Here is a 225,886-nt window from a genome sequence, read left to right on the forward strand (position 1 = left end):
AGAGCCAAAAACCAGACCGTTGCGCCAATAAATCAGCGCGCCCGCCTAAACCCCAACTCAAGATGCCCCCGGTCTCTCCCAGGCGTCTCAACCGTCTTTCCAGTCCGTCAGGCCGTCCTTCCGACCAACCAACACCGCCTCAGCAGCGCCGGTGAAGGGGTATTTACGGATTAGGTCCGGGACCTGCAACCCCCATTTTGAAAAAACTTCGCAATTCTCGGCGGAATCTTTGCGGTGTTAATAAAAACAATAGGTTAGCTTAATAAATCCCACGGTATTCCCCATTTTTGCGGTATGCGCCGTCCATTTTTCAGGGTCCCTCTACGCGGTGCGGATGGAATCGTCGCCGCGCGTCTTGGCAAGACCAGGACTCGGACACGACAAACGCCGCCACGGTTTCCCCTGGCGGCGCTGATCATGGGAGCTGTTCCGCCCTCAAGTCAGGTCGAAGCGGTCCGCGTTCATCACCTTGGTCCACGCCGATACGAAGTCACCGACAAATTTGGCGTCGGCATCTTTCTGGCCGTAAACCTCGGCCAGAGCCCGGAGTTGTGAGTTGGAACCGAATACCAGGTCCACCCGGGTTCCGGTCCACTTCACTTCACCCGAAGCCCGATCCCGGCCTTCATAGACTCCTTTGGCGTCTGCCGCCGGCTTCCATTCGGTGCCCATGTCCAGCAGATTGAAAAAGAAGTCATTGCTCAGAACCCCGACCCGGTCTGTCAGGACGCCATGCGCCGTACCACTGAAATTCGCACCGAGAACGCGCATACCGCCGACCAGGACGGTCATCTCGGGTGCCGACAGGGTCAACAGTTGCGCCTTGTCCACCAGCAACTCTTCAGGAGACACGCTGTACTCCTTGCGCTGGTAATTCCGGAACCCATCCGCGATTGGTTCAAGCGGGGCGAAGGACTCGGCATCGGTCTGGTCCTGTGTGGCATCCGTACGGCCGGGCACAAAGGGAACATCGATGTCATGCCCGGCAGCCTTGGCGGCTTTTTCGATCGCCGCAACGCCGCCCAGCACGATTACATCCGCAAGTGAGACCTTCTTGTTGCCGGACTGCGCGGCATTGAACTCGGCTTGCACCGCCGCCAGAGCATCCAGCGCCTTGGACAGTTTCTCGGGCTCGTTGACGTCCCAATCTTTCTGGGGCGCTAGCCGGATGCGGGCACCGTTGGCGCCACCGCGCTTGTCCGAGCCGCGGAAGGTCGAAGCTGAGGCCCATGCCGTCGCGACCAATTCCGACACCGACAGGCCACAATCCAGCAGCCGGGCTTTCAGGTCGGCCACGTCCGCGGCATCAATCAGATCATGGTCCACCGCCGGCACGTTGTCCTGCCAGATGAGCTCTTCTGCTGGCGCCTCGGGACCGATGTAGCGCGCCTTTGGCCCCATATCGCGATGGGTCAGCTTGAACCAAGCGCGAGCGAAGGCGTCGGCGAACTCGTCGGGGTTTTCGTGGAACCGCTTCGAGATCGGCCCATAGATCGGATCCATGCGCATCGCCATGTCGGCGGTGGTCATCATCGTCTTGACCTTTTTCGACGGATCATGCGCAGCTGGTGCCATGTCCTCTTCCTTGACGCCGACCGGCTCCCAGATCCACGCTCCGGCAGGGCTTTTGGTCAGGTTCCAGTCATAACCGAACAGAAGGTCGAAATAGCCATTGTCCCACTTGATCGGGTTCGCGGTCCAGGCGCCCTCGATTCCGCTGGTCGTGGTGTCGTCACCCTTGCCTGTGCCGAATTTGTTGATCCAGCCAAAGCCCATCTCTTCGATCGGCGCGGCCTCGGGTTCGGGGCCGACCAGCGCCGGGTCCCCGGCACCATGCGCCTTGCCGAATGTGTGGCCACCGGCAACCAGTGCGACGGTCTCTTCATCGTTCATTGCCATCCGGGCAAAGGTGTCGCGAATGTCACGGCCCGAGGCCAGCACGTCCGGCTCTCCGTCCGGGCCTTCGGGGTTCACATAGATCAGGCCCATCTGCACGGCGGCCAGCGGATCTTCCAGATCGCGCTCGCCCGAGTAGCGGCTGTGCGGGTTTTCGGTCGGGGCCAGCCATTCGGTCTCGGCACCCCAATAGATGTCCTCCTCGGGCGCCCAGATATCTTCCCGGCCGCCGGCAAAGCCGAAGGTCTTGCCGCCCATCGATTCAATGGCGCAGTTGCCGGCCAGAATCATCAGGTCGGCCCACGAAATCTGGTTGCCGTATTTCTGCTTGATCGGCCACAGCAGACGACGGGCCTTGTCGAGGTTGCCGTTGTCCGGCCAGCTGTTGAGCGGCGCGAACCGCTGGTTCCCGGTCGAGGCGCCGCCCCGCCCGTCAGCCGTCCGGTAGGTGCCGGCGCTGTGCCAGGCCATGCGGATGAACAGACCGCCATAATGGCCGTAATCCGCCGGCCACCAATCCTGCGAATCCGTCATCAGGTCATACAAGTCCTGTTTCAACGCGTCATAGTCGATCTTCTTGAACGCGTCGGCATAGTTGAAATCGGCCCCCAGCGGATTCCCGGCCGGCTGGTGCTGGTGCAGGATCGCCAGGTTCAGCTGGTTGGGCCACCAGTCCCGGTTCGATCGGGTTCCGGCGCCGTGCATGATGGGGCATTTGCCCGTGTTGGGGTTGTCGCTTCCGTCCATCTCAATCTCCGATCCTGGCTGGTGTCAGTCTGTTTGCGAGGCAACCGTGCGTATGGCACGTCAAAAAGGGGCGGACCGCAGTCCGCTTGAATACGCCGAGTCATAGCAAATCCCAGCCATGAGAAAAAATTTTGTTTTCGGATTGATTTGATAGCTATTGATTATGGCTCTGTCATGATCTTTCAAACCGATCCCCATTCACATGACGCGGCGTTCCCCGCCGCCCCGATTGCGTTTTGCCGCCGGTGCTTCAAACTGCGGGCCGTGACGCGCGACACCGCGCGGGCCACAGGGGAGGATCGCCATGCAATTCGACTACGTCATCGTCGGCGGAGGGTCCGCGGGATGCGTGCTGGCCAACCGTCTGAGCGCCAATCCGGGCACGCGGGTCTGCCTGCTCGAGGCGGGCGGGGGCGGGAACAGCATTCTGGTGCGGATGCCTGCCGCTGTGGTTGCCATGCTGCCGGGGCGACCCAAGATCAACAACTGGGCCTTTGAAACGGTGCCGCAACCGGGGTTGAACGGGCGCAAGGGCTATCAGCCGCGCGGCCGGGCCTTGGGCGGGTCCAGCGCGATCAACGCAATGCTCTATGTACGCGGGCAGCGGCAGGATTATGACGGCTGGGCCGATCTGGGCTGCGAGGGCTGGGACTGGGACAGCGTTCTGCCCTATTTCAAACGGTCCGAGAACAACGAACGCGGCGCGGATGACCTGCATGGCGCCGACGGCCCGCTTCAGGTGTCAGACCAGAAAGAAGAACGCCCGATCACGCGCGCTTTCGTCGAGGCCGCTGCCCAGTTGCAGCACAAGGTGACCGACGATTTCAATCGCGGCGACAACGAAGGCGCGGGGCTGTACCAGGTCACCCAGTTCCATGACCCTGCCAAAAACGGCGAGCGTTGCTCGGCCGCCGCGGCCTATCTGTTTGACGTTATGGACCGGCCGAACCTGACGGTCATCACCGGGGCGCAGGCGCGCGAGATCGCCTTTGACGGCCACCGCGCCACTGGCGTGATCTATCGCCAAGGTGGCAAGGGCGCCGACCTTACTGTCACCGCCGCGCGCGAGGTTCTGGTCTGCTCCGGCGCGCTGAAATCGCCGCAACTGCTGCAGCTGTCGGGCATCGGCGACCCCGAGGACCTGAGCCCGCATGGAATCGCCGTCCGCCACGCGCTGCCGGGCGTGGGCAAGAACCTGCAGGATCACCTGGATTTCATCCTGGCCTACAAGACAAAGGACACCGACAATTTCGGCATCGGCGCTGCCGTTACGGTGGGGCTGATCAAACACCTCATGCGGTGGCGCAAGACCGGGGTGTCGATGGCGGCCACCCCCTTTGCGGAAGGCGCGGCCTTTCTGAAGACCTCTCCCGATCTGGACCGCCCCGACATCCAGCTGCATTTCACCATCGCGCTTGTGGACGACCACGCGCGCAAACTGCACCTGGGCTACGGGTTCAGCTGCCATATCTGCAAACTGCGCCCCGAAAGCCGCGGCACCGTCTCGCTGCACAGCGCAGACCCCTTTGCCGCCCCGGCGATCGACCCGGCCTTTCTGTCCGACCCGCGCGATCTGGACACGATGATCAAGGGCGCGCGGATGACGCGCGAAATTCTCGAGGCTCCGGCCCTCGCCAAATACCGCCACAAGGAAATGTTCGGCACCGACACCGCCCGGACCGACGCGGATTGGGAAGGCCACATCCGCGCGCGGGCCGATACGATTTACCACCCCGTGGGCACCTGCAAGATGGGGGTGGACGACATGGCGGTGGTCGATCCGCGGCTGCGCGTGCGTGGGTTGCAGGGGCTGCGGGTGGTCGATGCTTCGGTCATGCCGACGCTGGTCTCGGGCAACACCAACGCGCCCACGATCATGATCGCGGAAAAGGCTGCCGACATGATCCTGGCGGATGTGGTCTGATCAACTGCCCTTCAACGCCTGATCCGCGTGCAGCGCCTCAAGGCCCACGCGGTAGTTGGGGTATTTCAACGTCACGCCCAGATCGGTCTTGATCCGGTCGTTCCGAACGCGCTTGTTCTCGTTGTAGAAACTGCGGGCCATCGGCGTCAGGTCGGCCGTGTCGAAATCCACCGCAGGCGGCAGCGGCAGGCCTTGAAGCTGCGCGGCATAGCCGATCACGTCCTGCGGCGGCACCGGTTCGTCGTCGCAGACATTGTAGATCGCGCCCGGATCGGGACGTCGCATCGACGCCTCGAGCACCTGCGCGATGTCCTCGACATGAATGCGCGAAAACACCTGCCCCGGCTTGATGATCCGCCGCAGCCCGCCTTTTTTAAGCTTGGAAAACGGCCCCCGGCCCGGCCCGTAGATGCCCGCAAGGCGAAAGATGTGCAGCGGCAGGCCCGGGATCGCGGCCCAGTCCTGCTCGACCTGCAACCGCCAGCGCCCGCGCTCGGCCGTCGGGGTCGCCGGCGTGGTTTCATCGACCCAGCCCCCCTTGTGGTCGCCATAGACGGCGGTGGTCGACAGGTACCCGACCCAGTCGAACTGGCCGGCGCGGGCGGCAATCTCATCCCGCAGGGCGGCCAGAACCGGATCACCCTTGGCCGTGGGCGCGGTCGAAATCAGCAGATGCGTGACCCCGTCCAGATCGGGGGCCTCGCCCGGCCACACCAGCGGTTCGGCCCCGGCGGCGCGGATGGCGTCCTTCTCGGCGGCATCGCGGGTGGTTCCGACGATGCGCCAACCCTTGGGGGCCAGCCGGCGCGACAGGGCGCGGGCGGTATAGCCGTGCCCGAATGAGAAAAGCGTTCCAGTCATGGCCCCTTGATGATCGCGCCGCGGGCGGGATGCAAGCGCCGGATGGCCGCACTTGATTCGAATCCCCGCCTGCGCCTTCATGGTGGCATGAGTGATGACAAACCCAGCCTGCACGCGGCCTATGCGCTGAAAACTCCGGCAGACAACAAACGGCTCTATGCCGAATGGGCCGGAGATTACGATCGCGGATTCGCCGCGCGCGAGGATTACCAGCTGCATATTCACACCGCCCGCGCTTTTGTCGGCGCAGGGGGACAGGGTCCGGTGCTGGATGTGGGCGCGGGAACCGGCCTGTGCGGCGCGGTTCTGGCCGATCTGGGCGTGGGGCCGATCGATGCCACCGACATCAGCGCCGAGATGCTGGACAAGGCGATGCGCAAGGACATCTACCGCGACGCGATCGAGGCCGACCTGAACGAGGGCATCCCGGTTCCGCGCGAAAGCTATTCGGGCATCGTGTCGTCGGGCACCTTCACCCACGGCCATCTTGGCCCCGAGGTGCTGCCCGCCCTGCTGCGGGTGGCCCGGCCCGGGGCGCAATTCGCCCTGTCGATCAACGCCAAACACTTCGAGGCGCTGGGATTCGCAACCGCCTTCGACAATCTGCAGGCCGAGGGCCGGATCGAACATCTGACCCTGACCCCGGTCCGCATCTATGGCGATCTGGCCGCCGGCCCCAACAAGGACGAAACCGCCTATATCGCGCTGTTTGAAAAGGCCTGACTTCGCGCGACGGAATGCGCAAACATCTGGCACAAGGAGTGAAACTGCACTCTAGCTGTGCTACACTCATTATTTGCAGAACACATTACTAGCCTCTGCTATCGTTCGAATATTTCATTGAAAATGTGAGAGGATTTTATGCCGTTGATCCATTACAAAGATTTGTCCGGTTCACCCGCCGCTTTCAACGCCGACAGTTTCATACGGGCCCGACGGTCTTATGGCGAAAGTGAACCCGATGGTGCGATTACAATCCGAACGGACAAAAGCAAGTTTCATGCCAGCTCGAAACTTGCTGAGATTTGCGAGCAATTCGACACAGCCATCTCGCTGATGAGCTTGACGGCCCCGACCGGCCTTTTGGTTTGGATTGCAAAGGACCGTCTGATTGATGTGACTGAAGCATTGCCGACGTTACACCATCCGAATGCAAAATCGGTTCTGACGCTCCTCGTTAAAGACGGTCCCACCATTATCCAACAGGTTCAGGAAACGGTCGAAGAGGTCGTAGCCAGGTTTGACGGCGCATAGAAGGCGCTACCTGCCCTTCCAAACCGGGTCACGCTTCTCGGCGAAGGCGCGGGCGCCTTCCAGATTGTCCTCGGAGCCATAGAGCACATCGACCGTGCGCAGCTGGCGTTTAGTGATGCGGTTCATGATGTCCTGGAACTTGGAATCTTCGGCCTCGCGCACGATCTCCTTGATCGCGGCATAGACCAACGGCGGGCCGCTCGCCAGCAGGCGCGCCAGCTCCCACGCCCGGTCCATCAACTGGTCCGCCGGGACTATCTCATTCACCAAGCCCCAGCGGTGCGCCTCTTCGGCGTCGAACCAACGGCCGGTCAGCAGCAGTTCCATCGCAATGTGATAGGGGATGCGCTTGGGCAGCTTGACACTGGCCGCATCCGCCACTGTGCCCGAACGGATTTCCGGCAGGGCAAAGGTGGCGTGATCGGCGGCCAGGATCATGTCGGCGCTCAGGGCCAGCTCCAGCCCGCCGCCACAGGCGATGCCGTTCACGGCGGCAATCACCGGCTTGTTCATGTCGCGCAACTCCTGCAAGCCACCGAAACCGCCGACGCCGTAATCGCCGTCCACCGCATCGCCCTCGGCCGCGGCCTTCAGGTCCCAGCCGGGGCAGAAGAATTTTTCGCCGCCCCCCGTCAGGATCGCCACGCGCAGGTCAGGATCATCGCGAAAGTCGCGGAACACTTCGCCCATGACACGGCTGGTCGCCAAGTCGATCGCGTTCGCCTTGGGCCGGTCCAACGTGACCTGAAGGATTGCACCATCGCGGTAGGTTTTGATCGGGTTCATGGTCATGCCTTTCGGATCAGGGCATCAACGGCGACCACACTGTCGGCCGCGCAGATGAGAGGGTTGATTTCAACTTCGTCCACGACCGCCGCGTTGGCAATGACGTAGTTCTGCACCGCCATGGCCACCCGCACGACCGCATCGATATCCACGCCGGGCTTGCCCCGATATCCGCTCAACACGGGCGCACAGGCCAGCTTGCCCAGCGCGTCGCGGACCGCAGACGGCGTGGACGGGATCAGGATCGAGGTCGAGTCGCGCAGGATCTCGGTCAGAACCCCGCCCGCCCCAAGGGTCAGCACATAGCCATGCGCCGGGTCGCGGGTGACGCCGATCAATAGCTCGACAATCCCGGCCGGGGCCATTTCCTCGATCAGAACCTCATCGGTGCCGATTGATCTCGCGACCTCGGGCAGATCTTGTCCAGAAACGCCCAGCCGCACCGCGCCATGTTCGGATTTGTGCGCCAGGCCAACGCCTTTCACCGCAAAGGGTCCGCTCAGACCGTCCACCGCCATTTCCGCCCGATCCGTCCGCGCGACGACCGAGCGGGGAACCGGCACGCCGCAAGCGGCCAGTTCGGCCTTGGCCTGGGCCTCGGTCAGAGCGGTTGTGGCCGCATTGGCGGCGGGCAGCAAAACCGGCTCCTGCGGTTCGGGATGCGGGCGTGCTGCAGCGCGTGTCGCCGCCAGCGCCTCACGCAGCCCGGCAAAAGGCACAACACCGCCCGCCATCAACCGCTCGGCCACGTCCTCGGGCATCAGTTCCGGCAAGGTCGCGGCCACGGCAAAGGGGCGACCGGTTTCGCTTGCGCAGGTCAACGCCGCACGGGTGGCGCAGTCCCAATCGGCGGCATCGGTGTGAGGGTAGTCAACGATCGAGATCGTCATCGCCACATGCGGCCCCGTCATCGCCGACCACGCCCGTGCCATCGCGTCAGCGTCGCGCCAGATATAGGTGTGGTAGTCCAGTGGATTGGCCAGCGCCACCATCGGCCCCAGCGCCGCGCGCAGGCCCGAAACCTGATCTACGGTGAGCGGCGGAAAGTGCAGGCCGGTTCCTTCGGCCATGTCGGCGGCCAAGCTGGCCTCGCCACCGGAACAGCTGATCGTCGCCACTCCTGTCCCGTCCAGCGGCCCGGTGACATGCAACAGTTTCAGTGTTTCCAGAAACTCGGGCACGTCCCCCAGCCGCGCGATTCCCAGCCGGTCCAGAAACGCCTGCGCCCCGGCATCACCCCCCGCCAGCGACGCAGTGTGCGAAATGGTCGCCGCCTGCGCCTGTGCTGACCGCCCCACCTTGAGGGCCACGATCGGTACGCCCCGGTCACGCGCCTTGGCCGCCAGCGCTTCCCATTTGCGTAGGTCGCCGAAGCCCTCGACATGCAGGCCGATGGCGGTGATCCGGTCATCCTCCAGCAGCGCCATGGCGATTTCGGCCTGATGGGTTTGCGCTTGATTCCCGCAGGTCAGCATGAAGGCCAGCGGCAGCGCCCGGCGCTGCATGGTCATGTTGATGGCAATGTTCGAGCTTTGCGTCAGAATCGCGACGCCCCTTTCCACCGGGCGCATCCCGTGCTGGTCGGGCCAGATCGCCACCCGGTCCAACCCGTTGACGAAGCCGTAACAGTTGGGACCGAGGATCGGCATGTCCCCCGCCGCAGCGACCAGTTGCGCCTGCAGATCGGCCCCGTCGGCGTCCTCGGCCAGCGCTTCGGTAAAGCCCGAGGCGAAACACACCGCCCCGCCCGCGCCGATGCGGGACAGAACCTCGACCGCCTCGATGGTGGCGCGGCGATTGATGCCGACAAAGGCCGCGTCGGGCGCTTGGGGCAGGTCTTCGACCCTGGCAAAGACGCGCTCGCCCGCCACCTCGTCGGCCTTGGGATGCACCGGCCAGACAGGGCCGGTGAACCCTAGTTTTCGCACCTGGCGGATGACCTCGGCGCACCATGCGCCCCCGCCAATCACCGCCAGCGAGCGGAACCCCAGCATCCGCCTCAGCGCGGCGAGCTTTCCCTGCGCGAGCGCACCCGCCGCGCCGCTGAGGCCCGGCGTCATGTTCACGCCCCCAACGCGCGCAGCAGGTCGCGGCTGATGATGTGGCGCTGGATCTCGCTGGTGCCGTCCCAGATTCGCTCGACCCGGGCATCGCGCCAGAAGCGTTCCAGCGGATAGTCATCCATCAGACCCATTCCGCCATGCACCTGGATCGCCGCATCGGTCACCCGCGCCAGCATTTCCGAGGCATAGAGCTTGGCCGAGGCGATCTCGCGATTGGCGGGCAGGCCCTTGTCCAGCCGGTCGGCGGCGGCCAGGGTCAGCAGGTCGGCGGCGTCGATCTCGGTGATCATGTCGGCGATCTGAAAGCTGACGCCCTGAAACTTGCCGATCTTCTGGCCAAACTGTTCGCGGGTGGCGGCATAGTCCAGCGCATAGTCGAAGGCCCGGCGGGCGCGGCCCACGCACATGGCCGCCACGGTGATTCGAGTGGCATACAGCCAGGTGTTCATCACCTCGAACCCGCCATCGACCTCGCCCAGCACCTGCGCGTCGGGCAGGCGGCAGTCGTCGAAATCCAGCACCATGTTCTTGTAACCGCGATGACTGACCGATTTGTAGCCGTCGCGGATGGTGAAGCCCGGCGTGCCGCGATCGACCAGAAAGGCGGTGATGCGCTTCTTGGGGCCTTTCGGCGTCTGATCCTCGCCCGTGGCGATGAAGACGATGATGAAATCGGCATGTTCCGCGCCCGAGATGAAATGCTTGGTGCCATTCACCACCCAGTCGCCGCCGTCACGCACGGCCGAGCATTTCATGCCCCGCACGTCCGAACCCGCGCCCGGTTCGGTCATCGCCAACGCATCCATTTTCTCGCCGCGCACGGCAGGCATCAGATAGCGTTCGACCTGATCACCCTGACAGGCCATCAGGATGTTCTGCGGCCGCCCGAAGAAATGGTTCAACGCCATCGACCCGCGCCCCAACTCGCGTTCGACCAGCGCGAATTCCAGATGGTTCAGCCCCGCGCAGCCGACGCTTTCGGGAAAGTTGCAGGCGTAGAAGCCGAGTTCGATCGTCTTGCGCTTGATCTCGTCGGCGATCTCTTTCGGTACATCGCCGGAGCGTTCGACCAGCTCTTCGTGGGGATAGATCTCATTCTCCACAAAGCTGCGGACAGTCGAGACGATCATCTCCTGCTCGTCGGTCAGGCCATATTGCATCGCGGGTCTCCGGTTTCTGGGCGTGCGATAATCCTGACGCGGCTTGAGGTCGCAATAATGCAGAACTAGACTTCAATCATGCAGAAATGGACCAAATCACCCGCCGCACCGCAGCGATTCGGGGTACTTCTGTTCGACGGGTTCTCGAACCATTGCTTGGCCAATGCGGTCGAGCCGCTGCGCGCGGCCAACACGCTGTCGGGGCAGCGACTGTATGACTGGCAATTCCTGTCACTGGATCCGAGGCCGGTCACGTCGTCCTCAGGGTTGCAGGTGGCGCCCCATGCGGCGCTTACGGATGCGAATGGGGATATGCTGCTGGTGATGCCCTCCTACGGGTTTCAAGCACACGGTGGTTGGCGCACCCAGGCGGGGTTGCGTGCGGCGACGCGGCGCTTTCGCACCCTCGCCGGGCTGGACACCGGCAGTTGGCTGCTGGCCCAGGCCGGATTGCTGAACGGCCACCGCGCCACGATCCATTGGGAGGAACTGACCGCGTTCACCGAGCGATTCCCCGAAGTCGAGACCTGCCGCGAGCGCTATGTCATCGACGGTGACCGCATCACCTGCTCGGGCGCCATGGCCGCCTTTGATCTGGTGATGCACCTGATCGGGCAGGATCACGGTCAGGCGCTGGCACTGGAAGTCGCGCAGCTGTTCATGACGCGCGACTCCGCCCGGTCACATTCCGGCGGCGCAGGCTCGGCCAGTTCGCATGTCAACAAGGCGCTGGCACTGATGCAGGAAAATCTCGAGACCCCTCTGCCGATCCCCGAGATCGCCCGGCGCGTGGGACGGTCGCAAAAAGCACTGGAATCCCGGATGCGGGCGGACTTGGGGGCCGGGCCGGCTAAGGTCTATCGTCGGATGCGTCTGAACCTTGCGCGCAAGCTGGCCGCGGAAACCGACCTGAGTATCGCCGAAATCGCTCTGCGCGCGGGCTATGAAGACCCCAGCGCACTGACCCGCGCCTTTCGGGCCGAGTTCGGTCTCAGTCCACGAGCCCTGCGCAGCCGGTCCGGCTAGGTGTACATCTGTTTCTTGTAGGCCCGCGTCCGCGTCGTCGCCTCGGCCGACCCGTCGTGGTAGGTGCCGAACCACTTGTCGAACGGGATCTCGGACGTGCCGTAGTTGCACTCGAAATACCGGTGGTGCAGCTGGTGAAAGAAATCGCCTGCCCGCGCGGCATCCGTGTCCCCTGCTTTCAGCTTTTCGAACCCCGAATGGGACAGGACCGGGCTGATCTGCTGGAAGTAGACATGAAACAGCAGATGCAACGGGTTTGAGGGCACGATCAGGTGGATGAAATAGGTCGTGAAATACAGCAGATTCTCGTACCAGTGGTTCGAGATGCCCGACCACGGCCCAACATTGACGTTGCGGTGATGAACGGCGTGCACATGCTTGTACAGTTTCGGGTGATGCTCCAGCCGGTGCACCCAATAGAAATGCAGACCCGACCACATCGGAATGAACAGCATCCAGACCACGCACCAGACCGGCGCGCTGGCCCAAGTGACCGTTGGCGCATACCCGTTGGCCATCGCCCAGTAGATACCCCATTGATAGACGGTCGCCACCGTCATGGCGCTGCCCAGGGTCCACCAGATGTTGTCCCAGACCTGATTGCGGAAGGTGAAGGTTCCGTTGTCGCGGGTCAGGTCGCGGCGATCGAACTTTTTGTACATACCCTGCCCCTTGCGCATGTAGAGCCACCAGTGCAGCCCACCCGCAACAAGAATCTGAGGCACCATGTTCAGCAGCCAGACGCGGAACATCCAGCCGGGCGCAAAGCTTTGCATCGCCTCGAGCGGCGGCAGGAACAGCACATAAGCAATCACGGCCAGCCCCATGCACAGGGTCAGCGCTGTGATCGGCAGCCACGCCCCGGAATACCATTTCAAAACGGCGATCGGGCGCGGTGGCCAACTGAACAAAGGGTTCAACGCAACAGGGTCAGACGGCCGATAGTGCCAGCGGGCGGCTTCGGGATCATGCGGGGCATCGGTCATGATAAAACCCTCTAGGTGGCGTAGTCCGAGCCTTCCGCATCCAGGACGGCCTTTATTTCACGCAGATGCGCCTCGGCCTGCCCCGGGTAGTCATCCAGCTCCTGCGCGGTCTTTTCGGCGATCTCGTCCGAAAGCACCCGCAACGGCCGGCCCGTCTGAAGGGCGCGTACATAGGTCTCGGCGGCGCGCTCGAAATAATAGAGTCTGTTAAAGGCATCCGCTGCATTGTTGCCAATCACCAGCACACCGTGGTTGCCCATGATCATGACCTTCTTTTTCGGGTCTTGCAGCATTGTCGCGCAACGCTCACCCTCGCTTTCAAAGGCCAAACCGCCGAATTCGTCATCAATGACATAGCGGTTGAAAAAGGTTGCGGTGTTCTGGTCGATCGGCGGCAGGTTGCTGTCGGCCAAGGAGGCCAGGACGGTGGCAAAAATCGAATGCACATGCATCACGCAACGCGCATGCGGGCATCTCCGGTGAATCGATCCATGCAGACCCCATGCGGTCGGGTCCGGTGCTCCGGGCTTGTTCATCGTGTCGGGATCGTTGGCATCCAGCAGCAGAAGGTCCGAGGCGCGGATGCGCGCGAAATGCATCTGGTTCGGGTTCATCAGGAACTGCGTGCCATCCTCGTTCACGGCAAGGCTGAAATGGTTGGCCACCCCTTCATGCATGTTCAACCGCTCGATCCAGCGGAAAGCGGCGGCCATGTCCACGCGCTCCTGCCAGTGGTCGATATTCGGTTTCAGACTGGTAACGCTCATCCGGGGGGCTCCATTCGGCTTGGACAGGTGGCTGGTGAAAACCGTGCCGGGCCGGGGCGCAATTGACCAACGAAAAAATTGGCGTTTTGGCATTAGCTGAACTTATGATTGGATTATGAAACCCCGGACTCCCCTTCCCCCGCTTGGCTGGCTGCGCACCTTCGAGGCCGCCGCCCGCCACCTGTCATTCACCGGCGCGGCGCGCGATTTGAACATGACGCAAAGCGCCGTCAGCCAGCAGATCAAATCGCTCGAGGGCTATCTGGGCCAGCCCCTGTTTCACCGGCGCCCCCGCGCATTGGAACTGACCGAGGCCGGAATCACCTATCTGCCCGTGGTACGCGAAGCGTTCCGGACGCTGGTGCGCGGCACCCAGGCCGTAACCGGGCAGCAGGAAAATACCGTACAGGTGCAGTGCAACATCACCTTTTCGGTGAACTGGCTGGCCCCTCGCCTGCCCGCCTTCCGCGCGCTGCACCCCGATGTCCACCTGAACATCTTCACCGAGTTGTGGGAGCCGCGCGAGATGGCCGAAGGCGCGGCGGTCGAGATCCGCTATTCCCTGCGCCCGGCCGACACGGTCCGCACCGAGCTTTTGCGCAGCGATCACTACTACCCCGTCTGTGCCCCCGACTATCCGGTCACGCTGGAAAACCTTCAGCAGCAACCGCTGTACGACTGTTCGAATCTTCTGTCGAACTGGGCCAGCTGGGCCGAAGATCAGGGCCTAAACTGGGAAAATTCGCCGATTACCTATGCCACGACCTATATGGTCGGCCTGTCCGTTGCGATGGCCGGCGGCGGGCTGTGTCTGGCCCATGACACGATCGCAAAACGCCTGCTGGACGAAGGCCGTCTGATCGCGCCGTTCGAGCATCGCGCGCCGATGCCAGAAGCCTATTACCTGCTGCTGTCGCCCCAAGCCGAGGAGACCCCGGGTGCCGTGGCCTTTGCCGAATGGATCAGGGCGGAAATCGCGGCCGAGCAACACCGCGCCTGACTTCAGCCGTCTTTGGGGCGGCTGGCGACCCAGGCATAGCCGTTCTCGCACAGGATATAGGTCTCGCGCAGGCCATGGGGCTTGTCGGTCGGCTCCTGCAGCACGACCGCGCCTGCGGACCTGGCGCGCTCCGCCGCCTCGTCCGGCTCGGTGTCGTACAGGTGAATCTCGATCCCGCCACCGCGTGGGGGCGTTTCGGGAACCAGCCCCAGCAGCGGGTTGGAATGATAGGTGCCGTCCGAATGCAACTGAAACACCTGATCGCCATAAGTGACGATGGCAAAATCCGCCGTCACCTGATGGGACTTCAAGCCAAAAACAGTCTCTAAGAAAGCGCATTCCGCTGGAACGTCGCGCACCAGCAGGTTCAGCCCGATCCCCCGCAGGCTGCGGCCGAAACTGTCGGCATCGATGGTTTCGTAATCCATGTCCCTACCAGACCCCGCATCGCGGCGCGGATCAAGCATTTGCTGCCCCGCGCCCGGTCGGATGACGGTTTCATGAAGGTGGCAAAGCAGGGGTTGCACCTTCCGATGCATTCGGGAAAGTTGTGCCATGGAATACGCACCCTTCCCCTCTTGGCCCGACGTCGCCCCCCGCCTGATCGCCGTTGCCGCTGGCCGCGAAGCCGCCGACATGGTCATTCGCGGCGGGATCTGGATCAACGTGCACAGCCGCGAGGCGCTGCCCGATCACTCCATCGCCATCGCCGCCGGACGCGTGGCCTATGTCGGCCCCGACGCCAGCCACTGCATCGGGCCCGACACACAGATCATCGAGGCCAAGGGCCGCTACATGATCCCCGGCCTGTGCGACGCGCATATGCACATCGAATCCGGCATGCTGACCCCGGCCGAGTTCGCCCGCGCGGTGATCCCGCATGGCACCACGTCGATGTTCACCGACCCGCATGAAATCGCCAATGTCCTGGGGTTGGACGGCGTGCGGATGATGCATGACGAGGCGCTGATGCAGCCGGTCAACATCTTCACCCAGATGCCGTCCTGCGCGCCCTCGGCGCCCGGGCTGGAAACCACGGGCTACGAGATCACCGCCGAAGACGTGGCCGAGGCGATGACCTGGCCCGGCATCATCGGGCTGGGCGAGATGATGAACTTTCCCGGTGTGATCAACTCCGATCCCAAGATGCTGGCCGAAATCGCCGCCACCCAGCGCGCGGGAAAGACGGTGGGCGGACACTATGCATCCCCTGATTTAGGGCCTGATTTTGCAGCCTATGTCGCCGGCGGCCCGGCGGATGACCACGAAGGCACCTGCGAGGCCGACGCCATTGCCCGCGTGCGGCAAGGGATGCGGTCGATGATGCGGCTGGGCTCGGCCTGGTATGACGTGGAAAGCCAGATCACCGCCGTCACCGAAAAGGGGCTGGACCCGCGCAACTTCATCCTGTGCACCGATGACTGCCACTCGGGCACGCTGGTGAACGAGGGTCACATGAACCGCGTCGTGCGCCATGCCATCGCCTGTGGCTGCGACCCGTTGATCGCGTTGCAGATGGCCACGATCAACACCGCCACCCATTTCGGGCTTGAGCGCGAGATCGGCTCGATCACGCCGGGCCGCCGGGCGGACGTGATCCTCAGTTCGAACCTGACTGAACTGCCGATCGAGATGGCCATCGCCCGCGGACAGGTGGTGGCCGAGAACGGCGCGATCACGGTGGATTGCCCGCATTTCGACTGGCCTGGCCGGGCACGCAACACGGTGCATCTGGGCCATGCCCTGACCGCCGCCGATTTCGAGATCTCCGCGCCCGAAGGCGCCAATCGCGTGCGTGCAAACGTGATCGGCGTGGTCGAGAACCAGGCCCCCACCCAGGCGCTGAAGGCCGAGTTGCCCATTATCGGCGGGCTGGTCGAGGGCGAAGGCGATGTCTGCCAGATCGCGCTGGTCGAACGGCACCGGGCCACGGGCGGCGTCAACAACGCCTTCGTGTCGGGCTTTGGCTATCAGGGCCGGATGGCCATGGCTTCGACCGTGGCGCATGACAGCCACCACATGATCGTGGTCGGCACCGACCGCGATCAGATGGCGCTGGCCGCCAATCGCCTGGCCGAAGTAGGCGGCGGCATCACCATCTTCCGTGATGGCGAAGAGCTGGCGCTGGTCGAACTGCCCATTGCGGGCCTGATGTCCGACAGCCCTGCCGCGGACGTCGCGGCCAAGGCGCAGAAGATGGTCGAGGCGATGCAGGCCTGCGGCTGCCAGTTGAACAACGCCTATATGCAGCACTCGCTGCTGGCCCTTGTCGTCATCCCCGAACTGCGGATATCCGATCTGGGACTGGTGGATGTCCGCACATTCGAAAAAATTGACCTTCTGGAACCCCTCGCATGACAAAAATAACAACGCCCGACCCACGGGACCCCGAGATTTTCACCGATGCCGCCGCGGCCGTTGCCCGGCTGGAAGAGCTGTACAACGAGGCCACCGCCTTTCTGTGCGACAGCTTTGCCGAGGCCATGGAAAGCGGCACGCCCAAGGTCCGTTACAGAGCCTATTACCCGGAAATTCGTATCCGTACGGCGTCCTACGCGCATGTGGACAGCCGCCTGAGCTTTGGTCACGTGTCCGAGCCGGGGGTTCATGCCACCACGGTGACCCGGCCGGATCTGTTCCGGTCCTACCTCACGCAGCAGATCGCGCTGCTGATCAAGAACCACAATCAGCCGGTGACCATCGGCCCCTCGACCACGCCGATGCCGGTGCATTTCGCCGTGGCCGGCAACCCCGATCTGGTGGTGCCGCATCAGGGAGCGGCCGGGTTCACCCTGCGAGACGTGTTCGACGTGCCCGACCTGACCACCACCAATGACGACATCGTCAACGGTGTGCACGAACCGCAGGATGGCGTCGGCCCGCTGGCCTTGTTCACCGCCCAGCGCATCGACTATTCGCTGGCCCGGCTGGCCCATTACACCGCCACCGATCCGGACCATTTCCAGAACCACGTTCTGTTCACCAACTACCAGTTCTACGTCTCGGAATTCGAAAACTACGCCCGCGCGCAACTGGCCGACCCCGACAGCGGCTATACCAGTTTCGTCTCGACCGGGAATGTCGAGATCACCGACCCCGACGCGCCGCTGGAACAGCCGCTGAAACTGCCGCAGATGCCGACCTATCACCTGAAACGCGCCGACGGGTCGGGAATCACGCTGGTCAATATCGGCGTCGGCCCATCCAACGCCAAGACCGCCACCGACCACATCGCGGTCCTGCGCCCGCATGCCTGGCTGATGGTCGGCCACTGTGCGGGGCTGCGCAACACGCAGGCTCTGGGGGACTTCGTGCTGGCCCATGCCTATCTGCGCGAAGACAAGGTGCTGGACGACGATCTGCCCGTCTGGGTGCCGATCCCGCCGCTGGCCGAAGTTCAGGTCGCGCTGGAACGCGCCGTGGCCGAAGTGACCGAGCTGGAAGGCTATGAGCTGAAGCGGATCATGCGCACCGGCACGGTGGCTTCGGTCGACAACCGCAACTGGGAACTGCGCGACCAATCCGGCCCGGTGCAACGGCTGAGCCAGTCGCGCGCCATCGCGCTGGATATGGAAAGCGCCACGATCGCCGCAAACGGCTATCGGTTCCGTGTGCCCTACGGCACCTTGCTGTGCGTATCCGACAAACCGTTGCATGGCGAATTGAAGTTGCCCGGCATGGCGTCCGAGTTCTATACAACTCAGGTCAGCCGCCATCTGGCGATCGGAATCCGGGCGATGGAACACCTGCGAGGCATGCCACTGGAACGTTTGCACAGCCGGAAATTGCGCTCGTTCGACGAAACGGCCTTCCTCTGACGCAAAAAAGCAACGAAATCCCCATATTTTTTGGGGTTTCGGTGCTACTATTCGTTGTGTTCGCCCACAATATCCCGTTACAGTTACGCGGTGAGGCCCAATAGATCGGGCACGTTAAGGAGACCAAGAAATGGCAAAGCCTATGACGAAGACTCAGCTGGTTGCTGCTCTCGCTGAGGAAATGGGAACCGACAAGAAATCCGCGAACGCGGCGCTGGAGGCGATCACTGGCCTGATCACCCGCGAAGTTTCGGCCGGAGGCGCTGTGACCCTGCCGGGCGTCGGCAAGATCTACTGCCGCGAGCGCCCCGAGCGTCAGGTTCGCAACCCGGCCACTGGTGAGACCTTCACCAAAGAAGCCGACAAGGTTGTGAAGATGACCATCGCCAAGGCCCTGAAGGACAGCGTCAACAGCTGATCCGCGCCTTAGGGAAAACGATCAAGGGCCGCGATTTCGCGGCCCTTTTTCTTTGGTATTTGTTTACCGGGTCCGGCGGGCCGAGGTCAGTGAACAGTCTCGACCTTGTGGAAATCCAGATCCCGATCTTCGGGCATCGAGTCGATGCTCATCACCTCTGTGCGCTTGACGATCAGGACATAGACCACGCAGGCGAGGTAGAGGCCAACCACCACGGCGCCGATCCACTGAATCTGCAGCCACTGGCTCTGGAACAGAAGCGTCAGCACAAACAGAAGCACCACATTGCCGGCAACATAGGCCGTCTTACCGAAGCGTTCGACCGTCATGTTCAGGTTGTCGGTATAGAGCCTGATCAGCGAGTCCAGTGAGTTAATCACGAAGGTCACGCCGACGATCACCATCGCGATGTTGGTGATGCCTGCGGTGCTGATGCCGTTCAGGTGATAGTAGTAAAGCACGCTGAACCAGATCGCCAAGGGGATCGACGGAAAGATCAGCAGCGCCGCCAGCAATTGCCAGGTGGTCAGCCCTCCGACAAAGCGCGAGGTGAACTGACCGATCATGATCGACCAGGCAAACCACCAGAACAGGTAGAAGGCGTGATAGTCGGTCAGAGGCAGTATGAACTTGTGGATATTGGCGAAATACGCCCCGATATTGCTGCTGGTTTCCACGAAACCCGCAACGCCCATACCGGCCGCGGCCCACATGCCAAGGATCAGCGCCAGAAACAGAAACGTCGAGCCGACAGAAAGAATCCGCACGTATTTCAGGTCAGTCGAGGAATAGGCCGCGGCCAGAATGACGACAAATACGATGATGTAAAACGTGGTCACCACGGACTCGCCATCACCAACTTCGGGCAGGTATCCGGGCAGGTAGATCAGGAACAGGCTGGCGGTGAAAGCGCAGGTCCCGATGATCACCACATTGTTGATCAGCTTGACCACCGGGATCTCAAAGAACTGCACTCGGGGCTCGATGACGCAGAAATAGAAGGCCGTCAGGAAATAGAAGGCCCAGATCAGGAAACCCCAGAACCCGAACTCGACCGCCAGCGGGTTTGCGAACGCATAGGCCGGATCTTCGGCATAGCCTCCGAATTCGGTGAGCGGGAACATGATCAGCCCGACATCCAGGCCGGATGTGAACAGGATCGCGATGAAAGTGAACAGATGTACAGGTGTCACGCCCACGCACCGCAGGTTCCACCATTTCACGACGAAGAACGCTACCAGCCCAAGAGCAAGCAGGACCCCGAATGACAGGATGTATTCCAATAGCACCGACAAACCTCCCTTTAGATGTCAGATCACCGAGCGGATATCTTTAATTGGCTAGTCAATCAATAAAACCGGCACCCACGGAAAACTTGCGCGCTCCATGTGTCTTTTTTGACGCTCGGGCGCTTGTGGCCCGAGAGAAAATCGGAAACAGTCGCCGCACATTCAAACAGGAGCGGTCATGGATCTGCGCGCCATCGCCATGGGGCTGGCCTTTGCCTTCATCTGGTCGTCGGCCTTTACATCGGCGCGGATCATCGTCGCGGATGCCTCGCCGCTGTTTTCACTGGCGGTTCGCTTCCTGATTTCCGGCATCCTGGGTGTCGCAATCGCCCGGGCCATGGGCCAGAGCTGGCACCTGACGCGGTCGCAATGGCATGCGACCATCCTGTTCGGAATCTGCCAGAATGCCCTTTATTTGGGTCTAAATTTCTATGCGATGCAAACGGTCGAAGCCTCGGTAGCGGCGATCATCGCCTCGACCATGCCACTCTTGGTGGCGCTGGCCGGTTGGCTGCTGTTCGGGGAACGGTTGCGTCCGCTGGGTGTTCTGGGTCTGCTGGCCGGGTTCGCTGGCGTGGCCCTGATCATGAGCAGCCGGATCAGCGCCGGGATCGACCTGTTTGGCGTTGCCCTCTGCGGGCTGGGCGCGCTGGCGCTGACCTTCGCCACGCTGGCCGTGCGCGGGGCGACCTCGGGCGGGAATTTCATGATGGTCGTCGGTTTGCAGATGTTCGTCGGCTCGGCGGTTCTGTTTGTCGCCGCCCCGTTGTTCGAGACGATCCATATCCGCCCGACCTGGCCGCTGGCGCTGGCCTTCACCTACACGACCCTGTTCCCCGGCCTGCTGGCCACGCTGATCTGGTTCCTTCTGCTCAACCGGATCGGACCGACCCGCGCGGCGACCTTCCATTTCCTCAACCCGGTGTTCGGGGTCACGATCGCCGCGATTCTGCTGGGTGAGCGGTTGGGCGCAATGGATGCCGTCGGCGTTGCGGTCACCACGCTGGGCATTCTGGCTGTGCAGTTGTCACGCCAGCCGGTTCAGCGCAGCAGGGCCTCGACCTGACGGCGCAGCTTGCGGGAGTCCGGCCGCGTCGTCGACCCAAAGGTCGCGACGACCTCGCCTTCGGGGCTCAGAAGAATCTTGTTGAAATTCCAGCCCGGCACAAACCCGGTTTCGGCCGCGACCGCCTTGTAGAACGGGTGGGCCTGCGGACCGGTCACGGGGGTGATGTCGGTCATGGGCAGGGTCAGGTCATAGTTCAACTCGCAGAACTCCTTGACCTCGCTGGCGGTTTCCAGTTCCTGGTTGAAGGAATCCGATGGGACCGACAAAACCACCAAACCCTTGGGCCCATAGGTGTCCTGCAGCTTTTGCAGCCCGGCATATTGCCCGGTAAACCCGCATTGCGAGGCCGTGTTGACCACCAGAACCGGCTGGCCGCGCCAGTCCGACAGCGACAGCGTGCCGCCATCGATCGATGGGAACTCTCCGGATACGGGCGCGGCCTGCACCGTTCGACCGATCAACAACAAGGCAGACAACAGCAACATTCTGAACATGGCGTGACCTCCTCTTTGATATTGATACGCTCGAACTACGGCGGCAGATCACCCGCACGATCGCGCGAGCCGGGTGAAACAGGGCTTTGCTTTTGTCGCGGCACACCCCAAATATCTCGGCAACGTATGAAACGCCGGAGGACCCATGCCCGAATATACCAAAGATCCATCGGTTGTAGCGGCCCTGTCGCCCGAGGAATTCCACGTCACCCAGCGCAACGGGACCGAACGCCCCGGCACCGGAAAACACCTGAACAACAAGGAACCCGGCATCTACGTGGATATCGTATCGGGCGAGCCGCTATTCGCCTCGACCCACAAATACGAATCGGGCTGCGGCTGGCCCAGCTTCACCAAACCCATCGTGCATGACCACGTCACCGAGCTGGAGGACCGCTCGCTGGGCATGATCCGGACCGAGGTCCGCTCGAAACACGGCGACAGCCACCTGGGCCATGTGTTTCCCGATGGTCCGCTGGATCAGGGTGGGCTACGCTATTGCATCAACTCCGCCGCGCTGAGGTTCATCCATCGTGACGACATGGAGGCCGAGGGCTATGGCGAATACCTCGATCAAGTGGAGGACCCGAAATGACCGAACACCGCGCCGTTCTGGCCGGAGGCTGCTTCTGGGGCATGCAGGACCTGATCCGCAAGCTGCCCGGCGTTCTGCGCACCCGCGTCGGATATACCGGCGGCGACGTGCCCAACGCGACCTATCGCAACCACGGCACCCATGCCGAAGGAATCGAGATCTGGTTCGACCCCGCGCAGATCACATATCGCGATCTGCTCGAGTTCTTCTTCCAGATCCACGACCCGACCACCGTGAACCGCCAGGGCAATGACATTGGGATGAGCTATCGCTCGGCCATCTACTACTGCGACGAAACGCAGAAACAGATCGCGCTGGACACGATCGCCGATGTGGATGCCAGCGGGTTGTGGCCCGGCAAGGTCGTGACCGAGGTCGAACCCGCGGGCGATTTCTGGGAGGCCGAGCCCGAGCATCAGGACTACCTTCAGCGTATCCCCAACGGCTATACCTGCCACTTCTCGCGCCCGGACTGGGTTCTGCCCAAACGCAGCAGCGCCGCCGAATAAAGGTCAGCCGACGGCCACCCGCGGGCGGCCGCTGGCTTCGACGGTCAGCATCGCCTCGACGAAGACATCCTTGCCTTCGATCCGGGCGGTGCGGATGTCACGGTTGACGATCACGCGGATATCCTCGGCCCCGGCTTCGCGCACGGCGCTTTCGGTCTCGCGCCGCAGTTCGGCCTCCAGCAGGTCCAACGCGGGTTCGGGTTCGGGGAAATCCTGCGGCCCGTCGTTCAGATGCACGCGGTACCGGCCTTCGGACGGGGCGGTCACCGTGCCCGCCCGCCGCATGGTCAGCCGCCCCACGACGGCCCCGATCGCGTTGGCCACCCCGGCATGGTCGGGCAGCACCATGGTGCAGCGCAGCCGCTCGCCGACCGCCGGGTAATAGCTCGGCGCCGAGGCCCCCAGCCCGACCACATCCACGTTCAGCCTCGTGTCCAACGCCAGCAGACCGCGATGCCCGTGCAAGCCCCGCCGGGTCAGCACATGGCGCGCCAGATCCTCGGGCGGCAGGCCGAACGCCTCGGCCTCTTCCGCAAAAGCAGTCTCTAATAGGGTCAAAACGGTCTGTTCGGTCAACTGATCCACGATCATCCCGGCCAGTTCATCGGCCGAGCCCGCCAGCCGGTCGCCCGACCCCACACGCCGGCGCGCAATCAACTCCAGCGCCTTGCGCGCGGCACCCTTATCCCAATCGGACAGGCGCCCCAGAACGTGGCTGGCATCCGACGGCGTCACCCCCGAGACCTGAACGATCCCGCGATCCACCAACCGGGTCAGAGCGCCGTTTTCCATCCGCGTGCGCAGCAGGGCGCTCAGGGGCAGAACCCTGTCCCCCAGCCGCTCCAGCAGCCCCACCTCGCGCGGTCCCAGACCCTCGGCGTGGATGCCGGGCACGCGGCGGGCGAAACGGGTGTCGTGCTCGCCCACCGTGGTCGCGCGCAACTGCTCGTCCAGCGCGGCATGGACCACTTCGGGCGCCTCAGACGCGATCAGCGACACCGGCAGCACCCGGCGCGGACCCAGGAAAACGCCGCCGCGCAGGCCTTCGGTCACCACATGCACCTGGCTGTCACCGCCCAGACCATGCGTGCGCATCGCCACCGCCTCGACCATGGTGCGGAACCCGCCGACCCGTGCGCCCGCCGGGTCGATCGCCGGCTTTCCGTCGCGGATCAGAGCCACATCGGTCGTCGTCCCTCCGATATCCGACACCAGCGCATCATGCACTCCGGTCAGCCAGCGCGCCCCGACTATCGAGGCCGCCGGACCGCTGAGAATCGTTTCGATCGGCCGCTCCCGCGCCTGCTCGGCGCTCATCAAGGCGCCATCGCCACGCACTACCATCATCGGCGCGTCGATGCCCAGCTCGAGCAGAACATCCTGCGCCCGGCCGATCAGACGGTCGATCATTCCGATCAGACGTGCATTCAGCACCGCCGTCACCGCACGTTTCGGCCCATTCAGCTTGGCCGACAACTGATGCGAGCAGGTCACTGGCGCGCCGGTTTTCTCAGTGATGATCCGCGCGACCTCAAGCTCATGCGCGGGATTGCGCGTGGCAAACTGGGCCGCAACCGCGAACCCGGAAATCCCGGACTGCTGGTCCAGAAATTCGGTCAACGCCCCTGTATCCAAAGGCGCGGCCTCAGCCCCGGCATGGCTGTGCCCGCCCGAGATCACCAGCGCCGGGTCACCCTTCAGCGCATCGCGCAGCCCATGCCTGTCCAGATCGCCGTCCCGAAATCCGACATAGATCAGCGCGACGCGCCCGCCTTGCCCCTCGACCAGCGCGTTCGTGGCCAGCGTCGTCGACAGCGACGCCATCGAGATCTGAACGGGCGCGACCTGCGCCTGGTCCAGCACCGCCCGGATCGCCCGCCCGACGCCGATCGCCAGATCCTCGCGTGTGGTCAGGGACTTGGCCGAGGCGATCACCTCTTCCTCGTCCCGGATCAGCACCGCATCGGTGTAGGTTCCACCGGTATCCACGCCCAAAGCCAACGCCATCGGGATCTCCATCCTGTTCGCAGTCACGGGTGTAGCGGTTTGAACCGACGCGTCCAGCCTGTTTGCGGCATTCACGACAGTTGTTCGACCGCCCAGCGCGCCGCGTCGGCCACCGTGGGGTCGGCATCCTCGATCAACGCCTGCGCGACCGGAATCAACTCCGACGACCCGGAATTGCCGATGGCATACAGAACGTTTCGCACGAACCGGTCGCGCCCGATCCGCTTGATCGGAGAACCCGAGAATCTGGCCCGGAACGCCGCATCGTCCAACCCGGCCAGTTCCGCCAACGGCGGCGCCATCAGGTCTTGGCGCGCGGCATATCGGATGTCACTGGCCGCCACCGCGAACTTGTTCCACGGACAGGCGGCCAGGCAATCATCACAGCCATAGATCCGGTTGCCCAGCTTGCCGCGCAACTCCTGATCCACCGGCCCCTTGTGCTCGATGGTCAGATAGGAAATGCAGCGCCGCGCATCCAGTTGATAGGGCGCCGGAAAGGCATCCGTCGGACAGGCATCCAGACAGGCCCGACACGACCCGCAATGATCCACTTCCGGCGGGTCCGTCGGCAGGTCCAGAGTGGTGAAAACAGACCCTAAAAAGGCCCAATTGCCCCACTCCCGGCTGACCAGATTGGTGTGTTTGCCCTGCCAGCCCAACCCGGCCGCATGGCCCAGTGCTTTCTCGGGCACCGGCGCGGTGTCGACGAACACCTTCACCTCGCCCCCGGCTTCGGCAATCAGCCACCGGGCCAGCCGCTTCAGCCGCTTTTTGACCAGATCATGGTAGTCTTTGTTCTGCGCATAGACCGAGATCGCCCCGCGATCGGGTCGGCCCAGAACCTCGGTCGGATCATGATCCGGCGTGTAACTCTCGGCCAGCATGATGACCGAGCGCGCCTCAGGCCACAGCTCCGCCGGATCCCCCCGCCAATGGGCGCGCTCGGCCATCCAGCCCATCTGCCCGTGATAACCGGCCGCCAGAAAGGCGGCCAACCGCGCAGGCACTTCCGGCACGTCCCAGGGTCGGCAGATCCGGCACGACACGAACCCCTCGGCCCGGGCCTGCGACACCAACCTGTCCTTCAATGCCGTCGCGCTGTTCATCTGGCCCAAAATATCCTCGGGGGTGAATTGGCCCAATGGGCCAAGAGGGGGCAGACCGCCCCCTGCCCCAACCTATCAGAAATCCAGGTCGGCGTAATGGGCGGGCGGGCGGAAGCCCGGCACCTGATCCGCCAGAATCGACCGGAAGGCCGGGCGAGACTTGATCTTGGCGTACCAGTCCTTGACCACATGGCTGCGATTCCAGTCCACGTCCGAAATATAGTCCAACGCCGACAGATGCGCGGCAGCCGCAAAATCGGCCAATGTCATCTGATCCCCCGCCAGCCAGCGCCGCTGATCCAGCAGCCAGGCCATGTAATCCAAGTGGAACTTGATTGCCCGCGCGCCTTCCTTGACGTTCTTGCTGTCGGGATAGCCCTGACCGGTCACTTTTTTGTTCACCCGCTCGTACAGCAGCTTGGATGTCACCTCATGGTGGAATTTGTCATCAAACCAACTGACCAGACGGCGCACCTCGAACCGTGCTTCCGGAGTTTTCGGCATCAATGCGGGTTCCGGCCGTGTCTCTTCGATGTATTCGCAGATCGCCGCGCTTTCTGACATCACCCGGCCATCCAGCCGCAGAACCGGGACCTTGGCCGCAGGGTTTCTGCGCAAGAAGTCCGGGGATTTTTCCCAGTACTTTTCCTCGACCAATTCGACTTCGATCTTCTTTTCCGCCAGGGACAGGCGGACTTTTCGACAAAAGGGGGACAGGGGAACGTGAAACAAACGCGCCATGTGGATCCATTCGAACCAATTGAGTACCGCTCAGCAATAGCCGCTGACGGGCAGAAGTTTCAATCCTCGAAGCAATCTGCGCGACCATCTGCGCGGATGGTGGCCGCTCCATCGCGGATCGCGGCGGCTCGTCTGCGGGTGTAAACCGACGGGTCCGTGACCGAACGGTTTCGCGGTGACGGAAGGATTGCCGCCAGCCGCGCCGCCTGCACCGGGCTGAGTTGGGCGGAACTGACTCCAAAATTCTTGCGGGCGGCCGCCTCGATTCCGAACAGGCCCTCACCGGTCTCTGCCACGTTCAGATACACCTCGAGTATGCGCTTCTTGCTCCAGAAGATTTCGACGACAGGGGTCATGGAGGTCTCAAGCGCCTTGCGCACCCAACTGCGCCCCTGCCACAGAAAGACATTCTTGACCACCTGCTGAGAAATGGTCGACGCCCCGCGGTTGCCACCATCTTCAAGCGCATCGCGGATCGCGTTTACGTCAAAGCCCCAATGCAGGCAGAAATTCGCATCCTCGGCCGCAACGACCGACCGGGCCATGACCGAAGACATATCCTCGATCGCGACCCATTCCCGGTCCACCTTGCCCAGGCGGCGCCACTCGGACCAGATCGTATGGGTGATCGGCGGGTTGACCACGGTGTAAAGCAAAACAAGCGCCACGAACGCCGCGGCCAGGGCCCCAATGACACGCAGTACCCACCGCCGAATCCGAACGATGAGCGTTTCCGTTTTCCGAGACCGGGTTGCCTTTTTGGACTTACCGCGGGATTTGCGCGCTGCTTTCTTCGCCATGTTCCTGCTATACGCCGCAGCACTGGTATTTGGAACGGAATTATGACGCGATCAGCCGCCCTTCGCGCGGGCGCACCACCGGACGGGCGGTTTTCGGACCACCATCTTCCACCGCTGCCAACTGCGGGAACAGTCGCAACAGCTCGGCCTGGGTTTCCCGGTCAGACCGCGTAACGGCGTGCCCGGGATAGTAGCTTTCGCTTTTGGCGCCGTTGGCGATGACGATCTCGTGTTGGTCGAACAACAGGTGGAAATACTCGATCTCTCCACCTTCGACCCGCGTCACCGTCGTGCCGTTGACCAGGGAATGTGCGGCAACAAAAACCTCGGGGTGGCCGTAGAAATAAGCCGCGCGCCAATCGTCGATCAGCATCCGGTGCTGGGGCGAGAACAGAGTGTCACGGTCCAGTCCCAAAACCCCTTCGGCAAAGCGGATCGGTGCGGCGTTGCCCTCGGCCGCGACGGTGGTTCTGCCGACCCAGATCAGGGCCCGCGCACCATTGTCGACCGTCGTGACAAGGTCACCGGCCTGCAGATCCTCGACGCGGCGCAATCCATCGGGTGTCTTTATCATTGTTCCGGCAGTAAAACACGGCGGCCCAAGCTCACCCGGAACCACCAAGGGACCTTCGGTATTGACGAAAGTCGTCGAGACTAGCGTCCCCTCTTGCAGCACCTGACCGTCCGTCGGGGTGAACACGCGGCTGCCATCAGCCAGATAGAAGGTGATTCCCGTGTAGGTGACGTTTCCCACACCGGACACGTTGATCGTCACCGTGTCGCCCGGCCAGGATCGGGTGACATCAATGCCGTTGACCGAGTCATTGTCGGAACTGTCGATGTCGCCATCGTCGTTCTGGTCGACCAGATTGTACTTCTCAACCGTCAGAAGGGTCCCCGTTGCCGGCGGGCTGGCCGGATCCATGGCAAAGAACTGGTCAAGATAGGTCGTGGGCATGCGACGACTCCCTGGCGAAATTGGCGGCAAGCGGAAGCATTGGCGAAATTTCCAAACTTTCCGTGTACAGGCCTAGCGACACGCAATGTTTTTTCAAGAAATCCGGAAACGGGAGGGCACAAAACGAAAACCCCGCGTGTCTTTTCAAACACGCGGGGCGGGCTTCACAGGCGGTCTTACTCGGCCGGAACCGCCGCTGCCTCGTGGCTCAGCGGGTAGCTTAGTTTGTTCAGCATTTCTTTCGGACAGACCTGCAGGAAGTTCGCCAGCTCGACATCCCAGTGCTGCAGGATGTCGGCAGCCTTGCGGCTGCCGGTTTCTGCGGCGTGACGCTCGATCAGCGACTTCAGCTGGGTCTCCCAATGCTCGACCGTTACGGGGCAGGTCACCAGGGTTTCCATGTTCATCAGCAGCTGCGCCTTGCCTTCGGGGTCGTACAGATAGGCCATGCCGCCCGTCATCCCCGCGCCAAAGTTCGCGCCGATGTCACCCAGAATCACCGCAACGCCGCCGGTCATGTACTCACACCCGTTCGAGCCGCAGCCCTCGACCACCACGGTGGCACCCGAGTTCCGCACGGCAAAGCGTTCCCCAGCACGGCCAGCCGCGAACAGGTACCCGTCGGTCGCGCCGTAAAGGACCGTGTTGCCGATGATCGTATTCCGGTCGGCCTGCAACGGGCTGACCTGCGGCGGGCGCACGACGATGGTGCCGCCCGACAGGCCCTTGCCGACATAGTCGTTGGCGTCACCCGACACTTCCAGTTTGAGCCCCGGCGCGGCGAAGGCGCCCAACGACTGGCCGGCCGAGCCTTGCAGTTTCACATGCAGGTGGTCCGGCTGGAACGTGTTGCGCATGCCAAAGTTCTGCACGATGTGGCTGGACACGCGGGTGCCCACCGTCCGGTGCGTGTTCTGCACGGCATAAGACAGCTGCATCTTCTCGCCATCCTTCAGGAACCGCGCAGCGTCGCGCACGATTTCAGAGTCCAGCGTATCAGGCACCGCGTTGCGGGGCTTGTCACGGTCATAGACGATGTTTTGCGCGCCATCGACGGTGATCAGCAGCGGATTCAGGTCCAGATCGTCCAGATGCGCCGACCCGCGGCTGACCTGCGCCAGCAGATCGGCCCGGCCGATGATTTCGTCGACCGACCGTGCGCCGAGGCTGGCCAGGATCTCGCGCACTTCCTGTGCGTAGAAGGTGATCAGGTTCACCACCTTGTCGGCATTGCCGGTGAACTTGGCGCGCAGGGATTCATCCTGCGTACATACGCCCACCGGGCAGGTGTTTGACTGGCACTGGCGCACCATGATGCAACCCATCGCGATCAGGGCGGCGGTGCCGATGCCGTACTCCTCGGCCCCCATCATCGCCGCCATGACGATGTCGCGCCCGGTGCGCAAGCCGCCATCGGTCCGCAGGGTTACCCGGTCGCGCAGGTTGTTCATCGCCAGAACCTGATGCGCCTCGGTCAGGCCCATTTCCCACGGCAGGCCGGCATATTTGATGCTGGTCGCGGGGGATGCCCCGGTGCCGCCATTGTGGCCCGAGATCAGGATGATGTCGGCCTTGGCCTTGGCCACCCCGGCGGCGATCGTGCCCACGCCCGAGGACGCCACCAGTTTCACCGTCACCTTGGCGCGCGGGTTGATCTGCTTGAGGTCATAGATCAGCTGCGCCAGATCCTCGATCGAGTAGATGTCGTGGTGCGGAGGCGGCGAGATCAGCGTCACGCCCTTGGTCGAGTGACGCAGGCGCGCGATCAGATCGGTGACCTTCATGCCGGGCAGCTGGCCGCCCTCGCCGGGCTTGGCACCCTGGGCCACCTTGATTTCCAGCTCTTCGCACTGGTTGAGGTATTCGGCGGTCACGCCGAACCGGCCCGAGGCCACCTGCTTGATCTTGGCCGAGGGGTTGTCGCCATTCGGCTCAGGCACGAAGTGAGCGGGATCTTCCCCACCTTCACCCGAGTCGGATTTCGCACCGATCCGGTTCATCGCCACGTTCAGCGTCTTGTGCGCCTCGGGGCTGAGCGCACCCAGCGACATGCCCGGGGTGACAAAGCGCTTGCGGATCGAAGTGATCGACTCGACCTCCTCGATCGGGATCGGCTTGCCCAGCGGTTTGAAATCCATCAGATCGCGCAGATGGATCGGCGGGTTGGCCTGCATCTTGGCCGAGTACTGCTTCCACAGCTCGTACGAGGCGCGGTTGCAGGCCATCTGCATCATGTGCATCGAGGTCGCTTCCCACGCATGGGTCTCACCCGATTTGCGGGCCTTGTAGAAGCCACCGATAGGCAGAACATCCAGGCCACTCTCCCAGCCTTTGGCGTGGATTCCTTCAGCCTTGGACTGAATGCCGGTGACGCCGATGCCGGAAATCCGGCTGGTCATGCCGGGGAAATATTCGGCCACCATGGCGCGGCTCAGGCCCACGGCTTCGAAATTCAGGCCGCCGCGATAGGACGAGATCACCGAGATGCCCATCTTGGCCATGATCTTCAGCAGGCCCTGGTCGATCGCCTCGCGGTAACGCGCGACGTTTTCAGTCAGGCTGCCTTCCAGCAACCCGCGTTCGATCCGGTCGGCCAACGAATCCTCGGCCAGATAGGCGTTCACCACGGTCGCGCCACAGCCGATCAGCACCGCGAAATAATGCGGGTCGATGCATTCCGCCGAGCGCACGTTGAGCGAGCAGAAGGTCCGCAGGCCCTGACGGATCAAGTGCGAATGCACCGCGCTGGTGGCCAGGATCATCGGCATCGCCACTTTGCCGGGGCCGGAATACTGGTCGGTCAGCACCAGGTGACCCGCGCCCGAACGCACGGCCTCCTCCGCCTCGGCGCGGATGCGCGCCAGCGCGGCGCTCAGCGCGCCGTTGCCGGGTTCGAAGGTGCAGTCGATCTCGGCCAGCGGCGCATCGAAATTCGCCACCAGTTCTTCCCACTGGGCGTTGCCGACAAAGGGGCTTTCCAGCACCACGATCTCGGTCTGGCTGCTGTCTTCATCCAGCACGTTCTTGAGGTTGCCGAACCGCGTCTTCAGCGACATCACGCGGTATTCGCGCAGGCTGTCGATCGGCGGGTTGGTCACCTGGCTGAAGTTCTGGCGGAAGAAATGGCTGAGCGGCCGGTACTGTTTGGACAGAACCGCCGAGGGCGTGTCGTCGCCCATCGAGGCGATCGCCTCTTTGCCATCCTCGGCCATCGGTGCGAGGATCTGCTCCAGTTCCTCGACCGTGTAGCCCGCCGCGATCTGGCGCTTGCGCAGTTCCTCACCGGTGAACAGCGGCTTTTCGGCGACCTCCGCCAGCTTTTCGTCCAGATCGTTGATCTTGCTGACCCATTCGCCGAACGGCAGGGCCGCGGCCAGCTTGTCCTTGATCTGCTTGTCGCGGTACAGCTTGCCCTTCTTCATGTCGACGGCCAGCATCTGGCCCGGACCCAGCGCACCTTTTTCCTTAACGCTGGCCTCGTTGATCGGGACCATACCCGCCTCGGACCCGGCGATCACCAGACCGTCGCCGGTGACGACATAGCGCATCGGGCGCAGGCCGTTGCGATCCAGCCCGGCGCAGACCCAGCGGCCATCGGTCATGGCCAGCGCGGCGGGGCCGTCCCACGGCTCCATCACCGAGTTGCAGTAGGAATACATGTCGCGCCAGGACTGCGGCAGTTCCACCGCCTGTTTCGACCAGCTTTCCGGCACCAGCATCGTCTTGGCCATCGGGGCCGAGCGGCCCGCGCGCACCAGAACCTCGAACACCGAATCCAGCGCCGCCGAATCCGACGATCCGCCCGCAATGATCGGCTTGATGTCTTCGGCATAGTCGCCAAAGGTCGCCGAGGCCATGCGGATCTCGTGGCTTTTCATCCAGTTGATGTTGCCCTTCAGCGTGTTGATCTCGCCGTTGTGGGCCAGCATGCGGAACGGCTGCGCCAGCCACCATTGCGGGAAGGTGTTGGTGGAATAGCGCTGGTGATAGATCGCAAAGGCCGACTCGAAACGCTCGTCCATCAGATCGGGGTAGAACACGGCGACCTGCTCGGCCAGCATCATGCCCTTGTAGATGATCGACCGGCAGCTGAGCGAGGCCAGGTACAGACCCGAAATCCCCGCGGCGGCGGCGGCTTTCTCGATCCGGCGGCGGATGACGTACAGCTCGCGCTCGAACGTGTCCTCGTCAACGCCCTTGGAATTCGAGATCAGGATCTGCTCGATCTCGGGCCGGGTCGCGTTGGCCTTTTCACCCAAGCAGGTGACATCCACCGGCACGTGTCGCCAGCCATAGATGTAGTAACCCATCCGCAGAACTTCGGTTTCCACGATGGTCCGGCAGCGCTCTTGCGCGCCGAAATCGGTGCGCGGCAGGAACACCTGCCCCACGGCGATCAGCTCGTCCATCTTGGGCTCGTGCCCGGTGCGGCGGATCTGGTCATAGAAAAAGGGGGCCGGGATCTGCACATGGATGCCCGCGCCGTCGCCGGTCTTGCCGTCGGCATCCACCGCGCCGCGGTGCCAGATCGCCTTGAGCGCATTGATCCCGGCCTCGACCACCTTGCGGCTTTTCTTGCCGTCAACCGAAACCACCAGGCCGACCCCGCACGAGGAATGCTCTTCCTGCTCGGAATACAGGCCATTTTCGGCCATCCACTTGCGCTTGGCTTCCTCGGCCCGGACCCAATCGGCATCATATTTCGTCATTGGTTGTCTCCTTCTTCCGACGGGGCGTACATGGCCATGACCTCGGCTTCGGTCATCTGGCGGCGTTCACCTGCGAACGCGTAACCCTCGGGCTTTTTGTCGATGTAGAGTTCAAGTTTCAGCGTGTTGCCAGCCGCGTTGTCGAACAGGCCGGCCGCGATCTGTGTCTGGCCGTGCATCTCGCCCGGCAGGGTGATCCGGTACCACAGGACCGATCCGCATTCTTCGCAGAAGGCGCGTTCGGCCCAGTCCGAAGAGGTGAAGGTCTTGACCGGCCCCAGCGCCGCATAGCCCGGCTGCGCCGGAAAGGTGACCAGCGCGCTGCTGGTCCAGCGGCGGCACATGTCGCAATGGCAGGCGCCCAGCGCGTCGCGGGCGGGGGTCGCGGTCACGGTGACCGCACCGCACATGCATTGGCCTTGCAATTCGGGCATCCTGTCCCTCCTGTCGCTGGGCTGTAGGTTATTCTGCGGCAAGCGCAGCCTTGCCGTTGAACCGGTCGATGATGGCTTGCGCGCAGTCGCGGCCGTCGCGGATCGCCCAGACCACCAGCGAGGCGCCGCGCACGATGTCACCGATGGCATAGACGCCGTCCATCTCGGTCTCGCCGGTTTCGAACGCGGCCTTGATGGTGCCCCAGCGGGTCACCGGCAGGTCGGGCTGGCCGAACAGGGTGGGCAGGTCCTCGGGCTCGAAGCCCAGCGCCTTGATGACCAGATCGGCTTCTTCGACGTAATCCGCGCCTTCGATCACTTCGGGGGCCTGGCGGCCGGTGGCGTCGGGTTGGCCCAGGCGCATCTTCTGCACCATCACGCCGGTGACCCGCTCGTCGCCAACAAACCCCTTGGGCGCGCTGAGCCATTCGAAGATCACGCCCTCTTCTTCGGCGTTCTGGGTTTCGCGCTGCGAGCCAGGCATGTTCGCCCGGTCGCGGCGATACAGGCATTTGACCGAGGTAGCGCCATGGCGGATCGAGGTTCGGACGCAATCCATCGCAGTATCACCGCCACCGATCACGACCACCTTCTTGTCCTTGGCGTTCAGGCGGCCATCGTCGAACTCGGGAACCGCGTCACCAAAGCTTTTGCGGTTCGAGGCAGTCAGGAAATCGATCGCCTTTTCGATACCGGGCAGGCCACTGCCGGGCATGGACAGATCCCGCGACTTGTAGACGCCCGTCGCAATGATCACGGCGTCATGTTTGGCGCGGATATCGGCGAACTTGGCAGCGTCGACGTCACAGTTCAGTTCAAAAGTGACGCCGCCCTCGGCTAGCAGGTCGTTGCGGCGTTGAACCACGTCCTTTTCCAGCTTGAAGCCCGGAATGCCGTACATCAGCAGGCCGCCCGCGCGGTCATAGCGGTCATAGACCGTGACCTGGATCCCGGCCCGGCGCAGCATGTCCGCCGCCGCCAGACCACCGGGTCCGCCCCCGATGATGCCGACGCTTTCGGGGCGTTCGGCGGTTGGAGCGACAGGTTTGACCCAGCCTTCCTCCCACGCGGTGTCGGTGATGTATTTCTCGACCGCACCGATGGTGACAGTGCCATGGCCCGACTGCTCGATCACGCAGTTGCCTTCGCACAGTCGGTCCTGCGGGCATATACGTCCGCAGATCTCGGGGAAGGTATTGGTGGCCTGGCTGGTCTGATAGGCTTCTTCAAGCCGTCCGGTGGCGGTCAGGCGCAGCCAGTCCGGGATGTTGTTGTGCAGCGGGCAGTGCGACTGACAATACGGCACACCGCATTGGCTGCAACGGCTGGCCTGCTCGGCGGCTTTTTCGGCGGCGTATTCGGCATAGATTTCATGAAAGTCCGCTCTGCGATCGGTTGCGGCGCGCTTTTCAGGCATGTCACGATCGATCTGCACAAATTTCAGCATCGGTTGCTTGGCCACGGTCAGACTCCATGAATTGGCTTGGTCGGATTTCTTTATGCGAAGCCAATTCGGATGAAAAGTCAATTGTGCTGACCTAAATTGGAAAAAATCGGAAAGATCGATCTCTTTGGGCGACTTTCTGTTCATTTTTAGGACCACTTCGGACCTAAATCCTGACTTTCCTTTTGCTGATCGCGCTTATACGCCTTGAATGCAAAGAACACGGGCGCAAACACGGGCGGGCAGATGAGTCTTTTTCAGCTGATTCTGGTGGCGATCATCCAGGGGATCACAGAGTTTCTGCCGATTTCGTCATCAGGCCACCTGATCCTGCTGCCAAGCCTCACCGGAATGGAAGACCAGGGCCTGGCCATCGACGTCGCGGTGCATGTGGGCACATTGGGCGCGGTGGTTCTGTATTTCTGGAGCGACGTGAAACTGGCCCTTGCGGGCCTGCCACGTGCTTTGCGCGGGCGCATCGACACCCCACAGTCCCGACTGGCCCTGGCCTTGATCGTAGCCACCATCCCGACCGTTATCGTTGGTGCCATCCTGCACCTGACCGGCCTCAGCAGTGCGATGCGGTCCGTGGCGGTGATCGGGTGGACGATGTTGGGCTTCGGACTGCTGCTGTATTGGATGGACCAAAAAGGCCCCCAGACCAAAGAGGCCGGCGACTGGGGGCTGCGTGACGCGGTTATTTTGGGTCTGTGGCAGGCCCTGGCGCTGATTCCCGGCACCTCGCGGTCGGGGATCTGCATCACCGGCGCGCGGTACTTGGGGTATACCCGCGAGGACGGCGCGCGCATCGCGATGCTGATGTCGATCCCTACAATCATCGCCTCGGGCGCGCTGCTGTCGCTGGACGTGATCGGGCAGGCCAACGCTCAGCTGGCCAAGGACAGCGCCATTGCAGCCGTGTTCGCCTTTGTTTCGGCCCTGTTGGCGCTGAACCTGATGATGCGTCTGCTGCGTAGCGTCAGCTTCACGCCATATGTGATCTATCGCGTGATCCTGGGTACGATCCTGCTGATTGTCGCCTACAGCTGATCAGATGCGCAGGTTCCGGGCCGAGTTCTGGATGTCGTCGTACTGACCCGACGGGCGGAATTTCCACAGGTATTCCGGCAGAACCGATTCCAGCGAAGCAGGCTCGATCCCCAGATCGGCAAAACCCTTCGCTCCTTCGGACACCACATTGTCACGGCGCAGGTTCTTCAACTGGTCGCGGGTCAGAATGTTGTTCGGAAACAGCTGGAAGCTGATGAATTTCAGCATGTCCAGAACCCCGGCCATGATCCGCCCAACCCAGAACGGCAGACCGATGATGATGCGGCGGCGGTGGATCACCTCGAGCATCTGCTGCATCAGCTCGCGGAAGGTCTTGGCCTCGGGCCCACCCAATTCGTAGACGCCCGGTGCGGCCTGACCCAACACGCCCTTGACTGCGGCCTGCGCCACATCATCCACAAACACCGGCTGGAACCGGGTGTCGGCACCAAAGATCGGAAGGAAGGGCGAGATGCGGGTCATGCCGGCGAAACGGTTGAAGAACTGATCTTCGGTCCCGAAGATCACCGAGGGCCTCAGGATCACGGCACCGGGCATATGGGTCAGCACAGCAGCCTCACCTGCGGCCTTGGTGCAGGCGTATTCGCTGTCGGAATTCGCGTCAGCACCGATGGCCGAAATGTGGACCATACGGGAAATGCCTTGCTCGGCCGCCAGACGGGCGATGCGGCCCGCGCCTTCGGCTTGCACGGCGCCAAATCCATTCTTGCCCAGTTCGTTCAGAACGCCCACGCAGTTGACGACCGCATCGGCGCCATGCATCGCACTGGCCACCGAGGCATCGTCGCGGATATTGCACAGAATGGGCTCGACCTGGCCCACGACGCCATAGGTCTTGACGAAGATTGCCTCGTTCGGACGGCGGACCGCCACCCGTACACGCCACCCTTCGTTCGCCATGCGTCGCGCGATATAGCGGCCGACGAATCCCGATCCACCGTAAATCGTGACCAGTTTGGACATGGTTGGGCTCCTGCTGTGTAGGTCTTGTTCCGATCTACCGCTCCAAAGCCCGGCAAACAAGGCGCAATAACGCCGCGCATAAGGCAAAAAACACTGCCGGAACCGACGGGATCGCGCCGCGAGAAGGTGACCGAAAAAAAACTTTCGATAATCCGTTCGAATCCTGTTGACGCCCTCGGCGAGTAGGCTTAAACGCCCCTCCACGACACCTGCCCAGGTGGCGGAATTGGTAGACGCGCTAGCTTCAGGTGCTAGTGTCCGTATGGACGTGGAGGTTCGAGTCCTCTCCTGGGCACCATATCCCCGAAAAGATTTGACGACCGCGTAAACCACCCTCGAACGGGTGGTTGGCTCTCATTCCGTCTTCTGCAATTCCTCCATCTCGCGGCGACGGATCTTTGCCTGAGACCGCACCCGCTTGATGAATTGCTGGGGAAGGTCCGGTCCGCGCAGCGCCGCGTAGGCCTCGCTGGTCGGGTCGCCGATCAGGTCGGCGTATTTGACCCATGTGCAGAAGGCGAAGACATCGCGCAGGCTCACATGCTCACGGGTATTGCTGTCCCGGGCCTGTGCCGGAAGCTTGATCGACCTAAAATAGGCCTTTTCGATAGCGGGCCATTGCGGATCGGGAACGAACTCGGGCGCGTCATCGGTTTCCGGAAATTTGAATGCTTGATACTTCTGCCCGTATTCCGAACATCCGTGCGAGATCTTGCTGCTGATTCCTTCAATGCCATGCTTGGCCTGAAGATCGCGGAACGCCTGCAGGCAGGCGCGCACGTCATCAACGGTGTCGCAATAGATATAGGCTTTGTACGGAAATTTGATCCCGTCGCGCAGCTCGATCATGCATTTGCGGGCGTTGTCATTGGGTAGATCCAGCTTAAGCAACAGGGCATAGGTCTGGAACATCGCACGCAGGTCATGCGGCAAAATCTGTACCTTGTAGCAGTCATTGCAAAGAGCCGGGATAGCGCCGGTCTCTTTGAAGAAGTCCAGAAAAACGCCGCAATACGCGTTCTGCCCGCGTACCTTGAGGACGCGCCCGGAAAAGACCTGCCCGATCGGCACCGCTTGCGAAACTCCGCGGCTTCGCAATGCAGCCAACCATGCGCGGTACTGTTTGACCATGTGCTCGGGCTCAAATAGATCCGCCTGCCAATCGGCGCCCAGCGAGGTAACGATGTCCGCTTGTGCCGCAGAAAAACGCCCGGCCGAACCCGGAGCCTTGGGCGCATGTTCCAGCCGTGTGACCAGCTGACGAATCGACTTGAGGTCAGCGGGCTTCATCACCAGCCAATTCTCAAGTTCGGCAATTTTCGAGGTGGGGGGCACCACTGTCTCCTGCTGCATCAGCGCCAAACGCTATGCAGGTGCATACCCCCCTCACGCAATTCGTCAACCGGAACGGCGCCGGGCGCCTGCCTCAGGCAGCGGTTTGCGCGGATACGACCTCGCCGAACCGGGTGAAGAACTTGCCCGAGAGCTTCTTGGCCGTTCCGGCAATCAGACGACTGCCCAACTGGGCAATCTTGCCCCCGACATCAACTTTGGCGGTATAGGTCAGAACGGTCTCATCACCATCCTCGGTCAGCGTCACGTCCGCACCACCCTTGGCAAAGCCCGCGGCTCCGCCCTTGCCCTCGCCCACCAGCGAAAACCCGTCGGGGGCGTTGGTCTGGTCCAGCGTCACCTCGCCAGCGAACCGCGCCTTCACCGGACCGATTTTCAGAACCACCTTGGCCTCAAGCTCGTTGGGGGCGGTCTGGGTCAGCTCTTCGCAGCCGGGGATGCATTCACGCAGAACCTTGGGATCGTTCAGCGCGCGATAAACCGCGTCCCGGGGGGCCGCGATGCGAATTTCGTCAGTCAGTTCCATTGGGTATTCCTCTGCTCAGCAACATCTGGGAAAGACGCGCAGCGCCTGTTCCGCGGCATCCTCGGGGGTTTGAGCGGGTCGGGGCGGCCATAGCCGCGCCACCCAGCTACGCAAGTTTTTCATCATGAGTTGTCTCCTCGGCGGTGTCCGCATTTCGCCAGCGCACGATCTCGGCCAGGATCGACAAGGCGATTTCATGCGGATCAATGGCCCCGATATCCAGCCCGGCAGGCGACTTCAGGCGCGCAACCTTCTCGGTGTCCATGCCCTGCGATACCAACCTGTCCGTCAGAACCTTCGCCTTGCGCTGGCTGGCCACCATCGACACCCGCCTTGCCGGCATACCCAGCGCCGAGGCCAACGCGGCCCTGTCGTTCTGGCCTTGCGAGGCGACGACCACAAAATCGCGGGGCTCAACCCCCAACGCATCCACGTCGTCTGGGTCGAAACATGATTGCGCAACCTCGTCGCTGATCTCAAACGAAACGAACACGCGCAACCCGGCCAAGGCCGCATGAGCCGCCAACGCATGGGCAATCGGGGTATCGCCAAAGATCACCAGGCGCGGCGCGTGTTGATAGGGTTCGACAAGCAGGTCGACCGTACCGCCGGATGGGCAGCCACTCTTGAAGGTCTGAACGCCATCCGGATCGGTCATTGCCACCACCTTGTCCGAGGGTTTCACGCGGATCATCCGCGACGCACCGCTGGCCAGCGCTTCCTGTGCCGAGGCGCGCACCGCACGCTGGACACAGGCTCCGCCCAGATGGCCGAGGATGCGCCCGTCCCGGGTGATCGCCGCCTTGGCGCCCGCCTTGGCCGAGGTCGCATCTGCCGTCCGCACCACCGTTGCGACGCAGAACGCCTCACCGCTGCTGCGCAACTGGTCAATCGTGTCGAAAATGTCGAAACCAGGCATGATCGGTTCCTCTCACAACTTTTGAAACTCGGGCTCCAACGCGGCCAGCGCGTCGAGCGTGTTTGCCGGAAGGTGCGCATCAAGATGGGGCAAGGCGGCCTGCATGGCGGCGGCAACGGGCTGATAATTCTCCCAACCTTTCAGGGGGTTCAGCCAGACGATCCGGCGCGCCTTGCGCCGGATCCTCGCCAAAGCCGCGCCCAGCGCCTGCGGGTCAGAACTGCAATAGCCATCCGAAAGGATCAGCACGATGGTGCGCCCATTCAGCGCCCGCGCACCATATCCATCCAGAAACCTTTCGAGACTGCCGGAGATGTCCGTGCCGCCGCCAAAACCTTCGGCCATCAGCGACAACCGCCCAGCGGCGCGCAAGCTGTCGTGGTCCCGCAATGCATCGGTGACCCGCATCAACCGCGTGTGAAACAGATAGGCATCCGCATCCGTTCCGCTGGCCACAAGGCCCTTGAGAAAGGCCAGAAATACACGCGAATAGACGGTCATGGACCCGCTGACATCGCACAGCGCGACGATCCGCATCGGGCGTGGCGGTCGGGCACGGCGAAACAGCTCCAAAGGCTCGCCTCCGCGCGCAAGGCTCGCCCGCTGGATGCGACGCATGTCCAGCGCCGGACCCCGCCGCGCCTGTTTGCGCCTGCGCGAACGTCGATCCCGGATCGCCCGCGCCAGGGCAAGCGCCGCGGCTTCGGCCCGGCGCAGGGATTGCTCATCCATCAACTCGCGCAGATCGCGGCGTGACAGGTTGTCGGTCCGGGTTGCGATCAGCTTCCCGTCCGTTCCTTCGGCCTGTCCATCCCCGGAATCCGGGGTGCTGGCATCCTGCGCATCGGGGGAATCGTCAGCGGAATCTCCGCGATCTTCGGTCTGCCAGATCATCGGCTTGGCCGACTGGACCTTGACATGGGTGTTCTGTGCGACACCGTTCCGCTGCTTGCCCGCGTTGAACCAATAGGCATCGAACAAATCGTCAAAGCGCCGCCAATCCTCGGCATCCCCGGACATCAGGGCACACAAGGCATCCCGCGCCTGTCCGACATCGGTGGCCTCGACCGAGGCCAGTGCGGCCAGCGCATCTCCGGTCTCACGCGGTCCGACCCGCAAACCGTTCCCGCGCAGATGCGCCACGAATCCCGCCATACGGTCGGCCAATCCGTGCGCTCGCGATGGAAACCGTGTTACCTGCATCACGCGACCTTTCCGATCAGGCGATCCATCACCTCGGGTGGAACGGCATCATAGTCCGCAGCGGTCTTCAGCAGACAGACCAGAGTGGCCTGTACGGCCTCGGGTGATTGGGACAGATCGTTGACGCCAAGACCCGAGAGGGCCGCGGCCCAGTCGAGCATTTCGGCAATGCCGGGTGTCTTTTCCAGATCTTCCTTGCGCAGGTTCTGAACCACTCCGATGATCTGGCGCGCCAACAGCCCTTCGACTTCGGGCATCCGTGCCCGCAGGATGGCCATTTCGGTCTCGCCGGACGGATAGTTCAAAAAGCTGTACAGACACCGCCGCCGCAGCGCATCCGAGAGATCGCGCGTACCGTTCGCGGTCAGAATGACGATGGGTCGCGTTTTGGCGGAAATCGTCCCCAGTTCCGGGATCGTGATCTGAAAGTCCGACAGGATTTCAAGCAGGTAGGCCTCAAATTCTTCATCGGCCCGGTCAATCTCATCGATCAGCAGAACGGGCGGATCATCGGCGCTGATCGCCTCCAGCAACGGCCGCTTCAGCAGATAGTCGTCGGAAAACAGCTGGGCCTCGCTGGTTCCGCCGCGCGCCTCGGAGGCACGGATGGCCAGCAGCTGCCGCTGGTAGTTCCACTCATAGATCGCGTGACTGGCGTCCAATCCTTCGTAACACTGCAAGCGGATCAAACGGGTGTCGCGCCACGCCGCCAACGCCTTGGCCACTTCGGTCTTACCGACACCGGCCGGACCCTCCAGCAGCAGCGGTCGTACCAGAGTCTGGGCCAAATGCAAAGCCATCGCCAACCGGTCGTCGGCAACATAGCCCTGCTGGGCCAAACCGTTCTGAACGTCACTCAGTGTCACACCAGGGTCCAATCTTCGTTTGACCAAAATATCCCGAGGGGGTTGGAGGGGGTCAGCGCCCCCTCCGTTCGGTCGGACCGGGCCTCGCCGGTCCGAAACCGACTACCCGTGCATCCCCAAACCGTTGGCGATCTTCCAGATCCGCCAATGGTCATGCGGCATGTGGCTCTGAACCAGGCCAAACGGTCGGAACGCATCATGCACCGCATTCGAGAACGCCGGCACACCACCCACATTCGGGCTTTCGCCGACACCCTTCGCGCCGATCGGATGATGCGGCGAGGGGGTCACCGTGTGATCGGTCGTGTAGTTGGGCGTTTCCCACGCGGTTGGCAGGAAGAAGTCCATCAGCGTGCCGGTCTTGACGTTGCCCATCTCATCATAGGCAATCTCTTGACCCATCGCGATGGCCAGCGCCTCGGTCACACCGCCGTGAACCTGACCTTCGATGATCATGGGGTTGATCCGGGTTCCGCAATCGTCCAGCGCATAGAACTGCCGGACTTCCCATTCGCCGGTATCGACATCGATCTCCATGACACAGATATAGGCGCCGAACGGATAGGTCATGTTGGGCGGGTCATAGTAGCTGACGGCCTCCAGACCCGGCTCCAACCCCGGGATGGCCTGGTTGTAGGCGGCAAAGGCGATCTCTTTCATCGTCTTGAACCGCTCGGGCGCGCCTTTGACCGCGAACCGGTCCACGTCCCATTCGACATCGTCGTCGTGAACCTCAAGCAGGTAGGCCGCGATCATCTGCGCCTTGGCGCGGATCTTGCGTGCAGCCATGGCCGTTGCAGCCCCCGCAACCGGCGTGGACCGAGAACCATACGTGCCCAAACCATAGGGCGCGGTGTCGGTGTCTCCTTCCTCCAGCGTGATGTCGTCGGCTGGAAGACCGATCTCGCTGGCGATGATCTGGGCAAAGGTCGTGGCGTGACCCTGGCCCTGTGAGATCGTCCCCAGCCGCGCGATGGCTGACCCGGTCGGGTGGATGCGGATTTCGCAGCTGTCGAACATCCCCAAGCCCAGAATATCGCAGTTCTTCACAGGCCCTGCCCCGACGATTTCGGTAAAATGCGTCAGACCAATCCCCAGAAGCTTGCGCGTCTTGCCGGCCTTGAAGTCCTCGACCCGCTGTGCCTGTTCGGCACGCAGATCCTCGTATCCAACCGCAGCCAGCGCCTTGTCCCAGGCGGTGTGGTAATCGCCCGAGTCATATTCCCATCCCAGCGCGGACTGATAGGGGAACTGGTCGGCCTTGATGAAATTGATCCGGCGCAGCTCGGCCGCGTCCATGTTCAACTTGATGGCCAGAACCTCGATCATCCGCTCGATGAAATAGGCGGCCTCGGTCACGCGGAAGGAACAGCGATAGGCCACACCCCCCGGAGCCTTATTGGTGTAGACGCCGTCCACGGCCAGATAGGCGGTCGGGATGTCGTAGGACCCGGTGCAGATGTTCATGAACCCGGCCGGGAACTTGGTCGGGTCGGCGCAGGCGTCGAACCCACCGTGGTCCGCGGTTGTATGACACCACAGGCCCGTGATCTTGCCGTCTTTGGTGGCGGCGATCTTGCCCTGCATCCAGTAGTCGCGGGCAAAGGCGGTGGACATCAGGTTTTCCATCCGGTTCTCGACCCATTTCACCGGCTGACCGGTGACGATCGAGGCCACGACCGAACAGACATAACCCGCATAAGCGCCCACCTTGTTGCCGAAACCGCCGCCGATATCGGGGCTGATCACCCGGATATTGTGCTCGGCCAGGCCCGAAATCAGGGACACGACGGTGCGGATCGCATGCGGCGCCTGGAAGGTGCCGTACAGCGTCAGCTTGCCGGTCACCTTGTCCATGCTGGCCACGCAGCCGCAGGTCTCAAGCGGGCAGGGGTGTGTCCGGTGGTAATAGACCATCTCCTCGGCCACCACATCGGCTTCGGCCAGAACGGCTTCGGTCGCGTCCTTGTCGCCCTGTTCCCAGGTGAAGATGTGGTTGTGATGCTTGCGCGGCCCGTGGGCGCCTTCGGTCTGACCTTCCAGATCTTCACGCAGCACCACGTCAGATTTCAGCGCCTCGAACGGGTCAGTCAGAACCGGCAGTTCCTCGTATTCGACTTCGACCAGTTCGACGGCATCTGCGGCGACATAGCGGTCTTCAGCAACCACATAGGCCACCTCCTGGCCCTGAAACAGGACCTTGCCGTCGGCCAGCACCATCTGCTTGTCGCCGGCAAGCGTGGGCATCCAGTGCAGACCCAGCGGCGCCAAGTCCTCGGCCGTCAGAACGGCCACGACACCGGGCACGGCCAGAGCGGCCTCTTTGTTGACGCTGACAACGCGGGCATGGGCATAGGGTGAACGGACAAAGGCGCCGAACAGCATTCCGTCCAGCTTGATGTCATCGACGTAGTTGCCCTTGCCTTGGGTAAAGCGCACGTCCTCGACGCGTTTGCGCGAGCTTCCCATCCCCTTGAGGTTGGCGGCGCGTTCTTCGGGGGTCATGGTCTGGTCGTTCATTCCGCGGCCTCCTTCTGCGCGTTCAGCATGTCAGCCGAGGCCGAGATCGCCTTGACGATGTTCTGGTACCCGGTGCAGCGGCAGAGATTGCCGGCCATGCCAAAGCGGATTTCTTCTTCGGTCGGGTTGGGATTTTCCTGCAGCAGGCGATGCGCGCGGGTGATCATACCCGGCGTGCAGAAACCGCACTGCAGCCCGTGATGCTCGCGGAACATTTCCTGCAACACACCAAGGCTGCCGTCGTCATTGGTCAGCCCTTCGACGGTCGTGATATCGGCCCCGTTCACCTGCGCCACGAAGGTCGTGCAGGATTTGACGGATTTGCCATCAATATCCACGGTGCAGGCTCCGCAGTGGCTGGTTTCGCAACCGATATGCGGGCCGGTGATTTTCAGATCCTCCCGCAGGAAGTGGATCAGCAACGTGCGCGGCTCGGCCAGGCCCTCGACCTGCTTGCCGTTCACGGTGAGTTTGACATGCATCTTCGACATCTGTGTTCCTCCCCTCAGCCCGCGCGGCTCTGCGCACGGTCGATGGCGCGGCGCAGCATCACGGCGGCCACGTGTTTCTTGAATTCGACGGGGCCGCGGTTGTCGGCCACCGGGTCGATCGCCTCGAGCATCGCGGCCACGCAGCCGTCGACATCGCCCGAAGCCAGTGCCGCGCTGGCCGCGTCAGACCAGACGGGCGTGTCGGACAGGTTGGTCATCGCCACCGATGCCTGACCGTTGCCAACCATCACTGCGGCAGCCGCGGTTGCGTAGTCGCCGATCTTGCGTTTCTGCTTTTCATAGGCCTGCCCGACACCGGGGCCGGGAACAGGGATGGAAATCCGTGTCAGGATCTCCTCGTCCTCGCGGGCGGTAAAATAGGCCGCCTCGTAGAAATCGCGGGCCGGGACGTTGCGGGTGCCGTCTGGGCCGGACAGTTCGAACGACGCGTTCAGGCACTGCATCAGACCCGGCATGTCATTGCCCGGATCCCCGTTGGCCACGTTCCCGCCGACCGTACCCATGTATCGCACCTGCGGATCCGCGATCTGCAGCGCCGCTTCGCGGATCAGCGGGATCGCGTCGGCCAGATCGTCGTGAGTGATCAACTCGTGCTGCGTGACCATCGCGCCCAGGGTCACGGTATTTGACCCGACCTCGATGCCTTTGAGTTCCTCGATGGCCTGCAGGTCGACCAGATGGCCCATCTCGGCCATGCGCAGCTTCATCATCGGGATCAGACTGTGCCCGCCTGCGATCACGCGCGCTTCGTCCCCGTGTTCCTGCAGAATGCCGATGGCCGAGGCGACGTCGCCTGGCCGGTGATACTCGAAACCGGCTGGTATCATGTTTTCCTCCCTTGGCCCGTTCACGTCGGGGCCTTGGGAATAAGGAAAGTCCTGAGGGCGTGCGCAGGCTATCGCGCAGGAACGGGGGGCGCGGGTTGTTTCACGAAATGCGAATGGGCTGCACGAGTTGCGATCAGAGGCCCAGCGCCTCGCGGATGTCCGTCAGGCGGGATCGGCTGACCGGCACCTTGCTGAGCGCATCGACCTGGTCGAAATAACAGGTGCCGTTGTCCTTGTGCCGCTCAAACCGGGAAACGTGTCTGGGGTTCACGAGGTAACTTCGGTGGGCCCGCAAAAAGCCGTCGGGTTTCAGACGGGTTTCGGCCTCGGTGATCGACCATGGGCAGAACAGTTTCTCGGCGCCCATGTACAAAACGGTGTAGTGCCCCTCGGCCCGAATGGCGGCGATGCGCGCTGGTTCGGTGAAAAAGGTCTGGCCCTCGCGCTCGAACGGGACGCCGGCGCGCAGAGCCGGTTCTGGCTGCGGCGCTTCGGCCGCCGGCTCGGGCCCGATAAAGGTGATCCCGGTCAGCAGAAATGCCCCGCAAATCAGGAATACCGCAACGGTCACCCCCATCGCAAGAACCTGATTGTTCAAAGCCGGGCCCGCGCCACCTGCGTTGTCACTGGCGGTAAAATCGGTCAGGCCCGTGGCGACGAAGTGCATGGTGAACACGGCCAGGCCGAAACAGACGGTGCCCAGCAGGATATTGCGCTGGGTGCGATTGTCGTAGGCAACCCAGATCGCCAGCACTGACAGCAACACCGAAGCCACGGTCGCGATCGCAACGTCCGATGCGGTGTAGACGGGGCGGCACAGCTCCATCCCGGCCATGCCGATATAGTGCATCACCACGATACCAAGACCCACGATCACACCCGCGCCGACAATCGTGCCCGGGCTACGCGCGCGAAAATGCAACAGCAGCAGCGCCAGCCCGACCATCAGAATGGCAACCAGGGCCGAGATCAGAGTGATCAACGCGTCATAGTAAAACAGGATCGGCAGTTGCAGGCCCAGCATGGCCACGAAATGCATCGACCAAATGCCGCCGCCCAGAATGACCGCAGCCAGTGCGACGACGAACTTCCGCCTCTGGTCATCCAGCTTTGAAGCACCATGCGTCAGATACAGGCCGGTGAAACCGGCCATGAGTGCGACGGCCAACGAGGCCGCTACGAGCCAAGCGTTATGCGAGTAATCCAGCATTTCGGTTTGCACGCCCTCCCCGACGCGAGAGTGACGTTAGCAAAGCGAAGTGTCTGGGACAATCGGCAGGCGGACCCTGCAGGTCACGGGCCGGCAAACGATCCGCCGCCCGACCATTTCGGCGGGCGGCGGACAGGCAGATCAATCGCTGATCGCGCCTTCTTCGTCACGACGCTGGTGCATCTTGGCCTTGACCCGGGCGCCCACGATCAGGGGCAGGACAAAGCCGATGATCGCGATCGCCCACAACCCGATGGACAGCGGGCTGTCGATCAGGGTCCACCAGTTGCCATTGTCGATGGTCACGGCGCGACGCAGGTTGTTCTCCATCGCGTTGCCCAGCAGGGTACCCAAAATGATCGGCACCAGTGGCACGTCCAGCTTGCGCAGGACCCAGCCCATCACGCCGAACCCGATCATCACCAGCAGGTCAAAGCTGGACCCGGAAATGCCGTAGATGCCGACAAAACTGACCATGGCCACGATCGGCATCAGGATGCGCGACGGGATCATCAGCACGCGGGTGAACAGGCCCACCATGGGGATGTTCATGGCCAGCAGCATGAAGTTGGCGATGAACAGCGCCGCGATCAGGCCCCAAACCACATCCGGATTCTGGGTGAACAGCAGCGGGCCGGGCGTGATGTTCAGCGCCAGCAGCACCGCCAGCAGTACCGCCGTGGTACCCGACCCCGGAACGCCCAGCGCCAGCATCGGTACCAATGCGCCTCCGGCGGCGGCGTTGTTGCCAGCCTCGGGCGCGGCCACGCCGCGCGGATCACCGGTGCCAAAGGTATTTTTCTTGTCCACCAGCCGCTTTTCCATCGAGTACGAAATGAACGACCCCAGTGATGCCCCGGCCCCGGGAAGAACCCCGGCGATGAAGCCCAGGAACGAGGTGCGCAGCATCGTCGGCGTGCAGCTCTTGATCATCGACATCGGAGGGTAGAGCTTGCCGATTTTCAGCTTGCTGCCCTCGGCGTCAGACCCGCCATGCCGGTGTTCGAGGAAAATGAACACCTCGGACAGGGCGAACAGGCCGACGATGGCCACCAGGAAATCGATCCCGTCGTACAGATGCACTTCGCCATAGGTAAAGCGCGGCACGCCCGTTTGGGTATCGACGCCGATGGTCGCCAGCCCAAGCCCCAGCGCGGCGGCAAAAGCCGATTTGGCCTGGTTGGTCGACGACACACCGCCCAGCGTCATGAACGCCAGCGCAAAAAGGGCAAAATATTCGGCTGGGCCGAACAGCAATGCCACTTTGACCAGCTGAGGCGCCAGCAGGATCAGGCCCCAGGTCGCCAGGAACGCGCCGACAAACGAGGCGATACCCGACAGCGAAAGAGCCTCACCCGCCAGGCCTTTTTTGGCCATGGGATGCCCATCCAGACAGGTCATCATCGCAGGCTCGTCACCGGGGATATTCAGCAGGATCGACGAGATCCGCCCCCCGTACATCGCCCCGTAATAGACACTGGTCAGCAGGATCAGCGACGGCGTCGCGCCCAGCCCCAGCGTGAAGGCCAGTGGGATTAGGATGGCCACGCCGTTCGACGGGCCCAGGCCCGGCAGCGCGCCCATGACCGTACCCAGAAAGCAGCCCAACAGGGCCAGCATCAGGTTCTGCCAAGTCAGCGCGATGGCGAACCCATCGGCCAAGGATGCAAAAGTTTCCATGATCGCCCCCTAGAAACCCAGCGGCCCTTTGGCCAGCGACAGGCCCAGAACCAGGTGGAAAATGACGTAGATCCCAACCGAGGTGCCCACGCCGACCAGAACGCTTTCGATCGGACCTGACCCCAATCGCCAGGCCAGGTAGGCCGCGGCAAAGGCCGTTGCGATGACGAAGCCCAGCTCGGGCAGCAATTCGGCATACAGGATCATGACCACCACCGCGGCGGCGATCTCGACCAGACGGCCAAGGGCCGGCCACTCCGGCTCGGCGTCCGGGCGCAGGGCGATCACCGCGCTGGACACGCCCAGAATGGCGGCGATGATCAAAGGAAAGGCCTTGGGCCCAACGGCATCGGACAGAAAGCTTTCTTCGATCGCCAGCGCGGATATCGCGAAACCAATGGCAAGAAGAAGTCCGACAACCCCGAAGATGCGGTCACTCATCGGTGTCTCCTGTTGTTCGGGAAAAAAGAGTGCGGGCGCCACGCTGTCGCGGCACCCGCCTGCACGTGAGTGGTGCGGTTACTTGATGATCCCGATCTCTTTCGAGATGGTCTGGATCTGACCGACGGACTCGGCAACGAAGTTCTGGAAGTCCTCGCCCTGCAGGTCCAGCGGAGCCAGACCGTTGGCGGCCATCACTTCTTTCCACTCGTCCGACGCATACAGGTCACCGATTTTTGCGACCCAGTCGTTGTAGGCCTCGTCCGACATGCCGCCCGGAGCGTAGAAACCGCGCCAGTTGGCGCCGATGGCATCCACACCCTGTTCCTTGGCGGTCGGGAAGTCAGCGAATTCACCGGGCAGACGCTCGGGCGCCAGAACCGCGATCACTTTGATGTCGCCGGAATCCACGAAACCCTTGGCTTCGGAAATGTCACCGGTAAAGGCCTGGACCGAGCCGGCCAGCAGCTGGGTCACCGCCTCGCCACCGCCGTCAAAGGCGATGTACTTGACCGAGCGGACATCGTCGATGCCATAGGCGTTGGCCGCGATCAGTACCTTCAGGTGGTCCCAGCCGCCCACGGCCGAACCGCCAGCAACCGAAACCGAAGCCGGGTCGGCTTTGATCTGGTCCAGCAGCTCGGGCAGGGTGTTGACGGGGCTATCGGCAGCCACGGCGATCACGCCATAGTCGGCGCCGATCGCGGCCAGCCAGCGGACCTGATCCATGGTGTTGCCCGGATAGGCGCCCTGGGCCAGACGGGTTGCGGTTGCGGCACTTGCGGCGACAATCAGGTTGTTGTCGTCATTGCGCTTGTTCACCACCTCGGCAAAGGCCACGCCACCGCCGCCACCGGCCAGGTTCACGACCTGCATGGTCTGGTCGATCAGGCCCAGATCCTGCAGCGACTTGCCCACCTGACGGCAGGTGAAATCCCAACCACCACCGGGGTTTGCCGGTGCAATACATTCCTGAGCGCTGGCGGCAAAGCCGGTCAGGGCGAATACGGCAGCGGCTACGACGCCGCCGGTTCCAAACAGTTTCATTTGGTTCTCCTCCTAGGGTCTTCTTGGCCTGCTGTTACGCAGACGAAACCGGTCCCTGCAGGGAGCCGGGCGCGCAGCCCTTCCTTGCAGGTTGATTTTCTTTAACGAATAATGCTGTCACGAACCTGTCATGTTGCGACGGGCGTTCGGGGGGACAATGCGTGTATTGATGATCGAAGATGCCGAGGATCTGGCCGAGGGCGTCGTGGCCCATCTGGGCCGGTCCGGTGTCGTCTGCGATCTGGCGACCTCGGTCGAGGCCGCGCGCGATTTCCGCGCGGTCCAGGGCTATGACGCGATCCTGCTGGACATCAACTTGCCCGACGGGTCGGGCCTGGGCTTTCTGGACGAAATCCGTGGCGGGGGTGACCGCATTCCGGTCTTGATGCTGACCGCGCTGACTGCGGTCGAGGACCGGGTAGCCGCGCTGGACAAAGGAGCCGACGATTATCTGGGCAAACCCTTCGACCAGCGCGAGCTCGAGGCGCGGCTGCGCGCGCTGGTGCGCCGAGATGCCGACCGCAAGAGCGAGCAGATCACGCTGGGCCCGCTGGTCTATGCCCCCAAGGACCGCAGCGCCACGCTGGGCGGCAAACGCCTGAACCTGACCGCGCGCGAGGCTGCCGTGCTGGACGCCCTGATCCGGCACGAAGGGCAGTTCCTGTCCAAGGCGCGGTTGTACGACTCGCTTTACGGGTTCGAGGATGCCGATGTGGGCGTGAACGCAATCGAGCTGTATATCGCCCGGCTGCGCAAGAAATTCTCGGGCAGCGGTGTGACCATCACAACCCAGCGCGGGGTCGGGTACCGGATCGGCCTGCATGGTTAGGCCGCCCCTGCCCCACAGCCTGACCGCCCGGGTGCTGAGCGCGGTGATGCTGATCCTTGTTCTGGGCGGCGTGCTGGTCGGCCTGTCGATCTGGGCCAACGGCCGGTTGGCGGCCCGTCAGGCCTATGACCGGCTGCTGCTGGGCGCGGCCAGCGACATCGCCGAATCCGTGCGCATCCAGGACGGCCAGCCCATCGTCGACCTGCCGGTTTCGGCCTTTGAGCTGCTGGCCCAGGCCCCGGATGACCGGATCTACTACGCGGTGCGCGGGCCCGACGGGCGCTTCATCACCGGGCTGGACCCGGACACGGTGATCGCGCCCCCGCAACCCTTCAGCCAGTCGGCCCAGTATTTCGCGGCAGACCTGAATGGGGAGCCGGCCCGGTTCGTCCGTTTGCCCCGCCTGTTCGCCGAGCGCGACTTTTCCGGCGAAGTCGAAATCGTTGTCGGGCAGACCTTGCTGGCACGACGCGCGATGACCGCCGGGCTGATGCTGGATGCCCTGCTGCCGATGGCGGCTGCCGGCGCGTTGCTGCTGATCATGTCCTGGTTCGTCACCCGTTCCGCGCTGCGCCCGCTCGAGGCGATGTCGGACGACCTGATCCGCCGTGACCCCTATGACCTGACGCCCGTGGCCAGCGACGGGCTGCCACGCGAATTGCAGGTCATGATCGCGGCGATGAACCGGTTCATGGGGCGGCTGGACCGGCAGGTACTGTCGATGCGCAACCTGATCGCCGACACCGCCCATCAGTTGCGCACCCCGGTCGCGGCGATCCGGGTGCAGGCCGAAATCGCGCAGGCGGATCCGGATGCCCCAGCTCGCCACCGCGCGTTGGACCGGCTGCTGAACCGGACGCGGTCGCTCGGGACACTTCTGGATCAGCTTTTGTCGCGCGCGATGGTCATCCACCGCATCGACAGCGCCCCGCGCCGGCCGGTCGATCTGCGCGAAGTGGCGCTCGAGGCGCTGGAGCAGAGCGACCACGAGGTGATCGCCCCCGGCGTCGAGGTGCATCTGAAAATCGGGGAAAACCCGGTCTGGGTGCGGGGCGATGCGTTTTCGCTGGGCGAGGCCACCAAGAACCTGCTGGGCAACGCGCTGCGCCACGGCAAGGCCCCGGTCAGCATCGGCGCCAGCCTGGAGGGTGGCCGCGCCGTTCTGTGGGTGCGCGACAGCGGCCCGGGGCCGGAAACGTCGGTCTCTGCCCGGCTGGGCGACCGGTTCAACCGCAACGCAGGCTCGGGCGAGGACAGCAGCGGGCTGGGGCTGTCGATCGTCAAATCCACCGCCGAAGCCTTTGACGGCACCGTCGAGATGACCCGCACCGATGACGGGTTTCGCGTATCGCTGAACTTTCCGGCCGCCACCGAAGGACCAGGCGCATGATACGGTTTCTGATCCCGCTGGCCCTGTGTCTGCTGATGCCCGCTTCCCGCACTGCTGCGCAGGAAGCAGTTACCGAATTCGGCACCGGGCCCACCCCCCTGCTTGTGCGCTCGACCACGGATATCGGCATTATCCGCCCGGTGATGGAACAGTTCGCGGCGCAGAACCCAGACCTGACCATCACCTATGAACAATGGGGCTCGAACGCGCTGTTCCAGCACAGCAAGACGGCCTGCAAGACCGGCCACAGCCCGGCCGATGCGGTGTTTTCCTCGGCCGTTCAGCAGATGGTCTGGTTGGTCAATGCCGCCTGCGCCCACCGCTACAGCTCGGCCCAGACGCAGGCGCTGCCCCCGGCCCGGCGCTGGCGGGACGAGCTGTGGGGGATCACCACCGAACCCGCGGTCATCGTCTACAACAAGGACCGTCTGGACGATCTGGAGGTTCCGCGCAGCCGCTTTGCCCTTCTGGACGCGATGCGCACCCGCCCCGACCTGCTGCGCGGCCGGGTGGCGACCTATGACATCGCAGCCTCAGGGCTGGGATATCTGTTTGCCTATGGAGACAGTCTCGAGGCGACCACCTTCGGGTCACTGATCGAAGGTTTCGCGCGCATAGATGCCATCGCCACCTGTTGTTCCGCCGAGATCATTCGCGACGTTGCCGAGGGCCGGTTCCTGATCGCCTACAACGTGCTTGGCTCATATGTCGCGAATGCACAGGACCCCGCAGTTGGGGTTATCCTGCCCGAGGATTACACCCTCGTCCTGTCCCGCGCCTTTCTGATCCCGAAGAATGCAGGCAACAGCGCTGCCGCAGCACGTTTGCTGGATTTCCTGCTCTCTGCACAGGCGCAGGACTTGCTCGCAACCTCGGGGCTTGTGTCCCGGATGGACTCGGCCGAGACCGGACTGACGCCCAGCGCACGACGGTTCATCCCTTTGTCGCCCGCCCTTCTGGTGGCCAGCGACCCGAACCGCCGGGCAGAGTTGTTCAAACTGTGGAACGACGCGTTCGACGTCGAAACCGCCCGCTAGGCTGGTTTCGGTCCGGCGTCTTCGGTCTCAGGTTCTTCGGGGGCCTGGTCTGCCATGCTGGCATCGAAAATCTCAGGCTCCGGGATATCCGCGATCTCGGCGTCCTCGGCCATATCCGAGCGGTCTTCCAACGCCCCCACGATCAGAGGCAGCATGTGAACACCCGTCGCCGTGGCGATCTCAGGGGTTTTGGGGGTCTGCCAGCTGAGCGTGTCAAAGCTGTGACAGTTGGGGCAGACCGGCGCCCATTCAGCTTGGATGTCATGGCAGTTGCCGCAAACCCATTGCGGCCCGCGCGGCGCATTCAACGCTTTGGCCAGCCAGCCCTGAACCACCGCGTCCGAGGCCCCTTCGCCGCGCTCGATGGCGGCCATCAGGGTATAGGCTCGGGCATCGGCACCTTTCTCGACCACATCGCCAAGCGCCCGGCGGGCCTCGGGAAAGTCTTCGGCGACGATGTTCAGCTCGGCCAAAATCAGGCGGGTTTCCAGATGCTCGGGATGGATGCGCGTCAATGCCGTAAAGCGCTTGACCCGTTCCTCGGCGGTTTCGTCGGGCACGATCTCGGCAAAGGCATGGGCCAGATCCGGATGCGGCTGCGCCTCCCATGCCTTTTTGAGAATCTTTGTCGCGGCGCGCGGCTTACCCTTGGCGATGTAGGCCCGTGCGGCCATGGCTGCCGCCGGCACCAGGTCGGGTGAGAGGCGGTTCGCCTCGATCGCGCGCTCCTGCTGTTCGACACTGGCGGTTTCGTCCAGAATTCCCTTGGCCTCGGACAGGGCCAGAACAGCGTCGCGTCGCTTGTACACATCACGCGGCAGCGCGCCGGACTTCAACTTGGCGGTCAGGGTCGACCGTGCGCCGGCCCAGTCCTGCGCCTTGGTCTGCAGTTTCAGAAGCACATCCTGCGTTTCCTGATGCCGCGGCTTCAGCGCCAGTGCTTTTTCGGCGAGTTTGCGCGCGGTTTCATCGTCGCCCTCGGCCAACTTCTGCTTCATGATTCCGCGCACGCCGACGAAACGTGTGGCCTGATCCGTCACCAGTTTCTTGTAGGTTTCCGATGCCTTCTTGGTGTCACCGACCATTTCGGCCGCCTGGGCCACCAGCAGGTTGGTCAGTTCCGGCTTGTTCAGCAACCGTTCGGCCTTGTGCGCCATCGTCATGGCCGTCCGCCCTTCTCCTGAGGCCAGCGCCATCAACCCGTCAGCCAGCGCCTGATAGCCCCGTTTCTCGCGGCTGCGGTCGAAATAGCGCGAAAGGGCAGTTTCATCACCGTTGAGGAATTTCAGGGTCGCAATCAGCAGGCTGAGCAGCTTGAAGAACAGCCAAACCGCCAGAACCAGCAGGCCCAGCGCGATCACCGACTGCAGCGGGCTGAGCGTGACCTCGGTTCCCATCGCGGTGATCTGGATGCCACCGCTGGTTTCCATCAGAACGCCTGCCCCCATGGCCAGAAGGCCGACGATCGCGACAAAAACCAGGATCTTCAACAATGACCAGAGCATGGCAGGCCCCTCAGTTCGAGTTCACGCTTGTCACAAGCGCATTGGCGGCTTCGACCGCGGATTGGCGGGTTTTGGCGGCCGCGATCCATTCGGCCATTGCTGGCTGCGCCGCTTCCGGAAGCGCGCCCAACTCGGCCAAGGCCGTGCTGATGTCACCTTTGCCCAACGCGGCCTCCGCTCGTGACAGAATGGCGTCGGGATCATTGCCATCTTTTGGCGAAACGGACCGGGCGCCGGTCTGCCGCTGAAGAAAGGCGACAAGGCCCGTTCCCTTGTCAGCTTCACGCGCATCTGCCAGCGCAGTTCGGGCGGCAGGCGCAAAACTCTCGCGCAGATCCGTCAGTGTCGGCACACCTTCGCCGGCCGGAGCGGACAGGGCTTCCGGCACCTGCACGCCGCCGGTCTGCAACTGGGCCACCAGATCGGCATAGGGTGCGCCGGCATCCAATTGACCCTGAACCTTGGACAGCACGGCCAGGTTCTCTGCCGCCTGTGCCCGGGCTTGGGCCTGCGCGTCCAGGGTTTGCGCTTCGGCGACCATCTTTTCGACTTCGGCACGCTGGGCGGCCAGCGACTCCTGCAGCTTCTTCAGCTCGGCCTCGACGGCCGCAACGGTTTCGGGCGAGGCGGCGTCGGTCAACGGACGTGCCTCAAGCTGTGCGACGCGTTGCGCCAAGGGGTCGAGCTTGCCCGACAGATCGTCGACATTGGATTTGAGCGCGCCAAGATCGCTTTCGATCGGCGTCAGGTTGGCACTCAGCGCCGCGATTTCAGCCGACGGGTCGGGAACTTCAGACAATTGCTTGCTCAGGTCAGCCAGTTGCTGAGCCTGGTCGGTCACCTTGGTCTCAAGCGCTGCAATCGCCTCGGACGGATCGGACCCTGCCGGCCAAAGCAGATCGCTGCGTCCGGCGGCGAACCCCAACGCCGCTGCGATGACGCCACCAATTAGCGCCGGCATGAACCCCCTTCGCTTGGCCTCAGGTTGCTGATCGGTTGCCGTAGCCCGATCGGCTTCGGCTTCGGCTTCGGCTTCGGCTTCGGCTTCGGCTTCGGCTTCGGAAGGGCTTTGTTCAACCCGATCTTCCGGGTCAAGCGAGTAGGCGTCAGTCTTGGCGTCGACCGCTTCGGGCACCTCCTCGACCTTGGGGTCGTCGGCCGGTTTCTGGTCTGTGTCTTTCTTGGCAGCCACCGTCACTTCCCCCTGTCGATTCCCATAAAACCTGACGCGCAGACGCGTCCAAGTTAATCCGCGCCCATCGCACCCTCAAGCCGGATCGCGTATTTAACGAGTTTTTTCACGGCTTTCCGCATTTTCTTGGGGGTCGGGCGTTTGGCAATCCGCAAACGGGCAATCGCCAAGTTTTCAAGGGGCTCGGCGGTCGGTCCGCTCATCGCGGCGACCAAAAGCGGTGCCGGTCCGGGCCAAAGGTCGGCAAATTGTCGCGCGGTCCGCGGCGAGAACAAGGGCGCTATCACCGGGGCCGAACCAGCCGCAGCCGCCTGGGCCTCGGGCGTCAAAGGCAGCAAATGCTGGCGATAGACCGGCTGTTCCCGCACGGTCAGCCCCAGTTCGGTCAGCCGGGCCGCGATATTTCCGCGACTGTGTTCGCCGCGCAGATGCAACAGCGGGCTGTCCGGGCGCTCTTTGAGCAGTTTGGCGACCAGTTCCTCGGCGGTTTCGCCGGCCATTCGGGCCTCCCACCCGGCCTGGCGGGCCGTTTCGGTGGTGGCCGGCCCCACGCAATAGGCGGGTAGATCGCGGCGCACATCCTGCGCCGCGGCGGCCGCCACGCCATTGGCCGAGGTGAAGATCAGGCCCCGAATTCCAGTCGTGTCCACCGCCTGTTCCATCGGTCGGATATCCAGCAGCGGGGAATAGACCACCTGAACCCGCGACCGCAAACGTTCGGGCAGCTGCGCCACGAACCTTTCCGAGGCGGCGCGGGGGCGGGTCATCAACAGGTACACGGGCGGGCGTTCGGGCCTTGAGGATTGTTTGCTGCGGCGCGGGGTGATACCCCGCGACCAGATCATGATGCAATGGTTCAGGCCGATGGTGCAAACACTTACCGTTCTGGGATTGGAAAGCAGCTGCGACGACACGGCGGCGGCCGTGGTGCGGCAGACCGAGGGCGAACCGGTGCAGGTTCTGTCTTCGGTCGTGCATGGCCAGACGGACCTGCACAGTGCCTTTGGCGGCGTAGTGCCCGAGATCGCGGCCCGCGCGCATGCCGAAAAGCTGGATGTCTGCGTGCAGCAGGCTTTGGAGCAGGCGGGCCTGACCCTGCAGGACATGGACGCTGTGGCCGTAACCGCCGGGCCAGGGCTGATCGGCGGGGTCATGTCCGGCGTGATGTGCGCCAAGGGGATCAGCGCGGCCACCGGTCTGCCGCTGATCGGCGTCAACCACCTGGCCGGCCATGCGCTGACCCCCCGCCTGACGGACGGGATCGCCTTTCCCTACCTGATGCTGCTGGTGTCCGGCGGGCACTGCCAATACCTGATCGCCCACGGTCCCGAGCGGTTCACCCGGCTGGGCGGCACCATCGACGACGCCCCGGGTGAAGCATTCGACAAGACCGCGCGCCTGCTGGGCCTGCCCCAGCCCGGTGGCCCCTCGGTCGAGGCCGAGGCGCGCGAGGGCGACCCCAAACGCTTTCGCTTCCCGCGGCCGCTGCTGGACCGGCCCGGATGCGATCTGTCCTTTTCCGGTCTCAAGACCGCCTTGATGCGGATGCGCGACCAGATCGTGGCCGAAAAAGGCGGACTGACGCGTCAGGACCGCGCCGATCTGTGCGCCGGGTTCCAGCAGGCGGTTGTGGATACGCTGGCCGAAAAGACCCGCCGCGCCATCGCCCTGTATCTTGAAACCAACCCGGCCGAGCCGGTCATCACCGTGGCCGGGGGCGTTGCGGCCAACACAGCCATTCGGTCTGCGTTAGAGTCTGTTTCCGCGGATGTCGGCGCGCGGTTTACCGCCCCTCCGCTGCACCTGTGCACCGACAATGCGGCGATGATCGCCTATGCGGGATTGGAACGATTCCGGCTGGGCGCGCGTGACGGGCTGGACCTGACCGCCCGTCCCCGCTGGCCGCTGGACCAGACTAGCCCGGCCATGCTGGGCGGCGGGCGCAAGGGGGCCAAGGCATGAGCGTCTCGGTCCTTGGGTCGGGCGCCTTCGGAACCGCGCTGGCGATCTCACTGGCGGGCAAGGGTCCGGTCACCTTGTGGGCCCGGTCGGACGAACAGGCGCAGACGATGCAGGCGACCCGCCGCAATGACACCCGTCTGCCGGGTGTCACCCTGCCCGACGCCATCACGGTGACCGCTGAAATCACGCTGGCCTGTCAAAGCGACGTGTTGTTGTTGGCGGCGCCCATGCAAAAACTGCGCGATGTCCTGTCGGACCATGCGGCGGACCTGCAGGGTCGCACCCTTGTGGCCTGCTGCAAGGGTATCGAACTGTCCACCGGCCTGGGTCCGATTGCCGTGATCGAACAGGTGCTGCCCAGCGCCTGCACCGCCCTGCTGACCGGGCCCAGCTTTGCCGATGACATTGCCCGCGGGTTGCCGACGGCGCTGACACTGGCCTGCGCCGACGTGGATTTGGGCACCCGGCTGCAACAGGCCCTGACCACCGCCAACCTGCGGCTCTACCGGACCACCGACGTGACCGGGGCCGAGCTGGGCGGGGCCTTGAAGAACGTGATGGCCATCGCCTGCGGTGCCTGCATTGGCGCGGGTCTGGGGGACAGCGCCCGCGCGGCCCTGATGACCCGCGGCTTTGCCGAGATGCAGCGCTTTGCCGCGATGCGCGGCGCCCGGCCCGAGACCCTGATGGGCCTGTCGGGTCTGGGCGATCTGGTCCTGACCTGCTCGTCCGACCTGTCGCGCAACTTCCGGTTCGGCCTGTCGCTGGGCCGCAACGAGACCTTTGACGCCGCGACCACCGTCGAAGGCGTGGCCACGGCAAATGCCATGGCCGCCATCGCCGCGACCGAGGCGCTGGACATGCCCATATGCCAGACGGTGGCGCAGCTCAGCCGTGGCGCCTACAGTGTTGCAGAGGCTTTGCAATCCCTGCTCAATCGCCCACTCAAGGAGGAATGACATGCTTATCGCCCTGATCGCCCGGGACAAGGACGGCGCCCTGCAGACCCGTCTGGACAACCGCGCCGCGCACCTGGCCTATATCGAAGAAACCGGCGTGGTCGCACAGGCCGGGCCGTTGCTGAACGGCGATGCCATGATCGGGTCGCTGGTCATCCTGGATGTCGCGGACCTGGCCGCCGCACAGGCCTGGGCCGACAACGACCCCTATGCCAAGGCCGGTCTGTTCAAATCGGTCGAACTGATCCCGTGGAAAAAGGTCATCGGCTGATGGCGTATTGGCTGTTCAAATCCGAACCCTCTACCTGGAGCTGGGACCAGCAGGTCGCCAAGGGCGACACTGGCGAGGAATGGGACGGGGTGCGCAACTATCAGGCCCGCAATTTCATGCGGCAGATGAAGCTGGGCGACCGGGGGTTTTTCTATCATTCGCAGAAGGACAAGGCGATCGTCGGCATCGTCGAGGTCTGCGCCGAGGCCCACCCCGACAGCACCACCGACGACGACCGGTGGGACTGCGTGGACATCAAGGCGGTGCGCCCCTTCGCAAAACCGGTCACGCTGGACCAGATCAAGGCCGATCCACGGCTGGCCGATATGGTGCTGGTCAAGAACTCGCGCCTGTCTGTGCAGCCCGTCTCGGATGCTGAATGGGCGGTGATCTGCGAACTGGGCGAGACCCAGACGGATTGAGAAAAAGGGAAGGCCCTGACGATGCAGAACCTTCCCTACCCCGCGTGCTCCCTACTCACCACACGCAAAGAAATCTCTGGTTCTGACCGTCCTGGTCACGAGGCGAATGTAGCCTAACGCGCGGCTGTTTTTCAAACGTGAAATCAATAGATTATGATTCAAATGCAAAACGCCCGCCGAACCAGTCGGGCGGGCGTTTCCGAATGTCGCGGCGGAATCAGCCGTAGACCGACTCTTTGCCGAAATGCTTGGTCAGTATGTAATAGACCACTGCGCGGTATTTGTTGCGCTCAGACATGCCATAGGTCTCCATGACCTTGTTGATCGCTGCCATCAGCTCGGGGCCATCCGACAGGCCCAGTTTCTTGATCAGAAAGTTGTTTTTGACGGTCTCCAGCTCACCTTCCTGGCTGGCGGCGACGGTCGCGGCATCCGCGTCATAGATGGCCGGGCCGCATCCAATGGTAACCTTGGTCAGCAGGTCAATGTCCGGCGTCATACCGCATTTGTTCTTCAGATCATCCGCGTATTTGGCGATCAACTCGTCACGTTTTCCCATTGTCCTCTCCTGTGTGGGTTGGGTTCCGGCCTTTGCGGCGCTGGCTGAACGGTAACGGCTGACAGCTTTTCAACAAAGGGAAAAATCCGACGGTTTCCCCCCAAGGCAGGGATACGCGCACCTTCGGGTTGATCATTGTTTCAGTTTTATTTAACATTTTAGTTAATCATTGAGTCGAGGAGACTGCCATGACCATCGCCCTACCGAACGAAAGCGCCGAATACCGAACCGCCCGAAATGCTCTGTTGGCCGCCGAAGCCGATCTGCGTGCGCGGGTCGAGGAAGTGGCCGCGCTGCGCCGGACCTTGCCCAAGGGCGGCCAAATCCCGCAGGATTACGCTTTTCGGGACCTCGGGGGCAAAATTGCCCCGATTTCAAGCCTGTTCGGTGATCATGACACTCTGGTCGTGTATTCGCTGATGTTTGGTCCCAAGGCGCAGGACCCCTGCCCCATGTGCTCGGCCTTTCTGGACGGGCTGACCGGGCAGGTCGCACATCTGACCCGAAAAACCGCCTTTGCGGTCGTGGCGCAGAATACACCGGATGCCCTGGCTGCGCTGAGCCGGCGCATGGGCTGGCAGGATCTGCCGCTCTATTCCGCGTTGGATACATTGTACCAGCAAGACTATCTGGCCGAGACCGAGGACGGAAACCAGTTGCCGATTCTGAACGTATTTCAACGCGATGCGCAGGGAATCCACCATTTCTGGAGCTCCGAGCTGTTCTTTCAGCCCAGCGACTGGCATCCACGCCATGTCGATGCAGCCTGGCCCCTATGGAACATTCTGGACCTGACGCCGCAGGGGCGCGGCGATTTCGTGCCGCCGCTCCGCTGAGCGCAACAAAAAAGGCGGCCCAAATGGCCGCCTTCTCCGCGTATTTCTGACGGATCAATACCGGTAATGCTCGGGCTTGAACGGGCCTTCGGGCGTAACGCCGATGTAATCCGCCTGTTCCTTGTCCAGCTTGGTCAGCTTGACGCCGATCCGGTCCAGATGCAGGCGTGCGACCTTCTCGTCCAGGTGCTTGGGCAGGATATAGACCTTGTTCTCGTACTGGTCGCCTTTGGTGAACAGTTCGATCTGGGCCAGAACCTGATTGGTGAACGAGGCCGACATCACGAAGGACGGGTGTCCGGTGGCATTGCCCAGGTTCAACAGACGGCCTTCGGACAGCAGGATGATGCGGTTGCCCGAGGGCATCTCGATCATGTCCACCTGGTCCTTGATGTTGGTCCATTTGTGGTTTTTCAGGCTGGCCACCTGAATCTCGTTGTCGAAATGGCCGATATTTCCGACGATGGCCATGTCCTTCATCTCGCGCATGTGCTCGATGCGGATCACGTCCTTGTTGCCGGTGGTGGTGATGAAGATGTCGGCGGTCGAAACCACGTCTTCCAGCAGAACCACCTCGAACCCGTCCATGGCGGCCTGCAGGGCGCAGATCGGGTCGACCTCGGTCACCTTCACGCGGGCGCCCGCGCCGCGCAGCGAGGCGGCCGAGCCCTTGCCCACGTCGCCATAACCGCAGACCACGGCAACCTTGCCGGCCATCATCGTGTCGGTGGCGCGGCGGATACCGTCGACCAGCGATTCCTTGCAGCCGTACTTGTTGTCGAACTTCGACTTGGTGACGCTGTCATTCACGTTGATCGCCGGGAACGGCAGTTGGCCGTCCTTGACCAGCTGATACAGGCGGTTGACGCCGGTGGTGGTTTCCTCGGACACGCCCTTGATCTGATCGCGTACCTTGGTGAACCAGCCCGGGCTGGCGGCCATTCGCTTCTTGATCTGCGCCTTGATGACTTCTTCCTCTTCCGAGGACGGGACGGGGATGATGTCCTCGCCCGCTTCGGCGCGCGCGCCCAGCAGGATGTACAGCGTGGCGTCGCCACCATCATCCAGGATCATGTTCGGGCCGTCTTCGAACAGGAACGACTTGTCGAGATAGTCCCAATGCTCTTCCAGAGTCTGGCCCTTGATGGCAAAGACAGGAATGCCCGCCTCGGCGATGGCCGCTGCCGCATGGTCCTGGGTCGAGAAGATGTTGCACGACGCCCAGCGCACATCCGCGCCCAGCGCGACCAGCGTTTCGATCAGCACGGCAGTCTGGATCGTCATGTGCAACGACCCGACGATGCGCGCCCCTTTCAGCGGCTTGTTGTCGCCGTATTCCGCACGCAGAGCCATAAGGCCCGGCATTTCGGTTTCCGCGATATCCAATTCCTTGCGGCCGAACCCGGCCAGTGAAATGTCTTTGACGATGTAGTCGCCAGCCATCAGATGCTCCATTCCGATCAACAACGGTTTGGGCAGCCCCTAACACCGTTGGGGAAAAGTGGCAATGTGGGTGGCAGTGGACCGCGAGCGGCGCTCAGTTCAACTGGGCGTCCCCTCGGCTTGAATCTTTGGGATCGCTTCAAAGAAATCGGTGCCGGCGGCGACAATGCAGCTGATGCCGTTGGCGTGGGTCACCAGAACGGTATAGGTCCCGCTTTCGCGTGAGGCCCATACCTCCATGACCGTTTGTCCGCCTCGCGAGTTCTGCAAGCCGCCAAAGGCAAGCTCCTCTGAATAGGATTGCTGCAGTTTGGCGATCACATCTCCGCGCAAGGCACAGTTCTGTGCCAATGCAGGCGGCGCTGCCGCAGCCATTCCAAAGACAAGTGCCAGTCCGAATACACGCTTGAACATGACAGGCTCCTTTCGGTTGGGTTTCAATCCGAGAGGGGCACACTGGGAGGAGCGTATGCCCCCCTCAGTCTTCATGTCGTGATCACAAGGTGCCGGTTCAAAGCACGATTGCTCAAGAAATTGTTGGCAGCCAGTGATCAGGATGGCTTAAGCATAGCATAAAACCGGGTCTCGGGCACGGTGGACAAGATGGGGCATGGCAGAATGGCAACACAACCCAGGGCATGGCAACGGATGCTGTCGGGCCGCAGGCTGGACCTGCTGGACCCGACACCGGTGGATGTCGAGATCGAGGATATCGCCCATGGTCTGGCTTTCGTGGCGCGCTGGAACGGCCAGACGGCGGGTGATTTCGCCTATTCCGTGGCCGAGCATTCCCTGCTGGTCGAAGAGCTGTTCGGCCGGATCGCCCCCAAGGCGCCAGTGAAATGGCGGCTGGCGGCGCTGCTGCACGATGCGCCGGAATATGTGATCGGCGACATGATCTCGCCGGTGAAGGCCGCGGTTGGCCCGGGCTATGGCGCGCTGGACGACCGGCTGGCGGCTGCAATCCACATCCGCTTTGGCCTGCCCGCCGCGGTGCCGAAAACGGTGAAACGTCAGATCAAGAAAGCCGACCGGATCAGCGCGTGGATGGAGGCCACCCAGATCGCGGGGTTTTCCGAGGCCGAGGCAACCAAGTTCTTCGGCCGACCGGACGCGGCGGTGATGGAGAGGTTGCAGATCACACTCAGGCCACCGGTTGAGGTTCGGCAGGCATATACGGCGCGGCACGCGGAGCTGTTGGCGGAGCTATGAAACTCGAATGGTAACGGAATCTTGCTTGCCCCCAGCCGCATATTTGCCTTTGCGGCGCCCACGCAGTCCGTGTGACTAAACTCCGAAGAACGGCCTCATTTACTCAATATCGTTCCGCAGAGAAGACACTGTTTGAGCCAAAAAGAGCGGCTCCAGCGTTCGCCGGTTGACAGAAGAACGACACCGTCAGTCTAATGAGGCGCAACCGAGCCGAGTGATCGTTGTTGTATGAAACGCCTCAGAATTGGAACTTCGGATCTACCGCGCGCATTCCGGCTTCTGTGTTTATCCACGATGATGTTGCTGGGAGCGGCTTCATGCGGCCGCCCGCCGGAATTGGTAGGGATCGATAATCCAAGACTTCCTGCATCTGAGGTAAAAGAGGCCAAGCGCCAAACAGTCTTCATTGCCACGACGCGTCAAGCGTCCGGTGCAGAAGGGGTCTTCTTTTCCGGTGACCGCGGTGAGGGTTTGGGCTTGGCTTCAGTAGTCGTCACCATCCCGCCAATTCACAAAGCAGGGAAAATTGAAAGAGCCAGCTCTCTGCCACCTATTGCCTCAAAGCACTTCACCATAGTTGAACCAAAAGTCTATGTTTCGGAAGCCGCCTTTGTTTCTGAAATTGACAATCAGTTACTGAACCTCAGCGTTTCCGACAGAAACGTTCTGGTCTTTGTGCACGGCTATAACACGACCCTGAGCGATGCCATCCTTAGATTGGCACAGTTTGTCGAGGATACCGAGTATGACGGGATCCCCGTATTGATGTCATGGGCGTCTGCTGCAGAGACTCTGAAATACGTCTACGATATCAACAGCGCCCTCGCTGCCAGATCAGACTTTTTGAAAGCCGGTGAGATCATTTCGCGATCACAGGCTCAACAATTTGACATACTCGCGTTTTCGATGGGAGCGTTCCTTACGATGGAAGCTATCTCGCAAGCCGAAATTGCTGGCGAGTTCAATCCCAACAAGAAAATCCGAAACATAATTCTGGCAGCACCCGATATCGATTTGGCGGTATTCGAAAGCCAGCTCTCAACTATCACCCACGACAATCAGAAAATCTTTGTTCTCGTATCCTCGGACGACGGAGCCTTGAGTTTTTCGAAGTTCATTTCTGGCGGAGTCGACCGTGTTGGCGCGGCCGATGCCGCCGAACTCGCAAGGTCAGGAGTCACCGTTATTGATCTCAGCCAAGTCCAGGACTCTCAAAGCACAAGTCACTCGAAATTTGCTTCGTCCCCTGAGGTGGTTCGAATTGCTGGTGAAGCAATCCGCACGAGCAGACGGACCGGTAGGCGTTCCACTACAGAACTTCAGGACCTTATTGGCGAAGGTTCAGTGGAAGTTGTAGGCGAACCTTAATTTCTTGATTTCCCAAGCCTGTTGCCAGAACAGTGCCGATCGGCAAAACGCTACCGCGGGCTGCGTTTCGCCAGAATCCGCTGCAAGGTCCGGCGGTGCATGTTCAGGCGCCGCGCGGTTTCCGAGACGTTTCGGTCACACAGCTCGTAAACCCGCTGGATGTGCTCCCACCGCACCCGGTCGGCGCTCATGGGGTTTTCCGGCGGCGGGGGCAGTTCGTCGCCCTTGGCCAGCAGCGCGTTGGTGATGTCGGTGGCGTCGGCAGGTTTCGACAGATAGTCGGTGGCGCCGATTTTCACCGCCGCCACAGCGGTCGCGATCGCACCGTATCCGGTCAGAACCACCACCCGGCTGTCGGGGCGCTTTTCCCGCAGCACCTCAACCACGTCCAGCCCGTTGCCGTCCTCGAGCCGCAGGTCCACCACGGCAAAGGCGGGCGGGCGGGCGGTGGCGATCGCGCGGCCGGCGGCGACGGATCCGGCGGTTTCCACCTCGAACCCGCGCTTTTCCATCGCTCTGGCGAGACGTCTCAGAAACGGCTCGTCATCATCCACCAGAAGCAGGGATTTGTCGGGGCCGATGTCAAGCTGAGCAATGTCTGCCATGGTGTGGTCTTTCTGCTATTTCATGCCGATAGGCTTTGAGATGAGTAATAGCAGCGCCACACCAAAGGTCAAACCGACGGTTACTCTGCCGCCTGGTCCACAAAGCAGGCAACGGTGTCGGCCATCTGCTCGGCCGTCGCGTCGCGTTTGAAAAACTCAAGGAACCCATCCTGCGGCGTGACGAGGTAGGTAAATGTCGAATGGTCGACGAGGTAGTACTCGTCGCTCTTGTCCTGGGCCTTGTAATAGGTCTTGTAGGCCTGGCTCGCGGCCTTGACCTGTTCCGGCGTACCGGTGAGGCCAATCATCTTTTCATGCAGGTTGTAGGCAAAATCCCCCACGACGTCGGGGGTGTCCCGGTCCGGGTCCACCGAGATGAAAATCGGAGTGACCGAATAACCGCGCTCGGTCAGCAGGTCGACGGCCTCGGCATTGCGGGTGGTGTCCAGCGGACAGACATCGGGGCAGAAGGTATAGCCGAAATAGATCAGCGAGGGCTCGGTGATCACGTCCTTGTCGGTCACGGTTTCACCCTTGGAGTTGATCAACTCGAACGGGCCGCCGATGGTTGCGGTGCCGCCTGCAATCTGGCTGGACCGGCACTGCGCAAACTTGTCGTCCGAACCGCCGCCGCGCGTCATCAGCCACATAGCGCCCAGGCCCACGGCCAGCACGACGGTTGCAAGAATGGCATAAAGGCGGGTCATGGCGAAATTCCTGACACATGGGGTTGTTGATCGGTTCGGCCGGGACACCTATCAAGTTGACCAGCGGACGCAACAGGACATAATCGCCCGATGACGGATTCCAACACCAGCCTCTGGCGCGGACAGGAACGCAGCAGCTGGATCCGGCTGCGCACGTTGATCCTGCTGCGGTGGGTGGCAATCATCGGCCAGATCACGGCCATCACCGTTGCCCAGCAGACCTATCACGTCCAGCTGGAGCTTGGGCTGTGCTACCTTGCCATCGGTGTTTCGGTCATGGGCAACCTGACCGCCATCCTGCTGTTCCCGCAGAACAAGCGCCTGTCGGAATTCGAAAACTTCCTCATGGTGATGTTCGACCTGCTGCAGCTGGCTTTCCTGCTGTATCTCACAGGCGGTCTGAACAACCCGTTTGCCCTGCTGTTGCTGGGCCCCGTGACGATTGCGGCCAACGTCATGAGCACCCGGTCGACCCTGATCATCGGGGGCGCCGCAATCGTGCTGGCGACGCTTCTGGCCCAGTTTCACCTGCCGCTGCGCACCGATCTCGGCCTTGTTCTGGACATCCCCGACATCCTGCTGTTCGGCAACTGGGCCGCCATCGTGATCGCGATCGTATTCATCGGCGCCTATTCGCACCGCATCAGCGCCGAAGTTCAGTCGATGTCCGAGGCGCTGGCCGCCACCCATATGGCCCTGGCGCGCGAGCAGAAGCTGACCGACCTCGGCGGCGTTGTCGCCGCCGCCGCGCACGAGTTGGGGACCCCACTGGCCACGATCAAGCTGACCAGCTCGGAACTGATCGAAGAATTGGACGACCGCCCGGACCTGAAAGAAGACGCCGCCCTGATCCGCGAACAGGCCGACCGATGCCGCGACATCCTGCGCGACATGGGTCGGGCCGGCAAAGATGACCTGCACCTGCGCCAGGCACCTTTGTCCGCCGTGATCCACGAGGCGGCCGAGCCCCATATACACAGGGGCAAACAGGTACATTTTGACGAAGGCCCGGGGCCTGACGGGGATGTCCAGCAGCCCTCGATCCTGCGCAAGCCCGAGATCATTCATGGCCTGCGAAACCTGATCCAGAACGCCGTGGACTTTGCCCGCGCACAAGTCTGGGTCGAGGCCGAATGGACGCCGGACCGGATCACCGTCAGCATCATGGATGACGGGCGCGGTTATCCGTCACACATCATCGGCCGTATCGGTGACCCGTTCATGCGCCGCAGACGCGCCGAAAGCGATCTGCGCACACGCCCCGAATACGAGGGTATGGGGTTGGGCCTATTCATCGCAAAGACGCTCTTGGAGCGCAGCGGCGCCGAACTGAAATTTGCAAATGGGTCAGACCCTTACCAGGCGGTGACGGACCAGGCCGAGCGACGCGGCGCAATCGTGCTGGTGACATGGCCGCGCAAGCTGATCGATGCGCAGACGGGCGACAACCCGGTTCCGTCGGGCGTGAACGAACGGTTCCAGGTCTGAGTTAAGACACCGTTAACTATTTAAGCGCAAAATCGGGTCCGGTTTGTTTTTGGGGTAGGCGGCACTGTGGCCGACTGGATCATACTTGCGGCGATCAGCCTGGTTTCGTCGGGCTTTGCCCTGCAGTGGCTCATGCCGCGCCGTCCGCGGCGCGGTGACAATTTTGGTTTGTCTGCGCCGGCTTCGTTGTTGGATGCGGTGTTTTTGTTCAACGGAAGCCGCCTGATCAGCCATTCCGACATCGCCTTGTCCGGGTTCGAAGCGGTGAATGACTGGGATGATCTCAGGCGCCTGCTGCAGCGCGACTTTCCGGCCTTCCCCGAGACTTACGAAACCGTCAGCCAGCAAGGCAATATCGTGGTTTCGGCCATAGATTGTACGGTCGAGCGCGAGGTTCGGTGTGAATGGATCGACGGCATCGTCCGGGTGCAGTTGCGTGATCTGACCGGCATCACCGAACCGACAAGGAGGGATCCGAACGATCCGATCCGCCTCGCCATGGATCGCGCGCCCTACCCCGTGTGGCTTCTGGATCATGCCAACAAGGTTAGATGGTGCAACGCCGCCTATGTCGCGCTGGCCCGCAAGGCGCGCGGGCAGGACACGGATCTGACCCAACCCATGTTCCCTGAACTGACCGAAGACGCGCGGCCCGGCAAGAAGACCCGCGTGTCAATTCCGGTGAAGGACAGCAGCAGCAAGCTGTGGTTTGATCTGACGCGTGTGGCGCTGGACGAAGGTCACCTGCATTACGCGGTCGACGTAAACGCCATTGTCGAGGCCGAGACCGCCCAGCGCAAATTCGTCCAGACGATGACGAAAACCTTTGCGCAGCTGTCGATCGGCCTGGCAATCTTTGATCGAAACCGCCAGTTGGCGCTGTTCAACCCCGCCCTGATCGACCTGACCGCTTTGCCGCCCGACTTCCTGAGTTGCCGGCCGAATATCTCAAGCTTCTTTGACCGCCTTCGGGATCAGCACATGATGCCCGAACCCAAGAACTACCGCAGCTGGCGCCGGCAGATGAACGATCTTCTGGAAGCGGCTGAGGACGGAAATTATCAGGAAACCTGGTCACTGCCGTCGGGCTCAGTCTATTCGGTCAGCGGTCGCCCCCATCCCGACGGCGCCGTCGCCTTTCTGTTCGAGGACATCACGGCCGAGATCACCCTGACCCGCCGGTTCCGGTCCGAGATGGACCTTATGCAGTCAATCCTCGACAAGCTTGCGGACGCCGTCGCAGTTTTTGCCGATGACGGGACACTGGCCTTCACCAACTACGCCTACCAGCTGCTGTGGGGAGACTCGGACGAGGTCGGCTTTGAACCAGTCACGGTTCTGGACGTCACGCGCCAGTGGCAGTCGCAATGCCAGGCCAATCCAATTCTGGGTGACATTCGGGACTTCGTGGAAATGCGCAACAACCGGGCCGAGTGGAGCTCTGATCTGTACAAGCGCGACGGCACCCGGCTCTTGTGTACGGTCAGCCCTATCCAGAATGGCGCAACCATCGTACGGTTCACGATCGAACACGCGCGTGGAGAAACGCCGGATATGTTGCAGATCACCGCCTGAACCGGGTTGCAGAGGGTTCGGCCCCCGTTCATTGTGGCGCCATGAATTCGCCCGCTTCGATCACTCTGACATCACCGGAAGAAACCGCCGATCTGGCCAGCCGCCTGTCCGCCCATTTGGCGCCCGGCGACGTTATTTTGCTGGACGGCCCAATCGGCAGTGGCAAAACCCATTTTGCACGCAATCTGATCCAATCGGCACTGCCTGTGCCCGAAGATGTGCCATCGCCCACATTCACGCTGGTTCAGGTTTACGATGTTGAAGCCGGCGAAATCTGGCACTCCGATCTGTACCGGCTTACCTCGGTGGATGAGATCGAGGAATTGGGCCTGACCGGGGCCTTTGATACGGCGATCTGCCTTGTGGAATGGCCTGACAAGCTGGGTCCGCTACAACCGGCCTCGGCCCTGTTGGTGCAGTTTCATACCGACCCCGCTGCCGAAGAAACCCGACACCTGACACTGACGTGGTCCGACCCCAAGTGGACCGAAAAACTGAAGAGGATCGCATGACCAACCGCGCAGTTCTGGCCGAGGCGCTGGTCGCACGGACCCCTTGGGCCAAAGCCTCTCGCGCGCCGCTGGCTGGAGACGCCTCGAACCGCCGGTATGAACGCCTGACCGACCCGGATACCGGGCGGACCGCCGTTTTGATGGACGCGCCCCCGGACAAGGGGGAAGACGTGGAACCGTTTGTCAGGGTGGCAGAATACCTGCGGTCCGTCGGTCTGAGCGCGCCCGAGATTCTTGCCGAGGACGCCGAGAACGGGTTCCTCCTGCTGGAGGATTTCGGCGACGACCTGTTTGCCCGCCTGATCGAGAAGCAGCCGGAGGTCGAGCGTGAATTGTACGAGGCCGCAACCGACGTGCTGATCCATCTGCACTCTGGGCCCCTGCCCTCATTGGACAGCTATGACCCGTCCCTCATGGCGGAATTGTCGGCTCTTGCCTTCACCAAATATGCCCAAGGGATACAAGGCGCCTATGACCAAGACGCCCATGATCGTTTTCAGCATCGGTTCGCCGACATATTGCTGCAGGAAACCTCGGGCACGCGGGTGGTGACCCTAAGGGACTACCATGCCGAGAACCTGATCTGGCTGCCTGAGCGCGACGGGGTCTGCCGGGTCGGTCTGCTGGATTTTCAAAGCGCAATGCTGTGCCATCCCGCCTATGACCTGATGTCGTTGCTGCAGGATGTCCGCCGCACTGTGCCCGCCGCAATCGAAATGAGCATGGTCAACCGCTACATCACGGCAACAGGTGTGGATGACCACGATTTCCGCACGGCGTACAGTGTCCTCGGCGCCCAACGCAACCTGCGGATACTGGGGGGATTTGCCCGCCTTGCCACCGACTATGGCAAACCGCACTACGTGGATCTTATCCCGGCGGCCTGGGCTCATCTGATGCGCGATCTCGAGCATCCGGCGCTGGTCTCGGTCGCGGATCTGGTTCGGCAGGCGCTGCCATCCCCAACGCCCGAAAACCTTGCAAGGCTGAGGGCCGGATGACCGATACACCCGAGGCCATCATGCTGTTTGCCGCCGGTTTCGGCACCCGCATGGGCGCGTTGACCCGCACCCGACCCAAGCCGCTGATCCCAGTGGCCGGACGGCCGCTGATCGACCATGCGCTGGACCTGACGGATGCGCTAAGGCCGCGCCGGGTGGTCGCGAACCTGCATTACCTGGCTGATCAGCTGACAGATCATTTGGCGCCACGTGGTGTCCTGCTTTCACACGAACAGCCGGACATCCTGGAAACCGGCGGCGGATTGCGCGCGGCCCTGCCGCTGCTGGGTCCGGGGCCGGTTTTCACGATGAACACCGATGCGATCTGGTCCGGGCCCAACCCTTTGGAGTTGCTGAAGGCGGCTTGGGATCCGGCGCGGATGGACGCTCTGTTGATCTGCGTGCCGATCGCACAGACGATCGGACATGCAGGCCTCGGAGATTTCAGGATCGACCCCCAAGGCCGGCTTGAACGCGGGCCGGGTCACGTCTATGGCGGCATTCAGATCCTGAAGACCGACGGTCTGGCGGACATTCCTGAAAAAGCATTCTCGCTCAATGTGTTGTGGGACCGGATGCACCGCGATGGCCGGCTGTACGGTCTGCAGTATCCCGGGCGCTGGTGCGATGTGGGCCGCCCCGAAGGCATAGCCCTGGCCGAGGAGATGCTGGCCGATGTTTGACCCCAGCGCCACCCCCCGGGTCTTTGCGGTGCCGCCCGGCGCGGATTTTCCGCAGGCGCTGGTGCGCGGGCTGCGGGTGCGCTGCGACGGCCACCCGCCCGAGGCGCTGGCCCGCGTGCAACTGGTGCTGAACACCCGCCGCATGGCCCGCCGCGTGCGCGAGCTGTTCGATAAGGGTCCGCCCTGCCTCTTGCCCCGCATTTCGCTGGTCACCGATCTGGGCGAAAGCGTCGATCTTGATCGTGTACCGCCCGCCGTACCGCCCTTGCGTCGCCGGCTGGAACTGACGCAGCTGGTGGCGCGACTGCTGGACCAGCAACCGGACCTGGCCGCGCGGTCGTCGCTGTTTGACCTTTCCGACAGCCTCGCTGCCCTGATCGAAGAGATGCAGGGCGAAGGCGTCCCGCCCGAGGCGATCCGGCAACTGGACGTGACTGACCTGTCGGGCCATTGGGCACGGACGCAGGCCTTCATCGGCATCGCCGACCAGTTCCTGAAGACCGAGAATGGCAGTCTGGACGTGCAGGCCCGCCAACGCCGCGTGGTCGAGAACCTGATCGCCCGCTGGCAGGACGCGCCGCCGCAACACCCCGTGATCCTGGCCGGGTCCACCGGCTCGCGCGGGACCACGCTGATGCTGATGCAGGCGGTGGCGCGGCTGCCGCAGGGGGCGCTGATCCTGCCGGGGTACGATTTCGACCAACCCGCTCATGTCTGGGAACGGTTGGATTCGGCAATGACCTCGGAGGATCACCCGCAATACCGGTTCCGCAAGCTGATGACCGAACTGGGGATAGGGCCGGATCAGATCGCATCCTGGACCCCGGACCAGCCCCCCTCGCCCGCGCGCAACCGTTTGGTTTCATTGGCATTGCGCCCTGCCCCGATCACCGATGCCTGGATGAGCGAAGGCCCGCAGCTGCGCGATCTCGATGCCGCGACTCGCGACATCACCTTGGTCGAGGCGCAATCACCCCGGGCCGAGGCGCTGGCCATCGCCCTGCGCCTGCGGCAGGCGGCCGAGACCGGCCAGACCGCCGCCCTGATCACCCCCGATCGGATGCTGACCCGCCAGGTCAGCGCCGCGCTGGACCGCTGGAACATCCTGCCCGATGACAGCGCCGGCCTACCGCTGCAACTGTCGCCACCGGGCCGGTTCCTGCGCCATGTGGCCGGGCTGTTCGCGCGCCGTCTGGATGCCGAGGCACTGCTGACCCTGCTGAAACACCCTTTGTGTCACAGCGCCGGCGACCGCGGCGCGCATCTGTTGCACAGCCGCGATCTGGAACTGCACCTGCGCCGCAACGGCCCGCCCTTCCCCGACAGCGCCAGCCTGACAGGTTTTGCCGTCGAAAAAGACGTGCCGGATGCGTGGGCCCTGTGGCTGATCCGCAATTTCTGCAACCAGCAGATCAGCGGCACCCTGCCCCTGACCGACTGGGTGCAGCGCCTGCGCGATCTGGCCGAGGCGATTGCTAGCGCCGGAACCGACGGCGCGGGCGAGTTGTGGGACAAGAACGCAGGTCAATCGGCGCTGGCGGTGATCTCGGGACTTGGAGACGAGGCCGAGCACGGCGGCGAGATGACGGCGCTGGATTTCGCCGATCTGCTGGGCGCGCTGCTGGCCGGGCAAGAGGTCCGCGACCGCGACGCCCCCCACCCGCGGATCATGATCTGGGGCACGCTCGAAGCGCGCGTTCAGGGTGCCGACCTGCTGATCCTGGGCGGGTTGAACGAAGGCAGCTGGCCCGAGGCTCCCGCGCCAGACCCCTGGCTGAACCGCCAGATGCGCGACCGTGCCGGCCTGTTGCTGCCGGAACGGCGAATCGGCCTGTCGGCGCATGATTTCCAGCAGGCCATCGGCGCGACCGAGGTCTGGCTGACCCGCGCGGTCCGCTCGGATGATGCCGAAACCGTGCCGTCACGCTGGCTGAACCGGTTGACCAACCTGTTGCAGGGCCTGCCGGATCAGGGCGGCCGCGCGGCGCTGGAACAGATGCGCGACCGGGGCAAGACATGGCTGCGCTGGTCCGAGATGCTGGAACAGGCGCCCCGGATCGCCGCCGCACCGCGTCCTTCACCGCGCCCGCCGGTGGCCGCGCGCCCGCGCCGCCTTTCGGTGACCGAGATCAAGCGGCTGATCCGCGACCCTTATGCGATCTATGCCAAGCACGTCCTGCGCCTGAAACCGCTGGACCCACTGGTACAGGCGCCCGACGCCCTGCTGCGCGGCATCGTGATCCACGAGATCCTGGAACATTTCGTCAAGGACAGCGTGCTGGACGGTGCGCTGCTGACCCGCGACAACTTCCTGAAACGGGCCGAGGCGCTGCTGGATCAGCATGTCGCCTGGCCCACCGCCCGGAAACTGTGGCTGGCGCGGCTCGAGCGGATCGCCGATGACTTTCTGCGCGCCGAGATCAGCCGCCGCAGCGACGGCGGTCCGATCGCCTTCGAGGCCAAGATGCGCCTGACGCTGGAACCGCTTGGGTTCGCCCTGAATGGCCGCGCCGACCGGATCGACCGCAACAGCCGCGGCGCGCTGACCATCATCGACTACAAGACCGGCACGCCACCCTCGGAGTCGCAGCAGGCCAAGTTCGACAAGCAATTGCTGATAGAGGCCGCGATGGCCGAGCAGGGCGGGATCGAAGGATTTGACCCGATGGCCGTGGCCAACGCCGTGTTCATCGGTATGGGCGGCACCTACAAAGAGGTCCCGGCACCCTTGGACAAAGAGCCGCCCGACAGGGTTCTGGCCGAGCTGAAGGAGCTGATTTCCACTTATTTAGAGCCTGATCAGGGGTTTTCGTCGCGCCGGATGATGCACAAGGACAGCGACGTGGGCGACTATGACCACCTGGCGCGGTTCGGCGAATGGGACCGCACCGCCGAAACCAAGCCCGAGGATCTGACATGACCCCGCGCGACGAAGCGACCGAACGGCAGGTTCAGGCGGCGCGGCCCGATGCGTCGACCTGGCTGGCGGCCAATGCGGGCTCGGGCAAGACGCGGGTTCTGACCGACCGCGTGGCGCGGCTGCTGCTGGACGGTGTTCAGCCGCAGCACATCCTGTGCCTGACCTACACCAAGGCCGCCGCCAGCGAGATGCAGAACCGCCTGTTCAAGCGGCTGGGCGAGTGGGCGATGCTGGACGACGCGGCGTTGCTGCGGCAACTGACCGAACTAGGCGTCGAGGGGGTGATCGACCCCGACCGCTTGGCCCGTGCCCGCACCCTGTTCGCGCGCGCCATCGAAACGCCGGGCGGGCTGAAGATCCAGACGATCCACTCGTTCTGCGCCTCGCTGCTGCGGCGGTTCCCGCTCGAGGCCGGGGTCAGCCCGCAGTTTTCCGAGATGGAAGACCGTGCCGCGGCCCTGCTGCGCGAGGAAATCGTCGAGGATTTCGCCGAAGGCCCGCAGGCCCGCCTGATCGAAGACGTGGCCCGCCACATCACCGATACCGGCTTTGACAAGCTGACCGCCGCAATCGCCCAGAAGCGCACCCTGTTCACGCCCGCGCTGCAATGGCCCGAAGTGCTGGCCCGTTTTGGCCTGCCCGAGGGTTTCGACGAGGACGCGCTGCTGGCGCAGGTGTTTCTGGGCGGCGAGGTCGAGCTGATCCGGTCGATCCTTCCGGCGCTGGCGGGCGGCGGCAAGACCGACGCCAAGGCGGCCGAGAAACTGTCGGGCTTCACCGAACCCGCCTTGGGTCAGTTGCCGGTGCTGGAAGACGTGTTTCTGACCGGAAAATCCGCCAAAGAGCCCTTTACCGCCAAGATCGGCAACTTTCCCACCAAGGCGCTGCGCGAGGGGGTTCTGGCGGGGCAGATGGATCCGCTCGAGGCGCTGATGCGGCGGGTCGAGGCCGCGCGGGAAGGACGACTGGCGCTGGCAGCTGCGCGCAAGTCCATGGTTCTGCACCGCTTCGCGGCGGCATTCCTGCCGGAATATGAGCGCCGCAAGCAATTGCACGGCTGGCTGGATTTCGACGACCTGATCCTGCGCGCGCGCCTGCTGCTGAACGATCCGGCGGTGGCCGCTTGGGTTCTGTACCGGCTGGATGGCGGCATCGACCACATCCTGGTGGACGAGGCGCAGGACACCAGCCCCGATCAATGGGATGTGGTCGAGAAACTGGCGCAGGAATTCACCAGCGGCGAGGGCGCCCGGTCCGGGGTCGAGCGGACGATCTTCGTGGTCGGCGACAAGAAACAGTCGATCTATTCCTTCCAGGGGGCCGACCCGCAGGCCTTTGACCGGATGCAGGCCGAATTCGGGCGGAAACTGCAGGAATCAGGCTCTAAACTGTGGGATTGGACGCTGGAATATTCGTTCCGCTCCTCCAGCGCCATCCTGTCGCTGGTCGATATCCTGTTCGAAAACCGCGCCGAGGCGGGGTTTCAGAAAGAATCTCAGCACCGCGCCTTCAAGGCCGATCTGCCGGGCCGGGTCGATCTGTGGCCTGTGGTGGAAAAGGTCGAGGACGCGGACGAGGGCGACTGGACCGATCCGGTCGATCGGCCCGCGGCGCAACATCACACGGTGATCCTGGCCAACCAGATCGCCGCGCGCATCAAGGCCATGATCGACGCCGGCGAAACCATCCCCGAAGACGGCCCCACGCGCGGCACGTTCGTGCGCCGCAAGGTGCGGCCGGGGGATTTCCTGATCCTGGTGCAGCGCCGCTCGGACCTGTTCGCCGAGATCATCCGCGCCTGCAAGGCCCAAGGTTTGCCGATCGCAGGGGCCGACAGGCTGAAGGTGGGCGCGGAACTGGCGGTCAAGGATCTGGCCGCGCTGCTGAGCTTTCTCGCCACGCCCGAGGATGACCTGTCGCTGGCCACGGTGCTGAAATCGCCGCTGTTCGGTTGGTCCGAGCAGATGCTGTTCGACCTCGCTCATCGCCGGCAGGAAAAGTACCTGTGGGCGGCGCTGCGCCAACGAGCCGGGGATTTTCCCGAAACGCTGGCTGTCTTGAACGATCTGCGCGGGCAGGTGGACTTTCTGCGCCCCTACGACCTGATCGAACGGGTGCTGACCCGCCATGACGGCCGTCGCAAATTGTTGGGCCGCCTGGGCGCCGAGGCCGAGGACGGCATCAACGCGTTGCTGTCACAGGCGCTGGCCTATGAGCGGTCGGACATTCCCAGCCTGACCGGTTTCCTGGTCTGGATGCAGACCGACGACCTTGAGATCAAGCGCCAGATGACCGGCGTGGGCAACATGATCCGGGTGATGACGGTGCATGGCTCAAAAGGGCTGGAGGCGCCGATCGTGATCCTGCCGGACACCGGCAAGCGGCAGCCGCCTCGCGATGCCGAGATCATGGTCGCCGACGGAATGCCGCTGTGGAAGGTGCCCACCGACCTGTCGCCCAGCCTTGTCGCCCGCGCCCGCGAAGACGCGCGCCAACGCGAGGAGAACGAGCGGCTGCGTTTGCTGTACGTCGCGCTGACCCGGGCCGAGAAATGGCTGATCGTGGCGGCGGCCGGCGATCTGGGCCGGGACGGGTCCAGCTGGTACCAACTGGTCGAGGAAGCGATGGGCCGGGCAGGGGCCACCGAGACCCCCGGCACCGGCATCCGCCGTCTGGCGCATGGCGATTGGGAGGGTCTGCCGCTGGACCATCGCCCGACCCCGGAACCGGTGCAGGATACCCTGCCGGACCTGTTCCACCGGCCCGCGCCCGAGCCGATGCCCGATGCCGAGACGCTCAGCCCGTCCGATCTGGGCGGGGCCAAGGCCCTGCCGGGCGAGACCGGACTTGAGGAAGAGGCCGCCAAGCTGCGCGGCACCCGCCTGCACCTGCTGCTCGAACATTTGGCCCAGGCGCCGCGCGACCGGTGGGATCAGCTCTGCGCCCGGCTTCTGCCCGATATGCAGGACGGTGACCGCCGCGACCTTCTGGCCGAGGCGGCGGGCGTGCTGACCGCACCGGACCTGACCCCCGTCTTTGCCCCGGACGCGCTGGCCGAGGTGCCGGTCTCGGCCACTCTGGACGGTCGCCGGATCCACGGGGTGATCGACCGGTTGATCGTGACAGATGACGTGGTGCAAGTCATTGATTTCAAATCAAACGCCACGGTTCCCGATCGGGCCGAGACCTGCCCCGAGGGCCTGTTGCGCCAGATGGGCGCCTATGCCGCCGCGCTGTCGCAGATCTATCCCGGCCGCGAGATCCGCACCGCGATTTTGTGGACGCGGACGGCGCGCCTGATGTGGCTGCCACACGATCTTGTGACAGATGCGCTGGTGCGGGCCCAGATATCTTGACCTCCCCAATTGGCGCACCTACGTTCGACTCCCAACCGCATGTCATTCAGGAGACAGAATATGTCGACCGTAGCCGTAACCGACGAAACCTTTGACGCCGAAGTCAAGAACTCGGACGTCCCCGTCGTGGTGGATTTCTGGGCCGAGTGGTGCGGACCCTGCAAGCAGATCGGCCCCGCTCTGGAAGAGCTGGCGGCCGAATATGGCGGCAAGGTCAAGATCGCCAAGGTCGACGTGGACAGCAACCCCAACTCGGCCGCAGCCATGGGCGTACGCGGTATTCCCGCGCTGTTCATCTTCAAGGACGGTCAGGTGGTTTCGAACCGCGCAGGCGCTGCCCCGAAGGCCGCCCTGCAAAGCTGGATCGACGAATCCATCTAATACCGAACGGAACTCAACAAAAAAGGCGCTCCTCATCGGGCGCCTTTTTTTGTGCATGGTCTGCGCAAAAAGAAAAAGCCGCCCGGAAATCCAAGCGGCCATTCGTCTTTAGTCGAATTCGGTCTGAATTCAGATCTTGGCGATATCTTCGCGGACCAGACCGATATCTTCCAGCTGGGCATCGCTCAGTTGCGACAGCAGCTTGCGGGTCTTGCGGGAGGTGTTCCATTCGGCGGCAGCTTCGAAAGCGTGCGAGATGCCGTCCACTACACGCAGGATGGTAGCTGCTCCGAGCGGCGCATGGATGTTTGCGGTGGTTGCCATTTGCGCATTCCTTTTTTGAAACAGCCGACCCTGTGTCGGTTGTAAGCCTCATCTAGTCTTGCGACAGGCGACTCACAATTGCTGGTCCAACAACCCCGTGATGCACGGATTGCATATCTTTTGGGCAGTTTGAGAACGGGTTGCGCGGATCGCGCCTCCGGCCCATATAGGGCATCAACGGATACGGAGGCTTGAATGGCGGAGAACGACTTTCCCGGTTGGCACGGCACCACGATCATCGGCGTCAAGAAAGGCGGCCAGATCGTCATCGCGGGTGACGGGCAGGTCAGCCTGGGCCAGACCGTGATCAAGGGCACCGCCCGCAAGGTGCGGCGCCTGTCGCCCGGCGGGTTCGAGATCGTCGCCGGGTTCGCCGGATCGACCGCCGATGCCTTCACACTGCTGGAACGGCTGGAAGCCAAGCTGGAGGCCACGCCCGGTCAACTGGCTCGCGCCTCGGTCGAACTGGCCAAGGACTGGCGCACCGACAAGTACCTGCAGAAGCTTGAGGCGATGCTGATCGTCACCGACGGCCGTGACCTGTTCGTGATCACCGGGGCCGGGGACGTGCTCGAACCGGAACATGACGTGGCGGCGATCGGGTCGGGTGGCAACTTTGCCCTGGCAGCCGCGCGCGCGATGATGGACAGCGACAAGTCGGCCGAGGAGGTTGCCCGCGAGGCCATGGCAATTGCCGCCGACATCTGCGTCTACACCAACGGCAACCTGACGGTTGAGAGCATTTCGGGCTAGGGGTCAGGCCAGCAGGGCCGAAATCTCCTTGCCCTTCCACCGGCGGTGCATCCCGATCAGCCCCAGAATGGCCGAGGCGATCACGATGTAATAGGGCAGGCGGATATCGATGCTCATCAACCCGCCGCCGATCAGCGACATGATTCCACCCGCCAGGCAGAACACGGCCGTGGTTACGCCCATGACCCAGCCCTGATCCGCCTCGCTGACCGACGAGGAGAACAGGCCCAGAAGGGTCGGGTAGGCCACGCCGAACAGGAAATAGAACAGGAAAACCGGCACGTAGCTGAGCACGCCGCTGGGGCTGAAGGCAAAGGCAAAGCCGCAGATCACCATGACGATCAGCGAAACATATATGATGTTGTGCTTGCTGAACCGTTCCTGCGCGGGTTTCACGAGAAACGTACTGGAGAAGGCCAGCGCCACACCAATGACGACCATGGCCATGCTGCCGCCGATCACGCCGTAACCAAAAGCGCTGGTCAAGAAATTGTCCACAAACACGTAGAAGGTGACGTTCGCGATCATGAAGAACGCGTAGACGGGCAGGATCTTCAGAACCATGGGGTGGCCACGTACGGCGACCAGGCTGTCGGTCACATCGCGGGGGCGAAAGACGAAGGGTTCGCGTTCGGTTCGGGTATCCTTGAAAAAGAACAGCACCAGCAGGATCGCGATAAGCACCAGGACAAACGCGCCGTAGAATGGGGTCTTGAGCGTGGCAACGCTGCCCAACAGCGCCGCATCCGACAGGACCGCTCCGATGATCGGGCCGCCGACCAGGCCAAAGCTGACCCCTGTCACGATATAACCCATGTTCCGGTCACGATCGGCCGCATCCGTGCTGCCGTCGATCATGGCCGCCTGCGCAATGGGTTGGTTTCCTGCCGTGAACCCGGTGATCGACCGGCCCACGATCAACAGGATCAGGCTGTTGAGATACAGCGCCGCAATGGTGATCGCATAGCCGGCCAGCGCGCCGCCCAGGCAGACCAGAAGTGCATTCTTGCGCCCGATGGAGTCCGAAACTTTCGAGACATAGACGACGCCCAGAAACCAGGACAGGAAGAAACACCCGATCACCAGACCGTAGTAGAAGTGACGGCTGCCCATGGACGTGCTTGCCGGCAGAAAGCCCGATTTCGTCTCCATGATCAGCGAGTTGATGATCGGAAAAACCAGCCCTTGGCCGATCAGGTCCACGAACACCACGAACAGCAGGGTAATCTTGGCAATCTTTGTCATTTCACGCTCCGGGTCCCGCGCACATTCCGCCAACCCTATCAGAGGACACCGAAATCTCCCAACACGGAGGTCAGGAAAGAATTGCATTGGCGCCGGGTCATTGTTAACCAACGCGGCCAAATGTGCGGTCTCGGTTGTTTTTGCCGACCCCGTGCTTACCTAAGCCGCAGCTGACTGCCGACCATCGAAAGGACTGCCCTGTGACCGACCTGACCCCGCGCGAGATCGTCTCGGAACTGGATCGTTTCATCATCGGGCAGAAGGATGCCAAGCGCGCTGTCGCCGTGGCCCTGCGCAACCGCTGGCGGCGCAAGCAGTTGCCGGACGACATCCGCGACGAGGTCTATCCCAAGAATATCCTGATGATCGGGCCCACCGGCGTGGGCAAAACCGAGATCAGCCGCCGCTTGGCCAAGCTGGCCCGCGCGCCTTTCATCAAGGTCGAAGCGACCAAATTCACCGAAGTCGGCTATGTCGGCCGCGATGTCGAGCAGATCATCCGCGATCTGGCCGATGCTGCGATCATCCAGACCCGTGAATACATGCGCGAAGAGGTCAAGGCCAAGGCGCATCAGGCTGCCGAGGACCGCGTGATCGAGGCCATCGCCGGCTCGGACGCCCGCGAGAGCACCCGCGAGATGTTCCGCAAGAAGCTGAAATCCGGCGAGCTGGACGACACGGTGATCGAGCTTGAATTGGCCGATACGTCCAACCCGATGCCGATGTTCGACATTCCCGGCCAGCCGGGCGGTCAGATGGGCATGATGAACCTGGGCGACATTTTCGGCAAAGCTTTCGGCGGGCGCACCGTCAAGCGTCGCATGACCGTTGCCGAAAGCTATGACATCCTGATCGGGGAAGAGGCCGACAAGTTGCTGGATGACGAGGCCGTCACCCGCGCGGCGCTGGAATCGGTCGAGCAGAATGGCATCGTATTTCTGGACGAGATCGACAAGGTCTGCGCCCGGACAGAAACCCGCGGCGGGGATGTCAGCCGCGAAGGCGTGCAGCGCGACCTGCTGCCGCTGATCGAAGGCACGACCGTGTCCACCAAACACGGCCCGGTCAAGACCGACCACATTCTGTTCATCGCCAGCGGCGCGTTCCATATCGCCAAGCCTTCGGACCTGTTGCCGGAACTGCAGGGGCGTCTGCCGATCCGGGTCGAGCTGCGTGCGCTGACCGAAGAGGATTTCGTTCGCATCCTGACCGAGACGGACAACGCGCTGACCCGCCAGTATACGGCTTTGATGGGCACCGAAAACGTTACCGTCAGCTTTACCGAGGACGGGATCGCCGCGCTAGCCCGGATCGCCGCCGAAGTGAACCAGAGCGTCGAGAATATCGGCGCCCGGCGCCTGTACACCGTGATGGAGCGCGTTTTCGAAGATCTGTCCTTTGTCGCGCCGGACCGTGCCGGCGCGGAAATCGTGGTCAACGCGGCCTTTGTGGATGAAAACCTTGGTGAGCTGACCAAATCCACGGACCTGAGCCGTTACGTTCTGTAACATGATCAGCCGGTTTTCGCCGGTTGATCCTGCGCAATTATCTGGACGCGTCGGCAGGTTACGCTATGCGTAGCACGTACTGTTGGTCTGGGATCGTTCCGTGCTGCGCTATCTGATCGTTTTCGTCACCGTTTCCGTTTTGGGAGGCTGCGTTGACCGATCCATCTCGGTCACCTTGCCCGAGGCGTTGGACGTCGGCACGGCGCAGACCGTGTTCGCGGCCACCACCCGCGCACGCGAGGCCGACGGCTCGTACGGGTATCGTCGCGCTGACCGCCTGCAATTCCTCGAAACCACCGTCTCGATCCCGCCGAACCACCGCCCCGGGACGCTTGAGTTTTCCTATTCGGACCCTAACCCGAGCCGGCAGTTCGTTTTGGCCGGTGTGCGCGAATTTCCGTCCGAGCAGGATCTGAAAGCACGGCTGAACGGCGCCAAGGAAGTCACGATATTTGTTCATGGCTACAACGCCACCCAGACCGAAACCGTTTTTCGCGCGGCTCAGTTGGCTCACGACATCGGCCTGCCCGGCAAGACGTTGGTCTATTCCTGGCCCAGCCGAGGGGCCGGGTCGGGCTATGCCTATGATCTGGACAGTATGCTGTTTGCCCGCGACGGGCTGCAACAAACCATATCTACGCTGAAATCCCTGGGCGTCCCGCGCGTGCTGATCGTTGCGCACTCGATGGGAGGCGCGCTGACCATGGAGATGATGCGCCAGGCCGAGCTGCGCGAGCCAGGCTGGTCGCGGCGCAATCTGGAAGGTGTATTGCTGATCTCGCCCGATCTCGACGTTGACGTGTTCCGGTCGCAGATGGCGGTGATCAAATCTCCGCCCGAGCCATTCGTGATCATGGTCTCGCGCAAAGACAAGATCTTGAACGTGTCCGGACGCCTGCGCGGAACTGCCAAAGGCGAGCGACTGGGCAACATCAGCTCGACCGAGAAGCTGGCGCAGTACCCGGTCAGCATCATCGACACCACGGCCTTCAACAAGGATGCGGAGTCCTCGCATTTCGTGGCCGCCACATCTCCGGCACTTCTGTCGATTCTCAACGCGGCGGGCCGGGTCAGCAGGACCTTTGGCCGGGACCAGGGTGGCATTGATCTTCTGGTGCCGCCGGCCGTGCGAAACGATGCCGGCGCGACCGAAGTTGTTCTGACCGAAACCGGGCAGGTGCGGGTCAGCACTCCGTGATAGGGCGAGGTGTCCGCCTTTTCCTTGCGGACAATGCTCCGTGGTTGGGCGCGGGGGTCTTGCTGACCTTCATGTCCAGTTTCGGGCAGACCTTTTTCATTTCGATCTTCGCCGGGCAGATCCGGGCCGAGTTCGGCCTCAGCCACGGCGCATGGGGCGGTCTTTATTCCTTGGGCACGACTGTTTCCGCGATCGTCATGATCTGGGCCGGAGGGCTGACCGATATTTATCGTGTCCGCGTGCTGGGTCCGGCCGTCCTGCTTGGGCTTGCGTGTGCTGCGCTCGCGATGGCGGTCAATCATTGGGTGATCCTGTTGCCCGTGGTGATCTTTCTGCTGCGTCTGTTCGGCCAGGGCATGTGCAGCCACATTGCCATGGTTGCGATGGCCCGGTGGTTCACGGCCACGCGGGGCAGGGCACTCTCCATCGCAACGCTGGGATTTGCCGTCGGTGAGGCCCTGCTGCCCGTGCTGTTCGTCGCCGCCATGGCCTTTGTCGACTGGCATTTTCTTTGGGCGCTCTCCGCCGCCATCGCGTTGTTGGGAATACCGGCGTTGATGCGGATGCTGCGTCAGGAACGGACACCACAAAGCCTGGCTCGGGAAGCCAGCGCGACCGGGATGCTTGGGCGGCACTGGACCCGGCGCGAAACGCTATTCAACTCGCTTTTCTGGTTCATGATGCCGGCGCTCATGGGGCCTTCGGCATTCATTACCGCGTTCTTCTTTCACCAGGTCCATCTGGCGCAGACCAAAGGATGGGCCCATATCCAACTGGTCGCGTTGTTTCCGATCTATACCGGGGTGTCGATCCTGGCGATGTTCGCCTCGGGCTGGGCGTTGGACAGATGGGGCACGGCGCGGATGATGCCGTTCTATCAGCTTCCGATGGCCGCCGGGTTTGCGCTGTTTGCGTTTGTCCAGACAATCCCCGGCGCCGTAATCGGTTTGTCCTGTCTTGCCATTTCGGTCGGCGCCAACAGCACGCTGCCCGCCGCGTTCTGGGCCGAGTTCTACGGCACCCGTCACATCGGCGCGATCAAGGCGATGGCTGCCGCCGTCATGGTGCTGGGATCTGCTGTCGGGCCAGGCCTGACTGGCGGGCTGATCGATCTGGGCGTGCCGCTCAGCACGCAGTTCCTGTGGATCGCCTGGTTCTTCGTGGCGACGTGCGGCATAGTCTGGATCGGTATTCACAGGGCCCGGCGGCTGCTTTAGCGGATCCGCCTCAGATACACATAGTAAGCCCCATCACCGCCATGGCTGATATGGGCAGGGCTGACCTGAAGAACCGCTTGGGCGAGGGGCGGCAAATTCAACCACTGAGGCACCTGGTTGCGCAGCACGCCGCGGGGCGTCGGGATCGGGCCGGGTTCGTCCCTGTCCTTGCCTTTGCCGGTGACCACCAGAACCAGTCGTTTTCCCGATGCCTGCGCCGACAGGATGAACCGGATCAAAGCAGGATGGGCTGTGTCGACCCGCATTCCGTGCAGATCCAGCTTGCCTTCGGGTTTCAGCTTGCCGCGTTTCATCCGCGCAAAGGCCTTGCTGTCCATCTGTACGGGTGCGGCGCGCAGGCTGTCGCCGATTGCGGGCTTCAAGCTATGGCCGCGCCCATTTGTCGGTGCATTCTGACCCAGTTCAAAGGTGTCTATCCGCGCTTTGGGGGTTTTTCGCGGCTTGGGCTTCGGCAATGTCGATGGGTGAACGGATTGGGGAATCTCCGGGTGCAGCCGCTCGGTCTGCCGGGTCACCTTGTGCCACAATTCAATCTCGTCTTCAGTCAGTTTGCGGCGGGTCATCAGAACTCATCCGGCAGCATGGCATAGGCGCGTTGGATCGGCAGCAGAACGATCATGCGACCGGGATCCTTGAGCCGGCCTGCTGCCTGTCCTGCGGCGTCCCCGGTTCCGAAAAAGATGTCGGCCCGTTGTGCGCCCTTGATTGCCGAGCCGGTGTCCTGTGCGATCATCAAGCGCCGCAGCGGAGTCTTGCCGTCTTTTTCAACCCAGACCGGCGCACCCAACGGGGTATAGGCCGGGTCCACGGCGATGCTGCGCATTGCGGTGATGGACCGGTTCATTGCGCCCAAAGGCCCGCGGTCTGCAGCTACCCGCGAAACCTCGCGGAAAAAGACGTAGGACGGGTTGTGCATCAACAGCTCGGCCCCAATCTCGGGGTTCTTGCGCACCCAGGACTGGATCATCCGGGCGCTCACGTCATGCGCACCCAGAAGACCGCGCCGGACCAGCTCAACCCCGACCGACCGATAGGGGTGGCCGTTGGCCCCGCCATATCCAACACGCACCGAACTGCCATCCGGCAAACGGATGCGCCCCGAGCCTTGAATCTGCAGAAAAAACAACTCGACCGGGTCATCGACCCAGGCGATTTCCAAGCCGCGGCCCTTCATCACGTCACTGGTCAGCAACTCGCGCCGACTGAGCCATTGCCCAGCCGCCCGCGCCTCGGGCGGCATCTTGTAGACCGGGTATCTGTAGGTTTCAGTCCGCGTCCGCGAGCCGTTCAATTCCGGTTCAAAATATCCGGTGAACAGCGGGGCCTTTTCATCCTCGATCAGGATGGGCCGGAAGAACAGTTCGAAAAAGGCGCGCGCGGCATCGGGCTCGTATGTCCGTGCGGCTGCACACAACGAACGCCAGTCCGGATCGTCCAGATCCCCGCAAGTGTCCAGAAAAACGGACAAAGCCGCGCCGTGGTCATCCTCGGCCCAGCCATCAAGGTCAGCAAATGACAGGATGGATCGCGTCGCCTCAGCTCCGGCGGCATTGGCGGCGGTCAGAACCGCCACCAGCATCAGCGACCGGAGCGTTCCGATCATGCGTCCGTGGCGACAAGCAGCCAGTTCGGATCATCCGCGCCCATGACGCGAGCAAAAGTCCAGCTGTCCTTTTGGCGCTTGATCGTGTTGGGGCTGCCTTCGATGATGTCACCGCCCCGGTCACGCACGACCGACGTCAGCTCGCCGACGAACCGCACAGTGATCTCGGCGCGGTTTGAATCCTTGTCGAATTGTGCATCCACCAGGCCCATCTCACGCACACCGATGAACTCGGCCTCGATCGTCAGGCCCTTGTCCTCGCGATCGGCGACAACCGACACGAAGGTTTCGAAAACTTCCTCGGACAGGAAGGGCTGGATTTCATCCAGATTGCCCCGCTCGAACCCCATGACGATCAGCTCATAGGCGCCACGGGCGCCCTGCAGAAACTCGCTGACCGAAAAGCTGGGCTCGACTCGCTTCATTGCGGCCAGCGTCTGCGCCAATTCGCTGTCTTCGGGCACATGGTCGGTAATGTCACGATCCGGACCGCCGTCGATCACTTCGAAATCACGACGCGACTTCCCGGTGTCGGGTTGCTGCGGCACCGGTGGTTTTTCAAAGCCTTCGCGCGTGCCCAGCACGCTTCTGAGACGCAGGATCAGGAAGATGGCTATGCCAGCCAGCACCAGAAGCTGGATCAGGGGTGAATTCATTTCGTCCTCTTTTCAGCACCGAGACTTTGTACACGCGGCCTCGTGCCACTATGTAGGTGACAGTTGGTGGCAAGTCCACAGCCCGGCCTATGGGAAAGGATAGCGCATATGTATCTGTTCTTGGCATTTTTATTGGTGCCGATCATCGAAATCGCCCTTTTTATCCAGGTCGGCGGTCTGATCGGCCTGTGGCCGACGCTGGCAATCGTGGTTTTGACCGCCGTTCTGGGTACCGCAATGGTGCGGACACAAGGTCGCATGGCGATGGGTCAGCTGCAGCGCGCCTTTTCCGAACTGGACGACCCGACCGAACCGCTGGCCAATGGTGCAATGATCCTGCTGTCGGGCGTTCTGCTGATGACGCCCGGGTTCTTCACCGACGCAATCGGCTTTGCGCTGCTGGTTCCCGGGGTGCGGGCCGCGGTTTTTCGGTATCTCAAATCACGGGTCACGATTACCCAGTTCCAGATGGGCCCCGGCCCGCAATACGGGGCGGCGCGCGATCCGTTCGGTGGGGATGACATCATAGACGGAGAGTATTCGGAAGTGCGCACAAAACCCGCACAACCGTCGAAATGGGTGGAAGGGCCGCACCAGCATTGAGGTGCCCGGCCCAACTTGATAAGCAGTGGCGAATTTAAATTTTGGAGCGGATCCATGACCGAAGAAACCGCCGCCGGCACAACCGAGCCCCAGGCAGCCCCCCAAATCCAGATGCGCATTCTGGGACAGTTCATCCGGGACATGTCCTTTGAAAACGTGATGGCGCAAAAAGGCGTCTCGGGCGACGTGCAGCCCGAGATCTCAGTCCAGGTGAACCTGGATGCGAAAAAGCGCTCGGCCGACCACCAATACGAGGTGTCGATCAAGCTGAACCTCAAGTCCAAGGCCAAGGGTCTGGAGGACATCCTGTTCCTGTGCGAGATCGATTATTGCGGCCTGTTCCACGTGGAAGGCGTGCCAAATGATCAGTTGCACCCGTTCCTGATGATTGAATGCCCGCGGATGCTGTTCCCTTACCTGCGCCGCATCGTCAGCGACATCACCCGCGACGGTGGCTACCCGCCGGTCAACCTGGACAACATCGATTTCGTCGGTCTGTACCGCAACGAGTTGATGCGCCGTCAGGCCGAGGCGTCCGACAAGACCGAGGCGTGATCAGGCAACCCGCATCTGACCCAGATCAGGTGCGGGACCACAGGGCGTTTTCGCCCAGCTTTTCGACAAATGCATCATGCGCAGCGCGCTCATCCTCGGTAATCCGGGGCTGCAGTGGGTTGGGCCGTGGACCGGGGCGCCAAATGTCGCCACCGGTTGAGCTTTCGGCAGACGCCGAAGACAGGCCAAAATCTGGTTGGCGTCCGCCGATCAGCTCCAGATAGACTTCTGCCAGGATTTCCGAGTCGAGCAACGCACCGTGCAGAACCCGGTTCGAATTGTCGATGTTGAACCGCCGGCACAGCGCATCCAGCGAGGCGGGCGAGCCGGGAAACCGCTTGCGCGAGATCGCCAGCGTGTCCAGCGCCTGCTCCATCGGAATCGGGGGCAGGCCCATCCATCCCAACTCGGCATTGAGGAACTTCATGTCGAATGAAGCGTTGTGGATCACCAGCCGTGCATCCCCCACGAAATCGCGGAAGGCCTGCCCGACCTTCGCAAAGACAGGTTTGTCCTTCAGGGTGATCTGGCCCGGTTCGGCAGGTTGCGGCGGCTCCAGCAGGTCAGGGCCGATGCCGTGCACGCCGAAGGCCTCGGCCGGCATCGAGCGTTCGGGGTTGATGTAGACGTGATAGGTCTCGCCCGTGGCGACGTGGTTCCACAGCTCGATAGCCCCGATCTCGACGATCCGGTCGCCGCTTTCGGGATCGAATCCGGTGGTTTCCGTATCCAGTACGATTTCACGCATCTGTCAGTCCTGCCCTGATCTGCCTGACCACATCCTGCACCTGTGCGCGGGCATGGTCCAGAGTGTCGGTGACGATCACGAAATCCGCCCGCGCGCATTTTTCGTCATTCGGCATCTGCTTGGCGCGGATCTGCTCGAACTGCGCCTCGGTCATCGTGCCCCGCGCCATGACGCGGCGTTTCTGCTCGTCCGGGGGGATCGAAACGCAGGCCACCGCATCCATCTGCGCGTCGCCGCCGGTTTCGAAAAGCAATGGGATGTCAAAGACAAGGATGTCCGACTTGGCCGCCTGTCGAAACGCCTCGCGATCCTGGGCCACCAGCGGGTGCACGATGACTTCGATCCGTTTCAACGCGGTCGGATCGGCACCGATGATCCGTTTCAGGACATCACGGCTGACAGCGCCATTCTCGATGGCCTCGGGGAAGGCCGCGCGGATCGGTGCGACCGCCGCGCCGCCTGCCGCATACATCCGATGCACCGCGGCGTCGGCATCCCACACGGCGCAACCTTCCTGCGCGAACAGGTCGGCGGTGGTGCTTTTGCCCATGCCGATCGACCCGGTCAGACCCAGCGCAAAGCTCATCCCAGAACCGCTGCGCGGGTTTCTTCCGTAACCTCGGGGCGCAAGCCGAACCACCGCTCGAACCCGGGCACCGCCTGATGCAGCAACATGCCCAGCCCATCGACGACGGTACAGCCCGCAGCCTCGGCCTGTTCCAGAAGGCGGGTCTTCAACGGCGTGTAGACCAGATCAGTCACCACCGTTCCCGGCTGCAACCCGTCCAGCGGGACGCGCAGCTCGGGCTGACCCTGCATACCCAGCGACGTGGTGTTCACCACCAGTTCGGCGTTTTCGATCACGTTTCCGGCCTGGACCCAATCGACCACGGTGATGCGCTGGCCAAATTCCTCTTTAAGGTGATCGGCGCGCGACCGCGTGCGGTTGGTCAGCAGGATCTCGGGCACGCCGGCCTCGGCCAGCGCCTGCAGCACCGCCCGCGCGGCCCCGCCCGCGCCGAACACCACCGCCGGGCCATCCTGCGGCACCCAATCCGGCGCGCCCGCGCGCAGGTTCTGCATGAACCCGTACCCGTCGGTATTGTCTGCGTGAATCGAGCCATCGGACCGGAACACCAGCGTGTTCGCCGCCCCGACCACCGAGGCGCGGTCCGACACATGATCGGCCAGGCGCAACGCGGCCTCTTTGTGCGGAACAGTAACATTGGCCCCCACGAACCCGGCCTTGGGCAAGCAGCGCAGGACCGTTTCAAGATCGGCAGGCGCAACATCCATCGGCACATAATGGCCCGGCAAACCATAGGTCTTCAGCCAATAGCCATGCAGGGCAGGCGATCGGGAATGGGCAATCGGGTGTCCGATGACTCCGGCCAGTGGAATGCGTTTGTCGGTCATTGTTCGATCACCCCTCGGACCGCTAGAAAATTGAGCAGCTCCAGCAGGGGCATACCCAAGACGTTAAAATAGTCGCCGTCAATGCTGCTGAACAGACGCACACCCTCTTCTTCCAGCTTGTAGGCCCCGACCGCATGGCGAATGCTGTCCCAGTTGCGCGCGACATAGCCCTTCAGATAGGCATCCGAACTGGCGCGCATCCGCAACCGCACCTGACCGACATGGCGCCAGACCGGTTCGCCGTTCTGATAGATCACCGCCGCCGACAGCAGCATGTGACGCTTGCCGCGCATCGCCTTCAACTGCGCCAGCGCCTCTTCGGGCGTTTCGGGCTTGGACAGCAGGCGTCCGTCGAAATCCAGAACCTGGTCACAGCCCAGAACCATCGCGCCGGGCGTCTTGTCACTGATCTTGCGCGCCTTGAGCTCGGCCAGAGCGTCGGCGATGTCGCGGGGCGGCGCGCCCTCAGCCAGAAGCGCGCGTTTGGCGGTATCCTCGTCCACGCGGGCGACCTGGACGGAAAACGGCACTCGGGCGTTCCGCAGTAGCTGCGCGCGGATCTCGGACCCCGAGGCAAGAACGATGGGGACAGTCATGTGGAAAACCCCGTGGGCAAGTTGATCATTGGTTTTGAACGGTTTGTATGGTTTTCCAGTTGACACGCAAGCCCGCGATTTCGGCCTGAAACTTCCCCGAGTCGCTCAAAGACTGTCCGGTCGGGACAAGGATAACTCGGGATCTTGGGATTTCCTGTTCATCAAAAGATGTCCCTTGAGTTATCCCCAAGTCAGATCCGCGGTGTGTAACTTAACTTATTGTTTTTATTACGTAAAAACTGAAATCACCAGAATCACCCAGTTTTGGAATTTATTCATCCACCTGGGGAAAACTGGCGGACAAAACAATAATCCACGGATTTTGCCCACCCTACAAAACCATCATCCTTTCTCTTTTCTATTTTTTTTATTAGGGAGGGTCCGACCAGTGCCGGGAAACCCGATGACCGATCTTCTCTTCACGCTGTACCCTTGGGTGAAATCACTGCACATCATGGCGGTTATCTCGTGGATGGCAGGGCTGTTCTATCTGCCACGCCTGTTCGTCTATCACGTCGAAAAGGCACAAACCGTCGACGGCGCGCCTGAGATCTTCTTTGAAATGGAAGAAAAGCTGCTGCGCGTGATCATGCGACCGGCGATGATCGTGGCCTGGGTCTGTGGCCTCATCATGGTGTTCACTCCCGGCATCGTCGGGTGGGACTGGGCCTGGCCCTGGGTCAAGGGCGCAGCGGTAATCGGCATGACCTGGTTTCATCACTGGCTGATGGCCCGGCGCAAGGATTTCGTCGAAGGCCGCAATACGCTCACAGGGCGCCAGTACCGCATGATGAACGAGGTTCCGACCGTTTTGATGGTCATTATCGTTCTGGCGGTCATTCTGAAGTTCTGAGGGCTATTTCCGCACCGGTTTGACTCGGACGGCGACCCGCCTTATGTAGAGATCAACCCATCCGTCCGGATGGCGCATCTTCCTGTTTGAAATTCAACGCTGTGCCGCACCTCTGCGGCCAAGGTCCGTATCATCATGACAATCGAATCCCTGAACCTGTCCGATCTGAAGGCGAAAAGCCCCAAAGACCTTCTGGCCATGGCCGAAGAGCTCGAGATCGAAAACGCCTCGACCATGCGCAAGGGCGAGATGATGTTCCAGATCCTGCGCGAACGCGCAGACGAGGGCTGGACCGTGGGCGGCGACGGCGTGCTTGAGGTGCTGCAGGACGGCTTCGGCTTTCTGCGCTCGCCCGAGGCGAACTATCTGCCCGGCCCGGACGACATCTATGTCTCGCCCGACATGATCCGCCAGCATTCGCTGCGCACTGGCGACACGGTCGAGGGTGAGATAAAGGCTCCGGACGAGAATGAGCGCTATTTTGCGCTGACGAAGGTGACCAAGATCAACTTCGAAGACCCGGAAAAGGCCAAGCACAAGATCCTGTTCGACAACCTGACGCCGCTCTATCCGGATGAGCGGTTGAAGATGGAGATCGAGGATCCGACCATCAAGGACAAATCCGCCCGTGTGATCGACCTGGTCGCCCCGATCGGCAAGGGCCAGCGGTCGCTGATCGTGGCGCCGCCGCGGACCGGTAAAACGGTGATCCTGCAGAACATCGCGCACTCGATCGAGCGGAACCACCCGGAGTGCTACCTGATCGTCCTGCTGATCGACGAACGCCCTGAAGAGGTGACGGACATGCAGCGTTCGGTGAAGGGCGAGGTGGTATCCTCGACCTTTGATGAACCGGCGACCCGCCATGTGGCCGTGTCGGAGATGGTGATCGAAAAAGCCAAGCGCCTGGTCGAGCACAAACGAGATGTTGTTATTCTTCTCGACTCGATCACAAGACTTGGTAGAGCGTTCAACACCGTGGTGCCGTCGTCGGGCAAGGTTCTGACCGGTGGTGTGGACGCCAACGCGCTGCAGCGGCCCAAGCGGTTCTTCGGTGCGGCGCGCAACATCGAAGAGGGCGGTTCGCTGACCATCATCGCCACCGCGCTGATCGACACTGGCAGCCGGATGGACGAAGTGATCTTTGAAGAATTCAAGGGCACAGGTAACTCGGAGATCGTTCTGGATCGCAAGATCGCAGACAAGCGGGTGTTCCCGGCCATCGACATCCTCAAGTCCGGCACCCGGAAAGAGGACCTGCTGGTCGACAAGGGCGATCTGGCCAAAACCTTCGTTCTGCGCCGTATCCTCAACCCGATGGGCACAACCGACGCGATCGAGTTCCTGTTGTCCAAGTTGAAACAGACCAAGACCAATTCCGAGTTCTTCGACTCGATGAATACCTGATACGGTCTTGTAACCGACGCGAGGCCTTCGAATGGATACGATATTCGCCTTGGCCAGCGCGCAAGGCAAGGCAGGGGTTGCTGTGATCCGCCTGTCAGGACCGCAGTCGCACCACGCGGCCAAGGTTCTGTCGGGTGGAGATTTGCCGTTGCGTGGCATGTGCCTGCGTGAGTTGCGAGCACCTGACGGGTCGCGCCTGGATGACGGGCTGGTTCTGACCTTCCACGGCCCGTCCAGCTTTACCGGCGAAGATGTGGCCGAGCTGCAGATCCATGGCAGCACGGCTTCGGTCAACGCGGTTCTGCGCGTCTTTTCCGAAATGCCGGATCTGCGACTGGCTGAGCCGGGCGAGTTCACCCGGCGTGCTCTTGAAAACGGGAAGATGGACCTTGCCCAGGTCGAAGGCTTGGCCGATCTGATCGACGCAGAGACCGAGGCCCAACGCAAGCAGGCTCAGACCATTTTGGCTGGCGAGTTGGGCGACCTGGCGGAACGGTGGCGGCGGGATTTGATCCGGGCGGCCTCATTGCTGGAGGCTGTCATCGATTTTGCCGATGAAGACGTGCCAACGGATGTGTCACCCGAAGTCCGATCGCTTGTAACTGCTGTCATGGCGGATCTGGAGCGGGAGGCGAAGGGCGTGAGGATTGCCGAGCGGATTCGCACCGGCTTTGAAGTGGCTATCGTCGGCCCACCGAACGCGGGCAAGTCGACCTTGCTGAATGCGCTTGCGGGCCGAGAGGCGGCAATTACTTCGGAATATGCAGGCACCACCCGCGATATTATCGAGGTGCGGATGGACCTGGCAGGCTTGCCGGTCACGTTGCTGGATACGGCCGGGTTGCGCGAAACCGAGGACCACGTAGAGGGTCTTGGGATCGCTCTGGCCAGAAAGCGGGCGGAAAATGCCGACCTTCGCGTATTTCTGACCGAGGACCCGGAAGCGTTGGGAATCGGTATGCAATCCGGCGACATCCAGGTTTTGCCGAAGTCCGACCTTCGTTCAGACGGGACCGAGGGTGTATCGGGGAAGACAGGTCAGGGAATCGACCGCCTGATCCACAACATATCGGTAGTCTTGAGAGAACGAACCGCAAGTTCTGGTATTGCCACCCGAGAACGTCATCGTGTTGCAATGCTGAAATCCTCGGCCGCTCTGTCCGAATCGCTCAGCGTTCTGGATTCCGGCCCGGACCTGTACGATATTGCAGCAGAAGAGCTGCGAACCGCCATCCGCGCGTTGGAGTCTTTGGTCGGTCGAGTAGATGTGGAAAATCTGCTGGACGAAATTTTCGCCAGCTTTTGTTTGGGTAAATGAGGAGTGTTTCACGTGAAACATTCGGAGTTTGACGTCGTCGTTATCGGAGCGGGGCATGCGGGGGCCGAGGCGGCCCATGCCGCGGCCCGGATGGGTGCGCAGACAGCTTTGGTAACACTTTCGGAATCCGACATCGGCGTCATGTCATGCAATCCGGCGATCGGCGGACTTGGAAAAGGCCACCTGGTTCGAGAGATCGACGCGATGGACGGCGTTATGGGGCGGGTTGCAGACCGGGCGGGAATCCAGTTCCGCCTTCTGAATCGCCGTAAAGGGCCTGCCGTTCAAGGGCCCCGCGCGCAGGCCGACCGCGCGCTGTACCGGGCTGCAATGCAACAGGAAACAAAGGCGCGCAAGAACCTCGAAGTCATTACCGGAGAAGTCATAGATTTCCGAATGGACGGTCATCGCGTTGTCGGGGTGGTTCTGTCCGATGGATCTGAAATCCCTGCGAAAACGGTTATTCTGACCTCGGGCACGTTTCTGCGGGGCGTGATCCATATCGGCGATATTCACAGGCCCGGAGGCCGTATGGGCGACAGGCCGTCTGTACGACTGGCTGAGCGGTTGGATAGCTATGACCTGCCGATGGCGCGGCTGAAAACCGGGACACCTCCGCGCCTAGATGGGCGCACGATCGACTGGGACGGATTGGAACGGCAGGACGGTGATGATGACCCGACCATGTTCTCATTCTTGTCCAAAACACCGGTGGCGCCGCAGATATCTTGCGGTATCACTCACACGAACGCGCAAACCCATGAAATTATCGAGAAGAACCTGAGTCGCTCTGCGATGTATGGGGGGCATATCGAGGGAGTGGGGCCGCGATATTGCCCTTCGATCGAAGACAAGATCGTTCGGTTTGCGGATAAGGACTCTCATCAGATTTTCCTGGAGCCTGAGGGGGTCAATGACCACACGGTGTATCCAAACGGGATTTCGACCTCGCTGCCGCAGGATGTCCAAGTCGAGTATGTCCGATCCATCAAAGGCCTTGAGTCTGCAGAGATCTTACAGCCGGGCTACGCCATTGAATACGACTATGTGGACCCGCGTGTGTTGAACGCGTCCTTGGCCTTGCCGGATATCCCAGGACTATATCTTGCGGGGCAGATCAATGGAACCACAGGATATGAGGAGGCGGCCGCTCAGGGCTTAGTCGCAGGCCTGAATGCCGCGCTGGAAGTTCAGGGGCGAGATGCAATTCATTTTACCCGAGCCAATAGCTATATTGGTGTGATGATTGACGATCTGACCACACGGGGTGTAGCGGAACCGTATCGGATGTTCACCTCGCGCGCCGAATTCCGTCTGTCCTTGCGCGCGGACAATGCGGATCAACGCCTTACGCCGCAAGGCTTGGAGATTGGGTGTATATCGGATCATCGTCGCCTGGTTTTTGAAACAAAAATGGAAAAGCTGAGTGCTGTGAAGTCAGTACTGACCGAACGGACCTATACTCCCAAGGAGATTCGCGCAGCTGGGATCGAAGTGAATCAGGATGGTAACCGCAGGGACGGAATGGCAATCTTGGCATTTCCGAACGTGTGCTTCGAGGATCTTGTGCCGCTGATCCAGCAGCTGGAGGATGTCGACCAAGACACCCGCCGACAGATCGAAAGGGACGCGCTGTATGCAAACTACATAGCTCGGCAACAACGAGACGTCGAAGCCATGAAGCGCGACGAAACCCATGCCATACCCGCGGATTTTGACTACTCCTCGCTTACAGGCCTTTCGAATGAGTTGAAGCAAAAGCTGTCAGCCGCGCGACCGGCAAACATTGCCCAGGCGAGCCGCGTGGAGGGTGTTACGCCTGCTGCTTTGACCTTGGTACTGGCAAAACTCAGAAGCAGTCAGAGAGCAAAAAAGGCATGAACGGCGACTCGTGCGCTTCGCCCGATGGCTTGAGTGTTTCACGTGAAACATTCGAAAAGCTGTCAATCTTTGTCGATCTTCTGCGGAAGTGGAATCCAAAGATTAACTTGGTTTCGCGCAGCACTCTGCCTGAAGTTTGGTCGCGGCACGTAAAGGACTCGATCCAGGTCTTTAATTTGGTTGAGCCAAAAAACCACTGGGTCGACCTGGGAAGCGGTGGGGGATTTCCAGGGCTGGTCTGCGCGATACTGGCCGCTGAAGCATCGCCCGAGACGGAATTTTCCCTGGTTGAGAGCGATCAAAGAAAATCGGCGTTTTTGCGGACCGTCATCCGTGAAACCCAGGCCAACTGCTCGGTGATTTCAAAGCGGATCGAGGCAGTTGATCCCTTGGGCGCTGACGTCCTGTCCGCAAGGGCGCTCGCGGACCTGGCGACTTTATTGTCATTCTGTGACAGGCATTTAAAGGAAGATGGAGTGGCCGTGTTTCCCAAAGGCGCCACCTGGAAAAAAGAAATCGACGCGGCCCAACGGGAATGGAATTTTTTCACGGAGACAGCTAATAGTTTAACTGACCCCCAGGCTGTCATCCTGAAGATCAAAGGAGTCTCATGTGGTTGATCTGTCGCGCCCTGCAGGACCTCGTATCATGGCGGTTGCCAATCAGAAGGGTGGGGTTGGCAAGACCACGACAGCGATCAATCTGGCGGCGGGTTTGGCCGAGGCAGGATGCAAGGTTCTGGTCGTGGATCTGGACCCGCAGGGAAATGCGTCCACCGGGCTTGGGGTCGAGGATCGTGATTGGACCACGTATGATTTGATCCTGGACGAGGCGCCCTTGGAGGCCGTCGTGCAGGAAACCGAAATCGAAAACCTCAGTATCGTTCCGGCCACGGTTGACCTCAGCTCGGCAGATATTGAGCTGATCTCGAATGAAAAACGCAGCTACTTGCTGCACGACGCGCTCAGGCAACCGGCGATCGACAAATTCGGTTTTGATTTTGTTCTGATCGACTGCCCGCCGTCCCTCAATCTGCTGACAGTCAACGCGATGGTGGCGGCGCATTCGGTGTTGGTTCCGTTGCAAAGCGAGTTCTTTGCGCTGGAAGGCCTGTCGCAACTGATGCTGACGATTCGAGAGGTTCGACAGTCCGCGAATCCAGACCTCAGAATCGAAGGTATTGTGTTGACCATGTATGACAACCGCAACAACTTGTCCCGGCAGGTCGAAAAGGATGCGCGTGACAATCTGGGAGAGATGGTATTTAAAACCAAGATACCCAGAAATGTCCGGGTCAGCGAAGCGCCGTCATTTGCACTTCCGGTCCTTCAATATGACTCGGGGTCTCTGGGGGCGATGGCGTACCGGCATCTGGCACGCGAAATCATGCAAAAGAACAAAAAAGTGGCTGCCTGAGCGGCTGTCAGGAGGGCGAAGTGAGCGCCAGAAAAGGAAAACCTCGCGGATTGGGGCGCGGCTTGTCCGCCTTGATGGCGGATGTATCACAGGATCCTGAAGGCCGGGTCACGGCTGAACCACGTCGGCCGGACATGAAGGTTCCGATCGAGAAGCTGCGGGCCAACCCGAATCAGCCGCGCCGCACATTCTCGCAGGATCAACTGGACGAGCTTGCTGCCTCGGTCAAAGAGAAAGGGATTATCCAGCCCCTGATCGTTCGCCCGGTCGGCGGCGGCGAATATGAAATCGTCGCGGGTGAGCGCCGCTGGCGCGCCGCGCAGATGGCGCAGTTGCACGACATTCCGGTCATCGTGCGCGAATTTGACGACACCGAAGTACTTGAAGTCGCCATCATCGAAAACATCCAGCGCGCTGATCTGAACGCCGTGGAGGAGGCCGCTGGCTACAAGCAGTTGATGGATCGGTTCGGCCACACCCAGGAAAAGTTGGCCGAAGCCCTGGGTAAAAGCCGCAGCCATATTGCCAACCTTCTGAGGCTGTTGTCACTGCCGGGTGACGTTCAAGCCCTTGTTATTGAAGGTAAAATCTCGGCCGGACACGCGCGCGCCCTTATCACTGCGGATAATCCGTCCGAACTGGCGAAAACTGTCGTGAAAGACGGCTTGTCAGTCCGCGCGACCGAAGCGCTGGTCAAGAAGCAGCAACAGGGCGACAAAGATCGTCCCGCACCGCGGTCGCGTGACCTCAATGCAGGCAAGGACGCAGATACGCGGGCTTTGGAAAAAGACCTTTCCGCGATTCTGGCGATGAAGGTGGTCATCAACCACAAGCCCGGAACCGAGACCGGGCAGGTCGTGCTGACCTATGAAAACCTGGATCAACTGGATGATCTCTGCGCAAAGCTCAGCCGTTAGGGCGTGACCAGATAAAGATCATCACCGCGCCCAAGGTCACGGCCTGAATAATCAGGACATGGCTGGGCACAGAGACCAGAACCGACAAACCAAAGACGGCGGCAACCGACAGGGTCGCCGCCTTTTTTGCGGCTGGCCGGATCGCGCCCGAGGTTTGCCAATCAAGGATTAACGGACCGAAGGTTCGGTGAGACATCAGCCAGTTGTGCAGACGGGAAGAAGAGCGCGCGAAACAGAAGGCGGCCAACAGTAGGAACGGAACGGTGGGCAGCAGGGGCAGGGCAACGCCGATCATGGCCAAGGCGACGCAGAGCAATCCAAATGTGGCCCACAAATAGTGCATGACTAATCCAGCAACTCACGGATCACCGCATTGAGAACCGCGCGGCCGTCAGCAGTGGCGGAAACGCGGGGGCCGTCTTGGGCGATCATTCCGATGTCCTGCAGGTAGCCCAGTTTGCGTTGCGGCAAAGGGTGCCCGGACAGGCAATTGAAACGGTCCATATCTAGACCCCCAGTCAAGCGAAGGCACATCATGAGGTATTCATTCGCTTGTTCTTCGGCGGTCAGCGGGGTCCGCAGCTTTTCGCCATTTCCTTGCGTGGCAGCATTCAGCCACGCGGTCGGAGCCAAATGGGTTTCGGTTGCGATCCGTTGGCCGTTCACCGTGACCCTTCCATGTGCGCCCGGTCCGATGCCGACATAATCGCCATAGCGCCAATAGATCAGGTTGTGCCGAGACTCGGCCCCGGGAACAGCGTGGTTCGACACCTCGTAGGCGGGCATGCCGTGGGCTTCGCAGATCTCTTGCGTGGCCAGATACATATCGGCTGCGTTGTCGTCCTCGGGCAGGCCACGCAGCTTGCCGACAGAGTAGCGGTCGCCGAATGCGGTGCCGGCCTCGATGGTCAGCTGGTACAGCGACAGATGGTCGATCGTCATCGACAGCGCCTCGGTCAGCTCGGCGCGCCAGGCTTCAAGCGTCTGGTACTGGCGGGCATAGATCAGGTCAAAGCTGACCCGGTCGAAACAGGTGCGAGCGATGTCGAAGGCCGCGCGTGCCTCGGCCACGCTGTGGATGCGGCCCAGCCGCCGCAGATCTTCGTCATTCATCGCCTGAATGCCCATCGAGATCCGGTTCACGCCCGCATCGCGATAGGCGGCGAACCGTCCGGCGTCGACCGAGCCGGGATTGGCCTCGAGCGTGATTTCCATGTCATTGGCGGGCCGCCAAAGGCTGCGGGCGGTGTCGATCACGGCGGCGACGGTTTCGGGCGCCATAAGCGATGGGGTGCCGCCTCCAAAGAAGATCGTGTTCAGAACCCGGTCGGGGGTTTCGGCGGCCGCGCGCTTCAGTTCAGATAGATAGGCGTCAAGCCATTGTTTTTGATCAATATTTCTGGAAACATGGCTGTTGAAATCGCAATAGGGGCACTTGGCCTCGCAAAAGGGCCAATGCACGTACAGGCCAAAGCCCCCGTTGCGCCAATCATCCGCCAAAGCAGCCTTTCACGAACAGCTCGACCGCGCGACCACGATGGCTGATCTTGTTCTTTTCCCAGCGATCCATCTCGGCAAAGGTAATGTCGAATCCTTCAGGGACGAACATCGGATCATAGCCGAACCCGTCCTTGCCGCGGATCGGCCAGACCAGATGACCGGGTGCGACGCCCTCGAACACCTCGTCATGGCCGTCGGGCCAAGCCAGTACCAGCGTGCAGCGGAACTGGGCGGTGCGAGGATGCGGGGCGTTGCGCGCCTCAAGCTCGGTGTGGGCGCGGGTCATGGCCATCAGGAAATCGCGGCCATTTCCGGTTTCGGCCCAGTCGGCGGTGTACACGCCCGGCGCGCCGTCCAGCGCATCGATGGTGATGCCGGAATCGTCGGACAGGGCGGGCAGGCCGGTGGCCTGTGCGGCGGCGTGGGCCTTGATGCGCGCGTTGCCGACGAACGTGTCCTCGGTCTCTTCGGGTTCGGGCAGGTTCATCTCGGCCGCGCCCACGACGGTCACGCCAAAGGGCTCGAGCAGATGGGCCATCTCCTCGAGCTTGCCTTTGTTGTGCGTGGCCACCAACAGCCGATCACCTTCGAACCGGCGGGTCATGCGGTGACGGCCTTTTGCGCGGCCACCAGCTCGGACACGCCTTTTTCGGCCAGTTCCATCAGCTGATCCATCTGCGCGCGGCTGAAGACGGAACCTTCGGCGCTCATCTGCACCTCGATCAGCTTGCCCGAGCCGGTCATGATGAAGTTGCCGTCAACGCCGGCCTCGCTGTCTTCGGGATAGTCCAGGTCCAGAACCGGCTGGCCGGCATAGATGCCGCAGGATACGGCGGCGACCGGATCGACCAGCGGGTCCGAGATCACGTCACCGGCCTTCATCAGCTTGTTCACCGCCAGCCGCAGCGCGACCCAGCCGCCGGTGATCGAGGCGCAACGGGTGCCGCCATCGGCCTGCAGCACGTCACAATCCACGGTGATCTGGCGTTCGCCCAAGGCGACGCGGTCGACCCCGGCGCGCAGGGCGCGGCCGATCAGGCGCTGGATCTCGACGGTCCGGCCACCCTGTTTGCCACTGGCGGCCTCACGCCGCATCCGGGTGTTTGTCGCGCGGGGCAGCATGCCGTATTCGGCGGTGACCCAGCCCAGGCCCGACCCCTTGATAAAAGGCGGCACGCGATCCTCGATCGTGGCGGTACACAGAACATGGGTGTCGCCGATCTTGATCAGGCAGGAACCTTCGGCATGTTTGGTAAACCCGGTCTCGATTGAAACCGTGCGCATTTCGCTTAAATCTCGTCCAGAGGGTCGCATGAGATATCCTTTGTCTGCTGGCTTGGGGATAACGCCCGGCATGGCAGCGATGCAACCCCGATTGACCTTTCTGTTGGCAGCTATTTAATGACCACCCAGCAAGGGAACCACCGATGAGTGAAGCGAGCAAAATTCTGGACGAGTTGAACGACCGGTCGCGGGAAGTGTTTCGCCTGATCGTCGAAAGCTATCTGGAAAGCGGCGAGCCTGTCGGCAGCCGCACCCTCAGCCGGTCGCTCAGTGAAAAAGTCAGCGCGGCAACGGTTCGCAATGTCATGCAGGATCTCGAGTTTCTGGGCCTTTTGGGCAGTCCGCATGTCAGCGCCGGCCGGGTGCCCACACAGGTTGGGCTGCGCATGTTCGTCGACGGCCTGCTGGAAGTTGGCGACCTGGGCGAGGACGACCGCAAGAAGCTGGATGAGACGCTGGGCAGCAATTCCGGTGATGTCAGCGGTATGCTGGATCGCGTCGGGGCCGCCTTGTCGAACGTCACGCATGGCGCGTCGCTGGTGCTGACACCCAAGCACGAATCCGAAATCAAGCATATCGAGTTCGTTTCCCTGGGCCATGACCGGGCCCTGGTGGTATTGGTTTTCGCAGATGGCCATGTGGAGAACCGGCTGTTCACGCCACCACCGGGTCAGACGCCCAGTTCGATGCGTGAGGCGGCCAATTTCCTGAACGCCCTGATCGAGGGCCGGAAACTGTCCGATGTGCGCCGGATGATCCAGACCGAGATTGCGGCGCGCAGGCAAGAGATCGACGTGCTGGCCCGCGAGCTTGTGGAAAGCGGCCTTGCGGCCTGGGAGGGCGAGGCGTCGGACTCGGCGCGTCTGATCGTGCGTGGTCGGGCGAATCTGCTGGGCGACACCGGTCAGGAAGAGGAGCTGGAGCGAATCCGGGTCCTGTTTGACGATCTGGAACGCAAGCGTGACATAGCCGAATTCCTCGAATTGACCGAGGAAGGCGAAGGCGTGCGCATTTTTATCGGCTCGGAGAACAAACTTTTCTCACTTTCGGGTTCCTCTTTGGTGGTGTCTCCTTATATGAACGCTGATCGAAAGATAATCGGCGCCGTTGGCGTGATCGGGCCGACCCGTTTGAACTATGGGCGGATCGTGCCGATCGTGGACTATACGGCGCAACTGGTTGGGAAACTGATTTCCGATCGGAGCTAGAGGGTAAAAGATGGCAGAGCCGAAGAACGAAGACTTTCTGGACGACATTGCAACTGCCGAGGCGGAAGAACTGGCCGAGGAGATGGCCGAGATCAGCGAAGAAGCGCTGGAACTGGATGCCCTGAAGGCCGAGCGCGACGAGTTGCGCGACAAGTTCATGCGCGCCCTGGCGGATGCGGAAAACGCACGCAAGCGTGGCGACAGGGCCCGCCGTGAGGCCGAACAGTATGGTGGGTCCAAATTGGCGCGCGACATGCTGCCGGTCTACGACAACATGAAACGAGCGCTCGAGGCGGCTACGGACGAGCAGAAAGAGGTCGCAGCCGGCCTGATCGAAGGTGTCGAGCTGACCATGCGCGTGTTGAAGGACGTATTCCAGAAACACGGGATCGAGGTGATCACACCCGAGGTTGGCGACAAGTTCGACCCGAATCTGCACGAAGCCATGTTCGAAGCCCCTGTGCCGGGCACCAAAGCGGGCGAGATCATCCAGGTCTCGGCCGAAGGGTTCATGCTGCATGACCGCCTGCTGCGTCCGGCGCAGGTGGGGGTCAGCTCGACCCCGGCCAGCTGACGGGCCAGTGCTTCACTGACAATTGAATGGGGCGGTCAGGATTTGGCCGCCTCTTTCAGTTTGTAGATCAGGTCCAGCGCTTCGCGCGGGGTCAACTCGTCCGGCAGGATCTGGTCCAGCATGTCGGTGATTGGCGAGGCCTTCGCAACCGGTGGCGGCGGGGGCGGTGCTGCGGAAAACAGCGGCAGATCATCGATCAGCGCTTTTTGCTTGCCGCCCTCGCGCTCGGTCTTCTCCAACTGGTCCAGAACCACCCGTGCGCGCTCGACGACCGAAGCCGGCAAGCCCGCCAGTTGCGCGACCTGCACGCCATAGGACCGGTCGGCCGCGCCCTTGTGGACCTCGTGCAGGAAGATCACCTCGCCCTCCCATTCCTTGACCGCGACGGTGGCGTTTTCGACGCCCTCCAGCTTGCCGGCCAGCGCGGTCAGTTCGTGGTAATGGGTGGCGAACAGGGCGCGGCAGCGGTTGGCGGCGTGCAGATGTTCCAGCGTGGCCCAGGCGATGGACAGGCCGTCATAGGTGGCGGTGCCGCGCCCGATTTCATCGAGGATCACCAACGCCCGGTCATCGGCCTGGTTGAGGATGGCCGCGGTTTCCACCATCTCGACCATGAAGGTCGACCGGCCCCGCGCCAGATCGTCGGAGGCGCCCACGCGGCTGAACAACTGGCTGACCAGTCCGATATGCGCGCGTTCGGCTGGAACGAAACTGCCCATTTGCGCCAGCAGCGCGATCAGCGCGTTCTGGCGCAGGAAGGTCGATTTACCCGCCATGTTCGGACCGGTCAGCAACCAGATGGCCGCTCCGTCCTCTGCGCTGAGGTCGCAGTCATTGGCGATGAAAGCATCACCGGATTGCTGGCGCAGCGCGTGTTCCACCACCGGGTGGCGGCCCGCGACGATGTCGAAGGCGCGCGAGCCGTCCACCTGAGGGCGGCACCAGTTCTCGCCCCGCGCCAGATCGGCCAGCGCGGTGGTCAGGTCCAACTCGGCCAGCCCTCGCGCGGCCTGATTGACGCGGGCAGCTTGGGCTAGAATCTCGTCAGAAAGCCTTTTATAGAGCCGCTTTTCGATCTCAAGCGCCAGGTTTCCGGCGTTCAGGATGCGGGTTTCGATCTCGCTGAGTTCGACCGTGGTGAACCGCACCTGGTTAGCGGTGGTCTGGCGATGGATATAGGTCTCGCTGAACGGCGGGTTCAGCATCTTTTCGGCATGGGTGGCCGTGGTTTCGATGAAATAGCCCAGCACGTTGTTGTGCTTGATCTTCAACGAGGCGATGCCGGTATGTTCCGCGTATTTCTGCTGAAACCCGGCAATGACCGAGCGCCCCTCGTCGCGCAGGGTGCGGGCCTCGTCCAGTTCGGCGTCGAAACCGGGGGCGATGAAGCCGCCATCGCGCGCCAGCAGCGGCGGGTCGGCGACCAGCGCCTGATCCAGCAGGTCGAGCAGGTCGTCGAAGCCCACAAGGTTCTGCACCGCGGTCGCCAGCAGCACCGGCAGGTCCTGACCGGCGCAGATCTCGGCAATCGCCTGCGCCTGTGCCAGCCCGTTGCGGATGGCGGCCAGATCGCGCGGGCCGCCGCGCTCCAGCGACAGGCGCGACAGGGCGCGGTCTAGATCGGGCGTCTTGCGCAGCGCCTCGCGCAGATCGGCGGCGATCAGGCTGTCCTGCGCGGCAAAATCGACCGCGTCCAGTCGGGCATGGATCACATCTAGATTGCGCGAGGGGCTGGACAGGCGTTGTTCCAACAGGCGCGCGCCGCCCGGGGTCACCGTGCGGTCCACCACCGACAGCAGCGACCCGGCCCGTCCGCCCGACAAGGACCGTGTCAATTCCAGGTTGCGGCGGGTGGCCGCGTCGATCTGCACGACGCGATCCTCGGATTCCTTCATCGGCGTCTGCAGCAGCGGCAGTTTGCCCTTCTGCGTGATCTCCAGATAGTCGATCAGCGCGCCCATGGCCGAGATCTCGGCCCGGCCAAAGCTGCCGAACGCGTCCAGCGTGCCCACGTGAAACAACCCGCAGATGCGTTTTTCCGCCGCAGTGCTGTCGAAACTGGCCCGCCCGATGGGGGTGAGTGCGATGCCAAGGTCACCGACCGTGTCGCGCAGATTGGCCTCGGATCCATCGGCCACGATCAGCTCGGACGGGGCCAGCCGGGCCAGCTCGGGGCTGAGGCGCACCGAGGTCAGCGGCATCACGTGAAACGCCCCGGTCGAAATGTCGGCCCAGGCCAGCGCGGCCTCGTCGCGCACCTCGGCATAGGCGGCCAGAAAGTTGTGGCGACGTGCCTCCAGCAGGGCGTCTTCGGTCAGGGTGCCGGGGGTGACAAGGCGCACGACATCGCGCTTTACCACCGATTTAGAGCCTCTTTTTTTGGCCTCGGCCGGGCTTTCCATCTGTTCGCAGACCGCGACGCGAAAGCCCTTGCGGATCAGCGTCAGCAGATAGCCCTCGGCCGAATGCACCGGCACGCCGCACATGGGGATGTCGTCGCCATTGTGCTTGCCGCGCTTGGTCAGGGCGATGTCCAGCGCCTCGGCGGCGTTCACGGCGTCTTCAAAGAACATCTCGTAGAAATCGCCCATGCGGTAGAACAGCAGGGCGTCTTTGTGGGCCTCTTTGATTTCCAGGTATTGCGCCATCATCGGCGTGACGTTGGACAAGGCTGCTCCCCTCTGGCGTATTCCGGCGCGACCTTACAAATCCCCCAACCGCGACGAAAGGTGAAATCGCATAGTCGTTGAGGCGCGCCCGCGCCTGCGGTATGAGGCGAAAAGCCCCGAAGTCATGGAACCGACCGTCAAAATGCCCAAAGCGAAGATCACCAAAGAAGAGGCGCTGGCCTTTCACCTGGAACCCACCCCCGGCAAGTGGGAGGTGCAGGCCACCGTTCCCATGACCACGCAGCGCGATCTGTCGCTGGCCTACAGCCCCGGCGTGGCGGTTCCGTGTGAAGCCATCGCCGAAAACCCCGAGACCGCCTATGACTATACCAACAAGGGCAACCTTGTGGCCGTGATCTCGAACGGGACGGCGGTTCTGGGGCTGGGCAACCTGGGCGCTCTGGGGTCCAAGCCGGTGATGGAGGGCAAATCGGTCCTGTTCAAGCGCTTCGCCGACGTGAACTCGATCGATATCGAACTGGACACCGAGGACCCGGACGAATTCTGTCGCGCGGTCAAGCTGATGGGGCCGACCTTCGGCGGCATCAACCTGGAAGACATCAAGGCGCCCGAGTGCTTCATCATCGAACAGCGCCTGAAGGAAGAGATGGACATCCCCGTCTTTCACGACGACCAGCACGGCACGGCGGTGATCTGCGCGGCGGGGCTGATCAACGCGCTGCACATCTCGGGCAAAAAGATCGAGGACGTGAAGATCGTCCTCAACGGGGCCGGGGCGGCGGGGATTGCCTGTATCGAACTGCTCAAGTCGATGGGCGCCCGCCATGAAAACTGCATCGTCTGCGACACCAAGGGCGTGATCTACCAGGGCCGGACCGAGGGGATGAATCAGTGGAAATCGGCGCATGCGATTTCGACCGAGCTGCGTACGCTGGAAGAGGCCATGAAGGGCGCTGACGTGTTTCTGGGCGTATCCGTCAAGGGCGCGGTCACGCAGGAGATGGTCGCCAGCATGGCCGACAATCCGGTGATCTTCGCCATGGCCAACCCCGATCCGGAAATCACCCCGGAAGAGGCGCACGAGGTGCGCGTTGACGCGATCGTGGCCACCGGGCGCAGCGACTACCCCAACCAGGTCAACAACGTTCTGGGCTTTCCCTACCTGTTCCGCGGGGCGCTGGACATTCACGCCCGCGCCATCAATGACGAGATGAAGATCGCCTGCGCCCACGCGCTGGCCCGTCTGGCGCGCGAGGATGTGCCCGACGAGGTGGCGCTGGCTTATGGCAAATCGCTGACCTTCGGGCGCGACTACATCATTCCCACGCCATTTGATCCGCGCCTGATCTATCGCATTCCGCCGGCCGTGGCGAAGGCGGGGATGGACACCGGCGCGGCCCGGCGGCCGATCATCGACATGGAGGCCTATGAGTTGAGCCTCAAGTCGCGCATGGACCCGACCGCCAGCATTCTGCGCGGCCTGAACGCCCGGGCCCGCGCGGCGCAAAGCCGGATGATCTTTGCCGAGGGCGACGATCCGCGGGTTTTGCGCGCGGCGGTGACGTATCAGCGGTCGGGCTTCGGCAAGGCGCTGGTCGTGGGCCGGCCCGACGACGTGAAGACCAAGCTGGAAGCCGCCGGTCTGGGCGACGCGGTGCGCGAATTGGAGGTGGTCAACGCCGCCAACACCACGCATCTCGATGCCTACAAGGACTTTCTGTACCAGCGGTTGCAGCGCAAAGGCTTTGACCGCAAGGACATCCACCGCCTGGCCGCGCGCGACCGGCATGTGTTCTCGGCCCTGATGCTGGCGCATGGGCATGGCGACGGTCTGGTGACCGGGGCCACCCGCAAATCGGCGCATGTGCTGGACCGCATCAGCCATGTGTTCGACGCCGACGCCGCCCATGGCGCCGCCGGGATCACCGCGCTGCTGCACAAGGGCCGGATCGTGCTGATCGGCGACACGCTGGTGCATGAATGGCCCGACGAGAACGATCTGGCGACGATTGCCGAACGCGCCGCCACGGTTGCCCGCCACATGGGGCTGGAGCCTCGGGTGGCCTTCGTCAGCTTCTCGACCTTCGGCTATCCGGTCTCCGAGCGGACCGAAAAGCTGTACAAAGCCCCGCAAGTGCTGGAGGCGCGCGGCGTCGATTTCGAATACGAAGGCGAAATGACCGTCGACGTGGCGCTGAACGCCCACCAGCAAGAGGCCTATCCCTTCTGCCGCCTGACCGGGCCGGCCAACATCCTGATCGTGCCCGCGCGGCACTCGGCCTCGATTTCCACCAAGCTGATGCAGGAGATGGCCGGAGCCACGGTGATCGGCCCGATCCTGACCGGCATCGACAAGCCGATCCAGATCTGTTCGACCGGCTCGACCGCGAATGACATCCTGAACATGGCCATCCTGGCCTCGTGCGACATGGCGTGATCCGATGGCAATCTGGAACCTGGGCTCGATCAACGCCGACATGGTCTACGCGCTGCCGCACCTGCCGGCGCCGGGTGAAACCCTTGCGGCCAGCGGTTTGCAGCGGTTTCTGGGCGGCAAGGGCGCGAACATGTCAGTTGCGGCGGCGCGGGCCGGGGCGCATGTGCGCCACATCGGCGCCGTGGGGTCCGACGGGCTGTGGGCACGCGACCGGTTGACGGAATATGGGGTCGACACACGGCACATCGCGCAGGTCGATCAGCCCACGGGCCATGCGATCATCGCGGTGGATGCGCAGGGCGAAAACCTGATCATCCTGTACCCCGGCGCCAACCACGCGATCGGCGCCGATCAGGTTTCCGCTGCGCTGGCAGACTCTGACACGGGCGATCTTCTGGTGTTCCAGAACGAGACCACCGCACAGGTTGAGGCCGCGAAGCTGGGCCGCGAGCGGGGTCTGACCGTGTGCTATGCCGCAGCCCCCTTCAGCGCGGCGGCGGTTCAGGCGGTGCTGCCCTATCTGGAATTCCTGATCCTGAACGAGGTCGAAGCCGCCCAACTGCATCAGGCCACCGGGCTGGCCCCGGCCGATCTGCCGGTCGAACATGTGATCGTCACGCTGGGGTCAAAAGGCGCCCGCTATCATCAACGCGGCGAGGCGGCGGCAGAGTTTCCCGCCCACAAGGTCAAGGCCGTGGACACGACCGGGGCAGGGGACACCTTTACCGGATATGTCCTGGCCGGAATGGACCGCGGGATGCCGATGGCGCAGGCCATCACCCAGGCCAACCGGGCCGCTGCGCTGATGGTGATGCGACCCGGCACGGCAGACGTCATTCCCGATCTGAAAGAGGTGCGCGAGGCCGCACTGGATTAAGATCCGGCAAACGGCGCGGTGCTGCCCCACAGCTGCCGGACCCGCGCATCGCGGCCGCAGGCCTTGCGATAGGCCTTGTAGGCGTTCAGCTGGCGTTTCGGCCCGAACCGGGTGAACACCAGCTTTTTGCCCTTGTAGTAATCCTGATGATAGGCCTCGGCCGGATAGAACGCCCCAAGCGGCATGACCGGAGTCACGATGGCCTGACCCAGCACACGCTGCGCATCGGCCTTGCTGCGTTCGGCCAAAGCTTTTTCGCCCGTGTCAGAGACAAAAATCGCTGTGCGATAGCTCTCACCCCGGTCACAGAACTGCCCGCCCGCATCGGTGGGATCGACCGAGCGGAAAAACAGGTTCAGCAGGGTTTCACGGGAAACGCGGGTCGGGTCGAAGGTGATCTGCACCGCCTCGTAATGGCCGGTGCCGCCGCTCGTGACCTGGCTGTAGGTGGGGTTCGGAGTCGTGCCGCCGGTGTAACCCGAAACCGCCTCGATCACGCCGGGCACGGATTCGAAATCGGCCTCGACGCACCAGAAACAGCCGCCCGCCACGGTCAGCGTCTCGGTTCCGGCCGCCGGGGAAGGCTGAGCGCGCAGGATCAACGCCAGCGCAATCAGCGCAAACAGAAGGGTCAGCTTGATCTGGTCGAGGCAACGGGTCATGGCGGATCTCCTTTCCGCCTAAGGCTGCCGCGCAACGGGGCGGCTGACAATCGGCTGAAACCGTTTGTCACGCGGTGGTGAGTCGAGTTTATCGCCTAGCCCAGCAGCTGCCCCAGCTTCATCGCGACGCCCATGTCGCCCGAGATCTTGAGCTTGCCCATCATCACCCCGGTCATCGGGTTCAGCTTGCCGGTCAGCAGTTTGCCCAGATTGTCGCGCGAGATGCGGATGGTGCAATCGGTCTCGCGGTCCTGGGTGGTGGCCGTGTTGTCGGCCAGAACGATCACGCCATCGGCGCCGCAATCGAATTTCAACGAGCCGTCAAAGCGTTTATCGGCCAGCCCTTTCTGGATTCCCTCGGCGATCTCCTGCAGCATCCCTGCCTCCCTTTTTCGCACTTGCGTTTGGGGTGACAGAGGGCAGGGGCCGGGGCAAGCGTGACCTTACGGGAAACCGCTCAGCCCAGGGCCTGCTGCGTGCGCGGGCAGGGCTGACCGTCGTAGAACGCATCCAGAACCGCCTGGAATTCGGGAGGCGCATCGGGCACGGTGGCGAACAGGGTCATGGACGACCGCAGCTTCTTGGCATCCACCTTGCCCAGAATCTCGGCCGGGTCCTTGCCTGCGTGGGTCAGCATCAGCCGGGCCACCTCGGTCAGGCGGCGGCGCAGTTCGGGGTGGGCCAGATAGGCGGCAGCCTCGTCCAGATCCTCGATCCCGTAGAGCTGCGCCATGTGCGACTGGCCCAGCTCGGCCAGTTGCGGAAAGACGAACCACATCCAATGGCTCGTCTTCTGCCCCTGTTCCAGTTCGCGCAGGACATCGGACCAGACCGTGTCCTGCGCTTCGATGAACATTTCCAGTTCGTCGTCCAGGCCGTCATCCTCGGTCACTTGGACAACCGCTTGTCGCGCGCCGCCAGCAGCTTGAGCCGCAGCGCGTTCAACTGGATGAAGCCCGCAGCGTCTTTCTGGTCATAGGCACCGGCGTCTTCCTCGAAAGTCACATGCGCCTCGGAATACAGCGAATGATCCGACCAGCGGCCGACCGTCGAGGCCAGACCCTTGTACAGCTTCACGCGGACGGTGCCGGTGACATGTTCCTGGCTCTTGTCGATGGCGGCCTGAAGCATCTCGCGCTCGGGGCTGTACCAGAAGCCGTTGTAGATCAGCTCGGCATATTGCGGCATCAGCTGGTCCTTCAGGTGCATCGCGCCGCGGTCCATGGTGATGGATTCGATCCCGCGATGCGCCTCCAGCAGGATGGTGCCGCCCGGTGTTTCGTAGATGCCGCGCGACTTCATGCCCACGAACCGGCCCTCGACCAGATCCAGACGACCGATGCCATGCTTGCCGCCGTATTCGTTCAGCTTGGTCAGCAGGGTGGCGGGGCTCATCGCCTCGCCATTGATGCTGACCGGGTCGCCTTTTTCAAAGCCGATCTCGATATATTCGGGCTCGTTCGGGGCGTCCTCGGGGTGGACGGTACGCTGATAGACATAGTCGGGCGCCTGTACAGCGGGGTCTTCCAGAACCTTGCCCTCGGACGAGGTATGCAGGAGGTTCGCATCCACCGAGAAGGGTGCCTCGCCCCGCTTGTCTTTGGCGATCGGGATCTGGTGCGCCTCGGCAAATTCCAGCAGCTTGGTGCGGCTGCTCAGGTCCCACTCGCGCCAGGGCGCGATCACCTTGATGTCAGGATTCAGCGCATAGGCCGCCAGTTCGAACCGCACCTGGTCATTGCCCTTGCCGGTGGCGCCATGCGCCACTGCGTCAGCGCTGGTTTCCTTGGCGATCTCGATCAGGCGCTTCGAGATCAGCGGACGCGCGATCGAGGTGCCCAGCAAGTACAGCCCTTCGTACTGCGCATTGGCGCGGAACATGGGGAAGACGAAATCGCGGACGAACTCCTCGCGGATGTCCTCGATATAGATGTTCTCGGGCTTGATCCCCAGCAGCTCGGCCTTCTGGCGGGCGGGCTCAAGCTCTTCGCCCTGACCCAGATCGGCGGTGAAGGTCACCACCTCGCAGCCATACTCGGTCTGCAGCCATTTCAGGATGATCGAGGTATCAAGGCCACCGGAATAGGCCAGAACAACTTTCTTGGGCGCGGACATCTGACTTCCCCTTATGCGTAAGACGATTGGCCCCTAGCGGGTTTTCGACGTGGGGGCAAGAAGCTGTGGATTGACCGGGCGGCGGAATTGCAGTCAAACGGTATCAACCATGGATTGATCAAGGAAATTTCGGAATGCTCGGATGGAATATTTTTGCCCACTCGCTTCGGATGGTTTTTGGCAATCTCAAGCAGGTGGCGCAAATCGTTATCGGACCGGCCGTAATCGGAACGGTTGCAATCATCGGCCTGTTCATGGTGTCCGGAATTCCACTTGAGGCATTCGATGACAATCCGAACGGGCTGCCGCCGGGAGTGAACCCGGGGGCCATTGTTCTGTTCGCGTTTCTCCTGTTCGTCGTGATGGTCCTCATCATGGGCTGGATCGCGGTGGCCTGGCACAGATACATTCTTCTGGAAGAGTATCCTTCCGGCGTGCTGCCTACCTTTCGGTTCGATCGCATTCTGGCCTATTTCGGACGCGGACTGATGCTCGGGATCCTGATGGCAATTGCATTCCTGCCGATGGGGATCCTGACAGGCATGCTGGGCGAAGGACTGATCGCCGTTTCGATCATCTTGACCATCGGCTACCTGGTTTTCCTGGCTATTTGCTTCTATCGGCTGTCCATCATCCTGCCGGCTGCGGCAATCGGCCAGCCGATCACGTTGGCCGAGGCTTGGAACAACACTCTGGGTACCGGAGGTACAATCGTCGTTCTTATCGTGGTCTCGTTCCTGTTTCAGTTTCTGGTTCAGCTGGCGATCGGAGTTTTGTCGATCATTCCGGTACTGGGTGTATTGATCGCCCTGTTTTTCGGGATTCTGATCCTGCCGATGATCAACGTCAGCATCCTGACCACGATGTACGGCGTGTTCATCGAAAAGCGCGAACTGGGCTGATCGCCCGTACACCGATGTATTCCTTGCCCTTGTCGGCCTGATGGGGCAGGGAATGCGGCATGAGTGATTTCATGACCCGCGCCCGCGCCGCCGAACAGGCGATGCGCACCGTGTTTCCTGCAACGCCGTTGCAGCGCAATGCCCATCTGTCCGAGAAATACGATGCCGACATCTGGCTGAAACGCGAAGACCTCAGCCCGGTGCGGTCCTACAAGATCCGCGGTGCGTTCAACGCCATGCGCAAGCAGCAGGGACAGGACCTGTTCGTCTGCGCCAGCGCTGGCAACCACGCGCAGGGCGTGGCCTTTATGTGCAAGCACATGGGGGTCAAAGGCGTGATCTTCATGCCGGTGACGACACCTCAGCAAAAGATCCAGAAGACCCGAATCTTTGGTGGCGACAACATCCAGATCCACCTGACCGGCGACTATTTCGACCACACGCTTGCCGCGGCTCAGGACTGGTGCGCGCAGCAGGGCGGGTTTTTCCTGTCGCCCTTCGACGATGACGACGTGATCGAAGGGCAGGCCTCACTGGCCGTGGAGATCGAGGAACAGCTGGGCCGCCTGCCCGATCACGTGGTGCTGCCGGTGGGCGGGGGCGGCATGTCCTCGGGCGTGGCGACGTGGTTCGGCGACCGCACCCATTGCCTGTTCGTCGAACCCGCGGGCGGGGCCTGTCTGCGCGCGGCGCTGGCGGCGGGCCATCCGGTGTCGCTGGACAAGGTGGACAATTTCGTCGACGGCGCGGCGGTGGGCCGGATCGGTGACAAGCCGTTCCAGCTGTTGCGCGACCGGCATCTGTCGGACGTGATCGTCCTGCCCGAAGACCGCATCTGCACCACCATGATCGAGATGTTGAACGTGGAAGGCATCGTGCTGGAACCCGCCGGGGCCCTGGCGATCGAGGCGGTGGGCGACGTCCAGAGCTTTGTGCGCGGCAAGACGGTCGTCTGCGTCACCTCGGGCGGGAATTTCGATTTCGAGCGTCTTCCCGAGGTCAAAGAGCGGGCGCAGCGCTACTCGGGCGTCAAAAAATACTTCATTCTGCGCCTGCCGCAGCGACCCGGTGCGCTGAAGGAATTTCTGAACATCCTCGGCCCCGAAGATGACATCGCCCGGTTTGAATACATGAAGAAATCAGCGCGCAATTTCGGTTCAGTCCTGATCGGGATCGAGACCAGCAAGCCGGACAATTTCCTGCGCCTGTTTGCGCATCTCGACGATGCCGGGTTCGTCTATACCGACATCACCGAGGACGAGACGCTGGCGCAGTTTGTGATCTGACCGATTACAGGTTGTCCTTTAAGCCGGACATGAATTCCGCGCGCGAGCGGTCAAAAGCCGCGATGACCGCGTCCAGATCGACTTCCGCCCCATGGCCCGCAGCAGCGCGCCGTTCGCCATCCTGACAGAGTTTGGACAGGCTCTCAAAACCAAGGCTCAATGCACTGCCCTTGAGGAAATGCAGGTTCTGCTCAAGCGCGGATCGGTCGGTGTCCGACGTCAAGCGGCTCATGACCTCACCGACTTCATCCAGAAAAATCCGGACGACCTCGTCGAACTCCTCGGACCCGACTTCATCACGCAGCTGGCGCACCCTTGGCCAGTGTATCATCACCGTCCTCCACCTTGACCGAAACCGTCTCTGAATACCGGTCCGGGGTAAAATCCGGGTTAAGCCACTGCGGTGAACAGCTTTCATCGGTTGTTAAGCCGAGCGCCGTAGCTTTGCCCCACCCCAGTTGGAAAATACGCAGAGGTTTCGCGTGCGAGTGTCCAGCCAAATTGAGGCCAAGGCTGACCTGGATTTTGGAGCCATCCGGACTGTGCTGGTGGTCGATGACAGCCGCCTGCAACGCCGTATTCTGGTGGCATCGCTGAAGAAATGGGGATTCACGGTTGTCGAGGCCGACAGCGGTGAAGAAGCGATCGAGATCTGCAAAAAGGGCCTGCCCGATCTGGTGCTCAGTGACTGGGTGATGCCGGGCATGGGCGGGCTGGAATTCTGCCGCGCGTTTCGCGCGCTGGAGAACGACCAGTATACTTATTTCATCCTTCTGACCTCAAAAAGTGAAAAGCAGGAAGTCGCGCGCGGCCTGGATGCCGGTGCGGATGATTTCCTGATCAAACCGCTTGAAGCAGACGAGTTGCGGGCCCGCATTTCGGCAGGGGCCCGCATTCTTGATATGCAGCGCGAGCTTTCGGACAAGAACCGGTTGATCGAAACCGCATTGTCCGAACTGCGCCTTGCGCATGACGCCATCGACAAGGATCTGATCCAGGCGCGCAAGATACAGGAATCACTGGTGCCGGAACTCTATCGGGAATTTGGCAGGTCCCGGGTCAGCCTGCTGCTCAAACCCTGCGGCCACATCGGGGGTGACCTGGTGGGGATGTTTTCGCCGGGCGCGAACCGGATCGGGTTCTACAGCATCGATGTCTCCGGCCACGGTATCACGTCAGCAATGATGACGGCGCGGTTGGGCGGGTATCTGACCAGCCAGCATTTCGATCAGAACGTCGCAATGGAGAAGCGGTTCAACAAGTTCTACGCCTTGCTGCCACCCGAGCAGGTAGCCGCTATCCTGAATGCCCGCCTGATGGCCGACACGGGGATCGAGGAATATTTCACCATGGTCTACGCCATCGTGGATCTGCGCAACGGCCACCTTAGAATGGTTCAGGCTGGGCACCCCCATCCACTGCTGTTGCGCCGGACCGGCCGGGCAGAGTTCCTTGGGGATGGCGGCCTTCCCATCGGATTGCTGCCCGATGTGGCGTTCCAGCAGACCGAAACCTATCTGCAGCGCGGTGACAAGCTGCTGTTGTACTCGGACGGCTTCACCGAATGCCGTGTCAAAAACGGTGATCTTCTGGATGAGGATGGGCTGCAACGGATGGCGCTGGAATGCCTAGGGGCGAACAGCGGGCCGGAGTTTCTGGACGACATGTTCTGGCGATTGACTCAGGGCATGCCGCCGGGAACGGGGATGGAGGATGACGTTTCAGCTGTGTTTTTCGAGTACAACGGAAACTAAAGCCCGGATAGTTGCAGCCGCGCGAAGTGCCGGTCGCCTGCATTGCCCAACATGTGAACCGCATCGCCGGTGTTCATCCAAACCGCTTCGTGAAAGGGTTCGGTCGGTGGTCTTTTGCGCTGCACCGGGCGGGCCCGGTAGATCAGACAGACCTTCTCGGCCCACAAATCATATTCGGGCATGTAGGTGAATCGCCGGAACGCACCAACCCGCCGCGGGTCCGCGATCGACCATCCGGTTTCTTCGAACACTTCGCGATGCAGGGCGACTACTGGCGACTCGCCGGGGTCGATCCCGCCACCGGGCAGCTGCAAGTCGGGTCCGGGTTCGGTCTGGCAGGTCAGCAGCAGGCTGGCCCCGCGCGGCAGCAGCGCATAGACGCCGACCCGGCGCGTGTATTTCCGTCCCGGTTCCGGGGTTTCGCCGAACCGTCTGATCATGTAAGGACCCTTTCAACCCCGAATGTACGACCTATATGGTGGCGATATGCCAACTTGCGGCGCTTAAGGAAACCCCATGTCTCTTGGAACGAAAATCGCGTGGGACGATACCGTCCTGCCCTTTCAACTTGATGTATCGGATATGCGTGGCCGCGTGGCCCGGCTGGACGGGGTGCTGGACGGCATCCTGAAGCAGCATAACTACCCCGCGCAGGTCGAGGCGCTGGTGGCCGAGATGGCCTTGCTGACCGCGCTGATCGGCCAGACCGTCGCGCTGCGCTGGAAGCTGTCGCTGCAGGTTCAGTCCAAGGGGCCCGTGCGAATGATCGCCACCGACTATTACGCCCCGCGCGAAGAGGGCCAGCCCGCGCAGATCAGGGCCTATGCCAGCTTTGACCGTGACCGTCTGACCGAAGGTGCGCCCTTTGATCAGGTGGGCGAGGGATATTTTGCGATCCTGATCGACCAGGGCAAGGGAACGCAACCCTATCAGGGGATCACTCCGCTGGCCGGAGGATCGCTCAGTGCCTGCGCCGAGGCGTATTTCGCGCAGTCCGAACAGCTGCCGACCCGCTTCTCGCTCAGCTTTGGCCGGTCGACCGAGCCGGGTGTGGGCGAACGCTGGCGCGCCGGCGGCATCATGCTGCAGCACATGCCAAAGGCGTCTCCGTTTGTCGCCAGCGGCGAGGGTACGGGCGAAGTTCTGACAGCCGCCGATCTGGTCGATGGTCAGGAAGAAGAGAACTGGGGCCGGGTCAACATACTGCTGGACACGGTCGAGGATCTGGAAATGATCGGACCATCCGTGGCGCCGACCGATCTGCTGGTGCGCCTGTTCCACGAGGAACAGCCCCGCGTGTACGAGGCCCAGTCGGTGCAGTTCGGCTGCACCTGCTCCGAGGACCGCGTGCGTCAAAGCCTGTCGATCTACTCGGCCCAGGACATCGAGAAGATGACCACGGATGAAGGTACCGTAACCGCCGACTGCCAGTTCTGCGGCGCGCATTACGTGCTGGATCCGAAATCGGTCGGGTTCGAGGCCGAAGATCCGGATGGCGCCTGACCTGATCCCGCGTCTGAGCGCGGCGTTGGCCCGTCCGGGTGACGGGTCCAGCGACTTCGACCTCAATCCCGGCACGGTTCTGCCCGCGGGGCGCAAGCTGCGCCCCGCGGGTGTTCTGGTTGCCGTGGACCTGGCCCGTGGCGATCCGCGCCTGATCCTGACCAAGCGGTCCTCGGCCCTGAAACACCATCCGGGGCAGATCGCCTTTCCGGGTGGCAAGCAGGATGACACCGATGCGGATGTGACCGCAACCGCCCTGCGCGAGGCGCAGGAGGAGATCGGCCTGCCGCCGGACCTGCCACGCATTCTGGGTACCTTGCCGGTACATGAAACCGTCACGTCATTCGCCGTGACACCGGTGGTGGCGGTTCTGGAGCGCGGCTTTGACCCGGTGGCCGAACCGGGCGAGGTTGACGAAGTATTTTCGGTTCCTCTTGCGCATGTGCTGAACCCTGCGAATTATGTGGTTGAATCGCGCATCTGGCGCGGAACACGGCGGTATTACTTCGCGGTGCCCTTTGGCCCCTACTACATCTGGGGCGCCACGGCCCGCATGTTGCGCGGGTTGGCGGCACGGATGAACGAATGATGCGGATCACCGAAGACTGGATCACGAACCCGGTCACGCAGAACGTGTGTGCGGCGCTGACCGAGGGCGGCGCGCTGGCGCTGTTCGTTGGGGGTTGCGTCCGCAATGCGCTGTTGGGGGCGCCGGTCTCGGATCTCGACATCGCCACCGATGCCCGCCCGCAACAGGTGATGGACCTGGCCGAAAAGGCCGGGCTGAAGGCGGTTCCGACGGGGATTGATCATGGCACCGTGACCGTGGTCAGCGACGGCATACCGCATGAAATCACGACCTTTCGCCGCGACGTCGAAACCGATGGGCGGCGCGCGGTCGTGGCCTTTTCGGACCAGGTGGAAGAGGACGCCGCCCGCCGCGATTTTACGATGAACGCGCTTTACGCCCGCCCCGACGGCACCATTCTTGACCCGCTGGGCGGCCTGCCTGACCTGCAGGCGCGGCGCGTGCGGTTCATCGGCACGGCCCAAGATCGCATCCGCGAGGACTATCTGCGCTCGTTGCGGTATTTCCGGTTCCACGCCTGGTATGGCGATGCGCAGGCCGGGATGGACCCGGATGCTCTGGCGGCGATTGCGGCCGATCTGGATGGGCTCGACCGGCTGTCGCGCGAACGGGTCGGGGCCGAGATGTTGAAACTGCTGGCCGCGCCCGACCCGGCCCCATCGGTCGCCGCCATGCGCAGCATCGGCGTTCTGGCGCATCTGCTGCCCGGCGCCGACGATCGAGCGCTGCCGATCCTGATCCATCTTGAAACGCAGGCCGGGCTTGCCCCCGACGCGCTGCGCCGTCTGGCAGCCATCGCTGCGCCCGAGGTTGCCGGGACCCTGCGCCTCAGCAAGGCGCAGTTGGCTCGCTTGATCCGAATCCGAGACGGGGCGCAGGGCGGTGCCGGGGCGGCCGAATTGGGGTATCGGCTGGGCCAGCCAGACGGACAGGACGCGGCCCTTCTGCGCTGCGCCTTTCTGGAACAGCCCTGGACGGCTGAGACGGGCGCGGCCGTTGAAAAAGGGGCCGCAGAGACATTCCCGGTCAGGGCCGCCGATCTGCTCGGGCGTTACTCCGGCCCTGCGCTGGGCGCAAAACTGGCCGAACTGGAAAGCCGCTGGATCGCCTCGGATTTCACGCTGGACCGGGACGCGCTGCTGCAATATTGACGGGAAGTCTCAAAAGGGGATGACAAGCCCGCAGGTGTTCGGCTAGGTTGCGCCTGTCACATGGATGGAGGACTGCGAATGTATTACGGGATCTGGTTCGGCTAAAGCCAGAACACCTGACCCGTACGGGTGGTGTTTTGGCGCCATCTGCTTTCGCATTTTCAATTTTCCTGCTCAATCGGAGCACCTCCATGTTTCGCTATTTCGAAAACCTCGTAGACCCTTTTGTTGCATATGAAGAGGTGGACACGCCGCCGACGCGGCTGTGGCCTTTCATGCTGGATTATTCCCGCCCTTTTCGGCGCGTCTTCTTCTGGGCCGCGCTGATGTCGATCATCGTGGCCGCGGTCGAGATCGGGCTGATCTATTATATGGGCCGGGTCGTCGACCTGCTGGGCGGATCGCCGTCCGAAGTCTGGCAGGCCCAGGGGACCGAGCTGGTTCTGGTGGCGCTGTTCATCCTGTTCCTGCGCCCGATCCTGCATGTGCTGGACGTGCTGTTGCTGAACAACGCGATCCTGCCCAATTTCGGAACGCTGATCCGCTGGCGGGCGCACAAGCACGTTCTGCGCCAGTCGGTCGGTTGGTTCGAGAATGATTTTGCCGGGCGAATCGCCAACCGCATCATGCAGACCCCGCCCGCCGCGGGCGAGGTGGTGTTCCAGGTGTTCGATGCGATCTCGTTCTCGCTGGCCTATCTGATCGGCGCGGCGATCCTGCTGATGGCTGCCGATCCGCGCCTGCTGCTGCCGCTGCTGATCTGGTTCGCGCTCTATGCGCTGCTGGTGCGCTGGACGGTACAGAGGGTCGGGCCGGCGTCGCAGGCCGCGTCCGATGCGCGGTCCACGGTGACGGGCCGGGTGGTCGACAGCTATACCAACATCCACTCGGTGAAGATGTTCGCCCATGCCCAGCAGGAGCTCGACTATGCGCGCGAAGCAATCGAAGAGACCCGGCGCACCTTCCAGACCGAAATGCGCATCTTCACCATCATGGATGCCGTTCTGGTCGCGCTGAACGGCGTGCTGATCATCGGTGTGGTCGGCTGGGCCATTTACCTGTGGATGCAGGGCAGTGCCTCGGTCGGGGTGGTGGCGGCGGCCACCGCGCTGACGCTGCGGCTGAATGCCATGACCGGCTGGATCATGTGGGCTCTGACCAGCTTCTTCCGCCAGCTGGGCGTTGTGGCCGAGGGGATGGAGACCATCGCCCAGCCCGTCGACCTGCTGGATGCGCCGGGCGCCAAACCATTGCAACTGACCGACGGCCGGATCGAGATCCGCGACCTGTCGCACCATTATGGCCGCGAGACCGGCGGGCTGGATCACGTCAATCTGACCATCCAGCCGGGCGAGAAGGTCGGGCTGATCGGGCGCTCGGGGGCCGGGAAGTCGACCTTGGTCAAGCTGCTTTTGCGGTTCTACGACGTGGAAAGCGGTGCGATCCTGATCGACGGGCAGGACATCCGCACCGTCACCCAGGACAGCCTGCGCCGCAATATCGGCATGGTTCAGCAGGACAGCGCGCTGCTGCACCGCTCGGTGCGCGACAACATCCTGTATGGCCGCCCCGATGCCACCGAAGACCAGATGATCGCCGCCGCCAAACAGGCCGAGGCGCATGACTTCATCCTCGACCTGCAGGACCCGCAGGGCCGCACCGGCTATGATGCCCATGTGGGCGAGCGCGGCGTCAAGCTGAGCGGCGGGCAGCGGCAGCGGGTGACGCTGGCGCGGGTGATCCTGAAGGACGCGCCGATCTTGTTGTTGGACGAGGCCACATCCGCCCTAGATTCCGAGGTCGAAGCCGCTATCCAGGAGACGCTATACGGTATGATGCAGGGCAAGACCGTGATCGCCATCGCGCACCGGCTCAGCACCATCGCCCAGATGGACCGCATCCTGGTGATGGACGGAGGCCGGATCGTCGAGGAAGGCACCCATGCCGATCTTTTGGAGCAGGGCGGTCTTTACGCCCAGTTCTGGGCGCGCCAATCTGGCGGCTTCATGAACCCCGAGGCCGCGGACGAGGCAGCAGAATGACGGTCGCAGACCTGATCAAACCGTTTGAACCCACCCAGACGCCCCCGCCGCAAAGGCTGGGGGCGTTCATTCGCTGGTGCCTGACAGGGGCCTGGCCCATGTTGTTCGCCGCTGCGCTGTTTTCGGCCCTGGCAGGCGCGATGGAGGCCGGAACCGCCTGGATTCTGGGCTGGGTGATCGACATCGCGACCGCCAGCGGCCCCGAGAACTTTCTGACACCGCGAAACCTGTGGATGATCCTGGGCGCCGTGGCGTTCTTCATGCTGATCCGGCCGCTGCTGTTCGGGCTGTCCTCGGTGTCGAACAATTATATCGTCATGCCCAACATCCCGCCGCTGGTCCTGGCCAAGCTGAACCGCTGGACGTTGGGGCAGTCGGTCACCTATTTCGACGACGATTTTGCCGGCCGCATCGCCCAGAAACAGATGCAGACGGCCAATGCCCTGACCTCGGTCGTATCGGAAACCATCAGCGCCATCGTCTTTGCCTTGGCCTCGCTCGTGGGATCTTTGCTTTTGTTAGGGTCTATTCATCCCCTCGTCATGCTGCCCTTCGTGGCTTGGCTGGCTGTGTATTTCCTGCTGGTGCGCTGGTACCTGCCGCGCATCCGTACACGCTCGGCCGCGCGGGCCGGAGCGCGGGCGATGGTGTCGGGACAGGTGGTGGACACGATCACCAACATCAAGACCGTCAAGCTGTTTGCCCATTCCGAGTTCGAGGATCAGGCCGCGCGCGACTCGATGGTTGCGCTGCGCGACAAGTCTCTGGCCTTTGGCAAACTGTCGGCCAGTTTCCGGTTCATTTTGATGACACTGGCGGGGCTTCTGCCGGTTCTGCTGTTGGGCGCGACGCTGTGGCTGTGGCAGGCCGGGTCGGCGACCACCGGGGATATCGTGGCGGCGGGCGCCATTTCGATCCGCATCGCGCAGATGACGGGCTGGGTCAGCTTTACCCTGATGGGTATCTACGCCCATGTGGGCGAGATCGAGAACGGCATGAAAACCCTGGCGCGGCCCGACCGGGTCGAGGATGCGCCGGACGCCACCGAGCTGACGGTGCCCGAGGGCCGGATCGAGTTCCGCGATGTCAGCTTTGCCTATGGTCGCGACGTGGGCGGAGTCTCGGACCTGACGCTGACGGTGCAGCCGGGCGAGAAACTGGGCATCGTCGGTGCCTCGGGGGCGGGGAAGTCCACCCTGGTTTCGCTGCTGCTCAGGCTCTATGACAGGGAAAATGGGCAGATTCTGATCGACGGGCAGGACATCGCCCGCGTCACGCAGGACAGCCTGCGCCGCCAGATCGGCATGGTCACGCAGGAAACCGCGATGTTCAACCGTTCGGCCCGCGACAACATCCTGTACGGTCGGCCCGATGCCAGCGAAGACCAGATGATCGCCGCCGCCAAAAAAGCCGAGGCGCATGATTTCATCCTCGATCTGCAGGACGGGCAGGGGCGCAAGGGCTATGACGCGCATCTGGGCGAGCGCGGCGTCAAGCTGAGCGGCGGCCAGCGTCAGCGCATTGCTTTGGCCCGCGCGATCCTGAAGGACGCGCCGATCCTCGTGCTGGACGAGGCGACCTCGGCGCTGGATTCCGAGGTCGAGGCCGCGATCCAGACCGCGCTGCACCGGGTGATGGAAGGCAAGACCGTTCTGGCCATCGCCCACCGCCTGTCCACCCTCAGCGAGATGGACAGGATCATCGTTCTGGATCACGGGCGCATCGTGGAAAGCGGGCCGCATGACACTCTGCTGGCGCAGGGCGGGTTGTATGCGCGGTTCTGGCACCGCCAGTCGGGCGGGTTCATCCAGACCGAGGCCGCCGAATAAGGGTTTTGTTGGCGCATCAGCCCGGCTATCAGGCAGGCCATGACGCAGGAATACACCATTCTCCGCCTCGGGCATCAGGGCGACGGCATCGCCGAGGGCCCGGTCTATGCCCCCCGAACGCTGCCCGGAGAGCGGGTCAGCGGCGCGTTGGACGGCTCGGTGCTGACCGATATCAAGGTGCTTACGCCGTCGGACGATCGGGTCAAGCCGCCCTGCCGCCACTACAAAAGCTGCGGCGGTTGCCAGTTGCAGCACGCCTCGGACACCTTCGTGGCCGATTGGAAGGTCGAGGTGGTGCGTACCGCCTTGGCCGCTCAGGGGCTGCAGGCCCAGATGCGCCCGATCTTGACGTCGCCACCGCAGTCGCGTCGCCGCGCCACCATCGCGGTGCGCCGCACCAAGAAGGGCGCGCTGGCGGGGTTCCACGGGCGCGCCTCGGACGTGATCACCGAGATTCCCGATTGTCAGCTGCTGGACCCGGCGCTGACCGCTGCCATCCCCGTGGCCAAGGCGCTGGCCGAACTGGGCGGCAGCCGCAAGGGCGTGTTGTCTGTCACCCTGACCCTGTCCGAAGCCGGACTGGACGTGGCGGTGCAGGGCGGCAAGCCGCTGGATGGCCCGCTGGAACTGGCGTTGGCGCAGGCGACCGAGCAGCACAGTCTGGCGCGGCTGGCCTGGGATGGCGAGGTGATCGCCATGCGCAACCCACCCGCACAGCGTTTCGGCACCGCGCAGGTGGTCCCGCCGCCGGGGGCCTTCCTTCAGGCCACGAAAGACGGAGAACAGGCTCTGACACAGGCTGTTTTCGAGATTGTCGGCCCGGTCAAGCGGGTGGTTGATCTGTTCGCGGGCTGCGGCACGTTCTCGTTGCCGCTGGCGCAACGGGCCGAGGTTCATGCCGTAGAAGGCGCGGCCGACATGACCCGTGCGCTGGATCAGGGCTGGCGCAAGTCCACGGGATTGAAACAGGTCACGACCGAGGCGCGCGACCTGTTCCGCCGCCCCTTGATGCCGGACGAGCTGCGCCGCTTCGACGCCGTGGTTCTGGACCCTCCGCGCGCCGGCGCCGAGGCCCAGGTGGCCGAGCTGGCTCAGGCCCGCCGTCCGGTCATCGCCTATGTGTCCTGCAACCCTGTGACCTTCGCGCGTGATGCAAAAATTCTGGTTCAGGCGGGCTATGCCCTTGAATGGGTCCAAGTGGTTGACCAATTTCGATGGTCATCCCACAGCGAACTGGTGGGCAGCTTCAAACTGGCAGAGACCCCATGACCCGACAGGAGACCCTCCGCATGACGATCCGGCAGCGCCTGCAGGCCTTTGTCGAAAACCCGCGGTTTTCGCAATTCATCACCGGCGTCATCTTGGTGAACGCGGTTCTGCTGGGCATGGAAACCTCGGACGGCCTGATGGCGAAATTCGGGCCGGTGATCGTGCTGCTCGACACCATCTGCCTGACCATCTTCGTGGCCGAGATCGCAATGAAACTGGTGGCCAACGGGCGCCGTTTCTTCCTCAATGGCTGGAACATCTTCGATTTCGTGATCGTCGGCATCGCCTTGGTGCCCGGCGGTGCGGGTCTTTCGGTGTTGCGTGCGCTGCGGATCCTGCGGGTGCTGCGGGTGATATCGGTTGCGCCACGTCTGCGCCGGGTGGTCGAGGGCTTCATTTCGGCCTTGCCGGGCATGGCAAGCGTGTTCCTGTTGATGGCGATCCTGTTCTATATCGGTGCTGTGATCTCGACCAAACTGTTCTCGGACAGCTTTCCGGAGTGGTTCGGTGATCTGGGTCTGTCGGCCTACACCCTGTTCCAGATCATGACGTTGGAAAGCTGGTCGATGGGCATCGTCCGCCCGGTGATGGAGGTGTATCCCTACGCCTGGCTGTTCTTCGTGCCCTTCATCATGGTCACCACCTTTGCGGTCGTGAACCTGCTGGTCGGTCTGATCGTGAATTCGATGCAGGATGCCCACCACGCCGAGGATGAAGTCAAGACGGATGCCTATCGGGACGAGGTGCTGGACCGGCTGGAGTCGATCGAACGCCGCCTGACCGAGCATATGAACAGCAAAAAGTGATTTCCGTTTCTGCCGGATTTTGGCATTATGCGAAAAAACGAGCAGGCAGTGAAATCATGGATCGTCGAGCATTTGGATTGGGTGCACTGGCAACACTGAGCCTTTCGGCTTGTGGAAGTGCGGGCCCCCGGTTTTTGACCTACAACGGACCCGAGGTGACATCCATCGTGGTGAACAAGGGCGCGCGCAAGATGTACCTGCTGCATCACGAGCAGATCTTGCGCGAGTATGATGTCGAGCTTGGGTTCGCTCCAAGCGGCACAAAGGTCAAGCGCGGAGACGGTCGCACACCCGAGGGCACCTACCTGATCGACCGCCGCAACCCTCGCAGCCGATATCACCTGTCGCTGGGGATTTCCTATCCCAACAGCCAGGATATCGCCAAGGCAAAGGCGATGGGCTTTGACCCGGGTGGAGACATTTTCATTCACGGCCAACCGAACCTGCGCAAGGAGTTCAAGCGCGCGAAGAAGACGCCGGATTGGACCGCTGGCTGCATCGCCGTCAAGAACGAAGAGATCGAAGAGATCTATGCGATGGTGAACGAAGGTACGTTGATCACCGTGCGTCCCTGATAGGCCGCCATTTCCCGAATCCGAACTGCAGATAATCGCGCTGATAGGTTTCCTCGGCCAGCGCCTCGAGTTTGCCATCGTAGATCTGATCCAACGAATAGGGCTGGTCCGGCGCGGGCACGCCGGGCTTCGGCGGGGCATTGTGCCCCAGGCCGCGGGCCAGATCCGGTAGCGCGGTGGCCATCTCTTCCTCGCGCAGTATGAGGTCGGGCAGGGCAAAGCCCGCAATCCCCTCCAGCATGCGGGCCTGCGTGCACCACAGCCCGTCGACCCGGATCGGGGTCTGGCCAGAGAGATTCAGCTGCAGAAACTCAAGAAACGCCGAAAACGCCTGATAGTGCTGCTCGAGCGAATAGTTTCCATCGCGCACCTGGCCCGGGATCGGCAACTTGAACCCGTTGCGCAGCCGGTTTCGGATTCCGGCATATGCGCCGGGCCCGGTGTCGAGGATCCGTTCGCAAAACACCGAATGCGCCCGCGCCAACGGGTGTCGCAGGACCGTGAATTTCCGGTGACCCGGATGCGCCTTCATCCAGCGGCGCACCTGTTTCTGGTTTCGGTCGGTGATTAGCTCGCCGCCATCAAGTTCGGACATCCATTGAACCACGATCTGTTCCGGTCCACCACGGATCGGCAGATACATCAACGGCGTTTCCGCGGCCGCGATATGACGCGAAACGGCCGGGCCCCGTCGTGGTTCAAAGTTCGGCGTTCGGTGCAGGTTGAACCGGTCCAGCGCCGCAAGGGCCGCATCCATGGCTTCGGGATTGGTCACCTTGGATAAGGCCGGTTCCGGGTTCTGAGGTTTGAGATCCGGAGCCAGTTGATCCAGACGCGCCTCAACCCCCAGCCATGCCGCCAGTCCGTTCAGAACATCCAGTTGGGTCAGATCCTCGTAACCGATGTAAAATGCGGTCTGGCCCGTTTTTTGCAGCTGGTTGACCAAACTCAGTTGAAACGCCTGCTGCTCCTCCACGTAGTCCCGGAACTCGTCCGCATCAAACGCAACCTTGGTGGCGCGCCTGCGTTTGACGTTGGTCAGCATCCACTGCTGGGTCTCCCGCGCAATCTTGAGCGAGATGTAGCTGTCCAACGGGTTGCGGTTGAGAATGATCTTTGCGCAGCGCGGATCGTTCAGCGCCATCGCCAGGGCCCGCGGGTCGTGCGAGTGAAAAAACCGGAACCCGTGCAGACCCTCCGGCGCGGAACGCATTGCTTCGATCAGTCGGTCCGGCGCAGCATCCCTGTCTTCCAGTGAAAGTCCCAGCACTTCGGTTGCTTTCGGGTATCCGATGAAGTGCGGATTGAACGCCTCGCCATGACACTGCACGCCGTCCAACGCATTCAGGTTTGCCTCCAGCAGGTTCGACCCGGTGCGCATTTCGGCAAGAATGATGAAATAGTCAAAGTCGGTCGGCATGCGGGGTCATTGCACCAGGTAGGGCTTGCGATACGGGCGGGTCTGATTGCCGAATACATCGTCGGCAGGAAAGTCGCCCATCAGGTGAGGGTGCATTCCCTGGTTCTTGAGGTTTTGCAGGAACTTTCCAAACCCGGCCAGATCAACCATCGTCGGCGCCTCGATCAGATGGCTGGGCTGCGTCGCGCCCATCCCTTCAAGAACGGTTTGCAGGTGTTCCATCGGGGATTCAACGAACTCGGCCATTGACCAAACATGCACGCGCGCTTTGGTCCACACGGAATCCAGCACCTCAAGCTGTTCGGTCTCAATCTTTTGCAGGCGGGCCGCTTCGGCGCGGATGTCGGCGAAATTCATGTTCGACCGAAACAGGGGAACAGCCCAGGCACCGGTGACCACGCAGACCTGTGCGTTCTTGTCTCTCGCCAGAAACCAATTGATCTTCTGGGTGTCAGCGGGGCCGAATTGAAAACACTGGCGTTCGCCCCGGGTGTTCCAGATCAGGTTCGACAGAAACGCCGTCGGATTGTAGTCGCGCAAAATGGCGTTGTCGCTGAGGGACCCGTTCAGGATAGTCTCTCCTTCGGCGAATTCGGCGCGCTTGGGGTTGAAAAGATGCCCATGGACGCGGGCGCCTGACGCATTGCCCAGCCAGCTTTCAAAGCCCTCAAACAACTCGGAAAAACCCTGAAACACGGAGTAAGGAAACGCGGTCAGGCCGTTTTCGCTGCCATGGCGGGGAAAACGGCTTTGCATGTACAGGCCGTCGCGGCCGCGGGTACGACGCTCGACCGCTTTGGAAAATACGCGGTCAATCTTGCCGGGATTGGGCTCGGCGGGTTTTCCGGCGAGGGACTGATCGTTCAGAAACGCCTGATACAGCCGGTCGGCGCGCGGCCAGATCTTGCGGGCGACGAAACAATCGGATCGGCGCAGCAACTGCAGGTGATCGTCATAGAAGATGTGCGGGCGGCCCTGATAGTCGAATTTCGACAGGGTCAGCGATCGGCTTTCGATCTGGGTGGAATAGAGCCGCGCCAGCGTCTGGAAATAGCTTTCGTCGGGGATCCAGACATGCCGGAAATATCGATCATAGACACCTCGCTTGGGGTCCTGCAGGATCGCGGTCAGGGTCTGCCGCGTCAGGCACCACCACTGGCTGCCCATATGCGGGATCAGCCCGTTGGGGATTGTCCGCCGATATCCGACCGCGCGCTGAAGCTTGACGAAGCGGTCAAACAGCTTGCGGTGTTTGCGCCACGAGAAGGGAAACCTCAGAGTAAAGCGTTCGAGGTCCAGCCCGCCCACGGTCCAGCTGACATCGGCGGTGGTGGCGCTTTCAATGAAATCCACGCGGGGCCGGTCGCTCAGGTAATCGATCAGGTCCTGAACCGGGCGCAATGGCAGGCAAGAGCCGGATGACAGAAAGACATGGCGTATGTCGGGAAAGCGCTCCAGGATCAGTGTCGCGGCCGATTGCGAAGCCGCAACGATGCCCCAGCCGCCCCACTCGCAGACCTGGCGGTCGCAGAACAGGATCAGCGGATCATCCCCGCAGGCTGCGACAAAGTCTTTGAACACGGCCGGGTCGACCTTGCGGTCGACGTGGATGACCACCGGACAACCTGCCGCGGTCCAGTGCCGGGCAACCTGCTCAGCCCGGTCCAGCGCAGTGTGGACCAGCATCACGATGCCCAGGGTCCCGCTCATGCCCAGTTCCCTTTGGACATCAGACCCAGAATCTCAAGTTGGCGCCAGTTGATGTATTTCTCGGACCATTTGCACCAGAAAACCGGTTTGCTCTCCAACTGGTCGACATAGGCCCTGTATTCGCCGGACGCGCGGTAGTGTTCACCGCGCTGCAGTTCTTCGCGGGCTTTGTCACCCAGCGTGTTGATCAGCTTGGCATGCAGCAATGCGCCGCTGGTTTTCTCGCCGCCCCACTCGTCGTAGACCTGGTTCAGGCCGCGCGGCAGCAGCGCATGGGTCGAGCTGACATAGACATAGCGCCGATCCCATTTGACCAGAGGGATCTTGTTCAGCGCGGGCGCTTTCGCGGGCTTGTCCTGAAAGAAAACCCTTGCCCGTGGCCCGCCCTGAATCCACAGGTTTCCATAGGCCGGGTTCTTGGTGATCATGTAGTTGCCCGAGTCGAACCATGCGGCAATCTCGAACGGGTCCTGCCCCTCGTGATAGGTGGCCTCCTGTATCGGCCCCTCGGGATACATGTCCAGCAGCATCGTCCCGAAGCTGCGCACCCCGGTGCCGTCCAGCCAGTCGGTCAGCGCGTCGATGGGACGTGTGTCGCAGAACGGATAAATCAGGAACTCGTCCGGATCTACGGTCAGGACCCAGTGTCCATGGGCGTATTTCCGCAGCAAGTAGTTGGACCAGTCGATCCCGAATGTCGAACGGCGATAGCTGGCATTCGTATACCAGACCGAGACATCGGGCTGCGCCTTGAGATAGTCCAGCGTGCCATCCGTGCTGTCATTGTCGACGAACAGGAAATGCCGGACGCCCAGCTTGCGGTAATAGTCCAGAAAATAGGGCAGGCGGATCTTTTCGTTGCGCACGACGCTCATCAGCAGAACATCACCGGACCGGATCTGCCGGGTGTTGTTGCGGACGGTGCGCAGATCGCGTCTTCGGCGGATGCAGCGCACAAGACGGCGCTTGCGCCGCAGTCTCATCCGGTAAGAATCCAAAAGGCTCACGCGCTGCCCAACCTTCTTGTAATACGCGAGCATGCCCGGGGTCCGCATTTGGTCAGACGGGAGCCGGACACTAACGTTTTATGACATTTTCGCACCTTGCGAAGCAATGTATTTAAAAGCCGTTAGCCAAGCATGGGTTTTTGGGGCACAGGATTCCCCGTTCACGTCCACCCGCCCGCTGACAGCAGTCCAAGGCTCTGCAGATGCGCCCAGCCTGAATACCGTTCTGATTGTGGAGTCCAAAGGTCGGGCCCGGCAATGATGCCATCATAGTATGGCCCGAATTGGTCGGGATCATGAAAATGCTGGCGCCTTTGTTTTTCGATGCGCGACTTCTCGACGACTTGCGGCAGGAATTTCGTGTGCAACAGGACGCCCGAGGGGGTTTGCCCGGAAGGCCCGCCATAGGCAAAATTCAGGTGTCGGGGCAGGGCCGAGTGACAGGAGTTCACGAAGGCATAGCGACGGTCCCACTTCACCAACGGAATCTTGTTCAGGGTCGGAGACCGGTCCGGGCAATCGGCAAAGAAGGCGCGTTCGCGAACGCCGCCTTGCACCCACAGGTTTCCCAGCGGCTCTTGCCGGCGGGCCCTGTAAGGGCCGGAATCGAACCAGTTCAAAGTTTCGGTCGGGTCGGTCTCGGGATCATAGGGCACCGCGCCCAACGGGCCTTTCGGGTATAGATCAAGCATCAGCGCGCCAAAGGCCGGCTGTCCGATTTGGTCCAGCCATCCCGTCAGATCGTGCAGGTCGCGGCCGTTGTGATGGGCATAGATCAGCAGTTCGTCCGCATCCACCATCAGCGTCCAATGACCATGGCCATGCCGCATCTGCAACCAAGTCAGCCAGTCCAGCCCGAACCGAGCCTCGTGATAGCTGGCCTGCGTTTGCCACAGCGACACGTCCGGCTGGTTCAGCAGATAGGTGGTCGAACCGTCATCGCTGCCGTTGTCGACCATCAGGAAATGATCGACCCCCAGCCTGCGATAGTGGCGCAAGAACCAGGGCAGGCGCTCGATCTCGTTGCGCAGGGTGGTAAAGGCCAGGATGTCGGTGGGCGCGATCAGCCGGGTCTTGTCCGAAACCGGCGTCAACGCGTGGCGGCTGCGGAAGGACCGCCACAACAGGCGCTTGCGTTTCAGGCGCAGGCGGTATCTGCGAACCCAGCCCGGGGCGTTTTCGTCATGGTGGTGCGCGGCGCCCATGGCTCGATCACTTTTCGTAATGGCCATTCTGATGCCAGCGCCAGGCATCGGCGATCATCACTTCCAGCCGCGACCGTTTGGGCCGCCAGCCCAGTTCGGCCTCGGCCCGGGTCGAGCCTGACACCAGCTTGGTGCAGTCGCCCGCCCGGCGCGGACCGGTGATGAAGGGCACCTCGCGATTGGTCACGCTGTGCGACTGCGCGATCACCTCTTTTACTGAAAACCCGGTGCCGGTGCCCAGGTTGAACACCCGGCTGCCCTTGCCCTGTTCCAGCCAGCGCAGGCCCAGCACATGCGCATCCACCAGGTCGCAGACATGGACATAGTCGCGGATGCAGGTGCCGTCGGGCGTGTCGTAATCGGTGCCATAGACGGTCAGCGCGTCGCGCTTGCCGTCGATCGCATCCAACAGCAGCGGAATCAGATGCGTCTCGGGGCGGTGGAACTCGCCCACGTCGCCGTCAGGGTCGGCACCCGCCACGTTGAAATAGCGAAAGATCACGTGGTTCAGCCCGTGCGCCTGTTCGAAATCGCGCAGGATGTCCTCGATCGTGCGTTTGGAGGCGCCATAGGCGTTCAGCGGGTGTTGCGGCGTGGTTTCGTCCAGCACCACGTTGTCGTGGTCGCCATAGGTTGCACAGGTGGACGAGAACACGAAGTCCAGGCAGCCGGCGGCCACAGCCGCCTCAATCAGGTTCAGCGATCCGGTGACGTTGTTGCGCCAGTACCGGCCCGGCTCGCTCATGGCTTCGCCGACCTGGCTGAGCGCGGCGAAATGCATCACCGCCGCCGGTTGGTACTTGGCAAAGACCTGGTCTAGCCGCGCGCGGTCCAGAAGATCGCCCTGTTCGAACGGGCCGAATTTCACCGCATCCTGCCAGCCGGTGACAAGGTTGTCATAGGTCACGGGCACATAGCCCGCCTGCGCCAGCGCCTTGCAGGCATGAGATCCGATATATCCGGCGCCGCCGGTCACGAGTATGTTTTTCATCCGTGGTCCTGCCGAATGTCTGCCCGTCATGGATTAGCTGCTCGGCCGCCCGCGCGGAACGGGGAATTTGCGCCTATTCCAACCCCATCGCGCCCATCATGCTTTCGATCCTGGCCACGTCCTGCGGATTGTTCAACTCCCAGAACTGACGGCCTTTTGCCTCGACCTCGACACACAGAACCTTGCGCCCGTTTTCCATGAACCGCAGCTGTTCCAGCCCCTCGAGCCGTTCCAGCGGCCCGACCGGCCAGCCCGGATAGGCGGCCAGCGCGTCGGGCCGGTAGGCGTAGACGCCCACATGGTGGAACACCGGCGTCGGATCCGACCCGGCATAGGTTTCGGCGGTGAAGGGGATCACTTCCTTCGAGAAATAGAGCGCGCTGTGATCGGTCGCGAAGACGGCGGTGGTGCCGCCCACCCGGCCATGCCTGCGGTCATTCAGCAGCCCGTTCAGCGCCTCGCCGTCGCACCGCAGCACCGGCGTGGCCACGCCGGCCTCGGGCGCGGCGCGCAGGCCATTGACCAGATCCTCGATGAACCAATGCGGGGTCAGGGGGGCGTCGCCCTGCAGGTTGACCACGATCTCGTACCCGCCGCCCAACCTGTCATGCGCCTCGGCGCAGCGTTCGGTGCCGTTGGCGCAGCTTTCCGAGGTCATCACCACCTCGGCGCCAAAGCCCTCGGCTGCAGCGCGGATACGGTCGTCATCGGTGGCCACCACCACCCGGTCGACGTCCGAAACCGACATGGCCGCGCGCCAGGACCTTTCGATCAGGGTCATGGGCTTTCCCGTTGCGCCGGTCAGCGGCACCAGCGGTTTGCCCGGATAGCGGGTCGAGGCATAGCGGGCGGGGATCGCGATCAGAACCGACATCAGGCCTCCTTGAGTTCGACGCCGGGGGCATAGGCGATGAAGAACGGGTTGGCATAGCCCTCCTTGCCGTAGGTCAGCGGCGTGTGGTCGTCGAAACGCACCACATGGCCCCCGGCACCGGCCAGAACCGCGTGGCCTGCGGCAGTGTCCCACTCCATCGTGCGGCCGACACGCGGGTAGAGGTCGGCCTCGCCCGTGGCCACAAGGCAGAATTTCAGCGAGGAGCCCGCCGACTTGCTGTCTTTGACCTGGTATTTGTTGATGTAGTCATCCGTAGCCTGGTCGCGATGCGATTTCGAAGCCACCACCAAAAGCGCCGAATTGTCAGGATCAGAGACTGAAATCGGGGTCACTTCGCCCGGTTTGTCCTTGTCCAGGGCGCCAGTTTCCTCGGCCGAGCGGCCATCGGCCAGGGTATAGAACATGCGCCCGCGGGCCGGGGCATAGACCACGCCGCGGGTGGGCACGCCGTTTTCGACCAGCGCGATGTTCACGGTGAAATCGCCACGTCGGTTGATGAATTCCTTGGTGCCGTCCAGCGGATCGACGATCAGAAAGGTGTCGCCCTGCTTGCTGTGCGATGCGGCCTGTTCCTCGGTCACCAGCAGGATGTCGGGGAAGGCGGCGCGCAGCCCGGCCGAGATCAGGGCATCGGCAGCTTCGTCGGCTTCGGTCACGGGGCTGGAATCGGACTTGACCTTCACGTCAAAATCATCGGCATCGTAGATCTCCATGATCTTGTCGCCCGCTTCCAGGGCCAGGCGTCTGATCACGGGGATGAGGTCGTCATAGGTCACAAAAATGCTCCGTTTCCATGGTTTGTTGATCCGAAAACCTGACGAACTTATGCTGTGCCGGATACGGAACGGCAAGGAATTCGTGCCACGCTGGCGGAACAAAACCGGGAAAGAGCGTTCGAGTGTTCTATTACAAGCGAAGCAGCAGCCTTGTGGGTGGGGCATTCAACCTTGCGGAACTGGTGTTTCATGCCGTGGTCCGCAACATCCGCTCGCAGCATTCCAACGCCGTAATCGCCATCATGATGAACATCGTCCAGGTCGTTTTGATGGCGACGGTGTTCTATTTCATCATGTCGTTTCTGGGCGGACGGGTTGCCAAGATACGGGGTGAGTTCATCCTGTACATCCTGTCCGGCATCTTTCTGTTCATGACGCACATCAAGTCCGTCGGTGCGATCGCGGGGCTTGGAGGCACCAACAACCCCATGATGCTGCATTCGCCGATGAACATGATGGTTCTGCTTTTGGCCGCCGCCTTCGGGACCTTGTACACGCAGGTCGTTTCAATCCTGGTGATCCTGTTCGTCTACAGCGTCGCGGTCAATCCGATCGAGATGCAGGACCCGGGCGGCGCGTTCGCGATGCTGATCCTTGCTTGGTACACCGGCTGCGCGGTCGGTCTGGTCTTCATGGCGCTCAAGCCGTGGATGCCGCAGACCTCCACCATTCTCAGCAATGTCTATCGCCGGATGAACATGATCTTCTCGGGCAAGATGTTCGTGGGCAATGCGCTGGGCGGATGGATGCTGGCCATGTTCGCCTGGAACCCGTTGTTTCACGTGATCGATCAGTGCCGCGGTTTCGTGTTTCGCAACTATTTTCCGCGCAATTCCAGCTGGGAATATGCGCTTTGGGTCGGTATCGCCCTGATGATGATCGGGTTGCTGGGAGAGTTCTTTACCCGCAAGCACATCTCGAAAAGCTGGGATGCGCGCCGTTAGGTTGCCACGCGCAGCGTCAGGTTGATCCGGCCCCCTTTGGGCAGCAGGCGCGAAGAGCTGAAGCGGATCCGGTCGATACCGTGATAGGCCAACCGGGCGGGACCGCCCATGACGACCACGTCGCCGGAACTCAGCCAGACGGACTCGGTTTTGCCGCCGCGGGTCGTGTTGCCGATCCGGAACAAGGCGTCATCGCCCAACGAAACCGACAGGACCGGCCACGAGAAATCGGCCTCGTCCTTGTCCTGGTGCATTCCCATCTTTGCGCCTTCGCCGTAGTAGTTGATCAGACAGCAATCGGGATCTCGATCGGTTCCGGCAAGGTCGCGCCAGATCGACAGGATCGGGTCCGGAATGGCAGGCCACGCCATGCCCTTGGGGTGCGCGTCTTGGTACCGGTATCCAGCCCCGTCCGACACCCAGCCCAGGGTTCCGGCAGACGTCATGCGAACCGACATTTTGCGCCCCGAAGCGGTGCTGGGATGAAACAGCGGAGCGGCTTTCAGAATCGGCCGCAGTAGCTCGATGATCTGCCGCTGAGCAGCGCCGTCCAGATGGCCTTTTCGGATGTCGAACCCCCGTAAATTCAGGCGCGTCATGACAGAAACCTCATTCCTTTCGAAATCCTTGCCAAAAAAGGCCCAAGATTCCCGAAAACCTGCATTTCACAACGCTTGCAGGCCTCAGGCCTCGCCCTTATATACGCCGGGACGCGCGATGGTGTAGACCTGTCGCGCCCAGCAGATCGGGGCAGGGATGCCGTAACGGGTTCCGGCCTCGGGACATCGCCTTGAAAAGAAAGGGATCGAAAAATGGGAAAAGTAATCGGGATTGACCTCGGGACCACCAACTCGTGCGTAGCCATCATGGACGGCGCGCAGCCGAAGGTCATCGAAAACGCGGAAGGGGCGCGGACCACGCCCTCGATCGTCGCCTTCACCGAAGACGAGCGACTGGTCGGGCAGCCGGCGAAACGCCAGGCGGTCACCAACCCCGACAACACGATTTTTGGCGTCAAGCGCCTGATCGGGCGTCGTGTGGATGACGCAGAAGTCCAGAAGGACAAGAAAATGGTGCCCTACGCCATCGTCGATGGCGGCAACGGCGACGCTTGGGTCGAGGCCCGCGGGCAGAAATACTCTCCAAGCCAGATCTCGGCCTTCATCCTCGGCAAGATGAAAGAAACCGCTGAAAGCTATCTGGGTGAAGAAGTCACGCAGGCCGTGATCACCGTTCCGGCCTATTTCAACGACGCTCAGCGTCAGGCCACCAAGGACGCAGGCAAGATCGCCGGTCTGGAAGTGCTGCGGATCATCAACGAACCGACTGCCGCCGCGCTGGCCTATGGCCTGGACAAGCAGGACAGCCAGACCATCGCGGTCTATGACCTTGGCGGTGGTACCTTCGACGTGACCATTCTGGAAATCGACGACGGCCTGTTCGAGGTCAAATCGACCAATGGTGACACCTTCCTGGGTGGTGAAGACTTTGACATGCGCATCGTCAACTACCTGGCCGACGAGTTTAAAAAGGAACACGGCGTCGACCTGAGCCAGGACAAGATGGCGCTGCAGCGTCTGAAGGAAGCCGCAGAGAAGGCCAAGATCGAGCTCAGCTCGACCACCCAGACCGAGATCAACCAGCCGTTCATCTCGATGGGCGCGAACGGTCAGCCGCTGCACATGGTCATGAAGCTGACCCGTGCCAAGCTGGAATCGCTGGTCGGCGACCTGATCAAGAAGTCGCTGAAGCCCTGCCAGGCCGCTCTGAAAGACGCCGGCATCTCGGCCAGCGATGTGGATGAGGTTGTTCTGGTCGGTGGTATGACCCGGATGCCGAAAGTCATCGAAGAGGTGACCAAGTTCTTCGGCAAGGAGCCGCACAAAGGTGTGAACCCGGACGAAGTCGTGGCCATGGGTGCTGCGATCCAGGCCGGTGTTCTGCAAGGCGACGTCAAGGACGTGGTTCTGCTGGACGTGACCCCGCTGTCGCTGGGCATCGAAACTCTGGGCGGCGTGTTCACCCGCCTGATCGACCGCAACACCACGATCCCGACCAAGAAGTCCCAGGTCTTCTCGACCGCCGAGGACAACCAGAACGCCGTGACCATCCGGGTGTTCCAGGGTGAGCGTGAAATGGCTGCGGACAACAAGATCCTGGGCCAGTTCAACCTTGAAGACATCCCGCCGGCCCCGCGCGGCATGCCTCAGATCGAGGTGACCTTCGACATCGACGCCAACGGCATTGTCTCGGTTTCGGCCAAGGACAAAGGCACCGGCAAGGAACAGAAGATCACGATCCAGGCCTCGGGCGGACTGTCGGAAGAAGACATCGAGAAGATGGTCAAGGACGCCGAGGAAAACGCCGAAGCCGACCGCAAGCGCAAGGAGCTGGTCGAAGCCAAGAACCAGGCCGAAAGCCTGATCCACGCGACCGAGAAATCGATCGAGGAGCATGGCGACAAGGTCGATCCGTCGACCATCGAGGCCATCGAACTGGCGCTGGCGGCCCTCAAGGACGAGGTCGAGTCGGACAATGCCGACAAGATCAAGGCTGGCATCCAGAACGTGACCGAAGCGGCCATGAAACTGGGTGAGGCGATCTACAAGGCGCAGTCCGAAGAGGCCAGCGACGAACCGGCAGCCGCGGATGCGGGTCCCGGCGATGACGACATCGTCGATGCCGAGTTCGAAGACCTGGACGATGACAAGCGCAACTAACGGGTAACCGGGCCAATTCGGGCCGGTCCGGATGCCGGGCCGGCCCGTTTACGTTGAGGCAGAAGGAAATACCGATGTCAAAACGCGACTATTACGAAGTGCTCGGCGTGTCCAAGGGTGCTTCGGCGGATGAGATCAAGAAAGCTTTTCGCCGGAAGGCGAAAGAGCTGCACCCCGATCGCAATAAAGACAACCCGGACGCCGAGGCCCTGTTCAAAGAGGCCAACGAGGCCTATGACGTTCTGCGCGACGCTGACAAAAAGGCCGCGTATGACCGGTTCGGCCATGCTGCGTTCGAGAATGGCATGGGCGGCGGCCAGCGTGGTGGCGGCTTTGGATCGGGCGATTTCTCCAGCGCGTTTTCTGATGTGTTCGATGACCTGTTCGGCGATTTCATGGGTGGACAGCGTGGCGGCGGCGGTCGCCGTGCCGCTCGCGGCTCGGACCTTCGTTACAACCTGAGGGTTTCGCTGGAAGAGGCCTATTCCGGCCTGCAGAAAACCATCAACGTCCCGACAGCCGTGGCCTGTTCGTCCTGCGAGGGCACCGGCGCCGAGGGCGGAGTTGAACCAACCACCTGCCCGACCTGTTCCGGCATGGGCAAGGTACGCGCACAACAGGGCTTTTTCACTGTCGAGCGCAGCTGCCCGACCTGTGCTGGTCTGGGACAAATCATCAAGAACCCCTGCAAATCCTGCCATGGCTCGGGCCGGGTCGAGAAGGAACGCGCGCTGTCGGTCAACATTCCGGCGGGCGTCGAAACTGGCACCCGTATCCGTTTGGCGGGCGAGGGCGAGGCCGGAATGCGCGGCGGTCCTCCGGGCGATCTCTACATCTTTGTCGAGGTGACTCCGCACAAACTGTTCGAGCGGGACGGCCCGAACCTGTATTGCCGCGTGCCTGTCAGCATGGCGAAGGCGGCGCTGGGCGGCTCGATCGAAGTGCCCACCATCGACGGTGGCCGCGGCCGGGTACAGATTCCGGCCGGCAGCCAGTCGGGCCGGCAGATGCGCCTGCGCGGCAAGGGTATGCCTGCGCTGCGGGGCGGCGGTATCGGTGACATGTTCATCGAGCTTGCGGTCGAGACTCCGGTCAACCTGACCGCGCGGCAAAAAGAGCTGCTGCAGGAGTTCGACGATCTGGGAGAGGACAACCACCCGGAATCGAAAAGCTTTTTCTCGTCCGTTAAATCCTTCTGGGAAAGGATGCAAAGCTGATCCCAGCGTTCCAGACCCCGAAAGGCCGGCGTATCATCGCCGGCTTTTTTGTTTTCTAAGTCCAGATTGGCCCGAAACTGCGCGGAATTGGCCCTTGATTCTCGGCCTCAGCCTTGAGAATGTCCGCGCCAACCGTTGGGGTGCCCCGGAACCGGGGCTGAGAGGCGCGAGCCAACCCATCGAACCTGATCCGGGCAATACCGGCGGAGGGAACGGTCTAAAACACTCAGACGTTTTCCATGCCCGCGTTGCCCCACATGCAAGAAGGGAGCGACATGGCGCATATCGCTTTGACCATCGCAGGATCCGACAGCGGCGGAGGGGCCGGTATTCAGGCCGATCTCAAAGCGATGTCGGCGCTGGGTGTGTTCGGTGCCAGTGTCATCACCGCGGTCACCGCCCAGAACACGCAGGCGGTCACCGCTGTGCATGGTATCCCGCTGGACGTGATCGCCGCGCAGATCGACGCGGTTCTGTCCGATCTGGACGTGCGCGCGGTCAAGATCGGCATGTTGGCCACGCCCGAGATCATCCAAACCGTCGCCGACGGCCTGTCCGGCTTTGCCGGGCCCATCGTGCTGGACCCGGTGATGATCGCCAAATCGGGCGATGCCCTGCTGGCGCGCGAGGCGGTGCAAACGTTGCGCGAGGTGCTGCTGCCCCGCGCCACCGTCCTGACCCCGAACCTGCCCGAGGCCGCCTGTCTGCTGGACCGGCTGGTCGCCGAAACGCCCGAGGAGATGGTCGCGCAGGGCCATGACCTGTGCACCCTGGGGGCTGGGGCCGTCCTGATGAAAGGCGGACACGGCAAGGGCGATACCTGCCATGATCTGCTGATCGATCAGAACGGCGTCATCGGTGAATTTACCGCGCCCCGTCAGGACACGCGCAACACCCACGGCACCGGATGCACCCTGTCCTCGGCCGTCGCGGCCGGTCTGGCCAAGGGGCTGCCTCTGGTCGATGCGGTGGCGCAGGCGCATGACTACCTGCAAGGCGCGATCACCCGCGCGGATGAGTTGCAGGTCGGCTCGGGCCACGGGCCGGTACATCACTTCCACCGGGTATGGCCGGCGTGACGATTTGGTCGGTCATAGGTGCCGGCGTCGCCGGCTTGGCCGTGGCCTCGGAACTGGTGGCGCGGGGCGCGCAGGTACAGGTGTTCGATCCGGGCGGGCCGCCCGGTGCGCATGGGTGTTCCTGGTGGGCCGGCGGCATGCTGGCGCCGTGGTGCGAATATGAAAATGCCGAGGAACCGGTGCTGAGGCTGGGGCAGCAGGCGATCGACTGGTGGGCGGCCCGCACCCCGGTCGCGCGGCAGGGAACGCTGGTCGTGGCCAACACGCGCGACCTGCCCGACCTGCGCCGCTTTGCCCGCCGGACCGAGGGATTCACGCAGGTCGATCAAGCGAAAATCTTCGAATTAGAGCCTGATCTGCACGGGTTTTCCCAAGGTCTGTTCTTCACCGACGAGGCGCATCTGGACCCTCGCCGCGCGCTGCAGGACCTCTATCGCGGTTTGCAGGACAAGGGGGTCGAATTCCACCGCAAGCTGGCCCCGTCGCGGCTGGACAACGCCATCGACTGCCGGGGCCTGCACGCGCGCGACATCCTGCATGATTTGCGCGGTGTGAAGGGGGAAATGCTGGTGATCCGCTGCCCCGACGTGACCCTGACCCGGCCCGTGCGGCTGTTGCATCCCCGGATGCCGCTCTATGTCGTACCGCGGGGCGAGGGCATCTACATGCTGGGCGCCACGATGATCGAATCCGAGGACAGCAGCCGGATCACCGCGCGCTCGATGCTGGAACTGCTCAGCGCGGCCTATGCGCTGAACCCGGCCTTTGGCGAGGCCGAAGTGCTGGAGATCGGCGTCGATCTGCGCCCGGCCTTTCCCGACAACCTGCCGCGGATCCGCCGGCTGGGGCGGACGATCTATGCCAACGGGTTGTATCGCCACGGCTACCTGCTGGCCCCGGCGCTGGCCCGGGGCGTGGCCGATCTGGCGCTGAACAACACACATTCGGAGATGGTCGATGAAGATCGTGCTTAACGGCGCGCCGCGCGAGGTGCGCGCCGAAACCCTTGGCGAGCTGCTGGCGGAATGTGGCTTTTCCGGCCGCGTCGCCACCGCGGTGAACGAGGAATTCGTGCCCTCCAGCCTACGCATCGCGCATAAACTGGCCGAGGGCGACCGGGTCGAGGTCGTCGCACCGATGCAGGGGGGATGAAGATGAAGACGTTTTACGGCACCGAACTGCCCAACCCGCTGATGTTGGGCACCGCGCAATATCCCAGCCCGGCGATCCTGGAACAGGCGTTCCGGGCCAGCGTCGCGGGTGTCGCCACTGTCTCGCTGCGGCGCGAAGGCGCGGGCGGAGCGGGTCAGGCCTTCTGGTCGATGATCCGCGATCTGGGCGTGCTGATCCTGCCCAACACCGCCGGCTGCCACACGGTCAAAGAGGCCGTCACCACCGCCCACATGGCGCGCGAGGTGTTCGACACGCCGTGGATCAAGCTGGAGCTGATCGGCCACACCGACAGCCTGCAACCCGACGTGTTCCAACTGGTCGAGGCCGCGCGCGTTCTGACCGACGAGGGGTTCCAGGTGTTTCCCTACACCACCGAAGACCTGATCGTGGCCGAGCGCCTGCTGGCCGCCGGGTGCCAGGTGCTGATGCCTTGGGGTGCGCCGATCGGGTCGGGGCGCGGGTTGAACAACGAATACGCCCTGCGCGCGATGCGGGCCGAGTTTCCCGACGTGCCGCTGGTGGTGGATGCGGGCATCGGCCTGCCCAGCCACGCCGCCCACGCGATGGAGCTGGGCTATGACGCGGTTCTGCTGAACACCGCCGTCGCCCGTGCAGGCGATCCGGTGGCGATGGCGCAGGCCATGGCGCTGGCGGTGCAGGCCGGGCAACTGGCGCATCAGGCCGACCCGATCGAGCCGCGCGACATGGCCGAACCCTCGACCCCGGTGATCGGAAAGGCCTTTTTGTCATGACGCTAGACCGCTTCTATCCGATCTTCGATCATACCGATTGGCTGCGGCGGATGCTGCCGATGGGCGTGAAGCTGGTGCAGCTGCGCATCAAGGACCAGCCCGACACGGTGGTGCGCATGGAAATCGCCGCCGCGCAGGCCCTGTGCCGCGACCACGGTGCGGTGCTGGTGGTGAACGACTATTGGCAGGCCGCCATCGACGCGGGATGTGACTGGATCCACCTGGGGCAGGAGGATTTGGACGACGCCGACCTGCCCGCCATCCGCAAGGCTGGGCTGAAGCTGGGCGTGTCCACCCACGACGATGACGAGCTTGAACGCGTGCTGGCGATGGACCCGAACTATGTGGCGCTGGGGCCGGTCTACCCGACCATCCTGAAAAAGATGAAATGGCACCAACAGGGCCTGCCGCGCGTGACCGAGTGGAAACGGCGCGTGGGTGACATCCCCCTGGTCGGCATCGGCGGTATGAGCGTCGAGCGCGCACCGGGCGTGTTCCAGGCCGGGGCCGACATCGTCTCGGCCGTGACCGACATCACCCTGAACCCCGGCCCCGAAGCGCGGGTGCGCCAGTGGATCGAGGTCACGCGATGAGCCGTTACGCCCGCCAGATGATCCTGCCCGAGGTCGGGGCAGAAGGGCAGAACCGCCTTGCCCGCGCAAGGGTGCTGGTGGTCGGCGCCGGGGGGCTGGCCGCGCCCGTGTTGCCGCTGCTGGCCGGGGCCGGGGTGGGGCGTCTGACCATCGTCGATCCCGATACGGTGGACCTGTCGAACCTGCACCGCCAGACGCTGTTCACCGAATCCGATTGCGGCCGCCCCAAGGCCGAAGCCGCCGCCGAACGCTGCCGCGCGCTGAACAGTGAGATTACCGTTGAGGCGCAAAAACAGACTCTAACGCCCGCCAATGCTGCTGATCTGGCGGCTAAGGCCGATCTGGTTCTGGACTGCGCTGACAGCTATGCGGCCAGCTATACGTTGTCGGATACCTGCCTGGCGCAGGGCAAGCCGCTGATCAGCGCTTCGGTCCTGGGTCTGTCGGGGTATGTCGGCGGGTTCTGCGGCGGCGCGCCGTCCCTGCGCGCGGTGTTCCCCGACGCGCCCGACAGCGGGGCCAGTTGCGCCACCGCAGGCGTTCTGGGACCGGTCGTGGCGATGATCGGCGCGATGCAGGCACAGATGGCGCTGGGCGTGATCCTGGGCCTCGATCCCTCGCCGCTGGGCCAGATGGTGCAGGTGGACGGGCGAAGTTGCACCAGCAGCGGTTTCCGCTTTGACACCGCGCCGGAACCCGACAGCCATTTTCCCTTTGTCGCGCCCGCGCAGCTGACTCCGGACGAACTGATCGTCGATCTGCGCAGCGTCGATGAGGCCCCCCAGCCGATACACCCCGACGCCCGCCGCCTGACGGTCAAGGCGCTCAAAAAAGAGTCTAACAAAGGCAAAACGCTGGCCCTCTGCTGTGCCACCGGGCTGCGCGCCTGGCGCGCGGCCGAGGAACTCCACCCCCATTGGCCCGGCCGGATCGTTCTGGTCGCCGCCGCAACGTCGTGAAGCAAAAGGAAACGCAGACCATGAAGAAACTGATCACCGCCCTTGCCCTGCTGGCCGCCGCGCCCGCCTGGGCGCAGGACAAGATGACCGTCCTGCTGGACTGGTTCGTGAATCCCGACCACGGGCCGATCATCGTGGCGCAGGAAAACGGCTATTTCGCCGAACAGGGGCTTGAGGTCGAAATCGTCCCGCCCGCCGATCCGTCGGCCCCGCCGCGCCTTGTGGCCGCCGGTCAGGCCGATCTGGCCGTGTCGTACCAGCCGCAGCTGCACCTGCAGATCCACGAGGGCCTGCCGCTGAAACGGGTCGGGACGCTGGTCGCCACGCCCCTGAACTGCCTGCTGGTGCTGGAGGACGGCCCGATCAAATCGCTGGCCGACCTCAAGGGCAAGAAGATCGGCTTTTCGGTCGCCGGCGTCGAAGAGGCGATCCTGACCGCGATGCTGAACGCGCATGGCGTGTCGCTGGACGATATCGAGATGATCAACGTCAACTTCTCGCTGTCGCCGTCGCTGATGACGGGGCAGGTGGATGCCGTGATCGGCGCCTTCCGCAATTTCGAGCTGAACCAGATGGATATCGAAGGCGTTCCGGGCCGCTGCTTCTACATTGAGGAAGAAGGCGTGCCGCCCTATGACGAGCTGATCTACGTCGCCAACCCCGAAACGATGGACAAGGACATGATTGCCCGCTTCCTGGCCGCAACCGAGAAGGCCACGCAGTATATCGTGAACAACCCGGAAAAAAGCTGGGAGATCTTCGCTGCCACCTCGCCCGAGCTGCAGGACGAGCTGAACGCCCGCGCCTGGGTCGATACCCTGCCGCGTTTCGCGCTGCGCCCTGCAGGTTTTGACGCCGGCCGCTATGCCCGGTTCGAGGCCTTTCTGAAAGACTCCGGCATGATCGACAGCATCAACCCGGTCAGCGACATCACCATCGACGTGACCGCGCAATGAGCGACTATGGCAAAGCCTTCGCGCTTATGCGCGATGCGGCGCAGGGGCCGTGGCGGGACTATACCCGCCACGCCTTTGTCGAGGGGCTGAAGGACGGCTCCCTGCCGCGTGCGGCGTTTCTGCATTACCTGCGGCAGGATTACGTGTTCCTGATTCATTTTTCGCGCGCCTGGGCGCTGGCGGTGGTGAAATCGGAAACCCATGCCGAGATGCTGGCCGCGTCGCGCACGGTGAACGGTCTGATCAGCGAAGAAATGAAGTTGCATATCGGCATTTGCGAGGCCGAGGGCATCAGCCAGGACGAGCTGTTCGCCACGCCCGAACGCGCCGAGAACCTGGCCTATACCCGCTATGTGCTCGAGGCCGGCTACAGCGGTGATCTGTTGGATCTGCTGGCGGCGCTGGCGCCCTGCGTGATGGGATACGGGGAAATCGGCACACGGCTGGCGGCCGAGGCCGCCTCGGACACCTACCGCGATTGGATCGACGCCTATTCCAGCAGTGAATATCAGGAAGCCTGTCAGGCTGTGGGTGAACTGCTGGATTCGGCTCTAATAAGGCGACTTGGGGCGGATTTCCGTACCACACCGCGTTGGGATCGCCTGTGCCAGACCTTCCGCACCGCGACCGAGCTCGAGGTGAATTTCTGGCAGATGGGTCTGACCCCATGACCCCGCCCCCCGATCTGACCATCAGCGGACAGGCCAGCATCGACGGCGCGCCTCTGTTCGCGCCGCTGACCCTGTCGCTGAAGGCCGGGCAGTGGACCTGTCTGCTGGGCGGATCGGGGGTCGGCAAGACCACGGTTCTGCGCCTGATCGCCGGGTTGGCGACGGGGGCAGAGTTCACCGGCGAGATCCGCGCCAGCGACGGGCTGCCGGTGGCCGAGCGTGTGGCCTACATGGCGCAGGATGATCTGCTGCTGCCCTGGACCACGGTCGCGCAGAACGTGGCGCTGGGCGCGCGCCTGCGCGGCGAACGGGTCGATCAGGACCGCCGCGCCCGGTTGATCGAACGGATGCGGCTGCAGGATCACATGGCCAAGAAGCCCTCGGAACTGTCGGGCGGGCAGCGTCAGCGGGTGGCATTGGCCCGGACCCTGATGGAAGACAAGCCGATCATCCTGCTGGACGAGCCGTTCTCGGCGCTGGATGCGCGCACCCGCGCCGACATGCAGGATCTGGCTGCCGAGGCTTTGCAGGGACGGACCGTCCTGCTGGTTACCCATGACCCGGCCGAGGCCGCGCGTCTGGGCCAGTCGATCATGGTGATGACGCGACACGGCCTGACCCCATGCCAACCGCCTCACGCGCCGGTGCCGCGGAAGGTGGACGATCTGGAAACGCTGGAAACGCAGGGGGCGCTGCTGAAACTGCTGCGCGAGGAGGTGGCATGAAGACGCTCTCGGCCCTTGCCGCGACGTTGTTTGCGCTGGCCATTTGGCAGGCGATCGTCACCCTGACCGGCCTGCCGAAGTTCATCCTGCCCGGCCCGGCATTGGTGGCCGAGACCTGGTGGCAGAACCGCTGGCTGATCGCCGAACACACCTGGATCACTGCAATCGAGGTGCTGATCGGTTTGGCCTGCGGCACCGTGCTGGGCGTCGTCACCGCGCTGCAGCTGGCCAATTCCCGCGCCGCGCGGGTGCTGGTGCAGCCGATGCTGGTGTTTACCCAGGCGCTGCCGGTCTTTGCGTTGGCACCGTTGCTGACCCTGTGGCTGGGCTATGGGCTGTGGTCCAAGGTCGCGATGGCGGTGCTGATCATCTATTTCCCCATCACCTCGTCGTTTTTCGACGGGCTGATGCGCACGCCGCCCGGCTATCTGGACCTGGCCCGCACCATGCAGGCCAGCCCGCGCAGCGTGTTGTGGCATATCCGCATCCCGGCGGCGCTGCCCTCGCTGGCCTCGGGGATGCGGCTGGCGGCGGTCTATGCCCCGATCGGGGCGGTGATCGGCGAATGGGTCGGCTCGTCGCAGGGGCTGGGATACCTGATGCTGCTGGCCAATGGCCGCGCCAAGACCGACCTGATGTTTGCCGCTATGCTGACGCTGGGGGTGTTCTCGATCCTGCTGCATCTGGCAGTGCGCCGCGCCACGGCCCGCATGGCCGGTGAGGCGCGTTAACCATTCGGAAACCGATTCTGGGGCAATCATGGGCGCATGACCAAGGACGCTTTTGCCGAAGCCCCATCGCTGTTCGAAACTGACGAAGCGCCGGTGACGCCGCTGCCCACGGGTCGGCTGCCCTCGTATATCAAGGACCACCGCAAGCGCCTGCGTGAACGGTTCATGTCGGGCGGCGCCGGGGCGATGCCGGATTACGAGTTGCTGGAACTGGTCCTGTTCCGCTCGATCCCCCGGCAGGACGTGAAACCGCTGGCGCGGCTGCTGCTGGATACATTCGGCGATTTCAACCGGGTGCTGACCGCCCCTGTGGAACGCCTGCGTCAGATCAAGGGCGTGGGCGATACGGTCATCACCGACCTCAAGATCCTCGAGGCCTGCGCCCATCGCATGGCCCGCGCCCGGGTGATGCAGCGGCATGTGATTTCCAGCTGGGACGCGTTGCTGGATTATTGCCACACCACCATGGCGCATCGCGAGATCGAGCAGTTCCGCGTGTTCTTCCTGGACCGCAAGAACGTGCTCATCGCGGATGAGGAGCAGGCCAAGGGCACCGTCGATCACGTACCCGTCTACCCGCGCGAGGTCGCCAAACGCGCGCTGGAACTGAACGCCTCGGCGCTGATCCTGGTGCACAATCATCCGTCGGGTGATCCAACTCCGTCGCAGTCGGATATCGACATGACCAACCGCATCAACGATGCCTGCGCCGCACTGGGGCTGACCTTGCACGACCACCTGATCATCGGCAAATCGACCGAGCTGAGCTTCCGCTCGGAAGGTTATCTCTGACCGCTAGCGCACCCAGACTTCGACACGACGGTTGGCCTTGCGGCCCCATTCCGTGTCGTCGCAGGCCATGGGCATGGCTTCACCGAAACCTTCGACTGCGATCGCGACGGTTTCGGGGACTGCGGTCTCGATCGCGGCAAGGATCGCGTTCCGCACTGTCTGTGCGCGCCGCAAGGCGATGCGGGCATTGGTTTCCGCAGCACCGTCTCCGTCACTGAAACCGACGAAGACCAGTTTGCGCCCGTCATACTGGCCCGATTCAAGCGCCTGCGCCATTTGCAGGATGTTCGATCGCGACTGCGCGTCTGGCCGCGACGATCCCGGCTCGAACCGGAAAGACACCGACAGGCGCGACAGCGGGCGCAGAGTTTCGATCATCCGTTGCAGTTCTTCCAGACCCACCTCGGACCCACCCGAGGTGATGGCGTTGGCCAACCGGTCGCCCTGAAGCCCAAGACGTACCAGTTCGTGGGACTGGTCGACGAAACCGGCTTGCCGGATGACCATCTGTGCCTCGGGGCTTTGGACATACGCCAGAAACTGGCGGGCGATCTTCGGGAGGCGCCGCTGTGGAAGATACAGGAACATCGGCAGGGTCAGCGGATAGTCCTCGGTCTTGATGGCGGCGCGCGTGGCGCGCAATGCGTGACCGCATCCGCCGGCCAGCGGCAGACTGCGCACGTTTTGCGGGTCAGCGTGGCTGACGATACCGAGTGCGAACGGATCGCGCGCAACCGCTGCTGCCAGTTTCGCGCTGCGGGTGTGGCGGATCACGTCCTCATGCGCCTGCACACCGGCTGGCTGCATCACCTGGTCTTGCACGGCCTGACCAACGCCTGTTGTCACATCCGGTAGATGAACGGCGATGGGGGCATCCGGGCCACCGAGCTGTGCCCAGTTGGCGACCTCGCCATTTATGACCCGCGCCAGGTCCGAAACCGAGATCTGCTGGATCGGATTGTCCAATGAGACCACCGGCACCAGTGCGCCAAGCGCCACCACCCGCGACCGGCGCGGTCGGGACAGGTCGCCCAGACCGTTTTCCTGCGCCGCCGCGGCCTCCTGCGGGCGGATTTCGCGCATCGCCAAAGCGATGTCTGCCTGATCGGCGGTCAGATCGGCAAAACCGCGGTCGGTGTCCGAAACGCGCAGGAAAAACCGCGCCAAAGGAGCGGTCCGATCCGGCTGCGTCAGGGCAAAGACAAGCTGCGCAGGGTCCGTGCCTTCGCTTAGCACGTTCAGGTTTTCTCGTTGCGCAAAGCCTTCGATCAGGGCCGGAAGTAGGGATTCGGCCATCACCGATGCGCCAGAGAAGTGCACTTCGGCCACAAAGTCGATCAGGTTGGGGCAAGCCGGACCGTCGCAGGTGACGCCGGATCCATCCACGGTCAGTTCGCCGAACTGGGTGTCCACACGGTAGAATTCACCATCAAACCCCAACAGGTTCCCGGTGATCTCGACCTTGCCGTCATGCGAGGTCAGTGTGATGTCCTGAGCGAGGGCGCCTGAAGCGCCAGCCATCAACGACAACACCGTCATCGTCGCGTGAAGATACTTCATAAAGACCTGTAGACCTGCCTGCCGTTACTTTGCGGCGATTGTCAGGTCTTGGAACAGATTATTCAACACCAGAAAGTCCTGTCCGCTGTCGCAGGCCGGCAGGGAGATCGACAACTCTCGCGACCGCAGCCCTTGATCGTCCAGCAACTCGAGCGCTTGCAGATCCAGGTCCTGCCCACAATTCCGGGGAGTCACTTCGGCCTCGACGCTCAGGGCGACGGTGCCATTTGCGTCGGCTGCGTTGCGGGGGATCGAATAGATCTCGACATTGCGCTCGCCGGCCATGCCGAAGTGGACAACCTGCCCGGTGCCGGAGTTGCTGGCGTTCGACCAGACATGCCCGGCCTCGCCATAGGATGCACCGAACTCCAACGCGTGCAGTTGCAAATCGGTGTCCCCCGTCCATTGCAGCGCAACCCGGTCATAGTCTGAATAATCAGGAATGTGAGTGGTGGCGACAGTGCCGCGCTGGTTTTTGAACGAGATCAGGAAAATGGCATATTCCGACAGGGCGGGAATGGACAGGTCCAGACGGCCGTCCTTGTCGGTTCGGGCGCTGAACGTCATGCCGCTGTGGTGCAGCTCGACGGTTTCATCGGGATTGCAGGGGGCCTTCAGGGTCAAACGTGCTGTCGCATTGGGGGCCGCCATTGCGCGGGCCCGGAGATCGCAGTTGACCTGCGCCTGAGGAGCGGCAGCCTCTGCCCGGGGCGGAACCTTGGCCGAGGTTTCGGGGGCCGTGGACGCATTCGGCGTCGCCGAAGTCAAAACGATACCTTCCAACCCGGCAATCACGGTGCCTTCTCCAGACGGCTGGATCATCGCTTGACGTGTTTCCTGCACGTCCGGCTGTGAGGCCGGTCCGTTCTGCATCAGGTAGCCGATGGCCAAGGCGCATGCGACCGTGCCACCTGTGGTCACGTAGTTCCGTATTACAAACAAGACACCCTCCCCAGTTGAAGGAGCGAGTCGGAGATTGCTTAACAATCGCGGCCAATATGTGGCCGCGACGCGGACTCATTATGTCGGGAATCTGACCGGATCAGGCAAGCCGACCATGGCAGTGCTTGAACTTCTTGCCGGACCCGCAGGGGCAGGGATCGTTGCGCGACGGATTACCCCAGGTTGACGGGTCATCCTCGACAAAGCCGGGCCGCGCATCGCCCGAGGCCTGCGCCTCGGCCACCGCTTCGGCCTGTTCGGCGGCTTTCTTGATCTGGGCCTGCTGCGCCTGCATCTGCGCCAGCATCTCGCGCTGCTCTTCTTCAGTCAGCGGGCGGACGCGGGCCAGTTGCTGGGTAACCGTTTCGCGCAGGCTGTCGAGCATGTTCTCGAACAGCTGGAAGCTTTCGGTCTTGTATTCGTTCAGCGGATCGCGCTGGGCGTAGCCGCGGAAGCCCACGACCGAGCGCAGATGTTCCAGGGTCAGCAAGTGCTCGCGCCACTTGCTGTCGATGGTCTGCAGCAGCACCTGCTTTTCGATGTTGCGCATGTTCTCGGGGCCGAAGGCGGCGGCCTTCTGGGCCATCATCTCGTCGGTGGCCTTGATCAGGCGCTCGCGAACCACGTCGTCGTCGACCCCATCCTCGGCTGCCCACTCCTGCACCGGAACATCAATGTTCAGCTTTTCCTTGAGGGTCGCGTGCAGCCCGTCGGTGTCCCACTGGTCGGCGTAGGTTTTGGGCGGCATGTACTGGTCGATCAGATCGTCGATGACCTGTTCGCGCATGTCCGAAACGATTTCGGACAGATCGTCGGTCGACATGATTTCGCGTCGCTGGTTGAAGATCACCTTGCGCTGATCGTTCATCACGTCGTCGAACTTGAGAACGTTCTTGCGCATGTCGAAGTTGCGGCCTTCGACCTTGGCCTGCGCGCGCTCCAGCGATTTGTTCACCCAAGGGTGGACGATCGCTTCGCCTTCTTTCATGCCCAGGGTGGTCAGAACCTTGTCCAGCCGTTCCGAGCCGAAGATGCGCATCAGGTCGTCTTCCAGGCTGAGGAAGAACACGGTGCGGCCCGGGTCGCCCTGACGGCCCGAGCGGCCGCGCAGCTGGTTGTCGATGCGGCGGCTTTCGTGGCGTTCCGAGGCCAGAACGAACAGACCGCCGGCCTCCAGCACCTTTTGCTTTTCTTCGGCATGACGCGCCTCTTCCCGGGCGCGCAGTTCGGCTGGGTCGGCCTCGGGGTTCTCGGCCAGCGCCTGCATGACGCTCATTTCGACGTTGCCGCCCAGCTGGATGTCGGTGCCGCGGCCGGCCATGTTGGTGGCGATGGTTACCGCGCCCAGACGTCCGGCCTCGGCCACAATCTGGGCCTCCTGCTCGTGCTGGCGGGCGTTCAGGACATTGTGCTTGATGCCTTCCTGGGTCAGCATCTCGCTGAGCATCTCGGACTTCTCGATCGAGGTCGTGCCCACCAGAACCGGCTGGCCCTTGGCGTTGGCCTTCTTGATCTCTTCGATCATGGCCGCGTATTTCTCGGCCGCGGTGCGATAGACCTGATCATCCTCGTCGACACGGGCGATCGGCTTGTTGGTCGGCACTTCAACCACGCCCAGGCCATAGATTTCGGCGAATTCCTCGGCCTCGGTCAGGGCGGTACCGGTCATGCCGGCCAGCTTGTCATAGAGGCGGAAATAGTTCTGGAAAGTCACGCTGGCCAAAGTCACGTTTTCGGGCTGGATCGGCGCGCCTTCCTTGGCTTCGATCGCTTGGTGCAGGCCTTCGGACAGGCGGCGGCCCGGCATCATCCGGCCCGTGAATTCATCGATCAGAACCACGTTTCCGTCGCGTACGATGTAGTCCTTGTCCCGTTGGAACAGCTTGTGCGCACGCAGGCCTTGGTTGACGTGGTGCACCACCGTGGTGCTTTCGGGGTCGTACAGCGACTGGCCCTCGGGCAGCAGGCCACTGGCGTGCAGCTGCTCTTCAAGGAACTCGTTGCCTTCATCGGTGAAGGTCACGCTGCGGGACTTCTCGTCGATCGTATAGTGATCGTCCTGCAGGGACGGGATCAGACCGTCAATGGCCGTGTACAGATCGGACCGGTCCTGAGATGGACCCGAGATGATCAGCGGCGTGCGCGCCTCGTCGATCAGAATCGAGTCGACCTCGTCCACGATCGCGAAATTGTGGTGCTTCTGGTAGACCTCGTTCAGATCCGCCTTCATGTTGTCGCGCAGATAGTCGAAGCCCAGCTCGTTGTTGGTGGCATAGGTGATGTCACAGGCATAGGCCGCTTTTTTCTCGGCATCGGGCTGGCCCGACCAGATCACGCCGGTGGTCATACCCAACGCGCCGAACACGTTGCTCATCCATTCGGCGTCACGCTTTGCCAGATATTCGTTGACCGTGACGACATGCACGCCCTTTCCGGTCAGTGCGTTCAGATAGGCGGGAAAGGTGGCGACCAGTGTCTTGCCTTCGCCGGTTTTCATCTCGGCGATATTGCCCTGATGCAGGAAGATGCCGCCCATGAGCTGCACGTCAAAGGCCCGCAGACCCAGCGCGCGCTTGGCGCCCTCACGAACGTTGGCGAAAGCCTCGGGCAGCAGGTCATCTAGGCTCTCGCCCTCGTTGGCCCGCTTGCGCAGCTCTTCGGTCTTGGCTTTCAGATCGTCATCCGAGAGTTTTTCGAGCTCCGGCTCCAGCGCGTTGATCTTTTCGACCAGCGGGCGGGTTGCCTTGATCTTGCGGTCGTTCGGTGTTCCGAACACCTTTTTGGCAAGCGTACCGAGTCCCAGCATGTTCACTCCAGCGGATCTTTTCTTGTCTTGGTTGCGACAGGCTTGCCCACCTTGCGCGCAACCCATAGATAGCTGGGAGGAAAAGATGGTCCTGTCAAAGGCTGCAAGCGATGTAAGCGGCAGGTTCCAGAGTGTCAACGCCACGCCCTGTCGCGGCCAGAATATAGGATGAATTCATGCCCAAAGGTCTCACTTTTCTGCCATCGCTGGCTCTTGCGGCCATGATGGCCCTGCCTGTCGCCGCTGAAACCGAACCCTCTGCCGATACGGTTGTGGCGCGCGTCAACGGCGACGAGATCACTTTGGGTCACGTGATTGCCACCGCGGCTGGCCTGCCGCCGCAATATCAGCAGTTGGAAGACGAGGTCCTGTACCAGTTCATCGTCGAGCAGCTGATCCAGCAACAATTGCTCAGCCAGGAGCAGGACGAGCTGACCCGCCTGAACGCGCTGATGCTGACCAACGAAGAGCGCTCGCTGAAGGCGGTGCAGACGGTGAACCAGATCACCGATGCCCAGGTGACCGACGACGCGATCCAGGCCGCCTATGACGCGCAGTTCGCGGACTTCCAAGGCGAGGACGAGTTCAACGCCAGCCACATCCTTGTTGCGACCGAGGACGAGGCCAAGGAGATCAAGGCGCAACTGGATGACGGGGCCGATTTTGCCGAGCTGGCCAAGGAGAAATCCACCGGCCCGTCCGGTCCCAATGGCGGCGCGCTGGGCTGGTTCGGCAAGGGGCAGATGGTGCCCGAATTCGAACAGGCCGTGATCGGGCTGGAAAAAGGTCAGGTCTCGGACCCGGTGCAGACCCAGTTCGGGTGGCATGTCGTGGTCCTGAACGACAAACGCAAATCCGAAGCGCCCGAGTTTGCGGCGGTGCGGGATGAACTGGCCCAGTCCGTTCGTCAGGAGGCCATTCAGGCCAAGATCGACGAGCTGACCCAGGCGGGCAGCGTCGAACGCCCCGAGGTCGAGGACCTGACCCCGGATGTGGTCCGCAAGCTGGACTTGGTTCAGGAGTAACCCGGCGTGGCCAAGATCACCAAGGTGTCTCCGCTGGCCCCCGCGGCCTTTCCTGATCTGCCGGTCATCGACGGTGTACGGTTCGCCACCGTCGCCGCCGGGGTGCGGTATCAGGGCCGCACCGACGTGATGCTGGCGGTGCTCGATCCGGGCACCGCGGTGGCCGGTGTGTTCACCCGTTCGGCCACACGTGCGGCGCCAGTGCTGGATTGCCAGGACAAGATCGGCGGGCCCAGTGACGGGCCGGCGGCGATCCTGGTGAACTCGGGCAATGCCAATGCCTTTACCGGACAGTACGGGCGGGCCTCGGTCGAGCAGATTACCGCTGCCGTGTCGCAGGTCACCGGCGTGGCGCAGAACCGCGTGTTCACCTCGTCCACCGGGGTGATCGGCGAGCCGCTGCCGCATGACCGGATCGTGGCCCGGCTGGACGAACTGACCGCCGGCCTGCGCGCCGACGCGTTGGAAGAGGCCGCGCGGGCGATCATGACCACCGACACCTTCCCCAAAGGCGCCAGTGCGCAGGTTGAGATTGACGGCAAAACAGTTTCTATTGCGGGGATTGCCAAAGGGTCGGGCATGATCGCACCCGACATGGCGACGATGCTGGTCTATATCTTCACCGATGCGAAGGTTGACCAATCAGCGCTGCAACGGATGCTGTCCGAGCAGACCGACCGGACCTTCAACTGCATCACCGTGGACAGCGACACCTCGACCTCGGACAGCCTGCTGCTGTGCGCGACCGGCGCGTCAGGCGCGGATGCCACCGGCAATGCCGATTTCGCGCGGGCGCTGGAATCGGTGATGCTGGATCTGGCGCATCAGGTGGTGAAGGACGGCGAAGGCGCCACCAAATTCGTCGAGATCCGCGTGACCGGCGCCGCCTCGGACGCCGATGCCAAAGTCCACGGCATAGCCATCGCCAATTCACCGCTGGTCAAGACCGCCATCGCGGGCGAGGATCCGAACTGGGGCCGGGTCGTCATGGCTATCGGCAAATCCGGCGCGGCGGCCGATCGCGACACGCTCAGCATTTCCTTCGGCGATATCCTCGTGGCCGAAAAAGGCTGGGTCAGCCCGACCTATCGCGAGGAAGACGCCGCCGCCTACATGAAGGGCCAGGAACTGGTGATCGCGGTCGATCTGGGGCTGGGCGACGGCAAGGCCACCGTCTGGACCTGCGATCTGACCCACGGCTACATCGAGATCAACGCGGATTACCGGTCGTGAAATCTGAGCAATTCCAGCATAAGTGGAGCCCGGTTTTGCGTCCGGGATTGCGACCATGAAAACGGTTCTCGTCTCTGCCGTCGCCTTGATCGACGTGGATGGGCGGGTGCTGCTGGCGCAGCGCCCGGAAGGCAAGGCCATGGCTGGGCTGTGGGAATTTCCCGGCGGGAAGATCGAGCCGGGCGAAACCCCCGAGGCCGCCCTGATCCGCGAATTGCACGAGGAACTGGGCATCGACACCTGGGCCTCGTGCCTGGCGCCGCTGACCTTTGCCAGCCACAGCTATGACGATTTCCACCTGCTGATGCCGCTGTTTGCCTGCCGCAAATGGCAGGGCATCCCGCAGTCGAAAGAAGGTCAGGCGCTGAAATGGGTGCGGGCGAACGAATTGCGCAACTATCCGATGCCGGCGGCGGATGTGCCACTGATCCCGATTTTAAGGGATTGGTTGTAGGGCGCAAAGCCAGGGACGTTCGAGTTGATAGGTCTGGATGTCTTGTATGCGGACAATTCGGAAGTTCAAAACTTATACTTGTGTTCATTGAATCGCGCCTTTGGAGCGTTGCGCTCAGAGACAAGAAATTGCTAGCAAACTCTAGTGAAGCAGCGACGAGTGCGCGTTTTTCGAACCCATTTGTTACTCACTTGAATTAAAGGCTGAACATTATGAGAGATCGTCTGTTGTTGCTCCTTGCAGCACTTGGCCTCGTGCCGATCGCACTATCTTACGGGCTCGTACCGTCTGTCACAGTAACATATTTGCTTGGCTTCCCAGTGGAAGGAACGAACCAAGTGCATGTTTTCCGAGCCATAATGGGGCTTTATCTGGCAAATGCCGTTTTTTGGCTGATCGCAGCAGGAAAACCGGAGTTGCAGCGCCCCGCGCTCTGGGTGCTTTTTCTGTTTATGGTGGGCCTAGCCACCGGGCGCGCGCTGAGCATCATATTGGATGGCATGCCTGGGTTCGTTCTTTTGTTCTATCTTGTGGCCGAATTGGTATTCGGCGTGTTGGCCTTTGTTTCGTTGCGAAGAAATGATGAAATCACTTGAGGTTGTCATGACTGTAGTTCGAACCAAGCATCGCTCGCTCGCGGGAATGCCTCTAATTTTCGCTACCGCGATGATGGCGCACGCGTCATCCGTGCAAGAAGCGGTGGACGAAAATATTACATTGATTGAGGTCGCCATCGAGGAGGCTGGATTGGCTTCCATTGCCTCGATTGACCACGCTCGGCTCGCGGCTGCCGAAGGCGTAGAGATGCCGCCCTCGCGTGTTCAGATATTCTCGGACCCTGAAGTCAACACACCCATTCTGAAAGAAAACATACGAGCGGGGCTCGACTTACCATTCCGCGTTCTTTCTTACGCACAGGATGGTACTGCTGAAGTCATTCACACAGGTTCGGATTTTCTGGAAGTCCGCCATGGGCTCAGAGACAAGTCCGCACTCGACACATTCTCTCAAAGACTAGGAGAAGTAACGCGAGAGGTCGACGGCGATACAGCACCAACAGATGGGCTCAGCAGAGACTATGGTATCATCGAGTTGACCTCCGAACTAAGTGTTGCCGAGGCGGTTGAAAACATTACCAAGATCGTAGTGGCGCAAGACGATACTGTCTGGTTCGGTGAAATTGACTTTAGGGCAGAAGCTGCAACGCAGGACGCTGAACTGCCCGAAGCGGTTCTTTTGCTATTCGGCGGACCTGGGCCTGGTGGTGTGGCGATGGCCGAGTTCCCGGCAATCGGCCTTGATGCATTTTGCCAAAAGTTGCTGGTTTACGCGGGCGATGACGGTGGCTCAGTCGTGATTTTCAATGATATTGCTGCCTTTGCCGAGCTTCACTATGGCTCATCAGCCAAACCGCATCACGCGCTGAACGAAAGGCTTACAGCGACTTTTCAAAAAGCACTTCAGTAGAGCGATACCGCGCATCGCAAAAACGATGCAATTGCAGCACTGCAGAATTGTGAGTTCTTTCAAAAACTGAGGTCCGCTTTGGGCTCGAAGCTGCCATTTATCACGCTCTGCATATACAACCGTTATGATATTCTCTTTAGCGTTTCGGCGTAGAAGCAGAATGCAAACCCACGCCGCTCTTTTTTGAAGCGTGCTATTTCGCAGTTTGTACAAGACGTACAAATCGGAACATCACCCCGGCATCCCTGTTACAATTCGTAAGATTCCGGAAAACATCACGAAAAAGTTGACGCTGATCGTCCTCCTTGTCCTTAATCGGGGCAGCGGCGCGCGGGTCTGACCCGGCGACGTCGTTCCGGCCCAAACCGGGGCCGGATGGGGAGGAGAGATAGAATTGGCTCAGACGCAGTCGGGCGCCGAAGGGATGCACTCCCTTCCGGCGCTGCTACACCGCAATGCGACGCAGTTCGGGGATGCCCCGGCCTACCGCGAAAAGGAATTCGGGATCTGGCAGTGCTGGACCTGGGCGGAAACGGCCGCCGAGATCCGTGCGCTGGCACTGGGATTCCTGGAGCTCGGCGTTGAAAAGGGCGACCATATCGCCGTGATCGGGCGCAACCGTCCGGCGCATTACTGGTCGATGGTCGCGGCCCAGATGGTGGGCGCGGTGCCGGTGCCGCTGTATCAGGACTCGGTCGCAGAAGAGATGGCCTATGTGCTGGAACACTGCGGCGCGAAATACGTGGTCTGCGGCGACCAGGAGCAGGTCGACAAGGTTATCGAGATCCAGCAGGACATGCACCAGGTCAAGCACATCCTGTACACCGACAAACGCGGCATGCGGAAATACGACCACAGCCAGATGAACGCGCTGAGCGACATCATGGCCGAGGGGCGCGCCGGGCATCACCGGTTCGATGCCGAGCTGGACCGCCGCATCGCCGAGATCACCTATGACGACACCTGCGTGATGCTCTATACCTCGGGCACAACGGGCAAGCCCAAGGGCGTGGTTCTGTCGAACCGCAACGTGATCGAAAGCGCAAAGAACTCGGCCGAGTTCGACCACCTGACCCGCAACGAGGATATCCTGTCCTATCTGCCGATGGCTTGGGTGGGCGATTTCATCTTTTCGGTCGGTCAGGCCTATTGGTGCGGGTTCTGCGTGAACTGTCCCGAAAGCGCCGACACGATGATGACCGACCTGCGCGAGATCGGCCCGACCTACTTCTTCGCGCCGCCGCGCGTGTTTGAGACCCAGCTGACCAACGTGATGATCCGGATGGAGGATGCCAGCCCGATGAAGCAGCGGATGTTCCGCTATTTCATGGATCACGCCAAAAAGGTCGGCGGGCGCATCCTGGACGGCCACCCGGTCGGCTTCGTGGATCGCCTGAAATACGCGATCGGAAATGTGCTGGTTTATGGGCCGCTCAAAGACACGCTGGGCTACGGCCGGTTCCGTGTCGGGTACACCGCGGGCGAGGCGATCGGGCCCGAAATTTTCGATTTCTACCGCTCGCTGGGGATCAACCTGAAGCAGCTGTATGGTCAGACCGAGGCAACGGTGTTCATCACCGTCCAGCCCGACGGCGAGGTGCGCGCCGACACCGTCGGTGTGCCTGCGCCCGATGTCGAACTGAAGATCGCCGAGAATGGCGAGATTTTCTATCGCTCGCCCGGAGTGTTCGTTGAATACTTCAAGAACCCCGAATCCACTGCCTCGACCAAGGACCCCGAAGGTTGGGTGGCCACGGGCGACGCGGGGTTCATCGAGGAAAGCAGCGGCCATCTGCGGATCATCGACCGCGCCAAGGACGTGGGCAAGATGGCCGACGGTTCTATGTTCGCGCCGAAATATGTCGAGAACAAGCTGAAGTTCTATCCCGACATCCTGGAGGCGGTGCTGTTCGGCAATGGACGCGACCGCTGCGTGGCCTTCATCAACATCGACCTAACGGCGGTGGGCAACTGGGCCGAGCGCAACAACATCGCCTATGCCTCGTACCAGGAACTCGCGGGCCATCCGCGGGTACTGGAGACGATCCGCAGCCATGTGGAAGAGGTCAACAAGTCGGTTGCCGCCGACGAGATGCTGTCGGGTTGCCAGGTGCACCGGTTCGTAGTGCTGCACAAGGAACTGGACCCCGACGATGGCGAGATCACCCGCACCCGAAAAGTGCGCCGCAAGTTCGTCGAGGACAAATACGCCGACATCATCGCCGCGCTCTATGACGGGTCCGAGACGGTATCGACCACGACCGAGGTGACCTATGAGGACGGGCGCAAGGGATCGATCAGCGCCACGCTGGATATCGTCGACGTGCCGGTCGTGCCGGTGTCGCATCAGAAGGTGGCCGCGGAATGAGGCCGGTGGTGCGCCGCTCGGCCTGCGGCCATCGCCCCGCCCGCCGTCCCGTTCACCCGCAGTTTGAGGAGTAGACGATGCTGGATGCATCCGACGACGGATATGTCACCGAGGATGGCCGCAAGATCGGCGGCGTGGTGATGGAGATGAAGAACATCACCCTGCGGTTCGGCGGCGTGGTGGCGATCAAGGACATCTCGTTCGACATCCGCCAGGGCGAGATCCGCGCGATCATCGGGCCCAACGGCGCGGGCAAGTCCTCGATGCTGAACGTGATTTCCGGCTTCTACATCCCGCAGGAGGGCGAGGTCTGGTTCCACGGGGCGAAACGCCCGCAGATGAAACCCTATGAGGTGGCTCGCCAGGGTATCGCCCGGACCTTTCAGAACATCGCCCTGTTCGAAGGCATGAGCGTTCTGGACAACGTGATGACCGGCCGCCTGAACTTCATGAAGACCAACATCCTGCAGCAGGCGATCTGGCGCGGCAAGGCCGAGGCGGAAGAGGTGGAAAACCGCGAGGCGGTCGAAAAGATCATCGACTTTCTGGAAATCCAGCACATCCGCAAGACGCCGGTGGCGCGCCTGCCCTATGGCCTGAAGAAACGCGTCGAACTGGCCCGCGCGCTGGCCGCCGAACCCAAGCTGCTGCTGCTGGACGAGCCGATGGCCGGCATGAATGTCGAGGAAAAAGAGGACATGAGCCGCTTTATCCTGGATGTGAACGACGAATTCGGCACGACCATCGCCCTGATCGAGCATGACATGGGCGTGGTGATGGACCTGAGCGACCGCGTGGTCGTGATGGATTACGGCAAGAAGATCGGGGACGGCACGCCCGACGAGGTGCGCAACAACCAGGAAGTCATCGACGCCTATCTGGGGGTCAGCCATGACTGAGCACCGCACAGAATTGAGGGGAGGCGCAGATGCCTGATCAGTTGATTTTCGCGATGGAGGTCTTTCTGAACGGCCTCATGGCCGGGGTGCTGTATGCGTTGGTCGCGCTGGGCTTTGTGCTGATCTACAAGGCGTCGGGGATCTTCAATTATGCCCAGGGGGTTATGGCCCTGTTTGCGGCGATGACGCTGGTGGGGATCATGAACGGGCAAGTGCCGTTCTCCCATCTGATCAACGCGATCTTCGGCACGCATATTCATTACTTCGGCTGGAACGTGCCGGCGCTGCTGGCCATTCTGCTGACGATGGGCGTGATGGTCCTGCTTGCCTGGGCGGTGCAGCGCTTTGTCATGCGCCACCTTGTGGGGCAGGAGCCCATCATCCTGTTCATGGCCACCATCGGTCTGGCCTACTTCCTGGAAGGCGTGGCCGACCTGATGTGGGGATCCGAGATCAAGACGCTGGACGTGGGTCTTCCGCAGGGCATCAACCTGTGGATCGACGAGACCACCTACAACATCTTCGGCTACGGCTTCTTCATCGACAACCTGGACATCGTGGCGACGGTCATCGCGGCGCTTCTGGTGGCGGCACTGGTTGCGTTCAGCCAGTACACCAAGCAGGGCCGCGCCATGCGGGCCGTGGCCGACGACCACCAGGCCGCGCTGTCGGTGGGCATTTCGCTCAACTTCATCTGGATCATGGTGTGGTCGGTGGCCGGGTTCGTGGCGCTGGTCGCGGGCATCATGTGGGGCACCAAGTCGGGCGTTCAGTTCTCGCTGTCGCTGATCGCGCTCAAGGCGTTGCCGGTTCTGATGCTGGGCGGGTTCACCTCGATCCCCGGCGCCATCGTCGGCGGGCTGATCATCGGCGTGGGCGAGAAGCTGTTCGAGTTCGCCGTGGGCCCGCTGGTGGGCGGCGCGACCGAGAACTGGTTCGCCTATGTGCTGGCGCTGATCTTCCTGGTGTTCCGGCCGCAGGGCCTGTTCGGCGAGAAGATCATCGAGAGGGTGTAGGCCATGACCAAGCTGATCGCCATCATCAACGTGATCGCGTGGGCGGGGTTCTGGGCCTTTGGGTACATCGCCCTGACCTCGAACGATTTGACCGCCAATCAGCTGACCGTGGCCGCGCTTTTGGCCTTTGCCGGGCTGGTGATGGGTGTTCTGGCCTACATGAAACTGGTGCGCGCCTCGGAGGCGAGCGGATATGCCAAACGGTCCAACCAACTGGACGCCGAAGCCCGCAACCGGGCGCAGGAACAATGGGGAAAGTAAGACATGTTCTATCGTGAGGCCGGAGACTTCAAGACCTCCTACAGGGACGACAACCAGACTTTCCCGATCAAGTTCGACCGGTATCGGTACTATGTGGTGCTGGCGGTGGCGTTCGGGATCATCCCGTTCATCATCAACGACTATTGGGCCAACGCGCTGCTGCTGCCCTTCCTGATCTATGCGATCGCGGCGATCGGGCTGAACATCCTTGTGGGCTATTGCGGGCAGGTTTCCTTGGGCACCGGGGGATTCATGGCCGTGGGCGCCTATGCCTGCTACAAGCTGATGACCGCCTTTCCCGACGTGTCGATGTTCATCCATGTGATCCTGGCCGGCGGCATCACCGCCATCGTGGGCGTGCTGTTCGGCCTGCCCAGCCTGCGGATCAAGGGGTTCTACCTGGCGGTGGCGACGCTGGCGGCGCAGTTCTTCCTGGTGTGGCTGTTCAACCGGGTGCCGTGGTTCTACAACTATTCGGCCTCGGGGCAGATCAACGCGCCCGAGCGTGACGTGTTCGGCATCATCATCACAGGCCCCAACGCGCCGGCCTGGGCGACCTATCTGTTCTGCCTGATCTTCCTGACCGCCTGCGCGATCATCGCCCGCAACCTGACCCGCGGCACCACCGGGCGCACCTGGATGGCGATCCGCGACATGGATATCGCAGCGGAAATCATCGGTGTGAACCCGCTGCGCGCCAAGCTCAGCGCCTTTGCCGTCAGCTCGTTCTTCGTGGGCGTGTCGGGCGCGCTGTTCTTCGCCATCTACCTGGGCGCGGTCGAGGTGGGCGAGGCCTTCGGCATCCAGAAATCCTTCCTGGTGCTGTTCATGGTCATCATCGGCGGGCTGGGCTCGATCTTCGGATCCTTTGCCGGCGCGGCCTTCCTGGTCCTGCTGCCGGTGGTGCTCAAGGTCGTGGGCGCGGACATGCTGGGCTGGCCCACCGACATCGTCGCGCATCTGCAGCTGGTGATCGTGGGCGGGCTGATCATCCTGTTCCTGATCCTCGAACCGCACGGTCTGGCGCAGCTGTGGCGCGTCGCCAAGGAGAAACTGAGACTCTGGCCTTTCCCGCACTAGGGACCGGCCCAATCAAGAAAGGGGCGCAAAGCCCGAACCAACATCGGACAAACCAAGGGAGGAGACACCCGATGAACAAGAAACTGGCAACAATGGCGCTGGGTGCGCTGATGGCCGCAGGTCCGGCAATGGCCGATCTCGTGTTCCCGTCGCTCAGCTACCGCACCGGGCCTTACGCCGCGGGCGGCATCCCCTTCGCGGATGGCTACGCGGACTATTTCACTCTGCTCAACGAGCGGGACGGCGGCATCGGTGGTGTTCCGGCCAAGGTCATCGAGTGCGAAACCGGCTACAACACCGAGAAGGGTGTGGAATGCTATGAATCGACCAAAGGCGAAGGTGCGCTGGTGTATCAGCCGCTGTCGACCGGCATCACCTATCAGCTGATCCCGAAAACCACCGCTGACGACATCCCGATGCACACCATGGGATATGGCCGCACCTCGGCCAAGAACGGCAAGGTGTTCAGCCACACGTTCAACTACCCGGCCAACTACTGGGACGGTGCCTCGGGTGCGATCAACTATCTGCTCGAGGAAAACGGCGGTGATCTGAGCGGCAAGAAGATCGCGCTGGTCTATCACAACTCGGCCTATGGCAAGGAGCCGATCCGCACGCTGGAAGAGCTGTCCAAGAAGCATGGCTTCGAGCTGGTGGCCCTGCCGGTTGATCACCCTGGCCAGGAGCAGAAATCGCAGTGGCTGCAGATCCGCCGCGATCGTCCCGATTATGTCCTGATGTGGGGCTGGGGCGTGATGAACCAGGTGGCCATCCAGGAAGCCGCGAACATCCGGTTCCCGATGGAGAACTTCATCGGTATCTGGTGGTCGGGCGCTGAACATGACGTGATGCCCGCCGGTGCGGCCGCGAATGGCTACAAGGCGCTGACCTTCCACAACGTCGGCTCGGACTATCCGCTGTATGACGACCTGCAGAAATACGTCATCGACGCGGGCAAGGCCGCCGGCGCCGGCGATCAGGTCGGTACGGTCCTGTACAACCGTGGTCTCTATGCTGCGATGCTGGCCGCCGAAGCCGCCAAGAAGGCACAGGAAATCTCGGGCAAGGCTGACATCACCTCGGGCGACATGCGCGACGGTATGGAAGCACTTGAGATGACCGAAGCGAAGATGGCCGAACTGGGCCTGCCGAACTTTGGTCCGACCTTCTCGGTCAGCTGTGAAAACCACGGCGGGGATGCCCTTGTGGGTGTGACCCAGTGGGATGCAGACAGCAAGACCTGGACTCTGATTTCGGAGTTCAAGGCTACCGATACGGACGTGATCGGCCCGCTGATCGAGGAAGACTCGAGCGCATACGCGGCTGAAAACAACATCGAACCGGGCTGCAACTAAGCGGCACGAACACCGGGACGGCGGCTGACCGCCGTCCCGAACCGGACAAGCCCCGAACGGGGCAGGCATGAGGACACGCGCTGATGCTGGATGCGGCACAAACCACTGACGTGCAGGCGGAAACCCTGCTTGAGGTCAACAATATCGAGGTGATCTACAACCATGTGATCCTCGTGCTGAAAGGCGTCAGCCTGACCGTGCCCAAGGGCGGGATCACCGCGCTGCTGGGCGGCAACGGGGCCGGCAAGACGACGACGCTCAAGGCGGTGTCGAACCTGCTGCATTCCGAACGCGGCGAGGTCACCAAGGGCTCGATCAAGTATCGCGGCCAGAACGTGCACGAGAGCGATCCGGCCGATCTGGTGCAGAAGGGCGTCATCCAGGTGATGGAAGGCCGCCACTGTTTCGAACATCTGACCGTCGAGGAAAACCTGCTGACCGGGGCCTATACCCGCAAGGACGGCAAGGCCGCCATCCAGCAGGACCTCGAACTGGTCTACAACTATTTCCCCCGCTTGAAAGAGCGGCGTCGGTCACAGGCGGGCTATACCTCGGGTGGGGAGCAGCAGATGGTCGCCATGGGCCGCGCGCTGATGAGCCGCCCCGAGACGATCCTGCTGGACGAGCCCTCGATGGGCCTTGCGCCGCAGCTGGTCGAGGAGATCTTCACCATCGTGAAGGACCTGAACGAACAGGAAGGCGTGTCCTTCCTGCTGGCCGAGCAGAACACCAACGTGGCGCTGCGCTTTGCCCATTACGGATATATCCTGGAATCGGGGCGCGTGGTGATGGACGGCCCTGCCGCCGAACTACGCGAGAACCCGGACGTCAAGGAATTCTACCTCGGCATGTCCGACGAAGGCCGCAAGAGCTTCCGCGACGTGCGGTCATATCGTCGCCGCAAAAGGTGGCTGTGAGCGGATGGAGGATCTGGCGATGACATTCTACGACGCTCTGGAAACCCGTTCGGCCGATCAGCGCGCCGCCGAGCAATCGGCCGGTCTGCGCGAACAGCTGGCGCGGGCGAAATCCGCGCCCGGTTTCGCGGCCCATTTCGCCGATGTCGATCTGGACGCGATCCAGACCATCGCGGATCTGCCCAAGCTGCCGGTTCTGCGCAAGTCCGACCTGACCAAAGCGCAGGGTCAGCACCCGCCCTTTGGCGGCTTTACGGTCAAACCCGCGCATGGCTTTGCCCATGTGTTCCAGTCACCCGGGCCGATCTATGAACCCGGCGGAGTCGATCACGACTGGTGGCGCATGGGCCGGTTCCTGCATGCGGCGGGTGTGGGTCGGGGCGATATCGTGCAGAACTGCTTTGGTTATCACCTCACACCGGCGGGCATGATCTTTGAAAACGGTGCGCGTGCCGTGGGTGCCGCCGTGCTGCCCGCTGGCACCGGCCAGACCGAGTTGCAGGTGACCGCCGCGCGCGACGTGGGCTGCACCGCCTATGCCGGCACGCCCGATTACCTGAAGGTGATCCTGGACAAGGCCGACGAGATGGGCGTCGCTCTGAACTTCTCGAAGGCGGTCGTCGGCGGCGGGGCATTGTTCCCCAGCCTGCGCCAGGCCTATGCCGATCGCGGCATTTCCTGCCTGCAATGCTATGCCACGGCCGATCTGGGCAACATCGCCTATGAAAGCGCCGCAATGGAGGGCATGATCATCGACGAGCATGTCATCGTGGAAATCGTTACCCCCGGCACCGGAACACCGGTGGCGGAAGGCGAGGTCGGCGAGGTCGTGGTGACCTCCCTCAACCCCGACTATCCGCTGATCCGCTTTGCCACCGGTGATCTTTCTGCAGTGCTGCCCGGGCAGTCGCCCTGCGGCCGCACCAACCTGCGCATCAAGGGCTGGATGGGGCGCGCCGACCAGACCACCAAGATCAAGGGCATGTTCGTGCGCCCCGAACAGGTGGCCGCGCTGGTCGCCAAGCATGACGAGATCGTCAAGGCCCGCGTCATCGCTGCCCGGCAGGGCGAGATGGACACGATGACCGTGCAGATCGAAAGCCCCGGCGGCGATGATGGCACCTATGCCAAGTCTGTGGTCGAGGTGCTCAAGCTGAAGGGCACGGTTCAGGTGGTGCCGCCCGGTTCGCTGCCCAAGGACGGGCTGGTGATCGAGGATCAGCGCGTCTACGACTGATGCGGCCCGGGGTTCTGCGGCCAAATGCGCCGCAGAAACCTGTGCCTGCCCACTGGCGTTTCCGAGTTTTTTGGTCGATTAAAGGGGAACCGCAACCTTTGCCGACCCGAGGCCATGGCCCAGATCGAATTCTCAGAACATGGATCGCGCAACCGCGGGGCTTTGGGTACCCGGTTCGTCGGGGCCTTGGCCTATCTGGTGGCGGCGGCCTGCCTGTTACCGATGGTCGCCGTGGTGCTGGCGGCCGTCACCGGCGGCACTGACACGATCCGGCATCTGCTGGACACGGTCCTGCCCGGCTATGCGGCCACCACGCTGATCCTGGTCTCATTGGTTTCGGTGGGAACATTCGCCATCGGGGTCGGAGCCGCGTGGCTGGTCACCATGACCCGTTTTCCCGGCGTACGCCTGTTCGAGGTGGCATTGGTGCTGCCGCTGGCCTTTCCAGCCTATGTGCTGGCCTATGCCTATACCTTCATCCTCGATCATCCCGGCATCGTTCAGACCACGCTGCGCCAAGTGACCGGCTGGGGCCCGCGCGACTATTGGTTCCCCGAGATCCGCTCGACCGAGGGCGCGGCGGTGATGCTGATCCTGGTGCTGTACCCCTATGTCTATCTGTTGGCGCGCGCGGCCTTTCTGCAGCAAAGCGCCACCGCCTTTCTGGCGGCGCGGGCGCTGGGCAGCAGCCCATGGTCAGCCTTTTGGCGGGTCTCGCTGCCAATGGCGCGGCCCGCGATTGCCGGCGGCGTGCTGCTGGCGGTGATGGAGACCATCGCTGATTTCGGTACGGTCGCCTATTTCGGGGTTCAGACCTTTGCCACCGGCATCTACACCAGCTGGTTTTCCATGGCCGATCGCGCCGCGGCGGCGCAACTGGCGCTGTGCCTTCTGGCCTTTGCGCTGGTCATGGCCGTGACCGAGCGCACCCAGCGTGGCAAGGCCAAATACTACCAACCCGGCAAACGCCACGCGGCATTGCCCGCTGCACAGCTGAGCGGCTGGCAGGCCGTGGCGGCATGGGTTTTGTGCGCCATTCCGGTTTTGTTCGGCTTTCTGCTTCCGGTGATCGTGCTGACGCAGATGGGATTGGAGTCCGAGCAGAACCTGCTTTCGGCCCGCTATCTCGGGTTCATTCGGAACTCTCTGACGCTGGCAGGAACAGCAGCGGTGATCACCGTCTGCGCCGCGGTCTGCGTCGGTTTCTTCCAACGGCTGAGACCCGGGCGCGGTTCGGCCATGGCGGCTTATGTGGCGCGGTTGGGCTATGCCGTGCCGGGCGGCGTGATCGCGGTGGGGTTGATCGTGCCCTTTGCCGGGTTCGACAACGCGCTGGATGCCTGGATGCGGCAGACCTTCGGCGTGTCGACCGGGTTGCTGGTCACGGGCTCGATCTGGCTGTTGGTGGCGGCCTACATGGTGCGTTTTTTGGCCGCCGCGCTGAGTGCCTATGAAAGTGGGCAGAGCACGGTGCATGCCAACATGGATGCCGCTGCCCGCTCGCTGGGGCAGACGCCATTGGGCACGTTGCGGCGGGTGCATCTGCCGATCCTCACGCCCTCGCTGCTGACGGCGCTGCTGATCGTGTTCGTGGACGTGATGAAGGAACTGCCGGCCACGCTGATCATGCGGCCCTTCAACTTTGACACGCTCGCGGTTCAGGCTTATCGGCTGGCCTCGGACGAACGGTTGGAGGGCGCGGCCGTTCCGTCGCTGGTGATCCTGGCCGTGGGGCTGCTGCCGGTCATCCTGATCTGCCGCCAGGTCGGGCGCCGTCCCTGACGGGCGGTTCAAAAATACCACACCATGTCGTGACAGGCTTGATCTGATCGCATTTTCCGGCAAGGCTGAAGACATGAACATGCAGCCTCCCAGCCGGAACCCTGCAAGTCCGGTCCAGATGCCGGTGGCCTTCAACCGGCAAGAGATGTCACAGATTCTCTCCGTCTATGGACGGATGGTCGCCGCCGGAGAATGGCGTGACTACGGAATATCAAATCTGCGCGACGTTGCCATATTCTCGATCTTCCGGCGTACCGCCGAGCACCCGATCTATCGTGTTGAAAAACACCCCCGGCTGCGTTCAAAGCAGGGGATGTATTCGGTGATGGGTATGGACGGGCGCATCCTGAAACGCGGGCACGACCTGCGCGCCGTCCTGCGGGTGCTGGAGCGCAAGCTGATCCGCTCGGTCGACCCGGATTAGAGCCGCTTGTGCGCCGTGACTGGCCCGTCGCCTTGGGCTTCGATCCGGGCAATGGCCTGATCCATCGGTTCAAATACCACCGCCATGTGATGGGCATTGGCATGCAGCAGCATGTTGTCGCCGGACACCCAGGCCACATGGCCTTTCCAGAACAACAGATCGCCACGCTGTGCCGGGGTGCCATCGGGCAGTGCCGTGCCAAGCTCCCGCTCTTGGTCGCCGCTGTCGCCGGGGCAGGCAACGCCACAGGCCAGCAGCCCGGCCTGAATCAGGCCTGAGCAATCCAGCCCCCACCGGCTGTTGCCGCCCCACAGGTAGGGGGTGCCCAGAAACAGTTCGGCCACCGCGACGGGGTCGTTCAGCAGGGTTCCGACCGATTTGACATGCACTGCGGGGATGAACCCAAGCTCGGTCTCGACAAAGCGGTCCTGCTGCGACAGCACCACGATCCGGCTGCCAAAGCTCAGGCTGACCCGGTCGGGGCTTTTGATGTCGGGTTCCGAATAGGCATGGGTCGCCGGGGCCCAGATCCAATGCGTGGCCGGGGCGTCAGGGCCCAACTGGTCTGCGCGCAGCCAGCCTTGATACCCATCCTTGTCGGAAACCACCCGGCACCAGCCGCCGGACTGTTCGGTGACGTCAAGGCCGTCGCCATACAGCAGCTGACGGTCGCGCGGGCCCTTGGGGTTGCGCAGCAGGTCCGCGACGGGGCGGATGACGCGCGCGCGGTTCACAGGCCCAGCATCCCGGGCAGGGCGGTCAGCAGGGCGCGCGGCCCTTGTCCCAACCCGCCTTTGCTGCGGCCGGGCTCTTTGGCCTTTTGCCAGGAGTAGATGTCGAAATGCATGTACCGGCTGTTTTCCACGAACCGCCGCAGGAACAACGCCGCGGTGATCGACCCCGCGAACCCGCCCGCCGGCGCGTTGTCGAGATCGGCGATGCCCGGCTCGATCAACGTCTCATAGGGCGTGTGGAATGGCATCCGCCAGACCGGGTCAGCCGCCTGAACGGCGGCCTGCGCCAACGCCTGCGCGGCGGCATCGTCATCGGTGTAGAACGGGGCCAGATCCGCCCCCACCGCCACCCGCGCCGCGCCGGTCAGCGTCGCCATCGAGACCACCAGATCCGGCGCACCCTCATCCGCCAGCGCCAGCGCGTCGGCCAGAACCAGCCGCCCCTCGGCATCGGTGTTGTTGATCTCGACCGTCAGGCCCTTGCGTGAGGTCAGGATGTCGCCCGGCCGGAACGCGTTGCCCGCCACCGCGTTTTCCACCGCCGGGATCAGCACGCGCAACTGCAGCGGCAGATCCAGCGCCATGATCATGCGCGCCAGTCCCAGCACGTTCGCCGCGCCGCCCATGTCCTTTTTCATCAACCCCATCGAGGCACCGGGCTTCAGGTTCAGTCCGCCGGTGTCAAAGCAGACGCCCTTGCCGACCAAGGTCAGCTTCGGACCGCTTGTGCCCCAGGTCATCTCGATCAGGCGCGGAGCCTGTTCGGCGGCCCGACCCACCGCGTGGATCATGGGAAAGTTCTGTTCCAGCAAGCTGTCGCCAATGGTGACGGCACAACGAGCCCCGTACTCCTGTGCCAGCGTTTCAACGGCGTCTTGCAGGGCCTGAGGTCCCATGTCGGCCGTCGGAGTGTTGACCAGGTCACGGGTGAGAGCTTCGGCATTGGCCATGATCTCAATCCGCGGAGCATTCACACCGTCCGGGGCGACCAATCGGGCCTTCGCGCCGGACTGTTCGGCATATCGGTCGAAACTGTACCCGGTCAGCAACCAGCCCAAGGCTTCGATTTCGGCTCTGTCTGCCGGCAAACCGGACGCAATCCGGTAAGTGCCTTCGGGCAGAACCTCGGCGGCGGCGGCAAGCGGAAAGCGTACCCGAGCGCGCCGGGTATCTGTTCCATAGCCTGCCAGCGCGAATTGCGGCGCACCCGTCGGTCCGGGAACCAGCAGAACCTGCCCGATTGCGCCGGTGAACCCGTTCGCGACCACCCAGGCCTGTGTCTCATCGGGCTGAGACTTCAGCCAGGGCTCGAGCCCGTCCTGCGCAAGAACATGCAGATCAATGGCAGGAGCATCGGAAGGTGCAAAAGACAGGGACATGGGCGCCTCGGACTGTTCTGGTGCCGCCTACACTAGCCGCCTGTTGTTCGCCCGCAACCCGTCATATCGAAAGATCCTGTTGATCCCATACTGCGGTCAGCGACCGTTCGCCCACCCGGATCAGTCGGCTGAGCGTGGCTCCGGTCGCCACCGCATCGCCGGCATCTACCGTCCGGGCCACGTCGCCGGCGACCCGGGCCAGCGCCGTCATGCCGACCTGTTCGGATATCGCGACCAGAGACTTGGCGCATTTGCGCAGCCCCGCCCAGTCACGTTGACGCCAGAGCCGTTCACAATTCGACAGGCGTACTGCCAGCTCCTCGACCGTTCGGCACAGAACGTCGACCGCGTTCGTGTCACCCAATTGCCGATACAGCCCGTTCAGCCGGTCCGGATCCAGCCGCACGGACTCCTTCTGTTCAAGCGTGACGATCTTGTCCACCTCATTCACCCCAATCTTTCTGCCCCCACGGCATCTGCGAACCTGTCACAAAAGACCTTTGCAATTCCTTTCGGCCAATCGGGATAATGTCTCGAATTTTGTTCGAACTTGCGTTAGATCGGCGGTCGAACTGCAAATTTGGGAAAACGCGATGCACCACGCCAAACCTCTGCCGAGCTATCTGGTCAAACGGTACCACGGTTGGAAAGCCACGTCCTATTCCGAAAACCAGGCCTGGTACCGCCGGCTGGCGACCGAGGGGCAGCGTCCGCGTGCGATGGTGATTTCCTGCTGTGACAGCCGGGTCCATGTCACCTCGATTTTCGGGGCCGACCAGGGCGAGTTTTTTATCCACCGCAATATTGCCAACCTGGTGCCGCCCTACGAACCGGATGGCGAGCGCCACGGCACCAGTGCAACCATCGAATATGCGGTGACGGCATTGAAAGTGGCGCATCTGATCGTACTGGGACATTCGCAATGCGGTGGGGTGCAGGGCTGTATCGACATGTGCAAGGGCGAAGCGCCGCAACTGGAAGCCAAAGAGAGCTTTGTCGGACGCTGGATGGACATCCTCAAACCGAAATTCGATCTGGTCTCCGATGTCGAGGACCCCGCCGAACAAGCGCGCCAGTTCGAGCGTCAGGCGGTTGTCGCGTCGCTCGAAAACCTGATGACCTTCCCGTTCGTGGCCGAGGCCGTACAGAACGACTCGATATCGCTGCACGGCTTGTGGACCGACATCGGCGAAGGCGGTCTGGAGTATTATGATCCGTCAGGAAAAAAATTCCTGCCGGTTTAGTCTTTAAATCGGAGAAACGCACCCTAATTGAACGATAGTTCAATTAGGGTGCGGTGACTGTATGGAAAACCTGTTGTCTTTGGCGGCCGACAATCTGGTCTCGCCGATCATTCTCAGTTTTGTGCTTGGTCTGACAGCCGCATTGGCCCGATCTGACCTGACTATTCCCGAGGCCATCGCCAAGGCGATGTCGATCTATCTGCTGTTTGCGATCGGCTTCAAGGGTGGTGTCAGTGTTGCCGCACACGGGATCGACGCCACGCTTGGCTTGTCCCTCATTGCAGGTGTCATTCTGTCCGCATTGCTGCCCCTGGTGGCGTTCGGCCTGTTGCGCGTGCTGACCAACCTTGACCATGTCAACGCAGGCGCGGTTGCAGCGCATTACGGCTCAATCTCGATCGTCACATTCGTGGCCGGTACGTCGGTTCTGGAAAGTCAGGGCCTGATGTACGAGGGCTACATGGTGGCCGTTGCGGCGGCGATGGAAGCGCCGGCGATCCTGTCCGCTCTGTGGCTGATCTCCCGCGGCGGCGGAGCCCGCCGGATGGACTCGGATCTCTGGCGCGAGATTGCCCTCAATGGTTCGATCGTTCTGCTGGTCGGGTCGTTTGCAATCGGCTGGATCACGGGCGAGGACGGTCTGGCCGAGATCAGCAGCTTCGTGGTCGCACCGTTCAAGGGGGTTCTGTGCCTGTTCCTGCTGGACATGGGTATCGTCGCCGGGCGCGGATTGCGTGCCGGGCGCGGGCTGATCACGATGGGTCTGCTTGGCTTCGGCGTGCTGATGCCCCTGATCGGGGCCGGTGCCGGGTTGGTGGCCGCGCTCCTGTTGGGTCTGTCCACCGGCGGAGCGGTGTTGCTGATGGTGTTGGGCGCCTCCGCCTCGTACATCGCGGTTCCGGCGGCGATGCGCGTGGCCGTGCCCGAGGCGAACCCGTCCATCTATCTGACCCTGTCTTTGGGCGTCACGTTCCCATTCAACCTGGCGCTGGGCCTGCCGATCTACGTCTCGGTCGCCCGGGCCGTTACCGGAGGATAAGACGATGCAGACACATGATGCCAAACGGGTCGAGATCACCATCGAAGCCATCGTGAAATCCCGTCTGACGGATGCTCTGGTCGATCAAGGTGTGACCGGGTTCACGATCCTGCCGGTGCTCGGCGGATCGGGACGATCGGGTGAATGGAGCCGTTCTGGCCAGGTCAGCCGCGCCAGCGGGATGGTTCAGGTCATCTGCATCATTCGCCCCGACCGCTTGGACGGGCTGCTGAGCGCGATCCTTCCCGTACTTGATCGCCATATCGGGGTTGTAAGCGTCACCGATTGCCAGGTTCTGCGGGCCGAGCGTTTCTGACCCGGAGATCTTGGGATCGGATGCGCGCCTAACTACCGGATTCATGGCGTGGACCCATGCACGATGTGCGGAGCGAACAGGCAAACCCCTGTTCGCAAAACCACACATTTTCCTTCAGAGCGGGCTGACTGACAAACATCGTTGATGGCAACCCGGACGGGCGCTAGCATTTCAGCCAGCATCTTGAGGTTGGCCGTATTGAGCATCGCCTACAGAAGGGAAATTGACGGCCTTCGGGCAATTGCCGTGTTGCCAGTGGTCTTCTACCACGCCGGATTGTCATGGCTGTCCGGTGGGTTTCTGGGTGTTGATGTCTTCTTCGTCATCAGCGGCTACTTGATCACGTCGCTTCTGATCGGGGATATTCAACGCGGACGGTTGTCCATCGTTGATTTCTACGAAAGGCGAGCCAGGCGGATTCTTCCGGCCCTTTTTGTGGTTCTGGCCGGGACGACCTGCCTGGCGTGGATCTGGATGCTGCCGGCCGATCTCAGGGTCTATTCGCGAAGCCTGTCATCCGTCGCGGTTTTCCTGTCGAACGTCTTCTTCTTCCGGAACAAGGACTATTTCGCGGATGAATTCGACATGCATCCGCTCCTCCACACCTGGAGCCTTGCGGTGGAAGAACAGTTCTACCTGCTGTTTCCGCTACTGCTGCTGTTTCTGTTTCGAAGAGGGACCCGGACCTGCATCATTGGCCTAACGGTGTTGCTTTTGGCTAGTCTGTTGCTGGCGCAGTGGACATCGGAAAACGAACCGAGGGCAGGGTTCTACCTCATCTATACCCGCGCGTGGGAGCTTTTGGCCGGCGCGATATGCGCCTTCGTTCCGCGGCAGGACAAGGGGCGTTTCTCGACTGTGCTGCCCCTGCTGGGCATGGCCGGGCTGCTGGTGTCTTACGTGATGTTCGACCGGTACACGCCGCACCCGTCAATCCTTACGGCCGTGCCCGTTCTGGGAACCGTTCTGGTCATCCTTTTCGCCAGCCAACGGGACCCGGTGGGGGCGCTGTTGTCGTCTCGGATAATGGTCTGGATCGGCCTGATCAGCTACAGCCTTTATCTGTGGCACTACCCTTTGTTGGTCTTTGCCAAGATCCGGAGTGTTCCGGCCTCAACGCCGCTGACCATCGCCAGCCTTGTTGTGCTGGCCTTTGTGCTCTCCGCCTTGACATGGCGCTTCGTCGAGCAACCCTTTCGCCGTCGCAGGGAAGGTCTGTTCAGCCGCCGGGGGATCTTCATCGGAAGCGCCGCGATATCGGCTTTGGTGTTCTCGGTCGGGGTGTTGATCTTCGCAACCGATGGCGCGCCCGATCGCAAGGCGCTGCGCGATCTCGATCTGCCAAGGCTGACCGAAAGCCTGGCTCCGAACCGCGGTTTGAGCAATGAATGCAACGGTCGGATGCCGGTGCCGGACAGCTGTGCGACTTCCGAGTCTCCCAAGGTTGCGGTTTGGGGGGACAGTTTCGCCATGCATCTGGTGGTCGGCCTGACCGCGGCCTATCCCGAGCTTGGGGTCGTCCAGCTGACCAAGTCGCTCTGCGCGCCGATCGCCGGTATCGCCTTTGCCGATCGCGGCCGGACCGGAGAATCCCCGCAAGCCTGTCTGGATTTCAGCGACCAGGTGCTGGATTATGTCACTTCGACCGACAGCATTGACTATGTCATCGTCTCATCGCCGTTCTACTACCTGTTCGAGCCCGGCGGACTCGCCGCCGTTGACGGTGCAATGGACCCCGAAGGCCCGCAGAGCACGGTTCTGCGGAACTTGGAAAAAACGCTCGAACGGCTTGTGTCGGCCGGTAAAACCCCGATCGTTGTGTCTCCGCCCCCCTCGAATGGCCAAAACCTGGGCTATTGCGCGGTGAATGCAGAACTCCGAGGCGCTGACCCGGATCTGTGCGACTATTCGTTCGCGGACATACAGCCGGAGCTTCTTGAGGTTGCTGAGATGCTGCACCAGCTCGAGGGCCGCCACAAAGTCGTCTGGCTGGATCGGATACTCTGCGATGCTGACGGCATGTGCCGCGCCAGCGACGGCACGACGGCATACTATCGGGATGGTCGCCATCTCTCGAAAGAAGGTTCGCGCGAACTTGGGTGCCGCACCGGTGGATGGTTCCTGTTCGGGGACGAACCTAATGGGCCAGCCGACACTGGCGCTGTGGGTCCTGCTAATGACCGTCCCTGCAGCCAGTTTCAACAGAACGCCGACCTGGCCCAGAGCGCGCCGACCGGGGAGTGAGTCCTCAGCCCTGCATTGGTCTGCCGCCCGCGCGCCGCGGTACTGCAGCGCGTGGCACGGGTTACGTCATCAGGTAATTTTATTCGAATATCCAATTCCGTGATAGGCTGCCGTCGTTTCCGGAACCAACCGAATGGAAATGCCACACCTGGGAGTGATTTTATGACCAAGTCTTTCGCAATCGTTTCACAACGTCCCTTGTGGACATTGGCCTGTCTGGCCGCGCTGACCGCCACATCCGTGTCCGCGCAGGAATTCCAGACCGAGCAGGACAGCACGGACGTCGTATTGGCGCCTGATGATTTCTCTCCCTATGCGGGGCGGAATTTTCCCCAACGGCCGCTGTGGGGAGACTCGCATCTGCATACTTCGGTTTCGGTTGACGCCGGCACGATGACCCGGCTGACCCAGGAACAGGCGTTTCGCTTTGCCCGCGGCGAAGAGGTCACGACAACCCACGGCCTTCGGGCCAAGCTGTCCCGTCCGCTCGATTGGCTGGTCGTCTCGGACCATGCCGAGATGTATGGGCTGATGCCGCAACTGCTGGCCGGAGACGCCGAGGTTCTGGCGACACCCCAGGGCAAGGCCTGGTACGAGGCGCTGACGGCGGGTGACAGCCAGCTTGCGTTTGACACGGCAATGGAGATCGTCGCCTCGTTGTCGGATGACGTCCCGCCCATCGACAACCCGAAGGCCATCAAGCATGCGTGGGAGGCGTACACGGCCCTTGCCGACAGCTTCAACGAGCCGGGGGTCTTTTCAGCCATCATCGGCTATGAATACACCACCGAGGGCGCCAACAACCTGCACCGGAACGTGCTGTTCCGCGATGGGCGCGACCGGGCCAACCAGACCCGCCCGTTCTCGCAATATGACAGCAAGAACCCCGAGGACCTGTGGGCCTTTCTGGCCGAATACGAGGAACGGACAGGCGGCGAGGTCCTGGCCATCGCGCATAACGGCAACCTGTCGAACGGGCGGATGTTCTCTCTGAACGCCTATGATGGATCCGCACTGACCCAGGAGATCGCAAGCCTGCGCGCCCGGTTCGAGCCGCTGTACGAACCGACGCAGATCAAGGGCGACGGTGAGGCGCATCCGTTCCTCAGCCCCGATGACGAGTTCGCAGATTTCGACACATGGGACGCGGCCAATCTGAACGGAACCGAGTTGAAGCAACCAGAGATGCTGGCCGGTGAGTATGCACGAGAGGCGTTGAAGCGCGGGCTCAAGATCGAACAGGAGCTGGGTGTGAACCCGTTCAAGTTCGGGATGGTCGGCGCGACGGATTCGCATACCGGTATGGCAACGGCCCAGGAAGACAACTTTTTCGGCAAACATTCCGGGGTCGAGCCCGGCCCGAACCGTTGGGAACACCTGGTAATCGAAGCACCCGATCCAGAGCTGTCGATCTATGGCTGGAAACAGGCCGCTGGTGGACTGGGTGCGGTCTGGGCGACGGAAAACACCCGCGAGGCGATCTTTGACGCGATGCAACGTAGGGAGACCTACGCGACCACGGGGTCGCGTATGGGGGTTCGGTTTTTCGGCGGCTATGACTTCAACGATGAGGATGCCGCAAGCCGTGTTCCTGCGGATGCCGGCTACAAAAAAGGCGTACCGATGGGGGGCAACCTGCAGGCGTCTCCCGATGGGCGGGCTCCGAACTTTCTTGTTTTTGCATTGAAGGACCCGATTTCCGGCAACCTGGATCGCATTCAGATCGTCAAGGGCTGGGTCGATGCTGACGGGGCCTTGCAGGAGAAAGTCTACAACGTCGTCTGGGCCGGCGATCGCCAGCTGGACGAGAACGGCAAGCTGCCCGAAGTCGGCAACACCGTCGATGTCGAGAACGCCACGTGGACCAACACCATCGGAGCAAGTGAGTTGATCACCACGTGGCAGGATCCAGATTTCGATCCCAACCTGTCTGCGTTCTACTATGCCCGTGTGATTGAGATCCCGACCCCCCGCTGGACCGCCTACGAGGCCAAACGGTTCGGGATCGAGATGCCAGACTATGTTCCGATGATCACGACCGAACGGGCCTATACGTCGCCAATCTGGTACATCCCGGGATAAACGGTCGTTCCGTTGAGCGAAGCCCCGCCTCGCGCAGGCGGGGCGGTCTTGTTCATTCGGCTGGGTTGGGATTGCCGGCCACCGGCCTGCGGTTGTCCGCGTCTGTCGCTCCGAAACCGTGACGCAGCAGGATGAACACGAACAGGACCATGGTCAGAACAGCCAGAAGCGATCCGATCTGGGCAAGGGTTTCGCCCCTTTCGGTGATTGCCAGCACGATTCCGGGAACGAGCACCAGCACGGTTGCCACGGACAGCCCATAGTGGAGTTTCGCCAGACCGCTGCGCACCGCCTCGGGGGTCAGAGCGTAGTAGAATCCGAACACTGCCAGCGCAACGAACCCGATCAGGTTCAGGTGGCCATGTGCCGGGGACAGCGTGTGATCATGGCTGGCGGACATCTGGATTCCCCACAACATGCCCAAAACGGCAAATATTGCTGCGGTGGTCAGAAAAAAGATGGGCAATCTGGTCATAACGGTCTCCTTTGAATATTCGATGAGCCGTACGGGGCGTGGAAAACTGGGTTTGCCGGAAAAGGTGTGTTCTGACGCGGGCATCCGAACCATGCTGCCCAACCCGGCCCGAACCGTCTGGCAGTGCGGCGTCGAGCACCGAAGGCCAGAAAAACATCGGCCTAGTCAGCGGTTCCAGAGCTGGTGGGATCGCGCGGTGTCGAACCCCGGTTCCTGCGACAGGTCAGGCTCTGTTTGGTCAATCATGGCTCGTTTCCCCTCGGCTGAGATTGAAACGAAGGCGCCTTCAATGGGCGGAAAAATACCAGCAGCTGTGAAATATGAAAAATTGATTATGTGAATAGTAGATATTCACCTGGCGAATTTACTTTTGCTTGGGCAGAACCTGCGGTGATGCCTGGCGCGCCTTCCTTCTCGCATTGCCAAAAAATGAAAACCCCGCAGCCCATGCCGCGGGGTTTTAAGATTTCAGTCTGGTCCGGCTATCAGCCCTTCTTCAGGACCTCGCGGCCCAGCAGCTCGGCGATCTGAACCGCGTTCAGAGCCGCGCCTTTGCGCAGGTTGTCCGAGACGCACCACAGGTTCAGGCCGTTTTCCACGGTCGAGTCCTGACGGATACGGCTGATGAAGGTGGCGAAATCGCCTACGCATTCAACCGGCGTGACATAGCCACCGGCCTCGCGCTTGTCGATCACCATCACGCCCGGAGCTTCGCGCAGGATGTCACGGGCCTCGTCCTCGTCCAGGAATTCCTCGAACTCGATGTTCACCGATTCCGAATGTCCGACAAAAACCGGCACCCGCACACAGGTCGCGGTGACCTTGATCGACGGGTCGACGATCTTCTTGGTCTCGACGACCATCTTCCACTCTTCCTTGGTCGAGCCGTCTTCCATGAAGACGTCGATATGCGGAATGACGTTGAAGGCGATCTGCTTCTGGAATTTCTTCGGGGCGACCTCGTTGATCGGGTTGTAGACGGCCTTGGTCTGATCCCACAGCTCGTCCATGCCTTCCTTGCCGGCGCCCGACACCGACTGATAGGTCGAGACCACGACGCGCTTGATCTTGGCGCGGTCATGCAGCGGCTTCAGCGCCACTACCATCTGCGCGGTCGAGCAGTTGGGGTTGGCGATGATGTTTTTGTTCTTGTAGTCGTGGATCGCTTGCGGGTTGCACTCGGGCACGATCAGCGGGATCTCGGGGTCGTAGCGATAGAGCGACGAGTTGTCGATCACCACGCAGCCGGCCGCTGCCGCTTTGGGGGCGTAATCCTTGGTCGCGGCGGACCCCACGGCGAACAGCGCCATGTCCCAGCCGGTGAAATCGAAAGTGTCCAGATCCTGGGTCTTGAGTGTCTTGTCGCCAAAGCTGACTTCGGTGCCCAGCGAACGACGGCTTGCCAGAACGGCAATTTCGTCCACGGGGAACTGGCGTTCAGCCAGGATGTTCAGCATTTCGCGGCCCACGTTACCCGTGGCGCCGACGACAACGACGCGATAGCCCATGTCTAGTCTCCTGAATTAAGGACGCGCGTTCATAGCCGCGTTGCAGAAAATAAAAAAGGGCCTTCGCGGCGGAATTGACCGAATGACGCAGTTTTGCGGCGACTCAGGCCTTCAGCAGCTGCTGATAGAGCGCAACAAGGGCCTGCGCCTCGCCGTTGATGTCGAAATTCCGTTCCACATGGGCGCGGGCGGCCCGGCCTGCGCGGGCCAGGGAATCACGGTCCGCCAGCATCTCGGCCGCGGCCGCGGCCAGCGCCGGAATGTCGCCCGGAGGCACCACCCGACCCAGCGTCGGGTCGGTCACGATCTCGGAGAATGCGCCCACATCGGTGGCCACCACCGGCACACCGCAGGCCATCGCTTCGAGGGGGGTCAGTCCGAACCCCTCCCAGCGTTGGGGGGCGATGAACAGATCCAGCACCTGGTACCATTGGGCAATCTTGTCCACGGTGACCTCGGGCTTGAACAGGATGCGGTCGGACAGGCCGGCTTGGGCCACCTTTTCCTTCAGTTCGGTCAGGAAAGCGCTGTGTTTCTCGGTCGCGCGGCCCATGACGATGCCATGTACGTCGGGGACCTGACCGCACAGGTCGATCATCGCATCGACGAAGGCGTCGGTGCCTTTCTGGTGGCGGATGCGGCCATAGCAGCCCAGCAGCAGCCCGTCGGGCAGGCCCATTTGCGTCCGCAGCCCCGCCTTGTCGGCGGGTGGCGTGAAATCCTGCAGGTTGATGCCGTGCATGATCACCTGCGCGTCGCGCTCGAGGTATCCGGCCGTCTTGCGCGAGGTCGCCACCACCGCGTCCATCTTGCCGATCAGCCACTTGGTATAGCCCGTGTGCGCCCGCTGCGAGGCGCTGGTGAACAGCAGTTTCAGCCGCAGCCGCAGCAGGTCGCGCAGGATCAGGCCCAGCAGCATCTCGGTGTTGCGGCGGGCGTGCCAGACCCGCAGCGTCTTGCGCGACAGAAAGGGCAGGCGGCCCAGCGGGATGTGCGGGATGTCCGAAGGCAGACCCGGACCGGTGGCTGCGATGTCGATCCACTGTGCCTGCAACGGCACCAGCCGCGCGATCGTGGCGGTCACGCCGGACAGGCGGCGTTTGAGGTTTGGGGCAATAACAACGGGGTCGTTCACGGCGCGCGCTCCTGCGGGTCTCACTCCATGCTGTCACGGCTGAACAGGTAGATCACGCAGCCGATCGTCAGCGTGACGGCAAAGAAGGCGAATATCGCTGTGTAGGGTGCGGTTGGCCCCATGTCCACCGTCGCCGCATGGATGCGGCCGGTGGCGAATTGCGCCAGCCCCACGCCGCCGATCCCAAACAGGTTCAGCAGGGTCACGCCGCGCCCCACCAGATGCGCCGGGATGAAGGCGCGCCCATGCGCCATGATCACCGGGAAGGATGCCCCCAGAAACCCGATCAGCGCCATCAGTAGAACCGACAGCCAGACGGCCTCGGCGACCCACAGCCCCAGCAGCCCCAGCGCCAGCACCGCCAGCGCGTTGCCGCCGAAGATCACCCATTTTCGGGTGTTCAGCAGCCGGTCCAGCGGCCCATAGGCAAAGGTGCCCGCGATCATCGCGGCGCCCATGACCAGCGTGGCCTGCCCGATCTGGGTGGCGCTCAGCCCGAAAACATCCAGCAGGTACGGGCCGGCCCACAGCCCCCGCAGAGCGGCCGAGGGCGCATAGGCAACCAGCATCAAGGGCAAAATGGCCCACAAAGCAGGCTCACGCAGCAGGTCCAGAACCGACCCTTTCTGCTCGGACACCACCCGCGCGGGGTCTTTGACAGTGACCCAGATGCCCACTGCCACGGCGCCTGAGATCGCGGCCAGCCCCGCCAGCGTCGCGCGCCAGCCCATCAGCTCGACCGCCAGCGCCGTGGGGTACGAGGCCACGAGGTTGCCAACTGACCCCACACCCAGCATCACAGCGGCCAGGGTCGCGAACTTCGCGGGCGGGTATTCGCGGGCAAAGATGAAATACGAGGCCATCAGAACCGGCGAACACCCGACCCCGATCAACGCCATCGCCACCGCCACATGCAGGGGCGTCGCGGCCAGCGCGAACACCGCGGCCCCACCCGCGCCGCCGATCAGTAGCAGAACCGCCGCCGTCTGCCGGGGGCCAACCCGGTCCAGCGCCCAGCCCACCGGGATCTGCATCGCCGCAAAGACCAGAAACCACAGACCCGAGGCCCAGGCCAGATCTTCGGGCGTGGCGCCGATGTCTCGCGCCAGATCGGCAGTCAGAACCGCAAGGAACGCGCGGAAGAACTGGCTGAGGACATAGGCCAGACACAAGATCACCAAACCTGCCTGCATGTCGGTCTCCTTGCCGTCCGTCTTGGTGGGATGCTTGGCACGTCCCGATGCCATGCACAAGCGCGTGTGATATGTTGCAGTATCGGGAAACGCCCCCGCACTACGCTATCATTGCGGCAAGCAAACGGGAGGGACAATGAAGACCGCCGATATCGGATTCTACGACCGCGTACCCATTACACGCGACTTTCTTGCCCTGTCGGATCCGGAACAATTCACCCCGGTCCCGGATGACTGGATCGTGGGCGTCGCGGATATCGTGGACTCGACCGGCGAAATCGCGCGTGGTCGCTACAAGACGGTGAACATGGTGGGCGCGGCGGTGATCTCAGGCATGATCAACGCGCTGAGCGGGCGGGTTTTTCCCTATGTTTTTGGTGGCGACGGCGCCGGATTTGCCATCCCGAAGGAGGATGCCGACGTGGCGCGCGACACCTTGGCTGCGCTGCGCAGTTGGGCGGAAACCGAGTTCGGCATCGCGCTGCGTGCGGCTTTAGTTCCTGTGTCCGACCTGCGCGCGGAGGGGCTCGACTTGCGGGTGGCGCGCTATGCGCCGTCCTCGGGGGTGGATTACGCCATGTTCACCGGTGGCGGACTGGCCTGGGCCGAGGCGCAGATGAAGGCTGGCCGGTACGAGGTTCCGCCCGCCGGGTCCGACGCGCAGCCCGACCTGACGGGACTGTCCTGCCGCTGGTCCAACAGCCCTGCGCGGCATGGGCAGATCGTTTCACTTGTCATCCAGCCCACTGCGCAGGCGACAGAACGCGACTTTGCTGATCTGGCGCAATCAGTTCTGTCCGCATCCGAGGCTCTGGAGCGCGCGGGCCATCCCGTGCCGGCCGGCGGCCCTCCGATCAAGTGGCCACCTCCGGGGCTTGCACTGGATGCCCATGTTTCGCGCGCTGGGCGCAATCTGGCCGTGCGCAAGGCCGCGTTGCTTGTGCAGAACTTGCTGATCTGGCTGCTGTTCAAATCGGGCAAGCGACTGGGCGAGTTTGAGCCGGGCCACTACAAGAACATGGTCAGCCGAAATGCGGATTTCCGCAAATTTGATGACGGGTTGAAGATGACGCTGGATTGCGACGACGAGACCCTGTCGCGCATCGCCCGGACCCTTGAGGATGCGCGCGGACGCGGCAAAATCAGATATGGCATCCATTCCCAGCAAGAGGCTATGATGACCTGCTTCGTGCCCGCCGCCACGCGCGACGATCACGTACATTTCGTCGATGGTGCATCGGGCGGTTATGCGCAGGCCGCCGCCGCAATGCAGGGGTGAGCCGCCATCAGGAACGCCATTTCGCGGCCAGCCCGCGGGCGGCCTGAGCCAGCAGCATGACGTCGATACCGACCGCCAGGAACTGCGCGCCCATGTCCCGATACGCTTGAACCGCTTCATCATTGGTGCCCAGAATACCCGGCGCCTTGCCTGCCGCCCGGATCCGCTTCAAAGCATCGGCGATGGCGGTGCGCACCTCCGGCACCGTGCTGTCGCCTTTGTAACCCATGTCGGTGGACAGATCGGCCGGGCCGATGAAAACGCCATCCACGCCCTCGACCTGAAGGATGTCGTCCAGCGCGGCGATGCCCGCAAGGTTTTCCACCTGAACCAGCAAACAGATTTCGGGGTCGGCCGTTGCCACGTAATCGGGGATGGTGCCGTACATTGTCGCCCGTGTTGCGGCGGCCCCGACACCCCGCACACCTTTGGGCGGGTACTGGCAGGCCCGAACCAGCTCGCGCGCCTGATCCGCGCTTTCGACCATCGGTACCAGAATGGTCTGGGCGCCGGCGTCCAGCACGGTCTTGATCATCCAGGTCTCGCCGATGGGCAGCCGCACCACCGGGTGCGAGGGGCTGTTGGCCAGCGCAATCAGCTGATCGCGGATCGAACGGATGTCATTCGGCGCATGTTCGCCATCGATCACCAGCCAGTCGAAACCGGCGGTTCCCATGATTTCCGCGGTGATGGCTTCGGCAAAGCTCATCCAGCAGCCGATCTGCATTTCGCCCTGTATCAGAGCCTGTTTGAAGAGGTTTTTGGGGGCGGGCATCAGCGATCCTCCTGCGGGGGTGTGGGCAAGGTGCGGGCGATTTCGGTGATCACGTCAAAGGCCATCCGGACGTCCTCCTCGGTGGTTTCGAACTGGCCAGCCTGAAAGCGGATGACGATGTCGCCATCGACTCGGGTCTGGGTCAGATAGATGCGCCCGTCATCGTTGATGGCGTTCACCAGCCGCAGATTCAGGTGGTCCAGATCCGCGGCTCCGGGTGGCTCATATCGGAAGGTCCACAGGGACCACATGGGCGGGGTGGCGATCCGGAAATCCGGCTCGGCCGCCAGCCGATCATGCAGGTCGCGCGACCAGTTGACGTGGTTGCGCAGCCGCGCGCGCAAGCCTTCCAGCCCGTAGGCGCGGATCACGAACCACAGTTTCAGCGCCCGGAACCGACGGCCCAGCGGCACCGACCATTCCGAGTAGTTGACGATCCCGTCCTTGCCGTGGGTTTTGAGGAATTCGGGGCTGATCGCCAGCGTCTGTACCAGATCGTCGGGGTTTTTCAGGAAATGCGCGCAGCAGTCGAACTGAACCCCCAGCCATTTGTGCGGGTTGAAAACGATGCTGTCGACCTGGCCGATCCCCGGCCAATAGTGGCGGTATTCGGGGCAGATCATCGCCGACCCGGCCCAGGCTGCATCCACATGCGTGTACAGCCCATATTTCTGCGCGACCTTCAGACACTCATCCACCGGATCGGTCGCGCCGGTCCCGGTACCGCCGACGCACAGGATCACCCCCGCGGGGTGAAGTCCGGCGTCCAGATCGGCCCGGATCGCGGCCTCGAGCGCGGCGGGGTCCATCCCGCGCCAGTCACCCTTGATCGGGACGCGCACCAGGTTGTTCTGCCCGATCCCGGCCACCCAGATGGCGCGGTCGATTGATGTGTGCACCTCGGACGAGCAATAGACGCGCAAGGGTGTCTGCCCGAACAGACCCTTACGGTTGCCCTGCCAGTTCAGCGCCTTTTCCCGCATGGTCAGAACGGCGGCCAGCGTGGCCGACGAGGCTGAATCCTGGATCACCCCTGCAAAGCCTTCGGGCAGGTCCAGCGCCTGCCGCAGCCAGTCCATCATCCGGGTTTCCATCTCGGTCGCCGCGGGCGAGGTCTGCCACAGCATGCATTGCGGCGCGATCGCGCTGGCCAGAAACTCGGCCAGCACCGACGGCGCCGAGGCGTTCGAGTTGAAATAGGCGAAGAAGCGCGGGTGCTGCCAATGGGTGATGCCGGGCATCACGATCCGCTCGAAGTCTTGAAAAATCCCTTCTATCGGTTCGCCATGCTCCGGCGCCGTCGCGGGAAGCGCGTTCAGCACCTCGCCGGGCTCGGTCCGGGCGCGCACCGGGTGCTGGCCGACGGTTTGGTGATAATGCTGCGTCCACTCGGAAATGCGTTTGCCCCATTCCGAGAATTCATCCCATCTCATCTGCCTTGCCTTCCGCCTTCGCATCTTTCGCGGGCAAGTGATGGCGATGCAGGCGGGCAGGTCAATCAAATTCCGGACGACGATGGCGCTGTGAGGTGGGACCGTGGCGGCCGTTCGGGCCAAACTCAGGCTCTAATAAAGAAAATCGCACCGACTGTGCGGATCGGAGAACCCCGCCGGAGAAACTAGGGGCCGACTCCGGCGGGGTGGCCAGACGGTGTCTGAAGTTATTTGCCTGGCCCGGGGCCGAAGAATCCCTGTGTTGAAGGGCTCCGGCCCTGAATCGGAGAATGTGAGGTGCCCAAATTGCACCCCGACAGCGCAGCCCAAGCACCCAGGGGGATGAGGCCAGAGCGGCGGTTCTCCGAAACCGTAATTTTTCCTTGGTATTCGTGACGGTGGCACGCTGATGAACAAAGCTTGATTGGCTGGGCGCGCCGACCGCCTGAAAGAAAATCTAGCGCACCTGACCGCGAAACCAAGTCGCAATAAGGTGACGCGGCCAGTGGGCCTGTTGCGCTGCCTTCGAATATCTGCCCGATATTTCCGTTCATGATGCGCGGCCTGTGCGGTTTATTAAACAGGGCGGTCCCAAGTTTCCCTAGAATAAAGACGGATAGTTTGCGCGGATGAAACTGGTTTGCGCCCAGGTCCGCGGCCTTGGCAACTTCGCGCCGAAACGTACAGGCGGGCCGGCAATAATCGGCGTGTTTGCCGGGTTGAACAGCGGAGTGTCTCCTTTAGTCTGCGCGGCAATATGAAGGAAAGGATGCAACATGGCCAAATCTCTGTTTTCCCTGCCGGATGTGGTGCAGATACCAGTAGTTGGAGAGGCCAACACCTATCCGGTGGGGCGCATCTTCTGCGTGGGACGGAACTATGCCGCCCATGCGGCCGAGATGGGAAACGAGGTTGACCGCGAGGCGCCGTTCTATTTCACCAAGTCCCCGCAGAATGCCATTCTGACCGGGCAAACCGTGCCTTACCCGCCGGCCACCGAGAATTATCATCACGAAATGGAACTGGCTCTGGCCATTGGTCGCCCGGTGTTTCAGGCGACGTCGCAGCAGGCTTGGGATGCCGTGTTCGGATATTGCTGCGCGCTGGACATGACCCGGCGCGACCTGCAGATCCGCGAGCGCAACAAGCAGCGCCCCTGGGATCTGGGCAAGGATGTGGAAAATGGCGCGGTGTTCGCGCCGCTGACCCGCGCCGCCGATTGGGCGCCGACCGATGACATCCGCATCCATCTGAGCGTGAACGGTGAGGTCCGGCAGGACGCCACCCTGTCCGAACTGATCTGGAAGATCGACGAGATCGTCATGCACCTGTCCCGGTTCTATCACCTGCGGCCCGGCGATCTGATCCTGACCGGAACGCCTGCCGGTGTCGGCCCGGTCGTCGCCGGAGACGTGCTGACCGGCGGTATCGACGGGTTGGACCCCATCCGCCTGGCTCTCGGGCCGGCGGAATAGTCCCTATGAAAGGGCTTTCAGCCGATCAAACAGGCGCGCGCAGCCAGTCTGCGGCAAAGGCGACCTGTTCCAGCCCGGCAAAACGGCGCACCCGGTCCAGCTCGGCTTCGAGCCGCCGGGTGCGGGCGTCCGACCACCGGACCCCACGCTCGGGCCAAAGGGCGCGGACCCGCAAGGTGCCTTCGTCGCGATGGGCCTTCATGTCGATCCGCCCGATCAGGAGGTCTTTCTCGAGAAGCGGAAAGACGTAATAGCCATAGGTGCGCTTGGCCTCGGGCACGAAGACCTCGATCCGATAGTGGAAGCCGAACAGGCGCTGGGCGCGGTTTCGGTCGCGCAGCATGGGGTCGAACGGGCTGAGCACACGGATACGCCCCGGCGCGGGGGCAGGGTCGGCAGCCTGGTCCGCCAAGCCGGGTCGCGCAAACACGCGGCGCATTCGACCATCAGCGCATTCCACTTCGATTTCCTGCAAATCCCCCCGTGTCAGAGCCTGTTTGCACCACTCTTTCGCCTCGGCAGCGGTGACCGTGTCCCAAAACGCGGCCAGTTCGCCCGAGGTGGCAAAGCCCAACCGATCGAGCGCCGCGTGGCACAGCCAGTCCACCGTCGCCTGGTGGTCACACTCCATCACGCCGGGGCACAGATGGGTATCGATCACGCGCTCGGTCAGGTCGTATTGTTTTTGAAACCCTCGGCGCCCCACCACCGTCAGCGCCCCCGAGCGCCACAGGTATTCCAACGCCGTTTTCGAGGGGTGCCAATCCCACCAGCCGCCCGAGCCCTTTTTCTCATCCTGTCCCAGATCGGCCGAGCACACCGGGCCATGGTCGCGGATGTGTCGCAGCACGGTTTCGAACTGCTGTTCGAACCCGTCGCGTCGCCAGTTGCGCCAGCGGGCCCGCAGCATCTCGGCGTCGCGCTGGAAGCGCAGGTGCCAATGCGGGTAGAACCCCATCGGGATCACGGCGGCGTCGTGGGTCCAGTGTTCGAACAGGCTGCGGTCGCGCTCGTACAGGCGCTTGAGGTCGTTCGGCCGATAGGATGGGCGGCGCGAGAACAGGATCATGTCATGGGCGCGCGCCACGGTGTTGATGCTGTCGAGCTGCACGAAACCCAGCCGGTGGATCAGATGCAGCAGATCGGGCCCTTTGGCCGGACCTGCGGGCTGTTCCGCCAGCGCGTGACGGTCCATGAACAACGCACGGGCGGTTCGATTGTCGAGTTGTTGCAGCTTGCCCCGTTCAGCGCCGCTTGAGCGTGTCGCCATAGCTGATCTTGGGGGTCAAGGTTATGCGTGTTTCGATCTCGGTATTCGGGTCGGCCAGTTGGGCGGCGATGACTTCCGCGGCCTTGCGACCGATTTCAAGCCGGCAGGCGTCCATGGTGGCCAGCTTGCGCGGCAGACCCTGCAGCAGTTCGACGTTGTTGAATCCCGCAAGGCCGATCTGTCCGGGCACGTCGATACCCTGCTCAAGCAGGTACAGCAGCCCGCCCGCGCCGATCATGTCGTTGGAATAATACAGGAAATCCAACTCTGGGGAGCGTTCTAGCATGGCTTTGGTCATCTCGCGCCCCTTGGCCAAGGCCGAACCGCCGGAATAGAACTCTCGGTCCTCGATCTCGATCCCGTGCTTGCCTAAAACTTCGGTGAAGCCCTCGAACCGTTTGCGCGCGCGGTGGTCCAGCGGCATCTTGGTGCCCATGAAGCCGATATGCTGATACCCGGCCTTCAGGATTGCTTGCGCCATCTCGCGCCCGGCCCGGCGGTGCGAAATGCCCACCATCGCGTCCACAGGCTTGCCGTCCGTATCCATTATCTCGACCACCGGAATGCCCGCCGAATCCAGCATGGCCCGCGCGGCCTCGGTGTGTTCCAGCCCGGCGATGATAACGCCCGACGGACGCCACGAGAGCATCTCGTACAGGACCTTTTCCTCTTTTTCCGGCAGATAGTCGGTGACGCCGACCACGGGCTGCAGCTCGGTATCCTCAAGCACCTGGTTGATGCCGGTCAGCACCTCGGGGAAGACCATGTTCGACAGCGACGGGATGATCACAGCCACCAGGTTCACCCGGCTCGAAGCCAGTGCCCCGGCGATCTTGTTGGGCACGTATCCCAGCTCTTTCGCGGCGGCCAGAACCCGGGTGCGGGTCGCGTCCGACACATCGCCCCGATTGCGCAGGACCCGGCTGACCGTCATTTCCGACACACCGGACGCTTCTGAGACATCACGGAGGGTAAGCGGGCGTTTCGTTTCTGTTGTCACCGGGGATACCTGCATTGTTGTTTCCCCGATGCTAGCGCGAACAGGGCAATCTGTTCAACTGTTGTGCAAAGGTCATGACAAGCCGAAAAAACCCGGCTACAGAAGGCGCCGCGCGGCCCCGTGGCTCAACTGGATAGAGCAGCCCCCTCCTAAGGGGCAGGTTGCAGGTTCGAATCCTGCCGGGGTCGCCAGCAACTCAGCGCGAGTCGGGTTTCGGGTTCGGTTTCACCGCTCAACCGCGATGGCGCGCTTACTTCGTACATGCAGTCCTGGCGATCCTGTTTGCCGTGCATACACTTCTTTTGGTGCAGTCGCCCTGAGAGTTTCTGCCTCTCTCAAATCTGCATTCTGGTGCGGTTTTGGACCAGCCTCGGCTCGTCGTGCATTTGGTATTCCCAGTGCATTGCGCTCCACCGCAGGTTTTCGGCTGCCATTTTCGGTAGGAATCGTATGAGCGCCACCCTTCTGGGCATGCTCCGCCCGCGAACGCGCAAGCGGTCTTTCCCTTGATCGTGACGGTTTTTCCTCCCGCACTATTGCACTCTGCTGCCGTTGGGGCCGCACTTCCGGAAAGTGGCGATACCAACACCAAACACAGACCAACCAAAGATAGTATCTCAAGAACACGCATAGCGTTCTCCTTGCTGCGCGACAGGCAAGTCCAAGCTTACGTGACCGACAGACAATCCCAAAGGGTCAATCCCACGGTACCTTCGAGACGATGTATCGCGGGGATCATCTGCTCTTTGAAGCACCGCAGCAGCAGCCCGCGGACAGTCAGTATTCCGCGTTTGACAGCTTGTTAAGGCAATGGCTGACCGGGGCGCCTTTGGGCAGGGCACAGTACCCGTCCGACCGCATGTCGGCCGGCGGGGAAACACCTCCTCCGATCAAGATCACCAGGAACTCCTCAATCGGGGGCAACAGCGTATCGGCGTTCTCAATCGTCTCTTCGGTCGAGACTGTCCGGAATGCCTCAAACAGTGGAAGGGTGATTTCGCCTTCTACGCCATCGGGATGTTCGTCCAGAAACTGGCGCGCGCCCCAGTCAGGGTCTGTGAAGAATCTGTGATAGTAGGTGCGGTCCAACCGATCCTTCTGGATTTCCAGACTTTCCGGGACAACGCCTCCATCGCGGACGCCCTGATAGATTTCCATGATCTTGCCGTGGACCTCGGGCCATGCGTTGGCTTCGACGGTCGCGCTCAGCGCGATCACGGCCTTGTTTTTGCCCACGACAACAAAGTCCGAACGTGGATCGTAAGATGCACGCATGGACTGGCGGATGACCCGAAACATCTCCGAGCCCTGGTTGGCGCCGATGTAGTCAACAAGAAGGTTCGAGCCAAGCTGGTCCTGTGCGTTCGAAAACGCCTTTGCATTGGCAAGCAGGATCAACATTTCGGATGCGTCGGGATCGGCGAGATGCACGATACCTTTGGGCAGGGCAAAGGGCGCCCCGTTCGCGCCCGTCCACCCTTCGGCCCATTTGCTCAGGGCGCGCCCCAGCCGGAACCGCGCGCCCGGCAGCGAATTGATCAATCGGACGGTGCGGCGCGTTACCTCTTCTCCCTCTGATCTGAGGATGACCTGAGCAGGTCGTCCGAACTGAAAGTCGGTTTCAAGGGTTTCTTCGTCCGTGGCGGCAGGGTCGAATTCCAGATAATTGGTAATCTCGTTCAACACATCCGACGGCTGTCTGGTTCTGGTCGAGATAACTGGGCGAGACGTCTCAAGCTCTCGTGCGTACCAGTTTGGTGTGTATCGGGGTTCGAGCAATACGTTCTCGAGGTGCACCAGGACTTCCGGGAAGACGTCGCTTGGCGCCGAGACGGTGAGCGTCAGGTTCTTGCCGCTTCTGCCGATTTTCTGTTCGACACCTTTCAGCTTCAGGAACGAACTGACTTCGTAGGATGAGCGGGTCGAGGTCCCACCTGTCACCACGCTCGCAATGGCGGCGGACATGGCGGCAGTGCGGTCCAGCGTCGGGTGGTCAATCGTCCAAACCAGGGTCAGCGCGGACGTGCCGTTCTCAAGCGGAGAGAGCTCGACCAGTTTCGTTTCGCCTGCAGTCGCAATCAGTTCCGCCTGTGCCCGCTCACCCGGCAGCAAGGTAAGCGCCGCAAAGAGAACTGCGAGAAGCCGGCCCTTGAAAACGCGTATGTCAGTCGGCTTTCTCTGCAAGAACGAAAGATGTCGCCGAGGGCTGCAAGATTTTTTCCGCAAAATCGATAACTTCCTGATCTGTGGTGTTGCTCAGCGTTTCGGCAAAGACCGACGGGCTGATGGGCGGGAATCCGTCGGCGGCGACGTTCTGCAGAAACCACAGAAAGGCCGAAGGACGGCGGGCCATGTTCTGGGACCAGACCACTTCCTTTTGACGGAGCTGATGAATTTCGTATTTGCTGATCGGCTCGTCCAGCAAGCCAGCCAAGGTTTCGGTCAGCAGATCCTTGGCTTCATCCACGCTGAAGCCGGGCATGAGTTGCAGGTCGATCACCAGTTCAACATCGGCATTCTTCGCAAAATACCAGTTGACGCCATGGTTGAGTATCCGCGTGTCCTCGTGGCGTAGAACCTTGGCGATCCGTTCGTTCAGGATCCCGCTTGCGATGAAGAACGCGCCTTGCATGTCGATGCTCGTGGAGCGGTCTTCGAATTCCACGAATTTTGCGAACAGCACGGTGTCACGTTGCAACCGATCCGACTGCAGGCGCACGACGGACTGTTTCTCGGGATCCGGCTTTTGATCCAACCACGGTTTTTTCGGAGCGTCAGATGGTTCGGTATCGCCAAACACCCGCGCCACCAGTTCTTCGGCCCGGGCTGGTTCAATGTTTCCGGAGACAATCAACGTCACGTTGGACGGCACATAGTGTTCCTTGTGAAACTGATAGGCCTTCTCGAGGCTCAGCTTGGGCAGATCCTCGACGGTGTTGTCTGCCCGGCCGCGCAAGGTGCCGTAGAGGTTTTGAAGTGCCATTCGGCTGAGCCAGCGAAACGGATATTGCCGTTCACGCAGCAAGGTTTCCCGCTGGACGATAGCGACTTCGCTCTCCGCAAATTGCCTGGATACGGATGGCGTGTCCAGAACGGCCCGGGAAAGCCGCAACAACATCTCCGCCTCGGATGGCAGCCCGGAATTCGTGTACACGGTCGCGACATTGTGCGTGGTGGCGTAGATGTCGCGTTCACGCGGTTTTCTGAGAATGGTGGCGTCGGCCGAGAACGCGGCGAGATGCTCGGTCAGATGGGCTGTGCCGGACGGGTCCGGGTCGTCATACGACCCCGAAAGAACAATCAACTGAACATCCACGCGGTCGAAGGTGTCCACTGGAACCACATATGCCGCGTGCAGCCCGCCCTTCTGGGCAAGCGGAATGATGCTCTGAGCCTGAGCGGATCCGGAAAAAACCAAAAAGACGATCGACAAGAAAAGTACGGCGGCGCGCATCAAAATCCTTTGAACTATTAGATTTTCGCAGAAACGCCGGTCAACCGACGCTCAACCAAAGGGGTAACGGTTGCGTCAATGCTTGCGGGGCGCGGGGCGTTTTTCAAGTCGTAATAGGCATCGCAAGTCGGGGTGTGCTTCTGGGGCTGCGGGCGGGGCTTGCTGGGGCGAACAACTGGATCACGTCAGACCAAGGTCTGTGGTGCGGCTTTCGATTGTGGGTCATAGTCGGGACCACAATGAGGACGAAAGTTGCTGAGCTGACGATTGGGAATTGGTCGTTGTCGCGAGTTTTTCTTGCGGCAAGCATCCTTGTGATGGGATCTGCAACCGCGATCGTCGGTGTGTGGGTTTCAAATCGAATCCAGAATGCGGTCGTGCAGAACTCGGCCAATTCGGCGGCGCTGTATATGGAAAGCATCGTCTCACCTCTCAGCCAGGAACTGGCGTTGGGTGACCGCCTGTCCGAGCAGGCGAGGCGGGCGCTGGACGAGATTTTCATGACCCAGCCGATGCGCGATCGTATCGTATCATACAAGTTCTGGAAGCAGGGTGGTGTGGTCGTACACGCCTCGGACACAAGCATCATCGGTAACCGTTTCGAGCCGACGGGTGACCTTCAGCGCGCCTGGATCGGCGAAATCTCGGGCTCGTTCGAGGAACTGGATCACGATGAAAGCGCTGCCGAAGCGGCCTTGGGGATACCGCTGCTCGAGGTCTACAGCCCCATTCGTGAACTGTGGTCCGGTGAAATCATTGCCGTGGCCGAGTTCTATGAAAGGGCCGATCAATTGGAGATGGATCTGGCAAAAGCCAGGCGCACAAGCTGGTTGGTGGTCGGTTCCGCTTTTCTGGCAAGCACGGTTGTCCTTTTTTGCATCGTTGCGATCGGGGACAACACCATCCGGCGGCAGGCGCGGCTATTGAAGAAACGGCTGGCGGAAAGCGAAAGGATGGCGGCGCAGAATGCGATGCTGCGGTCGCGGGTGGTCGAGGCCTCGGGGCGGTATGCCGCGCAGACGGACCGGTTTCTGAAGAAACTCGGCGCCGAACTTCATGACGGCCCGGCGCAGTACCTTTCACTTGCCGCCCTTCGGTTGGAGGCCGCGTTTTCGGACAAATCCCCAAAACCGAAGGAGGCCGAGGAAATCCAGCAATCGCTGCAGAAGTCCTTGACCGAAATCCGCGCGCTGTCCCGGGGGCTGTCTGCGCCCGATATCGACAACCTGACCTTGATTGATGTCGTGAAAAGAGCGGTCGAGGACCACGCGGAGCACAGCCCGTTGCGGCCTGAAATCTCGTTTCATGGCAGTGACATGCCGAATTTGTCGGTGTCTGACAAACTGTGCGTTTTCCGCTTTCTTCAGGAAACACTCTCGAATACCGCGCGATATGCCCCGCAGTCCCGCTGCAGCGTCACCTGCCATGTTCGCGACGATTGCATTGTCATTCAAGTCAAGGACGATGGACCCGGCTTTGATCCTTTGGACGGTACTGTTCTGCGCGATGATGGCGGCCAGGGGCTGCTGGGGCTGCGCGATCGGGTCGAAAGCATCGGCGGCAGGTTTCAGGTCTCGTCCAGTCCCGGTCAGGGCACCACCGTCGAAATGACCCTGTTTCCCAACAAAACGAGCTCACCATGACCAAGACACTTGTCATAGCAGATGATCATCCGATTTTCCGGGATGGGCTGCGGCGGACCTTGGATGAGGCAGAAGGGTTCGAAGTTCTCGCGGCCGGATCCAGCGCCGACGAAGCGGTTGCGCTTGTCGCTCAGCACCAGCCCGACATCGCAATTCTCGATCTCTCGATGCCCGGCGGGGGGATCAACGCGACACGCCGGATCGCCGCAATGGAAAAACCGCCCTGCATCGCGATTCTGACGGTTTCGGAGAACAGCAGCGATGTTGCCGATGCACTAGAGGCCGGAGCGATTGGGTATATTGTCAAAGGCGTAACCGCGAGCGAACTGACCGCCTCCCTGCGCAGCATCGCCGCGGGGGAGGGGTTCGTTTCGCCGGGGCTGGCTTCGCGGGTACTGCTTCAGATCAACAACGACGCAAGCCCTGCGAACAGCAGCGATGTCCTGGATGATCTCACGCATCGCGAAGAGGAGATACTCAGGCGCGTGGCCAAGGGTTTGAGCAATCGCGAGATCGCCGTGGAACTGGATCTTCAGGAAAAGACGGTGAAACACTATATGACGGCGATCCTGTCCAAGCTGCACGCGCGGAACCGGGTCGAGGCCGCGCTTATCGCGCACGACGCGTGGGGCAAGAAAAACAAGCCCGCATAGCCTGTGAACGCCGAAACGGCCTCTCCGACCGAGAGACCGTCCGGGAAATTCGCGCTGTTCGTCAGTTCGCGACCGATTGCAGCCTCCGGATGTCTGCGGCCGTGGCTGTTCTTTCCACAACGGTCCGGTTGAAGGGGTCTTTCAGCTCGTAGCGCCCGAACTCGATCTCTTCTTTCCAGCCGTTGGCGTAGTTGACTTCGATGTTGTTGCCTTGACGTTCGATCTTTGTGGGGCGGCTTCCGGCCGTACCACCTTGCCCGGATGCGCTTACATTCTTGATCGAAATGCCGTTCGCCAGGGAACGAAGCCTTGAGATATCGGCACCTGTGGCTGGCCGTTCCTCAACGGTCCGATTCTGAGCATTCTTTCTCTCGTATCTGCCGTTTTCGATTTCTTCCTTTGTTCCGTCCGCATAGCGAACTTCGATCCCGTTCGCAGTTGTCTCGACCTTGGTTATGCCGGCCGACCCGGTCGCGGTGCTTCCGGATTGCGAAGATCCCTTTTTGCTGCCGCTGCGACTTGACCGATCGTCGTCATCGTCGTCGTCATCCCGATCATCATCGTCGTCGTCATCCCGGTCGTCGTCATCATCGTCCCGATCGTCATCGTCATCATCGTCGTCCCGACCGCTGCCACTCTTGCCTTTGCCGCTTTTCGCAAACGCGTAAGCGGGCTCAAGCTGTAAGCCGCCCTCGGTGCTGAACTTGGGAGTGTATGGCGCCGCCGAAATCAACGTCGCCAGTGCCACAGTGCTGAGAAGTTGTCCCAGTTTCCGGTTCGCAATCATTTCAGCCTCCTTTGCTGTTCGACAAATGTCTGGTTGTCGAAGGGAGGCTAAAGCGGGTTGGATCCGTCCACATCGGGCTTAGGTCTGACGAATTTCCAACCAAACGTCCGAAGGGGGAAGCGAAAAGGCACAAGGTGCCAAGATCACGTCGACTGGCGAACCGCCAAGGCTCGTAGGTTGCCGGGGGATGTGGGCGTCGGCTCAGTCTGTTGTGGCGTCGTTGGCCGGTACCGGAACAACCTTGAGATATGCGGCAATCGCCAACCGGTCCTCATCGGACAGACGGGAAGTGTTCTCGATGACCTCGGCCATCTCTCCGCCGGCGCTGTCATAGTCCGGAGTGAAACCGGACTTCAGATATTCGGCGATGTCGGCTTCGGACCAATCCAGGTGGTTGGTGGTCAGGCCGGGGATGCGCCCTTTTCCGCTGGGATTTGGCGCACCCGTCAGCCATTGATCCCGGCTCAAGCCGCCAAGGCCATCTCTGGGCGTGTGGCACTCGGCGCAATGGCCCAAGGCTTCGACCAGGTAGCGTCCGCGCTGCTGCTGCACATCAAGATCACCGTCCACCACCCACCCTGGTTCAAGGTAGAGAAGCTTCCAGCCGCCCAAGCTTCGCCGGATGTTGAAGGGGAAACCGACCTCGTGCGCTCTGCTTTCCTGCGAGGCGGCCGGCAAGGTGCCGAGGAATGCGCGCAGCGACACGACATCCTCCGGCGTCATGTTCGTATAGGTCGTGTAAGGGAAGGCCGGGTAATAGTGTTGCCCGTCCGGCCCGGTTCCGTAGATCAGGGCATCCGCCAGTTCCAGCGCCGACCATGACCCAATCCCGGCTTCTGGGTCGCTGGATATGTTCGGAGCTATGAACGTACCGAAATCTGTCTCGAACCGGCGTCCGCCCGCCAGCACCAGCTTTTCCTCACCCTCGGAGTTCGGCGCTGAATGGCACGAGGCGCATCCGGCCGCAAAGAACACGGTCTCGCCCCTGACAAGATCAGGGGCAATACCGTCCAACTCGGCCGGATCGACGTGTTGCGGTCGGGTCAGAACCAGACCGGTCAGCCCGGCCACGACCGCGACGCCCGCGGCAATCGACAGAAGCCGCCGCACCGTCAGGGCCATGTCAGTTCTTTGGGGCTCTGTAAGCCTTGTGACATGCCGAACAGGCTCCACCCAATGGTCCCATCGCTGCTTTCAGCGCTTCGACATCTTGCCCGGCGGCGGCCTGCATCGCAACCGCGGCTTCAGCCATTGCCTTGCCCTTGGCGCTGACATCCGGGAAGTTCTCCCAGATCGCCGGAAGCGCACGAGAAGATGGGTCGGAGACATTGTCGGACCCGGCTGGCCACATGGCCGACTGATCGATCTGCGTCACGGCAACCAGGTTGTTTGCCGCGCGCGTCGCGGCCTCGGCGTTGTATTCCACCTCGCCCTTGGCCATGCCGCCAAGCGTGCCCAGATTAAACGCATACAGCTGCATGACGGCCTTCCGCGCCTTGACGGCCGGGTTTTCGCTTTCCTGGGCTACGGCCGTGCCAATAACGGCCGCAGAAAACAAACTCGCCGCAAGGATTGAGAATTTCTTGATCATGGTATCTCTCCCACATGAATGTGTCGAATGGTAACTTGATCGAAATTTCTTGTAATTGTTTATTTCTCTGCGTTTCTTGTTAACTTATGAACAATCAAAACTGGGATGACATCCGATACGCACTCGCCGTAAGCCGGCACGGCTCGTTGAATGCAGCGGCCACAGCGCTGGGCGTGACCCATGCAACGGTGCTGCGCAGGGTGGCCGCGTTTGAACGACGCCATGGGTGCGTGATCTTTCAAAAGAACCCGACGGGCTACAGCACGCTGCCCGAGGCCCGGGCCATTCTTTCTGCCATGGAAAATGTCGAGGATGCGGTGCTTTCGGTTGAACGGGCAATCGTGGGCGCGGACCGTTCGCCGACCGGGCGGGTGCGGATTGCCTCGACCGACAGCCTTTGCCAGCTTGTTTTGCCCGGGATACTGAACCGCATTTCTGCGCTTTATCCGGGTTTGGAACTGAGTCTGCTGAGCGGGAACAATCACCATGACCTGTCGCGGCTGACCGCTGACATTGCCGTGCGTCCATCAATACGCCTGGGCGAAGACTTGGTGGGCGAGCGGGCTGGCGCGTTGGCCTTCGGGGTCTACGACGATGGGTCCGCCAACCGAAAATGGATGCGTTTGGACGGGGCGCTGAGCGGTTCGGTCCCGGCCAGATGGATGGCCGAACAAGTGCGGGATGAAGACACGACCATCGGCGCGGACAGTTTCCTTGTGCTCCAGCAGATGGCTGCGACAGGTGTCGGCAAGGCATTTTTGCCGACGTTCATCGGTGATGCGGACCTGCGGTTGCGGCGGGCGCCGGACATCGATCCGAAAATCGAGGTTCCTCTGTGGGTTGCCACGCTTGAAGAGATTGCGCGCACACCGCGGTTTGCCGTCGTGCAGCGGGCCTTGGTGGAACACCTGCCCGAAGCACTGGGCCGGTAAGATCAAACCGAAACGGCCGCCCTGAGCTGCTGCTGACCAAGTTCGGATTTTGATCCTTTCAGGAATGGCGACCCGCGTTCCAGCACCAGAAAACTGTCGCCCAGAGAATACGCGAAATCAAAATACTGCTCGACCAGGACAATCGCCATCTCACCTTGATCGCGCAACAGGCGGATGACTTCGCCGATCTGCTTGATGATGTTGGGCTGGATGCCCTCGGTTGGTTCATCCAGCAAAAGCAGCCTGGGTTTCGTGATCAAGGCCCGCGCAATTGCGAGCTGCTGCTGCTGACCGCCTGACAGATCACCACCGCGCCGCGACAGGAACTCTTTGAGAATCGGGAACAGTTCGAAGATGTAATCAGGTATCCTGTGTTCGCTGCGGGGCAGGCAGGCAAAACCGGTTTCCAGGTTCTCGCGGACCGTCAGAAACGGAAAGATTTCTCGTCCTTGCGGAACATAAGCCACACCTTTTCGAGCCAGATCATAGGATGTGGCCTTGCCGATCTGCTCGCCGCCAAGCCGGTATTCACCGCCGCTGCGGGGGTGCGTTCCGGAGATGGCTTTCAACAGGCTGGTCTTGCCGACGCCGTTGGTGCCCATCACGCAGGTGACCTGACCCTGACGTGCGGTGATGTCGATCCCGCTCAGGATCTGGCTGCCGCCGTAGTGCAGGGACAGGTCCGAGATTTCCAGAAGCTCAGCGGCCAAGATACACCTCAATCACTTTGTCATTATTGGTGACGTGGTCCAGCGACCCTTCGGCCAGAACTGACCCTTCGTGCAGCACCGTGACCTTGCAGTTCAAGCGGCGGACGAACTCCATGTCATGTTCAACCACCACCACGGCGCGGGTTTTGGCGGCCGCGACAAGAATGTCGGTTGTGTGCTCACGCTCGGCGGGGGTCATTCCGGCGGCCGGCTCATCAACCAGCAGCAACTGCGGATCCTGCGCCAGCAGCATGCCGATCTCAAGCCACTGCTTCTGCCCGTGGCTCAACTCACCCGCCTTGCGGTTCAAGGCATTCTGCAGTCCGATTTCCTCGGCCAGGTCAGCGACCTTCTGATGATCCGACTGTCCGGCCCGAAACCGCAGGACCGCCAGCGGGCCGCGTTTGTTCCTGAGGGCCAGCATCAGGTTCTCGCGAACGCTCTGGTCCTCGAAGACGGTGGGGCGCTGGAACTTTCGGCCGATGCCGGCCTGGGCAATCTGGCTTTCGCTCATCGACAGGAGCGACACGGATTTGTCGCCCCACAGAACATGGCCGTCATCCGGTTTGGTCTTGCCGGTAATGATGTCCATGAACGTCGTCTTGCCCGCCCCGTTCGGGCCGATGACCGCGCGCATTTCGGTTGGGCCAATCTGAAATGTCAGGTTGTTGATGGCTTTGAATCCGTCGAAGGTTACGGACACGCCGGAGACTTCAAGCAACGTACTCATTCGTCGGCCTCCTTTTCGCGCAACGACCCAAGGTCCGGGCCCAGATCGGCGCCGTGGCGGTCCGGGGCGCGCCGCTCGGCAAACTTGTCGATCAGGCCGCCGATGCCCCGAGGCGCAAACAGCGTGACCGCGACAAATGACAGCCCAAGCAGGATGGTCCACCAGTCGACCCATTGGATCGTGTAGAACCCCAGCGAGATGTCGGGGGCCTGACCACCCGTGAACCAGGTGGACAGCAGAGAAACGAATGCCGCGCCGATCACTGCTCCGTACAGACGGCCCCGTCCGCCGATCGCCACCCAGACAGCCAGGTAGATTGATGCAATGGGCGCGATCTCGGCTGGATTGATGATGCCGGCTTGGGGGTAATACAGGGCACCTGCGATGCCGCAGATCACGGCGGTGAAGGTGAAGATGAACAGCTTGTAGGCTTCGACCGAATACCCAAGGAACCGAACCCGGCTTTCGTCGTCCCGGATGGCGCGAATGACCGATCCGAACTTGCCGGACACCATCCAGGCGCAGACCAGATAGCCCAGCCCCAGCGCCAGGGCCGACGCCCAGAAGAACAGGATCGAAACCGTCGATTGCGGCACCGAATCCAGACCCGGCAGATTCTGCAGACCCGACAGGCCGTTGTTCCCGCGCAGCCCGCTGTCGTTCTGAAACAGGTACAGAGACAGCGCCAGCGTCATCGCCTGTGTCAGGATCGACAGGTAGACCCCGGTCACGCGACTGCGGAAGGCCAGCCACCCGAACACAAGGGCCAGCAAGCCGGGCACCAGTACGACCGCGGCCAGTTGCAAGGGCAGCGAATGCGCAACAGCCCAGATCGGTGGGAACTCGGATGCGCCGACGACGCCGAAGATCTGGGTTGCGATGCCGTCAGAGATTTCCTGGGCCGTTGGTGGCAAGGCCGAGGACGCAAGGCTTTCGATCACGATGATCTCGGTTCGCGCATACATCAGCCACATGCCGATGGCGTATCCGCCGATACCGAAGAAGGCCATATGCCCTAGGGACAGGATGCCCGTGTAGCCCCACACCAGGTCCATCGCCAGGGCCGCAAGGCACAGGCAGAGGGTCTTGCCCAATGTCTTGACGAAGCTGGTGGATATCAGGCCGATCCCGAACCCTTCGCCCAGCACTGTTATGGTCGCCGTGAACAGCGCCAGGACGATCAGAAAGATCGCGACCGAGGGATAGCGCAGCACAAATGGCTTTCGCATCGGGCTGGCTGTGGATGTCATGTCAACCATATCACGCTTCCGCCGCCCGACCCTTGAGCGCGATGATGCCGCGCGGCCGGAATTGAATGAACAGGATGATGAACAGGATCATGTAGGTCTGCGCCGCCAGGGTATTGGACGGGTTGAACCATTCGATCCCCTTCTGCAGCGTGCCGACCATCGTGGCCCCCAGCAGCGTCCCCCAGATGTTGCCCACACCGCCCACGACCACTGTCATGAAGCTTTGCACGATATAGTCGGATCCCATCTCGGACGTGACCTTGGCGTAAAGCCCGATTGCCACGCCGGCAATGCCCGCGATGCCCGAGCCAAAGCCGAAGGTCAGCATGTTGATCCGGTCGGGATTGATACCCATCGAGGACGCCATGCGCGGGTTCTGCGTCACGGCGCGCACCTCAAGCCCCAGCCGGGTCCGGTTCATGACGATGAGGAAAAGCGCGAGGAACAGTAGCGCCAGAACAAAGATCGCGATGCGGATGTAACTGATGGAGACGATATCGTTCAGCACCATCGAACCGTCCAGCCAGGCCGGGGCGGTCAGGGGACGCGCCTGGGTTCCAAAGATGTTCTTGGCCAGTTGCTGTAGCGCGATGGAAACCCCGAAGGTCGCAAGCAGCGTCTCCAGCGGACGGTGATACAGCCAGCGAATGACCAGACGTTCCAGCAGAACACCGGCGCCGAAGGTCACCAGGAATGCGCAGGGAATGGCGACAATGATCGACAGGGTCAGGTCCGGAATGAACAGTTGGACCACATATCCGGTATAGGCGCCCATCATGATGAACTCACCATGCGCCATGTTGATGACGCCCATGACGCCGAAAGTGATGGCAAGGCCGATGGCGGCAAGGAAATAGATCGAGGCGAGAGACAGCGCATCCAGAACCAGATCCGCCGTCTGGTTGAGAGCGACTTGCATCTCGATATTGTCCAGCACGGCCTGCGCGGCCAGCGCCACCGGCAACGGTGCCGAGGTGTAGACTCGGTAGAACTTGTACTGTTGCACAGCCTCTGCGATGTCGTCCTGCGTCACTAGCGGAGCGGCGAGCCCCTGATCGGCCAGCAGCTGGTATGCCGCTTGTCGTGCCGCATCTTCGTCCAGACTTGCCACCTGTACGCCTGCGACCCTGTCACCGTCGATATTCGAAATCAGGGTCTCTTTGATGGTGCCGTTGTCTACCAGGGCCGGTGCCAACCCGTTTTCGACCAACAGGTCATAGGCCTGTTTCTGTGTCAGTTCGTCCGACCCGGCCTCGATGGTCACAGCGCCATCCGGAACCGTGTCGGACACCTTGATTTCAGATGCAACAAGGGGATTGAGCGTTGCGCGCACGTCAACGCCCAGATCGCCGGCGAAGCTGTCGATTGCAGCCAGCCTTGCGACCGCGTCATCATCAAACCGGATCGTCAACAGACGCTCGAGCCGGTCCTTGCGGGCCCGCAGATCCGCGTCCTGCTCTCCGGCAATGGCGCCGCGCAAGGCGGATAGGTGCGAGGGTTCCGCGTCCCGCTCGATTGCCGTCAGCGCTGCGCTTCGGTTCAGCGGGTCGGGGTCGTTCAGTTGAAACTGCACCAGCGCCGAAGCGATCAACCCGCGAATGCCCGAGTTCGGCTTGAGTTGTTTGTAATCCTTTTTGTCGACGACACCGATCTCGGCCCCATCCGAGATATCGAAAACCCGCAAACCGCCATCGGCCTTGGACGCAAAAACGAAAAGGCCCGTATCCCGGTTGAACCACATGTCCTTGGCCTGCCACCGCTCCAGGACGGTTTGTGCCTCGGGCAATCCGCTCTGCGCCAAGGCGTCAATTGCCGGGCCGATCGTCTTGCGAGAGGATTTTTGAATGACCTCCGCATGGGCCTGCAAGAGCTTCTGGACCGGCGCGTCGGAGGATTGGGCTTGCAAAAGACCAGGGGCCACGAACAGCAGCAGGGCAAGCAAAGCCCGGCAAATCGAAAGCGTCATTTGGGGAGACCTCGGCATTGGGCCCCGGGGCACATGTGATGCGCCCCGAGGTATTCCGGTTCAGATCTTAGTAGTTCGATTTGATCTGTACGCAGCTTTTCGTTTCGGTGTTGTACATACCGCAACCCAGCTCTTTCCAATCCGAGATCAGAACCGCGGATTCGGGCAGGTAGTCCGTCCAGGCATCGCCCGGAACCTCTTCGGTCTGGCTGATGATGTCGAACTGACCGTCTTCCTGGATTTCGCCGATCAGAACCGGCTTGGCGAGGTGGTGGTTCGGCAGCATGACGGCCGTGCCGCCCGTCAGGTTCGGGAATTCCTGGCCGTACATGGCTGCGCGCACGGCATCGACATCCGTCGAGCCCGCCTCGGTCGCGGCGTTAACCCACATGTTGAAGCCGATGTAATGCGCTTCCATCGGATCGTTAGTCACCCGATCTTCGCCCATGCGGGCTTTCCAGGCGGCAACCCAGGCCTCGTTCGCTTCGCTCTCTGCCGATTGGAAGTAGTTCCACGCCGCCAGATGCCCGACAAGGTTGGTTGTGTCCAGACCGGCCAATTCTTCCTCGCCGACCGAGAAGGCAACTACTGGGATGTCATCCGCCGAGATACCTGCGGCGGCCAGTTCCTTGTAGAAGCCCACATTCGCGTCGCCGTTGATGGTCGAGATGACGCCGACTTTCTTGCCGTCCGCGCCCAGCGCAACGACATCCGCCACGATCTTGGACCAGTCGGAATGGCCAAAGGGGGTGTAGTTCACGAAGATGTCCTCTTCGGCGATGCCTTTCTGCTTCAGATAGCTTTCGAGGATGTTGTTCGTCGTGCGCGGATACACGTAGTCGGTGCCCAAAAGGGCGAATTTCTCGACCCCCAGTTCCTCAAGGAAGTAGTCCGTTGCGGGGATCGCCTGCTGGTTCGGTGCGGCACCGGTGTAGAAGACGTTCTTCGAGCTTTCTTCGCCTTCGTACTGAACCGGATAGAACAGCAAACCGTTGAGCTCTTCGATGACCGGCAACACGGATTTGCGGGAGACCGATGTCCAGTTGCCAAAGATCACGTCAACTTCGTGGACGGTCAGCAGTTCGCGCGCTTTCTCGGCAAACAGCGGCCAGTCCGAGGCGGGGTCGACAACTACGGCTTCCAACTCGCAGCCCAGCAGGCCACCAGCTTCGTTCTGCTGTTCGACCAGCATCTCCATCGTGTCTTTCAGCGTGGTCTCGGAGATGGCCATCGTACCGGACAATGAGTGCAGAACGCCCACTTTGATCGGGCAATCGGCCAGTGCGGGCAGGGCGGTTGCGAACAATACAGCAGCAGTAGTGTTGAGTAGTTTGGAGTGCATCAGCGTTTCCTTTTGTGCGATGCGCAGCAGGCTTGTCCGGAACGCCGAAACATCCCATATACCCCCCACGCTTAATTGCGGTGTGCGAGGGCGTCATCAGGTTCCTAGGCCGGGCACCTTCGCACATTTTCCAAGCCGTCTTTCGGCGCACCACATTGCTAGGTCAGCTTTTGCCGAGGCTCAGAGTCCGGTGGTGCGAGTTTTTGGATTGATTCAGCGTGTTGCCCAAATTTGCGGCGGTGCCGCATGGTTCGCCCAAAAATGCGGCACTGCAGCGAAGGGTGGTCTCAGACGCCGCCCAGTATCAGCAGGCTGCACTGATCCAGAAGGTCGCTGGCCGTTTGCCGCGCGGCGCTGGCCGCCGTGATGTCCGAGCCAAAGGTCGCCGTATGCAGCAAGCGCGCATGAGCGTGTTTTGAGTTCACCCGGTGGCTCAGGACCAGTTCGGCCTCCTCTGCCGTTACGGTCGCCTCAAGCAAGGACACGAAACCGCCGCGAAGCAACTCATAGTCCTGCGCCTTGGGGTCGTTCAGAAGCCAGGCATGCTCCATCTCGGCCGAAAAACGCCCGGCGCAGCCGGCAAACGATTTGACCATGTCGGTTTCAGCATGAAGCAATCCGATGGATGAGAAAGTGCATAGTGCTGAAACGAAAATAGTTTTCAAAGCGCCCATGTTTTGATCATTGCAACCGAAAAAGCGCCCGTCAAGGCAGCGCTTTGTAAACTGGCCTGCCCATTTCCCGACAGGCTTCGGTCGCAACGGGTCATGACGGAACCGGTTCCGCGCGCTATTTGCGTCCTGGTCCTACCGGGGCGCATTGAACCCGGTTGAGGGCTGGCCGGACCAGACTAGCTATTGCCCAGATTTGGTTCGGAGAACGGTTTTGCAGATCGTTTGGTTCAAGCGGGATCTCAGGGTGCAGGACAATCGTGCCCTGGCTCATGCGGCACAGCGGGGGGCGCTGGTGCCGCTTTACGTGGTTGAACCCGATCTTTGGCGTCAACCCGACATGTCCGCTCGCCAATGGGCGTTCATCCGCGAAACCCTGGTCGAGCTGCGCAGTCAGCTTGCGGAATTGGGCCAGCCCCTGATCGTACGGACGGGCGAGATGCTGTCGGTCCTGGACGATCTTGCACAGAGTTTCGACCTCACGGCCCTGTGGTCGCATGAAGAAACGGGAAACGACTGGACCTTTCAGCGGGACAAACGCGTGGCGTCCTGGTGCCAAACCCGGGGCATTCCCTGGCACCAACCGCGCAATCACGGGGTTCGCCGCCGTCTGGCGTCGCGCGATGGCTGGGCCAAAGAGTGGGATCGCTTCATGAGCGAACCGATCACGCCCGCACCCATATTGCGGCCCATCCCGATGGACCCGGGTGGGATCCCGTCCAACAGGGAACTGGGATTGCGCCCGGACCCATGTCCACGGCGCCAGTCGGGCGGCCACACGGCGGCGTCGGACCGGTTGACCACATTCCTGAGCACGCGCGGCCGGACCTATCGCAGCGCGATGTCCTCACCTCAGCTGGGGGAACACGCGTGTTCGCGCCTGTCCCCGCATCTGGCATGGGGAACGCTGTCGATGCGCGAGGTGATGCAGGCCACATGGGCGCGGCAAAAAGCGCTGAGCCACACCCCTGACAAACAGTGGCGGGGGGCGATGTCCTCGTTCGAAGGCCGGCTGCATTGGCACTGCCATTTTATCCAGAAACTGGAGGATGACCCCCGGATCGAGTTCCAGAACGTGCATCGCGCCTATGACGGGATCCGCCCCTCGGCCCCGGATTCGCATCGGCTGGAGGCCTGGGCCAACGGTGAGACCGGCCTGCCATTTGTTGACGCATGCATGCGGTACTTGCGGGCAACGGGGTGGCTCAACTTTCGAATGCGCGCGATGGTGATGGCGACGGCCAGCTATCACCTGTGGCTTGACTGGCGCGCGCCCGGTGAGGTTCTCGCCCGCTTGTTCACCGATTACGAACCGGGCATCCACTGGAGCCAGGTGCAGATGCAGGCCGGCACCACGGGTATCAACGCGCTGCGGATCTACAACCCGGTAAAGCAGGGCCATGATCAGGACCCGACCGGGACTTTTACCCGCCGTTGGTTGCCGGAATTGGCGGATATCCCGGATCGCCATCTGCAAAAGCCGTGGAAGGCCAAGAATGCAGGTGCCGTGCTGGGCAAACGCTACCCGATGCCCATCGTTGATCACTTCGCGGCGGCCCGATTCGCCCGGGATCGGATCTGGGCGGTGCGGCGCGGGGAAGGTTTCCGGGACGAGGCTGCGAAGGTCTTGGCCCGGCATGGCAGCAGCAAAGGGCGCTCGCGGAAAGGAAACAGCCGTGCGACCACCCGCAACCCCGCGCAATTGTCATTGGATCTGGGGGACTAGATGCGGATGCGGAAAAAGTCAGATCTTCCGACGAAACCCTGCGCCACATGCGGGCGTCCTTTCACCTGGCGGCGAAAATGGGCCAGGGTCTGGGACGAGGTCCGCCACTGCTCGCAGCGTTGCCGCCGAGCCCGATCATCTTCGACCGGCCAACGCTAGAGGCTGTCGAGTATCTCGCGCGCGCTGTCGCGGTATTGGGCCTGTTTTTCGGGGTCCATCCGGTCCCAGGCTCGGTAGGCATGGCCCAACCTGGGATTGCCACGCAGCTTGTCGGCGTTGCGTGCGAGGAAATCCCAATACAGTGGATTGAAAGGGCAGGCATTCGCACCGAACTTGCGTTTCACGTCATAGCAGCAATGCGAACAGTGATCCGACATCTTGTTGATGTAGTTTCCGCTTGCTGCGTAGGGTTTTGACCCAAGCAATCCGCCATCGGCGAATTGGCTCATTCCGATCACGTTGGGGGCCTCGACCCATTCATACGCATCGGCGTAAACCGCCAGGTACCACTCGTGGACTTCGTGCGGATCGACCCCGGCCAGCATCGCGAAGTTGCCAGTCACCATCAGACGTTGGATATGGTGGGCATAGGCGTGGTCGCGCGTCTGCCCGATTGCGGTCGCCATGCAGGCCATTTCCGTTTTGGCCGTCCAGTAGAAATCCGGCAGCGGGCGGGTTGCCCCGAAGTGGTTGCGTTCCGTGTACCCGGGCATGTTCAGCCAATAGAGGCCCCGAACATATTCTCGCCAGCCGATGATCTGACGGATAAAGCCCTCGACCGCATTCAAAGGCGCGCGGCCTTCATAATAGGCACGCTCGACCTGTCGGCAGATCTCCATCGACCCCAGCAGACCCGCGTTCAGGTAATGCGACAGGACCGAGTGATAGAGGAACGGTTCTGCCTGTAGCATTGCGTCCTGATGGTCCCCGAACAGAGGCAGAGCGTGTCCCACGAAATGGTCCAGCGCCTCAAGCGCGCCGGCGCGGGTCACCGCGAACCAGAACGGGCGCAGCTGTCCGAAGTTGTCGCCAAACCGGGTTTCGACAAGGCTCAGAACCTCGGTGGTGATGTCATCCGGGTCGGATCGGGGCGGTCGGGGCATGAACAGATCGGCAGTGGCGGGCTTGCGGTTTTCCGCATCAAAGTTCCAGCGCCCGCCTTCGGGTTGGTCGCCGTTCATCAACAGCCCCGTTTTGCGCCGCATCTCACGATAGAAATACTCCATCCGCAACTGCTTGCGTCCGTCCGCCCAATTGCGGAACTCCTGATGCGTGGCGACAAACCGGTCATCTTCCAGCATATGTAGATCGGCTTGGCTTTGGTCCGCCCATTCCAGCAAGGCGGTTTTCAGCCGGTACTCGCCGGGCTCGGTCACCTGAACGCTCTCAATAGACAGATCCGCGATGGACCGCGCGATCTCGCCTGTGATGGAGCCGGTATTGTCAGGGTCATCCAGTTTGACATAGCGAACCTGCCACCCCGCCTCACCGAGCTCATCTGCGAAATGGCGCATCGCCGAAAAGACAAACGCAATCTTCTTTTTGTGATGCGGAACATATCCCGCCTCGTCCGCGACTTCGGCCATCAAAACCGTGTCGCGCGCCTTCTCCGCCTGACTCAAGGCGCTCAAGTTTTGGCTCAGTTGGTCGCCCAGCACCAAGATCAGCCGGCTGGGGGAGCGTTCGTTTGTCTGCGTCATTTCCGTCGAGTTAGGGCCGCCACGCGGATGAGCAACCCAAATTTCCGGAAAGGGTGCACGGCAGATAAATTGAGGAACCGAAGCAACAGACGGGAAAACTGGCGGCAAGCCACCGAAGTTTGTTCCGAGAAGCTATGGTGCCGCTGAAGGGACTCGAACCCCCGACCCCATCATTACGAATGACGTGCTCTACCAGCTGAGCTACAGCGGCCCATTTTTCGACGCGCACCCGTGCCCGTTAGGGCGCGGTATGCGGTGCGAAGGATCGTTTAAACCGTCCCACGGGCGTAGGCAAGACCGGTTGTTGACCCCGATGTGAGGTTTTCTTGGAGGGCGAATGGCCTTGTTCACCCGTCGTTCGACCCGAATGCCGCTCTGGCTGAGGGCAACCGACGATCCGGTCGGATTCAGGCGCGCTTTTCTCCGATTGATGCGATGCCCAGAACGGCAAGCACCTTGGCTTCGATCTGTTCGGCGTTCATGCCTGCGACCGCGTACATGTCGGCGGGGCTGGCCTGGTCGATGAAAATGTCCGGAAGAACCATCGAGCGGTATTTCAGGCCGCGATCGAACACGCCCTCATCCGCCAGCAGTTGTGCCACGTGGCTGCCGAACCCGCCGATGGCGCCTTCTTCGATGGTGATCAGCGCTTCGTGGTTGGCGGCCAGGTCCAGGATCAGGTCGCGGTCCAGCGGCTTGGCGAACCGTGCGTCGGCGATGGTGGCGGTGATGCCGCGCGCGGCCAAAGATTCGGCGGCCTTCTGCACCTCGGCCAGGCGCGTGCCGAAGGACAGGATCGCCACCCGCGCCCCCGACTGGATCAGGCGGCCCTTGCCGATTTCCAGAACCTGTCCACGTTCGGGCAGATCGACGCCCACGCCTTCGCCCCTCGGATAGCGGAACGCGATCGGTCCGTCGTCATGGGCGGCGGCGGTGGCGACCATGTGCACCAGCTCGGCCTCGTCGGCGGCGGCCATCACCACCATGCCCGGCAGGTTGGACAGGTAGGCGATGTCGAACGACCCGGCATGGGTCGCGCCATCAGCACCAACCAGCCCCGCACGGTCGATGGCAAAGCGCACCGGCAGGCGTTGGATCGCCACGTCGTGCACCACTTGGTCATAGCCGCGCTGCAAAAACGTGGAATACATCGCGCAGAACGGTTTCAGCCCGCCCGCAGCCAGCGCGGCCGAGAAAGTGACCCCGTGCTGCTCGGCAATCGCCACGTCGAAACAGCGCGATGGGTAGCGTTCGGCGAACAGGTTCAGCCCGGTGCCGTCGGGCATCGCCGCGGTCACCGCCACGATCTTGTCGTCGCGGCTGGCCTCGTCCACCAGGGTCTTGCCGAAGACCGAGGTGTAGGATGGCGCGTTCGACGGCGCCTTCTGCTGCTTGCCGGTCACCACGTCGAATTTGGCGGTGGCATGGCCCTTGTCGCGGGCCTGTTCGGCCGGGGCATAGCCCTTGCCCTTTTTGGTCAGCGCGTGGATCAGGATCGGCCCGGTCGCCCGCGCTTTGACCGTGCGCAGCACCGGCAGCAATTGGTCCAGGTCATGCCCGTCGATCGGGCCGACATAGGAGAATCCCAGCTCTTCGAACAGCGTGCCGCCCACGGCCATGCCCTTGAGCATTTCCTTGGCGCGCTTGGCGCCTTCGCGGAACGGTTCGGGCAGCAGCGACACCGCCCCCTTGGCGGCGGCCTTCAGATCGTGGAACGGCTCTTCGGCATAGATGCGCGAGAGATAGTTCGACAGCGCACCCACGGGTGGAGCGATGCTCATCTCGTTGTCGTTCAGGATCACGATCAGGCGTTTTTTCAGGTGGCCGGCGTTGTTCATCGCCTCGAAGGCCATCCCGGCCGACATCGACCCGTCGCCGATCACCGCGATCGCGTCGCCCAGCCCTTCGGGCGTGACCCCGCCCAGGTCGCGGGCCACGGCAAAGCCCAGCGCCGCGCTGATCGAGGTCGAACTGTGCGCCGCGCCGAACGGGTCATAGGGGCTTTCGCTGCGTTTGGTGAACCCGCTGAGGCCGCCTTTCTGGCGCAGGGTGCGGATTCGGTCGCGCCGCTCGGTCAGGACCTTGTGGGGATAGCACTGGTGCCCGACATCCCAGATGATCTTGTCGCGCGGCGTGTCGAACACAGCGTGCAGGGCCACGGTTAGTTCGACCACGCCCAGCCCCGCGCCCAGATGCCCGCCGGTCACCGACACGGCCGAGATCGTCTCGGCCCGCAACTCGTTTGCCAGCTGATGCAGCTGCGCGTCCGAAAACTGCTTGAGATCCGCCGGGCGGTTCACAAGGTCCAGAAGCGGGGTGTTCGGACGGTCTGACATGGCATCCCTTACGGTTCAGCTTTCACGCGCAATAACGAAGCGGGCGGCGTCCTTCAAGGTTTCGGCCCGTGCTCCGTACCCATCCAACGCGGCGCAGGCCTGATCAATCAGCTCGATCGCGCGGGCCTTGGCGGCGTCGAGGCCCAGCAGGGACACGAATGTCGCCTTTCCCGCCTGTGCATCCTTCTGCAACCGTTTGCCCGCCTTTTCGCTGTCACCTTCCACATCAAGGATGTCGTCGGCGATCTGAAAGGCAAGACCCAGCGCACGGGCATATTGGCGCAATGGGGTCGGATCAGCCTCCGACAGAACAGCACCGGCGCACGCCGACCATTCGATCAGTGCCCCGGTCTTGCCGGCCTGAAGATGCGTGATCTCCGGCAGGGTCAAAGGCTGTTCGGCAGATTCGGCAGCGATGTCCAACGCCTGACCCAGAACCATGCCTTGCGCACCGCTGGCCCGGGCGAGGGTCAGCGCCAGTTCCGCCCGAACGTGTGAAGATCCGACCTCGGGCCGGGTGCAAAGTTCAAATGCCAGCGCCTGCAAAGCGTCGCCAGCCAGAACCGCGATGCCGTCGTTCCATTGCTTGTGCACGGTCGGACGACCGCGCCGCAGGTCATCATCGTCCATGCAGGGCAGATCGTCATGCACCAGGCTGTAGGCATGCAGCGCCTCGATCCCGGTCGCGGGCCAGATCGCGCAGGTCTCGTCCATCCCGTGCAGCCGGGCGCTTTCCAGTACCAGAAACCCGCGCAGCCGCTTGCCGCCCTGCGTGGCATAGGCCATCGCGCGGGTCACATCGACATCGTCCAGCGCGCCCAGAACCAGATCGAACTGCGCCTGGATCAGCGCCGCATCCTGCACCAGCCTTTCGGAAAACATTACAGGCCTTCGACAGGGGTCGTCCCGGTGGGCTGCCCATCGGCATCCAGCGTGATGGCGGCCACTTTCTCCTCGGCGCGCTTCAACTCGTCCTCGCAGCGTTTCTTCAGCTTGGCGCCGCGCTCGTACAGGGCGATCGACTGGTCCAGCGCCACGTCGCCGCGCTCCAGTTGGCCGACCACGGCCTCCAGCTCTTTCATCGCCTGTTCGAATGTCATCTGTTCAACGGGGGTCTCGGTCATCGGGCTACCTTCATCAGTTCTTCAACATGGACGCGTGTGGCCTTGGCCAGTGCGTTCAGATCATACCCGCCTTCCAGAGTCGAGACGATACGGCCCCCACACAGCTCATCGGCGATCCGGCACAGCTGCGCGGTGATCCAGGCGAAGTCGTCGGTGGACCAGTTCAGATTGGCCAGCGGATCGTCCTGATGCGCGTCGAACCCGGCCGAGATGACGATCAGCTCGGGCCTGAACGCGCGCAGCCGAGGAAAGGCCTGCGCTTCGTAGGCCGCGCGCATCTCGGCCCCGCCGGTACCGGGGGCCAGCGGGATGTTCACGATGGTGTCGTGCTCACCGGTCTCATCCGGCCGTCCCGAGCCCGGCCACAGCGGCATCTGCTGGCTGGTGATCACCAACGCCCGGGCCTCGTCCCAAAGCAGATCCTGCGTGCCATTGCCGTGGTGCACGTCGAAATCCACCACCGCGACCCGATCCAGTCCGTGATGATCCAGCGCATGTTTCGCCGCCAGAGCGGCATTTCCGAACAGGCAGAACCCCATGGCGGTTTCACGTTCGGCGTGATGGCCCGGCGGCCGAATGGCGCAGAACGCATTTGGCGCCTCACCGCCCAGCACCATGTCCACCGCCCGCACAACGGCCCCCGCCGCCCGATAGGCCGCATCGACCGAGCCGGGTGACATGAACGTATCCCCGTCGATCTGGCGGAACCCTTCGGTCGGGCGGCTGTCACGGATTTCGCGGATGTAACTCTCGGGATGAATCCGTAGCAGATCATCATCCGCCGCCAGCGGCGCGGTCACCCGCTGCAGGTCCAACGACTCCAGCGCATGCAGGATATGTTCCAGCCGGGCCACCCGTTCGGGGTGCCCCTCGGGGGTGACATGACCCAGACAGTCGGCATGCGTCAAAACAGCGGTCTTCATGAAAATCCCCCAACTTCATCTGGCCAAAAATATCCTCGCCGAAGGCAAGAAACCGCCGGGCGGCGGCAAAATCAATCCGGCGCCAGCATATATCCCGCACCCCGCACCGTCTGCAGATAGCGCGGCTGCTTCGGGTCCTGCTCGATCTTGCGGCGCAGGCGCGTGATCTGCACGTCCACTGCGCGTTCCTGCGCCTGTCCCTTGTCGCGCCCCAGATCCTCGACCAGCTTCGACCGGCTGATCGGCTCGCCCGGCTGAGCCGAGAAGATCTTCATCAACTGGCTTTCCGTGGCGGTCAGCCGCACCGGCTCTTCGCCCTGCCACATCTCGCCGCGTTCGATGTCATAGCGGATCGGCCCCAGATGCAGGATCTTGGCAGCCGTATCCTGCACGGTGGTTTCCGGCATCCGCCGCAGGATCGCGTTGATCCGCAGCAGCAGTTCCTTGGGCTCGAACGGCTTGGCTAGGTAATCGTCTGCCCCGGCTTCCAATCCGGCGATCCGGTGCTCGGTCTCGCCGCGTGCGGTCAGCAGCAGGATCGGCGTGTCATGCGTTTCGCGCAGGGCCCGGGTCAGGCTGACGCCATCCTCGCCCGGCATCATCACATCCATCACGATCAGGTCGAAATCCAGCCCTGACAGGACCCGCCGCGCATGGGCGGCATCACGCGCCGCCGTCACCAGAAACCCGCTGCGCATCAAGAATTTCTTGAGCAGATCGCGGATGCGTTCATCGTCATCGACGATCAGAAGATGGGCGTCCACGTCGCTCATGAAGTTGAATCCCGCAGTTTCGTGTAAGCCCGACGCATATCAGCATCCATCATCGCTTCAAGAACTTTGCGGAACCCGGCAACCGCCTCGGGGCCGGCATCCTTGTAGGCCGCGCGCATCCGGGCGCGCTGGGCGTCCGACAGCTGCGACTCGAGCGCTTTGCCCTTTTCGGTCAGGTACAGGTGGCGTTCGCGCTTGTCGACGGTGCCGACCCGGCTCTCGACGAGGCCGTCGTCGATCAGCGTGCGCAGCACCCGGTTCAGCGACTGCTTGGTCACCCCCAGAATCGCCAGCAGGTTGTTCACCGTGGTGCCCGGTGCACGGTTGATGAAATGGATCGCCCGGTGATGCGCCCGGCCATAGGCCATTTCGCTTAAGATGCGGTCGGGGTCGGCGGTAAAGCCGCGATAGGCGAAGAACATCGCCTCGATCCCCTGGCGAAGCTGTTCATCCGTCAGAAACAACAGGCTTTCTCCGCCAAAGACCGGGGCGGGGCGGATCTCGGACATATCGGGCCTCATTCGTTACACGCCCCGACTTTAAGTCAGCGTTATTGACATTCCAAGGGCGGACAGGTATCGGATCGCAGTTTTTGCGCAATTTTGTGTCCGGGTCGGACCTAAGTAGCGCAACAATCGGAAATGTGGCCCGAGTCAGGAGGTTTCGGATGGCGGGATATGACGATCGTAACGGTGTCATCTGGATGGATGGCGAATTTGTGCCCTGGCGCGACGCCAAGGTGCATGTCCTGACCCATGCGATGCACTATGCCAGCTCGGTCTTCGAGGGCGAGCGTGCCTATAACGGCAAGATTTTCAAAAGCCGCGAACATTCCGAGCGGTTGATCAAGTCGGCCGAGGCGCTGGACATGCCGATGCCCTACACGGTCGATCAGATCGAGGCGGCCAAGGCCGAAACGCTCGAGAAAAGCGGCCTCAAGGACGCATATGTGCGCGCGCTGGTCTGGCGCGGTTCGGGCGAGGACATGGGCGTGGCCTCGGCGCGCAACCCGGTGCGCATGGCCATCGCGGTCTGGCCCTGGGGCGCCTATTACGGCGACGCCAAGATGCAGGGCGCCAAGCTGGACATCGCTGAATGGAAGCGGCCCAGCCCGGAAACCATCCCGGTCCATGCCAAGGCGGCGGGGCTGTACATGATCTGCACCATCTCCAAGCACAAGGCCGAGGCCAAGGGCTGTTCGGATGCCTTGTTCATGGATTACCGCGGCTATGTGGCCGAGGCGACCGGTGCCAACGTATTCTTCGTCAAGGATGGCGAAGTGCATACACCGCTGGCCGACTGCTTCCTGAACGGGATTACCCGCCAGACGGTGATCCAGATGCTGAAAGACAAAGGCATCACCGTACACGAACGCCACATCCTGCCCGAGGAGATGGCCGAATTCGAACAGTGCTGGCTGACCGGCACCGCGGCCGAGGTCACGCCGGTGGGCCAGATCGGTGAGTATACCTTCGAGGTCGGCGACCTGACCCGTGAGATCGCCAACGATTACGAACAGCTGGTTCGCAGCTGATCCGACATCCGCTCGGGCGGTGGCCGACCGGCCTTGCCGCCCGTCCGGGGTTTGTTGCAGATCGTCCGCTGCGCTGGACGATCGGGTGCGAATCCGTATCCTTGGCGCATGTTGGACCTGCTCAGCGATATCCTGACGCGCCTGTCTTTGCGGGGCACCCTGTATTTCCGGACCTCGTTCACGCCGCCCTTCGGCGTGCAGGTGCCTGCATTCGAAAACGTCGCCCGGTTTCACTTCGTCCAGCGCGGAGAGCTGAAGGTGCATGTGTCCACCACCGGCGAGACCCTGCGGTTGCGGCAGGGGGATCTGATCCTGATCCCGCACGGGGCCGCACATGCGCTGCTGTGCAACGAGGTCCGGCCCGTGGATGCTCTGCCGCTGGAGCAGGTTCTGGACCGGGCCGGCTACAAAGGTGACGGTGTGCTGGTCTATGGCGGAGCCGAGCAGGACCGTGACACCCAACTGATCTGCGGGCATTTCTCGTTTGCCGGTCCGGCCGGGCGGCGCGGCACAGGGCATATGCTGATCGACCGTCTGCCGCCCTATATCCTGATCGAGAATTACGGCGAATCCGCCGGGGCCTGGATCGAGGCGACGCTGCGGATGATCGAATCCGAGGTTGCGGGTGCCCGGATCGGCGGGGACCTGATCGCGCTGAAACTGTCTGAGGTTCTGTTCGCCCAGGCGATCCGCGCCTATCTGGAACATCAAAGCCCCACCGATGCGGCCCTGTCGGGCTTCGCCGATCCACGTATATCACGCGCGCTGGGCGCCTTTCACCGCGACCCGGCCCGCGAGTGGAGCGTGGCATCGCTGGCGCGTGAAGCCGGCATGTCGCGCACGACCTTCGCACAGCTGTTCACCCAGAAGATGGGCGCCACGCCCATGCAATACCTGACCGACTGGCGTATGCAGATCGCCTGCCACGGACTGATCGAAAGCCGCTGGAACGTGGCCGACGCGGCGGCTCAGGTCGGCTATGCCTCCGAGGCGGCGTTTTCGCGGGTGTTCAAGAAGCAGATCGGCCTGTCTCCAGCCGCCTACAGGGCGATGCACTGATCCGGCAAACTGGCGGACGATCTGCAAGGTATTCCAAACGATCTGGGCTGCTACGTTCGGGATGGCGAACATATCCTTGATCCGTCCTCAATCAAGGAAAGGAAACATCATGTCTCTGCGTTTCGTTACCCGCACCATTCATGCCTATCTGGACTACCCGGTTGCCCTGGCCCTGATGGGGTTGCCATTTCTTTTGGGACTGGGCGCGTCGAACCCGATTGCGCTGTGGCTCTCGGTGGCCACCGGCGTGGCGGCTTTCATGCTGACGGTGCTGACGGATCATCACCTGGGCGTCTGGCGCGTGCTGCCCTACAGGTTTCACCTGGCCGTCGATCTGCTGGTGGGGCTCACCTTCCTGTTCGCGCCCAGCCTGTTCGGCTTCACCGGTCTGGATGCGGTCTACTACTGGCTGAGTGGCGCCGCCGTGGTGGCTGTAATCTCGCTCAGCGCGCCCGACCAGACAGCCACCGCCTGACCCCTTGCTCCGGCCATTTGGCCGGGGCGAATTTTGGTCTTGAAAAGTCCGACAGAAATTGTCAGTTTTAGCCCAACGCCAGATACCCCGGTATCAAGCCTTTGATTCCGAGACGGCCTGCACGCCAAGCCGTACACCCGCGAGGGCGCGCCACCGTCTCGGAAACGATTTCGGAAAGGCCACGCGATGCGCGACCCGATACTTGAACTTCTGTCCAGTTCAGACCTGCCCCTTGGCAGCGGGTGCTGCGCCGATGGCGACCTGGTGGCCTACCTGGACTGCAAATGCCAGGACGGACGCTGTGACCGGGCGGCCGGGGTCGCGGACGCCCGGATCGCCACTGTCCCGCAGAGCACGCCGGCGGCACCGGCAAGTGGTGCCGTCCCGCGTTGACCGATCAGAAATCGACGCCGCGCTGGGCCTTGATGCCGGCCTGAAACGGGTGCTTTTCCTCGGTCATTTCGGTGACCAGATCGGCATAGTCGCGCAGCGCCTGCGGCGCGTCGCGCCCGGTCAGGAACACGCTGGTCCGGTCCGAGCGGGCCTTCAGCCCCTCGATCACTGCGTCCACCGACAGGTATTCATAGCGCAGGGCGATGTTGATCTCGTCCAGCACCACAAGGTCATAGTCGCCGCTGGCCATCAGGTCGCGCGCCTTGTCGAAGGCGGCGGTGGCGGCGGTGATGTCGCGGTCGCGGTCCTGGGTGTCCCAGGTGAAGCCTTCGCCCATCGTGTGCCAGGTGACCAGATCGCGCTCTTCGAAGAACCGCCGCTCGCCAGTCTTCCATTTGCCCTTGATGAACTGCACCACGGCGACCTTCTGGCCCCAGCCCAATGCGCGGATCACCACGCCGAACGCGGCCGAGGATTTGCCCTTGCCCTTGCCGGTGTTGATCAGCACCAGCCCGCGGCCGGGATCCACGGCCTCGGACACTTTCTTGCGGTGCTGGGCCTGCACCTGTTGCATCTTTTGTTTGTGGTCCTGTGCGTCGCTCATGGCAAAACCTCGTTGATTGTCCGCGCCAACCTAGGCGATGGGCGCGAAAGGTAAAGTCAGGGTTTGTGATCGGTCAGCGACCGCGCCTTGCCGCGTTCCAGACCCAGCTGGTGTTCGCGCCAGATCACCACCGCATTGCCGGCGATCACCAGTGCCGCCCCCAGCAGGATCGCCAGGGTCGGCAGTTCGTCGAACCAGACATAGCCGATGAAGATCGCAAACAGCATCGACGTGTAGTCATAGGGCGCCAGCATCGAGGCCTGCCCGAACCGGTAGGACGAGGTCACCAGAATCTGCGCGACGCCGCCGATCAGCCCCATCGTAATCAGGATCAGCAGCTGGTTCAGGGTCGGCATGGTCCAGCCCCAGAACACGGTCAGCGCTGACAGCAGCGTGGCGGTCATCGAGAAATAGAAGACGATTGCGGCGGGGTGATCGACCTGAACCAGTTGCCGGATGTGGATCTGCACGAAGCCACGGGCCACGGTCGCGCCCAGCACGCACAGCGCGCCGATCGTGGCGCCGGTACCCAGATCGGCCGAGCCCAGCCGGGGCCAGATCATGATCAGCACGCCCAAGAGCCCGATCGCCACTGCGCCGATGCGGATCAGGCGGATGCGCTCGCCCAGCAGCAGCGCGGCCAGGATCAGGGTGAAGATCGGAGTGGCATAGCCGATCGCCGTAACCTCGGGCAGCGGCAGAAGGCTGAGCCCGGTGAAGGTCAGGCCCATGGCGGTGGTGCCTAGCACCCCGCGCCAGAAATGGCCCATGGGTTTCCTGACGACAAAGCCTTGTGCTAGTTCCCCGCGCGAGATCAGCCAGGCCACGATCACCGGCACCGCGAAAAGTGAACGGAAAAACACCATCTGGCCTGGCGGGAAATCCGCCGACAGCGCCTTGACCAGCGCCGACATCGCCGTGAACAGGAACAGCGCGCTGAGTTTCAGCGTCACGGCCAGCACGGGGCGATGAGAGGTCAGGGATTGGGCCATCGGCGCGACCCTGCGCCTTTGCGCGGCAAAGATCAACGGGTCGGATTGGGGCGTGTCCAGCTGTCGGGCAGGGGGCTGCCGATCTCTTCTGCGAATTCGGTCAGAAACCGGATCATGCGCTGGACCCGTTGCTGAGCGATCTGCCGTCCGGCTTCGGTCAGCATGTCGTCGGGCAGGGCCAGCAGCTTCACCTTCCAGTGGTCGATCGAATAGTGCAGATCGTCCAGCGGCCGGTGCGATGCGAACGGATCGGCCGGATCATAGAGCGTCCGCCCCAAAGCGCCGGACACCGAGAAATTCCGCGCGATCCCGATGGCGCCCAGCGCATCCAACCGGTCGGCATCGCGCAGGATTCGCGCCTCGGGCGTCTCGGGCGGGATGTTGGCGGAAAAACTGTGCGCCTCGATCGCGTGGCGGGTGGCGGCGATCTGGGCATCGCTCAGGCCCAGTTCTCGCAGAACAGGCTCGGACTCCTCGGCCGACCGGCGCGAGGCCAGGTGTCGGTCGGGGTCGTTCTTGGGCAGGTTGACCAGATCGTGCAGATAGCAGGCCGCCAGCAGCACGGTCCTGTCGGTTTGCGCATCGGCGATGGCGCGGGCATTGACCCAGACACGGTCCAGATGGGCCAGGTCATGGGCCGGGTCGGTGATCATCCGCTGCGCGACGACCGCGCGTAGGCGGTCGCGCAGCTCAGCCAATCCGTCCACGGTTCTCACCGATCTGGCCCCGATGCAGCAGCAGGTGGTCCAGGATCACGCAGGCCATCATCGCCTCGCCCACCGGCACGGCGCGGATGCCGACGCAGGGGTCGTGGCGGCCCTTGGTGATGATCTCGGTCTCTTCGCCCGATTTGGTGATGGTCTTGCGCGTGGTCAGGATCGATGAGGTCGGTTTGACTGCAAAACGCACCACGATGTCCTGCCCGGTCGAGATACCGCCCAGAATGCCGCCTGCATGGTTCGAGCTGTATTGCGGGCCGTTCTGGCCCATGAAAATCTCGTCGGCATTGGCCTCGCCGGTCAGTTCGGCGGCGGCCATGCCTTCGCCGATCTCGACGCCCTTGACCGCGTTGATCGACATCATCGCCGCGGCCAGATCGGTGTCGAGCTTGCCATAGACCGGCGCGCCGAGGCCCGCTGGAACGCCGCGCGCCACCACTTCGACCACCGCGCCGACCGAGTTGCCGGATTTGCGCAGATCGTCCAGATAGGCCGCCCAGTCCTCGGCGGCTTGTGCATCCGGGGTCCAGAACGGGTTCTGTTCGATCTGCGCCCAGTCAAAGTTGGCCCGGTCGATCCGGTGCGGGCCGATCTGGGTCATGTAGCCGGTGATCTGGACATTGGGCGCGATCTGTTTGATCGCCTCGCGCGCCAGCCCGCCCGCGGCCACCCGCGCCGCCGTTTCCCGGGCCGAGCTGCGCCCGCCGCCGCGATAGTCGCGGATGCCGTATTTCTGCCAATAGGTAATGTCGGCATGGCCGGGGCGGAACTTGTCCATGATGTCCCCGTAGTCCTTCGAGCGTTGATCGGTGTTCTCGATCATCAGCTGGACCGGGGTGCCGGTTGTCTGGCCCTCGAACACGCCTGACAGGATCTCCACCTGATCGGGCTCGCGCCGCTGGGTGGTGAACTTGTTCTGGCCCGGTTTGCGCTTGTCCAGCCAGTGCTGGATCATACCCTCGTCGATCGGGACGCCGGGCGGGCAGCCATCCACCGTGGCGCCCAGCGCGGGGCCGTGGCTTTCACCCCAGGTGGTGACGCGGAAAAGGTGTCCAAAGCTGTTCATCGACATGGGGCGTGCTCCTTTGAGGGTCGTGATTAACGGCGAGAGCCTGCCGCCTCAAGCGGATTTGCGGTTGGGGCATCGCTGCCCCAACCCAGTGTGCTTAGGCAGCACGGGTCAGTGCGGCGCGGGTTTCGACGATTTTCAGCGCCGCACGAGCTGCCTCGCGCCCCTTTTCCACGAAATGCGCGCGGTAGATGGCGTTGTGATGGTCGGTTTCCTGGTACTGGTGCGGCGTCAGCGACACCGACAGGACCGGCACGCCGGTTTCCAGCCCCGCGCGCATCAGCCCGTCAACCACGGCCTGCGCCACGAAATCGTGCCGGTAGATGCCGCCATCGACGACAAAAGCCGCGCAGGCCACGGCGGCATAGCGGCCCGTCCGGGCCAGGTCGCGGGCCAGCAGGGGCATTTCAAACGCGCCCGGCACGTCGAACACATCGACCTGATCGGCGGGGATCAACTCCAGAAAACCGTCCAGCGCGCGGTCGACGATATCGGCATGCCAGTTGGCTTTGACGAAAGCATAGCGGGTGTGTGTCAACGTGATCTCCTTTCAGCTTGGTGGCCTGCTGGCGGGTGCGAAGGGTTTCGCGGCCAGCGCGGCATGACACGTCACCCAAGGCGATCACGGACAGACGCGCCCTTGGCGAGGCGCGCTGCTCGTTCTCTTTCATCCGGACTTTAACCGTCGGCTCTGGCCTCTCACCAGATCTGCTGACACTCTGTCGGTTGAATGACAGAGCCGCTCGCGGGCTGGCGGGTCTGGGCCCGCATACCGCCGGTGGGGAATTCCGCCCCGCCCTGAGAACGGCGCGACCTTGCCAAGCGTGCGCGCGATCTGCAAGACCTGTCTGCAGGAGGACGGTCATGCACCCCAACCCAGCCTTTCGCGCCGAGGACCGCGCGCGCCATGTGGAGTTTGCCCGCAGCCGGGGATTCGGCGTACTGGCGCTGTCGGTCGACGGCCCGCCATTGATCAGCCATGTGCCCTTTCTGCTGTCCGAGGATGGCGCGGTGGCCGAACTGCATCTGGTGCGTTCGAACCCGATCGTGCGGGCGCTGGCCAACCCGCAGGAGGCGCGGATCGCGGTTCAGGGGCCCGACGGCTATGTCTCGCCCGATTGGTACGGGGTCGCGGATCAGGTGCCCACATGGAACTATGTGGCGGTCCACCTGACAGGCCGGCTGGAATTGCAGCCCCAGGACCGGCTGCGCGATCTTCTGGATCGGCAATCGGCCTTTTTTGAGCAGCGGCTGCAACCCAAACCGCCCTGGCGCGCCGACAAGATGGACCCGGCGGCGCTGGAGCGGATGATGCGCATGATCGTGCCCTGCCGCATGCAGATCACCCAGATCGACGGCACCTGGAAACTGAACCAGAACAAGCCCGAGGCGGCGCGGCTGGCCGCCGCCGAGAATGTCGAGCAGTCCGGGATCGGCACCGAGCTTGGTCAACTGGCCGCCCTGATGCGGGACAGTTGACCGGCGCCGGGTTGGGTTCAGTCGGTGAACGTGGCCAGATAGGCGGCGATATCCTCGGCACCTGTCTTCAGCTTGACGCTCATGTTCGGGCGGGCGGTCTCGTCCTTCAGGAAGTCCTGGATGAACCCGATCGGGTCGCGGGCGTAGGCGGCAATATTCTCTTGCGTCCAGACCAGGCCGTTTTCACCGGCGCGGATCATGTCATCGGTGAACATGCCGATGGGCAGCCGTTCGCTGCCGTTCAGATAGTCGTTTTCGGTTCCGGCGGCCCTGCCGACCACACCATAGAGATTCGGGCCGGTGATGCCGCCTTTGATCAGAACCTCGCCATCCTTGATGATGGCGTGACAGGACGAGCAGCGGTTGTAGAGTTTCTCGCCGCGCGCGGCGTCGCCTTCGGCGGCGGCGTGGTGTGCGGCGGTGAACGCGAGCAGCAGAATGGAATTTTTAAACAAAGTCATTTGGGTCCTCATTCAGGTCGGTCGCGCGCCCGCCGCCTTTGCTTGAAAAACCCCGGGGTCGCAACCGGGAAATTTATCGCGACGCAACTAAAAAAATGATTTCAAAATAGATGTTTACATGGGTTTCGTGGTTCCGGAACCGCGCGGTCAGGTTGCTGTCGTATATGCCTCGTGCCGGGTACCCGAGTGAACAGGTGCTCGGCCGGGTCAAGGCCGATAGCCGTGGCGAAGGGTTAGAGAATCACCTGCGAAGTGATTCGCGCCTTCGAACGGCGATTTTCGCAACATCCGAGGAAGTTCTTGAAAAATGACCCCTTCATTGTGACATGAATGCCCAGATGCGGCGTAGTGCGCGCCTATGACCGCTGGACGAACCGATTTCCGCCAGCTAGATACCCGCGATGAGACGCCGCTTTGATGCGGTGCTGATGCATGTTTGCCCGTAGCCGGGCGCTGGAATCGGAGAAAACCTCGTGTCCCACGCAGAAGACCACGAAGGCACCCGCAGAGATTTCCTCTACTACGCCGCCGGCGGCGCAGGTGTCGTTGCAACGGGAGCCGCCGTGTGGCCCCTGGTCAACCAAATGAACCCCTCGGCAGACGTTCAGGCGCTGTCCTCGATCCGCGTGGACGTCAGCGGCGTCGAGATTGGCACCCAGATCACGGTCAAGTGGCTGGGCAAGCCCGTCTTCATTCGTCGCCGTACCGAAGAAGAGATCAACTGGGGCCGCGAAGTGCCGCTGGAGGATCTGCCGGATCAGAACGACCGGAACGAAAACAAGCCGAACCTGCCCGCGACCGATGAAAACCGGACGCTGGACGAAGCCGGCGAATGGCTGGTGATGATGGGCGTCTGCACCCATCTGGGCTGCGTTCCTCTGGGTGACGGCGCTGGTGATTTTCACGGGTGGTTCTGCCCGTGCCACGGATCGCACTACGATACGGCGGGCCGTATCCGCAAAGGTCCCGCTCCGGAAAACCTGCATATCCCGGTCGCCGAGTTCCTCGACGAAACCACCATCAAGCTGGGTTAAGGAGACGCGCTCATGTCCGGTATCCCGCACGATCACTATGAACCGAAGACCAACGGCGAGAAGTGGCTGAACAGCCGTCTGCCCATCGTCGGCCTTCTATACGACACTTTGATGATCCCCACCCCGAAGAACCTGAACTGGATGTGGATCTGGGGCATCGTCCTGACCTTCTGCCTGGCGTTGCAGATCGTCACCGGCATCGTTCTAGTGATGCACTATACCCCGCATGTCGATCTGGCCTTTGCCAGCGTCGAGCACATCATGCGCAACGTAAACGGCGGCTACATGCTGCGGTACCTGCACATGAACGGCGCGTCGCTGTTCTTCGTGGCGGTCTATATCCACATCTTCCGCGGCCTGTTCTACGGTTCGTACAAGGCGCCGCGCGAAGTGACCTGGATCATCGGCATGCTGATCTACCTGATGATGATGGGCACCGCCTTCATGGGTTATGTTCTGCCTTGGGGTCAGATGTCCTTCTGGGGCGCCACCGTGATCACCGGCCTGTTCGGCGCGATCCCCTTCGTGGGCGAAGCGATCCAGACCTGGCTGCTGGGCGGACCGGCCGTCGACAACGCGACGCTGAACCGCTTCTTCTCGCTGCACTATCTGCTGCCCTTCATCATCGCAGGGCTGGTCATCGTGCATATCTGGGCCTTCCACACCACCGGCAACAACAACCCCACGGGTGTTGAAGTTCGCCGCACGTCGAAAGCCGAGGCCGAGAAAGACACGCTGCCATTCTGGCCCTATTTCGTGATCAAGGACCTGTTCGCGCTGGCCGTCATCCTGGTCGTGTTCTGGGCAATCGTCGGCTTCATGCCGAACTACCTGGGCCACCCGGACAACTACATCGAAGCCAACCCGCTGGTCACGCCCGCGCACATCGTGCCCGAATGGTACTTCCTGCCGTTCTACGCGATCCTGCGTGCCTTCACTAGCGAAGTCTGGGTCGTGCAGTTCGCCAGCTTCATTACCGGTGGCATCATCGACGCCAAATTCTTTGGTGTTCTGGCGATGTTCGGTGCAATCCTGGCAATGGCGCTGGCGCCGTGGCTGGACACTTCGACCGTGCGTTCGGGCAAGTACCGCCCGATGTTCAAATGGTGGTTCTACCTGCTGGTCATCGACTTCTTTGCCCTGATGTGGCTGGGTGCGATGCCGGCGGAAGAGCCCTATGCGACCTTCTCGCTGATCGCGTCCGCCTACTGGTTCGCCTATTTCTTCGTGATCCTGCCGATCCTGGGTGTCATCGAAAAGCCCGATGCCCAGCCGGAAACCATCGAAGAAGACTTCAACGCGCATTATGGCAAGGCTGACGCCGACGCCACGCCGGCCGAGTAAGAAGAGGGACCGGAAACCATGTTCAAGAAACTTGCAATCGGTGCCGCGTTTGCCATCGCCCTTGCTCCTGCTGCGGTATCCGCAGCCGGAGGCGGCGAGCAGCATATCGAGGACTTCGACTTCTCGTTCGAAGGGCCCTTTGGCGCTTACGATCAGAACCAGCTTCAGCGCGGCCTGCAGATCTATACCGAGGTTTGCGCGGCCTGCCACGGTCTGAAATACGTACCGCTGCGCGACCTCACGGCGCTGGGCTACTCGGAAGAAGAAGTCATCGCCTATGCCGCCGGCTCGTTCGAGGTGTTCGATCCCGAGCTGGACGATTTCCGCCCGGCCAGGCCGACCGATCACTTCCCGGCCAACGATGCCGTGGGCGCACCTGACCTGAGCCTGATGGCCAAGGCACGTGCAGGCTTCCACGGCCCCTACGGTCTGGGGATCAACCAGCTGGTCAAAGGCATGGGTGGCGCTGAATACATCGCCTCGCTGCTGGACGGCTATACCGGCAAGGAAAAAGAAGAGGCCGGCACGATCCTGTACGAAAACACCGCCTTCCCGGGCGGCTGGATTTCGATGGGCCCGCCGTTGTCTGACGAACAGGTCGAGTTTGCCGACGGACACGAAAACACCGTCGAGGCCATGTCCCAGGACGTCGCAGCGTTCCTGATGTGGGCCGCCGAACCAAAAATGATGGATCGCAAGGCCTCGGGCTTTGTCGGGGTTCTGTTCCTGACCATCATGTCGGTGCTTCTCTACCTGGTGAACAAGCGCCTGTGGGCGCCGGTCAAAGGCAAAAAGTCGGTCTGACCTGAAGGTCACCTGCAAAAGCAAGACAACCCCGCGCATGGCGCGGGGTTTTTTCTTTTTGGGGGTCGGAAGTTCGCCGAACCGGGCATCAGCGCGGGCTTATTCACAGCTTTTAAGCGGAATGCGCATGGCGCCGGCGGGGTCGGCTGCTCAGGTTTTCGACAGCGTCAGGCGGTCTGACGCAGGATCGAAACCGAGGAGACCCGACATGAAACTACCCATACTTGCAGCCGCGTTGCTTGTGGCCACTCCGGTTCTGGCTCTGGACCTGGTGCCGGATACGGAACTGGGCAAGACAGAGACCGAGGTGCGCACCGCTCTGACCGAGCTTGGCTATGACGTGCGCAAGATCGAAATGGAGGACGGTGAAATCGAGGCCTATGTCGTGAAAGACGGACAGATGGCCGAGGTCTATGTGGACCCCGCGTCCGGCAAGATCCAAAATATCGAGGACAAGTGACCGGCAATGTCCGAGTCAATCCAGTACGAGAGCGGGCGCGAGGGCGCCCGCACCATCCGGGTCTGGGACCCGCTGGTCCGCCTGATCCACTGGTCGGTGGTTCTGGGCATTCTGCTCAACGCCGCTGTGACCGACCCCGAGGGGCTGCTGCATGGATATGTCGGTTATGCCGTGCTCGGGCTGGTTCTGCTGCGCTTGGCCTGGGGCGTCCTTGGGCCGGCACCGGCCAGGTTCTCGGCATTTCCGTTCAGCCCGAATGCTGCGGTCCGACATGTGCGTGACACCGTCCGGGGCGACCGGTCGGTTCACCTGTCGCACAATCCTCTGGGCGCGCTGATGGTCTACAACATCTGGATGACGTTGGGCTTCATCTGCGCCACAGGCATCATGATGGGTACCGCGGCCTTCTTCGGGCTGAGCTGGGTCGAGGATGCGCACGAGCTGGCGTTCAACTGGCTGATCCTCAGCGTTCTTCTGCACGTGCTTGGCGTGCTTTTGGACCAACGTCGAACCGGTGTCGCTCTGGTCAAAGCCATGGTATCAGGAGACAAGAATATTCCTGATGGCTGGTCGACCAAATGATCAAATGGATCACCGAAAACCTGCGGTCCGGCGATGCGGATGCACGCCGGGCCGTTCTGATGGCGGCGATGATCGTGGTTCAGGGTCTATGCGCCGCATTCTACATGGGCGACGCCATTCTGGACCTCGATGGCAGCGAGCCCCTGGCACATCTCGTTTTGGAATCCCTGGTCGCGACCGTCCTTTGCCTTGGCGTCCTGTTCTTCATGCTCGAGCTGCGCCGATTGCTGGCGCGAATGGACCAGGCAAAACAAGGACTGCGCGCGGCGCAGGGAGAAATGAGCACCGTGATCGACACTTTCTTTACCCGCTGGGGCCTGACCAGCGCCGAGCGCGAAGTGGGCCTGTTGATCCTCAAAGGCGTCGACAATGAGAATATCGCCCGGATCCGAGGCCGTGC

At 62.4% G+C, this 225,886-nt stretch carries 216 protein-coding genes, 3 tRNA genes and 2 riboswitches (1 of these 221 cut by a window edge); of the genes, 113 read left to right on the forward strand and 106 right to left on the reverse strand.

Annotated features, from left to right (window positions below; all coding sequences use genetic code 11):
* Positions 1-435: 435 nt before the first annotated feature.
* Positions 436-2,643, reverse strand: coding sequence for a catalase/peroxidase HPI (gene katG / locus ACR0LD_RS10595; RefSeq protein WP_480636868.1), 2,208 nt, complete (start codon positions 2,641-2,643; stop codon positions 436-438).
* A gap of 304 nt (positions 2,644-2,947) precedes the next feature.
* Here katG and ACR0LD_RS10600 point away from each other — a divergent pair, with 304 nt between their 5' ends.
* Positions 2,948-4,567 carry a GMC family oxidoreductase gene (locus ACR0LD_RS10600; protein WP_480636869.1) on the forward strand — a complete coding sequence of 540 codons (1,620 nt, stop codon included), beginning with the start codon at positions 2,948-2,950 and terminating at the stop codon, positions 4,565-4,567.
* Here ACR0LD_RS10600 and ACR0LD_RS10605 read toward each other — a convergent pair whose 3' ends face one another.
* The gene (locus ACR0LD_RS10605) at positions 4,568-5,428 is read right to left on the reverse strand and encodes an SDR family oxidoreductase (protein WP_480636871.1); all 861 of its coding nucleotides are present in this window, start codon (positions 5,426-5,428) and stop codon (positions 4,568-4,570) included.
* Between the two features lie 42 nt (positions 5,429-5,470).
* Here ACR0LD_RS10605 and ACR0LD_RS10610 point away from each other — a divergent pair, with 42 nt between their 5' ends.
* Positions 5,471-6,151, forward strand: coding sequence for a class I SAM-dependent DNA methyltransferase (locus ACR0LD_RS10610; RefSeq protein WP_480636873.1), 681 nt, complete (start codon positions 5,471-5,473; stop codon positions 6,149-6,151).
* 144 nt (positions 6,152-6,295) lie between these two features.
* Positions 6,296-6,682 carry a hypothetical protein gene (locus ACR0LD_RS10615; protein WP_480636874.1) on the forward strand — a complete coding sequence of 129 codons (387 nt, stop codon included), beginning with the start codon at positions 6,296-6,298 and terminating at the stop codon, positions 6,680-6,682.
* A 6-nt stretch (positions 6,683-6,688) separates the two neighbouring features.
* On the opposite strand, the gene ACR0LD_RS10620 is transcribed toward ACR0LD_RS10615, so the two are convergent.
* The 3 genes from ACR0LD_RS10620 to ACR0LD_RS10630 are packed head-to-tail and all read right to left on the reverse strand — an operon-like array spanning position 6,689 to position 10,691.
* Positions 6,689-7,468, reverse strand: coding sequence for a carnitinyl-CoA dehydratase (locus ACR0LD_RS10620; protein WP_437342537.1), 780 nt, complete (start codon positions 7,466-7,468; stop codon positions 6,689-6,691).
* A 2-nt stretch (positions 7,469-7,470) separates the two neighbouring features.
* On the reverse strand, positions 7,471-9,528 hold the full coding sequence (locus ACR0LD_RS10625; RefSeq protein ID WP_480636876.1) for an acetate--CoA ligase family protein: 2,058 nt from the start codon (positions 9,526-9,528) through the stop codon (positions 7,471-7,473).
* A gap of 2 nt (positions 9,529-9,530) precedes the next feature.
* Positions 9,531-10,691, reverse strand: a complete 1,161-nt coding sequence (locus ACR0LD_RS10630) for an acyl-CoA dehydrogenase family protein (RefSeq protein WP_480636878.1) — start codon at positions 10,689-10,691, stop codon at positions 9,531-9,533.
* A gap of 78 nt (positions 10,692-10,769) precedes the next feature.
* On the opposite strand from ACR0LD_RS10630, the gene ACR0LD_RS10635 reads away from it, so the two are divergent.
* Positions 10,770-11,717 carry a GlxA family transcriptional regulator gene (locus tag ACR0LD_RS10635; protein WP_170342471.1) on the forward strand — a complete coding sequence of 316 codons (948 nt, stop codon included), beginning with the start codon at positions 10,770-10,772 and terminating at the stop codon, positions 11,715-11,717.
* Here the strand turns inward: ACR0LD_RS10635 and ACR0LD_RS10640 are convergent.
* Positions 11,714-12,703, reverse strand: coding sequence for a sterol desaturase family protein (locus ACR0LD_RS10640; RefSeq protein WP_170447131.1), 990 nt, complete (start codon positions 12,701-12,703; stop codon positions 11,714-11,716). The genes ACR0LD_RS10635 and ACR0LD_RS10640 overlap by 4 nt on opposite strands.
* Positions 12,704-12,714: 11 nt before the next feature.
* Entirely contained in the window at positions 12,715-13,470 is a 756-nt protein-coding gene (locus ACR0LD_RS10645; protein WP_170596620.1) for a class II aldolase and adducin N-terminal domain-containing protein, read from the reverse strand.
* 115 nt (positions 13,471-13,585) lie between these two features.
* On the opposite strand from ACR0LD_RS10645, the gene ACR0LD_RS10650 reads away from it, so the two are divergent.
* Positions 13,586-14,470, forward strand: a complete 885-nt coding sequence (locus ACR0LD_RS10650) for a LysR substrate-binding domain-containing protein (protein WP_170342477.1) — start codon at positions 13,586-13,588, stop codon at positions 14,468-14,470.
* A gap of 2 nt (positions 14,471-14,472) precedes the next feature.
* Here the strand turns inward: ACR0LD_RS10650 and ACR0LD_RS10655 are convergent, their stop codons facing one another.
* Positions 14,473-14,898, reverse strand: a complete 426-nt coding sequence (locus ACR0LD_RS10655) for a VOC family protein (RefSeq protein WP_170364260.1) — start codon at positions 14,896-14,898, stop codon at positions 14,473-14,475.
* Positions 14,899-15,025: 127 nt separating this feature from the next.
* Between ACR0LD_RS10655 and ade the strand changes: the two genes are divergently transcribed.
* From ade to ACR0LD_RS10670, 3 genes are all read left to right on the forward strand, one after another.
* A complete protein-coding gene (gene ade, locus ACR0LD_RS10660) occupies positions 15,026-16,828 on the forward strand; it encodes an adenine deaminase (RefSeq protein WP_480636881.1) in 1,803 nt (600 codons plus the stop codon).
* Positions 16,825-18,288 carry an AMP nucleosidase gene (locus ACR0LD_RS10665; RefSeq protein ID WP_170438827.1) on the forward strand — a complete coding sequence of 488 codons (1,464 nt, stop codon included), beginning with the start codon at positions 16,825-16,827 and terminating at the stop codon, positions 18,286-18,288. Before ade ends, ACR0LD_RS10665 begins: the two co-directional genes overlap by 4 nt.
* Before the next feature lie 130 nt (positions 18,289-18,418).
* Positions 18,419-18,706: an HU family DNA-binding protein gene (locus tag ACR0LD_RS10670; RefSeq protein WP_170340577.1), complete on the forward strand. Its 288-nt coding sequence runs from the start codon at positions 18,419-18,421 to the stop codon at positions 18,704-18,706.
* Positions 18,707-18,792: 86 nt separating this feature from the next.
* Here ACR0LD_RS10670 and ACR0LD_RS10675 read toward each other — a convergent pair whose 3' ends face one another.
* Positions 18,793-19,989 (reverse strand): BCCT family transporter, encoded by a 1,197-nt coding sequence (locus ACR0LD_RS10675; protein ID WP_170365941.1) that lies wholly within the window; start codon positions 19,987-19,989, stop codon positions 18,793-18,795.
* 184 nt (positions 19,990-20,173) lie between these two features.
* On the opposite strand from ACR0LD_RS10675, the gene ACR0LD_RS10680 reads away from it, so the two are divergent.
* On the forward strand, positions 20,174-21,061 hold the full coding sequence (locus ACR0LD_RS10680; RefSeq protein ID WP_480636883.1) for a DMT family transporter: 888 nt from the start codon (positions 20,174-20,176) through the stop codon (positions 21,059-21,061).
* Here ACR0LD_RS10680 and ACR0LD_RS10685 read toward each other — a convergent pair.
* Entirely contained in the window at positions 21,037-21,558 is a 522-nt protein-coding gene (locus ACR0LD_RS10685; RefSeq protein WP_480636884.1) for a glutathione peroxidase, read from the reverse strand. The genes ACR0LD_RS10680 and ACR0LD_RS10685 overlap by 25 nt on opposite strands.
* Before the next feature lie 145 nt (positions 21,559-21,703).
* On the opposite strand from ACR0LD_RS10685, the gene msrB reads away from it, so the two are divergent.
* Together msrB and msrA (ACR0LD_RS10695) are read left to right on the forward strand one after the other, a co-directional pair.
* Positions 21,704-22,153, forward strand: a complete 450-nt coding sequence (msrB, locus tag ACR0LD_RS10690) for a peptide-methionine (R)-S-oxide reductase MsrB (protein WP_170342488.1) — start codon at positions 21,704-21,706, stop codon at positions 22,151-22,153.
* Positions 22,150-22,662, forward strand: coding sequence for a peptide-methionine (S)-S-oxide reductase MsrA (msrA, locus tag ACR0LD_RS10695; RefSeq protein ID WP_170373453.1), 513 nt, complete (start codon positions 22,150-22,152; stop codon positions 22,660-22,662). Before msrB ends, msrA (ACR0LD_RS10695) begins: the two co-directional genes overlap by 4 nt.
* A 3-nt stretch (positions 22,663-22,665) precedes the next feature.
* On the opposite strand, the gene ACR0LD_RS10700 is transcribed toward msrA (ACR0LD_RS10695), so the two are convergent.
* From ACR0LD_RS10700 to ACR0LD_RS10735, 8 genes are all read right to left on the reverse strand, one after another.
* Positions 22,666-24,669, reverse strand: coding sequence for a hydantoinase/oxoprolinase N-terminal domain-containing protein (locus ACR0LD_RS10700; protein ID WP_480636887.1), 2,004 nt, complete (start codon positions 24,667-24,669; stop codon positions 22,666-22,668).
* A 71-nt stretch (positions 24,670-24,740) separates the two neighbouring features.
* Complete coding sequence (gene queG / locus ACR0LD_RS10705; protein ID WP_170361004.1) at positions 24,741-25,778, reverse strand: tRNA epoxyqueuosine(34) reductase QueG; 1,038 nt, start codon at positions 25,776-25,778, stop codon at positions 24,741-24,743.
* 75 nt (positions 25,779-25,853) lie between these two features.
* Positions 25,854-26,519 carry an FtsZ-binding protein FzlA gene (gene fzlA, locus ACR0LD_RS10710; RefSeq protein WP_170364267.1) on the reverse strand — a complete coding sequence of 222 codons (666 nt, stop codon included), beginning with the start codon at positions 26,517-26,519 and terminating at the stop codon, positions 25,854-25,856.
* 59 nt (positions 26,520-26,578) lie between these two features.
* Positions 26,579-27,319 (reverse strand): monofunctional biosynthetic peptidoglycan transglycosylase, encoded by a 741-nt coding sequence (mtgA, locus tag ACR0LD_RS10715; protein ID WP_480636889.1) that lies wholly within the window; start codon positions 27,317-27,319, stop codon positions 26,579-26,581.
* A 40-nt stretch (positions 27,320-27,359) separates the two neighbouring features.
* Positions 27,360-28,277: a Hint domain-containing protein gene (locus ACR0LD_RS10720; protein ID WP_480636891.1), complete on the reverse strand. Its 918-nt coding sequence runs from the start codon at positions 28,275-28,277 to the stop codon at positions 27,360-27,362.
* 176 nt (positions 28,278-28,453) lie between these two features.
* A complete protein-coding gene (gene gltB, locus ACR0LD_RS10725; protein WP_480636893.1) occupies positions 28,454-32,986 on the reverse strand; it encodes a glutamate synthase large subunit in 4,533 nt (1,510 codons plus the stop codon).
* Positions 32,983-33,420 carry a GFA family protein gene (locus ACR0LD_RS10730; RefSeq protein WP_480636895.1) on the reverse strand — a complete coding sequence of 146 codons (438 nt, stop codon included), beginning with the start codon at positions 33,418-33,420 and terminating at the stop codon, positions 32,983-32,985. Before ACR0LD_RS10730 ends, gltB begins: the two co-directional genes overlap by 4 nt.
* A 28-nt stretch (positions 33,421-33,448) precedes the next feature.
* Positions 33,449-34,882 carry an NAD(P)-dependent oxidoreductase gene (locus ACR0LD_RS10735; protein ID WP_480636897.1) on the reverse strand — a complete coding sequence of 478 codons (1,434 nt, stop codon included), beginning with the start codon at positions 34,880-34,882 and terminating at the stop codon, positions 33,449-33,451.
* Positions 34,883-35,110: 228 nt separating this feature from the next.
* Here ACR0LD_RS10735 and ACR0LD_RS10740 point away from each other — a divergent pair, with 228 nt between their 5' ends.
* Positions 35,111-35,914: an undecaprenyl-diphosphate phosphatase gene (locus ACR0LD_RS10740; protein WP_170419686.1), complete on the forward strand. Its 804-nt coding sequence runs from the start codon at positions 35,111-35,113 to the stop codon at positions 35,912-35,914.
* On the opposite strand, the gene ACR0LD_RS10745 is transcribed toward ACR0LD_RS10740, so the two are convergent.
* Positions 35,915-36,898, reverse strand: a complete 984-nt coding sequence (locus ACR0LD_RS10745) for a complex I NDUFA9 subunit family protein (protein ID WP_480636899.1) — start codon at positions 36,896-36,898, stop codon at positions 35,915-35,917. It abuts the gene before it with no gap.
* A 211-nt stretch (positions 36,899-37,109) separates the two neighbouring features.
* On the opposite strand from ACR0LD_RS10745, the gene ACR0LD_RS10750 reads away from it, so the two are divergent.
* Positions 37,110-37,196: transfer RNA gene (locus ACR0LD_RS10750), tRNA-Leu, on the forward strand.
* A gap of 56 nt (positions 37,197-37,252) precedes the next feature.
* Here the strand turns inward: ACR0LD_RS10750 and ACR0LD_RS10755 are convergent.
* The 12 genes from ACR0LD_RS10755 to ACR0LD_RS10810 form a co-directional block, all read right to left on the reverse strand.
* On the reverse strand, positions 37,253-38,233 hold the full coding sequence (locus ACR0LD_RS10755; RefSeq protein WP_170443790.1) for a hypothetical protein: 981 nt from the start codon (positions 38,231-38,233) through the stop codon (positions 37,253-37,255).
* A 91-nt stretch (positions 38,234-38,324) separates the two neighbouring features.
* A complete protein-coding gene (locus ACR0LD_RS10760; RefSeq protein WP_480636901.1) occupies positions 38,325-38,777 on the reverse strand; it encodes an SRPBCC family protein in 453 nt (150 codons plus the stop codon).
* 106 nt (positions 38,778-38,883) lie between these two features.
* Entirely contained in the window at positions 38,884-39,696 is an 813-nt protein-coding gene (locus ACR0LD_RS10765) for an XdhC family protein (RefSeq protein WP_480636903.1), read from the reverse strand.
* A gap of 12 nt (positions 39,697-39,708) precedes the next feature.
* Positions 39,709-40,899 carry a vWA domain-containing protein gene (locus ACR0LD_RS10770; protein ID WP_170365945.1) on the reverse strand — a complete coding sequence of 397 codons (1,191 nt, stop codon included), beginning with the start codon at positions 40,897-40,899 and terminating at the stop codon, positions 39,709-39,711.
* Positions 40,899-41,699: an AAA family ATPase gene (locus ACR0LD_RS10775; RefSeq protein ID WP_480637402.1), complete on the reverse strand. Its 801-nt coding sequence runs from the start codon at positions 41,697-41,699 to the stop codon at positions 40,899-40,901. The genes ACR0LD_RS10770 and ACR0LD_RS10775 overlap by 1 nt, the downstream gene beginning before the upstream one ends.
* Positions 41,700-41,867: 168 nt before the next feature.
* Positions 41,868-44,285, reverse strand: a complete 2,418-nt coding sequence (locus ACR0LD_RS10780; protein ID WP_170438855.1) for an aerobic carbon-monoxide dehydrogenase large subunit — start codon at positions 44,283-44,285, stop codon at positions 41,868-41,870.
* Entirely contained in the window at positions 44,282-44,776 is a 495-nt protein-coding gene (locus ACR0LD_RS10785) for a (2Fe-2S)-binding protein (RefSeq protein WP_093963851.1), read from the reverse strand. Before ACR0LD_RS10785 ends, ACR0LD_RS10780 begins: the two co-directional genes overlap by 4 nt.
* 14 nt (positions 44,777-44,790) lie before the next feature.
* On the reverse strand, positions 44,791-45,624 hold the full coding sequence (locus tag ACR0LD_RS10790; RefSeq protein WP_480636905.1) for an FAD binding domain-containing protein: 834 nt from the start codon (positions 45,622-45,624) through the stop codon (positions 44,791-44,793).
* Between the two features lie 133 nt (positions 45,625-45,757).
* On the reverse strand, positions 45,758-46,834 hold the full coding sequence (locus tag ACR0LD_RS10795; protein ID WP_170529757.1) for an MHYT domain-containing protein: 1,077 nt from the start codon (positions 46,832-46,834) through the stop codon (positions 45,758-45,760).
* A gap of 141 nt (positions 46,835-46,975) precedes the next feature.
* A complete protein-coding gene (locus ACR0LD_RS10800) occupies positions 46,976-48,514 on the reverse strand; it encodes a tripartite tricarboxylate transporter permease (RefSeq protein WP_170361033.1) in 1,539 nt (512 codons plus the stop codon).
* Positions 48,515-48,523: 9 nt separating this feature from the next.
* Entirely contained in the window at positions 48,524-48,955 is a 432-nt protein-coding gene (locus tag ACR0LD_RS10805) for a tripartite tricarboxylate transporter TctB family protein (protein WP_170340610.1), read from the reverse strand.
* Positions 48,956-49,033: 78 nt separating this feature from the next.
* On the reverse strand, positions 49,034-50,002 hold the full coding sequence (locus ACR0LD_RS10810) for a Bug family tripartite tricarboxylate transporter substrate binding protein (protein ID WP_170361035.1): 969 nt from the start codon (positions 50,000-50,002) through the stop codon (positions 49,034-49,036).
* 157 nt (positions 50,003-50,159) lie between these two features.
* Between ACR0LD_RS10810 and ACR0LD_RS10815 the strand changes: the two genes are divergently transcribed.
* Genes ACR0LD_RS10815 through ACR0LD_RS10825 form a run of 3 tightly spaced genes read left to right on the forward strand, consistent with a single transcriptional unit; the run spans position 50,160 to position 53,258 of the window.
* On the forward strand, positions 50,160-50,831 hold the full coding sequence (locus tag ACR0LD_RS10815; protein ID WP_170340612.1) for a response regulator transcription factor: 672 nt from the start codon (positions 50,160-50,162) through the stop codon (positions 50,829-50,831).
* A complete protein-coding gene (locus ACR0LD_RS10820; RefSeq protein ID WP_480636908.1) occupies positions 50,824-52,221 on the forward strand; it encodes a sensor histidine kinase N-terminal domain-containing protein in 1,398 nt (465 codons plus the stop codon). The genes ACR0LD_RS10815 and ACR0LD_RS10820 overlap by 8 nt, the downstream gene beginning before the upstream one ends.
* Positions 52,218-53,258, forward strand: coding sequence for an ABC transporter substrate-binding protein (locus ACR0LD_RS10825; protein WP_480636910.1), 1,041 nt, complete (start codon positions 52,218-52,220; stop codon positions 53,256-53,258). The genes ACR0LD_RS10820 and ACR0LD_RS10825 overlap by 4 nt, the downstream gene beginning before the upstream one ends.
* Here ACR0LD_RS10825 and ACR0LD_RS10830 read toward each other — a convergent pair.
* The 3 genes from ACR0LD_RS10830 to ACR0LD_RS10840 are packed head-to-tail and all read right to left on the reverse strand — an operon-like array spanning position 53,255 to position 56,722.
* A complete protein-coding gene (locus ACR0LD_RS10830) occupies positions 53,255-54,763 on the reverse strand; it encodes a heme biosynthesis HemY N-terminal domain-containing protein (protein WP_480636911.1) in 1,509 nt (502 codons plus the stop codon). The two genes, ACR0LD_RS10825 and ACR0LD_RS10830, sit on opposite strands and share 4 nt — an antisense overlap.
* A gap of 10 nt (positions 54,764-54,773) precedes the next feature.
* A complete protein-coding gene (locus tag ACR0LD_RS10835; protein WP_480636913.1) occupies positions 54,774-55,955 on the reverse strand; it encodes a COG4223 family protein in 1,182 nt (393 codons plus the stop codon).
* Positions 55,956-56,008: 53 nt separating this feature from the next.
* A complete protein-coding gene (locus tag ACR0LD_RS10840; RefSeq protein WP_480636915.1) occupies positions 56,009-56,722 on the reverse strand; it encodes a uroporphyrinogen-III synthase in 714 nt (237 codons plus the stop codon).
* Between the two features lie 97 nt (positions 56,723-56,819).
* On the opposite strand from ACR0LD_RS10840, the gene tsaD reads away from it, so the two are divergent.
* Genes tsaD through ACR0LD_RS10860 form a run of 4 tightly spaced genes read left to right on the forward strand, consistent with a single transcriptional unit; the run spans position 56,820 to position 59,569 of the window.
* A complete protein-coding gene (gene tsaD / locus ACR0LD_RS10845) occupies positions 56,820-57,917 on the forward strand; it encodes a tRNA (adenosine(37)-N6)-threonylcarbamoyltransferase complex transferase subunit TsaD (protein ID WP_170364306.1) in 1,098 nt (365 codons plus the stop codon).
* Positions 57,914-58,876, forward strand: a complete 963-nt coding sequence (locus tag ACR0LD_RS10850) for an NAD(P)H-dependent glycerol-3-phosphate dehydrogenase (protein ID WP_480636917.1) — start codon at positions 57,914-57,916, stop codon at positions 58,874-58,876. Before tsaD ends, ACR0LD_RS10850 begins: the two co-directional genes overlap by 4 nt.
* A gap of 1 nt (position 58,877) precedes the next feature.
* The gene (locus ACR0LD_RS10855) at positions 58,878-59,147 is read left to right on the forward strand and encodes a YciI family protein (protein WP_480636919.1); all 270 of its coding nucleotides are present in this window, start codon (positions 58,878-58,880) and stop codon (positions 59,145-59,147) included.
* Positions 59,147-59,569 carry an EVE domain-containing protein gene (locus ACR0LD_RS10860; protein WP_480636921.1) on the forward strand — a complete coding sequence of 141 codons (423 nt, stop codon included), beginning with the start codon at positions 59,147-59,149 and terminating at the stop codon, positions 59,567-59,569. Before ACR0LD_RS10855 ends, ACR0LD_RS10860 begins: the two co-directional genes overlap by 1 nt.
* Before the next feature lie 217 nt (positions 59,570-59,786).
* Here ACR0LD_RS10860 and ACR0LD_RS10865 read toward each other — a convergent pair whose 3' ends face one another.
* Positions 59,787-60,128: a DUF2853 family protein gene (locus tag ACR0LD_RS10865; protein ID WP_480636923.1), complete on the reverse strand. Its 342-nt coding sequence runs from the start codon at positions 60,126-60,128 to the stop codon at positions 59,787-59,789.
* 188 nt (positions 60,129-60,316) lie between these two features.
* Here ACR0LD_RS10865 and ACR0LD_RS10870 point away from each other — a divergent pair, with 188 nt between their 5' ends.
* Positions 60,317-60,964, forward strand: coding sequence for a DUF899 family protein (locus ACR0LD_RS10870; RefSeq protein WP_480636925.1), 648 nt, complete (start codon positions 60,317-60,319; stop codon positions 60,962-60,964).
* Between the two features lie 54 nt (positions 60,965-61,018).
* Here ACR0LD_RS10870 and ahcY read toward each other — a convergent pair whose 3' ends face one another.
* Both ahcY and ACR0LD_RS10880 read right to left on the reverse strand, forming a co-directional pair.
* Positions 61,019-62,407 carry an adenosylhomocysteinase gene (gene ahcY / locus ACR0LD_RS10875; protein WP_170433499.1) on the reverse strand — a complete coding sequence of 463 codons (1,389 nt, stop codon included), beginning with the start codon at positions 62,405-62,407 and terminating at the stop codon, positions 61,019-61,021.
* A 99-nt stretch (positions 62,408-62,506) separates the two neighbouring features.
* Complete coding sequence (locus tag ACR0LD_RS10880) at positions 62,507-62,821, reverse strand: hypothetical protein (protein ID WP_170361060.1); 315 nt, start codon at positions 62,819-62,821, stop codon at positions 62,507-62,509.
* 204 nt (positions 62,822-63,025) lie between these two features.
* On the opposite strand from ACR0LD_RS10880, the gene ACR0LD_RS10885 reads away from it, so the two are divergent.
* Both ACR0LD_RS10885 and ACR0LD_RS10890 read left to right on the forward strand, forming a co-directional pair.
* Complete coding sequence (locus ACR0LD_RS10885) at positions 63,026-63,619, forward strand: HD domain-containing protein (protein ID WP_170433501.1); 594 nt, start codon at positions 63,026-63,028, stop codon at positions 63,617-63,619.
* Between the two features lie 228 nt (positions 63,620-63,847).
* Positions 63,848-64,987, forward strand: coding sequence for an alpha/beta hydrolase (locus ACR0LD_RS10890; RefSeq protein ID WP_217355917.1), 1,140 nt, complete (start codon positions 63,848-63,850; stop codon positions 64,985-64,987).
* Positions 64,988-65,037: 50 nt separating this feature from the next.
* Here ACR0LD_RS10890 and ACR0LD_RS10895 read toward each other — a convergent pair whose 3' ends face one another.
* Positions 65,038-65,592: an ActR/PrrA/RegA family redox response regulator transcription factor gene (locus ACR0LD_RS10895; protein ID WP_170368977.1), complete on the reverse strand. Its 555-nt coding sequence runs from the start codon at positions 65,590-65,592 to the stop codon at positions 65,038-65,040.
* An 80-nt stretch (positions 65,593-65,672) separates the two neighbouring features.
* Positions 65,673-66,299: an SCO family protein gene (locus ACR0LD_RS10900; protein WP_170340640.1), complete on the reverse strand. Its 627-nt coding sequence runs from the start codon at positions 66,297-66,299 to the stop codon at positions 65,673-65,675.
* A gap of 90 nt (positions 66,300-66,389) precedes the next feature.
* On the opposite strand from ACR0LD_RS10900, the gene regB reads away from it, so the two are divergent.
* From regB to trxA, 8 genes are all read left to right on the forward strand, one after another.
* Positions 66,390-67,787 (forward strand): sensor histidine kinase RegB, encoded by a 1,398-nt coding sequence (gene regB, locus ACR0LD_RS10905; protein ID WP_093963869.1) that lies wholly within the window; start codon positions 66,390-66,392, stop codon positions 67,785-67,787.
* Positions 67,788-67,853: 66 nt separating this feature from the next.
* Positions 67,854-69,362, forward strand: coding sequence for a PAS-domain containing protein (locus ACR0LD_RS10910; RefSeq protein WP_480636928.1), 1,509 nt, complete (start codon positions 67,854-67,856; stop codon positions 69,360-69,362).
* Positions 69,363-69,403: 41 nt separating this feature from the next.
* On the forward strand, positions 69,404-69,874 hold the full coding sequence (gene tsaE / locus ACR0LD_RS10915; RefSeq protein ID WP_480636930.1) for a tRNA (adenosine(37)-N6)-threonylcarbamoyltransferase complex ATPase subunit type 1 TsaE: 471 nt from the start codon (positions 69,404-69,406) through the stop codon (positions 69,872-69,874).
* Positions 69,871-70,875 carry an aminoglycoside phosphotransferase family protein gene (locus ACR0LD_RS10920; RefSeq protein WP_480636932.1) on the forward strand — a complete coding sequence of 335 codons (1,005 nt, stop codon included), beginning with the start codon at positions 69,871-69,873 and terminating at the stop codon, positions 70,873-70,875. The genes tsaE and ACR0LD_RS10920 overlap by 4 nt, the downstream gene beginning before the upstream one ends.
* Complete coding sequence (locus ACR0LD_RS10925; protein WP_480636934.1) at positions 70,872-71,558, forward strand: nucleotidyltransferase family protein; 687 nt, start codon at positions 70,872-70,874, stop codon at positions 71,556-71,558. The genes ACR0LD_RS10920 and ACR0LD_RS10925 overlap by 4 nt, the downstream gene beginning before the upstream one ends.
* Complete coding sequence (gene addB / locus ACR0LD_RS10930; RefSeq protein ID WP_480636936.1) at positions 71,551-74,478, forward strand: double-strand break repair protein AddB; 2,928 nt, start codon at positions 71,551-71,553, stop codon at positions 74,476-74,478. Before ACR0LD_RS10925 ends, addB begins: the two co-directional genes overlap by 8 nt.
* Positions 74,475-77,834, forward strand: coding sequence for a double-strand break repair helicase AddA (addA, locus tag ACR0LD_RS10935; protein ID WP_480636938.1), 3,360 nt, complete (start codon positions 74,475-74,477; stop codon positions 77,832-77,834). The genes addB and addA overlap by 4 nt, the downstream gene beginning before the upstream one ends.
* Before the next feature lie 60 nt (positions 77,835-77,894).
* The gene (trxA, locus tag ACR0LD_RS10940; RefSeq protein WP_093963876.1) at positions 77,895-78,215 is read left to right on the forward strand and encodes a thioredoxin; all 321 of its coding nucleotides are present in this window, start codon (positions 77,895-77,897) and stop codon (positions 78,213-78,215) included.
* Between the two features lie 129 nt (positions 78,216-78,344).
* Here the strand turns inward: trxA and ACR0LD_RS10945 are convergent, their stop codons facing one another.
* Positions 78,345-78,539, reverse strand: a complete 195-nt coding sequence (locus tag ACR0LD_RS10945) for a DUF1127 domain-containing protein (RefSeq protein ID WP_170361078.1) — start codon at positions 78,537-78,539, stop codon at positions 78,345-78,347.
* A 195-nt stretch (positions 78,540-78,734) separates the two neighbouring features.
* Here ACR0LD_RS10945 and hslV point away from each other — a divergent pair, with 195 nt between their 5' ends.
* Positions 78,735-79,292 carry an ATP-dependent protease subunit HslV gene (gene hslV, locus ACR0LD_RS10950; protein ID WP_093963878.1) on the forward strand — a complete coding sequence of 186 codons (558 nt, stop codon included), beginning with the start codon at positions 78,735-78,737 and terminating at the stop codon, positions 79,290-79,292.
* 3 nt (positions 79,293-79,295) lie between these two features.
* Here the strand turns inward: hslV and ACR0LD_RS10955 are convergent, their stop codons facing one another.
* Positions 79,296-80,537, reverse strand: a complete 1,242-nt coding sequence (locus ACR0LD_RS10955; protein ID WP_170340655.1) for an MFS transporter — start codon at positions 80,535-80,537, stop codon at positions 79,296-79,298.
* 200 nt (positions 80,538-80,737) lie between these two features.
* Here ACR0LD_RS10955 and hslU point away from each other — a divergent pair, with 200 nt between their 5' ends.
* The 3 genes from hslU (at position 80,738) to ACR0LD_RS10970 (ending at position 84,460) form a co-directional block, all read left to right on the forward strand.
* Positions 80,738-82,045, forward strand: coding sequence for an ATP-dependent protease ATPase subunit HslU (gene hslU / locus ACR0LD_RS10960; protein WP_170433522.1), 1,308 nt, complete (start codon positions 80,738-80,740; stop codon positions 82,043-82,045).
* 100 nt (positions 82,046-82,145) lie between these two features.
* The gene (locus ACR0LD_RS10965; RefSeq protein WP_170419728.1) at positions 82,146-83,243 is read left to right on the forward strand and encodes an alpha/beta hydrolase; all 1,098 of its coding nucleotides are present in this window, start codon (positions 82,146-82,148) and stop codon (positions 83,241-83,243) included.
* Positions 83,244-83,314: 71 nt separating this feature from the next.
* Complete coding sequence (locus tag ACR0LD_RS10970; protein WP_480637404.1) at positions 83,315-84,460, forward strand: MFS transporter; 1,146 nt, start codon at positions 83,315-83,317, stop codon at positions 84,458-84,460.
* On the opposite strand, the gene ACR0LD_RS10975 is transcribed toward ACR0LD_RS10970, so the two are convergent.
* Genes ACR0LD_RS10975 through ACR0LD_RS10985 form a run of 3 tightly spaced genes read right to left on the reverse strand, consistent with a single transcriptional unit; the run spans position 84,457 to position 86,740 of the window.
* Positions 84,457-85,044 (reverse strand): Smr/MutS family protein, encoded by a 588-nt coding sequence (locus tag ACR0LD_RS10975; RefSeq protein WP_170361086.1) that lies wholly within the window; start codon positions 85,042-85,044, stop codon positions 84,457-84,459. The genes ACR0LD_RS10970 and ACR0LD_RS10975 overlap by 4 nt on opposite strands.
* Positions 85,044-86,084 (reverse strand): murein transglycosylase A, encoded by a 1,041-nt coding sequence (gene mltA, locus ACR0LD_RS10980; protein ID WP_480636941.1) that lies wholly within the window; start codon positions 86,082-86,084, stop codon positions 85,044-85,046. The genes ACR0LD_RS10975 and mltA overlap by 1 nt, the downstream gene beginning before the upstream one ends.
* The gene (locus ACR0LD_RS10985; protein ID WP_170340666.1) at positions 86,081-86,740 is read right to left on the reverse strand and encodes a Tim44/TimA family putative adaptor protein; all 660 of its coding nucleotides are present in this window, start codon (positions 86,738-86,740) and stop codon (positions 86,081-86,083) included. Before ACR0LD_RS10985 ends, mltA begins: the two co-directional genes overlap by 4 nt.
* Positions 86,741-86,848: 108 nt before the next feature.
* Here ACR0LD_RS10985 and ACR0LD_RS10990 point away from each other — a divergent pair, with 108 nt between their 5' ends.
* Positions 86,849-87,343 carry an FxsA family protein gene (locus ACR0LD_RS10990; protein WP_170340668.1) on the forward strand — a complete coding sequence of 165 codons (495 nt, stop codon included), beginning with the start codon at positions 86,849-86,851 and terminating at the stop codon, positions 87,341-87,343.
* A gap of 54 nt (positions 87,344-87,397) precedes the next feature.
* Positions 87,398-87,898, forward strand: a complete 501-nt coding sequence (gene secB, locus ACR0LD_RS10995) for a protein-export chaperone SecB (RefSeq protein WP_170342607.1) — start codon at positions 87,398-87,400, stop codon at positions 87,896-87,898.
* Between the two features lie 25 nt (positions 87,899-87,923).
* Here secB and dnaQ read toward each other — a convergent pair whose 3' ends face one another.
* From dnaQ to ACR0LD_RS11015, 4 genes are read right to left on the reverse strand one after another with little or no spacing between them, the layout of a single operon-like run.
* Complete coding sequence (gene dnaQ, locus ACR0LD_RS11000) at positions 87,924-88,646, reverse strand: DNA polymerase III subunit epsilon (RefSeq protein ID WP_480636944.1); 723 nt, start codon at positions 88,644-88,646, stop codon at positions 87,924-87,926.
* The gene (gene coaE / locus ACR0LD_RS11005) at positions 88,639-89,232 is read right to left on the reverse strand and encodes a dephospho-CoA kinase (RefSeq protein WP_480636945.1); all 594 of its coding nucleotides are present in this window, start codon (positions 89,230-89,232) and stop codon (positions 88,639-88,641) included. Before coaE ends, dnaQ begins: the two co-directional genes overlap by 8 nt.
* On the reverse strand, positions 89,229-90,062 hold the full coding sequence (locus ACR0LD_RS11010) for a shikimate dehydrogenase (protein WP_170433534.1): 834 nt from the start codon (positions 90,060-90,062) through the stop codon (positions 89,229-89,231). Before ACR0LD_RS11010 ends, coaE begins: the two co-directional genes overlap by 4 nt.
* Positions 90,059-90,658, reverse strand: a complete 600-nt coding sequence (locus tag ACR0LD_RS11015) for a Maf family protein (protein ID WP_480636947.1) — start codon at positions 90,656-90,658, stop codon at positions 90,059-90,061. Before ACR0LD_RS11015 ends, ACR0LD_RS11010 begins: the two co-directional genes overlap by 4 nt.
* Positions 90,659-91,061: 403 nt before the next feature.
* Between ACR0LD_RS11015 and ACR0LD_RS11020 the strand changes: the two genes are divergently transcribed.
* The 7 genes from ACR0LD_RS11020 to ACR0LD_RS11050 all read left to right on the forward strand — a co-directional run bounded on the left by ACR0LD_RS11020 (position 91,062) and on the right by ACR0LD_RS11050 (position 98,450).
* Entirely contained in the window at positions 91,062-91,511 is a 450-nt protein-coding gene (locus ACR0LD_RS11020; protein ID WP_170525529.1) for a CopD family protein, read from the forward strand.
* A gap of 135 nt (positions 91,512-91,646) precedes the next feature.
* The gene (gene rho, locus ACR0LD_RS11025) at positions 91,647-92,918 is read left to right on the forward strand and encodes a transcription termination factor Rho (protein WP_170342621.1); all 1,272 of its coding nucleotides are present in this window, start codon (positions 91,647-91,649) and stop codon (positions 92,916-92,918) included.
* A gap of 31 nt (positions 92,919-92,949) precedes the next feature.
* A complete protein-coding gene (gene mnmE / locus ACR0LD_RS11030) occupies positions 92,950-94,236 on the forward strand; it encodes a tRNA uridine-5-carboxymethylaminomethyl(34) synthesis GTPase MnmE (RefSeq protein ID WP_480636950.1) in 1,287 nt (428 codons plus the stop codon).
* Positions 94,237-94,248: 12 nt separating this feature from the next.
* On the forward strand, positions 94,249-96,117 hold the full coding sequence (mnmG, locus tag ACR0LD_RS11035; protein ID WP_480636951.1) for a tRNA uridine-5-carboxymethylaminomethyl(34) synthesis enzyme MnmG: 1,869 nt from the start codon (positions 94,249-94,251) through the stop codon (positions 96,115-96,117).
* Complete coding sequence (gene rsmG / locus ACR0LD_RS11040) at positions 96,114-96,737, forward strand: 16S rRNA (guanine(527)-N(7))-methyltransferase RsmG (protein ID WP_480636953.1); 624 nt, start codon at positions 96,114-96,116, stop codon at positions 96,735-96,737. Before mnmG ends, rsmG begins: the two co-directional genes overlap by 4 nt.
* Positions 96,730-97,533, forward strand: coding sequence for a ParA family protein (locus tag ACR0LD_RS11045; protein ID WP_315901682.1), 804 nt, complete (start codon positions 96,730-96,732; stop codon positions 97,531-97,533). The genes rsmG and ACR0LD_RS11045 overlap by 8 nt, the downstream gene beginning before the upstream one ends.
* A gap of 20 nt (positions 97,534-97,553) precedes the next feature.
* Positions 97,554-98,450 (forward strand): ParB/RepB/Spo0J family partition protein, encoded by an 897-nt coding sequence (locus tag ACR0LD_RS11050; RefSeq protein ID WP_480636955.1) that lies wholly within the window; start codon positions 97,554-97,556, stop codon positions 98,448-98,450.
* Here the strand turns inward: ACR0LD_RS11050 and ACR0LD_RS11055 are convergent.
* The 4 genes from ACR0LD_RS11055 to rph are packed head-to-tail and all read right to left on the reverse strand — an operon-like array spanning position 98,440 to position 101,264.
* Complete coding sequence (locus tag ACR0LD_RS11055; RefSeq protein WP_170361108.1) at positions 98,440-98,793, reverse strand: YbaN family protein; 354 nt, start codon at positions 98,791-98,793, stop codon at positions 98,440-98,442. The genes ACR0LD_RS11050 and ACR0LD_RS11055 overlap by 11 nt on opposite strands.
* 2 nt (positions 98,794-98,795) lie before the next feature.
* A complete protein-coding gene (hemW, locus tag ACR0LD_RS11060; RefSeq protein WP_480636957.1) occupies positions 98,796-99,950 on the reverse strand; it encodes a radical SAM family heme chaperone HemW in 1,155 nt (384 codons plus the stop codon).
* Complete coding sequence (gene rdgB, locus ACR0LD_RS11065) at positions 99,940-100,554, reverse strand: RdgB/HAM1 family non-canonical purine NTP pyrophosphatase (protein ID WP_170361113.1); 615 nt, start codon at positions 100,552-100,554, stop codon at positions 99,940-99,942. Before rdgB ends, hemW begins: the two co-directional genes overlap by 11 nt.
* Positions 100,551-101,264: a ribonuclease PH gene (gene rph / locus ACR0LD_RS11070; protein WP_480636959.1), complete on the reverse strand. Its 714-nt coding sequence runs from the start codon at positions 101,262-101,264 to the stop codon at positions 100,551-100,553. Before rph ends, rdgB begins: the two co-directional genes overlap by 4 nt.
* Positions 101,265-101,377: 113 nt before the next feature.
* On the opposite strand from rph, the gene hrcA reads away from it, so the two are divergent.
* Both hrcA and ACR0LD_RS11080 read left to right on the forward strand, forming a co-directional pair.
* Positions 101,378-102,442: a heat-inducible transcriptional repressor HrcA gene (gene hrcA / locus ACR0LD_RS11075; RefSeq protein ID WP_170342649.1), complete on the forward strand. Its 1,065-nt coding sequence runs from the start codon at positions 101,378-101,380 to the stop codon at positions 102,440-102,442.
* Positions 102,443-102,452: 10 nt separating this feature from the next.
* Complete coding sequence (locus ACR0LD_RS11080; RefSeq protein WP_093963902.1) at positions 102,453-103,016, forward strand: nucleotide exchange factor GrpE; 564 nt, start codon at positions 102,453-102,455, stop codon at positions 103,014-103,016.
* Between the two features lie 35 nt (positions 103,017-103,051).
* Here the strand turns inward: ACR0LD_RS11080 and mutS are convergent, their stop codons facing one another.
* On the reverse strand, positions 103,052-105,667 hold the full coding sequence (mutS, locus tag ACR0LD_RS11085; protein WP_480637406.1) for a DNA mismatch repair protein MutS: 2,616 nt from the start codon (positions 105,665-105,667) through the stop codon (positions 103,052-103,054).
* A gap of 160 nt (positions 105,668-105,827) precedes the next feature.
* On the opposite strand from mutS, the gene ACR0LD_RS11090 reads away from it, so the two are divergent.
* Entirely contained in the window at positions 105,828-108,083 is a 2,256-nt protein-coding gene (locus ACR0LD_RS11090) for an NADP-dependent malic enzyme (RefSeq protein WP_170342651.1), read from the forward strand.
* Positions 108,084-108,087: 4 nt separating this feature from the next.
* Positions 108,088-108,960, forward strand: coding sequence for a ribokinase (locus ACR0LD_RS11095; RefSeq protein ID WP_480636961.1), 873 nt, complete (start codon positions 108,088-108,090; stop codon positions 108,958-108,960).
* On the opposite strand, the gene msrA (ACR0LD_RS11100) is transcribed toward ACR0LD_RS11095, so the two are convergent.
* The 4 genes from msrA (ACR0LD_RS11100) to ACR0LD_RS11115 form a co-directional block, all read right to left on the reverse strand.
* Complete coding sequence (gene msrA / locus ACR0LD_RS11100; protein ID WP_480636963.1) at positions 108,957-109,622, reverse strand: peptide-methionine (S)-S-oxide reductase MsrA; 666 nt, start codon at positions 109,620-109,622, stop codon at positions 108,957-108,959. The two genes, ACR0LD_RS11095 and msrA (ACR0LD_RS11100), sit on opposite strands and share 4 nt — an antisense overlap.
* 95 nt (positions 109,623-109,717) lie before the next feature.
* Complete coding sequence (locus tag ACR0LD_RS11105) at positions 109,718-109,999, reverse strand: SCP2 sterol-binding domain-containing protein (RefSeq protein WP_093963906.1); 282 nt, start codon at positions 109,997-109,999, stop codon at positions 109,718-109,720.
* 80 nt (positions 110,000-110,079) lie between these two features.
* Positions 110,080-110,478: a DUF1810 domain-containing protein gene (locus ACR0LD_RS11110; protein ID WP_170373210.1), complete on the reverse strand. Its 399-nt coding sequence runs from the start codon at positions 110,476-110,478 to the stop codon at positions 110,080-110,082.
* A 32-nt stretch (positions 110,479-110,510) separates the two neighbouring features.
* Positions 110,511-111,737 (reverse strand): argininosuccinate synthase, encoded by a 1,227-nt coding sequence (locus ACR0LD_RS11115; protein WP_480636966.1) that lies wholly within the window; start codon positions 111,735-111,737, stop codon positions 110,511-110,513.
* Positions 111,738-111,871: 134 nt separating this feature from the next.
* Here ACR0LD_RS11115 and ACR0LD_RS11120 point away from each other — a divergent pair, with 134 nt between their 5' ends.
* Together ACR0LD_RS11120 and ilvA are read left to right on the forward strand one after the other, a co-directional pair.
* The gene (locus ACR0LD_RS11120) at positions 111,872-112,639 is read left to right on the forward strand and encodes a hypothetical protein (protein ID WP_170364369.1); all 768 of its coding nucleotides are present in this window, start codon (positions 111,872-111,874) and stop codon (positions 112,637-112,639) included.
* 59 nt (positions 112,640-112,698) lie between these two features.
* Positions 112,699-113,925: a threonine ammonia-lyase IlvA gene (ilvA, locus tag ACR0LD_RS11125; RefSeq protein WP_170443857.1), complete on the forward strand. Its 1,227-nt coding sequence runs from the start codon at positions 112,699-112,701 to the stop codon at positions 113,923-113,925.
* 4 nt (positions 113,926-113,929) lie between these two features.
* On the opposite strand, the gene ACR0LD_RS11130 is transcribed toward ilvA, so the two are convergent.
* Entirely contained in the window at positions 113,930-114,256 is a 327-nt protein-coding gene (locus ACR0LD_RS11130; protein ID WP_480636968.1) for an Hpt domain-containing protein, read from the reverse strand.
* A 157-nt stretch (positions 114,257-114,413) separates the two neighbouring features.
* Between ACR0LD_RS11130 and ACR0LD_RS11135 the strand changes: the two genes are divergently transcribed.
* Positions 114,414-115,679 (forward strand): PP2C family protein-serine/threonine phosphatase, encoded by a 1,266-nt coding sequence (locus ACR0LD_RS11135; protein ID WP_480636970.1) that lies wholly within the window; start codon positions 114,414-114,416, stop codon positions 115,677-115,679.
* Here the strand turns inward: ACR0LD_RS11135 and ACR0LD_RS11140 are convergent.
* Positions 115,676-116,119 (reverse strand): NUDIX hydrolase, encoded by a 444-nt coding sequence (locus ACR0LD_RS11140; RefSeq protein WP_480636972.1) that lies wholly within the window; start codon positions 116,117-116,119, stop codon positions 115,676-115,678. The genes ACR0LD_RS11135 and ACR0LD_RS11140 overlap by 4 nt on opposite strands.
* Before the next feature lie 76 nt (positions 116,120-116,195).
* Between ACR0LD_RS11140 and hslO the strand changes: the two genes are divergently transcribed.
* The 8 genes from hslO (at position 116,196) to ACR0LD_RS11180 (ending at position 125,443) form a co-directional block, all read left to right on the forward strand.
* Positions 116,196-117,182, forward strand: a complete 987-nt coding sequence (hslO, locus tag ACR0LD_RS11145) for an Hsp33 family molecular chaperone HslO (protein ID WP_170373157.1) — start codon at positions 116,196-116,198, stop codon at positions 117,180-117,182.
* Complete coding sequence (locus ACR0LD_RS11150) at positions 117,172-117,771, forward strand: CoA pyrophosphatase (RefSeq protein ID WP_170459490.1); 600 nt, start codon at positions 117,172-117,174, stop codon at positions 117,769-117,771. The genes hslO and ACR0LD_RS11150 overlap by 11 nt, the downstream gene beginning before the upstream one ends.
* Positions 117,771-118,922 (forward strand): CCA tRNA nucleotidyltransferase, encoded by a 1,152-nt coding sequence (locus ACR0LD_RS11155; protein ID WP_480637407.1) that lies wholly within the window; start codon positions 117,771-117,773, stop codon positions 118,920-118,922. Before ACR0LD_RS11150 ends, ACR0LD_RS11155 begins: the two co-directional genes overlap by 1 nt.
* Before the next feature lie 191 nt (positions 118,923-119,113).
* A complete protein-coding gene (locus tag ACR0LD_RS11160; protein WP_170361134.1) occupies positions 119,114-120,964 on the forward strand; it encodes an ABC transporter ATP-binding protein in 1,851 nt (616 codons plus the stop codon).
* The gene (locus tag ACR0LD_RS11165; RefSeq protein ID WP_480636974.1) at positions 120,961-122,793 is read left to right on the forward strand and encodes an ABC transporter ATP-binding protein; all 1,833 of its coding nucleotides are present in this window, start codon (positions 120,961-120,963) and stop codon (positions 122,791-122,793) included. Before ACR0LD_RS11160 ends, ACR0LD_RS11165 begins: the two co-directional genes overlap by 4 nt.
* Positions 122,794-122,832: 39 nt before the next feature.
* Positions 122,833-124,062 (forward strand): class I SAM-dependent RNA methyltransferase, encoded by a 1,230-nt coding sequence (locus ACR0LD_RS11170; protein ID WP_480636976.1) that lies wholly within the window; start codon positions 122,833-122,835, stop codon positions 124,060-124,062.
* 20 nt (positions 124,063-124,082) lie between these two features.
* Positions 124,083-124,868 carry an ion transporter gene (locus tag ACR0LD_RS11175; protein ID WP_170364389.1) on the forward strand — a complete coding sequence of 262 codons (786 nt, stop codon included), beginning with the start codon at positions 124,083-124,085 and terminating at the stop codon, positions 124,866-124,868.
* 56 nt (positions 124,869-124,924) lie between these two features.
* Positions 124,925-125,443 (forward strand): L,D-transpeptidase family protein, encoded by a 519-nt coding sequence (locus ACR0LD_RS11180; protein ID WP_093963918.1) that lies wholly within the window; start codon positions 124,925-124,927, stop codon positions 125,441-125,443.
* Here ACR0LD_RS11180 and ACR0LD_RS11185 read toward each other — a convergent pair.
* From ACR0LD_RS11185 to cysQ, 7 genes are all read right to left on the reverse strand, one after another.
* On the reverse strand, positions 125,427-126,863 hold the full coding sequence (locus tag ACR0LD_RS11185) for a nodulation protein NodH (protein WP_170525550.1): 1,437 nt from the start codon (positions 126,861-126,863) through the stop codon (positions 125,427-125,429). The two genes, ACR0LD_RS11180 and ACR0LD_RS11185, sit on opposite strands and share 17 nt — an antisense overlap.
* A gap of 6 nt (positions 126,864-126,869) precedes the next feature.
* A complete protein-coding gene (locus ACR0LD_RS11190; RefSeq protein WP_480636978.1) occupies positions 126,870-128,573 on the reverse strand; it encodes a DUF5927 domain-containing protein in 1,704 nt (567 codons plus the stop codon).
* On the reverse strand, positions 128,570-129,556 hold the full coding sequence (locus tag ACR0LD_RS11195; RefSeq protein WP_480636980.1) for a glycosyltransferase family 2 protein: 987 nt from the start codon (positions 129,554-129,556) through the stop codon (positions 128,570-128,572). Before ACR0LD_RS11195 ends, ACR0LD_RS11190 begins: the two co-directional genes overlap by 4 nt.
* 185 nt (positions 129,557-129,741) lie before the next feature.
* Positions 129,742-130,785, reverse strand: a complete 1,044-nt coding sequence (locus tag ACR0LD_RS11200; RefSeq protein ID WP_480637408.1) for a glycosyltransferase family 2 protein — start codon at positions 130,783-130,785, stop codon at positions 129,742-129,744.
* 7 nt (positions 130,786-130,792) lie between these two features.
* On the reverse strand, positions 130,793-131,776 hold the full coding sequence (gene galE / locus ACR0LD_RS11205) for a UDP-glucose 4-epimerase GalE (protein WP_480636982.1): 984 nt from the start codon (positions 131,774-131,776) through the stop codon (positions 130,793-130,795).
* A gap of 73 nt (positions 131,777-131,849) precedes the next feature.
* Positions 131,850-132,650: a 3-deoxy-manno-octulosonate cytidylyltransferase family protein gene (locus ACR0LD_RS11210; protein WP_480636983.1), complete on the reverse strand. Its 801-nt coding sequence runs from the start codon at positions 132,648-132,650 to the stop codon at positions 131,850-131,852.
* Positions 132,650-133,447 (reverse strand): 3'(2'),5'-bisphosphate nucleotidase CysQ, encoded by a 798-nt coding sequence (cysQ, locus tag ACR0LD_RS11215; RefSeq protein WP_170361150.1) that lies wholly within the window; start codon positions 133,445-133,447, stop codon positions 132,650-132,652. The genes ACR0LD_RS11210 and cysQ overlap by 1 nt, the downstream gene beginning before the upstream one ends.
* Positions 133,448-133,569: 122 nt before the next feature.
* Here cysQ and ACR0LD_RS11220 point away from each other — a divergent pair, with 122 nt between their 5' ends.
* Entirely contained in the window at positions 133,570-134,391 is an 822-nt protein-coding gene (locus ACR0LD_RS11220; protein ID WP_093963926.1) for an ABC transporter permease, read from the forward strand.
* Here the strand turns inward: ACR0LD_RS11220 and ACR0LD_RS11225 are convergent.
* Positions 134,388-134,990 (reverse strand): alpha-ketoglutarate-dependent dioxygenase AlkB family protein, encoded by a 603-nt coding sequence (locus ACR0LD_RS11225; protein WP_480636985.1) that lies wholly within the window; start codon positions 134,988-134,990, stop codon positions 134,388-134,390. The genes ACR0LD_RS11220 and ACR0LD_RS11225 overlap by 4 nt on opposite strands.
* A 213-nt stretch (positions 134,991-135,203) precedes the next feature.
* On the opposite strand from ACR0LD_RS11225, the gene dnaK reads away from it, so the two are divergent.
* From dnaK to radC, 13 genes are all read left to right on the forward strand, one after another.
* Entirely contained in the window at positions 135,204-137,111 is a 1,908-nt protein-coding gene (gene dnaK, locus ACR0LD_RS11230; RefSeq protein ID WP_170342692.1) for a molecular chaperone DnaK, read from the forward strand.
* 74 nt (positions 137,112-137,185) lie between these two features.
* Complete coding sequence (gene dnaJ / locus ACR0LD_RS11235; protein ID WP_170361153.1) at positions 137,186-138,328, forward strand: molecular chaperone DnaJ; 1,143 nt, start codon at positions 137,186-137,188, stop codon at positions 138,326-138,328.
* A gap of 126 nt (positions 138,329-138,454) precedes the next feature.
* Positions 138,455-138,557, forward strand: a riboswitch (TPP riboswitch).
* Positions 138,558-138,603: 46 nt separating this feature from the next.
* Positions 138,604-139,407, forward strand: coding sequence for a bifunctional hydroxymethylpyrimidine kinase/phosphomethylpyrimidine kinase (gene thiD / locus ACR0LD_RS11240; RefSeq protein WP_170342696.1), 804 nt, complete (start codon positions 138,604-138,606; stop codon positions 139,405-139,407).
* Positions 139,404-140,381 (forward strand): FAD-dependent oxidoreductase, encoded by a 978-nt coding sequence (locus tag ACR0LD_RS11245; protein ID WP_480636988.1) that lies wholly within the window; start codon positions 139,404-139,406, stop codon positions 140,379-140,381. The genes thiD and ACR0LD_RS11245 overlap by 4 nt, the downstream gene beginning before the upstream one ends.
* On the forward strand, positions 140,365-140,559 hold the full coding sequence (thiS, locus tag ACR0LD_RS11250; protein WP_170364407.1) for a sulfur carrier protein ThiS: 195 nt from the start codon (positions 140,365-140,367) through the stop codon (positions 140,557-140,559). Before ACR0LD_RS11245 ends, thiS begins: the two co-directional genes overlap by 17 nt.
* A 2-nt stretch (positions 140,560-140,561) precedes the next feature.
* The gene (locus tag ACR0LD_RS11255) at positions 140,562-141,332 is read left to right on the forward strand and encodes a thiazole synthase (protein WP_480636990.1); all 771 of its coding nucleotides are present in this window, start codon (positions 140,562-140,564) and stop codon (positions 141,330-141,332) included.
* A complete protein-coding gene (locus ACR0LD_RS11260) occupies positions 141,329-141,925 on the forward strand; it encodes a thiamine phosphate synthase (protein ID WP_170361158.1) in 597 nt (198 codons plus the stop codon). Before ACR0LD_RS11255 ends, ACR0LD_RS11260 begins: the two co-directional genes overlap by 4 nt.
* Entirely contained in the window at positions 141,922-142,884 is a 963-nt protein-coding gene (locus tag ACR0LD_RS11265) for a ThiF family adenylyltransferase (protein WP_480636992.1), read from the forward strand. The genes ACR0LD_RS11260 and ACR0LD_RS11265 overlap by 4 nt, the downstream gene beginning before the upstream one ends.
* A 20-nt stretch (positions 142,885-142,904) precedes the next feature.
* Positions 142,905-143,840, forward strand: coding sequence for an ABC transporter substrate-binding protein (locus tag ACR0LD_RS11270; protein ID WP_170361162.1), 936 nt, complete (start codon positions 142,905-142,907; stop codon positions 143,838-143,840).
* Positions 143,837-144,511 carry a thiaminase II gene (gene tenA / locus ACR0LD_RS11275; RefSeq protein WP_170364418.1) on the forward strand — a complete coding sequence of 225 codons (675 nt, stop codon included), beginning with the start codon at positions 143,837-143,839 and terminating at the stop codon, positions 144,509-144,511. The genes ACR0LD_RS11270 and tenA overlap by 4 nt, the downstream gene beginning before the upstream one ends.
* Positions 144,508-145,236 (forward strand): ABC transporter ATP-binding protein, encoded by a 729-nt coding sequence (locus tag ACR0LD_RS11280; protein ID WP_480636994.1) that lies wholly within the window; start codon positions 144,508-144,510, stop codon positions 145,234-145,236. The genes tenA and ACR0LD_RS11280 overlap by 4 nt, the downstream gene beginning before the upstream one ends.
* Positions 145,233-145,967: an ABC transporter permease gene (locus ACR0LD_RS11285; protein WP_170361167.1), complete on the forward strand. Its 735-nt coding sequence runs from the start codon at positions 145,233-145,235 to the stop codon at positions 145,965-145,967. Before ACR0LD_RS11280 ends, ACR0LD_RS11285 begins: the two co-directional genes overlap by 4 nt.
* Positions 145,968-146,003: 36 nt before the next feature.
* On the forward strand, positions 146,004-146,759 hold the full coding sequence (gene radC / locus ACR0LD_RS11290; protein WP_170405652.1) for a RadC family protein: 756 nt from the start codon (positions 146,004-146,006) through the stop codon (positions 146,757-146,759).
* 3 nt (positions 146,760-146,762) lie between these two features.
* Here radC and ACR0LD_RS11295 read toward each other — a convergent pair whose 3' ends face one another.
* The 3 genes from ACR0LD_RS11295 to secA form a co-directional block, all read right to left on the reverse strand.
* Complete coding sequence (locus ACR0LD_RS11295; protein ID WP_480636996.1) at positions 146,763-148,319, reverse strand: phosphate ABC transporter substrate-binding/OmpA family protein; 1,557 nt, start codon at positions 148,317-148,319, stop codon at positions 146,763-146,765.
* A gap of 24 nt (positions 148,320-148,343) precedes the next feature.
* Positions 148,344-149,261, reverse strand: coding sequence for a hypothetical protein (locus ACR0LD_RS11300; protein WP_480636998.1), 918 nt, complete (start codon positions 149,259-149,261; stop codon positions 148,344-148,346).
* Positions 149,262-149,361: 100 nt separating this feature from the next.
* Positions 149,362-152,067, reverse strand: coding sequence for a preprotein translocase subunit SecA (gene secA / locus ACR0LD_RS11305; RefSeq protein WP_480637000.1), 2,706 nt, complete (start codon positions 152,065-152,067; stop codon positions 149,362-149,364).
* A gap of 176 nt (positions 152,068-152,243) precedes the next feature.
* Between secA and ACR0LD_RS11310 the strand changes: the two genes are divergently transcribed.
* The 15 genes from ACR0LD_RS11310 to ACR0LD_RS11380 all read left to right on the forward strand — a co-directional run bounded on the left by ACR0LD_RS11310 (position 152,244) and on the right by ACR0LD_RS11380 (position 167,585).
* A complete protein-coding gene (locus tag ACR0LD_RS11310) occupies positions 152,244-153,092 on the forward strand; it encodes a peptidylprolyl isomerase (RefSeq protein ID WP_480637002.1) in 849 nt (282 codons plus the stop codon).
* A gap of 6 nt (positions 153,093-153,098) precedes the next feature.
* On the forward strand, positions 153,099-154,325 hold the full coding sequence (gene argJ, locus ACR0LD_RS11315) for a bifunctional glutamate N-acetyltransferase/amino-acid acetyltransferase ArgJ (protein ID WP_480637004.1): 1,227 nt from the start codon (positions 153,099-153,101) through the stop codon (positions 154,323-154,325).
* A gap of 55 nt (positions 154,326-154,380) precedes the next feature.
* Complete coding sequence (mutT, locus tag ACR0LD_RS11320; protein WP_170340762.1) at positions 154,381-154,779, forward strand: 8-oxo-dGTP diphosphatase MutT; 399 nt, start codon at positions 154,381-154,383, stop codon at positions 154,777-154,779.
* A gap of 212 nt (positions 154,780-154,991) precedes the next feature.
* Positions 154,992-155,375 carry a DUF4345 domain-containing protein gene (locus ACR0LD_RS11325; RefSeq protein WP_093965090.1) on the forward strand — a complete coding sequence of 128 codons (384 nt, stop codon included), beginning with the start codon at positions 154,992-154,994 and terminating at the stop codon, positions 155,373-155,375.
* A complete protein-coding gene (locus ACR0LD_RS11330; protein ID WP_480637007.1) occupies positions 155,362-156,246 on the forward strand; it encodes a DUF302 domain-containing protein in 885 nt (294 codons plus the stop codon). The genes ACR0LD_RS11325 and ACR0LD_RS11330 overlap by 14 nt, the downstream gene beginning before the upstream one ends.
* 424 nt (positions 156,247-156,670) lie before the next feature.
* The gene (locus ACR0LD_RS11335; RefSeq protein ID WP_480637410.1) at positions 156,671-158,614 is read left to right on the forward strand and encodes an AMP-binding protein; all 1,944 of its coding nucleotides are present in this window, start codon (positions 156,671-156,673) and stop codon (positions 158,612-158,614) included.
* A gap of 77 nt (positions 158,615-158,691) precedes the next feature.
* Positions 158,692-159,513, forward strand: coding sequence for an ABC transporter ATP-binding protein (locus tag ACR0LD_RS11340; RefSeq protein ID WP_093963943.1), 822 nt, complete (start codon positions 158,692-158,694; stop codon positions 159,511-159,513).
* 29 nt (positions 159,514-159,542) lie between these two features.
* On the forward strand, positions 159,543-160,529 hold the full coding sequence (locus ACR0LD_RS11345) for a branched-chain amino acid ABC transporter permease (RefSeq protein ID WP_170340766.1): 987 nt from the start codon (positions 159,543-159,545) through the stop codon (positions 160,527-160,529).
* A gap of 3 nt (positions 160,530-160,532) precedes the next feature.
* Complete coding sequence (locus tag ACR0LD_RS11350) at positions 160,533-160,790, forward strand: hypothetical protein (RefSeq protein WP_170340767.1); 258 nt, start codon at positions 160,533-160,535, stop codon at positions 160,788-160,790.
* A 3-nt stretch (positions 160,791-160,793) separates the two neighbouring features.
* The gene (locus ACR0LD_RS11355; RefSeq protein ID WP_005979938.1) at positions 160,794-161,870 is read left to right on the forward strand and encodes a branched-chain amino acid ABC transporter permease; all 1,077 of its coding nucleotides are present in this window, start codon (positions 160,794-160,796) and stop codon (positions 161,868-161,870) included.
* A 71-nt stretch (positions 161,871-161,941) separates the two neighbouring features.
* Positions 161,942-163,225 carry an ABC transporter substrate-binding protein gene (locus tag ACR0LD_RS11360; RefSeq protein ID WP_170361184.1) on the forward strand — a complete coding sequence of 428 codons (1,284 nt, stop codon included), beginning with the start codon at positions 161,942-161,944 and terminating at the stop codon, positions 163,223-163,225.
* Between the two features lie 83 nt (positions 163,226-163,308).
* Positions 163,309-164,142: an ABC transporter ATP-binding protein gene (locus tag ACR0LD_RS11365; protein WP_170342738.1), complete on the forward strand. Its 834-nt coding sequence runs from the start codon at positions 163,309-163,311 to the stop codon at positions 164,140-164,142.
* A gap of 19 nt (positions 164,143-164,161) precedes the next feature.
* Positions 164,162-165,379, forward strand: a complete 1,218-nt coding sequence (locus tag ACR0LD_RS11370) for a phenylacetate--CoA ligase family protein (protein ID WP_170593206.1) — start codon at positions 164,162-164,164, stop codon at positions 165,377-165,379.
* Between the two features lie 114 nt (positions 165,380-165,493).
* Entirely contained in the window at positions 165,494-167,161 is a 1,668-nt protein-coding gene (locus ACR0LD_RS11375; RefSeq protein ID WP_170391345.1) for an ABC transporter permease, read from the forward strand.
* A gap of 73 nt (positions 167,162-167,234) precedes the next feature.
* A complete protein-coding gene (locus tag ACR0LD_RS11380) occupies positions 167,235-167,585 on the forward strand; it encodes a DUF2794 domain-containing protein (RefSeq protein WP_170342743.1) in 351 nt (116 codons plus the stop codon).
* On the opposite strand, the gene ACR0LD_RS11385 is transcribed toward ACR0LD_RS11380, so the two are convergent.
* The 3 genes from ACR0LD_RS11385 to ACR0LD_RS11395 all read right to left on the reverse strand — a co-directional run bounded on the left by ACR0LD_RS11385 (position 167,582) and on the right by ACR0LD_RS11395 (position 170,149).
* Positions 167,582-168,319: a C40 family peptidase gene (locus ACR0LD_RS11385; RefSeq protein WP_480637011.1), complete on the reverse strand. Its 738-nt coding sequence runs from the start codon at positions 168,317-168,319 to the stop codon at positions 167,582-167,584. The two genes, ACR0LD_RS11380 and ACR0LD_RS11385, sit on opposite strands and share 4 nt — an antisense overlap.
* Positions 168,316-169,698 (reverse strand): leucyl aminopeptidase family protein, encoded by a 1,383-nt coding sequence (locus ACR0LD_RS11390; RefSeq protein ID WP_480637014.1) that lies wholly within the window; start codon positions 169,696-169,698, stop codon positions 168,316-168,318. Before ACR0LD_RS11390 ends, ACR0LD_RS11385 begins: the two co-directional genes overlap by 4 nt.
* A gap of 61 nt (positions 169,699-169,759) precedes the next feature.
* Entirely contained in the window at positions 169,760-170,149 is a 390-nt protein-coding gene (locus ACR0LD_RS11395) for a hypothetical protein (RefSeq protein WP_170340773.1), read from the reverse strand.
* Between the two features lie 142 nt (positions 170,150-170,291).
* Between ACR0LD_RS11395 and ACR0LD_RS11400 the strand changes: the two genes are divergently transcribed.
* The 5 genes from ACR0LD_RS11400 to ACR0LD_RS11420 all read left to right on the forward strand — a co-directional run bounded on the left by ACR0LD_RS11400 (position 170,292) and on the right by ACR0LD_RS11420 (position 176,623).
* On the forward strand, positions 170,292-170,942 hold the full coding sequence (locus ACR0LD_RS11400; RefSeq protein WP_170364443.1) for a carbonic anhydrase: 651 nt from the start codon (positions 170,292-170,294) through the stop codon (positions 170,940-170,942).
* 61 nt (positions 170,943-171,003) lie between these two features.
* On the forward strand, positions 171,004-171,981 hold the full coding sequence (locus tag ACR0LD_RS11405) for a sodium-dependent bicarbonate transport family permease (protein ID WP_170364445.1): 978 nt from the start codon (positions 171,004-171,006) through the stop codon (positions 171,979-171,981).
* Positions 171,982-171,985: 4 nt separating this feature from the next.
* The gene (locus ACR0LD_RS11410; RefSeq protein ID WP_093963956.1) at positions 171,986-172,297 is read left to right on the forward strand and encodes a P-II family nitrogen regulator; all 312 of its coding nucleotides are present in this window, start codon (positions 171,986-171,988) and stop codon (positions 172,295-172,297) included.
* Between the two features lie 198 nt (positions 172,298-172,495).
* Positions 172,496-174,541, forward strand: coding sequence for an acyltransferase family protein (locus ACR0LD_RS11415; protein WP_480637017.1), 2,046 nt, complete (start codon positions 172,496-172,498; stop codon positions 174,539-174,541).
* A 162-nt stretch (positions 174,542-174,703) separates the two neighbouring features.
* A complete protein-coding gene (locus ACR0LD_RS11420) occupies positions 174,704-176,623 on the forward strand; it encodes a DUF3604 domain-containing protein (protein ID WP_480637019.1) in 1,920 nt (639 codons plus the stop codon).
* Between the two features lie 52 nt (positions 176,624-176,675).
* Here ACR0LD_RS11420 and ACR0LD_RS11425 read toward each other — a convergent pair whose 3' ends face one another.
* A complete protein-coding gene (locus ACR0LD_RS11425; RefSeq protein ID WP_480637021.1) occupies positions 176,676-177,098 on the reverse strand; it encodes a hypothetical protein in 423 nt (140 codons plus the stop codon).
* Between ACR0LD_RS11425 and ACR0LD_RS11430 the strand changes: the two genes are divergently transcribed.
* Positions 177,082-177,438 carry a hypothetical protein gene (locus ACR0LD_RS11430; RefSeq protein ID WP_260063785.1) on the forward strand — a complete coding sequence of 119 codons (357 nt, stop codon included), beginning with the start codon at positions 177,082-177,084 and terminating at the stop codon, positions 177,436-177,438. The two genes, ACR0LD_RS11425 and ACR0LD_RS11430, sit on opposite strands and share 17 nt — an antisense overlap.
* Before the next feature lie 145 nt (positions 177,439-177,583).
* Here ACR0LD_RS11430 and ACR0LD_RS11435 read toward each other — a convergent pair whose 3' ends face one another.
* From ACR0LD_RS11435 to ACR0LD_RS11445, 3 genes are all read right to left on the reverse strand, one after another.
* The gene (locus ACR0LD_RS11435) at positions 177,584-178,606 is read right to left on the reverse strand and encodes an aspartate-semialdehyde dehydrogenase (RefSeq protein ID WP_170340798.1); all 1,023 of its coding nucleotides are present in this window, start codon (positions 178,604-178,606) and stop codon (positions 177,584-177,586) included.
* Between the two features lie 103 nt (positions 178,607-178,709).
* On the reverse strand, positions 178,710-179,741 hold the full coding sequence (locus tag ACR0LD_RS11440) for a glycosyltransferase family 4 protein (protein WP_480637024.1): 1,032 nt from the start codon (positions 179,739-179,741) through the stop codon (positions 178,710-178,712).
* 20 nt (positions 179,742-179,761) lie between these two features.
* Positions 179,762-180,934 (reverse strand): MFS transporter, encoded by a 1,173-nt coding sequence (locus ACR0LD_RS11445; RefSeq protein WP_170341450.1) that lies wholly within the window; start codon positions 180,932-180,934, stop codon positions 179,762-179,764.
* A 136-nt stretch (positions 180,935-181,070) separates the two neighbouring features.
* Between ACR0LD_RS11445 and ACR0LD_RS11450 the strand changes: the two genes are divergently transcribed.
* A complete protein-coding gene (locus ACR0LD_RS11450) occupies positions 181,071-182,213 on the forward strand; it encodes a DUF3095 domain-containing protein (RefSeq protein WP_480637026.1) in 1,143 nt (380 codons plus the stop codon).
* 7 nt (positions 182,214-182,220) lie between these two features.
* Here the strand turns inward: ACR0LD_RS11450 and ACR0LD_RS11455 are convergent, their stop codons facing one another.
* Together ACR0LD_RS11455 and ACR0LD_RS11460 are read right to left on the reverse strand one after the other, a co-directional pair.
* A complete protein-coding gene (locus tag ACR0LD_RS11455; protein WP_480637028.1) occupies positions 182,221-182,988 on the reverse strand; it encodes an HpcH/HpaI aldolase family protein in 768 nt (255 codons plus the stop codon).
* Positions 182,988-184,421, reverse strand: a complete 1,434-nt coding sequence (locus ACR0LD_RS11460; protein WP_480637030.1) for a pyridoxal phosphate-dependent decarboxylase family protein — start codon at positions 184,419-184,421, stop codon at positions 182,988-182,990. The genes ACR0LD_RS11455 and ACR0LD_RS11460 overlap by 1 nt, the downstream gene beginning before the upstream one ends.
* A gap of 776 nt (positions 184,422-185,197) precedes the next feature.
* Between ACR0LD_RS11460 and ACR0LD_RS11465 the strand changes: the two genes are divergently transcribed.
* Positions 185,198-185,896 (forward strand): fumarylacetoacetate hydrolase family protein, encoded by a 699-nt coding sequence (locus ACR0LD_RS11465; protein WP_480637031.1) that lies wholly within the window; start codon positions 185,198-185,200, stop codon positions 185,894-185,896.
* 25 nt (positions 185,897-185,921) lie between these two features.
* Here ACR0LD_RS11465 and ACR0LD_RS11470 read toward each other — a convergent pair whose 3' ends face one another.
* Complete coding sequence (locus ACR0LD_RS11470; protein WP_480637033.1) at positions 185,922-187,166, reverse strand: winged helix-turn-helix domain-containing protein; 1,245 nt, start codon at positions 187,164-187,166, stop codon at positions 185,922-185,924.
* Positions 187,141-188,166 (reverse strand): LacI family DNA-binding transcriptional regulator, encoded by a 1,026-nt coding sequence (locus ACR0LD_RS11475; RefSeq protein ID WP_315901680.1) that lies wholly within the window; start codon positions 188,164-188,166, stop codon positions 187,141-187,143. Before ACR0LD_RS11475 ends, ACR0LD_RS11470 begins: the two co-directional genes overlap by 26 nt.
* A gap of 114 nt (positions 188,167-188,280) precedes the next feature.
* Between ACR0LD_RS11475 and ACR0LD_RS11480 the strand changes: the two genes are divergently transcribed.
* Positions 188,281-188,357 (forward strand) — tRNA-Arg (locus tag ACR0LD_RS11480).
* Positions 188,358-188,943: 586 nt separating this feature from the next.
* Here the strand turns inward: ACR0LD_RS11480 and ACR0LD_RS11485 are convergent.
* Together ACR0LD_RS11485 and ACR0LD_RS11490 are read right to left on the reverse strand one after the other, a co-directional pair.
* Positions 188,944-190,278: a peptidase M16 family protein gene (locus ACR0LD_RS11485; RefSeq protein WP_480637036.1), complete on the reverse strand. Its 1,335-nt coding sequence runs from the start codon at positions 190,276-190,278 to the stop codon at positions 188,944-188,946.
* Between the two features lie 52 nt (positions 190,279-190,330).
* Positions 190,331-191,620 (reverse strand): M16 family metallopeptidase, encoded by a 1,290-nt coding sequence (locus tag ACR0LD_RS11490; RefSeq protein ID WP_480637412.1) that lies wholly within the window; start codon positions 191,618-191,620, stop codon positions 190,331-190,333.
* Positions 191,621-191,937: 317 nt separating this feature from the next.
* On the opposite strand from ACR0LD_RS11490, the gene ACR0LD_RS11495 reads away from it, so the two are divergent.
* The gene (locus tag ACR0LD_RS11495; protein ID WP_170340815.1) at positions 191,938-193,263 is read left to right on the forward strand and encodes a sensor histidine kinase; all 1,326 of its coding nucleotides are present in this window, start codon (positions 191,938-191,940) and stop codon (positions 193,261-193,263) included.
* The gene (locus ACR0LD_RS11500; RefSeq protein ID WP_093963999.1) at positions 193,260-193,916 is read left to right on the forward strand and encodes a response regulator; all 657 of its coding nucleotides are present in this window, start codon (positions 193,260-193,262) and stop codon (positions 193,914-193,916) included. The genes ACR0LD_RS11495 and ACR0LD_RS11500 overlap by 4 nt, the downstream gene beginning before the upstream one ends.
* A 61-nt stretch (positions 193,917-193,977) precedes the next feature.
* On the opposite strand, the gene ACR0LD_RS11505 is transcribed toward ACR0LD_RS11500, so the two are convergent.
* The 3 genes from ACR0LD_RS11505 to ACR0LD_RS11515 form a co-directional block, all read right to left on the reverse strand.
* Positions 193,978-194,664 carry a hypothetical protein gene (locus ACR0LD_RS11505; RefSeq protein ID WP_480637037.1) on the reverse strand — a complete coding sequence of 229 codons (687 nt, stop codon included), beginning with the start codon at positions 194,662-194,664 and terminating at the stop codon, positions 193,978-193,980.
* A 240-nt stretch (positions 194,665-194,904) separates the two neighbouring features.
* Entirely contained in the window at positions 194,905-195,813 is a 909-nt protein-coding gene (locus ACR0LD_RS11510; protein ID WP_480637414.1) for a c-type cytochrome, read from the reverse strand.
* A gap of 13 nt (positions 195,814-195,826) precedes the next feature.
* On the reverse strand, positions 195,827-196,294 hold the full coding sequence (locus ACR0LD_RS11515) for a c-type cytochrome (RefSeq protein WP_170419832.1): 468 nt from the start codon (positions 196,292-196,294) through the stop codon (positions 195,827-195,829).
* 86 nt (positions 196,295-196,380) lie between these two features.
* On the opposite strand from ACR0LD_RS11515, the gene ACR0LD_RS11520 reads away from it, so the two are divergent.
* Positions 196,381-197,226, forward strand: coding sequence for a LysR family transcriptional regulator (locus ACR0LD_RS11520; RefSeq protein WP_480637039.1), 846 nt, complete (start codon positions 196,381-196,383; stop codon positions 197,224-197,226).
* Between the two features lie 2 nt (positions 197,227-197,228).
* Here ACR0LD_RS11520 and urtE read toward each other — a convergent pair whose 3' ends face one another.
* From urtE to ACR0LD_RS11550, 6 genes are all read right to left on the reverse strand, one after another.
* Positions 197,229-197,936: an urea ABC transporter ATP-binding subunit UrtE gene (urtE, locus tag ACR0LD_RS11525; protein ID WP_480637041.1), complete on the reverse strand. Its 708-nt coding sequence runs from the start codon at positions 197,934-197,936 to the stop codon at positions 197,229-197,231.
* Positions 197,926-198,666, reverse strand: coding sequence for an urea ABC transporter ATP-binding protein UrtD (gene urtD / locus ACR0LD_RS11530; RefSeq protein ID WP_170361279.1), 741 nt, complete (start codon positions 198,664-198,666; stop codon positions 197,926-197,928). The genes urtE and urtD overlap by 11 nt, the downstream gene beginning before the upstream one ends.
* Positions 198,663-199,916 (reverse strand): urea ABC transporter permease subunit UrtC, encoded by a 1,254-nt coding sequence (urtC, locus tag ACR0LD_RS11535; protein WP_437342707.1) that lies wholly within the window; start codon positions 199,914-199,916, stop codon positions 198,663-198,665. Before urtC ends, urtD begins: the two co-directional genes overlap by 4 nt.
* A gap of 10 nt (positions 199,917-199,926) precedes the next feature.
* On the reverse strand, positions 199,927-201,882 hold the full coding sequence (urtB, locus tag ACR0LD_RS11540) for an urea ABC transporter permease subunit UrtB (RefSeq protein ID WP_480637043.1): 1,956 nt from the start codon (positions 201,880-201,882) through the stop codon (positions 199,927-199,929).
* A gap of 67 nt (positions 201,883-201,949) precedes the next feature.
* A complete protein-coding gene (urtA, locus tag ACR0LD_RS11545; RefSeq protein ID WP_170340831.1) occupies positions 201,950-203,224 on the reverse strand; it encodes an urea ABC transporter substrate-binding protein in 1,275 nt (424 codons plus the stop codon).
* Positions 203,225-203,511: 287 nt separating this feature from the next.
* On the reverse strand, positions 203,512-203,820 hold the full coding sequence (locus ACR0LD_RS11550) for a hypothetical protein (protein ID WP_170340832.1): 309 nt from the start codon (positions 203,818-203,820) through the stop codon (positions 203,512-203,514).
* A gap of 289 nt (positions 203,821-204,109) precedes the next feature.
* Here ACR0LD_RS11550 and ACR0LD_RS11555 point away from each other — a divergent pair, with 289 nt between their 5' ends.
* Entirely contained in the window at positions 204,110-205,621 is a 1,512-nt protein-coding gene (locus ACR0LD_RS11555; protein WP_480637045.1) for an FAD-binding domain-containing protein, read from the forward strand.
* A 6-nt stretch (positions 205,622-205,627) separates the two neighbouring features.
* Complete coding sequence (locus ACR0LD_RS11560; protein WP_217355690.1) at positions 205,628-205,780, forward strand: DUF2256 domain-containing protein; 153 nt, start codon at positions 205,628-205,630, stop codon at positions 205,778-205,780.
* Here ACR0LD_RS11560 and ACR0LD_RS11565 read toward each other — a convergent pair.
* The 8 genes from ACR0LD_RS11565 to ACR0LD_RS11600 all read right to left on the reverse strand — a co-directional run bounded on the left by ACR0LD_RS11565 (position 205,777) and on the right by ACR0LD_RS11600 (position 212,986).
* Complete coding sequence (locus tag ACR0LD_RS11565) at positions 205,777-207,321, reverse strand: cryptochrome/photolyase family protein (protein WP_480637046.1); 1,545 nt, start codon at positions 207,319-207,321, stop codon at positions 205,777-205,779. The two genes, ACR0LD_RS11560 and ACR0LD_RS11565, sit on opposite strands and share 4 nt — an antisense overlap.
* Positions 207,322-207,456: 135 nt before the next feature.
* Positions 207,457-207,532, reverse strand: a tRNA-Thr gene (locus ACR0LD_RS11570).
* 196 nt (positions 207,533-207,728) lie between these two features.
* Positions 207,729-209,657: a 1-deoxy-D-xylulose-5-phosphate synthase gene (gene dxs, locus ACR0LD_RS11575; RefSeq protein ID WP_480637048.1), complete on the reverse strand. Its 1,929-nt coding sequence runs from the start codon at positions 209,655-209,657 to the stop codon at positions 207,729-207,731.
* Positions 209,658-209,672: 15 nt separating this feature from the next.
* Positions 209,673-210,539 (reverse strand): polyprenyl synthetase family protein, encoded by an 867-nt coding sequence (locus ACR0LD_RS11580; protein WP_170364523.1) that lies wholly within the window; start codon positions 210,537-210,539, stop codon positions 209,673-209,675.
* Positions 210,539-210,781, reverse strand: coding sequence for an exodeoxyribonuclease VII small subunit (locus tag ACR0LD_RS11585; protein WP_005979588.1), 243 nt, complete (start codon positions 210,779-210,781; stop codon positions 210,539-210,541). Before ACR0LD_RS11585 ends, ACR0LD_RS11580 begins: the two co-directional genes overlap by 1 nt.
* Positions 210,778-211,704 carry a histone deacetylase family protein gene (locus ACR0LD_RS11590; protein WP_480637050.1) on the reverse strand — a complete coding sequence of 309 codons (927 nt, stop codon included), beginning with the start codon at positions 211,702-211,704 and terminating at the stop codon, positions 210,778-210,780. The genes ACR0LD_RS11585 and ACR0LD_RS11590 overlap by 4 nt, the downstream gene beginning before the upstream one ends.
* Before the next feature lie 71 nt (positions 211,705-211,775).
* Positions 211,776-212,477: a response regulator gene (locus ACR0LD_RS11595; protein WP_170405750.1), complete on the reverse strand. Its 702-nt coding sequence runs from the start codon at positions 212,475-212,477 to the stop codon at positions 211,776-211,778.
* The gene (locus ACR0LD_RS11600) at positions 212,474-212,986 is read right to left on the reverse strand and encodes a MarR family winged helix-turn-helix transcriptional regulator (protein ID WP_170342830.1); all 513 of its coding nucleotides are present in this window, start codon (positions 212,984-212,986) and stop codon (positions 212,474-212,476) included. The genes ACR0LD_RS11595 and ACR0LD_RS11600 overlap by 4 nt, the downstream gene beginning before the upstream one ends.
* 158 nt (positions 212,987-213,144) lie before the next feature.
* Between ACR0LD_RS11600 and ACR0LD_RS11605 the strand changes: the two genes are divergently transcribed.
* From ACR0LD_RS11605 to ACR0LD_RS11620, 4 genes are all read left to right on the forward strand, one after another.
* Positions 213,145-214,011 carry a branched-chain amino acid aminotransferase gene (locus ACR0LD_RS11605; protein WP_170433658.1) on the forward strand — a complete coding sequence of 289 codons (867 nt, stop codon included), beginning with the start codon at positions 213,145-213,147 and terminating at the stop codon, positions 214,009-214,011.
* Positions 214,012-214,119: 108 nt separating this feature from the next.
* A complete protein-coding gene (locus ACR0LD_RS11610) occupies positions 214,120-215,070 on the forward strand; it encodes an AraC family transcriptional regulator (RefSeq protein WP_170364029.1) in 951 nt (316 codons plus the stop codon).
* Positions 215,071-215,179: 109 nt separating this feature from the next.
* Entirely contained in the window at positions 215,180-215,545 is a 366-nt protein-coding gene (locus tag ACR0LD_RS11615) for a hypothetical protein (RefSeq protein ID WP_480637053.1), read from the forward strand.
* A gap of 186 nt (positions 215,546-215,731) precedes the next feature.
* On the forward strand, positions 215,732-215,938 hold the full coding sequence (locus ACR0LD_RS11620; protein ID WP_093964018.1) for a hypothetical protein: 207 nt from the start codon (positions 215,732-215,734) through the stop codon (positions 215,936-215,938).
* A gap of 4 nt (positions 215,939-215,942) precedes the next feature.
* Here the strand turns inward: ACR0LD_RS11620 and cobO are convergent, their stop codons facing one another.
* The 5 genes from cobO to ACR0LD_RS11645 form a co-directional block, all read right to left on the reverse strand.
* Positions 215,943-216,542: a cob(I)yrinic acid a,c-diamide adenosyltransferase gene (gene cobO / locus ACR0LD_RS11625; RefSeq protein ID WP_170342842.1), complete on the reverse strand. Its 600-nt coding sequence runs from the start codon at positions 216,540-216,542 to the stop codon at positions 215,943-215,945.
* A 56-nt stretch (positions 216,543-216,598) separates the two neighbouring features.
* Positions 216,599-217,534 (reverse strand): DMT family transporter, encoded by a 936-nt coding sequence (locus tag ACR0LD_RS11630; protein WP_149774168.1) that lies wholly within the window; start codon positions 217,532-217,534, stop codon positions 216,599-216,601.
* A gap of 32 nt (positions 217,535-217,566) precedes the next feature.
* On the reverse strand, positions 217,567-218,241 hold the full coding sequence (locus ACR0LD_RS11635; RefSeq protein WP_480637055.1) for an HD domain-containing protein: 675 nt from the start codon (positions 218,239-218,241) through the stop codon (positions 217,567-217,569).
* Positions 218,225-219,325, reverse strand: a complete 1,101-nt coding sequence (gene aroC / locus ACR0LD_RS11640; RefSeq protein ID WP_170340855.1) for a chorismate synthase — start codon at positions 219,323-219,325, stop codon at positions 218,225-218,227. Before aroC ends, ACR0LD_RS11635 begins: the two co-directional genes overlap by 17 nt.
* Before the next feature lie 94 nt (positions 219,326-219,419).
* Positions 219,420-219,860, reverse strand: a complete 441-nt coding sequence (locus ACR0LD_RS11645) for a 6,7-dimethyl-8-ribityllumazine synthase (RefSeq protein ID WP_170342850.1) — start codon at positions 219,858-219,860, stop codon at positions 219,420-219,422.
* Between the two features lie 117 nt (positions 219,861-219,977).
* Positions 219,978-220,132: riboswitch (FMN riboswitch) on the reverse strand.
* A 54-nt stretch (positions 220,133-220,186) separates the two neighbouring features.
* Between ACR0LD_RS11645 and ACR0LD_RS11650 the strand changes: the two genes are divergently transcribed.
* The gene (locus tag ACR0LD_RS11650) at positions 220,187-220,801 is read left to right on the forward strand and encodes an FMN-binding negative transcriptional regulator (protein WP_170391320.1); all 615 of its coding nucleotides are present in this window, start codon (positions 220,187-220,189) and stop codon (positions 220,799-220,801) included.
* A 17-nt stretch (positions 220,802-220,818) separates the two neighbouring features.
* Here ACR0LD_RS11650 and ACR0LD_RS11655 read toward each other — a convergent pair whose 3' ends face one another.
* Positions 220,819-221,262, reverse strand: coding sequence for a c-type cytochrome (locus ACR0LD_RS11655; RefSeq protein WP_170364034.1), 444 nt, complete (start codon positions 221,260-221,262; stop codon positions 220,819-220,821).
* Positions 221,263-221,735: 473 nt separating this feature from the next.
* Here ACR0LD_RS11655 and petA point away from each other — a divergent pair, with 473 nt between their 5' ends.
* The 6 genes from petA to ACR0LD_RS11685 all read left to right on the forward strand — a co-directional run.
* The gene (gene petA / locus ACR0LD_RS11660) at positions 221,736-222,296 is read left to right on the forward strand and encodes a ubiquinol-cytochrome c reductase iron-sulfur subunit (RefSeq protein ID WP_093964025.1); all 561 of its coding nucleotides are present in this window, start codon (positions 221,736-221,738) and stop codon (positions 222,294-222,296) included.
* 12 nt (positions 222,297-222,308) lie between these two features.
* Positions 222,309-223,640 carry a cytochrome b gene (petB, locus tag ACR0LD_RS11665; RefSeq protein WP_093964026.1) on the forward strand — a complete coding sequence of 444 codons (1,332 nt, stop codon included), beginning with the start codon at positions 222,309-222,311 and terminating at the stop codon, positions 223,638-223,640.
* A gap of 18 nt (positions 223,641-223,658) precedes the next feature.
* Entirely contained in the window at positions 223,659-224,444 is a 786-nt protein-coding gene (locus tag ACR0LD_RS11670) for a cytochrome c1 (RefSeq protein ID WP_170361312.1), read from the forward strand.
* Between the two features lie 208 nt (positions 224,445-224,652).
* The gene (locus ACR0LD_RS11675) at positions 224,653-224,904 is read left to right on the forward strand and encodes a PepSY domain-containing protein (protein ID WP_170361314.1); all 252 of its coding nucleotides are present in this window, start codon (positions 224,653-224,655) and stop codon (positions 224,902-224,904) included.
* Positions 224,905-224,910: 6 nt separating this feature from the next.
* Complete coding sequence (locus ACR0LD_RS11680; protein ID WP_480637058.1) at positions 224,911-225,486, forward strand: cytochrome b/b6 domain-containing protein; 576 nt, start codon at positions 224,911-224,913, stop codon at positions 225,484-225,486.
* Positions 225,483-225,886 carry the 5' portion of a helix-turn-helix transcriptional regulator gene (locus ACR0LD_RS11685; RefSeq protein WP_480637060.1) on the forward strand. The gene runs 118 nt beyond the window's last position, so the window shows 404 of its 522 coding nt (coding positions 1-404); it begins with the start codon at positions 225,483-225,485; its stop codon lies off the right edge, out of view. Before ACR0LD_RS11680 ends, ACR0LD_RS11685 begins: the two co-directional genes overlap by 4 nt.

This window comes from Ruegeria sp. BF8 (assembly GCF_056538625.1).

Bases quoted from the DNA above. Each gene is read 5' to 3' on its own strand.
- katG (WP_480636868.1), bottom strand. From the start codon at position 2,643: ATGGACGGAAGCGACAACCCCAACACGGGCAAATGCCCCATCATGCAC.
- ACR0LD_RS10600 (WP_480636869.1), top strand. From the start codon at position 2,948: ATGCAATTCGACTACGTCATCGTCGGCGGAGGGTCCGCGGGATGCGTG.
- ACR0LD_RS10605 (WP_480636871.1), bottom strand. From the start codon at position 5,428: ATGACTGGAACGCTTTTCTCATTCGGGCACGGCTATACCGCCCGCGCC.
- ACR0LD_RS10610 (WP_480636873.1), top strand. From the start codon at position 5,471: ATGGCCGCACTTGATTCGAATCCCCGCCTGCGCCTTCATGGTGGCATG.
- ACR0LD_RS10620 (WP_437342537.1), bottom strand. From the start codon at position 7,468: ATGAACCCGATCAAAACCTACCGCGATGGTGCAATCCTTCAGGTCACG.
- ACR0LD_RS10625 (WP_480636876.1), bottom strand. From the start codon at position 9,528: ATGACGCCGGGCCTCAGCGGCGCGGCGGGTGCGCTCGCGCAGGGAAAG.
- ACR0LD_RS10630 (WP_480636878.1), bottom strand. From the start codon at position 10,691: ATGCAATATGGCCTGACCGACGAGCAGGAGATGATCGTCTCGACTGTC.
- ACR0LD_RS10635 (WP_170342471.1), top strand. From the start codon at position 10,770: ATGCAGAAATGGACCAAATCACCCGCCGCACCGCAGCGATTCGGGGTA.
- ACR0LD_RS10640 (WP_170447131.1), bottom strand. From the start codon at position 12,703: ATGACCGATGCCCCGCATGATCCCGAAGCCGCCCGCTGGCACTATCGG.
- ACR0LD_RS10645 (WP_170596620.1), bottom strand. From the start codon at position 13,470: ATGAGCGTTACCAGTCTGAAACCGAATATCGACCACTGGCAGGAGCGC.
- ACR0LD_RS10650 (WP_170342477.1), top strand. From the start codon at position 13,586: ATGAAACCCCGGACTCCCCTTCCCCCGCTTGGCTGGCTGCGCACCTTC.
- ACR0LD_RS10655 (WP_170364260.1), bottom strand. From the start codon at position 14,898: ATGGATTACGAAACCATCGATGCCGACAGTTTCGGCCGCAGCCTGCGG.
- ade (WP_480636881.1), top strand. From the start codon at position 15,026: ATGGAATACGCACCCTTCCCCTCTTGGCCCGACGTCGCCCCCCGCCTG.
- ACR0LD_RS10665 (WP_170438827.1), top strand. From the start codon at position 16,825: ATGACAAAAATAACAACGCCCGACCCACGGGACCCCGAGATTTTCACC.
- ACR0LD_RS10670 (WP_170340577.1), top strand. From the start codon at position 18,419: ATGGCAAAGCCTATGACGAAGACTCAGCTGGTTGCTGCTCTCGCTGAG.
- ACR0LD_RS10680 (WP_480636883.1), top strand. From the start codon at position 20,174: ATGGATCTGCGCGCCATCGCCATGGGGCTGGCCTTTGCCTTCATCTGG.
- ACR0LD_RS10685 (WP_480636884.1), bottom strand. From the start codon at position 21,558: ATGTTCAGAATGTTGCTGTTGTCTGCCTTGTTGTTGATCGGTCGAACG.
- msrB (WP_170342488.1), top strand. From the start codon at position 21,704: ATGCCCGAATATACCAAAGATCCATCGGTTGTAGCGGCCCTGTCGCCC.
- msrA (WP_170373453.1), top strand. From the start codon at position 22,150: ATGACCGAACACCGCGCCGTTCTGGCCGGAGGCTGCTTCTGGGGCATG.
- ACR0LD_RS10700 (WP_480636887.1), bottom strand. From the start codon at position 24,669: ATGGCGTTGGCTTTGGGCGTGGATACCGGTGGAACCTACACCGATGCG.
- queG (WP_170361004.1), bottom strand. From the start codon at position 25,778: ATGAACAGCGCGACGGCATTGAAGGACAGGTTGGTGTCGCAGGCCCGG.
- fzlA (WP_170364267.1), bottom strand. From the start codon at position 26,519: ATGGCGCGTTTGTTTCACGTTCCCCTGTCCCCCTTTTGTCGAAAAGTC.
- mtgA (WP_480636889.1), bottom strand. From the start codon at position 27,319: ATGGCGAAGAAAGCAGCGCGCAAATCCCGCGGTAAGTCCAAAAAGGCA.
- ACR0LD_RS10720 (WP_480636891.1), bottom strand. From the start codon at position 28,277: ATGCCCACGACCTATCTTGACCAGTTCTTTGCCATGGATCCGGCCAGC.
- gltB (WP_480636893.1), bottom strand. From the start codon at position 32,986: ATGACGAAATATGATGCCGATTGGGTCCGGGCCGAGGAAGCCAAGCGC.
- ACR0LD_RS10730 (WP_480636895.1), bottom strand. From the start codon at position 33,420: ATGCCCGAATTGCAAGGCCAATGCATGTGCGGTGCGGTCACCGTGACC.
- ACR0LD_RS10740 (WP_170419686.1), top strand. From the start codon at position 35,111: ATGAGTCTTTTTCAGCTGATTCTGGTGGCGATCATCCAGGGGATCACA.
- ACR0LD_RS10745 (WP_480636899.1), bottom strand. From the start codon at position 36,898: ATGTCCAAACTGGTCACGATTTACGGTGGATCGGGATTCGTCGGCCGC.
- ACR0LD_RS10760 (WP_480636901.1), bottom strand. From the start codon at position 38,777: ATGGAACTGACTGACGAAATTCGCATCGCGGCCCCCCGGGACGCGGTT.
- ACR0LD_RS10765 (WP_480636903.1), bottom strand. From the start codon at position 39,696: ATGCCTGGTTTCGACATTTTCGACACGATTGACCAGTTGCGCAGCAGC.
- ACR0LD_RS10770 (WP_170365945.1), bottom strand. From the start codon at position 40,899: ATGCAGGTAACACGGTTTCCATCGCGAGCGCACGGATTGGCCGACCGT.
- ACR0LD_RS10775 (WP_480637402.1), bottom strand. From the start codon at position 41,699: ATGGCTTTGCATTTGGCCCAGACTCTGGTACGACCGCTGCTGCTGGAG.
- ACR0LD_RS10780 (WP_170438855.1), bottom strand. From the start codon at position 44,285: ATGAACGACCAGACCATGACCCCCGAAGAACGCGCCGCCAACCTCAAG.
- ACR0LD_RS10785 (WP_093963851.1), bottom strand. From the start codon at position 44,776: ATGTCGAAGATGCATGTCAAACTCACCGTGAACGGCAAGCAGGTCGAG.
- ACR0LD_RS10790 (WP_480636905.1), bottom strand. From the start codon at position 45,624: ATGATACCAGCCGGTTTCGAGTATCACCGGCCAGGCGACGTCGCCTCG.
- ACR0LD_RS10795 (WP_170529757.1), bottom strand. From the start codon at position 46,834: ATGCTGGATTACTCGCATAACGCTTGGCTCGTAGCGGCCTCGTTGGCC.
- ACR0LD_RS10800 (WP_170361033.1), bottom strand. From the start codon at position 48,514: ATGGAAACTTTTGCATCCTTGGCCGATGGGTTCGCCATCGCGCTGACT.
- ACR0LD_RS10805 (WP_170340610.1), bottom strand. From the start codon at position 48,955: ATGAGTGACCGCATCTTCGGGGTTGTCGGACTTCTTCTTGCCATTGGT.
- ACR0LD_RS10810 (WP_170361035.1), bottom strand. From the start codon at position 50,002: ATGAAACTGTTTGGAACCGGCGGCGTCGTAGCCGCTGCCGTATTCGCC.
- ACR0LD_RS10815 (WP_170340612.1), top strand. From the start codon at position 50,160: ATGCGTGTATTGATGATCGAAGATGCCGAGGATCTGGCCGAGGGCGTC.
- ACR0LD_RS10820 (WP_480636908.1), top strand. From the start codon at position 50,824: ATGGTTAGGCCGCCCCTGCCCCACAGCCTGACCGCCCGGGTGCTGAGC.
- ACR0LD_RS10825 (WP_480636910.1), top strand. From the start codon at position 52,218: ATGATACGGTTTCTGATCCCGCTGGCCCTGTGTCTGCTGATGCCCGCT.
- ACR0LD_RS10830 (WP_480636911.1), bottom strand. From the start codon at position 54,763: ATGCTCTGGTCATTGTTGAAGATCCTGGTTTTTGTCGCGATCGTCGGC.
- ACR0LD_RS10840 (WP_480636915.1), bottom strand. From the start codon at position 56,722: ATGACCCGCCCCCGCGCCGCCTCGGAAAGGTTCGTGGCGCAGCTGCCC.
- tsaD (WP_170364306.1), top strand. From the start codon at position 56,820: ATGGTGCAAACACTTACCGTTCTGGGATTGGAAAGCAGCTGCGACGAC.
- ACR0LD_RS10850 (WP_480636917.1), top strand. From the start codon at position 57,914: ATGAGCGTCTCGGTCCTTGGGTCGGGCGCCTTCGGAACCGCGCTGGCG.
- ACR0LD_RS10855 (WP_480636919.1), top strand. From the start codon at position 58,878: ATGCTTATCGCCCTGATCGCCCGGGACAAGGACGGCGCCCTGCAGACC.
- ACR0LD_RS10860 (WP_480636921.1), top strand. From the start codon at position 59,147: ATGGCGTATTGGCTGTTCAAATCCGAACCCTCTACCTGGAGCTGGGAC.
- ACR0LD_RS10865 (WP_480636923.1), bottom strand. From the start codon at position 60,128: ATGGGAAAACGTGACGAGTTGATCGCCAAATACGCGGATGATCTGAAG.
- ACR0LD_RS10870 (WP_480636925.1), top strand. From the start codon at position 60,317: ATGACCATCGCCCTACCGAACGAAAGCGCCGAATACCGAACCGCCCGA.
- ahcY (WP_170433499.1), bottom strand. From the start codon at position 62,407: ATGGCTGGCGACTACATCGTCAAAGACATTTCACTGGCCGGGTTCGGC.
- ACR0LD_RS10880 (WP_170361060.1), bottom strand. From the start codon at position 62,821: ATGTTCAAGCGTGTATTCGGACTGGCACTTGTCTTTGGAATGGCTGCG.
- ACR0LD_RS10885 (WP_170433501.1), top strand. From the start codon at position 63,026: ATGGCAACACAACCCAGGGCATGGCAACGGATGCTGTCGGGCCGCAGG.
- ACR0LD_RS10890 (WP_217355917.1), top strand. From the start codon at position 63,848: ATGAAACGCCTCAGAATTGGAACTTCGGATCTACCGCGCGCATTCCGG.
- ACR0LD_RS10895 (WP_170368977.1), bottom strand. From the start codon at position 65,592: ATGGCAGACATTGCTCAGCTTGACATCGGCCCCGACAAATCCCTGCTT.
- ACR0LD_RS10900 (WP_170340640.1), bottom strand. From the start codon at position 66,299: ATGACCCGCCTTTATGCCATTCTTGCAACCGTCGTGCTGGCCGTGGGC.
- regB (WP_093963869.1), top strand. From the start codon at position 66,390: ATGACGGATTCCAACACCAGCCTCTGGCGCGGACAGGAACGCAGCAGC.
- tsaE (WP_480636930.1), top strand. From the start codon at position 69,404: ATGAATTCGCCCGCTTCGATCACTCTGACATCACCGGAAGAAACCGCC.
- ACR0LD_RS10920 (WP_480636932.1), top strand. From the start codon at position 69,871: ATGACCAACCGCGCAGTTCTGGCCGAGGCGCTGGTCGCACGGACCCCT.
- ACR0LD_RS10925 (WP_480636934.1), top strand. From the start codon at position 70,872: ATGACCGATACACCCGAGGCCATCATGCTGTTTGCCGCCGGTTTCGGC.
- addB (WP_480636936.1), top strand. From the start codon at position 71,551: ATGTTTGACCCCAGCGCCACCCCCCGGGTCTTTGCGGTGCCGCCCGGC.
- addA (WP_480636938.1), top strand. From the start codon at position 74,475: ATGACCCCGCGCGACGAAGCGACCGAACGGCAGGTTCAGGCGGCGCGG.
- trxA (WP_093963876.1), top strand. From the start codon at position 77,895: ATGTCGACCGTAGCCGTAACCGACGAAACCTTTGACGCCGAAGTCAAG.
- ACR0LD_RS10945 (WP_170361078.1), bottom strand. From the start codon at position 78,539: ATGGCAACCACCGCAAACATCCATGCGCCGCTCGGAGCAGCTACCATC.
- hslV (WP_093963878.1), top strand. From the start codon at position 78,735: ATGGCGGAGAACGACTTTCCCGGTTGGCACGGCACCACGATCATCGGC.
- ACR0LD_RS10955 (WP_170340655.1), bottom strand. From the start codon at position 80,537: ATGACAAAGATTGCCAAGATTACCCTGCTGTTCGTGGTGTTCGTGGAC.
- ACR0LD_RS10970 (WP_480637404.1), top strand. From the start codon at position 83,315: ATGTCCAGTTTCGGGCAGACCTTTTTCATTTCGATCTTCGCCGGGCAG.
- ACR0LD_RS10975 (WP_170361086.1), bottom strand. From the start codon at position 85,044: ATGACCCGCCGCAAACTGACTGAAGACGAGATTGAATTGTGGCACAAG.
- mltA (WP_480636941.1), bottom strand. From the start codon at position 86,084: ATGATCGGAACGCTCCGGTCGCTGATGCTGGTGGCGGTTCTGACCGCC.
- ACR0LD_RS10985 (WP_170340666.1), bottom strand. From the start codon at position 86,740: ATGAATTCACCCCTGATCCAGCTTCTGGTGCTGGCTGGCATAGCCATC.
- ACR0LD_RS10990 (WP_170340668.1), top strand. From the start codon at position 86,849: ATGTATCTGTTCTTGGCATTTTTATTGGTGCCGATCATCGAAATCGCC.
- secB (WP_170342607.1), top strand. From the start codon at position 87,398: ATGACCGAAGAAACCGCCGCCGGCACAACCGAGCCCCAGGCAGCCCCC.
- dnaQ (WP_480636944.1), bottom strand. From the start codon at position 88,646: ATGCGTGAAATCGTACTGGATACGGAAACCACCGGATTCGATCCCGAA.
- coaE (WP_480636945.1), bottom strand. From the start codon at position 89,232: ATGAGCTTTGCGCTGGGTCTGACCGGGTCGATCGGCATGGGCAAAAGC.
- ACR0LD_RS11010 (WP_170433534.1), bottom strand. From the start codon at position 90,062: ATGACCGACAAACGCATTCCACTGGCCGGAGTCATCGGACACCCGATT.
- ACR0LD_RS11015 (WP_480636947.1), bottom strand. From the start codon at position 90,658: ATGACTGTCCCCATCGTTCTTGCCTCGGGGTCCGAGATCCGCGCGCAG.
- ACR0LD_RS11020 (WP_170525529.1), top strand. From the start codon at position 91,062: ATGACCGATCTTCTCTTCACGCTGTACCCTTGGGTGAAATCACTGCAC.
- rho (WP_170342621.1), top strand. From the start codon at position 91,647: ATGACAATCGAATCCCTGAACCTGTCCGATCTGAAGGCGAAAAGCCCC.
- mnmE (WP_480636950.1), top strand. From the start codon at position 92,950: ATGGATACGATATTCGCCTTGGCCAGCGCGCAAGGCAAGGCAGGGGTT.
- rsmG (WP_480636953.1), top strand. From the start codon at position 96,114: ATGAACGGCGACTCGTGCGCTTCGCCCGATGGCTTGAGTGTTTCACGT.
- ACR0LD_RS11055 (WP_170361108.1), bottom strand. From the start codon at position 98,793: ATGCACTATTTGTGGGCCACATTTGGATTGCTCTGCGTCGCCTTGGCC.
- rdgB (WP_170361113.1), bottom strand. From the start codon at position 100,554: ATGACCCGCCGGTTCGAAGGTGATCGGCTGTTGGTGGCCACGCACAAC.
- rph (WP_480636959.1), bottom strand. From the start codon at position 101,264: ATGCGACCCTCTGGACGAGATTTAAGCGAAATGCGCACGGTTTCAATC.
- hrcA (WP_170342649.1), top strand. From the start codon at position 101,378: ATGAGTGAAGCGAGCAAAATTCTGGACGAGTTGAACGACCGGTCGCGG.
- ACR0LD_RS11080 (WP_093963902.1), top strand. From the start codon at position 102,453: ATGGCAGAGCCGAAGAACGAAGACTTTCTGGACGACATTGCAACTGCC.
- mutS (WP_480637406.1), bottom strand. From the start codon at position 105,667: ATGATGGCGCAATACCTGGAAATCAAAGAGGCCCACAAAGACGCCCTG.
- ACR0LD_RS11090 (WP_170342651.1), top strand. From the start codon at position 105,828: ATGCCCAAAGCGAAGATCACCAAAGAAGAGGCGCTGGCCTTTCACCTG.
- ACR0LD_RS11095 (WP_480636961.1), top strand. From the start codon at position 108,088: ATGGCAATCTGGAACCTGGGCTCGATCAACGCCGACATGGTCTACGCG.
- msrA (WP_480636963.1), bottom strand. From the start codon at position 109,622: ATGACCCGTTGCCTCGACCAGATCAAGCTGACCCTTCTGTTTGCGCTG.
- ACR0LD_RS11105 (WP_093963906.1), bottom strand. From the start codon at position 109,999: ATGCTGCAGGAGATCGCCGAGGGAATCCAGAAAGGGCTGGCCGATAAA.
- ACR0LD_RS11110 (WP_170373210.1), bottom strand. From the start codon at position 110,478: ATGTTCATCGAAGCGCAGGACACGGTCTGGTCCGATGTCCTGCGCGAA.
- ACR0LD_RS11115 (WP_480636966.1), bottom strand. From the start codon at position 111,737: ATGTCCGCGCCCAAGAAAGTTGTTCTGGCCTATTCCGGTGGCCTTGAT.
- ACR0LD_RS11120 (WP_170364369.1), top strand. From the start codon at position 111,872: ATGCTCGGATGGAATATTTTTGCCCACTCGCTTCGGATGGTTTTTGGC.
- ilvA (WP_170443857.1), top strand. From the start codon at position 112,699: ATGAGTGATTTCATGACCCGCGCCCGCGCCGCCGAACAGGCGATGCGC.
- ACR0LD_RS11130 (WP_480636968.1), bottom strand. From the start codon at position 114,256: ATGATACACTGGCCAAGGGTGCGCCAGCTGCGTGATGAAGTCGGGTCC.
- ACR0LD_RS11140 (WP_480636972.1), bottom strand. From the start codon at position 116,119: ATGATCAGACGGTTCGGCGAAACCCCGGAACCGGGACGGAAATACACG.
- hslO (WP_170373157.1), top strand. From the start codon at position 116,196: ATGTCTCTTGGAACGAAAATCGCGTGGGACGATACCGTCCTGCCCTTT.
- ACR0LD_RS11150 (WP_170459490.1), top strand. From the start codon at position 117,172: ATGGCGCCTGACCTGATCCCGCGTCTGAGCGCGGCGTTGGCCCGTCCG.
- ACR0LD_RS11155 (WP_480637407.1), top strand. From the start codon at position 117,771: ATGCGGATCACCGAAGACTGGATCACGAACCCGGTCACGCAGAACGTG.
- ACR0LD_RS11160 (WP_170361134.1), top strand. From the start codon at position 119,114: ATGTTTCGCTATTTCGAAAACCTCGTAGACCCTTTTGTTGCATATGAA.
- ACR0LD_RS11165 (WP_480636974.1), top strand. From the start codon at position 120,961: ATGACGGTCGCAGACCTGATCAAACCGTTTGAACCCACCCAGACGCCC.
- ACR0LD_RS11170 (WP_480636976.1), top strand. From the start codon at position 122,833: ATGACGCAGGAATACACCATTCTCCGCCTCGGGCATCAGGGCGACGGC.
- ACR0LD_RS11175 (WP_170364389.1), top strand. From the start codon at position 124,083: ATGACGATCCGGCAGCGCCTGCAGGCCTTTGTCGAAAACCCGCGGTTT.
- ACR0LD_RS11180 (WP_093963918.1), top strand. From the start codon at position 124,925: ATGGATCGTCGAGCATTTGGATTGGGTGCACTGGCAACACTGAGCCTT.
- ACR0LD_RS11185 (WP_170525550.1), bottom strand. From the start codon at position 126,863: ATGCCGACCGACTTTGACTATTTCATCATTCTTGCCGAAATGCGCACC.
- ACR0LD_RS11190 (WP_480636978.1), bottom strand. From the start codon at position 128,573: ATGAGCGGGACCCTGGGCATCGTGATGCTGGTCCACACTGCGCTGGAC.
- ACR0LD_RS11195 (WP_480636980.1), bottom strand. From the start codon at position 129,556: ATGAGACTGCGGCGCAAGCGCCGTCTTGTGCGCTGCATCCGCCGAAGA.
- ACR0LD_RS11200 (WP_480637408.1), bottom strand. From the start codon at position 130,785: ATGGGCGCCGCGCACCACCATGACGAAAACGCCCCGGGCTGGGTTCGC.
- galE (WP_480636982.1), bottom strand. From the start codon at position 131,776: ATGAAAAACATACTCGTGACCGGCGGCGCCGGATATATCGGATCTCAT.
- ACR0LD_RS11210 (WP_480636983.1), bottom strand. From the start codon at position 132,650: ATGTCGGTTCTGATCGCGATCCCCGCCCGCTATGCCTCGACCCGCTAT.
- ACR0LD_RS11225 (WP_480636985.1), bottom strand. From the start codon at position 134,990: ATGACGCGCCTGAATTTACGGGGGTTCGACATCCGAAAAGGCCATCTG.
- dnaK (WP_170342692.1), top strand. From the start codon at position 135,204: ATGGGAAAAGTAATCGGGATTGACCTCGGGACCACCAACTCGTGCGTA.
- dnaJ (WP_170361153.1), top strand. From the start codon at position 137,186: ATGTCAAAACGCGACTATTACGAAGTGCTCGGCGTGTCCAAGGGTGCT.
- thiD (WP_170342696.1), top strand. From the start codon at position 138,604: ATGGCGCATATCGCTTTGACCATCGCAGGATCCGACAGCGGCGGAGGG.
- thiS (WP_170364407.1), top strand. From the start codon at position 140,365: ATGAAGATCGTGCTTAACGGCGCGCCGCGCGAGGTGCGCGCCGAAACC.
- ACR0LD_RS11255 (WP_480636990.1), top strand. From the start codon at position 140,562: ATGAAGACGTTTTACGGCACCGAACTGCCCAACCCGCTGATGTTGGGC.
- ACR0LD_RS11260 (WP_170361158.1), top strand. From the start codon at position 141,329: ATGACGCTAGACCGCTTCTATCCGATCTTCGATCATACCGATTGGCTG.
- ACR0LD_RS11265 (WP_480636992.1), top strand. From the start codon at position 141,922: ATGAGCCGTTACGCCCGCCAGATGATCCTGCCCGAGGTCGGGGCAGAA.
- ACR0LD_RS11270 (WP_170361162.1), top strand. From the start codon at position 142,905: ATGAAGAAACTGATCACCGCCCTTGCCCTGCTGGCCGCCGCGCCCGCC.
- tenA (WP_170364418.1), top strand. From the start codon at position 143,837: ATGAGCGACTATGGCAAAGCCTTCGCGCTTATGCGCGATGCGGCGCAG.
- ACR0LD_RS11280 (WP_480636994.1), top strand. From the start codon at position 144,508: ATGACCCCGCCCCCCGATCTGACCATCAGCGGACAGGCCAGCATCGAC.
- ACR0LD_RS11285 (WP_170361167.1), top strand. From the start codon at position 145,233: ATGAAGACGCTCTCGGCCCTTGCCGCGACGTTGTTTGCGCTGGCCATT.
- radC (WP_170405652.1), top strand. From the start codon at position 146,004: ATGACCAAGGACGCTTTTGCCGAAGCCCCATCGCTGTTCGAAACTGAC.
- ACR0LD_RS11295 (WP_480636996.1), bottom strand. From the start codon at position 148,319: ATGAAGTATCTTCACGCGACGATGACGGTGTTGTCGTTGATGGCTGGC.
- secA (WP_480637000.1), bottom strand. From the start codon at position 152,067: ATGCTGGGACTCGGTACGCTTGCCAAAAAGGTGTTCGGAACACCGAAC.
- ACR0LD_RS11310 (WP_480637002.1), top strand. From the start codon at position 152,244: ATGCCCAAAGGTCTCACTTTTCTGCCATCGCTGGCTCTTGCGGCCATG.
- mutT (WP_170340762.1), top strand. From the start codon at position 154,381: ATGAAAACGGTTCTCGTCTCTGCCGTCGCCTTGATCGACGTGGATGGG.
- ACR0LD_RS11325 (WP_093965090.1), top strand. From the start codon at position 154,992: ATGAGAGATCGTCTGTTGTTGCTCCTTGCAGCACTTGGCCTCGTGCCG.
- ACR0LD_RS11330 (WP_480637007.1), top strand. From the start codon at position 155,362: ATGAAATCACTTGAGGTTGTCATGACTGTAGTTCGAACCAAGCATCGC.
- ACR0LD_RS11335 (WP_480637410.1), top strand. From the start codon at position 156,671: ATGCACTCCCTTCCGGCGCTGCTACACCGCAATGCGACGCAGTTCGGG.
- ACR0LD_RS11340 (WP_093963943.1), top strand. From the start codon at position 158,692: ATGCTGGATGCATCCGACGACGGATATGTCACCGAGGATGGCCGCAAG.
- ACR0LD_RS11345 (WP_170340766.1), top strand. From the start codon at position 159,543: ATGCCTGATCAGTTGATTTTCGCGATGGAGGTCTTTCTGAACGGCCTC.
- ACR0LD_RS11350 (WP_170340767.1), top strand. From the start codon at position 160,533: ATGACCAAGCTGATCGCCATCATCAACGTGATCGCGTGGGCGGGGTTC.
- ACR0LD_RS11355 (WP_005979938.1), top strand. From the start codon at position 160,794: ATGTTCTATCGTGAGGCCGGAGACTTCAAGACCTCCTACAGGGACGAC.
- ACR0LD_RS11360 (WP_170361184.1), top strand. From the start codon at position 161,942: ATGAACAAGAAACTGGCAACAATGGCGCTGGGTGCGCTGATGGCCGCA.
- ACR0LD_RS11365 (WP_170342738.1), top strand. From the start codon at position 163,309: ATGCTGGATGCGGCACAAACCACTGACGTGCAGGCGGAAACCCTGCTT.
- ACR0LD_RS11370 (WP_170593206.1), top strand. From the start codon at position 164,162: ATGACATTCTACGACGCTCTGGAAACCCGTTCGGCCGATCAGCGCGCC.
- ACR0LD_RS11375 (WP_170391345.1), top strand. From the start codon at position 165,494: ATGGCCCAGATCGAATTCTCAGAACATGGATCGCGCAACCGCGGGGCT.
- ACR0LD_RS11380 (WP_170342743.1), top strand. From the start codon at position 167,235: ATGAACATGCAGCCTCCCAGCCGGAACCCTGCAAGTCCGGTCCAGATG.
- ACR0LD_RS11390 (WP_480637014.1), bottom strand. From the start codon at position 169,698: ATGTCCCTGTCTTTTGCACCTTCCGATGCTCCTGCCATTGATCTGCAT.
- ACR0LD_RS11400 (WP_170364443.1), top strand. From the start codon at position 170,292: ATGCACCACGCCAAACCTCTGCCGAGCTATCTGGTCAAACGGTACCAC.
- ACR0LD_RS11405 (WP_170364445.1), top strand. From the start codon at position 171,004: ATGGAAAACCTGTTGTCTTTGGCGGCCGACAATCTGGTCTCGCCGATC.
- ACR0LD_RS11410 (WP_093963956.1), top strand. From the start codon at position 171,986: ATGCAGACACATGATGCCAAACGGGTCGAGATCACCATCGAAGCCATC.
- ACR0LD_RS11420 (WP_480637019.1), top strand. From the start codon at position 174,704: ATGACCAAGTCTTTCGCAATCGTTTCACAACGTCCCTTGTGGACATTG.
- ACR0LD_RS11430 (WP_260063785.1), top strand. From the start codon at position 177,082: ATGGGCAATCTGGTCATAACGGTCTCCTTTGAATATTCGATGAGCCGT.
- ACR0LD_RS11425 (WP_480637021.1), bottom strand. From the start codon at position 177,098: ATGACCAGATTGCCCATCTTTTTTCTGACCACCGCAGCAATATTTGCC.
- ACR0LD_RS11435 (WP_170340798.1), bottom strand. From the start codon at position 178,606: ATGGGCTATCGCGTCGTTGTCGTCGGCGCCACGGGTAACGTGGGCCGC.
- ACR0LD_RS11445 (WP_170341450.1), bottom strand. From the start codon at position 180,934: ATGCAGGCAGGTTTGGTGATCTTGTGTCTGGCCTATGTCCTCAGCCAG.
- ACR0LD_RS11450 (WP_480637026.1), top strand. From the start codon at position 181,071: ATGAAGACCGCCGATATCGGATTCTACGACCGCGTACCCATTACACGC.
- ACR0LD_RS11455 (WP_480637028.1), bottom strand. From the start codon at position 182,988: ATGCCCGCCCCCAAAAACCTCTTCAAACAGGCTCTGATACAGGGCGAA.
- ACR0LD_RS11460 (WP_480637030.1), bottom strand. From the start codon at position 184,421: ATGAGATGGGATGAATTCTCGGAATGGGGCAAACGCATTTCCGAGTGG.
- ACR0LD_RS11465 (WP_480637031.1), top strand. From the start codon at position 185,198: ATGGCCAAATCTCTGTTTTCCCTGCCGGATGTGGTGCAGATACCAGTA.
- ACR0LD_RS11470 (WP_480637033.1), bottom strand. From the start codon at position 187,166: ATGGCGACACGCTCAAGCGGCGCTGAACGGGGCAAGCTGCAACAACTC.
- ACR0LD_RS11490 (WP_480637412.1), bottom strand. From the start codon at position 191,620: ATGCGCGCCGCCGTACTTTTCTTGTCGATCGTCTTTTTGGTTTTTTCC.
- ACR0LD_RS11495 (WP_170340815.1), top strand. From the start codon at position 191,938: ATGGGATCTGCAACCGCGATCGTCGGTGTGTGGGTTTCAAATCGAATC.
- ACR0LD_RS11500 (WP_093963999.1), top strand. From the start codon at position 193,260: ATGACCAAGACACTTGTCATAGCAGATGATCATCCGATTTTCCGGGAT.
- ACR0LD_RS11515 (WP_170419832.1), bottom strand. From the start codon at position 196,294: ATGATCAAGAAATTCTCAATCCTTGCGGCGAGTTTGTTTTCTGCGGCC.
- ACR0LD_RS11520 (WP_480637039.1), top strand. From the start codon at position 196,381: ATGAACAATCAAAACTGGGATGACATCCGATACGCACTCGCCGTAAGC.
- urtD (WP_170361279.1), bottom strand. From the start codon at position 198,666: ATGAGTACGTTGCTTGAAGTCTCCGGCGTGTCCGTAACCTTCGACGGA.
- urtC (WP_437342707.1), bottom strand. From the start codon at position 199,916: ATGACATCCACAGCCAGCCCGATGCGAAAGCCATTTGTGCTGCGCTAT.
- urtB (WP_480637043.1), bottom strand. From the start codon at position 201,882: ATGACGCTTTCGATTTGCCGGGCTTTGCTTGCCCTGCTGCTGTTCGTG.
- urtA (WP_170340831.1), bottom strand. From the start codon at position 203,224: ATGCACTCCAAACTACTCAACACTACTGCTGCTGTATTGTTCGCAACC.
- ACR0LD_RS11550 (WP_170340832.1), bottom strand. From the start codon at position 203,820: ATGGTCAAATCGTTTGCCGGCTGCGCCGGGCGTTTTTCGGCCGAGATG.
- ACR0LD_RS11560 (WP_217355690.1), top strand. From the start codon at position 205,628: ATGCGGAAAAAGTCAGATCTTCCGACGAAACCCTGCGCCACATGCGGG.
- ACR0LD_RS11565 (WP_480637046.1), bottom strand. From the start codon at position 207,321: ATGACGCAGACAAACGAACGCTCCCCCAGCCGGCTGATCTTGGTGCTG.
- dxs (WP_480637048.1), bottom strand. From the start codon at position 209,657: ATGTCAGACCGTCCGAACACCCCGCTTCTGGACCTTGTGAACCGCCCG.
- ACR0LD_RS11580 (WP_170364523.1), bottom strand. From the start codon at position 210,539: ATGTTTTCCGAAAGGCTGGTGCAGGATGCGGCGCTGATCCAGGCGCAG.
- ACR0LD_RS11585 (WP_005979588.1), bottom strand. From the start codon at position 210,781: ATGACCGAGACCCCCGTTGAACAGATGACATTCGAACAGGCGATGAAA.
- ACR0LD_RS11590 (WP_480637050.1), bottom strand. From the start codon at position 211,704: ATGAAGACCGCTGTTTTGACGCATGCCGACTGTCTGGGTCATGTCACC.
- ACR0LD_RS11595 (WP_170405750.1), bottom strand. From the start codon at position 212,477: ATGAGCGACGTGGACGCCCATCTTCTGATCGTCGATGACGATGAACGC.
- ACR0LD_RS11600 (WP_170342830.1), bottom strand. From the start codon at position 212,986: ATGTCCGAGATCCGCCCCGCCCCGGTCTTTGGCGGAGAAAGCCTGTTG.
- ACR0LD_RS11605 (WP_170433658.1), top strand. From the start codon at position 213,145: ATGGCGGGATATGACGATCGTAACGGTGTCATCTGGATGGATGGCGAA.
- ACR0LD_RS11610 (WP_170364029.1), top strand. From the start codon at position 214,120: ATGTTGGACCTGCTCAGCGATATCCTGACGCGCCTGTCTTTGCGGGGC.
- ACR0LD_RS11615 (WP_480637053.1), top strand. From the start codon at position 215,180: ATGTCTCTGCGTTTCGTTACCCGCACCATTCATGCCTATCTGGACTAC.
- ACR0LD_RS11620 (WP_093964018.1), top strand. From the start codon at position 215,732: ATGCGCGACCCGATACTTGAACTTCTGTCCAGTTCAGACCTGCCCCTT.
- cobO (WP_170342842.1), bottom strand. From the start codon at position 216,542: ATGAGCGACGCACAGGACCACAAACAAAAGATGCAACAGGTGCAGGCC.
- ACR0LD_RS11630 (WP_149774168.1), bottom strand. From the start codon at position 217,534: ATGGCCCAATCCCTGACCTCTCATCGCCCCGTGCTGGCCGTGACGCTG.
- aroC (WP_170340855.1), bottom strand. From the start codon at position 219,325: ATGTCGATGAACAGCTTTGGACACCTTTTCCGCGTCACCACCTGGGGT.
- ACR0LD_RS11650 (WP_170391320.1), top strand. From the start codon at position 220,187: ATGCACCCCAACCCAGCCTTTCGCGCCGAGGACCGCGCGCGCCATGTG.
- ACR0LD_RS11655 (WP_170364034.1), bottom strand. From the start codon at position 221,262: ATGACTTTGTTTAAAAATTCCATTCTGCTGCTCGCGTTCACCGCCGCA.
- petB (WP_093964026.1), top strand. From the start codon at position 222,309: ATGTCCGGTATCCCGCACGATCACTATGAACCGAAGACCAACGGCGAG.
- ACR0LD_RS11670 (WP_170361312.1), top strand. From the start codon at position 223,659: ATGTTCAAGAAACTTGCAATCGGTGCCGCGTTTGCCATCGCCCTTGCT.
- ACR0LD_RS11675 (WP_170361314.1), top strand. From the start codon at position 224,653: ATGAAACTACCCATACTTGCAGCCGCGTTGCTTGTGGCCACTCCGGTT.
- ACR0LD_RS11680 (WP_480637058.1), top strand. From the start codon at position 224,911: ATGTCCGAGTCAATCCAGTACGAGAGCGGGCGCGAGGGCGCCCGCACC.